The organism is Nonomuraea marmarensis, from assembly GCF_043197025.1.
GTDB lineage: Bacteria > Actinomycetota > Actinomycetes > Streptosporangiales > Streptosporangiaceae > Nonomuraea > Nonomuraea marmarensis.
Genome location: NZ_JBICRM010000006.1, coordinates 112,027 through 337,240 on the forward strand (window position 1 = coordinate 112,027; position 225,214 = coordinate 337,240).

216 protein-coding genes, 1 tRNA gene and 1 pseudogene (2 of these 218 running past the window's edge) are annotated in these 225,214 nt (G+C 69.6%); 123 read left to right on the top strand and 95 right to left on the bottom strand.

The features are described 5' to 3' along the window. From eno to ACFLIM_RS11785, 13 genes are all read left to right on the top strand, one after another. Positions 1-673, top strand: the 3' portion of a protein-coding gene (gene eno / locus ACFLIM_RS11725) for a phosphopyruvate hydratase (RefSeq protein ID WP_393164532.1). Its footprint begins 605 nt before the window's first position; 673 of the gene's 1,278 nt are visible here — the last part of the coding sequence; its start codon lies off the left edge, out of view; the stop codon is at positions 671-673. 58 nt (positions 674-731) lie between these two features. Further along, positions 732-1,151, top strand: coding sequence for an FtsB family cell division protein (locus ACFLIM_RS11730; RefSeq protein WP_393164533.1), 420 nt, complete (start codon positions 732-734; stop codon positions 1,149-1,151). Between the two features lie 79 nt (positions 1,152-1,230). Then, a complete protein-coding gene (locus ACFLIM_RS11735; RefSeq protein ID WP_393164832.1) occupies positions 1,231-1,698 on the top strand; it encodes a DUF501 domain-containing protein in 468 nt (155 codons plus the stop codon). Further along, complete coding sequence (locus ACFLIM_RS11740; protein WP_393164534.1) at positions 1,689-2,636, top strand: Ppx/GppA phosphatase family protein; 948 nt, start codon at positions 1,689-1,691, stop codon at positions 2,634-2,636. The genes ACFLIM_RS11735 and ACFLIM_RS11740 overlap by 10 nt, the downstream gene beginning before the upstream one ends. Positions 2,637-2,808: 172 nt before the next feature. Continuing rightward, positions 2,809-3,963 carry a hypothetical protein gene (locus tag ACFLIM_RS11745; RefSeq protein WP_393164535.1) on the top strand — a complete coding sequence of 385 codons (1,155 nt, stop codon included), beginning with the start codon at positions 2,809-2,811 and terminating at the stop codon, positions 3,961-3,963. 110 nt (positions 3,964-4,073) lie between these two features. Further along, positions 4,074-4,868, top strand: coding sequence for a uracil-DNA glycosylase (locus ACFLIM_RS11750; protein WP_393164536.1), 795 nt, complete (start codon positions 4,074-4,076; stop codon positions 4,866-4,868). A gap of 95 nt (positions 4,869-4,963) precedes the next feature. Further along, a complete protein-coding gene (locus ACFLIM_RS11755; RefSeq protein WP_393164537.1) occupies positions 4,964-6,280 on the top strand; it encodes an NAD(P)/FAD-dependent oxidoreductase in 1,317 nt (438 codons plus the stop codon). 83 nt (positions 6,281-6,363) lie between these two features. After that, positions 6,364-6,876, top strand: coding sequence for a glycine cleavage system protein R (locus tag ACFLIM_RS11760; protein ID WP_393164538.1), 513 nt, complete (start codon positions 6,364-6,366; stop codon positions 6,874-6,876). Then, entirely contained in the window at positions 6,873-7,397 is a 525-nt protein-coding gene (locus ACFLIM_RS11765) for a peptide deformylase (protein WP_393164539.1), read from the top strand. Before ACFLIM_RS11760 ends, ACFLIM_RS11765 begins: the two co-directional genes overlap by 4 nt. 49 nt (positions 7,398-7,446) lie before the next feature. Continuing rightward, positions 7,447-7,519 (top strand) — tRNA-Leu (locus ACFLIM_RS11770). 485 nt (positions 7,520-8,004) lie between these two features. Further along, complete coding sequence (locus ACFLIM_RS11775; protein WP_393164540.1) at positions 8,005-8,796, top strand: Bax inhibitor-1/YccA family protein; 792 nt, start codon at positions 8,005-8,007, stop codon at positions 8,794-8,796. Positions 8,797-8,964: 168 nt separating this feature from the next. Beyond that, entirely contained in the window at positions 8,965-9,198 is a 234-nt protein-coding gene (locus ACFLIM_RS11780) for a DUF4287 domain-containing protein (protein WP_393164541.1), read from the top strand. Positions 9,199-9,251: 53 nt separating this feature from the next. Beyond that, a complete protein-coding gene (locus ACFLIM_RS11785) occupies positions 9,252-9,659 on the top strand; it encodes a PPOX class F420-dependent oxidoreductase (RefSeq protein ID WP_393164542.1) in 408 nt (135 codons plus the stop codon). Between the two features lie 193 nt (positions 9,660-9,852). Here ACFLIM_RS11785 and ACFLIM_RS11790 read toward each other — a convergent pair whose 3' ends face one another. Genes ACFLIM_RS11790 through ACFLIM_RS11800 form a run of 3 tightly spaced genes read right to left on the bottom strand, consistent with a single transcriptional unit; the run spans position 9,853 to position 13,515 of the window. Continuing rightward, positions 9,853-11,070 (bottom strand): acetyl-CoA C-acetyltransferase, encoded by a 1,218-nt coding sequence (locus ACFLIM_RS11790; RefSeq protein WP_393164543.1) that lies wholly within the window; start codon positions 11,068-11,070, stop codon positions 9,853-9,855. 58 nt (positions 11,071-11,128) lie between these two features. Beyond that, entirely contained in the window at positions 11,129-12,472 is a 1,344-nt protein-coding gene (locus tag ACFLIM_RS11795; RefSeq protein WP_393164544.1) for a hypothetical protein, read from the bottom strand. Positions 12,473-12,531: 59 nt separating this feature from the next. Next, entirely contained in the window at positions 12,532-13,515 is a 984-nt protein-coding gene (locus ACFLIM_RS11800) for an SGNH/GDSL hydrolase family protein (protein ID WP_393164545.1), read from the bottom strand. 128 nt (positions 13,516-13,643) lie between these two features. Here ACFLIM_RS11800 and ACFLIM_RS11805 point away from each other — a divergent pair, with 128 nt between their 5' ends. Continuing rightward, positions 13,644-15,014, top strand: coding sequence for a cystathionine beta-synthase (locus ACFLIM_RS11805; protein ID WP_393164546.1), 1,371 nt, complete (start codon positions 13,644-13,646; stop codon positions 15,012-15,014). Here the strand turns inward: ACFLIM_RS11805 and ACFLIM_RS11810 are convergent. Next, positions 15,011-15,868, bottom strand: a complete 858-nt coding sequence (locus ACFLIM_RS11810; RefSeq protein ID WP_393164547.1) for an NAD(P)-dependent oxidoreductase — start codon at positions 15,866-15,868, stop codon at positions 15,011-15,013. The two genes, ACFLIM_RS11805 and ACFLIM_RS11810, sit on opposite strands and share 4 nt — an antisense overlap. A 62-nt stretch (positions 15,869-15,930) precedes the next feature. Here ACFLIM_RS11810 and ACFLIM_RS11815 point away from each other — a divergent pair, with 62 nt between their 5' ends. Further along, on the top strand, positions 15,931-19,107 hold the full coding sequence (locus tag ACFLIM_RS11815; protein ID WP_393164548.1) for a BTAD domain-containing putative transcriptional regulator: 3,177 nt from the start codon (positions 15,931-15,933) through the stop codon (positions 19,105-19,107). Here ACFLIM_RS11815 and ACFLIM_RS11820 read toward each other — a convergent pair. Continuing rightward, a pseudogene (locus tag ACFLIM_RS11820) lies at positions 19,030-20,052 on the bottom strand (sensor histidine kinase); the annotation flags it as partial. The gene ACFLIM_RS11815 and the pseudogene ACFLIM_RS11820 sit on opposite strands and share 78 nt — an antisense overlap. A 192-nt stretch (positions 20,053-20,244) precedes the next feature. Between ACFLIM_RS11820 and ACFLIM_RS11825 the strand changes: the two are divergent. Further along, a complete protein-coding gene (locus tag ACFLIM_RS11825; RefSeq protein WP_393164549.1) occupies positions 20,245-20,472 on the top strand; it encodes a hypothetical protein in 228 nt (75 codons plus the stop codon). Between the two features lie 124 nt (positions 20,473-20,596). Continuing rightward, positions 20,597-21,736, top strand: a complete 1,140-nt coding sequence (locus tag ACFLIM_RS11830; protein WP_393164550.1) for a cystathionine gamma-synthase — start codon at positions 20,597-20,599, stop codon at positions 21,734-21,736. 13 nt (positions 21,737-21,749) lie between these two features. On the opposite strand, the gene ACFLIM_RS11835 is transcribed toward ACFLIM_RS11830, so the two are convergent. Further along, a complete protein-coding gene (locus ACFLIM_RS11835; RefSeq protein WP_393164551.1) occupies positions 21,750-22,184 on the bottom strand; it encodes a hypothetical protein in 435 nt (144 codons plus the stop codon). A 273-nt stretch (positions 22,185-22,457) separates the two neighbouring features. Between ACFLIM_RS11835 and ACFLIM_RS11840 the strand changes: the two genes are divergently transcribed. After that, positions 22,458-22,871 carry a DUF6292 family protein gene (locus tag ACFLIM_RS11840; protein ID WP_393164552.1) on the top strand — a complete coding sequence of 138 codons (414 nt, stop codon included), beginning with the start codon at positions 22,458-22,460 and terminating at the stop codon, positions 22,869-22,871. Positions 22,872-22,911: 40 nt separating this feature from the next. Here the strand turns inward: ACFLIM_RS11840 and ACFLIM_RS11845 are convergent, their stop codons facing one another. The 4 genes from ACFLIM_RS11845 to ACFLIM_RS11860 all read right to left on the bottom strand — a co-directional run bounded on the left by ACFLIM_RS11845 (position 22,912) and on the right by ACFLIM_RS11860 (position 28,443). Continuing rightward, the gene (locus tag ACFLIM_RS11845; protein WP_393164553.1) at positions 22,912-23,943 is read right to left on the bottom strand and encodes a Glu/Leu/Phe/Val dehydrogenase family protein; all 1,032 of its coding nucleotides are present in this window, start codon (positions 23,941-23,943) and stop codon (positions 22,912-22,914) included. 463 nt (positions 23,944-24,406) lie between these two features. Beyond that, complete coding sequence (locus ACFLIM_RS11850; RefSeq protein WP_393164554.1) at positions 24,407-24,859, bottom strand: GNAT family N-acetyltransferase; 453 nt, start codon at positions 24,857-24,859, stop codon at positions 24,407-24,409. A gap of 32 nt (positions 24,860-24,891) precedes the next feature. Then, the gene (locus ACFLIM_RS11855; protein WP_393164834.1) at positions 24,892-26,859 is read right to left on the bottom strand and encodes a vWA domain-containing protein; all 1,968 of its coding nucleotides are present in this window, start codon (positions 26,857-26,859) and stop codon (positions 24,892-24,894) included. Positions 26,860-27,051: 192 nt separating this feature from the next. Further along, positions 27,052-28,443, bottom strand: a complete 1,392-nt coding sequence (locus tag ACFLIM_RS11860; protein ID WP_393164555.1) for a sigma 54-interacting transcriptional regulator — start codon at positions 28,441-28,443, stop codon at positions 27,052-27,054. Between the two features lie 171 nt (positions 28,444-28,614). On the opposite strand from ACFLIM_RS11860, the gene ACFLIM_RS11865 reads away from it, so the two are divergent. Further along, positions 28,615-29,802: an FIST signal transduction protein gene (locus tag ACFLIM_RS11865; protein WP_393164836.1), complete on the top strand. Its 1,188-nt coding sequence runs from the start codon at positions 28,615-28,617 to the stop codon at positions 29,800-29,802. 109 nt (positions 29,803-29,911) lie between these two features. Here the strand turns inward: ACFLIM_RS11865 and ACFLIM_RS11870 are convergent, their stop codons facing one another. The 5 genes from ACFLIM_RS11870 to hppD all read right to left on the bottom strand — a co-directional run bounded on the left by ACFLIM_RS11870 (position 29,912) and on the right by hppD (position 34,230). Continuing rightward, positions 29,912-30,595, bottom strand: coding sequence for a hypothetical protein (locus tag ACFLIM_RS11870; RefSeq protein WP_393164556.1), 684 nt, complete (start codon positions 30,593-30,595; stop codon positions 29,912-29,914). Further along, the gene (locus ACFLIM_RS11875) at positions 30,592-31,137 is read right to left on the bottom strand and encodes an RNA polymerase sigma factor (RefSeq protein WP_393164557.1); all 546 of its coding nucleotides are present in this window, start codon (positions 31,135-31,137) and stop codon (positions 30,592-30,594) included. Before ACFLIM_RS11875 ends, ACFLIM_RS11870 begins: the two co-directional genes overlap by 4 nt. 66 nt (positions 31,138-31,203) lie before the next feature. Further along, positions 31,204-32,595, bottom strand: a complete 1,392-nt coding sequence (locus ACFLIM_RS11880) for a M1 family metallopeptidase (RefSeq protein ID WP_393164558.1) — start codon at positions 32,593-32,595, stop codon at positions 31,204-31,206. Positions 32,596-32,642: 47 nt separating this feature from the next. Further along, complete coding sequence (locus tag ACFLIM_RS11885) at positions 32,643-33,086, bottom strand: RDD family protein (protein WP_393164559.1); 444 nt, start codon at positions 33,084-33,086, stop codon at positions 32,643-32,645. Between the two features lie 34 nt (positions 33,087-33,120). Next, positions 33,121-34,230, bottom strand: coding sequence for a 4-hydroxyphenylpyruvate dioxygenase (gene hppD / locus ACFLIM_RS11890; RefSeq protein ID WP_393164560.1), 1,110 nt, complete (start codon positions 34,228-34,230; stop codon positions 33,121-33,123). Positions 34,231-34,333: 103 nt separating this feature from the next. Between hppD and ACFLIM_RS11895 the strand changes: the two genes are divergently transcribed. After that, entirely contained in the window at positions 34,334-34,813 is a 480-nt protein-coding gene (locus ACFLIM_RS11895; protein WP_393164561.1) for an Lrp/AsnC family transcriptional regulator, read from the top strand. 214 nt (positions 34,814-35,027) lie between these two features. Beyond that, positions 35,028-37,064: a transglycosylase domain-containing protein gene (locus ACFLIM_RS11900; RefSeq protein ID WP_393164562.1), complete on the top strand. Its 2,037-nt coding sequence runs from the start codon at positions 35,028-35,030 to the stop codon at positions 37,062-37,064. A 5-nt stretch (positions 37,065-37,069) separates the two neighbouring features. On the opposite strand, the gene ACFLIM_RS11905 is transcribed toward ACFLIM_RS11900, so the two are convergent. Further along, positions 37,070-39,037 (bottom strand): thioredoxin domain-containing protein, encoded by a 1,968-nt coding sequence (locus tag ACFLIM_RS11905; RefSeq protein ID WP_393164563.1) that lies wholly within the window; start codon positions 39,035-39,037, stop codon positions 37,070-37,072. 91 nt (positions 39,038-39,128) lie between these two features. Here ACFLIM_RS11905 and ACFLIM_RS11910 point away from each other — a divergent pair, with 91 nt between their 5' ends. Next, positions 39,129-40,277: a hypothetical protein gene (locus ACFLIM_RS11910; RefSeq protein ID WP_393164838.1), complete on the top strand. Its 1,149-nt coding sequence runs from the start codon at positions 39,129-39,131 to the stop codon at positions 40,275-40,277. On the opposite strand, the gene ACFLIM_RS11915 is transcribed toward ACFLIM_RS11910, so the two are convergent. Genes ACFLIM_RS11915 through mca form a run of 3 tightly spaced genes read right to left on the bottom strand, consistent with a single transcriptional unit; the run spans position 40,274 to position 41,666 of the window. Continuing rightward, positions 40,274-40,555: a GNAT family N-acetyltransferase gene (locus ACFLIM_RS11915; protein ID WP_393164564.1), complete on the bottom strand. Its 282-nt coding sequence runs from the start codon at positions 40,553-40,555 to the stop codon at positions 40,274-40,276. The genes ACFLIM_RS11910 and ACFLIM_RS11915 overlap by 4 nt on opposite strands. Then, a complete protein-coding gene (locus tag ACFLIM_RS11920) occupies positions 40,556-40,747 on the bottom strand; it encodes a hypothetical protein (RefSeq protein WP_393164565.1) in 192 nt (63 codons plus the stop codon). 34 nt (positions 40,748-40,781) lie between these two features. Beyond that, positions 40,782-41,666, bottom strand: coding sequence for a mycothiol conjugate amidase Mca (mca, locus tag ACFLIM_RS11925; protein WP_393164566.1), 885 nt, complete (start codon positions 41,664-41,666; stop codon positions 40,782-40,784). Between the two features lie 126 nt (positions 41,667-41,792). Here mca and ACFLIM_RS11930 point away from each other — a divergent pair, with 126 nt between their 5' ends. From ACFLIM_RS11930 to ACFLIM_RS11990, 13 genes are all read left to right on the top strand, one after another. Then, positions 41,793-42,212 carry a DUF4307 domain-containing protein gene (locus tag ACFLIM_RS11930; RefSeq protein WP_393164567.1) on the top strand — a complete coding sequence of 140 codons (420 nt, stop codon included), beginning with the start codon at positions 41,793-41,795 and terminating at the stop codon, positions 42,210-42,212. A gap of 108 nt (positions 42,213-42,320) precedes the next feature. After that, positions 42,321-42,821, top strand: a complete 501-nt coding sequence (gene greA, locus ACFLIM_RS11935; protein ID WP_393164568.1) for a transcription elongation factor GreA — start codon at positions 42,321-42,323, stop codon at positions 42,819-42,821. Between the two features lie 122 nt (positions 42,822-42,943). Continuing rightward, the gene (locus ACFLIM_RS11940; protein WP_393164569.1) at positions 42,944-44,092 is read left to right on the top strand and encodes a C40 family peptidase; all 1,149 of its coding nucleotides are present in this window, start codon (positions 42,944-42,946) and stop codon (positions 44,090-44,092) included. Between the two features lie 73 nt (positions 44,093-44,165). Then, on the top strand, positions 44,166-44,690 hold the full coding sequence (locus ACFLIM_RS11945; RefSeq protein ID WP_393164570.1) for a hypothetical protein: 525 nt from the start codon (positions 44,166-44,168) through the stop codon (positions 44,688-44,690). Positions 44,691-44,939: 249 nt separating this feature from the next. Next, a complete protein-coding gene (locus tag ACFLIM_RS11950) occupies positions 44,940-46,805 on the top strand; it encodes a phosphoenolpyruvate carboxykinase (GTP) (RefSeq protein WP_393164571.1) in 1,866 nt (621 codons plus the stop codon). A gap of 69 nt (positions 46,806-46,874) precedes the next feature. Next, positions 46,875-47,885 carry a TIGR04222 domain-containing membrane protein gene (locus tag ACFLIM_RS11955; RefSeq protein ID WP_393164572.1) on the top strand — a complete coding sequence of 337 codons (1,011 nt, stop codon included), beginning with the start codon at positions 46,875-46,877 and terminating at the stop codon, positions 47,883-47,885. Between the two features lie 118 nt (positions 47,886-48,003). Further along, complete coding sequence (locus tag ACFLIM_RS11960; protein ID WP_393164573.1) at positions 48,004-48,912, top strand: TIGR04222 domain-containing membrane protein; 909 nt, start codon at positions 48,004-48,006, stop codon at positions 48,910-48,912. Between the two features lies 1 nt (position 48,913). Further along, complete coding sequence (locus ACFLIM_RS11965) at positions 48,914-49,732, top strand: DUF692 domain-containing protein (protein ID WP_393164574.1); 819 nt, start codon at positions 48,914-48,916, stop codon at positions 49,730-49,732. Continuing rightward, entirely contained in the window at positions 49,729-50,085 is a 357-nt protein-coding gene (locus ACFLIM_RS11970; RefSeq protein WP_393164575.1) for a hypothetical protein, read from the top strand. Before ACFLIM_RS11965 ends, ACFLIM_RS11970 begins: the two co-directional genes overlap by 4 nt. 30 nt (positions 50,086-50,115) lie before the next feature. Then, positions 50,116-51,000 (top strand): DUF7064 domain-containing protein, encoded by an 885-nt coding sequence (locus tag ACFLIM_RS11975; protein WP_393164576.1) that lies wholly within the window; start codon positions 50,116-50,118, stop codon positions 50,998-51,000. Between the two features lie 38 nt (positions 51,001-51,038). Continuing rightward, positions 51,039-51,599, top strand: a complete 561-nt coding sequence (locus ACFLIM_RS11980) for a hypothetical protein (RefSeq protein ID WP_393164577.1) — start codon at positions 51,039-51,041, stop codon at positions 51,597-51,599. Between the two features lie 45 nt (positions 51,600-51,644). Further along, the gene (locus ACFLIM_RS11985) at positions 51,645-52,409 is read left to right on the top strand and encodes an isoprenyl transferase (protein ID WP_393164578.1); all 765 of its coding nucleotides are present in this window, start codon (positions 51,645-51,647) and stop codon (positions 52,407-52,409) included. A 206-nt stretch (positions 52,410-52,615) separates the two neighbouring features. Further along, entirely contained in the window at positions 52,616-53,935 is a 1,320-nt protein-coding gene (locus ACFLIM_RS11990; RefSeq protein WP_393164579.1) for a PhoH family protein, read from the top strand. Positions 53,936-53,942: 7 nt separating this feature from the next. Here ACFLIM_RS11990 and ACFLIM_RS11995 read toward each other — a convergent pair whose 3' ends face one another. The 3 genes from ACFLIM_RS11995 to ACFLIM_RS12005 are packed head-to-tail and all read right to left on the bottom strand — an operon-like array spanning position 53,943 to position 56,526. Next, positions 53,943-54,446 carry a hypothetical protein gene (locus ACFLIM_RS11995; RefSeq protein WP_393164580.1) on the bottom strand — a complete coding sequence of 168 codons (504 nt, stop codon included), beginning with the start codon at positions 54,444-54,446 and terminating at the stop codon, positions 53,943-53,945. Next, positions 54,443-55,855, bottom strand: a complete 1,413-nt coding sequence (locus ACFLIM_RS12000; protein ID WP_393164581.1) for an ATP-binding protein — start codon at positions 55,853-55,855, stop codon at positions 54,443-54,445. Before ACFLIM_RS12000 ends, ACFLIM_RS11995 begins: the two co-directional genes overlap by 4 nt. Continuing rightward, positions 55,852-56,526, bottom strand: a complete 675-nt coding sequence (locus ACFLIM_RS12005) for a response regulator (protein WP_393164582.1) — start codon at positions 56,524-56,526, stop codon at positions 55,852-55,854. Before ACFLIM_RS12005 ends, ACFLIM_RS12000 begins: the two co-directional genes overlap by 4 nt. A gap of 368 nt (positions 56,527-56,894) precedes the next feature. Between ACFLIM_RS12005 and ACFLIM_RS12010 the strand changes: the two genes are divergently transcribed. Next, positions 56,895-57,512, top strand: coding sequence for an aggregation-promoting factor C-terminal-like domain-containing protein (locus ACFLIM_RS12010; RefSeq protein ID WP_449291470.1), 618 nt, complete (start codon positions 56,895-56,897; stop codon positions 57,510-57,512). An 89-nt stretch (positions 57,513-57,601) separates the two neighbouring features. Beyond that, the gene (locus ACFLIM_RS12015; RefSeq protein ID WP_393164583.1) at positions 57,602-59,599 is read left to right on the top strand and encodes a glycosyltransferase; all 1,998 of its coding nucleotides are present in this window, start codon (positions 57,602-57,604) and stop codon (positions 59,597-59,599) included. Here the strand turns inward: ACFLIM_RS12015 and ACFLIM_RS12020 are convergent. From ACFLIM_RS12020 to ACFLIM_RS12040, 5 genes are all read right to left on the bottom strand, one after another. Then, positions 59,589-60,734, bottom strand: coding sequence for a tannase/feruloyl esterase family alpha/beta hydrolase (locus ACFLIM_RS12020; RefSeq protein WP_393164584.1), 1,146 nt, complete (start codon positions 60,732-60,734; stop codon positions 59,589-59,591). The two genes, ACFLIM_RS12015 and ACFLIM_RS12020, sit on opposite strands and share 11 nt — an antisense overlap. Further along, positions 60,735-61,736, bottom strand: a complete 1,002-nt coding sequence (locus ACFLIM_RS12025) for an alpha/beta fold hydrolase (protein ID WP_393164585.1) — start codon at positions 61,734-61,736, stop codon at positions 60,735-60,737. Next, positions 61,733-63,007 (bottom strand): MFS transporter, encoded by a 1,275-nt coding sequence (locus ACFLIM_RS12030; RefSeq protein ID WP_393164586.1) that lies wholly within the window; start codon positions 63,005-63,007, stop codon positions 61,733-61,735. Before ACFLIM_RS12030 ends, ACFLIM_RS12025 begins: the two co-directional genes overlap by 4 nt. A 55-nt stretch (positions 63,008-63,062) precedes the next feature. After that, positions 63,063-64,898 carry a helix-turn-helix domain-containing protein gene (locus ACFLIM_RS12035; protein ID WP_393164587.1) on the bottom strand — a complete coding sequence of 612 codons (1,836 nt, stop codon included), beginning with the start codon at positions 64,896-64,898 and terminating at the stop codon, positions 63,063-63,065. 122 nt (positions 64,899-65,020) lie between these two features. Beyond that, positions 65,021-65,773, bottom strand: a complete 753-nt coding sequence (locus ACFLIM_RS12040; RefSeq protein ID WP_393164588.1) for a 3-hydroxybutyrate dehydrogenase — start codon at positions 65,771-65,773, stop codon at positions 65,021-65,023. 235 nt (positions 65,774-66,008) lie between these two features. On the opposite strand from ACFLIM_RS12040, the gene trpD reads away from it, so the two are divergent. Continuing rightward, positions 66,009-67,076 carry an anthranilate phosphoribosyltransferase gene (gene trpD, locus ACFLIM_RS12045; protein ID WP_393164589.1) on the top strand — a complete coding sequence of 356 codons (1,068 nt, stop codon included), beginning with the start codon at positions 66,009-66,011 and terminating at the stop codon, positions 67,074-67,076. Between the two features lie 53 nt (positions 67,077-67,129). Here the strand turns inward: trpD and ACFLIM_RS12050 are convergent, their stop codons facing one another. From ACFLIM_RS12050 to ACFLIM_RS12065, 4 genes are all read right to left on the bottom strand, one after another. Further along, the gene (locus tag ACFLIM_RS12050) at positions 67,130-68,515 is read right to left on the bottom strand and encodes a class II fumarate hydratase (protein ID WP_393164590.1); all 1,386 of its coding nucleotides are present in this window, start codon (positions 68,513-68,515) and stop codon (positions 67,130-67,132) included. Between the two features lie 96 nt (positions 68,516-68,611). Beyond that, positions 68,612-70,630 (bottom strand): serine/threonine-protein kinase, encoded by a 2,019-nt coding sequence (locus tag ACFLIM_RS12055; RefSeq protein ID WP_393164591.1) that lies wholly within the window; start codon positions 70,628-70,630, stop codon positions 68,612-68,614. A 35-nt stretch (positions 70,631-70,665) separates the two neighbouring features. Next, positions 70,666-71,775, bottom strand: coding sequence for a serine/threonine-protein kinase (locus ACFLIM_RS12060; protein ID WP_393164592.1), 1,110 nt, complete (start codon positions 71,773-71,775; stop codon positions 70,666-70,668). 70 nt (positions 71,776-71,845) lie between these two features. Further along, entirely contained in the window at positions 71,846-72,454 is a 609-nt protein-coding gene (locus ACFLIM_RS12065) for a superoxide dismutase (protein ID WP_393164593.1), read from the bottom strand. A 589-nt stretch (positions 72,455-73,043) separates the two neighbouring features. Here ACFLIM_RS12065 and ACFLIM_RS12070 point away from each other — a divergent pair. Beyond that, positions 73,044-73,232, top strand: coding sequence for a DUF5999 family protein (locus ACFLIM_RS12070; protein WP_393164594.1), 189 nt, complete (start codon positions 73,044-73,046; stop codon positions 73,230-73,232). Continuing rightward, entirely contained in the window at positions 73,229-73,735 is a 507-nt protein-coding gene (locus tag ACFLIM_RS12075) for a GNAT family N-acetyltransferase (protein ID WP_393164595.1), read from the top strand. Before ACFLIM_RS12070 ends, ACFLIM_RS12075 begins: the two co-directional genes overlap by 4 nt. Before the next feature lie 212 nt (positions 73,736-73,947). Here the strand turns inward: ACFLIM_RS12075 and ACFLIM_RS12080 are convergent, their stop codons facing one another. Both ACFLIM_RS12080 and ACFLIM_RS12085 read right to left on the bottom strand, forming a co-directional pair. Beyond that, the gene (locus tag ACFLIM_RS12080; RefSeq protein WP_393164596.1) at positions 73,948-75,600 is read right to left on the bottom strand and encodes a fumarate hydratase; all 1,653 of its coding nucleotides are present in this window, start codon (positions 75,598-75,600) and stop codon (positions 73,948-73,950) included. A 26-nt stretch (positions 75,601-75,626) separates the two neighbouring features. Further along, positions 75,627-76,496 carry a DMT family transporter gene (locus ACFLIM_RS12085; RefSeq protein WP_393164597.1) on the bottom strand — a complete coding sequence of 290 codons (870 nt, stop codon included), beginning with the start codon at positions 76,494-76,496 and terminating at the stop codon, positions 75,627-75,629. Between the two features lie 68 nt (positions 76,497-76,564). Here ACFLIM_RS12085 and pdxR point away from each other — a divergent pair, with 68 nt between their 5' ends. After that, on the top strand, positions 76,565-78,001 hold the full coding sequence (gene pdxR / locus ACFLIM_RS12090) for a MocR-like pyridoxine biosynthesis transcription factor PdxR (RefSeq protein WP_393164598.1): 1,437 nt from the start codon (positions 76,565-76,567) through the stop codon (positions 77,999-78,001). 97 nt (positions 78,002-78,098) lie between these two features. Continuing rightward, entirely contained in the window at positions 78,099-79,037 is a 939-nt protein-coding gene (locus ACFLIM_RS12095; protein ID WP_393164599.1) for a Gfo/Idh/MocA family protein, read from the top strand. 112 nt (positions 79,038-79,149) lie between these two features. Here the strand turns inward: ACFLIM_RS12095 and ACFLIM_RS12100 are convergent, their stop codons facing one another. Genes ACFLIM_RS12100 through ACFLIM_RS12115 form a run of 4 tightly spaced genes read right to left on the bottom strand, consistent with a single transcriptional unit; the run spans position 79,150 to position 82,570 of the window. Then, complete coding sequence (locus tag ACFLIM_RS12100) at positions 79,150-80,319, bottom strand: MFS transporter (protein WP_393164600.1); 1,170 nt, start codon at positions 80,317-80,319, stop codon at positions 79,150-79,152. Between the two features lie 46 nt (positions 80,320-80,365). Next, complete coding sequence (locus ACFLIM_RS12105) at positions 80,366-81,016, bottom strand: DUF998 domain-containing protein (RefSeq protein ID WP_393164601.1); 651 nt, start codon at positions 81,014-81,016, stop codon at positions 80,366-80,368. A 52-nt stretch (positions 81,017-81,068) separates the two neighbouring features. After that, positions 81,069-81,866, bottom strand: coding sequence for an SDR family NAD(P)-dependent oxidoreductase (locus tag ACFLIM_RS12110; RefSeq protein ID WP_393164602.1), 798 nt, complete (start codon positions 81,864-81,866; stop codon positions 81,069-81,071). Next, the gene (locus ACFLIM_RS12115; protein ID WP_393164603.1) at positions 81,863-82,570 is read right to left on the bottom strand and encodes an SDR family oxidoreductase; all 708 of its coding nucleotides are present in this window, start codon (positions 82,568-82,570) and stop codon (positions 81,863-81,865) included. The genes ACFLIM_RS12110 and ACFLIM_RS12115 overlap by 4 nt, the downstream gene beginning before the upstream one ends. 75 nt (positions 82,571-82,645) lie before the next feature. On the opposite strand from ACFLIM_RS12115, the gene ACFLIM_RS12120 reads away from it, so the two are divergent. Both ACFLIM_RS12120 and ACFLIM_RS12125 read left to right on the top strand, forming a co-directional pair. Beyond that, positions 82,646-83,197, top strand: coding sequence for a TetR/AcrR family transcriptional regulator (locus tag ACFLIM_RS12120; RefSeq protein WP_393164604.1), 552 nt, complete (start codon positions 82,646-82,648; stop codon positions 83,195-83,197). Positions 83,198-83,251: 54 nt separating this feature from the next. Beyond that, positions 83,252-83,902 carry a DUF1707 SHOCT-like domain-containing protein gene (locus ACFLIM_RS12125; RefSeq protein ID WP_393164605.1) on the top strand — a complete coding sequence of 217 codons (651 nt, stop codon included), beginning with the start codon at positions 83,252-83,254 and terminating at the stop codon, positions 83,900-83,902. Between the two features lie 9 nt (positions 83,903-83,911). Here ACFLIM_RS12125 and glpX read toward each other — a convergent pair whose 3' ends face one another. Next, positions 83,912-84,946, bottom strand: a complete 1,035-nt coding sequence (gene glpX, locus ACFLIM_RS12130; protein WP_393164606.1) for a class II fructose-bisphosphatase — start codon at positions 84,944-84,946, stop codon at positions 83,912-83,914. A 221-nt stretch (positions 84,947-85,167) separates the two neighbouring features. On the opposite strand from glpX, the gene ACFLIM_RS12135 reads away from it, so the two are divergent. The 3 genes from ACFLIM_RS12135 to ACFLIM_RS12145 are packed head-to-tail and all read left to right on the top strand — an operon-like array spanning position 85,168 to position 86,602. Continuing rightward, on the top strand, positions 85,168-85,776 hold the full coding sequence (locus tag ACFLIM_RS12135) for a TetR/AcrR family transcriptional regulator (protein WP_393164607.1): 609 nt from the start codon (positions 85,168-85,170) through the stop codon (positions 85,774-85,776). A gap of 11 nt (positions 85,777-85,787) precedes the next feature. Continuing rightward, positions 85,788-86,318 carry a DUF4245 domain-containing protein gene (locus ACFLIM_RS12140; protein ID WP_393164608.1) on the top strand — a complete coding sequence of 177 codons (531 nt, stop codon included), beginning with the start codon at positions 85,788-85,790 and terminating at the stop codon, positions 86,316-86,318. 47 nt (positions 86,319-86,365) lie between these two features. Further along, entirely contained in the window at positions 86,366-86,602 is a 237-nt protein-coding gene (locus ACFLIM_RS12145) for an exodeoxyribonuclease VII small subunit (RefSeq protein ID WP_393164609.1), read from the top strand. Positions 86,603-86,605: 3 nt separating this feature from the next. On the opposite strand, the gene ACFLIM_RS12150 is transcribed toward ACFLIM_RS12145, so the two are convergent. Further along, a complete protein-coding gene (locus ACFLIM_RS12150; protein ID WP_393164610.1) occupies positions 86,606-87,019 on the bottom strand; it encodes a nitroreductase family deazaflavin-dependent oxidoreductase in 414 nt (137 codons plus the stop codon). 80 nt (positions 87,020-87,099) lie between these two features. Here ACFLIM_RS12150 and ACFLIM_RS12155 point away from each other — a divergent pair, with 80 nt between their 5' ends. Then, positions 87,100-87,699 (top strand): TetR/AcrR family transcriptional regulator, encoded by a 600-nt coding sequence (locus tag ACFLIM_RS12155; protein ID WP_393164611.1) that lies wholly within the window; start codon positions 87,100-87,102, stop codon positions 87,697-87,699. 15 nt (positions 87,700-87,714) lie between these two features. On the opposite strand, the gene ACFLIM_RS12160 is transcribed toward ACFLIM_RS12155, so the two are convergent. The 3 genes from ACFLIM_RS12160 to ACFLIM_RS12170 all read right to left on the bottom strand — a co-directional run bounded on the left by ACFLIM_RS12160 (position 87,715) and on the right by ACFLIM_RS12170 (position 90,352). Continuing rightward, on the bottom strand, positions 87,715-88,071 hold the full coding sequence (locus ACFLIM_RS12160; protein ID WP_393164612.1) for a VOC family protein: 357 nt from the start codon (positions 88,069-88,071) through the stop codon (positions 87,715-87,717). 98 nt (positions 88,072-88,169) lie between these two features. Continuing rightward, complete coding sequence (gene xseA, locus ACFLIM_RS12165) at positions 88,170-89,393, bottom strand: exodeoxyribonuclease VII large subunit (RefSeq protein WP_393164613.1); 1,224 nt, start codon at positions 89,391-89,393, stop codon at positions 88,170-88,172. 92 nt (positions 89,394-89,485) lie between these two features. Then, positions 89,486-90,352 (bottom strand): hypothetical protein, encoded by an 867-nt coding sequence (locus tag ACFLIM_RS12170; protein WP_393164614.1) that lies wholly within the window; start codon positions 90,350-90,352, stop codon positions 89,486-89,488. A 101-nt stretch (positions 90,353-90,453) separates the two neighbouring features. Here ACFLIM_RS12170 and ACFLIM_RS12175 point away from each other — a divergent pair, with 101 nt between their 5' ends. Then, positions 90,454-91,419, top strand: a complete 966-nt coding sequence (locus ACFLIM_RS12175; protein ID WP_393164615.1) for a 4-hydroxy-3-methylbut-2-enyl diphosphate reductase — start codon at positions 90,454-90,456, stop codon at positions 91,417-91,419. Here ACFLIM_RS12175 and ACFLIM_RS12180 read toward each other — a convergent pair. Next, entirely contained in the window at positions 91,416-91,925 is a 510-nt protein-coding gene (locus ACFLIM_RS12180) for a DUF6542 domain-containing protein (protein ID WP_393164616.1), read from the bottom strand. The two genes, ACFLIM_RS12175 and ACFLIM_RS12180, sit on opposite strands and share 4 nt — an antisense overlap. 15 nt (positions 91,926-91,940) lie before the next feature. After that, entirely contained in the window at positions 91,941-93,206 is a 1,266-nt protein-coding gene (gene rmuC, locus ACFLIM_RS12185) for a DNA recombination protein RmuC (protein ID WP_393164842.1), read from the bottom strand. Positions 93,207-93,359: 153 nt separating this feature from the next. Here rmuC and ACFLIM_RS12190 point away from each other — a divergent pair, with 153 nt between their 5' ends. From ACFLIM_RS12190 to ACFLIM_RS12250, 13 genes are all read left to right on the top strand, one after another. Then, positions 93,360-93,695, top strand: a complete 336-nt coding sequence (locus ACFLIM_RS12190; protein WP_393164617.1) for a hypothetical protein — start codon at positions 93,360-93,362, stop codon at positions 93,693-93,695. Between the two features lie 11 nt (positions 93,696-93,706). Then, positions 93,707-94,783 carry a redox-regulated ATPase YchF gene (ychF, locus tag ACFLIM_RS12195; RefSeq protein ID WP_393164618.1) on the top strand — a complete coding sequence of 359 codons (1,077 nt, stop codon included), beginning with the start codon at positions 93,707-93,709 and terminating at the stop codon, positions 94,781-94,783. A gap of 83 nt (positions 94,784-94,866) precedes the next feature. Beyond that, entirely contained in the window at positions 94,867-95,178 is a 312-nt protein-coding gene (locus ACFLIM_RS12200; RefSeq protein ID WP_393164619.1) for a hypothetical protein, read from the top strand. A 597-nt stretch (positions 95,179-95,775) separates the two neighbouring features. Then, a complete protein-coding gene (locus tag ACFLIM_RS12205; RefSeq protein ID WP_393164620.1) occupies positions 95,776-96,531 on the top strand; it encodes a conjugal transfer protein in 756 nt (251 codons plus the stop codon). An 81-nt stretch (positions 96,532-96,612) separates the two neighbouring features. Further along, positions 96,613-96,858, top strand: a complete 246-nt coding sequence (locus ACFLIM_RS12210) for a hypothetical protein (protein WP_240779991.1) — start codon at positions 96,613-96,615, stop codon at positions 96,856-96,858. A gap of 55 nt (positions 96,859-96,913) precedes the next feature. Next, the gene (locus ACFLIM_RS12215) at positions 96,914-99,511 is read left to right on the top strand and encodes a TcpE family conjugal transfer membrane protein (RefSeq protein ID WP_393164621.1); all 2,598 of its coding nucleotides are present in this window, start codon (positions 96,914-96,916) and stop codon (positions 99,509-99,511) included. A gap of 47 nt (positions 99,512-99,558) precedes the next feature. Next, positions 99,559-102,036 carry an ATP-binding protein gene (locus ACFLIM_RS12220; protein WP_393164622.1) on the top strand — a complete coding sequence of 826 codons (2,478 nt, stop codon included), beginning with the start codon at positions 99,559-99,561 and terminating at the stop codon, positions 102,034-102,036. After that, positions 102,033-104,321, top strand: coding sequence for a type IV secretion system protein (locus ACFLIM_RS12225; protein WP_393164623.1), 2,289 nt, complete (start codon positions 102,033-102,035; stop codon positions 104,319-104,321). Before ACFLIM_RS12220 ends, ACFLIM_RS12225 begins: the two co-directional genes overlap by 4 nt. Before the next feature lie 2 nt (positions 104,322-104,323). Beyond that, positions 104,324-104,950, top strand: coding sequence for a hypothetical protein (locus tag ACFLIM_RS12230; RefSeq protein ID WP_393164624.1), 627 nt, complete (start codon positions 104,324-104,326; stop codon positions 104,948-104,950). Next, on the top strand, positions 104,947-106,041 hold the full coding sequence (locus ACFLIM_RS12235; RefSeq protein ID WP_393164625.1) for a C40 family peptidase: 1,095 nt from the start codon (positions 104,947-104,949) through the stop codon (positions 106,039-106,041). Before ACFLIM_RS12230 ends, ACFLIM_RS12235 begins: the two co-directional genes overlap by 4 nt. Before the next feature lie 13 nt (positions 106,042-106,054). Continuing rightward, complete coding sequence (locus ACFLIM_RS12240; protein ID WP_393164626.1) at positions 106,055-106,450, top strand: (deoxy)nucleoside triphosphate pyrophosphohydrolase; 396 nt, start codon at positions 106,055-106,057, stop codon at positions 106,448-106,450. Between the two features lie 61 nt (positions 106,451-106,511). Continuing rightward, positions 106,512-107,831 carry a hypothetical protein gene (locus ACFLIM_RS12245; protein WP_393164627.1) on the top strand — a complete coding sequence of 440 codons (1,320 nt, stop codon included), beginning with the start codon at positions 106,512-106,514 and terminating at the stop codon, positions 107,829-107,831. A gap of 98 nt (positions 107,832-107,929) precedes the next feature. After that, positions 107,930-109,216, top strand: a complete 1,287-nt coding sequence (locus tag ACFLIM_RS12250) for a hypothetical protein (RefSeq protein WP_393164628.1) — start codon at positions 107,930-107,932, stop codon at positions 109,214-109,216. Between the two features lie 56 nt (positions 109,217-109,272). Here the strand turns inward: ACFLIM_RS12250 and ACFLIM_RS12255 are convergent, their stop codons facing one another. The 7 genes from ACFLIM_RS12255 to ACFLIM_RS12285 all read right to left on the bottom strand — a co-directional run bounded on the left by ACFLIM_RS12255 (position 109,273) and on the right by ACFLIM_RS12285 (position 116,590). Beyond that, positions 109,273-110,025 (bottom strand): succinate dehydrogenase/fumarate reductase iron-sulfur subunit, encoded by a 753-nt coding sequence (locus ACFLIM_RS12255; protein WP_393164629.1) that lies wholly within the window; start codon positions 110,023-110,025, stop codon positions 109,273-109,275. Next, positions 110,022-111,920, bottom strand: coding sequence for a fumarate reductase/succinate dehydrogenase flavoprotein subunit (locus tag ACFLIM_RS12260; RefSeq protein ID WP_393164630.1), 1,899 nt, complete (start codon positions 111,918-111,920; stop codon positions 110,022-110,024). The genes ACFLIM_RS12255 and ACFLIM_RS12260 overlap by 4 nt, the downstream gene beginning before the upstream one ends. Positions 111,921-111,932: 12 nt before the next feature. Further along, complete coding sequence (locus ACFLIM_RS12265) at positions 111,933-112,721, bottom strand: hypothetical protein (protein WP_393164631.1); 789 nt, start codon at positions 112,719-112,721, stop codon at positions 111,933-111,935. 188 nt (positions 112,722-112,909) lie between these two features. Continuing rightward, positions 112,910-113,359, bottom strand: coding sequence for a response regulator (locus ACFLIM_RS12270; RefSeq protein ID WP_393164632.1), 450 nt, complete (start codon positions 113,357-113,359; stop codon positions 112,910-112,912). After that, positions 113,352-114,497, bottom strand: a complete 1,146-nt coding sequence (locus ACFLIM_RS12275; RefSeq protein ID WP_393164633.1) for a sensor histidine kinase — start codon at positions 114,495-114,497, stop codon at positions 113,352-113,354. Before ACFLIM_RS12275 ends, ACFLIM_RS12270 begins: the two co-directional genes overlap by 8 nt. Then, positions 114,494-115,627, bottom strand: coding sequence for a PP2C family protein-serine/threonine phosphatase (locus ACFLIM_RS12280; RefSeq protein WP_393164634.1), 1,134 nt, complete (start codon positions 115,625-115,627; stop codon positions 114,494-114,496). The genes ACFLIM_RS12275 and ACFLIM_RS12280 overlap by 4 nt, the downstream gene beginning before the upstream one ends. Before the next feature lie 33 nt (positions 115,628-115,660). Then, positions 115,661-116,590 (bottom strand): LysR family transcriptional regulator, encoded by a 930-nt coding sequence (locus ACFLIM_RS12285; RefSeq protein WP_393164635.1) that lies wholly within the window; start codon positions 116,588-116,590, stop codon positions 115,661-115,663. Positions 116,591-116,723: 133 nt separating this feature from the next. Here ACFLIM_RS12285 and ACFLIM_RS12290 point away from each other — a divergent pair, with 133 nt between their 5' ends. From ACFLIM_RS12290 to ACFLIM_RS12320, 7 genes are all read left to right on the top strand, one after another. After that, positions 116,724-117,461, top strand: a complete 738-nt coding sequence (locus ACFLIM_RS12290) for a succinate dehydrogenase cytochrome b subunit (RefSeq protein ID WP_393164636.1) — start codon at positions 116,724-116,726, stop codon at positions 117,459-117,461. Positions 117,462-117,577: 116 nt separating this feature from the next. Then, positions 117,578-119,509: a fumarate reductase/succinate dehydrogenase flavoprotein subunit gene (locus ACFLIM_RS12295; RefSeq protein WP_393164637.1), complete on the top strand. Its 1,932-nt coding sequence runs from the start codon at positions 117,578-117,580 to the stop codon at positions 119,507-119,509. 85 nt (positions 119,510-119,594) lie between these two features. Continuing rightward, the gene (locus tag ACFLIM_RS12300) at positions 119,595-120,335 is read left to right on the top strand and encodes a succinate dehydrogenase/fumarate reductase iron-sulfur subunit (protein ID WP_393164638.1); all 741 of its coding nucleotides are present in this window, start codon (positions 119,595-119,597) and stop codon (positions 120,333-120,335) included. Between the two features lie 93 nt (positions 120,336-120,428). Further along, a complete protein-coding gene (locus tag ACFLIM_RS12305; protein ID WP_393164639.1) occupies positions 120,429-120,695 on the top strand; it encodes a glutaredoxin domain-containing protein in 267 nt (88 codons plus the stop codon). A gap of 242 nt (positions 120,696-120,937) precedes the next feature. Continuing rightward, complete coding sequence (locus ACFLIM_RS12310; protein WP_393164640.1) at positions 120,938-122,407, top strand: AAA family ATPase; 1,470 nt, start codon at positions 120,938-120,940, stop codon at positions 122,405-122,407. A 128-nt stretch (positions 122,408-122,535) separates the two neighbouring features. Beyond that, positions 122,536-123,087 (top strand): RNA polymerase sigma factor, encoded by a 552-nt coding sequence (locus ACFLIM_RS12315; RefSeq protein ID WP_393164641.1) that lies wholly within the window; start codon positions 122,536-122,538, stop codon positions 123,085-123,087. Further along, positions 123,084-124,226, top strand: coding sequence for a CU044_5270 family protein (locus ACFLIM_RS12320; protein ID WP_393164642.1), 1,143 nt, complete (start codon positions 123,084-123,086; stop codon positions 124,224-124,226). Before ACFLIM_RS12315 ends, ACFLIM_RS12320 begins: the two co-directional genes overlap by 4 nt. A gap of 194 nt (positions 124,227-124,420) precedes the next feature. Here ACFLIM_RS12320 and ACFLIM_RS12325 read toward each other — a convergent pair whose 3' ends face one another. Genes ACFLIM_RS12325 through ACFLIM_RS12335 form a run of 3 tightly spaced genes read right to left on the bottom strand, consistent with a single transcriptional unit; the run spans position 124,421 to position 125,792 of the window. Beyond that, the gene (locus ACFLIM_RS12325; protein WP_393164643.1) at positions 124,421-124,831 is read right to left on the bottom strand and encodes a hypothetical protein; all 411 of its coding nucleotides are present in this window, start codon (positions 124,829-124,831) and stop codon (positions 124,421-124,423) included. A 12-nt stretch (positions 124,832-124,843) separates the two neighbouring features. Then, complete coding sequence (locus ACFLIM_RS12330; RefSeq protein ID WP_393164644.1) at positions 124,844-125,101, bottom strand: hypothetical protein; 258 nt, start codon at positions 125,099-125,101, stop codon at positions 124,844-124,846. A 58-nt stretch (positions 125,102-125,159) separates the two neighbouring features. Beyond that, positions 125,160-125,792, bottom strand: a complete 633-nt coding sequence (locus tag ACFLIM_RS12335) for a TetR/AcrR family transcriptional regulator (protein WP_393164645.1) — start codon at positions 125,790-125,792, stop codon at positions 125,160-125,162. A gap of 117 nt (positions 125,793-125,909) precedes the next feature. Here ACFLIM_RS12335 and ACFLIM_RS12340 point away from each other — a divergent pair, with 117 nt between their 5' ends. From ACFLIM_RS12340 to ACFLIM_RS12355, 4 genes are all read left to right on the top strand, one after another. Further along, entirely contained in the window at positions 125,910-127,277 is a 1,368-nt protein-coding gene (locus tag ACFLIM_RS12340; protein WP_393164646.1) for a DHA2 family efflux MFS transporter permease subunit, read from the top strand. Beyond that, on the top strand, positions 127,274-128,047 hold the full coding sequence (locus tag ACFLIM_RS12345) for an SDR family NAD(P)-dependent oxidoreductase (protein WP_393164647.1): 774 nt from the start codon (positions 127,274-127,276) through the stop codon (positions 128,045-128,047). The genes ACFLIM_RS12340 and ACFLIM_RS12345 overlap by 4 nt, the downstream gene beginning before the upstream one ends. 69 nt (positions 128,048-128,116) lie before the next feature. Continuing rightward, positions 128,117-129,304, top strand: coding sequence for an RtcB family protein (locus ACFLIM_RS12350; protein ID WP_393164648.1), 1,188 nt, complete (start codon positions 128,117-128,119; stop codon positions 129,302-129,304). Positions 129,305-129,501: 197 nt separating this feature from the next. Next, entirely contained in the window at positions 129,502-130,026 is a 525-nt protein-coding gene (locus tag ACFLIM_RS12355) for an NUDIX hydrolase (protein WP_393164649.1), read from the top strand. A gap of 193 nt (positions 130,027-130,219) precedes the next feature. Here the strand turns inward: ACFLIM_RS12355 and ACFLIM_RS12360 are convergent, their stop codons facing one another. Then, complete coding sequence (locus ACFLIM_RS12360) at positions 130,220-131,122, bottom strand: helix-turn-helix domain-containing protein (protein WP_393164650.1); 903 nt, start codon at positions 131,120-131,122, stop codon at positions 130,220-130,222. Between the two features lie 464 nt (positions 131,123-131,586). On the opposite strand from ACFLIM_RS12360, the gene ACFLIM_RS12365 reads away from it, so the two are divergent. From ACFLIM_RS12365 to ACFLIM_RS12380, 4 genes are read left to right on the top strand one after another with little or no spacing between them, the layout of a single operon-like run. Beyond that, positions 131,587-133,311 carry a discoidin domain-containing protein gene (locus tag ACFLIM_RS12365; RefSeq protein ID WP_393164651.1) on the top strand — a complete coding sequence of 575 codons (1,725 nt, stop codon included), beginning with the start codon at positions 131,587-131,589 and terminating at the stop codon, positions 133,309-133,311. Further along, positions 133,308-134,156, top strand: coding sequence for a DUF1996 domain-containing protein (locus ACFLIM_RS12370; protein WP_393164652.1), 849 nt, complete (start codon positions 133,308-133,310; stop codon positions 134,154-134,156). The genes ACFLIM_RS12365 and ACFLIM_RS12370 overlap by 4 nt, the downstream gene beginning before the upstream one ends. Before the next feature lie 51 nt (positions 134,157-134,207). Next, the gene (locus ACFLIM_RS12375; protein WP_393164653.1) at positions 134,208-134,738 is read left to right on the top strand and encodes a DUF305 domain-containing protein; all 531 of its coding nucleotides are present in this window, start codon (positions 134,208-134,210) and stop codon (positions 134,736-134,738) included. Positions 134,739-134,748: 10 nt separating this feature from the next. Next, complete coding sequence (locus ACFLIM_RS12380) at positions 134,749-135,423, top strand: phosphotransferase (protein WP_393164654.1); 675 nt, start codon at positions 134,749-134,751, stop codon at positions 135,421-135,423. 31 nt (positions 135,424-135,454) lie between these two features. On the opposite strand, the gene ACFLIM_RS12385 is transcribed toward ACFLIM_RS12380, so the two are convergent. The 6 genes from ACFLIM_RS12385 to ACFLIM_RS12410 all read right to left on the bottom strand — a co-directional run bounded on the left by ACFLIM_RS12385 (position 135,455) and on the right by ACFLIM_RS12410 (position 143,298). Then, positions 135,455-136,249: an SDR family oxidoreductase gene (locus ACFLIM_RS12385; RefSeq protein WP_393164655.1), complete on the bottom strand. Its 795-nt coding sequence runs from the start codon at positions 136,247-136,249 to the stop codon at positions 135,455-135,457. 65 nt (positions 136,250-136,314) lie between these two features. Further along, on the bottom strand, positions 136,315-136,935 hold the full coding sequence (locus ACFLIM_RS12390; RefSeq protein WP_393164656.1) for a phosphotransferase: 621 nt from the start codon (positions 136,933-136,935) through the stop codon (positions 136,315-136,317). A gap of 48 nt (positions 136,936-136,983) precedes the next feature. Further along, positions 136,984-137,664 (bottom strand): respiratory nitrate reductase subunit gamma, encoded by a 681-nt coding sequence (gene narI, locus ACFLIM_RS12395; protein WP_393164657.1) that lies wholly within the window; start codon positions 137,662-137,664, stop codon positions 136,984-136,986. Then, positions 137,661-138,215, bottom strand: coding sequence for a nitrate reductase molybdenum cofactor assembly chaperone (gene narJ / locus ACFLIM_RS12400; RefSeq protein WP_393164658.1), 555 nt, complete (start codon positions 138,213-138,215; stop codon positions 137,661-137,663). Before narJ ends, narI begins: the two co-directional genes overlap by 4 nt. Then, the gene (gene narH / locus ACFLIM_RS12405; protein ID WP_393164659.1) at positions 138,212-139,813 is read right to left on the bottom strand and encodes a nitrate reductase subunit beta; all 1,602 of its coding nucleotides are present in this window, start codon (positions 139,811-139,813) and stop codon (positions 138,212-138,214) included. The genes narJ and narH overlap by 4 nt, the downstream gene beginning before the upstream one ends. Continuing rightward, on the bottom strand, positions 139,813-143,298 hold the full coding sequence (locus tag ACFLIM_RS12410) for a nitrate reductase subunit alpha (protein ID WP_393164660.1): 3,486 nt from the start codon (positions 143,296-143,298) through the stop codon (positions 139,813-139,815). Before ACFLIM_RS12410 ends, narH begins: the two co-directional genes overlap by 1 nt. Before the next feature lie 191 nt (positions 143,299-143,489). Between ACFLIM_RS12410 and ACFLIM_RS12415 the strand changes: the two genes are divergently transcribed. Then, entirely contained in the window at positions 143,490-145,178 is a 1,689-nt protein-coding gene (locus ACFLIM_RS12415; protein WP_393164661.1) for an ABC transporter ATP-binding protein, read from the top strand. A 3-nt stretch (positions 145,179-145,181) separates the two neighbouring features. After that, on the top strand, positions 145,182-146,939 hold the full coding sequence (locus ACFLIM_RS12420; protein WP_393164662.1) for an ABC transporter ATP-binding protein: 1,758 nt from the start codon (positions 145,182-145,184) through the stop codon (positions 146,937-146,939). Positions 146,940-146,987: 48 nt separating this feature from the next. Here the strand turns inward: ACFLIM_RS12420 and ACFLIM_RS12425 are convergent, their stop codons facing one another. Continuing rightward, a complete protein-coding gene (locus ACFLIM_RS12425; protein ID WP_393164663.1) occupies positions 146,988-149,072 on the bottom strand; it encodes a S9 family peptidase in 2,085 nt (694 codons plus the stop codon). Positions 149,073-149,105: 33 nt separating this feature from the next. Here ACFLIM_RS12425 and mshB point away from each other — a divergent pair, with 33 nt between their 5' ends. The 3 genes from mshB to ACFLIM_RS12440 are packed head-to-tail and all read left to right on the top strand — an operon-like array spanning position 149,106 to position 150,951. Further along, positions 149,106-150,011, top strand: coding sequence for an N-acetyl-1-D-myo-inositol-2-amino-2-deoxy-alpha-D-glucopyranoside deacetylase (gene mshB / locus ACFLIM_RS12430; protein WP_393164664.1), 906 nt, complete (start codon positions 149,106-149,108; stop codon positions 150,009-150,011). 11 nt (positions 150,012-150,022) lie between these two features. After that, a complete protein-coding gene (locus tag ACFLIM_RS12435; protein ID WP_393164665.1) occupies positions 150,023-150,439 on the top strand; it encodes a DUF6113 family protein in 417 nt (138 codons plus the stop codon). 17 nt (positions 150,440-150,456) lie between these two features. Further along, the gene (locus ACFLIM_RS12440) at positions 150,457-150,951 is read left to right on the top strand and encodes a flavin reductase family protein (RefSeq protein ID WP_393164666.1); all 495 of its coding nucleotides are present in this window, start codon (positions 150,457-150,459) and stop codon (positions 150,949-150,951) included. Between the two features lie 115 nt (positions 150,952-151,066). Here ACFLIM_RS12440 and ACFLIM_RS12445 read toward each other — a convergent pair whose 3' ends face one another. Beyond that, complete coding sequence (locus tag ACFLIM_RS12445) at positions 151,067-152,005, bottom strand: hypothetical protein (protein WP_393164667.1); 939 nt, start codon at positions 152,003-152,005, stop codon at positions 151,067-151,069. 74 nt (positions 152,006-152,079) lie between these two features. Here ACFLIM_RS12445 and ACFLIM_RS12450 point away from each other — a divergent pair, with 74 nt between their 5' ends. Together ACFLIM_RS12450 and ACFLIM_RS12455 are read left to right on the top strand one after the other, a co-directional pair. Beyond that, positions 152,080-152,499 (top strand): hypothetical protein, encoded by a 420-nt coding sequence (locus ACFLIM_RS12450; RefSeq protein WP_393164668.1) that lies wholly within the window; start codon positions 152,080-152,082, stop codon positions 152,497-152,499. 58 nt (positions 152,500-152,557) lie between these two features. Then, a complete protein-coding gene (locus ACFLIM_RS12455; RefSeq protein WP_393164669.1) occupies positions 152,558-152,665 on the top strand; it encodes a zinc ribbon domain-containing protein in 108 nt (35 codons plus the stop codon). A 20-nt stretch (positions 152,666-152,685) separates the two neighbouring features. Here ACFLIM_RS12455 and ACFLIM_RS12460 read toward each other — a convergent pair whose 3' ends face one another. From ACFLIM_RS12460 to ACFLIM_RS12495, 8 genes are all read right to left on the bottom strand, one after another. Next, positions 152,686-155,172 carry a penicillin acylase family protein gene (locus tag ACFLIM_RS12460; protein ID WP_393164844.1) on the bottom strand — a complete coding sequence of 829 codons (2,487 nt, stop codon included), beginning with the start codon at positions 155,170-155,172 and terminating at the stop codon, positions 152,686-152,688. Between the two features lie 180 nt (positions 155,173-155,352). Next, complete coding sequence (gene cysS / locus ACFLIM_RS12465) at positions 155,353-156,720, bottom strand: cysteine--tRNA ligase (RefSeq protein ID WP_393164670.1); 1,368 nt, start codon at positions 156,718-156,720, stop codon at positions 155,353-155,355. Positions 156,721-156,740: 20 nt separating this feature from the next. After that, positions 156,741-158,585, bottom strand: a complete 1,845-nt coding sequence (locus ACFLIM_RS12470; RefSeq protein ID WP_393164671.1) for a sigma factor-like helix-turn-helix DNA-binding protein — start codon at positions 158,583-158,585, stop codon at positions 156,741-156,743. 50 nt (positions 158,586-158,635) lie between these two features. After that, positions 158,636-160,456 (bottom strand): UvrD-helicase domain-containing protein, encoded by a 1,821-nt coding sequence (locus ACFLIM_RS12475; protein WP_393164672.1) that lies wholly within the window; start codon positions 160,454-160,456, stop codon positions 158,636-158,638. A 4-nt stretch (positions 160,457-160,460) separates the two neighbouring features. Then, the gene (locus ACFLIM_RS12480) at positions 160,461-162,611 is read right to left on the bottom strand and encodes a hypothetical protein (RefSeq protein WP_393164673.1); all 2,151 of its coding nucleotides are present in this window, start codon (positions 162,609-162,611) and stop codon (positions 160,461-160,463) included. A gap of 112 nt (positions 162,612-162,723) precedes the next feature. Continuing rightward, the gene (locus ACFLIM_RS12485) at positions 162,724-163,500 is read right to left on the bottom strand and encodes a class I SAM-dependent methyltransferase (RefSeq protein WP_393164674.1); all 777 of its coding nucleotides are present in this window, start codon (positions 163,498-163,500) and stop codon (positions 162,724-162,726) included. Positions 163,501-163,601: 101 nt separating this feature from the next. Next, on the bottom strand, positions 163,602-164,669 hold the full coding sequence (locus ACFLIM_RS12490) for an ABC transporter substrate-binding protein (protein ID WP_393164675.1): 1,068 nt from the start codon (positions 164,667-164,669) through the stop codon (positions 163,602-163,604). Positions 164,670-164,686: 17 nt separating this feature from the next. Beyond that, positions 164,687-164,917 (bottom strand): hypothetical protein, encoded by a 231-nt coding sequence (locus ACFLIM_RS12495; RefSeq protein WP_393164676.1) that lies wholly within the window; start codon positions 164,915-164,917, stop codon positions 164,687-164,689. Positions 164,918-165,022: 105 nt separating this feature from the next. Here ACFLIM_RS12495 and fdxA point away from each other — a divergent pair, with 105 nt between their 5' ends. The 3 genes from fdxA to ACFLIM_RS12510 all read left to right on the top strand — a co-directional run bounded on the left by fdxA (position 165,023) and on the right by ACFLIM_RS12510 (position 167,265). Continuing rightward, positions 165,023-165,349, top strand: a complete 327-nt coding sequence (fdxA, locus tag ACFLIM_RS12500; protein ID WP_393164677.1) for a ferredoxin — start codon at positions 165,023-165,025, stop codon at positions 165,347-165,349. A gap of 87 nt (positions 165,350-165,436) precedes the next feature. Further along, positions 165,437-166,507: a succinyldiaminopimelate transaminase gene (gene dapC, locus ACFLIM_RS12505; protein WP_393164678.1), complete on the top strand. Its 1,071-nt coding sequence runs from the start codon at positions 165,437-165,439 to the stop codon at positions 166,505-166,507. A 101-nt stretch (positions 166,508-166,608) separates the two neighbouring features. After that, complete coding sequence (locus ACFLIM_RS12510; RefSeq protein WP_393164679.1) at positions 166,609-167,265, top strand: DUF4178 domain-containing protein; 657 nt, start codon at positions 166,609-166,611, stop codon at positions 167,263-167,265. A 37-nt stretch (positions 167,266-167,302) separates the two neighbouring features. Here ACFLIM_RS12510 and ACFLIM_RS12515 read toward each other — a convergent pair whose 3' ends face one another. Then, on the bottom strand, positions 167,303-168,118 hold the full coding sequence (locus ACFLIM_RS12515; protein WP_393164680.1) for a hypothetical protein: 816 nt from the start codon (positions 168,116-168,118) through the stop codon (positions 167,303-167,305). A 37-nt stretch (positions 168,119-168,155) separates the two neighbouring features. Here ACFLIM_RS12515 and ACFLIM_RS12520 point away from each other — a divergent pair, with 37 nt between their 5' ends. From ACFLIM_RS12520 to ACFLIM_RS12545, 6 genes are all read left to right on the top strand, one after another. Then, the gene (locus ACFLIM_RS12520) at positions 168,156-168,989 is read left to right on the top strand and encodes a 2,3,4,5-tetrahydropyridine-2,6-dicarboxylate N-succinyltransferase (RefSeq protein ID WP_393164681.1); all 834 of its coding nucleotides are present in this window, start codon (positions 168,156-168,158) and stop codon (positions 168,987-168,989) included. Then, positions 168,989-170,044: a succinyl-diaminopimelate desuccinylase gene (dapE, locus tag ACFLIM_RS12525; protein WP_393164682.1), complete on the top strand. Its 1,056-nt coding sequence runs from the start codon at positions 168,989-168,991 to the stop codon at positions 170,042-170,044. The genes ACFLIM_RS12520 and dapE overlap by 1 nt, the downstream gene beginning before the upstream one ends. 187 nt (positions 170,045-170,231) lie before the next feature. After that, complete coding sequence (locus ACFLIM_RS12530) at positions 170,232-171,029, top strand: LOG family protein (protein ID WP_393164683.1); 798 nt, start codon at positions 170,232-170,234, stop codon at positions 171,027-171,029. A gap of 11 nt (positions 171,030-171,040) precedes the next feature. Continuing rightward, on the top strand, positions 171,041-171,625 hold the full coding sequence (locus ACFLIM_RS12535; RefSeq protein WP_393164684.1) for an LOG family protein: 585 nt from the start codon (positions 171,041-171,043) through the stop codon (positions 171,623-171,625). 82 nt (positions 171,626-171,707) lie between these two features. Further along, positions 171,708-172,409, top strand: a complete 702-nt coding sequence (locus ACFLIM_RS12540; protein WP_393164685.1) for a hypothetical protein — start codon at positions 171,708-171,710, stop codon at positions 172,407-172,409. A 41-nt stretch (positions 172,410-172,450) separates the two neighbouring features. Further along, entirely contained in the window at positions 172,451-172,969 is a 519-nt protein-coding gene (locus ACFLIM_RS12545) for a DNA-3-methyladenine glycosylase I (protein WP_393164846.1), read from the top strand. Here ACFLIM_RS12545 and ACFLIM_RS12550 read toward each other — a convergent pair. From ACFLIM_RS12550 to ACFLIM_RS12560, 3 genes are read right to left on the bottom strand one after another with little or no spacing between them, the layout of a single operon-like run. Next, on the bottom strand, positions 172,929-175,178 hold the full coding sequence (locus ACFLIM_RS12550) for a polysaccharide lyase 8 family protein (protein ID WP_393164686.1): 2,250 nt from the start codon (positions 175,176-175,178) through the stop codon (positions 172,929-172,931). The genes ACFLIM_RS12545 and ACFLIM_RS12550 overlap by 41 nt on opposite strands. 37 nt (positions 175,179-175,215) lie before the next feature. Then, positions 175,216-175,992, bottom strand: a complete 777-nt coding sequence (locus ACFLIM_RS12555) for an enoyl-CoA hydratase-related protein (protein WP_393164687.1) — start codon at positions 175,990-175,992, stop codon at positions 175,216-175,218. Continuing rightward, positions 175,989-176,786 (bottom strand): PaaX family transcriptional regulator, encoded by a 798-nt coding sequence (locus tag ACFLIM_RS12560; protein ID WP_393164688.1) that lies wholly within the window; start codon positions 176,784-176,786, stop codon positions 175,989-175,991. The genes ACFLIM_RS12555 and ACFLIM_RS12560 overlap by 4 nt, the downstream gene beginning before the upstream one ends. A 160-nt stretch (positions 176,787-176,946) precedes the next feature. Here ACFLIM_RS12560 and ACFLIM_RS12565 point away from each other — a divergent pair, with 160 nt between their 5' ends. Then, on the top strand, positions 176,947-177,114 hold the full coding sequence (locus tag ACFLIM_RS12565; protein WP_020545024.1) for a DUF3117 domain-containing protein: 168 nt from the start codon (positions 176,947-176,949) through the stop codon (positions 177,112-177,114). A gap of 80 nt (positions 177,115-177,194) precedes the next feature. Further along, positions 177,195-178,604, top strand: coding sequence for a leucyl aminopeptidase (locus ACFLIM_RS12570; RefSeq protein ID WP_393164689.1), 1,410 nt, complete (start codon positions 177,195-177,197; stop codon positions 178,602-178,604). A 9-nt stretch (positions 178,605-178,613) separates the two neighbouring features. On the opposite strand, the gene ACFLIM_RS12575 is transcribed toward ACFLIM_RS12570, so the two are convergent. Beyond that, the gene (locus tag ACFLIM_RS12575; RefSeq protein ID WP_393164690.1) at positions 178,614-179,252 is read right to left on the bottom strand and encodes an O-methyltransferase; all 639 of its coding nucleotides are present in this window, start codon (positions 179,250-179,252) and stop codon (positions 178,614-178,616) included. 195 nt (positions 179,253-179,447) lie between these two features. Here ACFLIM_RS12575 and sigE point away from each other — a divergent pair, with 195 nt between their 5' ends. The 4 genes from sigE to ACFLIM_RS12595 all read left to right on the top strand — a co-directional run bounded on the left by sigE (position 179,448) and on the right by ACFLIM_RS12595 (position 183,181). Continuing rightward, positions 179,448-180,080 carry an RNA polymerase sigma factor SigE gene (gene sigE, locus ACFLIM_RS12580; protein WP_148440425.1) on the top strand — a complete coding sequence of 211 codons (633 nt, stop codon included), beginning with the start codon at positions 179,448-179,450 and terminating at the stop codon, positions 180,078-180,080. A gap of 1 nt (position 180,081) precedes the next feature. Further along, the gene (locus tag ACFLIM_RS12585; RefSeq protein WP_393164691.1) at positions 180,082-180,606 is read left to right on the top strand and encodes an anti-sigma factor family protein; all 525 of its coding nucleotides are present in this window, start codon (positions 180,082-180,084) and stop codon (positions 180,604-180,606) included. 167 nt (positions 180,607-180,773) lie between these two features. Further along, a complete protein-coding gene (locus ACFLIM_RS12590; RefSeq protein WP_393164692.1) occupies positions 180,774-182,513 on the top strand; it encodes a trypsin-like peptidase domain-containing protein in 1,740 nt (579 codons plus the stop codon). Between the two features lie 305 nt (positions 182,514-182,818). Next, positions 182,819-183,181, top strand: coding sequence for a sec-independent translocase (locus tag ACFLIM_RS12595; protein WP_393164693.1), 363 nt, complete (start codon positions 182,819-182,821; stop codon positions 183,179-183,181). A 137-nt stretch (positions 183,182-183,318) separates the two neighbouring features. Here ACFLIM_RS12595 and ACFLIM_RS12600 read toward each other — a convergent pair whose 3' ends face one another. Then, positions 183,319-184,455, bottom strand: coding sequence for an Mrp/NBP35 family ATP-binding protein (locus ACFLIM_RS12600; protein ID WP_393164694.1), 1,137 nt, complete (start codon positions 184,453-184,455; stop codon positions 183,319-183,321). A gap of 162 nt (positions 184,456-184,617) precedes the next feature. Here ACFLIM_RS12600 and ACFLIM_RS12605 point away from each other — a divergent pair, with 162 nt between their 5' ends. Then, entirely contained in the window at positions 184,618-185,079 is a 462-nt protein-coding gene (locus tag ACFLIM_RS12605) for a MarR family winged helix-turn-helix transcriptional regulator (protein ID WP_393164695.1), read from the top strand. Here ACFLIM_RS12605 and ACFLIM_RS12610 read toward each other — a convergent pair. After that, positions 185,063-185,530: a DUF1003 domain-containing protein gene (locus ACFLIM_RS12610; protein ID WP_393164696.1), complete on the bottom strand. Its 468-nt coding sequence runs from the start codon at positions 185,528-185,530 to the stop codon at positions 185,063-185,065. The genes ACFLIM_RS12605 and ACFLIM_RS12610 overlap by 17 nt on opposite strands. Further along, entirely contained in the window at positions 185,520-186,743 is a 1,224-nt protein-coding gene (locus ACFLIM_RS12615) for a magnesium transporter MgtE N-terminal domain-containing protein (RefSeq protein WP_393164697.1), read from the bottom strand. Before ACFLIM_RS12615 ends, ACFLIM_RS12610 begins: the two co-directional genes overlap by 11 nt. Positions 186,744-186,839: 96 nt before the next feature. Between ACFLIM_RS12615 and ACFLIM_RS12620 the strand changes: the two genes are divergently transcribed. Continuing rightward, complete coding sequence (locus tag ACFLIM_RS12620; RefSeq protein ID WP_393164698.1) at positions 186,840-187,799, top strand: EamA family transporter; 960 nt, start codon at positions 186,840-186,842, stop codon at positions 187,797-187,799. On the opposite strand, the gene ACFLIM_RS12625 is transcribed toward ACFLIM_RS12620, so the two are convergent. Beyond that, a complete protein-coding gene (locus ACFLIM_RS12625) occupies positions 187,783-188,151 on the bottom strand; it encodes a hypothetical protein (RefSeq protein ID WP_393164699.1) in 369 nt (122 codons plus the stop codon). The genes ACFLIM_RS12620 and ACFLIM_RS12625 overlap by 17 nt on opposite strands. A 43-nt stretch (positions 188,152-188,194) precedes the next feature. Here ACFLIM_RS12625 and ACFLIM_RS12630 point away from each other — a divergent pair, with 43 nt between their 5' ends. After that, entirely contained in the window at positions 188,195-189,127 is a 933-nt protein-coding gene (locus ACFLIM_RS12630) for an HpcH/HpaI aldolase/citrate lyase family protein (RefSeq protein WP_393164700.1), read from the top strand. Here the strand turns inward: ACFLIM_RS12630 and ACFLIM_RS12635 are convergent. Together ACFLIM_RS12635 and ACFLIM_RS12640 are read right to left on the bottom strand one after the other, a co-directional pair. Then, positions 189,117-189,659 carry a DUF6529 family protein gene (locus ACFLIM_RS12635; protein WP_393164701.1) on the bottom strand — a complete coding sequence of 181 codons (543 nt, stop codon included), beginning with the start codon at positions 189,657-189,659 and terminating at the stop codon, positions 189,117-189,119. The two genes, ACFLIM_RS12630 and ACFLIM_RS12635, sit on opposite strands and share 11 nt — an antisense overlap. Next, positions 189,656-190,357 (bottom strand): hypothetical protein, encoded by a 702-nt coding sequence (locus tag ACFLIM_RS12640; RefSeq protein WP_393164702.1) that lies wholly within the window; start codon positions 190,355-190,357, stop codon positions 189,656-189,658. The genes ACFLIM_RS12635 and ACFLIM_RS12640 overlap by 4 nt, the downstream gene beginning before the upstream one ends. Before the next feature lie 99 nt (positions 190,358-190,456). Here ACFLIM_RS12640 and ACFLIM_RS12645 point away from each other — a divergent pair, with 99 nt between their 5' ends. Both ACFLIM_RS12645 and ACFLIM_RS12650 read left to right on the top strand, forming a co-directional pair. Beyond that, a complete protein-coding gene (locus ACFLIM_RS12645; protein ID WP_393164703.1) occupies positions 190,457-191,449 on the top strand; it encodes a CPBP family intramembrane glutamic endopeptidase in 993 nt (330 codons plus the stop codon). 306 nt (positions 191,450-191,755) lie between these two features. Beyond that, positions 191,756-194,644, top strand: coding sequence for a WD40/YVTN/BNR-like repeat-containing protein (locus tag ACFLIM_RS12650; protein ID WP_393164704.1), 2,889 nt, complete (start codon positions 191,756-191,758; stop codon positions 194,642-194,644). Between the two features lie 30 nt (positions 194,645-194,674). Here ACFLIM_RS12650 and ACFLIM_RS12655 read toward each other — a convergent pair whose 3' ends face one another. After that, positions 194,675-195,103 (bottom strand): NUDIX hydrolase, encoded by a 429-nt coding sequence (locus ACFLIM_RS12655; protein WP_393164705.1) that lies wholly within the window; start codon positions 195,101-195,103, stop codon positions 194,675-194,677. A 74-nt stretch (positions 195,104-195,177) separates the two neighbouring features. On the opposite strand from ACFLIM_RS12655, the gene ACFLIM_RS12660 reads away from it, so the two are divergent. From ACFLIM_RS12660 to ACFLIM_RS12670, 3 genes are read left to right on the top strand one after another with little or no spacing between them, the layout of a single operon-like run. Beyond that, on the top strand, positions 195,178-195,804 hold the full coding sequence (locus ACFLIM_RS12660) for a DUF6758 family protein (protein WP_393164706.1): 627 nt from the start codon (positions 195,178-195,180) through the stop codon (positions 195,802-195,804). Between the two features lie 40 nt (positions 195,805-195,844). Further along, entirely contained in the window at positions 195,845-196,561 is a 717-nt protein-coding gene (locus tag ACFLIM_RS12665; RefSeq protein WP_393164707.1) for an MBL fold metallo-hydrolase, read from the top strand. Between the two features lie 47 nt (positions 196,562-196,608). After that, positions 196,609-197,601, top strand: a complete 993-nt coding sequence (locus tag ACFLIM_RS12670; protein WP_393164708.1) for a RecB family exonuclease — start codon at positions 196,609-196,611, stop codon at positions 197,599-197,601. 204 nt (positions 197,602-197,805) lie between these two features. Here ACFLIM_RS12670 and ACFLIM_RS12675 read toward each other — a convergent pair whose 3' ends face one another. The 3 genes from ACFLIM_RS12675 to ACFLIM_RS12685 all read right to left on the bottom strand — a co-directional run bounded on the left by ACFLIM_RS12675 (position 197,806) and on the right by ACFLIM_RS12685 (position 201,736). Further along, positions 197,806-198,717, bottom strand: coding sequence for an oxygenase MpaB family protein (locus tag ACFLIM_RS12675; protein ID WP_393164709.1), 912 nt, complete (start codon positions 198,715-198,717; stop codon positions 197,806-197,808). A 23-nt stretch (positions 198,718-198,740) separates the two neighbouring features. After that, the gene (locus ACFLIM_RS12680; RefSeq protein WP_393164711.1) at positions 198,741-199,622 is read right to left on the bottom strand and encodes an alpha/beta fold hydrolase; all 882 of its coding nucleotides are present in this window, start codon (positions 199,620-199,622) and stop codon (positions 198,741-198,743) included. Positions 199,623-199,810: 188 nt separating this feature from the next. Next, complete coding sequence (locus ACFLIM_RS12685) at positions 199,811-201,736, bottom strand: DEAD/DEAH box helicase (protein ID WP_393164713.1); 1,926 nt, start codon at positions 201,734-201,736, stop codon at positions 199,811-199,813. 351 nt (positions 201,737-202,087) lie between these two features. Between ACFLIM_RS12685 and ACFLIM_RS12690 the strand changes: the two genes are divergently transcribed. Then, positions 202,088-202,732: a ferritin-like fold-containing protein gene (locus tag ACFLIM_RS12690; protein WP_393164715.1), complete on the top strand. Its 645-nt coding sequence runs from the start codon at positions 202,088-202,090 to the stop codon at positions 202,730-202,732. A 366-nt stretch (positions 202,733-203,098) separates the two neighbouring features. On the opposite strand, the gene ACFLIM_RS12695 is transcribed toward ACFLIM_RS12690, so the two are convergent. The 5 genes from ACFLIM_RS12695 to ligD (ACFLIM_RS12715) all read right to left on the bottom strand — a co-directional run bounded on the left by ACFLIM_RS12695 (position 203,099) and on the right by ligD (ACFLIM_RS12715) (position 206,185). Further along, positions 203,099-203,332 carry a DUF3107 domain-containing protein gene (locus tag ACFLIM_RS12695; RefSeq protein WP_393164717.1) on the bottom strand — a complete coding sequence of 78 codons (234 nt, stop codon included), beginning with the start codon at positions 203,330-203,332 and terminating at the stop codon, positions 203,099-203,101. A gap of 87 nt (positions 203,333-203,419) precedes the next feature. After that, positions 203,420-204,040, bottom strand: coding sequence for a TetR/AcrR family transcriptional regulator (locus ACFLIM_RS12700; protein ID WP_393164718.1), 621 nt, complete (start codon positions 204,038-204,040; stop codon positions 203,420-203,422). Positions 204,041-204,161: 121 nt separating this feature from the next. After that, a complete protein-coding gene (locus ACFLIM_RS12705; protein WP_393164720.1) occupies positions 204,162-204,368 on the bottom strand; it encodes a hypothetical protein in 207 nt (68 codons plus the stop codon). A 43-nt stretch (positions 204,369-204,411) separates the two neighbouring features. After that, positions 204,412-205,284 (bottom strand): non-homologous end-joining DNA ligase, encoded by an 873-nt coding sequence (ligD, locus tag ACFLIM_RS12710; protein WP_393164722.1) that lies wholly within the window; start codon positions 205,282-205,284, stop codon positions 204,412-204,414. 19 nt (positions 205,285-205,303) lie between these two features. Further along, positions 205,304-206,185, bottom strand: coding sequence for a non-homologous end-joining DNA ligase (ligD, locus tag ACFLIM_RS12715; protein ID WP_393164724.1), 882 nt, complete (start codon positions 206,183-206,185; stop codon positions 205,304-205,306). An 81-nt stretch (positions 206,186-206,266) separates the two neighbouring features. Here ligD (ACFLIM_RS12715) and ku point away from each other — a divergent pair, with 81 nt between their 5' ends. The 3 genes from ku (at position 206,267) to ACFLIM_RS12730 (ending at position 209,284) form a co-directional block, all read left to right on the top strand. Continuing rightward, positions 206,267-207,133 carry a non-homologous end joining protein Ku gene (ku, locus tag ACFLIM_RS12720; protein WP_393164726.1) on the top strand — a complete coding sequence of 289 codons (867 nt, stop codon included), beginning with the start codon at positions 206,267-206,269 and terminating at the stop codon, positions 207,131-207,133. Between the two features lie 849 nt (positions 207,134-207,982). Further along, positions 207,983-208,411 (top strand): hypothetical protein, encoded by a 429-nt coding sequence (locus ACFLIM_RS12725; RefSeq protein WP_393164728.1) that lies wholly within the window; start codon positions 207,983-207,985, stop codon positions 208,409-208,411. 504 nt (positions 208,412-208,915) lie between these two features. After that, on the top strand, positions 208,916-209,284 hold the full coding sequence (locus tag ACFLIM_RS12730) for a hypothetical protein (protein WP_393164730.1): 369 nt from the start codon (positions 208,916-208,918) through the stop codon (positions 209,282-209,284). Positions 209,285-210,322: 1,038 nt separating this feature from the next. On the opposite strand, the gene ACFLIM_RS12735 is transcribed toward ACFLIM_RS12730, so the two are convergent. Both ACFLIM_RS12735 and ACFLIM_RS12740 read right to left on the bottom strand, forming a co-directional pair. After that, complete coding sequence (locus ACFLIM_RS12735; RefSeq protein ID WP_393164732.1) at positions 210,323-210,673, bottom strand: hypothetical protein; 351 nt, start codon at positions 210,671-210,673, stop codon at positions 210,323-210,325. Between the two features lie 506 nt (positions 210,674-211,179). Beyond that, the gene (locus ACFLIM_RS12740; protein ID WP_393164734.1) at positions 211,180-211,650 is read right to left on the bottom strand and encodes a hypothetical protein; all 471 of its coding nucleotides are present in this window, start codon (positions 211,648-211,650) and stop codon (positions 211,180-211,182) included. A 94-nt stretch (positions 211,651-211,744) separates the two neighbouring features. On the opposite strand from ACFLIM_RS12740, the gene ACFLIM_RS12745 reads away from it, so the two are divergent. From ACFLIM_RS12745 to ACFLIM_RS12795, 11 genes are all read left to right on the top strand, one after another. Continuing rightward, positions 211,745-211,957, top strand: coding sequence for a hypothetical protein (locus ACFLIM_RS12745; RefSeq protein WP_393164736.1), 213 nt, complete (start codon positions 211,745-211,747; stop codon positions 211,955-211,957). A 97-nt stretch (positions 211,958-212,054) separates the two neighbouring features. Next, complete coding sequence (locus tag ACFLIM_RS12750) at positions 212,055-212,195, top strand: hypothetical protein (protein WP_393164738.1); 141 nt, start codon at positions 212,055-212,057, stop codon at positions 212,193-212,195. Between the two features lie 504 nt (positions 212,196-212,699). Then, positions 212,700-213,608: an alpha/beta fold hydrolase gene (locus tag ACFLIM_RS12755; RefSeq protein WP_393164740.1), complete on the top strand. Its 909-nt coding sequence runs from the start codon at positions 212,700-212,702 to the stop codon at positions 213,606-213,608. Between the two features lie 44 nt (positions 213,609-213,652). Beyond that, on the top strand, positions 213,653-214,834 hold the full coding sequence (gene moeZ / locus ACFLIM_RS12760; protein WP_393164742.1) for an adenylyltransferase/sulfurtransferase MoeZ: 1,182 nt from the start codon (positions 213,653-213,655) through the stop codon (positions 214,832-214,834). A 47-nt stretch (positions 214,835-214,881) separates the two neighbouring features. Beyond that, entirely contained in the window at positions 214,882-215,598 is a 717-nt protein-coding gene (locus ACFLIM_RS12765) for a hypothetical protein (protein ID WP_393164744.1), read from the top strand. Continuing rightward, entirely contained in the window at positions 215,592-216,809 is a 1,218-nt protein-coding gene (locus ACFLIM_RS12770; RefSeq protein ID WP_393164746.1) for a S8 family serine peptidase, read from the top strand. The genes ACFLIM_RS12765 and ACFLIM_RS12770 overlap by 7 nt, the downstream gene beginning before the upstream one ends. A 212-nt stretch (positions 216,810-217,021) precedes the next feature. Continuing rightward, entirely contained in the window at positions 217,022-217,924 is a 903-nt protein-coding gene (locus tag ACFLIM_RS12775) for a hypothetical protein (RefSeq protein ID WP_393164748.1), read from the top strand. Further along, entirely contained in the window at positions 217,918-219,069 is a 1,152-nt protein-coding gene (locus tag ACFLIM_RS12780; protein WP_393164750.1) for a S8 family peptidase, read from the top strand. The genes ACFLIM_RS12775 and ACFLIM_RS12780 overlap by 7 nt, the downstream gene beginning before the upstream one ends. Positions 219,070-219,116: 47 nt before the next feature. Then, complete coding sequence (locus ACFLIM_RS12785) at positions 219,117-219,473, top strand: hypothetical protein (protein ID WP_393164752.1); 357 nt, start codon at positions 219,117-219,119, stop codon at positions 219,471-219,473. Next, positions 219,461-219,775, top strand: a complete 315-nt coding sequence (locus tag ACFLIM_RS12790) for an MGMT family protein (RefSeq protein WP_393164754.1) — start codon at positions 219,461-219,463, stop codon at positions 219,773-219,775. The genes ACFLIM_RS12785 and ACFLIM_RS12790 overlap by 13 nt, the downstream gene beginning before the upstream one ends. A 209-nt stretch (positions 219,776-219,984) precedes the next feature. Continuing rightward, positions 219,985-222,735, top strand: a complete 2,751-nt coding sequence (locus ACFLIM_RS12795) for a CDP-glycerol glycerophosphotransferase family protein (RefSeq protein WP_393164756.1) — start codon at positions 219,985-219,987, stop codon at positions 222,733-222,735. Positions 222,736-222,771: 36 nt separating this feature from the next. On the opposite strand, the gene ACFLIM_RS12800 is transcribed toward ACFLIM_RS12795, so the two are convergent. Both ACFLIM_RS12800 and ACFLIM_RS12805 read right to left on the bottom strand, forming a co-directional pair. Next, positions 222,772-223,374 carry an NUDIX domain-containing protein gene (locus ACFLIM_RS12800; RefSeq protein WP_393164758.1) on the bottom strand — a complete coding sequence of 201 codons (603 nt, stop codon included), beginning with the start codon at positions 223,372-223,374 and terminating at the stop codon, positions 222,772-222,774. 92 nt (positions 223,375-223,466) lie between these two features. After that, the gene (locus tag ACFLIM_RS12805; protein WP_393164760.1) at positions 223,467-224,123 is read right to left on the bottom strand and encodes a class I SAM-dependent methyltransferase; all 657 of its coding nucleotides are present in this window, start codon (positions 224,121-224,123) and stop codon (positions 223,467-223,469) included. 279 nt (positions 224,124-224,402) lie between these two features. Here ACFLIM_RS12805 and ACFLIM_RS12810 point away from each other — a divergent pair, with 279 nt between their 5' ends. Next, positions 224,403-225,214 carry the 5' portion of an ATP-dependent helicase gene (locus ACFLIM_RS12810; protein WP_393164762.1) on the top strand. 2,359 nt of this gene lie beyond the right edge of the window, so only the first 812 of its 3,171 coding nucleotides appear in the window; its start codon is at positions 224,403-224,405; the stop codon falls past the right edge of the window.

A 225,214-nucleotide genomic window follows, 5' to 3' on the forward strand; every position in this document is an offset into this window, starting at 1 on the left:
CGACGAGGGCGGGTTCGCGCCCAACCTGCCGTCCAACCGCGACGCGCTCGACCTGATCCTGGTCGCCATCGAGCGGGCCGGCTACACGCCGGGCGAGGACATCGCGCTGGCGCTCGACGTGGCCGCCTCCGAGTTCCACCAGGACGGCGTCTACACGATCGACGGCAAGGGCGTGCTGGCTGCTGAGCTGATCGCATTCTACGAGGACCTGGTCGCCAACTACCCGCTCGTCTCCATCGAGGACCCGCTCGACGAGGAGGACTGGGAGGGCTGGAAGGCCATCACCGTGGCCCTCGGCGACAAGGTGCAGCTCGTCGGCGACGACCTGTTCGTCACCAACCCCGAGCGGCTGGAGCGCGGCATCAAGGCGGGCACCGCCAACGCCCTGCTGGTCAAGGTCAACCAGATCGGCACGCTGTCGGAGACCCTCGACGCGGTCGACCTGGCCCACCGCAGCGGCTACCGGTGCATGATGAGCCACCGTTCCGGCGAGACCGAGGACACCACGATCGCGGACCTGGCGGTGGCGATCAACTGCGGCCAGATCAAGACCGGCGCCCCGGCCCGCTCGGACCGGGTGGCGAAGTACAACCAGCTGCTGCGCATCGAGGAACTCCTCGATGACGCCGCCCGCTACGCGGGTCGCGCGGCTTTCCCGCGTTTCCAGCGCTAGTTTCGAGTACGGCCCGCGAGGGAGCGTTGTGGGCCGTACTTGAGGGGGTGTGGAGCAATTGGCGAAAAGGCCCCAGCTGACCGGGCGGGCCGCCGTCCTGGCCGTCGTGGTGTGCGCGATCGCGATGAGCCTGGCCTACCCTGTGCGCGAGTACATCAGCCTGCGCCGCAGCATCTCCGAGCTGCGGGCGGAGAAGGCCACGGTCGAGGCGGAGCGGCAGGCGTTGCTGGCCCGCGACAGGCAGAGCCGCGATCCCAACTGGATCAAGAGGACGGCCAAGGAGCGGCTGCACTACTGCGGGCCGGGCGAGAAGTGCTATGTGGTGATGGAGCAACAGCAGGGCAAGGAAGAGACGGCCGCGAAACAACCGGCGGCGGTGCCGCCGTGGTACCAGACGCTCTGGGAGTCCGTGGAGGCCGCCGACAAGGGCACCGGCCGCAGGGCGGTCACCGGGAAGGAAACCGTTGGACAGTCCTGAGCGCAGGAGCTCGGACCGAGAGAGCGAGGGACGAGCCAACGAGGGCCGAAGCGGGCGCGACCATGAGCGCGACGTCGAGGTGGTGGAGAAGCAGCTCGGGCGCCCGCCCAGAGGGCTGCGCGCGGTGGCGCACCGCTGCCCGTGCGGCAACCCCGACGTGGTGGAGACCGCGCCACGGCTGCCGGACGGCTCGCCCTTCCCGACTCTCTACTACTTGACCTGTCCCAAGGCGGCCTCGGCCATCGGCACGCTCGAAGGCTCGGGCCTGATGCGGGAGATGCAGTCCAGGCTCGCCACGGAGCCCGACCTGGCGGCCGCGTACCAGGCCGCGCACGACGACTACGTCGCCAGGCGCGACGACGCGGCCGCCGAGCAGGGCATGGCGCCGCTTCCACGCGACATGCAGAGCACCGGCGGCATGCCGCGGCGGGTCAAGTGCCTGCACGCGCTCGTCGCGCACGAGCTGGCGGTGCCCGGCGCCAACCCGATCGGCAGGGAGGCGCTCGACGCGCTCCCCGAGTGGTGGAGTGACGGACCATGCGTGTAGCCGCCGTCGACTGCGGCACCAATTCCGTCCGCCTGCTCATCGCCGACGTCCACGACGACCTGCTGACCGACGTCGAACGGCGGATGGAGATCGTACGCCTGGGCCAGGGCGTCGACAGGACCGGCAGGCTGGCTCCGGACGCCCTGGAGCGCACGTTCAAGGCCATGCGCGGCTACCGCGAGCTGATCGACCGGCACGGCGCCGTCAGGACCCGGGTCGTGGCCACGAGCGCGACGAGGGACGCGGCCAACCGGGAGGAGTTCGCGGCCGGGGTGCGCGAGATCTTCGGGGTGGAGCCCGAGGTCGTGTCGGGGGCTGAGGAGGCCGAGCTCTCGTTCATCGGCGCGACCAAGGGGCTGCTGCGGCTGTCGCCGGAGACCGAGATGCCGCAGGGGCCGCTGCCCCCTTACCTGGTGGTGGACATCGGCGGCGGGTCCACCGAGTTCGTGGTCGGCTCCGAGCACGCCGAGGCGGCACTGTCGGTGGACATCGGCTGCGTACGCCTCACCGAACGGCACCTGCGTGACGCGGGTGACCCGCCTTCCGCTCCCGCCCTGGAGGCCGTGGTGGCCGACATCGAGGCCGCGCTCGACCTGGTCCAGGCCGAGGTGCCGGTCGAGCGGGCGCACACGCTCGTGGGCCTGGCGGGCTCGGTGACGACGATCGCGGGCATGGCGCTCGACCTGCCCGCCTACGATCCGGCGCGGATTCATCACTCCCGCATTTCCGCCCAGCAGGTTCACGAGGTGACGCGGCGGCTGCTTGCGATGACCCATGGTGATCGAGCCGAGGTTCCGGTGATGCATCCGGGAAGGGTCGATGTGATTGGCGCGGGCGCGCTAATTCTTGACCGGATCGTCCGTCGTTTCGCGTTTTCGCAGGTAGTTGTCAGTGAACACGACATCCTCGACGGTATTGCGTGGGCTATCGCCCGATAGCTGAAGAAATCCGGACATTTCCAGTTCATCGGCTGTGTTGAGTGTGCAATCAGTATTGTGATTAGGTAAAGGAGCATTACGGGGGCTTTGCCATATCGCTGCGCACGGAAGGTGCCGGCGTGGCGACCGTTCCCGAGCGCGTCTCTTCCCTCACGGAATGGAGCACTCTCACATGATGTCTATTGGGTTAGCACGTAAGGCGGCGGCGATCGGGGCGTCCGCCGCGGTGCTGGCCGCCTTGGCCGCGGGACTGGTCGCCAGCCCCGCGCAGGCGGCGACCTCGGCCAAGACGGCCGCCGCCACCGCCAAGGCCTCGCCCAAGGTCTCGGTCTCCACGCCCAAGGCCGCCACTCGTGACTACGAGGGATCCTGCCCGGTCAAGGTCAACTTCTCGGCCAAGATCAAGGTGCCCGTCAAGGGCAAGGCCGAGCTCGCCTACCGCTGGTTGCACGGCGACGGGTCCAAGAGCAAGGTCAAGACCGTCAAGCTCAAGGGCAAGGGCACCAAGACGGTGACCGTCAAGCAGTCCATCACCTTCAAGGAGGACGTCAAGGGCTGGGAGGCCGTACAGGTCCTCGGTCCGAAGAAGGTCACCTCCAAGAAGGGCTACTTCTCGGTCTCCTGCAGCGAGCCGCTCAAGGAGGTGCGTACGCACCTCGACCTGTCGGTGTCGGCCCGCGCCTACGCCAGCCCCAGCTCGTACGTCGGCCCCTGCACCCCCGGCGACAAGATCGGCTTTGTCGGCGTGATCGAGGCCAACCGGCCGGCGTGGGTCCGTTACCGCTGGGTGCTCAACGGTGACGTCGTCGACTACGGCAAGGTCAAGGTCCGCGACACGCGGAAGGTCGGCTTCAGCTTCTCCCCGCGTGACAGCCAGCGTGGCTGGGCGCAGCTGGAGATCCTGAGCCCCGACGGCAGCTCCTCCAACCGCGCTTACTACAAGGTCTGGTGCAAGGACACGACCCCTGAGGCTCCCGCTGTCAGGGTTTCGGCCTCCACCACGGTGTCCACCACCACCGCCTGCACGCTCAACGCCCTCGGCACCGTCTACTCGACCGGCGCCGCCCGGGTCAGCTGGACCTGGTCGGTGAACGGCAAGCCGGTGTCCAGCGGCGTGACCTACTTCGACCGGCACGGCGGCTCCAAGAGCGTCGACTCGCTCTCCAGCGCGCTGACCGGCGAGGCCGCGAAGGGCGGCACCGTCACGCTGTCGATCACGGGACCGGACAACGGTGACACCGTCACCAAGTCCTACGCCCCGTGCGCGACGGCCGCCCCGGCCACGACCCCGACCCCGACCCCGACCGTCACGCCTTCGGCTTCCTAGTCTGCCGCGTGAGCGATCCCGAGGTCGAGTGACCGAACCAGAACCGGGTGGCACCCGCGGGCGCCACCCGGTTTTCTTGTCGCGACACCAGATCGGGCACCATCGGTGTCATGAGCTTCGTACCTCCTGGCACCGGCTGGCCCGGCGACCCGGCGACCGCTGACACCCCGGTCGCCCTCGACCCCGCGGACGTGCGCCGCCTCGCCGCCACCAGCAACACCCTCGCGGAGCTCACGGCCGTCCAGTCCGTCTGCCGGGCCTGTCCCCGCCTGGTGGAATGGCGCGAGGAAGTCGCCACGGTGAAGCGGCGCGCGTTCGCGGACGAGACTTACTGGGGCCGCCCAGTCCCGGGCTGGGGCGCCGAGCGGCCGCGGATCCTGCTGGTCGGCCTGGCGCCGGCCGCGCACGGGGGCAACAGGACCGGGCGGATCTTCACCGGCGACCGCAGCGGCGACTGGCTGTTCGCCTCGCTGTACCGCAGCGGCCTGGCCACGCAGGAGACCAGCACGCACGCGGGCGACGGGCAGGAGCTCCTGGACGCGCGGGTGGTGGCGGCCGTGCGCTGCGCGCCGCCCGGGAACAAGCCGACCCCGTCGGAGAAGACCACGTGCTCCCCGTGGCTGGCGCGCGAGGTGGCGCTGGTCGTGCCATACCTGCGGGTGGTCGTGGCGCTCGGCGGCTACGCCTGGCAGGCCATGTGGCCCGCCCTCAAGGATGCGGGTTACGACCTGCCGCGCGGCCGCCCGCCGTTCGGGCACGGGGCCGAGGTCGAGGTCCGGTACGGCGACACGCCCGTGACGCTGATCGGCTGCTACCACCCCAGCCAGCAGAACACGTTCACCGGCCGCGTCACCGCCCAGATGCTGGACGACGTCTTCACCAGGGCCAGGTCACTGGCTGTGTGACGCGTTGCACCACGCCCGGATTGGCTTCATCGAGTGCACTTGCCGTAAGCTTGTGAATGCTTTCACAAGCACTCCACGAGAGGTGGGGCCTCAGGATGAACAAGCACATCTTGGTCGTCGGCGGTGGATACGTCGGCCTGTACACAGCGCTCCGGCTGCAGCGCAAGCTCCATCGCGAGCTGCGCAGTGGCGAGGCACGAGTCACGATCATCGACCCCCAGTCCTACATGACCTACCAGCCCTTCTTGCCTGAGGCGGCGGCGGGTAACCTCTCGCCCAGGCACGTGGTGGCCCCGCTGCGGCGGATCCTGTCCAAGGCGCGCATACTCAACGGCGCGGTCACCAAGATCAACCATTCGGAACGCACGGTCACCTTCCAGCCGGCCGAGGGGGAGCCGCGGCAGGTGGCGTACGACGTGATCGTGATGGCGGCGGGATCGATCTCCCGCACGCTGCCCATCCCGGGCCTGACCGACATCGGCATCGGGTTCAAGACCGTGGGCGAGGCCATCGCGCTGCGCAACCGGGTGCTGCACCTGCTCGACGTGGCCGAGTCGACCGACGACCCGGAGGTGCGGCGCAGGGCGCTCACGTTCGTGGTGGTCGGGGCGGGCTTCGCCGGGGTGGAGGCGCTGGCCGAGCTCGAGGACATGGCCAAGGACTCGACCCGCTACTACCGCAACATCAGGCCGTCGGACATCCGCTGGGTGCTCGTTGAGGCCACGAACCGGGTGCTGCCCGAGGTCGGCCCCGAAATGGGCAAGTGGACCCTGGAGCAGCTGCGCGAGCGCGGCATCGACGTCAAGCTCGACACGCGCCTGGAGTCCTGCGAGGGCGGGCACGTGGTGCTGTCGGACGGCTCGGAGTTCGACGCCGAGACGCTCGTGTGGACCGCGGGCGTCAAGCCCAGCCCCGTGGTGAACGACAGCGACCTGCCCCTCGACGAGCGCGGCCGGATCAAGGCCACCACCACGCTCGCCGTCGCGGGCACGCCAGACGCCTTCGCGGCCGGTGACGCCGCGGGGGTGCCCGACGTGACGAACCCCGGCCAGTATTGCGCCCCGAACGCCCAGCACGCCGTTCGCCAGGCCAAGGTGCTGGCCGACAACATCGTCCGTCACCTGCGCGGACAGCAACTGGCCGAATACCGTCACAAGTATGTCGGATCGGTCGCCGGCCTGGGCCTCCATCAGGGCGTCGCCAATGTCTATGGCGTCAAGCTTCGCGGATTCCCTGCGTGGTTCATGCACCGCACCTACCATCTGTCGCGGGTGCCGACGCTGAACCGCAAGGTCCGTGTCGTCGTCGATTGGACCCTGGCGCTGTTCTTCAAGCGAGAGACGATCTCGCTGGGTGAGATGGAGCACCCGCGCGAGGACTTCAGGGCCGCGGTGGCGACGACTCGCCGCTAGCCCAGGTACGGCAGAGCGCCCCGGCGACCATCGCCGGGGCGTTTTCGGCGCCCCTTGGTCGCGAGGGGAAAGGGGTACCACGGGTGGGGCTCTCAGCGGTGACCGTGCTCGGCGTGGACCGGCCCGGCGTGATCGCCGCCGTCACCGGTTCGCTCGCCGACTGCGGGGCGAACATCCAGGACTCGACCATGACGCTGCTCGGCGGCCACGTGGCGATGATGTTGCTGGTGTCGGGCGAGCTGGACTCCGCAGAGCTGCTGAAACGCCTGTGCGCGCCCGACCTCGTGGTGACCGCCTCGGCCATCGAGGCCCGCCGTCACTTCTGCGAGGAGGGGGGCGGCCTCGGCTACGTGCTGACCGTGCACGGCCCCGACCGGCCCGGCATCATCTCCGCCATCAGCGCCGTGCTGGCGGCGGACGGCGGCAACATCACCGGCATGAGCACCAGGCTCACCGGCCGCCTGTACGTGCTGATCGCCGACGTCGAGCTGCCGAAGGAGGTGGACGTGGCGGCGCTCATGCGCAGGCTGGCGACCGTCGGCGCCAGCCTGGACTCGGAGATCACCTTCCGCCCCGTCGAACCGGACCTGCTGTGAACGGGCCACGGGGGACCCCGCGCGAGGTCCTCGGCGCTCCACACCCGCTCCTGTCCGCCGCGGCCGAGCCGGTGGACCCGACCGCCCCCGAGGTCGTGACCGGCGCCGCCGACCTGCTGGCCACCCTGCGCCGTGAGCTGGCCACGACCGGCCTGGCGGCCCCCCAGATCGGCCTCAGCTGGCGGCTCATCGCCTTTGACACCCGACTCCACCCCCGAAGCCGGTCATGGGCCGGAGAGCTCGTCATCGTCAATCCACGCCTCGCGGCGGCCTCCCACTGGGACCACGCCCGCGAGGGGTGCGCGTCCATCACGGGGCTGACGGCAGATGTACGGCGTGCGACCCGTATCACCGTACATGGGCATTTGCCAGGCAGCGGCGAGCCCGTCACCATCGAGGCAGACGCCTTCGAAGCCCGTTGCATTCAGCACCAACTCGACCATCTGGACGGTCTACTCTTCTTGGACAGAGTCCCTCGAGCGCTATCACTTCACCGCAGACTTCACAGTTGTGACGCCTGATGCGAAGTTGTGCTCCTCGGAAGCATGGTCCGTTTCGTATGATTGCGGCGCCCCCGTAGCCCAAAGGCAGAGGCAAACCCCTTAAAAGGGTTGACGTGCGGGTTCGAATCCCGCCGGGGGCACTTGCCATCTTCGCCGTCTTCAGGTCTTTGACCTGGAGATTTACCGCGATCGTGCGGCGGGCCCGCTTCAATTGTTCTAAGGCTGATATCGAGTTGTTACGGAGCTGCCATCTTCCCCGATGGCGTAGGGTCTGCGGGCCACAGACCGGACCGGCTGAGCCCGCCCTGGAGGAGCCTAGTAAGCTCTGGTGGGCAGGCGGCCGAGTCGGATTCCACATTGACAAACTGCCTCGTTTCTGCGTTCCCGGAGTTTCCCTTTCTGTGAATGGTTGACTACGCATTAGATACGGCCTTTTCCGGTGGCCGGTCGGGAAACACCGCGGGGCGGCGGGGTGGCCTGGCGGGGGGCTCGGATGACCTTGGGAACTTCACGGCGCACACGTTCGTTGGGATCGCTGCCGAAGTCCCGAATGAACATCGATCTGACGCGTCAGTTGACCAAGGTGCCGCCAGGCCCCGTAGGCTCGGCGTCACAGGAGGCAGCGATGGAGAGCAAGAACCCCGTATTCAGCAGGTCGCGGCAGCAGGCCGGTGGCTGGGCCGGCCCCGCACCGTCCCCCGACCAGTTGCAGAACATGTACGACGCCCCGTCGTACACAGCCCCCGCCCGGCCCGCCTCTCGGGCGATGACGATCGACGACGTCGTAGTCCGCGGCTTCATGACCCTTGGCGTGCTGGTGGTGGCCGCCGGAGCCGCCTGGTATCTCGAGGTCCCGATCGGCGTGGCCGTCGTCTCGGCGATCATCGCCCTGGTGCTCGGCCTGGTCGCGTCGTTCAAGATGAGCACCAACCCGGCGCTCATCCTGTCCTACGCCGTGTTCGAGGGCGTGTTCCTGGGCGCGTTCAGCAGCGTGATGGAGGCGCGCACCGGCGGCATCGTGCTGCAGGCGATCCTCGGCACCGCCTTGGCATTCGGCGGCGTGCTGACGGTCTACTCGCTGCGCGTCATCCGAGTCACTCCCAAGCTGGTCAAGTTCGTCGTCGCCGCGGGCGTCGCGGCGATCGGGCTGATGCTCGTCAACCTGCTCGCGGGCCTGTTCCTCCCCGGCGGGCTCGGCCTGCGCACCGACTCCGGGATCGGCATCGCCTTCAGCGCTCTGATGATCCTGCTCGGCTGCTTCTTCCTGCTGCTCGACTTCGACTCCATCGAGCAGGGCGTCAAGCAGGGGGCGCCGGAGAAGTTCGCCTGGCAGTGCGCGTTCGGGTTGACGCTTAGCCTGGTCTGGATCTACCTCGAGGTGCTGCGCTTCGTCAGCTATTTCACCAGTAGTGACTGATCGTTAAGCACCCGTTCAACTCCGAGGGCCTCGCCGTACCGGCGGGGCCCTCTCTGTGTGCGACCGAAAATCTACGTGCCGTCACAAAATGATGCCTGGTTGGGGGCTTGCCATCTGGACGCCGGTGTTGCACTGTCAAGCAAAGGACCTTAATCCGCGGAGGTGCCCATGTCCTTGAACCACTCACCGGAGACGCAGACGAAACTCATCGCAAGGGTCCCCACGATAACGGGACGCGAACTCCCCGAGTGGTTCCAAGCCATCGACAACGGCCCGGCCTTCCTGAGGTGCGACGAGCGGGCCAACTGGCTTGCCGACGAGCACGGGCTGACCCACGGCTACGCCGCCGCGATCGTCCTCGAACACGAGCGGCACCGCCGTAACCGCATGGGCTTCATCTAAGCCCTCCATCCCCCGCGCCCGCGCCGATAGCGCGGGCGCGTCATCATGAGGGAATGGATCTCGACAAGGCACTTGATTTTCTCCGCGCCAACCACAACGCCATCCTCCTGACCAGGCATCGCGACGGGCGCCCGCAGATGTCACCGGTGACGGCCGGGGTCGAGGGTGATCAGGTGGTCATCAGCTCCAGGGAAACGGCGAGCAAGGTCCGCAACATCGCCCGCGACCCGAACGTCTCGTTGTGCGCTTTCACGGGCGCCTTCTACGGCGACTGGATCCAGGTGGACGGGGTGGCCGACATCCTCCAGTTGCCGGAGGCCATGGACCACCTGGTCACGTACTATCGCAACATCTCGGGCGAGCACCCGGACTGGGCGGACTACCGCGCCGCCATGGTCCGCGACCGCCGCGTCCTCGTCCGCATCACCCCGACCCACGCGGGCCCAGACCGCCACGGATAGCCGCCCTCTGGTGGCCGGGATCAACCATCCTGTACGGCATGCCGTGGTCGAGCCAACCGCCGCACATGGCTGAGGCGGTCCAGGGAAACGGCCGCTGACCGGATGACGGTGGCCCGCCGCTACGCGAGCCCCCGTTACCCGAGTTCCGCGGCCCACCCCTGGCCACCGTCCACGTTGTGCCGCCCAGTGGGGGTCAGTTCAGGCGCTCAAGGATCATCGCCATGCCCTGGCCGCCGCCCACGCACATCGTCTCGAGGCCGATGCTCTTGTCGTGGTGCTGGAGGCTGTTGATGAGCGTGGAGGTGATGCGCGCGCCCGTCATCCCGAACGGGTGACCCACCGCGATCGCCCCGCCGTTGACGTTGAGCCGGTCCAGGTCGATCCCCAGCTCCCGGTAGGAGGGGATCACCTGGGCCGCGAACGCCTCGTTGATCTCCACCAGGTCGATGTCGTCGATCGCCATCCCCGCCCTGGACAGCGCCTGCTTCGAGGCCTCCACCGGCCCCAGCCCCATGATCTCCGGCGAGAGCCCCGTGACCCCGGTGGACACGATCCTGGCCAACGGCGTGATGCCGAGCTCGGCCGCCTTGACGTCGCTCATCACGATCACGGCCGCCGCCCCGTCGTTCAGCGGACAGCAGTTGCCGGCGGTGACGGTCCCGTCCGGCCGGAAGACCGGGGCCAGCGAGGCGACCTTCTCGTACGTCGTCCCCGCCCTGGGCCCGTCGTCCTTGCTCACCACGGTCCCGTCGGGAAGGGTCGCCGGCGTGATGTCCTTCTGCCAGAACCCGTCCGCAAGCGCCTTCTCGGCGAGGTTCTGCGAGCGCACCCCGAACTCGTCCTGCTCCTGACGGGTGATCCCCTTGAGCTGGGCGAGATTCTCGGCGGTCTGGCCCATGGCGATGTAGATGTCGGGAATATCGCCATCCTGGCGCGGGTCGTGCCAGGTCTGCCCGCCCTCGGTGAACTTCTTGGTACGGCCCAGCGCGTCCAGGAAGACCGGGTTGTGCGTGTCGGGCAGCGAGTCCGAGCTGCCCTTGACGAACCGGGACACGGTCTCCACCCCGGCCGACACGAACACGTCCCCTTCTCCCGCCTTGATCGCGTGGAACGCCATCCGCGTGGTCTGCAGCGACGACGAGCAGTAGCGCGTCACGGTCGTGCCGGGCACGTTGTCGAGCCCGAGCATCACCGACACCACCCGCGCCATGTTGAACCCTTGCTCACCCCCGGGCAGCCCGCAGCCCAGCATGATGTCGTCGATCGTGGCCGGGTTCAGCTGGGGCACCTTGGCCAGCGCCGCCTGGATCATCTGCACGGTCAGGTCGTCGGGACGGATCTCCTTGAGCGACCCTTTGAAGGCTCGTCCGATCGGGGAACGCGCGGTTGCGACGATGACTGCCTCGGGCATGGCCCCTCCTTTGTCGGCGCTATTTATAGAACTATATTCCAGTTCTACCCGGAAGCCTCTACCCGTACATGCCTGGAGCCGTCGCGGTGTGGTCGTTGACCGCGTGCATGCCTCCCTTCTCGTCCCGCCACAACCGCCATCCGTCCTGGCTGCCGGTGAACCAGGGTGGCGGTGCCGGGTCGGCCGAGACCCGCTTGCCGGTGCCGAGGTCGTATTCGCACAGGGCGGCCGTCGAGTAGAACCCGGGCGCCTGCCCGCGCAGCGGCAGCGGCTTGGGGTCGGTGACGCAGAACGACCAGCCGCGCTGCTCCTCCACGGGCACGGACTTGCCGGAGACGATGTCGAAGGCCGTGCCCTTGGTGTTGTGCTGGAGGAAGCCCAGCTTGTCCATCCGGTCGGGCAGGGCCAGCCACCAGCCGGACCCCGGCACGTTGGCCGCGGTGATCTGGCCGACCACCCGCCCTGTCGCCGAGTCCAGCCTGGCGAAGCCGCCGTAGGCGCCCTGGCGGTCGACGGGGCGTACGACGGGGGCGTACCCGGGGTTGCCGCTCGGATAGACGCGTACGACCGAGGGCCGCATCCAGTTGACCGTCCCGTTGCCGATCTTGATGGAGAACAGGCCGAACGAGGAGACCTTCTTCGTCCGGGGGTTCGTGTAGGGGGCGACGTAGCCGACCAGGTCGTCGCCCGTCGCGCCGAACGCCCAGCCGCCCGACAGGTCGAGCCCGGGGCCGAGTGCCTGTTCGATCGGCTGTTGCCACTGGAGCTTGCCGGTCTTGACCTCGTACGACTCGATCATGGGGTTGGCGGCCAGTCTGAGCAGCAGGACCCGGTCCTGGTCGGACCATTCGACCTCGGAGATCCCCGGCAGCTTCCACAGGAGCTTGCCCGTGGCCGGCTCCAGCACCACCGTGCGGGCCTTGGACAGGGCGGTGTGCTCGGACACGCAGACGTAGGGCCCGCAGCGCTGCGGCCCGAACGTCGAATGCATCGGTCTGGCCCACTTCTGCACCCCGGAGCGGGCGTCGCGGGCGACGAGGGTGGCGTTCCAGCGGTCTTTCCTGGCCGGGTCGAGCGCGACGATCATGCCCTGGCCCGGGGACGTCTCCACGATCGCGGGGGCGGAGACGCCCATGCCGGGCAGGCGGCCCGCCATCGTGGCCGGGTACGCCCACAGCCGCCTGCCGTCGCGCAGGCCGACGGCGACGGTCTCGAGCGTGCCGTCGGGCTTCATGGAGGTGGCGGCGACCACCCCGCCCGCGACCGCCATCCGGCTGACCGCGTTGACCTGGGAGTTGTGCCAGGTGGGGAAGGTCGAGGTGGCCGCGTCGCTGCCGGAGCAGGCGGTCACGGCGAGGGTTCCGGCGAGGGCGATGGATGGTTTCCAGAGGGGCCGGAGCACGGGCAATCCACTCCAAAGAGGATGAGGAGTGACGACTCAGGCGCGGAGGGTAACCAAGATCAAGCGTCGTTGACCGACTCGCCGAGCCTCCGGCGGAACAACGTCGCCCACTTCCCGTGCAGGCCCGTCTCCTGTCCGTCGACCCGGGTCGCGGTGACCTCGGTGCCGGGCTCCTCCGCGGCCGTAGCCGCCGCAAGGTAGATCGGTTGCAGTGCTTCGCCGCGTGCGGGGCGCGGCTCAGGCCACAGCCCCAACGCAGCGCACACTGAAGGTAGCACCGCGTGAGCGGCCTGCGCGTAACCTCGGTCAGATGGATGGAAACGATCCGGTCCGAACATTTCTGTCGGATTTGTATCGAATTCCGGCCCCAGAACGTCCGCGAACGCCACCGTCCGCCCGCCCGCGTCCACCACCGCCACCGTCTGCGCCGCCGCGAGCTGGCGGCTCCAGCGGCGCGCGACCCAGCGCAGCGGTTGCGCGATCGGCCGCACCGTGCCGAGGTCGGGGCAGGTGCCCACGACCACCTCGACCCCCGCCTCCCGCAACCGCCGCACGGCCTTGGTCAGATGCCGCACGGCGACCGCGGGTGGCGTCTGCGTGATGATGTCGTTCGCGCCCACGAAGATCACCGCCACGTCGGGCTCCATGGCCAGGGCCGCGTCCACCTGCTCTCCCAGCTCCGACGACGGGGCGCCCGACTTGCCCGCGACGAGGAGGTGTACCGGGCGTTCGGAGACGGCGGCCAGGCCGTGCGCGAGCATGACGCCGGGGGTGTGGCTGGGATCGGTCATGCCGAGGCCGACGGAGGTGGAATCGCCCAACATGGCCAGCTTGAGGGGTTCGCCGGTGAAATCGCCGTAGACGCCGTCGGAAGCCGGGCCGTCGAGGCCGTGCGGACGTCCGATGGCCTTGCGCGCGAGCATGCCTTCGGCGATCAGCAGGCCGTACGCCGTGGCTCCCAGGGCGGTCAGCCCGCCCCCGCCGAGCGCCGCCGCGGTGGCGATTTTACGTGCTGCCCGCGCCATGCCAGCTGCCCAGACCACGTAAGTGCCCTCCCTGGTCGAACTCGGCGGTAGCGTTTGCTTGAAAACTAGCCGAGCGCCTGCCACCCCCACCGGGACTCGGCCACGGGCAAGCTGATCAAGCTTCGGCAAAGAAGGTGAACACCTCGGTGCGCGTTTACGATTCCCTGGTCGACCTGATGGGGAACACTCCGCTGGTCCGGCTGCACAAGGTCTCCGCGGGAGTGCCGGCCCAGGTGCTGGCCAAGGTCGAATATTTCAACCCCGGCGGCTCGGTCAAGGACCGCATCGCGGTGCGCATGATCGACGCCGCCGAGGCGTCCGGCGCGCTGCGTCCTGGGGGCGTCATCGTCGAGCCGACGTCCGGCAACACCGGCGTGGGCCTGGCCATCGTGGCGCAGCAGAGGGGCTACCGGTGCCTGTTCGTGGTGCCGGACAAGGTGGCCCAGGACAAGATCGCGGTGCTGCGCGCGTACGGGGCCGACGTCGTCGTCTGCCCGACGGCCGTCTCGCCCGAGCACCCGGACTCCTACTACTCGGTGTCCGACCGGCTGGCCCGCGAGGTGCCCAACGCCTGGAAGCCGGACCAGTACACCAACGTCAACAATCCCGACTCCCACTACCACTCGACCGGACCCGAGGTGTGGGAACAGACCGATGGCAGGGTCACCCACTTCGTCGCGGGCATCGGCACCGGGGGCACGATCAGCGGCACGGGCCGCTATCTCAAGGAGGTCTCCGACGGCCGGGTGAAGATCATCGGTGCCGACCCGGAGGGCTCGGTCTACTCCGGGGGTTCCGGGCGCCCGTACCTGGTGGAGGGGGTTGGCGAGGACATCTGGCCGGCCACGTACGACACCAAGATCTGCGACGAGGTCATCGCGGTGTCCGACAAGGACTCGTTCAACATGACCCGCAGGCTCGCCCGGGAGGAGGCGCTGCTGGTCGGCGGCTCCTGTGGGATGGCCGTCGTGGCGGCGTTGCAGGTGGCGGCCAAGGCCGGGCCGGACGGCGTGGTGGTCGTGCTGCTGCCCGACGGCGGCCGCGGCTACCTGTCGAAGATCTTCAACGACGACTGGATGGCCGACTACGGCTTCCTGACCACCTCCTCCGACGAGGGGCAGGTCAGCGACGTGCTGGCGCGCAAGAGGCCTGGGCTGCCGGAGTTCGTGCACGTGCATCCGTACGAGTCCGTCAGCACGGCGATCTCGATCATGCGCGAATACTCGGTGTCCCAGCTCCCGGTGATGAAGGAGGAGCCGCCGGTCATGGCGGCCGAGGTGGTCGGCTCCATCGTCGAGCGCGACCTCCTCGAGGCCCTCTACCACGGCCGGCTCTCCTCCGACGACCCGATCGCCGATCACATGTCGGCGCCGCTGCCCACGATCGGCAGCGGCGAGCCGGTGGCGCGGGCGGTCGAGGCGCTGGAGAAGGCCGACGCCGCCGTGGTGCTGGAAGAGGGCAAGCCCACCGGGATGATCACCCGGCAGGACCTGCTCGCCTTCCTCGCGAATCACTAGGGCTTTCTGATCGACTCGATCACGGTGCCGAGGCCCTCGTGGCCGCGCCCCTCGGCGTCGGCGCGCTCGAAGAGTCTCTTCAGCGCCTCCGGCACCGTGGTCTCCACCCCGGCCTCCGCCAGCGCCTCCACGGCGTGGCCGATGCCGACGGCCTGCATGTGCAGGGAGTTCAGCTCGCCCGGATAGACCCCGGCTGCGAACTCCTCCGCCAGGGACTTGACGAACCCCATGGGCCCGTCGCCGCCCAGCTGGGTGAACGACTCCTGCGCGAACGGCGCGAACTCCAGCGGCGACACGCCTGCCGTGCGCAACATGGCCATGGCGTGCATGTGGCTGGTGAGGCTGGACCAGAAGATCAGCAGCTGGGCCTGGTAGAACATCATCGCCAGCCCCTGGTCCGGGCCCACATAGGTGACCTTGCTCAGCGCCTCCAGCGTCCCCCTGTGCTGGTCGACCACGTCCTCGGGCCCGCTGTAGAAGGTGTAGGCCATGGGCAGGCCGATGGCGGGCGGCGGGACCATGATGCCCCCGGTGATGAGCGTGCCGCCGCGCCCCGCCACCCACTCCGCGGCCCTGCGCAACTCCCCGGGCGTGTCCGAGCTGAGGTTGACCACCACCTTTCCGTCCAGCCGGGCGTCGCCGAGACTGTCGTACATCGCCTGGTAGCTGATCTGGCTGACCACCAGGAGATCGCCGTCGGCCGCCGTGTTCGCTCTCCTGGCCCCCTTGGCCAGCAGCGGCTCTGCCTTGCTCGCCGTACGGTTCCACACCGCCACCTCATGGCCCGCCGCCAGGAACGTCTCGGCCATCTTCGACCCCATCGGGCCGAGTCCCACCACTGTCACTTGACTCATGACGCCACCCTCGGACACGCCGCTACGGAAATCCTTCGGCCCCGCTACGGGTTGGGTATGACGTGGTGCGTTTCGGGGTGCTCGGGCCGCTGGCGGTCTGGACGGAGGACGGCTCGCCCGTACCGGTGGCCGAGCCCAAGGTGCGGGCGCTCCTGGCCGACCTGCTCGCGGCCGGGGGCGGTCCCGTCTCGGCGGATCGGCTGATCGACGACCTCTGGGGCGCGCGCCCCGGCCGTAACCCGGTCGGCACCCTCCAGGCCCGCGTCTCCCAGCTCCGCCGCTCCCTCGGCGACCCCGCCCTGATCGTGCACGGGCCTGGGGGCTATCGGCTGGCGGCTCACGATTCCGACGCCGCCCGCTTCCGTACCCTGGTCGAGCGCCGCTCCGCCGACCCCCGGACGCGGGCGGGCGAGCTCGGACAGGCCCTGGCGCTGTGGCGCGGGCCCGCCTACGCCGACTTCGCCGACGCGCCCTTCGCCCGCGCCGCGGCTTCGCGCCTGGAGGAGCTGCGCCTGACGGCGCTGGAAGAGCAGGCAGAGGTACATCTGGAGCTGGGCGAACCTGTTGACCTGGGCGATCTGGTCGCTCGGCACCCGTTGCGCGAGCGGTTGGTCGCCTTGCGCATGAGGGCGCTCTACCGGAGCGGGCGCCAGAGCGAGGCGCTGGCGGCTTACGGCGGGTTGCGGGATCGGTTGCGGGAGGAGCTGGGGCTGGACCCGACGCCTGCGCTGGCCGAGCTCCACCAGGCGATCCTGCGGCAGGACCCGAGGTTGGCAGCCCCGGACCTCGTGCGCGGTCCGCTCGAGGGCCGTCCTGCGGCGCTCACCAACCTGCCCGCGCCTCTGACGGATCTGATCGGCCGGGATGCGGAGTTGGCCGAGGTCCACGAGTTGCTGGTCGGCTCCCGCCTGGTGACGTTGACGGGTCCTGGTGGCGTCGGCAAGACCGTGCTCGCCCTGGCCGCCGCCAGGGAGGAGGCGTTCCCCGACGGGGTGTGGCTGGTCGAGCTGGCGGGGGCGGTGGACGTGGCGGAGGCGGTCGCGGCCCCGCTGGGCGTCCGTGACGACGCCGCCGGGCCGCTGGCGCCCAGGCTGGCCGGTGCGCTGGCGGGCAAGCGCATGCTGCTGGTGCTCGACAACTGTGAGCACCTCGTCGGGCAGGCGGCCGAGCTGGTCGCGGCCCTGTTGCGGGCCGCTCCCGGGCTTCGCGTGCTGGCCACCAGCCAGGAGCCGCTGGGGGTGACCGGAGAGCACGTACGCGTGGTGCCGCCGCTGCCGGAGCCCGAGGCCGTACGGCTGTTCGCGGCCCGGGCGAACGTTCCCCCGAGCGAGGCCGTGGCCACCATCTGCCGGCGGCTCGACGGCATCCCGCTGGCCCTGGAGCTGGCCGCCACCCGGGTGCGGGCCCTTGGGGTGCAGGAGCTCGCGGACCGGCTGGATGACCGGTTCAGGCTGCTCAGCGCCGGTATGCGGGATGCGCCTGCCAGGCAGCGTACGCTCCGGGCGATGATCGACTGGAGCTGGGAGTTGCTGAGCGGGCCGGAGCGGGTGGTGTTGCGGCGGCTGGCCGTACACGCCGACGGGTGCACGCTGGAGGCGGCCGAGGAGGTGTGCGCGGAGCCGGGCGTGGACGTGCTCGACGCGCTGGCCAGGCTGGTGGACCGGTCGCTGGTGGTGCCGGGGCCTCGTTACCGGCTGTTGGAGTCCGTGGCGGCGTACTGTCTGGAGCGGCTGCGCGAGGTGGGCGAGTTCGAGCTGGTTCGTGAGCGGCACGCGCGCCACTACACCGCGCTGGCGGAGCGGGCGGACCTCAAGGGGCCCGGGCAGCGGGAATGGCTGGAACGGCTCGACGCGGAAAGCGCCAACCTGCGGCTCGCCCTCGCGGGACCCGAGGCTCTGCGCCTGGTCAACGCTCTCGCCTGGTACTGGGTGTTGCGCGGCAGGCTCCGCGAGGCCCGCCGAGCCCTGACCGCGCACAGCGCCGTCGACGGCGCCTTGGGGGCCAGGGCGTCGGTCTGGCTGGCGGGGATCGAGTTGCTGATCGGTATGCCCGCGCCGGAGGTGCGCCGGGCCGAGCTCGACCGGGCGGGTACGGCGCTGGCCGACTGGTTCCTGAGCCACGTGCGCTGGGCCTACGGCGACTTTCCGGCGCATGAGGCGGCGGCGGATCGGGCGCTGGCGGGGTTCGAGGAGCTGGGGGATCGGTGGGGGGTCGCGGCGGCGTTGTGCCTGCGGGCCAAGCTCGCCATCGGCCGCGGCGACCTGGCGGCGGTGGAGCGGGACGGGGAGCGGGGGCTGGCGCTGTTCCGGGAGCTGGGGGACGAATGGGGGCAGCTGGAGGCCATGGACGTGCTCGACCGGGCGGCCGAGATCCGCGGCGACTACCCCGAGGTCAGCCGGCTGCGTAAGGAGGGGTTGCGGCTGGCGGAGGAGCTGGGGTTCGAGGTCTCGTTCAAGCTGGCAGGCCTGGGGCGGATCGCGTTGCTGGCGGGGGACTATCTGTTGGCCGACGACTATCACGAGCGGGCCAGGCGGCTGGCGGTCGAGCAGTCGTACAAGTCCGCTGAGGAGAACGCCATACTCGGCCTGGCCATCAGCGCCCGGAGGCAGGGTCGGTACGAGCGGGCGGAGGCGTACCTGCTGCCCCTGCTGGACTGGCTGCGGGAGGCGCGGGGGACGCCTGGGATCGCGTTCGTCATGGCCGAGTTGGGGTTCGCCGCCGAGCAGCGCGGCGACGCGGATCTCGCGCTGGCCAGGCAGCGCGAGAGCTACGAGGCCGCGCGCGCGACCGGGGATCCCCGCGCGATCGCGTTGTCGCTCGAAGGACTGGCCGGGGCCCTGTCCCTCGCGGCGGACGCCGACCTGTCCCTCGGCGCGGGCGCTGCACTGCCCCTCGCGGCGGGCGCCGTCGTGTTCCGTGCCGACGGCGATCTCGCCGGCACGGCCGTGACGGCCGCCAGGCTGATCGGGGCGGCCGAGGCCGTCAGGCTGGCCGTTGGTGCGCCGCTGCCGCCTGCTGAGCGCAGGGACGTCGACCGGATCACCCGCAGGCTGCGTGCCGTGCTGGGAGACGAGGTGTTCGAGCGGGCCGTCGCCTCAGGGCAGCGGGAACTCGGCGACCACTTCCCAGGCGCCCTCGGGGGACGGGCCCGCGTAGAGCCGGCCGCCCAGCGCCTCCACCCGCTCGGCCATCCCGACCAGCCCGAACCCGCCACCAAGTCGGGAAACCCGCGGATCTGAGCTGGCCCCGAAATTCCGTACCCGCAACAGCACCGCCCGCTCGTGGCGCCGCAGATCGGCTTCGACCCAGGCCGTGCGGGACGCGTGCTTGCGTACGTTGGTCAGCGCCTCCTGGAGCACCCGGTGCAGGGTGGTCATGACCTCGGGCGGCAACGTTCGATCGTCGAGCCCGGGTCCGATCTCGAACGCCACCTTCGGCCCGTCAGCGGAGAACCGGTCGGTCAGCATCCGCAGGTCGGCCAGCGTGGTGCCGGGCTTGCGGGCCGCGTCGTCCTCGGTGCGCAACACCGTGACCATGCGCCGCATCGACGTCAGCGCCTCCGACCCGGCCGTGGCGATCGCGTCCAGCGCCGGCACCACCGCCTCCGGTCTGGTCTCCGCGACCGTGCGCGCGGCCTGTGCCTGGACCACGATGCCGGTGATGTAGTGGGCGACCAGGTCGTGCAGCTCCCTGGCCAGCTCCAGGCGTTCGGCCTTGCGTACCGAATGCACCGCCTCCACCCGGCGCTCCTGCTGGAAGCGCAGGTAGCCGCCGATGCCCGCGGCCATCGACCACCCCGCGAGCAGCAGGAACGAGAACGCCAGCCCCGAGTTGTGGTAGTCCCGCCCGATGGCCTCCGCCATCAGGACGATCAGGCCGACGCACGCGAGCACCGCCGCCCGGCGTACCGGCTCCGCGTGCCGCAGCACGCCGATGAGCAGGATGAGCAACGACCCGGTCTCCGCCATGCCGGGGATGCCGACGAACCCGCTGCTCCCGATCGCCGTGGAGACGCTGAACGACAGGGCCAGCATGAGGCTGAACCCCTCCAGCCGGTGCCTGCGCCGCAACACCACGGCCGCGATGCCGCTGGCGCCGCAGAAGGGCACGAGCCACTGGATGCCGCCGATGGAGGCCGCGAGCACGAGGTCGAGCATGAGCATCATGCCCAGCCAGCCGAGCATCGCGATTTCACTCAGCCGGCGGATCCAGTACACGACGCGCTTGGAATCCCGCACGGCCCGAGCCTAGGCCGGAAGTCGGACAAGTCGTATCAACCGTTCGGCCGAGAGAGCCCGCGGGAGACCAGCCCTTCAGCGGAGGCGGCGGGCGGGGTGCGTCGCCGATGCTGGGACATGTCGGAAAGGGGACAGGAAATGGTGGCCATCGGGTTCGCGCTGCTGGGTGTCGGGCTGGTCGTCGGAGTGCTGCTCGCGCTCGCCGACCCCGTGATGCTCTCCCGCGTCAACGGGGAGCCCGCGGAGGGCGGCAGCGGCCGGTTCGTCGAGGCGGGCGTGCTACGGCTCCCGCCTCGCTATGACACGGAGTCGGTACGGCTCCCGCCCAGGTCAGGCGGGGACCGTCACGAGCCCAAGGCGGCCTGACCGACCCGGCTCGCGCGGGCATGGTGCGCGAGCCTCACGGGCGCCGTTGGGGAACGGTGTCCGTAAGCGGCCCGCGATCCGGAGGGGAACGGATCGCGGGCCGACTTCCGTTAACGTTGCCTTTATGAGCAACGGTTTTGAGACCCTGGCCATCCACGCAGGTCAGGAGCCCGACCCGGTGACGGGTGCGGTCGTGCCGCCCATCTACGCGACGTCCACGTACAAGCAGGACGGCGTGGGCGGACTGCGTTCCGGATATGAGTACAGTCGCTCGGCCAACCCCACCAGGACCGCGCTCGAAGACGCGCTGGCGGCGGTGGAGGGCGGGGCGCGCGGGCTGGCGTTCGCCTCGGGGCTGGCCGCCGAGGACACCCTGCTGCGCACGGTGTGCAAGCCGCAGGACCACGTGATCATCCCGAACGACGCGTACGGGGGCACGTACCGGCTGTTCGCCAAGGTGCACAGCCGCTGGGACCTGCACTACGACCCGGTGCCGCTGCACAACCTCGACGCCGTGGCCGCGGCGATGACGCAGAAGACGAAGGTGGTCTGGGTCGAGACGCCCACCAACCCGCTGCTCGGCATCGCCGACATCGCCGCGCTGGCCCAGCTGGCCCACGACAACGGGTCGCTGCTGGTGGTGGACAACACGTTCGCGTCGCCGTACCTGCAGCAGCCCCTCGCTCTGGGTGCTGACGTCGTCGTGCATTCCACCACCAAATACGTGGGCGGGCACTCCGACGTGGTCGGCGGGGCGCTGGTGGCGGCCGATCGTGAGCTGGGCGAGGAGCTCGCCTACTACCAGAACGCGATTGGCGCGGTGGCGGGGCCGTTCGACGCCTGGCTGACGCTGCGGGGGCTCAAGACGCTCGGCGTGCGGATGGACCGACACTGCGACAACGCCGAACGCGTCGTGGACCTGCTGCTCGCCCACCCGCGGGTGACCGAGGTGCTCTATCCGGGGCTGGCCGAGCACGCCGGGCACGAGGTGGCGGCGAAGCAGATGAGGCGGTTCGGGGGCATGGTGTCGTTCCGCGTCGCGGGGGGCGAGGCGGAGGCCGTGGCGGTGTGCGACAGGGCCAAGCTGTTCACGCTGGGGGAGTCGCTGGGCGGGGTCGAGTCGCTCATCGAGCATCCGGGCAGGATGACGCACGCCTCGGTGGCCGGGTCGCCGTTGGAGGTGCCCGGCGACCTGGTGCGGCTGTCGGTCGGCATCGAGACGATCGACGACCTGCTCGCCGACCTCATCCAGGCGCTCGGCTGAGGCGTACGGCGCTTCAGGCGGTCGGGACCACCATCAGGAACAGGATCACCAGCCAGATCACCGACAGCAGGCCGCTGATCGCGGCGATCCGCCCGTTCTGGACCTTCGCGTCGTCGTCCGCGCTCTCGCTGGAGAGCACTCGGACGGCGGTGCGCAGGTCGCGGTCGATGATGACGAGCAGCACGGCGGCCACGATGAACAACGTCATCGAGGCCGTCATGTACCACTTGCCGAGCAGCCCGTTGCCGAGGACCGCGCCCAGCGCCAGCCCGAACACGAACACGCCCAGGGTGCCGAGGCTGTAGATCCTCGTCAGGCGCTGGATGAACTGCAGCGCGGGCACGTTCTTGTTGCGGATGGTACGGGGCGCGGCCATCGTCGCGGCGGTTACCGGGCCGATCGTGAAGATCGCGAAGCCGACGTGCAGCCAGAGAAGCAGGGACGACATGCCGGAGAGACTAGTCCCCAGTGATCTCGATGGGGGAGTCGACACTCTCTTTGCTCTTCTCGGAGCAGCGCATGATCAGCTCCGTGGCCACTATGGCGACGGCCATCATTACGATGAGAAGAATTGCGGCAATCATGGACACCCCTCCTTCCCCGTGCCGGACGTAAATATCGTCCGTAATGACTAGACGCCTGCGCAACGGAATAAGTTCGGCCCGGGTAGGGTGGTTGGCCGTCGCTTTTCTTACCCTCAGGGCACAAGGAGGTGCCGTTCGTGGGCATCAGGCACGTCGAGCCGTACACCGACGAGTGGCTGCAGCAGCCGATCAGCTACGTGCAGCAAGTCATCGACGTGCTGGGACCCGAAGTGACGGACTGGTGGGAAGGCCCCTGCGACCCGCGCGACGCCACACTCAAGCTGTCCGACGGGAGCGCGCTGGTGTGGGACGAGGAGAGCGGCTGGCGCCTCGGGCGCTTCGTCTCAGGCGGGCGCGGCACGCACACCGAGCTGAACGGCGTCCGCTACCTGGGCCACGGCCTGCTACCGAAGCCGGAACGAGTGCCGGCGGCCCTGAACGACGCCAGGGTGGGCGTGGGGGCCAGCTCGGCTTGGCGCCCTTGTTACCGCTCGCACCGCAACTGCCGCGACGGCTTCGACGTCGCCCTCGACTTCTACGTCACCGCCTGAACCCGGGGGATAAGGCCGTAGGCAGCGGGGGAGTCGTCGGTCATGTTTTGATGCGGTGTTGGACGGATTCGAGTGCGGCTTGGGCGGGGGTGATTCCCGCACTGGCCGCAGTGGCCAGGAGGGTGTGGACGGTGTTCTCGATCTGAAGGATGCGAGCGGCGGCCTCGTCGCGGGTGCCGCCGTGGAGTTCGACGGTGAGGGCGTGGATGACACCGCCGGCGCCGGCGACGTAGTCCGGCACCCAGAGGATGCCGCGCTGGTGCAGGAGCTCGGCGACTTCCGGAGTGGCGAGCTGGTTGTTGGCGGGGCCGGTGATGGCGGCGCAGCGTAGCCTCGGGATGATCTGCTGGGTGAGGATGCCGCCGAGCGCGGCGGGCACAAGGATGTCGACATCTTGGGTGAGGGCCTCATCGGGGTCGATCCACGCGGCGCCGAGCTGGTCGGCCAGCACCCGCTTGGCCTGGTCGATGTCGCTCACCTGAAGCTGGGCACCCTCGGCGGCAAGCATCCGGGCGAGTTTTTCGCCGACGCCGCCCAGGCCGACCACGGCGAGACGACAGCCTTGGAGCTTGGAGGCTCCGTGAAGATGACGGCGGGTGGCGCGAAGGGCGGCGAGCGTCCCGGCTGCGGTGTGCGGGGAGGAGTCGCCACTGCCGCCCTGTTCTTGCGGCCGGCAGAAGACATGGCGGGTACGGTCGCCGATTACGGCCATGTCCACGGGCGTGGTGCCGACATCCGGGCCGGTCGCGTACGCGCCGTCCAGGGACTCGATGACGTCGGCCACGTCATGCAGGAGGTTGCGCCGCTGCGCCGCGTCGAGGCGCATGCCGTTCGGCAGAGCGACGACGGTCTTGCCGCCGCCGTTGGCCAGTCCGGCGACAGCGCACTTGGCGGTCATGCCCGCCGACACGCGCAACGCGTCGGTGAGGGCCTCGTGCCAGTCGCCGTAGTGCCACACCCGGCAGCCGCCGACCGCCTGGCCGAGCACTGTGGAATGGATGGCGACGATGACCGGCAGACCGGAGCGCGGCCCGGTGTGGATCACTACGCGTTCATGGTCGAACTTCGACACGGCATACCCTTCCAGCGGACGTCAGTGCCCGAAATTATCAACCGAATGGTCGCGATGGCAGGCAAGGATCGAACGAATGTCCGGAACTGGGGTGCTAGTCCATACGTGGATGAACTTGATTCGGAGATCATCCGTCTTCTCCAGACAGATGCGCGGAAGTGAAACCGGAACTGCCTCGCATGCTCGGTGTCGCGCCCTCCACCGGCCTTGAACGCCTCAGGTCGCTAACTCGCCGCGGAGCCATCCGGGTCCGAGCAGCCGAGAACTCAATCGCAGGTCACAGCGTGAGGCCGAACGCCGCCTCATAGAACGCAATGGCCGTGCCCGCGCGATCGAGCCACAACTCCGGCTGGATTTCCGTCACGCTGGATGAGCGTAGCCCTCGCCGCCCTGGGGAACACCCGCACGCGGGAACGGGACTGCCATCCACGAATGGCTCACAGCAGCAGGAAGGCACGGCGCTTTACGTCAAGGCGAGCATGATGTGCTCGTCCTCGCCGTGCTGGATCGTCCCGGTGCGCTCGAAGCCGTGTTTCTCCAGGAGGCGGACCGAGGCCGTGTTCGCGTGGAACGGGTCGGCGTACAGCGGTCTGGTCTTCTCCTGCTGGAGGAAGAGCCCGAGCGCTCGGCTCCCGATGCCGCGGCCCCAGAACTCGCGGCCGAGCCAGTAGCCGATGAAACGCTTGTCGCCCTCCCACCAGGCCACGAGATTTCCGGCCAGCTCGCCGTCCGCGATGATCGCCTGCACGTAGACGGTGGGGTCGGCGAGGATTCGCGTGGTCCAGTGGCGCAGGAACGCCTCCCGGGGCCTGGGAGTGAACCTCGACCTCCGCACCGCCTCCGGGTCGTGCTCCTGCGCCAGGAACACCTCCAGGTCCGCCTCCACGACATCCCTCAGGCGCACATCGTTGCTCATGGTGAGCGAGTCTGGCACCTGGCACCGACAGTTCAGCGGGAGCGGCGAAGGCGGAGGAAGTCGCTGACCACGTATTCGCCCAGGCGTTCGGCGCTCGGCGAGAAGACACGGCCGCCGTTTCTGCGGGCCACCTCGTCCACGAACTCCTTCAGGCGGTCGTCCGCCGCCAGCATGAAGATGTTGATCGTGGCGCGGCGGCGGGTCATCTTGTCGACTTCGGCCAGCGTGAGCTCCAGCGTCTCGTGTGATGGTGGCCATTCGAAGGCCGATCGGCCGTTGCGCATGAGGTGGGCGGTGGGTTCGCCGTCCGTGACCACCAGGACCACCGGCTCGAAGTCGGGGTGGCGGTCCAGGTGGCGGCCGGCGATCAGGAGGGCGTGGTGCAGGTTGGTGCCCTGGACCATGTCCCAGTCGAGGCCCGCCAGCTCGTCCGGTTGCAGGACTCTGGCGTAGTTGGAGAAGCCGATGATCTGGACCGCGTCCTGGGGGAACTTGGATGCTACTAGGGCCTGGAGGGCCAGGGCCGTTTGCTTGGCGGCTGCCCAGGTGCCGCGTAGGGCCATCGAGTAGGACAGGTCCACCAGGAGGCAGACGGCGGCGGCGGTGCGGCGTTCGGTCTCGGCCACCTCGAAGTCGTCCACCGAGAGGCGTACGGCCACCTGCCCGCCCGTTCGCGCCGGGGCCACGCCGCCGCTGCGGACGCCGTTCACTAACGTGCGGACCACGTCTATCGGTTGTTCGTCGCCGAAGCGCCACGGACGTGATGAGCCCGTGAGCTCTCCCGCCGAGCCCGCGTCGTGCTGGTCGTGGTCGCCGCGCCTGCCTGCGTCCAACGAGTTGAACACGCGGCGTAGCGCCGTCTCGCCCAGGCGGCGGACCGCCTTGGGGGTGAGCTCGAGTTTGCCGCGGCGGCGCAGGAGGTAGCCCTGTTCCTCCAGCTCACGTTCGATGCGCTTGAGCGCCTCCAGGTCGTCTACGGCCGAGCGGCCGAGCGCACGGCGTACGGCGGCCTCGTCTATGTCGTCCAGCCGTGCGCCCGGGTAGTCCTGGCGCAGGGCGGTCTCCAGCTGGGTGAGGTCTGCCAGCTCCTCCAGGGCTGTAACGGCGTCGCCCATGGCCAGGGGTTCTTCGCCGGTGAGGCGCTCCGGGGCGTTCCAGGCCAGGTCGGGGCGGCGGGCGTAGAGGGACTCGCCGAGGCGGCGCATCTGGTCGGCGAGGCCGGCCTGGTCGAGGGTCTGGTTGATCAGGTTGTTGAGCTCCTCGCGCTGGCGCGGGGTCATCGAGGCCAGCATGCGCTGGGTGGCGGCGGCGCGGCGGGCCAGGATGTCGACGAGCTCGTCCAGGTTGCGGGGCTTTTCGGGGAACAAATCCCCATATTTCCCCATAAAGGCGTCGAAGTCCGCCTGAGTGTGCTCGCTGCGGGCGTCCTTGTCCAGCATGTCGTTCAAGTCCGACATCATCTGGCGGATGCGCTCCATGGCCTCCGGATCCGGGTTCGCGAGCGCGTCCCGCAGGCCCCTGAACTGGCTGTCCAGCACCTCCCGCCGCAGCAGGTCCCGCAGTTCCTCGAACGTCTGGCGCGCCGCGGAAGAGCGCCAGTCGTACGTGCTCAGCTCCTGGATCGCGCTGGCCGTGTCCTCGGGCAACCCGTCGAGCCCGGCCTCACGCAGCCTCGCGTCGTCGGACGGATCGGGGAACAGCTCGGCCCGCTCCTGCCCGATGGCCTTGTCCAGCAGCGCCCGTGCCTTCTCCAGCGTGCCGTCCAGCCGCCCGCGCTCGCGCAGGTCACGGCGGCGCCGGCGGACCTCCCTGAGCATGTCGTCGAGCCCCCGGCGGTCCTGCGCGCCGGGCAGGCCGCGCTTGAGCAGGTCGCGCAGGGCATGGACCGGCGTGGATCCCGACAGGATCGCGTCGCCCATCTCGTCGAGAGCCGCTCGCACGTCGTAGGGCGGGGCAAGGGGATCGGGGCCGTCGTGGTACTCGCCATAGCGGAAGGCCATCACGAAACCACGCTAACCCGAGAAACGCCGCCATGTGCCCCCAAGGCGACTCCCAGGCCGCTCACGCGTCCCCGAAGTGTCGTGTACGTGTACCCGAGCTTGACCCCGGCGGGCACGAGCAGGTGCATGAGACGGTCTCCCCCGAACGGCGTGATCAGCTATCACCATTGACGCGGGAGACCGCCCGCATCTTCACGTCCGGTAAACGGTTACTCCGTCAAGGTCTTCCTTGGACAGGCGCCGCATGAGGTAAAGGCCCTCCAGGGCGAACTCCAGGGCCGCCGCGGCGTGCCCTGGGGACTCCTCTCCGGCTCCCATGCCCAGCCTGGACATGACCTTCGCCAGGCCGGTGACGGGGCCGATCCGGTGCAGCAGCTCCCCGGCCGGGACCAGCTCGCCGGACTCCACCTGGTTGCCCTCGGCGAACTTGTCGGTCACCGGTGACAGGTCCATCCCGCCCAACCGGCTCCTGAACGTCTCCGCCGTCGCCCGCCGCAGCAGATGGGCGAGGATCTCGGTCTCCCTGCCCTCCTCGCTGACCTCGAACTCCACCTTGCCCCGCAGGCTGTGCACCACCGGGGCCAGGTCGACCACGCGCGTGACGGCCTGCGCCTCGCCCATGATCGCCGCCCTGCGCACCGCCGAGGCGGACGCGGTCTCGGCGGCCGCGATCGAGAAACGCGCCGACACGCCGGAACGGGCGTCCACGGCGGTCGACTCGCGGACCAGGCGGGTGAACCTGGCGATCACCTCCACCAGGTGCTCGGGGATGTCGGCCCCGATGTCCGGCATGGACTCCTGGCGGATGAGGATGAGCTCGTCCTCGACCGTGAGCGGGTAGTGGGTGCGGATCTCGGCGCCGAACCGGTCTTTCAGCGGCGTGATGATCCGGCCCCTGTTGGTGTAGTCCTCGGGGTTGGCGCTGGCGATGAGCAGGATGTCCAGCGGCAGCCGCAGGTTGTAGCCGCGCACTTGGATGTCGCGCTCCTCCAGCACGTTGAGCAGCGACACCTGGATGCGCTCCGCCAGGTCGGGCAGCTCGTTGACGGAGAACACGCCCCGGTTGGTGCGGGGGACCAGGCCGTAGTGGACCGTCTCCGGGTCGCCGAGCCGGCGCCCCTCAGCGATCTTGATCGGGTCGACGTCGCCGATCAGGTCGCCCACGGAGGTGTCGGGCGTGGCGAGCTTCTCGCCGTACCGCTCGTCGCGGTGCTTCCACGCGACCGGCAGCTCCTCACCCAGCTCCCGCGCCAGCGCCAGGCAGCGCGTGCAGACCGGCGTGTACGGATGGTCGTTGATCTCGCAACCCTCGACCACCGGGGTCCACTCGTCGAGCAGCCCGGTGACGGTGCGGATGAGCCGGGTCTTGCCCTGGCCGCGCTCCCCCAGGAGGACCAGATCGTGCCCGGCGAGTAAAGCGCGCTCCAAATGCGGCAGGACCGAGTCGTCGAAGCCCACGATGCCGGGGAAGCGGGGCTCGCCCGCCCGCAGCTTGGCCAGCAGGTTTTCCCGGACCTCGGCTTTGACGGTGCGATGAACGTGGCCGCTCTCTCGCAACTCGCGGAGAATACGTGGCTGATGCACGGGAACGAGACTACGTCCCCTGAGGGAAATGCGGCAGAGAGTTTCGCATCTGGCGGAGATTTCGGATCTTGACCATTGCGTGACGGTTCGTGCGCGTGCTTGTCCCTTTAGTGGGGAGAATCGGGCCTAGGGAACTTGGACATGTCGAGGGAGGCGAGACGCGTGGCCTTGATGACAAGCCGCTTCGCCGACGGCCTCGCCGTGGGTTCCGACCTGGTGGAGGCCGCGGAGAACGCCGTAGGCCAGGCACTGTCGAGGCTCAGCGGCCAAGCCGACTTGGTCTGCTTCTTCATCTGCGGCGACGACCCCGAGGACGTCGCGAGGGCCGGTCAGGCCGCGATGAAACTCGCGCCCGAGGCGCACGTGATCGGATGCAGCGCCACGGGAGTGATCGGTGACGGTCAGGGCGTGGAGCTGACACCCGCTGTGAGCGCGTGGGCGGCGAAATTGGACGGGGCGAGGCTGACCACGTTCGCGCTGGAGACGCTGGCGGCGGAGGACAGGTTCGTGGTGGTCGGGCTGCCCGAGCGGGGCGGGGACGACCATGTGGCGATCCTGCTGGCCGACCCGTACACCTTTCCGACCGACGCCTTCGTCGAGCGCTCGGTGGACGTGCTCGGCGACCTGCCGCTGATCGGCGGGCTGGCCAACGGACTGCAGGGCAAGGGTTCCGTACGGTTGTTCGCCGACGGCGAGATCTATTCCGAGGGCGCGATCGGCGTGCTGATCAGCGGCCCGGTCAAGATCAGCACCGTGGTCAGCCAGGGCTGCCGCCCGATCGGCCCCAGCATGGTGGTCACGGCGTCGGAGGAGAACCTGCTGCTCGAACTGGCCGGACAACCCGCGCTGGCCAGGCTGGAGGACATCGTCAGCGAGCTGGACGAGGACGACCGAGAGCTGGTCGCGTCCGGGTTGCAGATCGGCCTGGCCATGGACGAATACGCCGAACGGCACGAACGCGGCGACTTCCTCATCAGGGGAGTCATCGGCATCGACCCGGAACGCGAGGCCGTGGCCATCGGCGACATCGTGGAGATCGGCAGGACCGTGCGCTTCCAGGTGCGCGACGCGGCCACCGCCGACGAGGACCTGTACGACGTGCTCGACGCCCACCGCGAGGAGCTCGGCAAGGTGGACGGGGCGCTGCTGTTCTCCTGTAACGGGCGGGGCTCGGCCATGTTCGGCACGGCCGACCACGACCCGATCGCCCTGCGCGACACGCTCGGGCCCATCGGCGTGGCGGGCTTCTTCGCGGCCGGTGAGGTCGGTCCCGTCGCGGGCCACAATCACGTGCACGGCTTCACGGCCTCCGTCCTCGTGTTCTCCAGCACTTTCTCCAGCACTGCGGGCGGCCCATGACCTGGTCCGGCACGCCGGGAGGCCCGGCGGCCCCGTCTGCTCGGGAGGGTCGCCGGGCCTGGCGCGGATCCGGCGACTGTTCAGCAGATCGCCGGGCCGGGAAGGTCCGTCACTTGGTCTCGGAGTTCAGGCTGGGCCCCTCGTCCTCCCCTCCGGTTTTGGACTGGACGCCGGGTCCGTCGTCCTGCTTCCCGTCGGTCGTGCCCTTGCCGTCAGCCGGCGGAATGGGCATCGAGGTCGCCTCGCAGGGCGCGACCGCCCCCTTGACCACCTGCAGCGAGTTCGAGAACGGCGGCTTGTCCGCGCCGTCCTCGGCCTTGGTGAAGGCCAGGACGAGCGTCTCGCCCGCAGGGACCTGCCCCTTCTCGATCTTGAACGAGATCCCGTCGCCCTCCGTGCCGATGCTCACCGAGAACTCCCCGCTCACGGACCCCCGCGCGCCACGCGGCTCCTTGCAGGTCTGCCCGAACGGCAGGTAGTCGACGACCGCCTTGACCCCCGCGGCGGCCAGCTCGGACTCCAGCCCCTTCGGGTCGCTGAACTCGTTGATCCGCACGCTGACGGCCCCGTCGGAGCCCTTCGTCACCGCGTACGCCGGGCTGCTGGTGAGCCCGGTCAGCACCACCACCGCGCTGGCGGCCGCCGCGACCCCCGCTACCGCGGCGGACAGCCCCACGAAGCGCCGCCGAGAGCCGCGCTGAACCGGTGTCACAGTGGTCATCTTGTCCTCCGCCGTCCTCATCGTGATCTCTTCCTTGAGCGCACCGAGAAGACGGTCTTCGAAGTTGCTCATGCCTGTCCCTCCACATACGCAGCCGATGGCGAAGCGACGCCTTCAAGGGCACGTCTGGCCCGGTGCAACCGGACTCGTGCGGTGACTTTCCCGATGCCCAGGGCCGCGGCGGCCTCAGTGACGGTGAGCTGGTCGATCGCCACGAGTTCCAGCACCGCGCGTTCGCCCTCCGGCAGCCCGGCCATGGCCTCCAGAGCGCTGCGCATCCGGCGCTCGGCGTCGATCCGCTCCTCCATCCTGACGAGATCGTCGTCGTCCATCAGCCGCCGTCCCGCGACGCGGCCGGCCGCCCGCGCCTCCCGGGCCGACTTGCGATGCTGGGCCGACACGACGTTGCGCGCGACGCCGTACAGCCAGGCGATCTCGCTGCCCCGGCCGGGCACGTACGTGTGCGCCGAGCCCAGGACCGCCAGGAAGATGTCCGCCGTCAGGTCGGCCGCCAGATGAGGGTCGCTCACCCGCCGGACCACGAATCTCATGACGGCATCGACGTGGCGGCGATAGAAGGCCTCAAAGGCCGCGGGGTCCTCGTTGAGGCGCACTGGCCTCGCTCCCTTCGTCGTTCGCCCTTACACCTCGTACTTGGACCGAGCGACGAGAAGCGTTTCCTAGGCGGGCCGGCGCGGCTGGAAGAGCCAGGCGTCGAAGAGCGGGCGGAGGTCCTTGCCGGAGAGCCGCTGGGCGAGGTCGATGAACTGCTCCGTCGTGACGTGGCCGTAGCGGTGGTCGGCGGACCACGTCTTGAGCAGCTTGAAGAACGTCTCGTCGCCCACGGCCCTGCGCAGGGCGTGCAGCGTCATGCCGCCGCGGGCGTAGACCGACTGGTTGAACAGGTCATCGGGCTTGGCCCGCCCCGGCGGGTATGTCCATATCGGGTCGGTGGCCGCGCGGTTGTGGAGTTCCTTGAAGATCGCGTCGGCGGTCTTCTTGCCCTTGTGCTCCGACCACAACCACTCCGCGTACGTGGCGAACCCCTCGTTGAGCCAGAGGTCCTTCCACCGTTTGATGGTCAGGCTGTTGCCGAACCACTGGTGGGCCAGCTCGTGCGCGATGATGCTCTCGTCGGGCACGAAGCCGCCGTAGATCGGCTTGGTCTGGTTTTCCAGGGCGTAGCCGGCGGAATAGTCGTCGACCACGCCGCCGGTCGAGGAGAACGGGTAGGGGCCGAAGACCGTGGACCAGTAGTCGGTGACCTCCGCGGAGGTCTTGTAGAGCTTGTCGAGCGAGCCCTTGAACCTGGGGTCGACGGCGGCGAAGTCGCGGATGCCGCCGGGGGTCGTGCCCTGGCGCAGCTCGAACTTGCCCAGCGTGGCCGTCGCCAGGTAGGTCGCCATCGGGTGCCGCTCGCGCCACCTGTAGGTGGTCTTGCCCCCGGAGGTCGTGGGCTGCCCGGTGAGCTCGCCGTTGGCCACCGCCGTCAGCCCGGCGGGCACGGTGATGGTGAAGTCGAAGGTGGCCTTGTCGGCGGGGTGGTCGTTGCTGGGGAACCAGGTCTTGGAGCCGTTGGGCTCGGAGGCCACGAACGCGCCGTCGGAGGTGGGGATGAAGCCGTACGTGCCCAGGTTGGCACGGTCCTTGGCCGGTTTGGGCAGCCCGGAGTAGGAGACCTTGACGCTGAAGCGGGCCTTGTCGCCGATCGGCCCGTCGGGCGTCACGGTCAGCTCGTCGCCCTTGCGGGTGAACCTGGCGGGCGAGCCGTCCACGGTGACCCGGCGCACGTCGAGCCCGGTCAGGTCGAGGTTGAAGCTCGACAGGTCCTGGGTGGCGGCGGCCCGGATGGTGGCCACGCCGTCGAGCCGCTTGGTCGCAGGGGTGTAGTCGACGGCCAGGTCGTAGTGGGCGACGTTGTAGCCGCCGTTGCCGTCGGTGGGGAAGTCGGTGTCGCCGATGCCTGGCGCGCCCGCCCTGGCCTCGGCCGCCTGCGGCGGCTCGTCGGCGGCGCAGGCCAGCACGCTGACCAGCGCCGCCAGCAGTGCCACCACGCGCCTGTCTGAACGCATCCGCGTACGAGCCCCCTTCGAAACCGTGACCAAAATCTTACGCTGAGTCAGGCATTGACGACGACCGTCCTGGCGGCCTTGTCGTGCAGGGCCTGTTTACGCGGGTCGAAGAGGATCCAGCCGAGATCCACCAGGAGGCCGACCCAGCAGAGCCATTCGAGCACGCTCGCCACGGCCTGCCTTACCGCGGTCTGCCCCACCTCGATCCTGGCGCCGTTGTCCTGCACCACTCTGATGCCGAACAACTTCTTGCCCGGCGTCTGACCATTCCAGAAGGAATGCAGCAGCCAGAAGTACAGGAACCCCACGAGCCCGGTCAGGAAGGTGTGTTCCACCGGATATCGATCCCAGACGGCCCTGCCGGAGTCCCACGCGTACTGCCAGCTGGGCCAGCTGAAGGGTGCGGTGAGGACGTTGACGATGAGCCAGTCGAGGACGCCGGCGAACAGCCGCCGCCAGCGCCCTGCCAGCCCTGGTGGTGGCGGTCCCATGATGTCCTGATGACCACCACCAAGTCGGGACAAACTAAAGGTTGCCCCTGCGTTCCTGCTCCCGCTCGATCGCCTCGAACAGCGCCTTGAAGTTGCCCTTGCCGAACCCGAGCGAGCCGTGCCGCTCGATCAGCTCGAAGAAGACCGTGGGCCGGTCCTGCACCGGCTGGGTGAAGATCTGCAGCAGGTAGCCGTCCTCGTCCCGGTCAACGAGGATCTTCCGCCGCTTCAGCTCCTCGATCGGCGCCCGCACCTGCCCGATGCGCGCCCGCAGCTCGGGGTCCTCGTAGTACGAGTCGGGCGTGTCCAGGAAGCGCACCCCGGCCGCCCGCATGTGGTCGACCGTGGTGAGGATGTCGTTGGTGGCCAGCGCGATGTGCTGCACACCGGGACCGCCGTAGAACTCCAGGTATTCGTCGATCTGCGACTTCTTACGGCTCACGGCCGGCTCGTTGAGCGGGAACTTGACCTTGCGCGTCCCGTCCGCCACGACCTTGGACATGAGCGCCGAGTACTCGGTCGCGATGTCGTCGCCGATGAACTCGGCCATGTTCGTGAAGCCCATGACGTTGCGGTAGAACTCCACCCACTCGTCCATCTTGCCCAGCTCGACGTTGCCGACGCAGTGGTCGATGGCCTGGAACAACCGGCCGCCCTTCGTCGCCGGCGGGGCCACCAGCGGCTCCACGGGCACGTAGCCGGGCAGGTACGGGCCGCCGTAGTTGGACCTGTCGACCAGCGTGTGCCGCGTCTGGCCGTAGGTGGCGATGGCCGCGAGCTGCACCTTGCCGTGCTCGTCCTCCATCGTGTACGGCTCCGCCAGCCCCTCGGCCCCGTGGGCGACGGCGTGGGCGTATGCCGCCTCCACGTCGGGCACCTGGATGGCCAGGTCGATCACCCCGTCACCGTGCTCGGCGACGTGCCGCGCGATCTCCGTGCCCGGGCGGATCGAAGCCCGGAACTCGAATGTGGCGCTGCCCGAGGTCAGGACGTAGGCGGCCGTGTCGGGGCTGCCGTTCTCAGGGCCGCGGTAGGCGACCAGCATCATGCCGAATGCGGTCGAGTAGTAGTGAGCCGCCTGCTTGGCGTTGCCCACGGCGAACACCACGGCGTCCATGCCATTAACCGGAAAGACATCACTCATGCCACCAACTCTCGATTTATCTGGACGACTTGCGCAACAGTTACCTCAGAGAGTGCACAATCTGCCTAGCGTGGTCGAGGGATGTCCGGTAAGTCTGTACAGCATGACGATCGATGACCTGGACGCCAAACTCATCGCCCTGCTGACCGCCGAGCCCAGGCTGGGCGTGCTCGAATGCTCGCGACGGCTCGGCGTGGCCCGCGGCACGGTTCAGGCCCGGCTCGACCGGCTGCTCGCCAGGGGGGTAGTGACCGGGTTCGGGCCCGACGTGTCGCCCGAGGCGCTCGGCTACGACGTCACCGCGTTCGTCACCCTGGAGATCAGGCAGGTCGCCGGGCACGACCCGGTGGCGGACCGGCTGGCGCACATTCCAGAGGTGCTGGAGGTGCACACGATCACCGGCGACAGCGATCTGCTCTGCCGGGTGGTGGCGCGCACGAATGCCGATCTGCAAAGGGTTATCGACCAGATCGTTGAGGTTCAGGGGGTGCTCAGGACTAATTCGATCATCGTCCTTGACACTCCCGTTCCATACCGAGTGTTGCCTTTGGTCGCCGATGTTCCGCGACGCGGAGGGCGGTAGCCGTACTATCGCATAGGGACGAGGCACCATTATCGATCGTTTACCCTTGACATTCGCCCAGCTTGCGGGGGTTGGGCGAGGCTTGACGAGGGGGTCGAGGGTGCGGATCGGTGGTGGAAACAGGATGCGAAAGCGGCGAATACTCCGACTTCTACTGATTTCTTGTGGCGCGGGAATCCTGGTATTGGTCGGGCTTTTCGCCGTCGCGTGGGCCATGACCCCGATTCCCGACAGCACCCAGGAGCAGGCCACCGCGCAGGGTTCGGTGATCTATTACCGCGACGGCAAGACCGTGCTCGCCAGGCAGGGCATCGACCGCAAGAACGTCGAGCTGGCCAAGGTGCCGAAGCACGTGCGCGACGCGGTCATCGCGGCGGAGAACCGCTCGTTCTACGAGGACGGCGGCGTCTCGCTCAAGGGCACCGCGCGGGCCGTCTGGTCCACGGTCACCGGGGCGCAGCTCCAGGGCGGCTCGACGATCACCCAGCAACTCGTGCGCAACTACTACAGCGGCCTCAGCCAGGAACGTTCCGTCACCCGCAAGTTCAAAGAGATCCTCATCGCGATGAAGGTCGACCAGTCCAAGTCGAAGGACTGGGTGCTGGAGCAGTACCTCAACACGATCTACTTCGGCCGCGGCGCCAACGGCATCCAGTCGGCCGCCCGCGCCTACTTCGGCAAGGACGTCGACAAGCTGACCGTGGCCGAGGGCGCCTACCTCGCGGCGGTGATCCAGCAGCCCAGCAGGTTCGCCGACCCCAAGGGCTCCGACCTGGCGGCGGCGCAGGTCCGCTGGAAGTCCGTGATCGACGCCATGGGGCAGACCGGCGCGCTGACCGCCGATCAGGTGGCGGCCGAGAAGTTCCCCGAGCTCACGGCGCCGAAGAAGCCGTTCGAGCTCAAGGGCCAGTCCCGCTACATGCTCGAACAGGTGACCGCCGAGCTCAACCGGCGCGGCTACACCGACGAGGACATCAACGGCGGCGGGCTCAGGGTCGTCACCACGTTCGACAAGAAGCTCATGGACGCGGCCGCGCGGGCGGTCAAGGACGTGCTGCCGGAGTCCACGCCGAAGAAGGTACGGACCGGGCTGGCGGCCATCGATCCCGCGACGGGCGAGGTCGTCGCCTTCTACGGGGGGCGTCCTTCGCAGTCGGCCTACTACGACAGCGCGTTCTCGGCCAAGGTGATGGCCGGGTCGACGTTCAAGCCGTACACGCTGGCGGCCGCGCTGAACAACGGCTTCGACCTGTCCACCAGGGTCGACGGCAACTCGCCGCTGCGCGTCGCGTCGGCCTCCAAGCCGATCCCGAACGACAGCGGCCGCTCGTACGGGCGGATCAACCTCGTGAGCGCCACCCAGAACTCCGTCAACACCGCGTTCGTGGACCTCGGCCAGAAGGTCGGCCTGGACAAGGTCGCCGAGACCGCCGAGGCGGCCGGCATCCCCGCGGCCCAGCTCCAGCAGCACCAGAACGCCGCCTCCTTCCCGCTCGGCGTGGCCTCGGTCAGCGCCGTCCAGAACGCCTCGGGCTTCTCCTCGTTCGCCAACAAGGGCGTGCACATGGAGGCCCACGTGGTGCGGTCGGTCACCGACGGCGAGGGCGCCAGGCAGGCCGTCGAGCCGACCTCGACGCGGGTGGTCAGCGAGCAGGCCGCCGCGGACACCACGTACGCGATGCAGCAGGTCGTCAAGTACGGCACCGGCACCGCCGCCAGGCTCTACGACCGCCCGGTGGCCGGCAAGACGGGCACCACGGACGAGTCGGCCTCGGTCTGGTTCAACGGCTTCACCCCGCAACTCGCGGTGGCGGTCGACATGTTCCGCGACGACAACGCCACGGTGACGATCCCCGGGTACGGCACGCAGTTCGGCGGCCAACTGCCCGCGCAGATCTGGCGGGCGTTCATGACCGAGGCGATGGCGGGCAAGCCGGTCCAGGAGTTCCCCGAGCCTTCGGAGTACGGCTGGAACCCCGACTACTCGACGCCGGAGCGGGATCGGGGCCTGCCCCAGGACGAGCAGTCGCCCCCGACCGTCCCGGACTGGAACACGCCCGACCCGGACCTCACCGCGACCCCGTTCACGGACCCGCCCACGACGGACGCGCCGAACACCGGCCGGCCGGACGACCAGCCCACGGAGACCGCCCCGCCGCCGACGCAGCTCCCCGACCAGCAGCCCTCGACGGAGCCCGACCAGGGGCCCGGCCGAGGCGCTGACAACACGGGCCGCCCCGTCACCGGCTGAGCCGCTTATCCGGTCAGCTCGGCCCGTAGCTCCTCAACGGTGGTGACGGGCATCCGGCAGGTGAACCCCCTGCACACATAGGCGGCAGGCGCCTGGCCGACCAGTCCGCGCCCTTCGAGCAGCTCGGGGAACACCTCCCTGGACCCGCCGGAATCCCCATCTCCGAGCGCGACCACCAGGCCGGGCGCGTCGGCCAGCAGCGCCGCCCGGTGCAGCGCGGTCGTGCGCGGATCGCCGGCCGGGCCCACGACGGCCACCTCGACCGGCCCGTCCAGCGCCGCGCGGGCCACCGCCAGCCCCCAGCCCGCGAACCTGGCATGCCCCTTCGCCAGCACGGACACGGTGCCGAGCGCGGCGTAGGCGGCCTCCCGGTGGCGGGCGGAGCCGGTCAGCGCGCCGTAGGAGAGCAGCGCGCCGGCGGCGCCGTACTGCCCTGAAGGGGTGGCGTTGTCCGTGGCGTCCTGCGGCCGCTGGAACAGCCGCTCGGCGTCGTCGGCCGTGTCGTAGAAGCCGCCCGCCCCGTCGGCGAACCTGTCGAGCACGGTGTCCAGCAACGAACCCGCCAGCCGGAGCCACCTGGCCTCGCCGGTGACGCCGTACAGGGAGATGAGACCCTCCGCCAGGTTGGCGTAGTCGTCGAGCACTCCGGAGTTCGTGCCCGCCCGGCCGTCCTTCGAGGTGCGCAGCAGCCTGCCGTCCACCAGGTGCGTGCCCGCGAGCAGCTCGGCCGCCGCCGTGGCCGCGGCCACCAGGTCCGGCCGCTCGAACACCACGCCGGTCTCGGCCAGGGCCGCGATGGCCAGACCATTCCAGGAGGCCACGACCTTGTCGTCGCGCCCGGGGCGTACCCGCCGGTCCCTGGCGGCGAGCAGGCGCTCGCGGACGCGCTCGTAGCGCGCCGGGTCCTCAGGATCGCGCAGCAGTTGCAACACGGACGTGCCGTGCTCGAACGTGCCGGTCACCTCGAAGAGGCCCGCCGCCCACCGCCCGTCATCCGCGCCGAGCACCTCGTGCAGCTCCTCGGGCGTCCAGACGTAGAACTTGCCCTCCACGCCCTCGCTGTCGGCGTCGAGCGCCGAGGCGAACCCGCCCTCCGGTGTGCGCATCTCGCGCAGCAGCCAGTCAGCCGTCTCCAGCGCGACCCGCCGGGCCAGGTCGCCGCCGTCGGCCTTCCACCAGTGCGTGTAGACCCGCAGCAGCAGGGCGTTGTCGTAGAGCATCTTCTCGAAATGCGGCACGACCCATTCCGCGTCCACGCTGTAGCGCGCGAACCCGCCGCCGAGCTGGTCGTACATGCCGCCGCGGGCCATGGCCGCAAGCGTCCGCCCGCTCATCTCGCGCTCGCCGGACCGCAGCAGGAACTCCAGCGCCATGGACGGCGGGAACTTGGGCGCCCCGCCGAACCCGCCGTTCGCCGGGTCGTAGGACTCCCGCAGATTCCGTACGGCCAGCGCCAGCGTCTCCTCCCCTGGCAGAGCCCCGCTGGGCAGCGCGGTGTGCGCGTTGAGCGCCTCCACCACCTTCGCCCCCTGGGCCAACACGGAGTCCCTGTCGCCCGTCCACACGTTGTGGACCTCGGTGAGCAGGCGCTGGAAGTGGGGTCGCGGGAAATAGGTGCCGCAGTAGAACGGATGCCCCTCAGGCGTGGCGAACACCGTCATCGGCCAGCCGCCCTGGTGCGTCATGGCCTGCGTGGCGCTCATGTAGACGGCGTCCACGTCGGGCCGCTCCTCGCGGTCGACCTTCACGTTGACGAAGTGCCGGTTCATGAGCTGCGCGGTGCCGGCGTCCTCGAAGCTCTCATGGGCCATGACATGACACCAGTGACAAGCCGAATAGCCCACGCTGATCAGCAGTGGCACGTCGCGGCGCCGGGCCTCCTCGAATGCCTCCTCGCCCCACGGATGCCAATCCACCGGATTGTCCGCGTGCTGGAGCAGGTAAGGGCTCGTGGCGTCTTTCAAGCGGTTCATCAGGACCTCCCCCTTTCACCCTAAACCGCGGGCACTCCCAGGCCACGGCTGACTGGGAAGGGCGGGACGGCGTAGGTTACGGGGCGTGGATATGGACTTCGTCTGCGCCCACGCCGGACGCCCGGCCACCGCCATCACGCGCAGGGACATGGCCCGCGCGCTGCTCGCCGTGCCCTCAGGGGTGGCGCTGGTGGCGCTGCCCGACCTGCGGCGCGCGATGATGTCGGCGGGCAACCCGCTCTCCCTGGCGTTCTGGGACTCCGCCAAGGCGACGCTCAGCTCGATCGAGTCGGGCGTGGCCACGGTCGGCGACGTGCAGCGCTGGATCGAGTCCACCGGCACCGAGCCGATCCTCATGACGCCCAGCTACTTCGTCTGGCCCGAGGAGGACGAGCGCGGGCCCGTGGCGGCCGAGATGTTCGCCCGCCTGGTCGCGTACCTGGAGGAACGGGTCGAGGCCGGGGAGATCGATCCCGACGCGCTGGCGGCCGGGGACCGGGACGCGCGCGGCGCGTACGAGGATCTCCAGGAGCGCTGGCTCGGCACGCCGCTGCCCGACGGCCGGGTGCCCGGCTTCGCGGTCAGCGACGAGCAGGACGAGGAGCTGTTCGCGGCCTGGGACGAGGAGGAGGCGTTCGCGCTCTCGGAGCTGCGGCGCATCGTCGCGGGGCTGCCCAAGCAGCCCGAGCTGCCCGCCGCCGAGCTGGAGGCGGCCGCGGTACGCCTGCGCGAGCTGCTCGCCCTGCCCGGTTACCCGGCCAACGTGCTGCGGGCGTGTGCCGGGTTCGAGGAGCGGCCGATCCCCGACGACGACCGGGAGTTGTGGCTGACGGTGGTGGCGGGCGTGGCCGGGCCCGTCTCGGATCTGTCGGAGAACGGCGGCGTGCTGGAGGAGTTCGCCGATCTCGACGGGGAGCTGAGCATGGAGGACGCGGCGCTGGCCAACCTCTGCGCGATCCAGCACGCGGACTGGCTGGCAGGGGTGGCGGCGCTGGCCAGGCTGGGGCCGGGGGTGCTGGCCTCGCCCGAGCGCATGGCGCGGTTCATCGCCGAGTCGGAGGACATCGACATCGACGACCAGGACGACGACGACCTCGACGCCACCGAGGGATTGTTCTTCTCGGTGGTGAGCCTGTGGGGCTATCTCGGCATCGTGGACGAGGACGAGGTGCTCACCCCGCTGGGCTGGTGGGGGTTGCCGAAGGCGCTGGAACGCGCCTGGTCGGCCCCCGCCGACTAGGAGTCGACCAGGTCCTTGAACTCGGGGTGGCGTTCGATGTATTTCGCCACGTAGGGGCAGAGGGGCACGACGCGCAGTCCGGCGTCCGCGCTCTCCTGGAGCGCGTGGCCGATCAGCTTGCTCGCCAGCCCCTGCCCTTCGTACGCGGGCAGCACCTCGGTGTGCGTGAAGACGATCTTGGTGGGCAGCAGACGATAGTCGGCGAACCCGGCGACCTTCCCGTCAACGAGAATCTCGAACCGGCTCTCCGTCGAGTTGTCCACTACTTCGATCGGCATCTATTCCGCTTTCTTGTCGTCGTCGCCCTCGTGCGGCACCTTGACCTGCGACTCGTCCTCGCGTGGCACCTGGATCTTCGACATCTGCTTGTTCATCGACTTGATCAGGAAATACAGCGCCACCCCGATGAGGGCCACCACGACGAAGCCGAGCAGACCCGGACTCACATCACCAGCTGCTAGAACTGTCACACTTCCAGTCTGCCACCTGGGGATGGTGGTCCCGTCAGTGGCAAGCGGGGGAGACGTCTTCCGCGTGGATGCCCGCGAACAGGTCGTCCTCCGGCAGCTCCGTGTCCACCAGCGAGCGCGCCAGGTGGTAGTCCTCCGTCGGCCAGATCTCCTGCTGCAGCTCGCGCGGGCAGACGAACCACCAGCTCTCGGGGTCGATCTGGGTGGCGTGCGCCATCAGCGCCTCGTCACGGATCTGGAAGTAGTCGCCGCACGGCACCCGCGTGGTCACCGGCCACTTGGCGGGGCGGTCCTCCCAGCGGGCGATCCAGTCGGCGTAGGGGGACCCGAGGCCGCGCGAGGTCATCGCCTCGTGCAGCGCCTCGAAACGTTCCTTGGTGAAGCCCATCTGGTAGTAGAGCTTCAACGGCTGCCACGGGTCGCCGGCGTCCGGATAGCGGTCGGGATCGCCGGCCGCCTCGAAGGCCTCGACGGAGACCTTGTTGGTCATGATGTGGTCGGGGTGCGGGTAGCCGCCGTCGTCGTCGTACGTGATGATCACGTGCGGCCGGAAGTCCCGCACGGCCGCCACCAGCGGCGCCGCGGCGTCCTCCAGCTTCTGCACGCCGAAGCAGCCTTCGGGCAGCTTCTCGTCCTCGTTCTCCGGCAATCCCGAGTCGACGAAGCCCATGAAACGCTGCTGGACGCCCAGGATCTCGCGGGCGTGGTCCATCTCGGCCTTGCGGACCGCGGCGATGTTGGCCACGATCTCCGGCCGGTCCATCTTCGGGTTGAGCACCGATCCGCGCTCACCGCCCGTGAGGGTGCAGACCAGCACTTCCACGCCCTCGCGCACGTAACGCGCCATCGTGGCGGCGCCCTTGCTCGACTCGTCGTCGGGGTGGGCGTGGACTGCCATCAGCCTCAGCGGTGCACTCACGGGCGCGCTCTCCTCGTTGGATCTCCGCCCAGAGAGGATAGTTTCTGCTGGGCGGTCGCGAGGGCACTCCCCCCGCGAGCGACAATTGTCTCGGATAACGCTGAGGGAGTGCAGGGAGATTCCGCCATGGCCACCAGAGATGTCGAGAACGGACCAGTTCTCGGCACACCCGACGACTTCCCCGATCGTCCCAGACGACGTGGCCGGCTGGTCGTGCACATCGTGATCGGCGTGCTGGTGGCGATCATCGCCGGTGGCTGGGGCTACGTGATGTGGTCGATGACGGCGGGCGGCTCGGAGGCGCCGTCGCAGGTGGTGACGTTCAGCGTGGACAGCCCGGACCGGGCCGAGATCACCTTTGAGGTGTACAAGCCTGACGATAGGGTGGCCGTCTGCCGGATCAGGGCGCTGGACGTCTATCACGCGGAAGTGGGCAGCAAGGAAGTAAGAATCCCGGCTGGTGAGGGTAGTAAGCAGCTCAAGGAAAGCCTCGACACGAGCGGTCAGGCCACTTCCGTCCACATCCAGTACTGCAATCTCGTATAGTGAGACATTTGGGGAAGCGTTGGAGCGGTTAACTTGTTAGCCTTTCGCAATTCAACCATGCGCAACCTCAAGTGATCTCAGGGCCCCCTAGGCAAGCAAGGAGAACCCGTGGCCGACTCTCGCGATGAGAACGTCACATGGCTGACGCAGGAGGCGTACGACCGCCTGAGGGCGGAGTACGAATATCTCTCTGGCCCCGGGCGCGTCGACATCGCCAAGAAGATCGAGGCCGCCCGTGAGGAGGGCGACCTGAAGGAGAACGGCGGCTACCATGCCGCCAAGGACGAGCAGGGCAAGATGGAGGCCCGCATCTTCCACCTCCGGCAGATCATCGACAACGCCCAGGTGGGAGAGGCCCCCAAGGCCGAGGGCGTGGTGGGTCCCGGCATGACCGTGACCATCCGGTTCGTCGGCGACGACGACGAGGTCACCTTCCTGCTCGCCTCCCGTGAGGAGAGCGGAGCGCCGATCGACGTCTACTCGCCCAGGTCCCCGCTCGGAGCGGCGATCAACGGCAAGAAGATCGGGGAGAAGGCGACCTACTCCCTGCCCAACGGGCGCCAGAACACCGTCGAGATCCTCGAGGCAGTGCCGTACATCGGCAACTGACCCCCCTGGACCACGACCGCCGGGCCCCCGTTGGCCCGGCGGAATTTTCACATTCCTCGGGGATCCGGCAGGACCTCAGCTTTCTGGTCAGGTCTCGTAAGCGGCGCGAGACGTACAAGCTGGTGCCGTTCATCGTGGTGGCGCTGGTCGCGGTGCTGACCGCCGACGTGTTGCTGCTGGTGCAGACGGGGGAGCGGGCCCAGCCCGAGGCCGCGCACGCCCGGCCCGCGCCCGAGCAGACGCTGATGGCGCAGAACCAGCAGAACCAGCGGCAGCAGCCGGCCGGGACCGTCCAGCCGGTGGCGCCGCTGGGCAAGCTGCACAAGCCCAACCTGTTCGTGCTCACCAGCAAGCCGTTCACCAACGAGCTGTTACAGAAGGTCGCCAAGTTGCGCGGGGTGCGGGCGCTGGAGCTGGCCGACGCGGCGTCCATCGTGCTGGACGACAAGCGGGTGCAGACGCTCGCGGTCAACCCGTCCTCCTTTCGTGCGTACACGCCCAAGGTGACCGCCTCGTCCGACGCGCTGTGGCAGAACGTCGCGGCCGGTGATGTGGCGGTCTCGTTCGTGCTGGGCAACGACGGCGGGCTGGCGCTGCACAGCCGGGTGAGCGGGCCGGCCGGGCCGCTGCGGATCGGCGCGTACGCCACCACCGGGTTCGGCGCCGTGGACGCCGTCGTGTCCAAGGACATCGGCCGCACGCTGGGCCTGCCGCACGACAACGCGCTCATCGTCAGCGCCCCCGACACGAACTCCGCCACGCTCCGCACCAAGATCCTCAAAGCGCTGCCCAAGGGCACGCAGGTGGCCATGGTCAACCCGGTGCTGCCCCAGCCCCAGACCGTCAAGCAGAACTGGCCGGCCGGTTCGTTCATGACCGGCGAGCAGATCACCGCGGCGCTACAGGCCGCCGCTTCCAAGCTGGGCAGGCCGTACGTGTGGGGGGCCGAGGGGCCCGACACGTTCGACTGCTCCGGACTGGTCCAGTGGGCCTACGCCCAGGCGGGGGTGCGGATGCCCCGGGTGACGCACCAGCAGTGGGTGACCGGGCCGCAGGTGCCCTTGGCGCAGGCGCAGCCGGGCGATCTCATCTTCTGGCGCCTTGACCCGACAAATCCGGGCTACATCTCGCATGTGGCGATTTATTGGGGTGACGGGAAGATGATCCAGGCCCCGCGCACCGGAGACGTGGTCAAGATCTCCCCGGTGTACACCCGCGGCCTGGCCGGCGTCGTCCGGGTGAGCCCGGTGGCCGCGGCCCAGGTCCGCTAGGGCCTTCCTTTTTCGCGCACAGCGCACGGATTCGGCATGTGCATTTCACCCGCAAGTATGTAATGTTGATTACATGGCAACAGAAGAGGACGCGACGGCACAGGTTCACGGCTGGTTCACCGGTCGGCTGCCCGAGGGGTGGTTCACCGGGGCGCCCGAGATCGTCAGGGACCGCGAGGAGATCGCGGTGCTCGGCACGCTGCCCGACCCTCCCGAGGATGTCCCGGAGGCCGAGCGGGGCGCCCTGATCGAGGGGCTGGCCAGGCGGTTCAGGGAGGAGACGCGCGAGCGGCGGATCGAGATCGCCAGGGAGGCCGAGCGCAAGTTCCGGCAGAAGGTGTCCTGGGGCGTCGTCTGCGGCGGCGAGACTGTGATGTTCACCACACTGTCCGTGCCGGTGATGACCAGGCTGCGCCAGGCGGAACGCCAGGTCCTGGACACGCTGGTGGCCGCAGGCGTGGCCAGGAGCCGCAGCGACGCGCTCGCCTGGTGCGTACGCCTGGTCGGGAAGAACACCGACACCTGGCTGGCCGAGCTGCGCGACGCGCTCCAGCAGGTCGACCGGGTTCGCTCCGCCGGGCCCGACGTCAATTCCTGAGAGCACGCAGCGGAAACGGCTCGGGGAATGGACTAAACCACTTCGCGAATTGGTTTAGACCATTCATATTGGACTGGACCACTGCGCTGAATTCATTCTTTTAAATCCGCTCCTCCTGGGTAGGCTCCATCAATCATCAGGGTCGCTGCCTGCGGTGACGGCCACGCCAATAGGTCTATGCCAATTGGCTTCCAGGCCGCTTCGTCGTTAATGATGACTGGGCCCTGAGAGAGTGGAGGAGTCACCGTCGTGTCCGTTTCCGTGGTAGTGCCCGCGCCCACCAGCAATGGCGAATTGGCCGCGTGGGTGAACGAGATCGCAACCCTGACCCAGCCGGACCGGATCGAGTGGTGCGACGGGTCGGAGGAGGAGTGGACGCGCCTGACCAACCTCCTCGTCGACCACGGCACGCTCACGCGTCTGGCCGCGCGGCCCAACAGCTTCTACGCCAAGTCCGATCCCAGTGACGTGGCCCGGGTCGAGGACCGTACGTTCATCTGCTCCGAGCGCGAGGAGGACGCGGGGCCCACCAACAACTGGATCGCTCCGGCCGAGATGCGCCAGACGTTCGGCGAGCTGTTCAAGGGCTGCATGCGCGGCCGCACCATGTACGTCGTGCCGTTCTGCATGGGCCCGCTGGGCGGCGAGATCTCCCAGCTCGGCGTCGAGATCACCGATTCGGCGTACGTGGCCGTGTCCATGCGGATCATGACGCGAATGGGTGACAGGGCGCTCCGGCTCATTGAAAAGATCGGAGCGGCGCGAAAGGCCGGAGAGAGCGAGGGACGAGCCAACGGAGGCCGCAGCAAGCGCGACCATGAGCACGCCGATTTCGTCAAGGCGGTGCACTCCGTCGGTGCGCCGCTGCAGCCCGGCCAGGTGGACATGCCCTGGCCGTGCAACTCGACCAAGTACATCAGCCACTTCCCCGAGACCCGCGAGATCTGGTCCTACGGCTCCGGCTACGGCGGCAACGCCCTGCTCGGCAAGAAGTGCTACGCCCTGCGCATCGCCAGCGTCATGGCCCGCGACGAGGGCTGGATGGCCGAGCACATGCTGATTCTCAAGCTCACGCCGCCGAGCGGCGAGACCCGCTACATCGCCGCCGCCTTCCCCAGCGCCTGCGGCAAGACCAACCTCGCCATGCTCCAGCCGACGATCCCCGGCTGGAAGGTCGAGACGATCGGCGACGACATCGCCTGGATGCGCTTCGGCGACGACGGCCGCCTCCACGCGATCAACCCGGAGGCCGGTTTCTTCGGCGTCGCGCCGGGCACCGGCGAGGTGACCAACGCCAACGCGATCAAGACGCTCTGGGGCAACAGCATCTTCACCAACGTCGCACTCACCGACGACGGCGACGTGTGGTGGGAGGGCCTGACCGAAGAGCCGCCCGCGCACCTGACCGACTGGAAGGGCCGCTCCTGGACGCCTGACAGCGACGAGCCCGCCGCCCACCCGAACGCCCGCTTCACCACCCCCGCGTCCCAATGCCCCACCATCGCACCCGAGTGGCAGGACCCCAAGGGCGTGCCCATCTCAGCGATCTTGTTCGGCGGCCGCCGGGCGACCGCCGTACCTCTGGTGACGGAGTCGCTGAGCTGGGAGCACGGCGTCTTTCTCGGAGCCAACGTCGCCTCCGAGAAGACCGCCGCGGCCGAGGGCAAGGTCGGGGAGCTGCGCTACGACCCGTTCGCCATGTTGCCGTTCTGCGGCTACAACATGGGCGACTACTTCGGCCACTGGCTCGACATCGGCCGCCGCGCGGGCGCCGAGCTGCCCCGGATCTACTACGTCAACTGGTTCCGCAAGAACGCCGACGGCAGGTTCATCTGGCCGGGCTTCGGCGAGAACAGCCGCGTGCTCAAGTGGATCGTGGACCGGCTCAACGGCGAGGCCAGGGCCGTGCCGACCCCGATCGGCCTGCTGCCGGCCGACCTCGACACCGAGGGGCTGGACCTGCCGGAGGAGGACCTGCGCACATTGCTCACCGTCGACCGCGACGTGTGGCGCGAGGAGGCCGCGCTGATCCCGCCGCACTTCGACACGTTCGGCACGCACCTGCCCAAGGAGCTGTGGGACGAGTACCAGGCCCTGCTCGACCGCCTCGGCTGAGTAGGTAAAAGTCCCTTGTGCGGTACGGCGACGGCGTCTAACTTGCCGTACCACGAGGAAGGGGCTGTCGTGGACTACGTCCTGCTCATTGCCGCGATCGGTGTGGTGTTCCTGGTCAACGTGGCGGTGCAGCGCGTCGAAACCGAGCGCAGGCGCGTCAGCGAGGTCGCGTCCAGCGGCGTCGCGCACGCGCTGTCACCGTACGAGCTGGCCTATCTGTCCGGCGGGCCGCGGCGGGCCATCAACACGGCGCTGGTCGTCCTGGCGACGGCCGGCGCCGTCCGCGTGTCGCGCGGCTCGCAGGTCACCCCGGTGCACGGCGCGCCGCCCTCGCCGGTGCCGATCGAGCAGGCCGTGCTCGACGCGCTGGCGGCCAGGCCGGGCGGCTACCGGGCGAGCGAGCTGCGGCGGGAGCTCGAAGCGCATCCGGCGCTGGCCGAGCTCGTCGCCGGGCTCGAAGGGCGCGGGCTGATCGTGCCCGAGCGGGCGTTCGGCGAGGCGCGGCGGCGCCGGGAGTTCGTGAAGATCGCGGTGGGGGTGGCGACCGGCTACCTGGTGCTGGTGATCGTGCTGGCCGCCGTGGGGGTGGCGGGCAAGGAGCCGGTGCTCATCGGGGCGCTGTTCTTCAGCGTGATCGCCGTCGTCGCGGGGTTCGTCGCGCTCTTCGGGCAGCGCCGGAGGTTGCGCAACGTCATCACCAGGGAGGGTCGCGAGGTCCTACGGTCGGCCCGCACGTACCACCCCAGGGGCACGCGCGACCAGAGCTCGCTGGCCCTGGCGGTGGGGGTGCCCGTCGCGCTGTACGGGCTGTCGGACGCCGGCGACCAGCGCCTCTGCGACGAGTTGTCAGTCGGCGACCCGGGCTCCGACTGCGTGGGCGCGTGCGGGAGTTTCAGCGGCGGCGACGGCACGACGTTCGGCAGCGACTCCTTCGGCGGCCTCGACTTCGGCGGCGGGTCGTCGAGCTGCGGCGGGGGGTCGTCGTGCGGCGGGGGGTCGTCGTGCGGCGGGGGGTCTTCGTGCGGTGGCGGGTCTTCGTGCGGTGGTGGCGGATCGAGCTGCGGCGGTGGCAGCAGCTGAAGGGCAATTCGTGAGCTAATCGCGCGAAACTCTAATGGCTGAGAACGGAACGCTTACGCTCCACTTACGCGTCATTTCCAGTATCCAGCCTGATCGGCTGAACGAGGGGAGGCCGTACATGGACCTGTTCCTGCTGATCCTTTCGGTGGTCCTGGCGGCGGGCGTAGTCAACACCGCCTCAGCGATCAGACGCGAGCACAGCGCCATCCGCACGGCCACGGGGGGATCCCGCTCTCGTGACCTCGGCCACTACGATCTCGCCTACCTGGCGGGCGGCCCGCTGCGGGTGGCGGACGCGGCCATCGCGCTGCTGGCCGAGTCCGGAGCCTTACGGGTTTCGCGCGGGGGGCGCGTGCATCCCGTCGATTCGAGCACCACGTCGCGGGACCCGATAGAAGAGGCGGCGCTGGGCTTCGTCGTCTCCCGCTCGGGTCTCCCCGTGAGCTCGCTCAAGCGCGAGATCGCCCGCAGCCTGGCCATGGACGGGCTCAAGCACCACCTCGCGGGGCTGGGCCTGCTCCTGCCCGACGGGGTCTTCACCCTGACCAACAGGCTGGGCCTGCGGCTGCGGGTGCTCTCGGTGCTGGCGTTCGCCGGAGCGGTGCTCGAAGTGGTGCAGGCCCTGCTAGGGGGGACGAACCTCATCGCGATGCTCGCTCTGCTCGTCTTCGCGGGCACGTGGGTGAGCGCAGAGGTCGCCATCCGCAAGCACCGGCGTGCCACGCGAGCCACGCTGACCGCGTCGGGCCAGGAGGCGCTCGACGCGGCCAGGCTGGCGAACGTCCAGGGCGTCGCGGACGGTCCCCTGCCCGTCGCGCTCTACGGCCTCGGCGAGGTGCGCAATTCCGGACTGCGGTCCGAGCTCACCAGGGTCGAGGCCCGTCGCCGCAATCGGAGTTCGTACTCTGGGGGCGGTGCGGCCGGCTGCGGGACCTCGACCAGCGGGTCGAGCTGCGGGAGTGGATCGTCCGGTTGCGGCGGCGGGAGCGGTTGCGGCGGCGGTGGTTGCGGCGGAGGAGGAGGCTGACATGTCCGAACTCGGGGTGGGCATCGGCTGGCGGGCGGAGCTCGACCTGACGATCGAGCGGATGTCCGGGGTCGACTTCGTCGAGGTGGTCGCCGAGAACATCAAGCCCGCCCACCTGCCCGAGTCGTTAGGCGTGTTGCGTGCCAGGGGTCTGCCGGTGATCCCGCACGGGGTGTCGCTCGGTGTCGGGGGCGCCGAGCGGCCCTCACCGGCCAGGCTCGCCCACCTGGCCGGCTGCGCGCAGGCCCTGGACTCGCCGCTGGTCAGCGAGCACCTGGCGTTCGTCCGCGGCGGCGGCCTCGAAGCCGGGCACCTGCTGCCCGTGCCACGCACCCGCGAGTCCCTGCGGGTCATCACGGAGAACGTACGCCGGGCGCAGGACGCGTTGCCCGTCCCGCTGGCCCTGGAGAACGTCGCCGCCATCTTCGGCTGGCCCGAGGACGAGCTGACCGAGGCCCAGTTCCTGGCCGAGCTGGTCGAGCGGACGGGGATCAAGCTGCTGATCGACGTGGCCAACCTCTACACCAACCAGTTCAACCTGGGCCTGTCGGCCGTGGCGGCGCTCGACGTGCTCCCGCTGGAGCACCTCGCGTACGTGCACGTGGCCGGCGGATATGAGCACCACGGCATCTGGCACGACACGCACACCACCGCCGCGCCGCAGGCCGTGCTCGACCTCCTGACCGAGTTGTGCGCCCGCGCCACCCCGCCCGGCGTGCTGCTGGAGTGGGACGACGACTACCCGAGCGACGCGGCCCTGGCCACCGAGTTGTCCCGGATCAGGGCCGCGATGTCCCTGGCCAGGGAGGACGCCCGGTGACGGACGAAATGGCCGCAGCCCAGCGGCGGCTGGCCGAGGCGCAGGGGCGGTTGGTGGCCGCGCTGGTCGCGGGCGCGGAGCCGCCTGAGGGCTTCGACCCCGAACGGATCAGGGCGCAGGCGTCGAGCCTGGTCGCCAAGCGGCGCAGCGTCGTGGCCAGACTCCGCCCCGACGCGGCCGCGGCGGCGGGCCGCGACCTGGCCGCGGAGTTCGCCGCCTACGCGCGATCCCGCAGCGCCCCGCCGCCCGGCTACCGCACCGACGCCGACGACTTCGCCGCCTGGCTACGCGAACGCGGCCGCATGCCCGATCCGCCCCGCAAGCCCCGCTGGTGGTCCCGCCTCCTGCCCTAAGCTGCTCGTAGCAAGCGCTTGGGAGGCGGCATGCGGATCGTCAACAAGGGCGAATGGCCCCTGACCCACGAGGACGAGCAGGCGCACGAACCCGGCGGCGAGCCGCTGTGGAACGAGTCCCACTATTTCGACTTCGTAGCCCCCGACGGCGAGCTGGGCGGCTACGTCCGGATCGGCCTCTACCCCAACTGGAAACGGGCCTGGTACTGGGCCTGCCTGGTGACGAAGGACGGCCGCGGCAAAACGCTGACCGACCACGAGGTGCCGCTGCCCGGCGCGGACCTGACGCTGGCGGGCGACGGCTACCAGGCCTCCCACCACACGACGAAGCCCTTCCACTCGGTACGCCTCCGCCTGGCCTCCGCCAACCTGGCGCTGGACCTCGAATGGCGGACGGAAGGCGGCGTCTACGGCTATTCGCTGACCCCCCGCTACGAGATCCCGTGCGAGGTCACCGGTACGATCGACGGCACGCCCTTCCACGGGTACGGCGAGCGCGACCACAGCTGGGGCGTGCGCGACTGGTGGTCGATCTCCTGGTTGTGGAGCAGCGGCAGGCTGGCGGACGGCACGCATCTGCACGGCATGCAGGCCAACCTGGGCGTGGCGTTGCCCTGGCCCGCGTTCACGGTGCCGCCGGGCGGCGAGCTGGAGCACGTCGAGGGTTTCTCGGCGGCGACCGAGTTCGACGGGGACCGCCCTGCCGAGACGCTGCTGCGCTTTCCCGGGCTCGCCACGAAGGTGCGGCCGATCGCCTTCGCCCCCGTGACGCTGACGTCCCCCGAAGGCGCGGTCGCCCAGTTCCCCAGGGCGATGTGCCGGTTCGAGACCGAGGATGGGCGGAGAGGCTACGGCTGGACCGAGTGGCACCAGCCGCCGGGCTGGCGCGAGCACGGCTGGCACCCCCTGACATAGCCGCGTTTAGCCGACTTTCGACCGGAAACGGAGAAAGGGTGGGAGGACTACGTTGTGTCGACGGCTCTTATCTGACCGTCACGCCCGTCGCGTGCACGGACAGCGTCGGCATGCCGTACGAGATCACCCTTGAGCTGCACCGCGACGGCACGCCGTACGGGAGCGTGGGAGAGCGGTGCGGCTGGCTGCTGGCGCACCTGGCGCGCGGCGTCGATGAGGCCCGCCGGGGCCGGGGAGTGGCCCGGCAGTGGGCGGATCCCGACGACAGGTTCCCCGACGAGGAGCCGGACAGCGAGCTGTTCTCGTTCCGCTATCGCACGAGGTCGGGGCTGGTGGGCGGCGGGGAGTTGCGCTGCCAGCTCAGGACCATCCCCGTCTGGCAGCCCCGGTCCGGCAGCGGGCCGGGCGAGTGGCGGCTGACCAGGAGGGCCTACGTGGAGGCGTGGGGCACCACGGGCGTGGGCATGCGGGCGGTGCTGACGTCGGCGGAGTTGGCGGTGTTCGTGCGCGGGCTGGTGAACGAGGCCGAGGGGTGTCTGAAAGGTAGAGATCTGGCGAGGAATCCGGGAGAGGGAACAGGCACGGGCGAAACGCGGTGATAATTGCCTATTGGGTCATTCGACCAAAGGCACAGGAGGCACTTCGTGGGCCTGCGCGATCTGGTCTATCGGCTGTACGAGCACCGGCTGGAGACCAAGCTGTCGAAGGACAGCGTCGTCCCCCGGCATGTCGGGGTCATCATTGACGGCAACCGCCGCTGGGCGCGCGCCATGGGCATGCGTGACGTGGCCACCGGCCATCGCAAGGGCGCGGACAAGATCTCCGAGCTGCTGGGCTGGTGTCGCGAGACCGGCGTCGAGGTCGTGACGGTCTGGATGTTGTCCAATGACAACCTCAACCGGCCGCGGGAAGAGCTGGAGCCGCTCCTGGGCATCATCGAGGACGTGACGCAGGAGCTGGTGGACGAGGGCTGGCGGATCAGTCCGGTCGGCGCACTCGATCTTCTGCCGGACCGAACGGCCAATGTCCTAAAAAATGCCAAAGAAGCTTCATCACACCGTCCCGGCCTGATTGTGAACGTTGCAGTTGGGTATGGAGGAAGGCGTGAGATTGCCGATGCGGTGCGCTCACTCCTCCAGGAGCATGCGAGCAAGGGCGCGAGCATCGAGGACCTCGTCGAGGTACTCGATGTCGAGCACATCGCGGAGCATCTTTACACTCGCGGCCAACCCGATCCGGACCTCCTCATCCGGACCTCGGGCGAGCAGCGCTTGTCGGGTTTCATGCTGTGGCAGAGCGCTCATTCCGAGTTCTACTTCCACGAGGCCTACTGGCCGGACTTCCGCCGGGTGGACTTCCTTCGAGCACTGCGCGACTACGCTGCGAGACATCGACGTTACGGTTACTGACACGACAAGTGGGCATTCAGGACGTAACGTGAGAAGTGTCCGGTCACAGGCCGGACACTCCGGAGAGGGCCCGCCTTTGCACCAAGATCTGCCGAGGGGGGCCGGACACCGGCGTCGACGGCAGTTCGCGGTCGGGGACGCGGGTCCGGTCCGATTCCCACCTCGTCTGCAGGGCACCCGCACTATGGGCGCCCGGGGGAGAACGTGTGGCAGTGTCCTCGAGCAACCCTTCGAACAAGCCGGCCAAGCGCACGTACGTGCTGGACACTTCGGTCCTGCTCGCCGACCCGGCGGCCATGACCAGATTCGCCGAGCACGACGTCGTTCTTCCGATCGTGGTCATCACGGAGCTGGAGGGTAAGCGGCACCATCCCGAGCTCGGCTACTTCGCGAGACAGGCTCTGCGCTACCTCGACGACCTGCGGATCCAGTACAGCAGGCTCGACGAGCAGATGCCGACGGGGGATGGCACGATCAGGGTTGAGCTCAATCACAGCGATCCGTCCATCCTGCCCGTGGGGTTCCGCCTGGGCGACAACGACACCCGCATCCTGACCGTGGCGCGCTCGCTGGCCGCCGAGGGTTGCGACGTCGTGCTGGTGTCCAAGGACCTGCCGTTGCGGGTCAAGGCGGCCTCGATCGGCCTGGCAGCGGAGGAATACCGCGCCGAGCTGGTGCACGAGTCCGGCTGGACGGGGATGGCCGAGGTCCAGGTGACCGCCGAAGACGTCGAGACGCTCTTCGAGCAGGGCACCGCCGATTTCGAGGAGGCCAGAGACCTGCCCACGCACACCGGCCTGCGGCTGCTGTCGGCCAAGGGCTCGGCCCTGGGCAGGGTGCAACCCGACAAGTCGGTGCGGCTCGTCCGCGGCGACCGCGAGGTGTTCGGCCTGCACGGCCGCTCCGCCGAGCAGCGCATCGCGCTCGACCTGCTCATGGACCCCGAGATCGGGATCGTCTCGCTCGGCGGCCGGGCGGGGACCGGCAAGTCGGCGCTGGCGCTCTGCGCGGGCCTGGAGGCCGTCCTGGAGCGCCGCCAGCACCGCAAGGTGGTCGTCTTCCGCCCCCTGTACGCCGTGGGCGGCCAGGAGCTCGGCTACCTGCCGGGCACCGAGGGCGAGAAGATGGGCCCGTGGGCGCAGGCGGTCTACGACACGCTCGGCGCGATCACCTCGCCCGAGGTGATCGAGGAGGTGCTCGACAGGGGCATGCTGGAGGTGCTCCCGCTGACGCACATTCGCGGCCGGTCGCTGCATGACGCGTTCGTGATCGTGGACGAGGCGCAGTCGCTCGAGCGCGGGGTGCTGCTGACCGTGCTGAGCCGGATCGGCGCCAACTCCCGGGTGGTGCTCACCCACGACGTGGCCCAGCGCGACAACCTGCGGGTCGGCAGGCACGACGGTGTGGTGGCGGTGGTGGAGAAGCTGAAGGGCCACCCGCTCTTCGCGCACGTGACGCTGACCAGGTCCGAGCGCTCTCCGATCGCCGCCCTGGTGACCGAGATGCTGGAAGACATCACGATGTAGGCGCAGCTCACTTGAGCTCGCCGCAGGTGAACCGCCCCTCCGACTCGGAGGGGCGGTTCTCGTTCTCCCGGACGATCTTGACCAGCTCGAACGCCGCGTCCTGCTGGGCCGTGCAGACGATCTGGGCCTTGCCGAGCTTGGTCAGCGTGCCCTCGCCCCTGACGAAGACCGTCAGCGTCGAGGTACGCGGAAGCTGGACCTCGTCGCGCTGCACGGGGTTGACCGAGTCCTTGATCCCCATATACGTGAAGCCGCGCAACGCCGTGTCCCGGTTGCCGAGCGGCTGGGTGGAGGCGTCGAACAGCGCTCCCAGGAGGCTGCCGACCGTGTCGTTCTCGACGTCGGCCGGCTCCAGGGCCAGCCTGCCGTCCCTGATCAGGTAGATCGTCTTGGACGGCGGCGGGATCCTGATCGTGGGGGCGTTGCCCCGGTCCTGCACGTCGGTGGGCGAGATGCCGCAGGCGGTCACGGTGAGCAGCACGGCGATCGTCAAGGCGCGGATGGTCTTCATGAGTGGGGCAGCCAGACGATGAACAGGGTGCCGGGGTGCTGCGGCCGTACGGAGATCGTGCCGCCGTGCAGGTGGACGTTGGCCCTGGCGATGGCCAGCCCCAGGCCGCTGCCCTGGCTGCGGGCCCGGCCCGCGCCGGCCTTGAAGAAGCGGTCGAAGACGTGCGGCAGCGCCTCCCGCGGGATGCCCTTGCCGTGGTCGCGCACCTTCACCTCCAGGCCGTTCTCCGTGCCTCTGGCGTTGACCAGCACCGGGGGCGCGCCGTGCTTGAGCGCGTTGCCGACCAGGTTGGCCACGATGACGTCGAACCTCCTCGGGTCGAGGTTGGCGGTCAAGCCCTGGGAGGCGTTCACGCTCACCTCCTCGCTCCAGCCGCGTACCTCCAGGCAGTCCTGGATGGCGTCGGCCACGTTCACCGGCTCCACGTTGAGCGTGGCGGTGCCCGCGTCGAACCGGCTGACCTCGATGAGGTGCTCGACCAGCTCCCGTAGGCGCTCGATCTCCCTGAGCACCAGCCGTACGGCCTCCGCGGGCGCCTCAGGCAGCCGGCCGGCCTCCTCGGAGAGCATGTCGGCCACGGCGGTCATGCTGGTCAGCGGCGTGCGCAGCTCGTGCGAGACGTCCGCCACGAACCTGCGCGACATGGCCTCCAGCGAGCGCAGCTCGGACACGCTCAGCTCCAGCGCCGCCGCCGCGTCGTTGAACCTGGCGGTGAGCTCCGCCAGCTCGTCCTGCCCGTGCACGGGCAGGCGAGTGTCGAGCCTGCCCTGGCCGAGCGCCTGCGCGGCCGCGCTCAGCCGCCTGACCGGCAGCAGCACCTGCCTGGCCGACAGCAGCGCCACGACCAGGGCGATCAGCACGATGGCCGCGCCGCCCTGGGTGAGCGTGCTCCTGAGCGTGGCGAGCTGGCTCTCGTCGTCGCGCATCGGGAAGAAGACGAACGCGCGCAGCCCCGTGGCCTCGGGCACGCCGGCGGCGTCGCGGTAGACCTCGGCGCCGACGATGAGCCAGAGCTCGTTGCGGATGATCTTGCGTTGGGTGACGACGCTCTGCTTGGCCCGGCCGTACAGCTCGTTGGGCACGTCGCTCATGGTCATGGGGCCGTCGGTGGCGAGCAGGTCGCCGTACTCGATGAGCACGCCGCGGCCCGGCGCGCTCAGCGCGCGGGCGACGCGGTCGAGCTCCCTGCTGGTCGGCGCGGCCTCGCCCGGCCTGAGCCGGCCGACGGGGAAGGTGATGCTGGCGAGCTCCCTGCTCACCAGGTCGAGCGAGGTGTTCTCGGCGCGGGTGATGAGCGCGGTCTTGGCCAGCTCGAAGCCGATCGTGGCAACGAGCGTCGAGGCGGTGACGGCGACGAGGGTGAACGTGATGACGAGGCGGGCGCGCAACCCGGTGGGCAGGGGTATCACGGGGGGCTGAACCGGTAGCCGAATCCGCGTACGGTGTGGATGAACACGGGCTCGGCCGGTGTCGGCTCGATCTTGGCCCGGATCCGCTGCACGCAGGCGTCCACCAGCCGCGAGTCCGCGATGTGCGTGTGGTCCCACACGACGCGCAGCAGGTAGCGGCGGTTGAGCACCTGACCGGGATGCCGCACCAGCTCCAGCAGCAGCCGCAGCTCGGTCGGCGTCAGGTGGATCTCCTTGCCGGCCAGCGTGACCTTGAGCGCGCCCCGGTCGATCACGAGGTCGCCGAAGGTGATGCGGTCGGAGGCGGCCGACTCGGCCCGGCGCAGGATGGCGCGGATGCGCGCGTCCAGGACCCTGGGCTCGACCGGCTTGACCACGTAGTCGTCGGCGCCGGCCTCCAGCCCGACCACCACGTCCAGGTCGTCGCCGCGGGCCGTGAGCAGGATGACGGGCAGCTGGTCGAGCTTGCGGACGCGGCGGCACACCTCGATCCCGTCGATTCCGGGGAGCATGACGTCGAGGATCGCGATCTCCGGGCGGCGGGACCTGATGTGGTCGAGAGCCTCCTCGCCCGTCGCATAAGAGGTGACGGAATGCCCCTGCCGGGTCAGCGCCAGCTCGAGAGCCGTACGGACCGAGGGGTCGTCTTCTACAAGGAGGATGCCAGCCACGCGCACATTATTATTCCATGTCTTGAATGTCCGAACTAAGTCACCAAACTGTGACATGTCGCTGATGTGATCACGAAGAACGCGGACAACTCTGAAGGGGGCTTCCCTTCGGTCCGCGGGCGCTCGAAGGGGAGCCTGATTTGTGTGATGAATGTCACACCTTTCTGGAAACTCCACGCTAACCTGCTGGTTAGCCAAACTTACGCAAAGCGATTCCCGCGAATCGGTTGCGGACCACCCCCCAGGACAGGGCAAGCTCATGGATCGTGAGCCCCGGTCCGCAGTTGAGCGAGCGCCCCCCGAAGGAACATCTGCCCTCGGCGCGCCGGCCTTCGCGTTTCACGCCGAAGCGCGTCATCATCACCGTCGTGTCGCTGGTGATCGTCTTCGGCGGCGGTGGATTCGTCGCCTACCGCGCCGTCCAGAACGCCAACAGGCCGCCGGGTCCACCCGCCTTCTCGATGGAGGAGCTCGGCAAGCTGGCCGCCGGCGACCTGTCCGCGCCCGACCCCGAGACCGACGCCCGCAAGAACGCCGCCGAGCAGGCGTACCGCGCCGACCTGCTGAAGAAGGGCCGCTCGGGGGCGGGCAAGGACCCCGGCTTCGACTGGGTCATCCCCAAGCGGGCCCCCGGCGGCGACGGCTTCCCCGCCACGAACTTCCCGCCGGGCAGCGACCCGTCGCCGGGCAGCAACAAGGCCACCGCCAAGACCATGCTCGCCTCCCAGGGCTGGGGCGACGACCAGTGGGGTTGCCTGGAACGGCTCTGGCAGAAGGAGAGCGGCTGGAACGAGCGGGCGATGAACCGCTACTCCGGCGCGTACGGCATCCCGCAGTCCCTGCCGGGCAGCAAGATGGCCAGCGCGGGCGCCGACTGGCAGACCAACGCCGCCACCCAGATCAAGTGGGGCCTCGGCTACATCAAGGGCCGCTACGGAACGCCGTGCGGGGCCTGGGGACACTCACAGTCCTCGGGTTGGTACTGAGTCGGTTGGGCGGCACCAGCAGGTCAACTTTCCTTCTCTAATCGGCAAGCCGTCGCGTCCGATCGTGTATACGGGCGCACGCTGGCCGCATGGGTGTGAAGGTCAGTGTGATCGCAAATGTCCACAATCCGGGTGACACCGCCGACGCGTGCCTGCGTTCCGCCTTGGAGCAGACCATGCCGACGGACGACTACGAAGTGATCTTCGTGGACGACGGGTCCACGGACGGGATCGCGGAACGCCTGGACACCATCGCCGACGTCCGTACGAACGTCCGTACGTTGCACCTGCCGCACACGGGCTCGCCGATGCGCGGCCGCAACGTGGGCCTGGCGGCGGCCGCCGGAGACTACGTCTACTTCCTCGACCAGGGCGACCGCCTGGAGAAGGACGCGCTCGCGCGCATGCACGACCGCGCCGTGGAGACCGACGCGGACGTCCTGGTCGGCCGCCTGATCCGGGACGACGGGCCGCCCACGACCGCCTTCGGGCGCAGCACGGCCCGCGCCGACATCCTGCGCGACCGCCTGCTCACCCTGCTCGTCCCGCAGCAGCTCTACCGGCGCGCCTTCCTGGAGGAGCACGAGCTGGGCTTCGCCGTGCCCGGCGGGCGGCTGGCCGAGCAGGCGTTCGTGTTGCGGGCCTACGTGCGGGCCAAGGTCGTCGCCGTGCTCGCCGAGCACGTCTGCTGCCACCTCGGCGAGCCGCCCCCGGCCCAGGAGGAGCCGCGGGCGATGGTGAAGGAGCTGCACGCGCTGCTCGACGACATCGACACCTACGTCGGCGAGGGCCGCCAGCGCGACCGCATGTACGCCCACTGGTTCCGCTACGCCGCCCTGCGGCCGCTGGTGACCAGCAAGTTCGGGGACTCGTCCGTGGACAGGGGCCTGCACTTCCGCGTCGTGCAGAAGCTCATCTCCGAGCGTTTCCCCGAGCGGCTCGACCGCCACCTCCCCGTACAGCTGCGGGCGGTGGCCGCCTACGTCCGCATGGGACGCCTGGACCAGATCGTGCTCATGTCGAACTCCTCCAGGCGCTCGGGGCTCCGCGCCGACCTCACCGAGGTGCGCTGGGACGCCCACGTGCTGGTCCTCGGGCTGACCGTGGAGGTGCTGGCGGGCGACGGCAAACCCGACCGCTACCGTACGGACGGCGACCGGGTGCACTGGATCCCGCCGCGCTCGCTGGACACCAAGTCATTGTCGGACGGCGTCACCGACGTGACCGAGGCGGTCGAGCGGGCCCGCGTCGAGCTCTACGTACGGCACACGGAGACGGGCGTCGTGCACTTCCTGCCGCTGACCCAGCACGTCGAGCGGATCCAGGCCGGCCGCCGCCGGGTCAGGGTGCAGATCAAGGGCGAGGTCAGGCTCGACGTCACCACCGCCGCGGTCGGCCGGCCGCTCAAGCCGGGCCAGTGGGAGGTGCACGTGCGCATGTTCGGCGGCGCCAACCAGGCCAGGAGCCGGGTCGGCCGCCCCGAGGGCCCGCTCAACTGCCTGGGCGTGCTGGCCCAGCGGCCCAAGGCGCGGCTGGTGGTGCCGTGCTGGACCGACCAGGGGGAGCTGGGGCTGGCCGTGGAGCCGCGCTCGTTCACGGAGTCGATCGCGCTGGTGTCCCCGGGGGTGGTGGTCAAGCAGCTCGACGGTCAGCTGTATGTGGTGTTGCCGGTGCCGTACGTGCCGCCGAGCGGGGGGCCGCCGCTGGAGCTGGTGCTGCGCAGCACCGGGCGGCGCAGGCGCGAGGTGTCCGCGCCCGCGCTGGCCGAAGCCGGGGTGCCGGGCCGGATCGCCGGACAACTGGTGGCCAAGCTGCGGGTCAGACGGCTGATGCCGGGCGCCGACCATCTCAGCCCCGGCGGCTGGCTGGCGTCGCTGCGCTCCGCGGAGGAGGAACTCGGGTTGCGGTTCGCGCTCGACGTGCGCAGGGGCAAGGTCCAGGTACGCTCCGCCGCCGCGGTCGACCCCGAGCGGCGCTCGCCCCTGGGCCGGGACACCGTGTTCCACCGGATCGGCAGGCGGGTGCCCGGCGCGCGCCACATGGTGCGTCTGGCGCGCGCGGGCAAGCTCCGCTACCTCAGGGACTGACCCAGCCTTCGAGCTCCTCGAAGGCGTTCCTGAAGACCGGGAGCAGCGGCTTCAGCCGATCGGGGTAGGCGTCCACCAGGCTGTCCAGGTGGTTGCCGCCCTCGACGCGGTAATAGCGGAACGGCCGGTGCGGGCCGACCATCTTGGCGTAGACGTCGGAGTCACGGGAGATGGGCAGCAGGGTGTCGAGCGTCCCGTGAATCGTGATCAGCGGCTTGGTGATCTTGCCGGTCAGCGCGATCTTCGCCACGGCCGCATAAGGCTTGCGCTGGTCGTAGTCGTAGTCGGCCGCCGCGCCCTGGTAGGACGGGTCCAGCTCCTTCTGGTAGAGCTGCTGGGTCAGCTCCCAGTAGTACTGCCGGTGGAACGGCCACAGGAACTCCGAGCCCGCCGCGAACCCGGCCGCCCGCACGCCCGCCTCGTCCGGGTACGCCTTCAGCGCGGGCGGCAGGAAGTTCAGCAGGTTGTCGCCCTTGACCCGCCAGAGCGTGCCCTCCCAGTCGACGCCGCCGTCGTAGAGCCAGCCGCGGTTCTCCAGCTGCCACCTGACCAGGTAGCCGCCGTTGGAGATGCCGGCCACGAACGTGCGCTTGGGCTGCTTGCCGTACCGCTGCTTGACGACCGCCTTGGCGGCCACCGTGAGCTGGGTGACGCGGTCGTTCCACTCGGCGATGGCGTCGCCGGGGCGGCGGCCGTCCTCGTAGAAGGCGGCGCCGACGTTGCCCTTGTCAGTGGCGGCGAACGCGTAGCCCTTGGCCAGCACCCAGTCGGAGATCGTGTAGTCGTTGGCGTACTGCTCCCTGTTGCCGGGGGTGCCGCCGACGACCAGGCCGCCGTTCCAGTTCTTGGGGAGCCTGATCACGAACTGGGAGTCGTGGTTCCAGCCGTGCGTGGCGTTGGTGGTGGAGGTGTCGGGGAAGTAGCCGTCGATCTGGATACCGGGCACGCCCGTCGGGTTGACCGTGGCGGCCGAGTGTAATCCGGCCCAGTCGGCGGGGTCGGTGTGGCCGGTCTGGGTGGTGCCCGCCGTGGTCAGATCGTCGAGTGTGGCGATCAGTTGTTTTTCCGCGCCCGGCACGGTGAGCTGCTGGGGCGCCGTGAGCAGGCTCGCCACCAGGGTAAGTGCGACGATCATCTACGCCTCTCCGATGTGGTCCGCCAGCAGGCGCTGGAATTCGGCGGGGTGCTCCAGGTGCGGGCTGTGGCCGCACTCCTCCAGCACGACCTCCCGGTACGGGCCGTAGCGCTCCAGGACAGCCCTGGTCTGGGTCACCATGGGCTGGGCCGGGGTGCCGGGGGAGCCGGGCACGACGCCGAGCACGCCCAGGTGGGCCAGGTCGAACAGGGACTCGTCAGAGACGATCACGTCGTCGGCGCCCCTGATCCACAGGATGGGCGGCTTGGGGTCGATCTCGTGCAGGTCGTCCAGGCGGAGGTGGGTGGGGGCGATGGCGTTGAGCACGCCGTACTTGCCGGGGGCCACGCCGGGCCATTCGGGGGAGGTGACGGGGTCGCCCGGGTAGTTGTGGTCGCCCACGTGGGTGGTGAGCATCGAGCGTACGTAGAAGTCCTCGTCGGGGACGTCGGGGTGTTTGACGTAGGCGGATCGGAGGACGTTCCGGGGGGACGTGGGGGATTCGTCCGACATGTCGCCCGCTTTGAGCCGGGCCACGAAGTCCGGGTTGGCGGCTCCGGCGCCGGCTCCCGTGCCGTCGGGGTGGGTCAGCTTGCCGTCGGGGCCTTCCGTGCCGCTGTAGCCGTACGGGGAGATCGGGTTGACCAGGGTGACGCTCCTGACGGCGGCCGGGCGGTCGCGCAGGAGCTGCAGCACGATGCCGCCGCCCAGGCTCCAGCCGACCAGGTGGACGCCGTCCAGGTCGAGCGCCTCGACCAGCTCGATCAGGTCGTCGGACCAGTCCCGCAGGCCCCGGGTGGCGTCGACGGGCGCGGGGTCGCTCTCCCCGAAGCCGCGCAGGTCCACCGCGAGCGGGCGGTAGCGGTCCGGCAGCGCCGCCATGCTGTCGCGCCAGAACGCGCTGGAGGAGACGTTTCCGTGCACGAACAGCACGGGCTCTCCGGTGGTCCTGCCCTCGACGGTCAGGACGTGCTGGGTGAGCCTCGGCGTGGTGATCTTCATTGTGCGTGGATCCTCTCGGCCAGGTCGCGGCCCTGGGTCTCGCGGGCGGCGTAGACCGCGACCAGGGTGAGCACCGCCGCCAGACCAAGGTAGGCCGAGATGGGCACGCTGCTCGAATAGCTCTGCAACAGCGCGACCGCGATGATCGGGGCCAGCGCTCCCGCCACGATCGCCGAGAGCTGCGCGCCGATCGAGACGCCGGTGTAGCGCATCCTCGTGCCGAACAGCTCGGAGAAGAAGGCCGCCTGCGGGCCGTACATCATGCCGTGGAAGAGCAGGCCGACGGTGACGGCGAGGGTGATCGCCAGGAAGTTGCCCGTGTCCACGAGCGGGAAGAACGCGAAGATCCACACCCCGATCCCGGCGGCGCCCGCCAGGTAGATCGGGCGGCGGCCGATGCGATCCGACAAGGCGCCCCACATGGGGATCGTGACGAAGTGGATGGCCGAGGAGACCAGCACCGCATTCAGCACCGTGGAGTTGTCGATCTTGGCCTGCTTCGCGTAGGTGATGACGAAGACGGTGAGGAGGTAGAAGGAGATGTTCTCCGCCAGGCGGGCGCCGATGGCGGTGATCACGTCCTTCCAGTGATAGCGCAGCACGCCCACGATCGGCGCCCGCTCCTCGGGCTCGGCCTGCTGGAACACCGGCGACTCGGTGATCGTCAACCTGATCCAGAGCCCGATCAGCACCAGCACGCCCGACAGCAGGAACGGCACCCGCCACCCCCACGACAGGAACGCCTCGTCCGACTGCCAGGCGGCCAGGGCCGCCAGCACGCCGGTGGCCAGCAGGTTCCCGCCCGGCGCCCCGGCCTGCGGCCAGGAGGCCCAGAAGCCGCGGCGGGCGGTGTCGCCGTGCTCGGAGACGATCAGCACCGCGCCGCCCCACTCGCCGCCGAGCGCGAAGCCCTGCACGAGCCTGAGCGCGGTCAGCAGCAGCGCCGCGGAGGGGCCCAGAGTCTCGTACGTCGGCAGGCAGCCGATCAGGAACGTCGCCGCGCCCATCAGCAGCAGGCTGACGACCAGCAGCGTCTTGCGGCCGAACCGGTCGCCGAAGTGGCCGAAGATCAGGCCGCCGAGCGGGCGGGCGACGAATCCGACGGCGTAGGTGAGGAACGCCAGCAGCGTGCCGGTGAGCTGGTCGGACCCGGGGAAGAAGAGCTTGTTGAACACGAGTGCGGCTGCCGAGCCGTACAGGAAGAAGTCGTACCACTCGATGGTGGTGCCGATCAGGCTCGCGGCGACGATCTTCTTGATGGAAGTGGCCATGCCGGTCACGGTAGGGAGTGACCGGCATCACTCATATGGGGCCGGAGCCCACAGTCTATGGGGTGGATGTGTGGCCGAGCTTGTGCAGGCGGAGCGCGAGCTGGATCTCGAGCGCGCGTTCCGGCTCCAGCCAGCCGTCTCCGAGGAGCTTGCCGATCCTGTCGAGCCGTTGCGTGACGGTGTTGACGTGGATGTGCATGGTCTCGGCCGTACGGGAGGGGGAGCCGCCCGAGCCGAAGTAGGTGGCCAGCGTGTCGGCGAGCGCGGTGCCCCTGCGGGCGTCGTAGTCGATCACGGCGCCGAGCACCCTGCCGACGAAGCCGCGCACGTCGCGGCCGTCGCCGACGAGCAGGCCCACGAAGCCCAGCTCGGCCGCGCTCGCGCCGTCCCCGGCCCGCCCGAGCGCGATCAGCGCCTCCGCACACCGCCGCGCCTCCTGGTAGGCCGCGGCCACGTCGCCCGCTCTCGACGCGCCTGCCGTGGCCGGGCTGTGCAGCGACGCGCTCAGCTCGGCCGCCACGCGCTGCGCGATGCCGCCCGGGTTCTCGCCCGGCAGCAGCAACACGACCTCGTCGCCGCGTCCGGCGGCCAGCCCGTGGCGCATGGTGGCCTGCGACGAGGCCCAGAACGCCGCCCGCTCCCGCTGCCCGGAGTGCTTGACCACCACCACGACGTGCGGCGCGGACAGATCGACCCCCAGCCGGCGCGCCCGGTCGGCGAGGCCTGGGGAGCCGGGCCGCTGGATGAGGTCGTCCAGCAGCTCGCCCCTGACCCGCCCCTCCGCCTCCGCCACGCTCCTGCGGAACAGCAGCAGCAATGCGCACACCAGCGCCGCCCGCTCCAGGATGCGCTCGTCGGCGTCGTCGCTGCGCAGGATGAGCGTGCACAGCGGCTCCCCGCCGACGTCCACGGACGCGATCAGCAGATCACCCCTGCGCACGGTACGCCCCAGCGCCCTGGACGCCTGCGCCGCCTCGAACACCCCCGCGTCCACCTGGCCCACATCACCGGTGATCGGCCTGCCCAGGTCGTCGAGCACGGCCAGCGACCCGCCGAGCACGTCCGTCACCACGGCCGCCACGTCCTCGATCCCGCCGCCGCGCAACACCAGCGAGGTCATCCGGTCGTGGGCCAGCGCCGCCCGCTCGACCGCCTCGCCGTGCTCCCTGACGGTCCTGTGGGCCTGGGAGAGCTCCTCCAGCGCATTCCTGGTCTCCTGCAGCAGCCTGGCGTTGTCGATCGCGACGGCGGCGTGCGCGGCCAGGCTGGCCAGCAGCGACACCTCCTCCTGGTGGAACGGCCGCGCGCTGCGGTTGGCCGCCATCAGCACGCCGATCACCCGCTGTCCCAGCCGCAGCGGCACGCCCAGGATCGCGACCAGCCCCTCCTCCTTGACGGCCTCGTCGATGTCGTCCTTGTGCCGGAACCTGGCGTCGGCGAAGTAGTCGGCGGTCGAGTAGGGGGTGGCCGTCTGCGCGACGAGCCCGCCCAGCCCCGCCCCCATGGCCAGCCGCAACGCCCGGAACTTGGCCGAGATCGACCCGTCGGTGACCCGCATGTACGTGTCGCCGCGCTCGGGGTCGTGCAACGTCATATACGCGATGTCGGTGGCCAGCAACTGCCTGGCCCGGTGCACGATGGCCTCCAGCACGGCGTCGAGGTCGCGCAGCGCGGCCAGGTCACCGGCCGTGTCGTAGAGCGCCGACAGCTCGGCCTCGCGTCTGGCGCGCCTCTTGAGCAGGTCGCGCACCTTGAGCGCCTCGACCTTGGCCTGCTCCAGCTCCTCGATCGCAGCCGCGTCCGCGCCGGACGCCCTGGCCTGGATGATCGGCCCCTCGAACTCGACCGCCGACGCCTCCCTGGCCAGCAGCTCGAGGAAGTGCCTGCTCATGGCCTCACTCCGTTCGGCAGCTCGGTCGCCATATGCCGCCGCCTTCCCCCGCTCTGGTCGCTTCGCTCCCGCCGCTCCTCCAGGCGACGGCACTCCCTCGCAGGCTCATCGCCGCCTGACCACTAGCGGGCCGTCCAGCCGCCGTCTACGGGCAGGGACACGCCGGTGATGAAGGACCCGCTCGGCCCGCACAGGTAGGCGACCAGCTCGGCCACCTCCTCGGGCTCGATCAGCCGCTTGATCGCGGCGGGCTGGAGCATGATGTTCTCGACGACTTCGTCCGGCTCGATGCCGTGCACCTTGGCCTGGTCGGCGATCTGCGCCTCGACCAGCCCGGTCCGCACGTAGGCGGGGCATACGCAGGTCGAGGTCACCCCGTGCGGCGCCCCTTCGAGCGCGACGACCTTGGAGAACCCCTCCAGCGCGTGCTTGGCCGTCGTGTACGCCGACTTGTACGGCGAAGCGCGCAACCCATGCACGGACGAGATGTTCACGAACCTCCCCCAGCCCCTGGCGTACATGCCGGGCAGCACCTCCCGCGCGATCAGGAACGGCGCCTCCACCATGACCCTGAGCATCGTGGAGAACACTTCGGGCGGGAACTCCTCGATCGGCGCGACGTGCTGGAACCCGGCGTTGTTCACCACGATATCGATGGGTTCGTCCGGCAGCGACGCCACGAACCCCGGCTCGCTCAGATCGGCCACCACGGCCGTGCCGCCGATCTCGGCGGCCACCTTCCCGGCGGACTCGGCCCGCATGTCGACGACCAGCACCCTGGCCCCCGCCGCGGCCAGCCGCCGGGCGCAGGCCGCCCCGATGCCGCCCCCAGCCCCCGTCACCAGCGCGGTCCGCCCCGTCAGCTCCTTCGCCATAACCCGAACCCTAGGCGGTCACCTCGCTGGGACGCATGGGTGCCGACGACATAGATCGGTGTCGCCCTATGTGGATCAATGAATCTGCTATGTTTGGCCGCATGATCGCGTATTCGTTCCTGTGGCGGCCCGCCTCCTAGGCGGACCTCCCGGCGCATACGCACGGCCGCCTCGACGAGGCGGCCGTCGTTCTGGGCGTCCCCCCCGTCGAGCGCTGACGAAGGGGAAGCTCCACATGACCACCACCACCTGGCCTCACGTGCTCACCACGCTGCTTGACGGCGCGTCGCTCACCTCGCGCCAGACCGCCTGGGCCATGGAACAGATCATGTCCGGGGCGGCCACCAACGCCCAGATCGCCGCGTTCGCCGTCGCGCTGCGGGCCAAGGGCGAGAGCGTGGCGGAGGTGTCGGGGCTGGCCGACGGCATGCTCTCCAGATCGGCCGCGATCAAGGTCTCCGGCGACCCCGTGGACCTCGTCGGCACCGGCGGCGACCGCGCCAACACCGTGAACATCTCCACCATGGCCGCCGTCGTGGCCGCCGCTTCGGGCGCGAAGGTGGTCAAGCACGGGGGCAGAGCGGCCTCCTCCGCTGCGGGCGCCGCCGACGTGCTGGAAGCGCTCGGCGTCGTCATCGAGCTGCCGCCCGACGCGGTGGCCAGGGTGGCGGACGAGGTCGGCATCACGTTCTGCTTCGCGCCCGCGTTCAACCCCGGGCTGAGGCGCACCTCGGGGCCGCGCCGCGAGCTGGGCGTGCCCACGGTCTTCAACTTCCTGGGCCCGCTCACCAACCCGGCCCGGCCCTCCGCCCAAGCGGTCGGCGTCTACCATTCCGCCATGGCGCCGATCATCGCGGGTGTCCTGGCGGAGCGCGGGGGCTCCGCGCTGGTCTTCAGGGGCGACGACGGGCTCGACGAGCTGACCACCTGCGGGCCTTCCTCGGTGTGGGTCGTGCGGCACGGCACCGTGACGCCGACCGTCTTCGACCCCGCCGACCTGTCGGTCCCGCGCGCCCGCCCGGGCGACCTGCGCGGCGGCGACGCCCGGCACAACGCGGAGGTGGCGCGGGCGGTCCTGGCGGGCGAGCTCGGGCCGGTGCGGGACATCGTCCTGCTGAACGCGGCCGCCGCGGTGGTGGCCGCCGACGGCACACCACCGGCGTCCGACCTCACGCCCGCCCTGACCGGGGCCTACAAGCGGGCCGCCGACGCCGTCGACTCGGGCGCCGCCCTGTCCCTGCTCACCCGCTGGTCCCACGCCACGCGCGTGGCCGCGGCGGCCAGGAACCCGATCACCGGCTGAGCCCGTGTCCAGCGGCCAGGACCCCGGTCACCCTCGCTGATCCCACGCGTGGCTCAGGGCCTCGTCATGGAGAGCACGTCGAGCGCGGCGTCGAGCTGATCCTCCGTCAGGGTGCCGTCGGCCACGTGGCCGCGCTCGATGACGACCTCCCTGATGGTCTTGCGCTCCGCCAGGGCCTGCTTGGCGATCTTGGCTGCCTCCTCGTAGCCGACGTACCTGTTCAGCGGCGTGACGATCGACGGGGACGACTCGGCGTACTCGCGCAGGCGCTCGACGTTCGCCGTGATGCCGGCCACGCAGCGGTCGGCGAGCAGGCGCGAGACGTTCGCCAGCAGCCTGATCGACTCCAGGATGTTGCGGGCGATGACCGGGAGCTGCACGTTCAGCTCGAAGTTCCCGGACGCGCCCGCGAACGTGATCGCCGCGTCGTTGCCGATGACCTGCGCCGCGACCATGGTCGTGGCCTCGGGGATCACCGGATTGACCTTCCCGGGCATGATGGACGAGCCGGGCTGCAGGTCGGGCAGGTTGATCTCGCCGAGCCCGGCGCGCGGACCCGAGCCCATCCAGCGGAGGTCGTTTGCGATCTTGTTGAGCGCGACCGCCACCACCTTGAGCTGCCCCGACAACTCGACGATGGAGTCCTGCGCGCTCTGGGCCTCGAAGTGGTCCCTGGCCTCACGGAACTGGATGCCGGTCGCCTCGCGCAGCTTGCCGATGGCCTCCTGGGCGAAGCCCGGCGGGGTGTTGATGCCGGTGCCCACCGCCGTGCCGCCCAGAGGCAGCTCCAGTACGTGGTCGAGCGCCGTCGTGACGCGTACGACGCCGTGCTCGATCTGCGTGGCGTACCCGCCGAACTCCTGGCCGAGCGTCACCGGCGTGGCGTCCATCAGGTGGGTGCGCCCGGACTTCACCACCCCGCCGAACTCGATCGCCTTCACCCGCAACGCCTCCGCCAGATGCCTGAGCGAGGGCAGCAGGTGGTAGCTCACCTCGGTCGCCGCCGCCACGTGGATCGAGGTCGGGAAGACGTCGTTGGAGGACTGGGAGGCGTTCACGTGGTCATTCGGGTGCACGGGCCGGCCCAGGCGCTCTTCGGCCAGCGTCGCGATCACCTCGTTGGCGTTCATGTTGGACGAGGTGCCCGAGCCGGTCTGGAAGACGTCGATCGGGAAGTGGGCGTCGTGCTCGTTCTCGGCGACGTCGGCCGCGGCCTGGGCGATCGCCTCGGCCATGTCCTTGTCGATCACGTCCAGCTCGCCGTTGACCTCGGCGGCCACCGCCTTGATCAGGCCAAGGGCGGCGATGTGGGACGACTCCAGCGTCCGTCCCGAGACCGGGAAGTTCTCCACTGCCCGCTGGGTCTGGGCGCGCCACCTGGCACCGGCCGGCACGCGAACCTCGCCCATCGAGTCATGTTCGATTCTGAACTCGCTCATGACCCCAGTCTGAACCACGGCCTACGGGATCAGCCGGATGGCACGGTACGCCCTCGGCGAGCGGTCAGCTCGAGATGAGGGCGCACGATGTGGTGGTCAGCTTGAGATCAGGGCCACGATGAGGACGGCGATCACCACGGCCGCGGCGGCGGCCACCGCCATGAGCACCAGCATGCCGTTGCGGTTGCCCGCGGGGCGCTGCTCCGGCTGCCCCGCGATGGCGAACAGGTCCGTGCCCAGACTCTTCCCCTCCTGCCCCTGCTGAGCGCCCTGTTGCGGGCCTTGCTGGAGGTTCTGCTGGGGGCCCTGGGGCATCGGCTGCCGCATGGGCTGCTGGCCCATCGGGGGCGCGGGCAGCGGGTAGACCTGCTGGCCCGGCGAACCGCTCGGCGGGGTGTGGATGCGTGTGGTGGTGATGGCGCTCTCGTCGCCCGGACCCTGAGGCGGCCGGCCCTGCTCAGGACCCGTAGGGAACCCTCCCTTGGGCCGCGTGACGCTGACCGTACGCTCGGGATCGAACCCGGACTCGGGAGCCGAGCCACCCGGCGCACTGCCGTGCGGGCCGTTTCCCCCGGCCTGCGGCCCGTGCGGGCTGCCGTACGGGCCGGTCTGCGGACCAGGCGCGGTGCCTGGCCCCATCGGACCGGTGCCCTGCGCCGCGGGGTCGTTGCCCGGGGCGGCGGGGCCGCGGGCGGCGGTTCCGGGAGCCTGCGACGCCAGCCGCTGCTGACCCTGCGGCGGACGCCCTGGTGCGGCGGTCTGCGGCACGGTGGGCGGGTTCGAACCGCGCATCGGCCCCTGCGGCCCAGGCGGCCGCTGCCCTCCCGGCGCTCCAGAGGGCCGCTGCCCCGGCCCGCCGGTCCCCTGCCCACCAGGTCCGGGCCCCGGCCCGCCAGGCACCGGCCCGCCGGGTCCTCCGGGCACCGGCCCGCCATGGCCCTGCCCGCCAGGACCTTGAATCCCTGGCCCGCCAGGCCCCTGGGTTCCCGGCCCACCAGGCCCGCCAGGCCCACCTGCCGTGGGGCCACCGGGCCCGCTGGGCACCAAACCACCAGGTCCGCCCGTCACCGGGCGACCCGGCACTGGGCCACCAGGGCCGCCGGGGCCCTGCGTTCCGGGACCTGCGGGCGTCTGCCCTGGTCCGCCGGGGCCGTAGCCGCCTGGCCCTCGACTTACGGGTCCTTGGCCTCCGGGTGCCTGGCCTGCGGGTGTCTTCGGGGTGGCGAACGGGTCGGGCAAAGCGGCCTCCTGCGCCATAAGAGCCTCGGCCGTGAGCACCGGCATCTCGCTCGTGGGGGTGTCGGCGACCATGCGCAGCAGGGTCTCCGCCTTGGCAGCGCCAAGCCGCTGCCGGAAGTCCTTGTTCAGCAGCCCGTTCAGGACAGGCCGCAACTGCCCCGCCTGCGTGGGCGGGTCGGCGCTCTCGCTGAGCAGCGCCGCCAGCGTCTCCGCGATCGTGGACCGCTCGTACGCGGGCCGCCCCTCGACGGCGAAGTAGAGAGTGGCCCCGAGCGACCAGATGTCGGACTCGGGACCGGTGTACTCACCCCTGGCACGCTCCGGAGCGGTGTACCCGGGCGATCCGATCACCATGCCCGTTTTCGTGAGCCGCGAGTCGCCCTCCGCCTTGGCGATGCCGAAGTCGGTCAGCACCACGCGGCCGCTCTCGGTGATGAGCACGTTGCCCGGTTTGACGTCGCGGTGCGTGATGCCCTGGGCGTGCGCGGCGCGCAGCGCCCCCAGCAGGTCGACGCCGATCTCCGCCACCAGCCGCGGCGGCAGCGGCCCCTCCTCGTCGATCACCTGCTCCAGCGAGCGGGCCTCGATGAGCTCCATGATGATCCACGGACTGTTGTCCTGGATCAGCACGTCGTGGATGGAGGCGACGGACGGGTGGCTGATGCGCGAGGCGATGCGGCCCTCGCGTACCATGCGTTCGCGCAGCTCGGCCCGCTGTTCCTCGGTGAGTCCCGGGTCCTGGCGGATTTCCTTGACCGCCACCTCGCGCCCGAGCGCGCGGTCGCGGGCGCGCCATACGGTGCCCATCGTGCCCCTACCGAGGGGGGCGACGAGCTCGTAGCGCTCCGCGAGCAGGCGGGTCTGCTGTTCCGGCATACGAAGAAGATATCGATTCTCGCTTGGGAAGTGCTTTACCCTCGCTTGCGAAGTTCTCTTGGCCAGAACCGTCGAGGAAGGCACAACTTTATCACCGTCGCTTTGAAACGGGCATAAGCGGACGGAGTCGGTCGCGGTTCAACGCGCTTCCTGTGCACTCCCTCGCCGGGTCTACGTTCCTGCCTGGGCGGTGGCACGGTCAAGGCCGCCGCCGCGGCCTCCGCTCTGTGCAGCCCGCGGTGCGCGGGCCTGCGCGTGAAAGACGGTGGATTCGGGGCGGGCGCGGGGCGTACGGGCTTGCGCGGGGCCAGCGGCTCCTCGGCCAAGCCGCCCGCGGCCACCCTGGCCAGCATGAGCGAGGCGCGTACGGAGTCGAGCCTGGTCTGCGGGTCGATCCTGAGCAACGCGTCAAGCACGGGGGCCAGCGGCCCCGCCTTGGTCATCGGGATCGGCTCGCCGCTGGTCAGGGCCGCGAGCGCGGCGGCGGCCGTACGGCGACCGTGCAGGCCCCTGCCCTCGACGGCGGTGTAGAGGGTCGCCCCGAGCGACCACAGATCGCCGGCGGGACTGGCCTTCGAGCCGAGCACCCGCTCTGGAGCGATGTATCCCGCGGACCCCAGCACGATGCCCGCCTGGGTGATGGAAACGTCACCTTCGAGCGCGGCCAGCCCGAAGTCGGTCAGCACCGCGCGGTCCTCGGTCACCAGCACGTTGCTCGGCTTGACGTCGCGGTGCAGGATCCCCTTGGCGTGTACGGCACGCAGCGCCCCGAGGATCTGCCGGCCGATCTCGGCGGCCCGGCGCGGGTGGAGCGGTCCGTGCTCCTGGATGAGCTGCTCCAGGGACTTGGCCCGGAGCAGCTCCATCACGATCCACGGCCGGTCGTCCTCCGTGACCACGTCGAACACGGTGATGACGGACGGGTGCGTGACCATCGCGGTCGCCCGGCCCTCGCGCTCGGTACGCGCGCACAACTCGGCGCGCAGCTCCTCGTCCAGGACGGTGGGCAGCCGCACTTCCTTGACCGCCACGTCCCGGTCGAGCAGCTCGTCATGTGCCCGCCAAACGGTGCCCATGCCGCCCCGACCAACCGGCTCCACGAGCCGGTAGCGCGCGGCGAGTAGGTAACCGGAGGGCGCACGCATGCCAGGCAGCTTACCTATTTGTGTAAACCGACCAGTAGAGGCGGGGCCGATAAATTGTTGCGAACTTAAGTCAACCCGCCTGACTCGTCACGTCAGCAAACCTCCTGGCCACATCCGCCCAGTTGATGAGACCCCAGAGTTTCTCGACGTAGTCCGGGCGGACGTTGCGGTACTGAAGGTAGTACGCATGCTCCCAGGCGTCGAACACGAGCAGCGGCGTGGTGTTCATGCCCACGTTGCCGTGGTGGTCGTAGACCTGTTCGACGACGAGCCTGCGGCTCATCGGCTCCCAGGCCAGCACGCCCCAGCCGGAGCCCTGCACGGTCGACGTGGCGGTGGTGAGCTGCTTCTGGAACGCCTCGAACGTACCGAAGTGCTCGTCGATGGCGGCCCTGAGCGGTCCGTCGGGGCGGTCGCCGCCGTCGGGCGAGAGGTTCTCCCAGAAGATCGAGTGCAGCACGTGTCCTGACAGGTTGAAGGCGAACGTCTTCTCCAGCCCCACCAGGTTGGTGAACTCGCTCTTGTCACGGGCCTCGGCGAGGCGTTCGAGGGTGTCGTTGGCACCCTTGACGTAGGCCGCGTGGTGCTTGGCGTGGTGCAGCTCCAGGATCTCGCCGGTGATGGCGGGCTCGAGCGCGGCGTAGTCGTACGGCATGTCGGGAAGGGAGTAGTCCCCCATGGATGGTCCTCCTTGTCGATCTCTACAGACACTATTGCAACTTATTCGCAACTGCATCAGGCTTGCGGCCTAGGTCTTGCCTTGGCATTGTGGTGAAAGTCAGTTGGGTCCCGCGGCGCGGGCGGCTTACCGCCGCCCGCGCACGCATCTCCGCCCGGTTTCTCGGAGCGCGTTCTCGCAGCTCGCCGGGGTGTGTGTCGATCGGCACACTCGCGTCACGGATAAATGTGCATGATGCCTAGTAGGGGACCTTCAGGCGTACGGCAGGCTGACTGACAGGAACCACGGGACCATGTCAGTGAGTTGTAAGGGTGTCGTAAGGGGCCGGGGGCATGGTTAAGCCAAGAAAGAAGGCGAGCCCCCGGAGACGACGGAAAACTGTCGGTGCCGATCGTCACACTGGGGATGCACCGAGGTTCCACCACTGACGACAGGCCACTGAAGAAGGACGTGATGAAGATGCGACAGACCCAGGTTCGCCGCCGGCCGAAAAGACCGACCAGAGCCACGCTGGATCTTCGCACTCCGTCGGGGCGTTCGCTGCCCTTTTGAGAACCCGCAATCAGGAGCGCAATCTGAGAGGTGCGCGATGTGCTGTCACTACCCCCCTTGCCCAAGTGCCGACTCGCCCGACCGTGAGGCGTCGCATGTGATCGCGGCCCACCCCGACCAGGGCTGGAGCCTGCTCTGCAACGGCGTCGTGCTGTTCGATGACACCGGCCTGCTGCTGCCCGACGGCAAGGTCGTGGCGCCGCACCGGTCACCGGTCGCCGCGTGAAGCTCTCCTGGGTCACCAGGCCGGAGGAGGAGCGAGACATACCGGCGATCCGCGAGGTCAACCTCGCGGCCTTCCCCACCTCGCTCGAAGCCGACCTGGTCGACGCGCTCCGCAAGGACCCCGCCTGGTTGCCCGGCCTGTCCATCGTGGCCGAGCACGACGGGGTCGTGGCCGGGCACGTCCTGTTCACCCGCTGCCACGTCGACGGGAGCGCCGCGCTGGCCCTCGCGCCCTGCGCCGTGCTGCCCGCATACCAGCGGCAGGGCGCCGGCTCCGCCGCCATCGCCGCCGGGCTCGCCAAGGCCCGCGAGCTGGGGGAGAGCCTCGTGCTCGTGCTCGGCCACCCCGGCTACTACCCGCGCTTCGGCTTCGGCCGCGCCTCCGCCTACGGCATCAGGGTGCCCTTCGACGTGCCGGACGAGGCCATGATGGCGCTCGTGCTGGACCCGTCCCGGCCGGTGCCGAGCGGCACGATCACCTACCCGGCCCCCTTCAGCGCCTGACGGTGCCATCCGCGGCCTACGCGCCGCCGCCCGCGACCACACTGCAACCGCCAGCAGCGCGCGCTCGTTGCCAGCCGCCACCATCTACGGCAGACGCGCACACCGCCGCGTGCGGTGCCACGGCAATCGAGCCTCTGCTATCTGCGGTGCCACCACCCATTCGGACACGTTGCGCCTGCCGCCTGACGGGCGCCGCCATGTTACGGCGGGTGTCAGCGGCGGCCGATGGTCAGGACCGGGCCCGTGCGGTCGGTGAAGAAGTCGTCGCCCTTGTCGTCCACGACGATGAACGCGGGGAAGTCGGCCACCTCGATCTTCCACACCGCCTCCATCCCGAGCTCGGGATATTCGAGCACCTCCACCTTCTTGATGCAGTCCTGCGCCAGCCGGGCCGCCGGACCGCCGATGGAGCCCAGGTAGAAGCCGCCGTGCTGTGCGCAGGCCTCCGTGACCTGCTTCGACCGGTTGCCCTTGGCCAGCATCACCATCGAGCCGCCCGCCGCCTGGAACCGCTCCACGTACGAGTCCATCCGCCCGGCGGTGGTGGGACCGAACGAGCCGGAGGCGTACCCTTCGGGGGTCTTGGCCGGGCCCGCGTAGTAGACGGCGTGGTCCTTGAGGTATTGCGGCATCTCGCCGCCGTTGTCCAGCAACTCGGCGATCTTCGCGTGTGCGATGTCGCGGGCGACCACGAGGGGGCCGGTGAGGGATAGGCGGGTTTTAACGGGATATTTCGTCAATTCGGCGAGGATTTCCGGCATGGGGCGGTTGAGGTCTACCTGGAGGACGTCGTCCGAGAGGTGTTCGTCGGTCGTCTCCGGGAGGAAGCGCGCGGGGTCGGTCTCCAGCTTCTCCAGGAACACGCCCGCTGGCGTGATCTTGGCCAGCGCCTGGCGGTCGGCCGAGCAGGAGACGGCGATGGCCACCGGGCAGGAGGCCCCGTGCCTGGGCAGGCGGATGACGCGTACGTCGTGGCAGAAGTATTTCCCGCCGAACTGCGCCCCGATGCCCAGCTTCTGCGTCAGCTCGAAGACCTTGGCCTCCAGCTCCAGGTCGCGGAACCCGTGCCCGGACGCCGACCCCTCGGTGGGGATCGAGTCGAGGTAGCGGGCGCTGGCGTACTTGGCGGTCTTCAAGGCGAACTCGGCGGAAGTGCCGCCCACGACGACGGCCAGGTGGTACGGCGGGCAGGCGGCGGTGCCCAGCGAGCGGATCTTCTCCTCCAGGAAGGCCAGCATGCGCTTCTCGTTGAGCACGGCCTTGGTCTCCTGGTACAGGAACGACTTGTTGGCCGAGCCGCCACCCTTGGCCATGAAGAGCAGTTTGTACTCGTCCGGGTGGCCGTGCGGGTCCTCGGCGTACAGCTCGATCTGGGCGGGCAGGTTGTTGCCCGTGTTCTTCTCCTCCCACATGGTGAGCGGGGCCATCTGGGAGTAGCGCAGGTTGAGCTTGGTGTAGGCGTCGTAGACGCCGCGCGAGAGGTGCTCGGCGTCGAGTCCGTCGGTCAGCACGTGGCGGCCGCGCTTGCCCATGACGATCGCGGTGCCGGTGTCCTGGCACATGGGCAGCACGCCGCCGGCCGAGATGGAGGCGTTCTTCAGCAGGTCGAGCGCGACGAACCGGTCGTTGCCGCTGGACTCGGGGTCATCGACGATCTTCCTGAGCTGGGCGAGGTGCGATGTCCGCAGGAAGTGGGAGATGTCGTGGATGGCCGTCTCGGTCAGCAGCCGCAACGCCTCCGGCTCGACCTCGAGGAACGTACGCCCAGCCGCTTCGACCTTCCGCACCCCCTCCGATGTGATCAGCCGATATTCGGTCTCATCGGCTCCAAGCGGAAGCAGGTCGGTGTAGTCGAACTCGCCCATGACCATCCTTTCGGTTCTCCAAGAGATTACGCCTCGGAGACGGCCGCCTTCGCCCGGGATCGTTCGGCGGCCAGGCCCAGCGTGATGCCCGCGATCACCAGTCCCGCGCCCAGCAGGTCGTACGCGGACGGCATGGCGATCCCGAGCACCACCCCCGTGACGATCGCGCCCACCGGGATGAGCCCCGCGAACAGCCCGGCCCGGCCGGCGCCCAGCTTGGGCAGCGAGGTGTACCAGAGGAAGAACGCCCCCACCGTGATCACGATCGACAGATAGGCGAACCCGAGGACCTCGGCCGTCGTGGGCTCCCTGAACATGCCCGCCCCCTCGTCGACCAGCCCGACCGCGACCAGCAGGGGTACGGCCAGCGCCGTCGAATAGGCCGACACCCTGATCGCGCCCAGCTTGGGCAGCAGCGGGATGGCCAGCATGGAGAAGCTCACCTCGCCCACGAGCGCTCCGAGCGCCCACAGCAGGCCGGTCAGGTTGCCGCTGCCGAGTCCCGTGGCCAGCGTCGCCCCGGCCACCACGACGCCCGCCGCGATGAGCAGCCGGGGCGGGGGCTTCCCTCCGGCCAGCGCCAGAGCCAGTGGCACAGTGCCCAGAACGGTCCCGACCAGCGCGGGTCCCGAATCGCGGGTCGACTCGACCACGCAGACGTTGAAGATCACCAGGCCGAGCATCGTGAGCCCGGCGAGGCACAGGATCTCGCGCGGCGTCAGTCGTACGAACCGCAGGCCGAGCGCTCGCGTTATGACAAGCAGGATGACCGCTGCCACGAGATACCGCACTGCCTGTCCGCCGTATATGGGATAGCCGTCGATCAGGCCCGTCACCCCGGCCAGCGTTCCGACGAGGAACATGGCCGAGGCGGCGCCCACGCTTCCGTTTCTCATGCGAAGGATGCTAGGGAGACAATGGTTCGCACAAACAGTCCAATGTCCCGCCAAAAGACAGGACCAATATGGCTGACCTCCATATCCGCATAAATCGCGATGAGGGGGGAATCGCCGGGCAGATCGCCTCCGAGCTGCGCGACTCCATCAGGGGCGGCCGGCTCACTCCCGGCACCCGCCTGCCCGCCACCCGCGACCTCGCCACCGATCTCCAGGTGTCGAGGGGTGTGGTGGTGGAGGCGTACGAGCAGCTCGTCGCCGAAGGCTTCCTGGTCTCCCGGGTGGGCGTCGGCACCCAGGTCACCCCCAAGACCGCCACTCGCGCCAACCCCCCGCAGCGAACACCATTGGGGCCCAGACTGGCGCGCAGGGCGTCGAGCACCCCCGTGTGCGCCCCCTACTACGGTCATCGTCCGACCTCCCCCGACCTCAGCCACTTCCCCCGTGAACGCTGGCTCGCCGCCGTGAGGCACGTGCTGACCACCGTACCCTCCGACGCTCTTGACTACGGGGACCCTGGGGGCGTGCCTGAGCTGCGGGAAGAGCTGGCCGGGTACCTCAGGAGGGTCAGGGCGGCGGACGTGCGGCCGGAGAACCTCGTCATCGTGGGCGGTGTGGCCCAGGGGCTGAGCCTGGTTCTGCACGTGCTGAGCCAGCAGCGCCCGCTCCGGCTGGCCGTCGAGGACCCGACGAGCCATCGCCAGGTCCCCCTGCTCAGGCGGGCGGGCGCGCACCTCGTACCGGTTCCTGTGGACGAGGAGGGCCTGGACGTGCGCAAACTGAGTGGCGACGCTGTCCTGGTAACGCCCGCGCACCAGTACCCGACCGGCGTGGTGCTCTCGCCGCCACGCCGGGCCGCCCTGATGGAGTGGGCTTACGCGGGCAACCGGACGATCCTGGAGGACGACTACGACGCCGAGTTCCGCTTCGACCGCGACCCCGTCGGCTGCCTCCAGGGGCTGGCCCCCGACCGCGTGGTCCTGTCCGGCAGCGTCAGCAAGGCGCTGGCCCCGGGGCTGCGCCTCGGCTGGGTGGCGGCGCCCGCCGAGCTGGCGGAGGCGATCCGCCGGGCGCGGGGCGAGCTGGACCTGGGCTCGCCGGTCATCGAACAGCACGCGCTGGCCCATTTCCTGCGTACCGGCGGCTACGACAAGCATCTGCGCCGGATGCGCAGGGAATACCGTCGGCGCAGGGACGCCCTGGTCAGGGCGTTGGCCGAGGAGATGCCGAAGATCAGGGTCAGGGGGATCGAGGCGGGGCTGCACGTGTACCTGGAGCTGCCGGACGGCTGCGACGAGCACCGGACGGCCCGGCTGGCGCAGGTCGTGGGCCTGTCGGCGGAGCCCGTGGCTCCGATGCGGGAGTCTCAGGGGCCGCCGGCCGTGGTGGTCGGGTTCGCCCGGCTGCCGGCGCACAAGGCCGCCGAGGCCGTCCGAAGCTTGAAGGTCCGAATGACCCACGGGGGGCACGCCCCCCGTGTCCCCCCCATAAAAGGCGTGGAATAGGCGATCATTTGCGGGGAGCGGGCTCCCCGCCAAAAAGGCGTGGAATAGGCGATCATTTGCGGGGAGCGGGCTCCCCGCCCGGCTGATTGGAGACGCCATGCGTGTGGGACTGCTGGGGCTGGGCCGGATCGGGGCCTTTCATGCCGCGACCCTGGCCGCGCATCCGCTGGTGGACGAGCTGATCGTGGCCGACCCCGTACGTACGTCGCCGTACGGCAGGCCGGGAGACCCGTTCGAGTCGGACGCCGTGGTCATCGCGACCCCGACCGGCACCCACGCCGAGCTCATCATCAAAGCCTGCGAAAGGGGCATACCGGTTTTCTGTGAGAAGCCGGTCGCGGGCACGGTTCCCGACACCGTCAAGGTGCTGGAGGCGAGCGCGGGGAACCGGGTGCAGATCGGGTTCCAGCGCAGGTTCGACCCGGGATACATGGCCGCGGCGCGCGCGCTGCGCGCCGGAGAGCTGGGCGAGCTGCATCGCGTTCACATGGTCACCGCCGATCCCGCGCCGCCGCCCGCCGAGTACATCGCGACCTCCGGCGGCGTCTACCGCGACTGCCACATCCACGACTTCGACATCCTGCGCTGGGTGACGGGCCGCGAGGTGGTCTCGGTCTACGCGACGGGGGCCAACCGCGGCGCCGCCTTCTTCGCCGAGGCGGGCGACGTGGACAACAGCGCCGCGCTGCTCACGCTGGACGACGGCACGCTGGCCACCCTGCAGGGCTCCCGCTACAACGGCGGCGGGTACGACGTACGCATGGAGCTTGCGGGCACCAGGCGCACCCAGGCCGTCGGGCTGAGCCCCCGCGCTCCCCTCTTCACGACGGAGGACCTGCCGAGTCTGGAGGACCCCTGGCCGGACTTCGTCACCCGCTTCGAGACCGCCTACCGCGGCGAGATCGACGGCTTCCTGACCAGCGACAAGAGCCTCTGCTCGATCGAGGACGCCCTGGAGGCGCTGTACGTGGCCGAGGCCGCCGACCTGTCGCTGCGCGAACGCCGCCCCGTCGAGGTAGCTGAGGTGCGGCGATGAACCCGGCAGGCGCGCCCATCTCCTGATCATCGCCGCCGACCATCCGGCCAGGGGTGCGCTGGCCGTGGGCACAGCGGTCTCCAGGCTGTCCCCTTCCTGAACGCCACACCCCTCAGGCGGTGGCGGGATCGGGGGCTTGGCGGCGTGGTTCGAAGCCGCGCGCGAGGGCGATGATCGCGGCGGCCAGCACCAGCGGCGCGGCGAACGCCACCCGCATGTCCGCGGCGTCCGCGAGGCCGCCCACCAGCGCCGCGCCGACGATGAAGCCGACGTAGTTGAAGAGGTTCACCCTGGCGATGGCCACCCCGGTCCCCGCCGGGTCCAGCTTGCCCGCCGCCGAGAACGACTGCGGCGCCACCACCGACAACCCCACCCCGGTCAGCCCGAACGCGACGATGCCCAGCGGCTGGTTCGGAGCCAGGACGACGCCCAGGAACCCCAGCGTGGCGATCAGGCCGCCGATCCTGACGATGGCGGCGGGGCCGTACCGCCTGACCGCGAGGTCGCCGCCGAGCCTGACGACCAGCGTGGTCGCCTGGTACGCGGCGTAGGCCAGCGGGATCACCCTCGCTCCTGCCTCCAGCACGTCCTTCATGAACACGGTGCTGAAGTTGGACACCGAGGCGTCGCCGACGTACAGGAAGCCCATGGCCAGGCAGAGCGGGATGATCGGCCGCCACGGGAACCGGGCGGCGGCGGACACGGCGGTGCCCTCCACCTTCTCCTCTTCGACCGTGCACAGGTCCCGCCCGGCGTAGAGGGAGCCCGCGATCGCCAGGACCATCGGGGCCGCCATGACGAGCGGCAGCGGGAGGCCGGCGGCCACCGACGCCCACAGCGCCCCGGCCAGGCTGAACACGCTCCACACGCAGTGGAACCCGTTCAGCACCTGCATGCCGTACCTGCGCTCGACCGCCACGCCCTGCATGTTCATGCCGGCGTCCACCGCGCCCACCGCCACCCCGAACAGCAGCAGCACCGGCACCAGCAGCGGCACGCTCGGCGCGAGCCCGATGAGCACCACGGCGGCGGCCACCAGCGGCTGGGCGATCCGCAACAGCAGCTTGCTGCCGAGCCGGGCGGCGAACTCGCCCGCCGCCACGCTGCCGACGCCCGCGAACACGGGCACGATCAGCAGCAGGAGCGTCAGCGTGCCCTCGTCGAGCCCGTGCTTGGCCTGCAGGTTCGCGACCTGGATGAGCAGCGAGGCGAAGGACAGTCCCTGTACGCCGTAGACGACGTACGTGGCGAGGCGGGCCTGGCGATCACGCGAGGATGGCACGGCGGCCTCCTGATCGGGGGGAAATCAAACGTGAGGCTGGGTCAGGTTAGCGGCTGCTCAGGCTGCTACGCCAGGCCACATCGCCGTCCAGGCTCCTGGCGGCGGCCCACACGCCCAGCGCCAGCAGCGTGGCCACCTCCGTGCCGGCCAGGCCGCGCTCCACCAGCCCCAGCGGCATGACCCGCCACCACGGCAACCCGTTTCCGGCCGCGATGAACGCCACCGCGGCGATGCCCACCACCCACAACACGGAGCAGATCCCGAGCCCGAACGCCATCCGCGTGGCCCATGAGCGGTGCCGCCACGGCCTGGCGATGATCAGCGCGGCCAGCGGCAGGCTGAGGAAGGCGACGACGCTGCCCACCCGGTGGATGCTCCCGCTCATGCTCGGCCCGACCGACCAGTCGTGCTTCTCGAACCAGGCCGTCACGAACAGCCCTGCGCTCCAGGCCATGAGCGTGACCGTGCCGAAGACCCCGGCCAGCCTCTTGCGTGCGAGCGACACCGCGATGGCCACCGACCCCGCCGCCAGCAGCGCCACTCCGAGCCCGAAAATCCAGCCGTTCGGACCGAGGCCGTGCTCGCTGATGGTCCGGCTGAGCGGGTTCATCTCGTCGAGGCTGGTCACATCCAGGCCGACGATCACCGCCAGTCCCGCGACTGCCGCGCCGAGACCCCATCGCGCCGGTTGATGCACGCACACACCTCCCTTTGCCGGACCAACGGCCGGAGGCTCGCGAAGATTCCGGTCAGGCCAGCGCGCGCCGGATGAGATCGTTGCTCAGGTGGCGCAGCCGCTTCCTGGCCTCCAGGTCGTACGCCTGCGCGTTGGCCCTGCTCTCGCGCCGCTGGTCGAAGTAGCGCCCGGTCACCCCGTCGAGCTCGTCGACCAGCCGCAGCGTGGCCGCGGCGCCCTGGCCGACGCTGCTGATCGGCGGCACCAGCGCCTCGCGGACCATCGAGGTGTTCATGAACGTCGCCGGATGCAGCGCGTTGACCGTCACCCCCTTGCCCGCCAGCTCCTCGGCCAGGTCGAACGTGAACATGATCTGCGCGAGCTTGCTCTGGCTGTAGCCGCGCTGCCGGCTGTAGCCCGTGGTGAGCATGGGGTCGGCGAAGTCGATGGCCTGCTGGCCCACGGAGGCCACGTTGACCACGCGGGCGGGCGCCGAGGCCGCCAGCAGCGGCACGAGTCGCCGTGTCAGGTGGTATCCGGCCAGGTAGTTGACCGCGAAGCGGAGCTCGATGCCGTCGGCGCTCTCCTGGCGGCCGGAGAACGGCTTGCCGCCGCCGACCCCGGCGTTGTTGACCAGCACGTCGAGCCGGTCGAACCGGTCGAGCACCTCCGCCGCCATCCGTTCGACCTGGCGCAACTCGGCCAGGTCGGCCACGACGCCCTCCGTGTCGCCGCCTGCCCGCTCGCGCGCCGCGTGCACCCGATCGGGGTCGCGGCCGTGCACGATCACGCGGTCGCCCGCCGCCGCGAGCCTGCGGGCCAGCTCCCTGCCGAGGCCGTCGGTGGCCCCGGTGATCAGGATCGTCCTCATGCCTTCAGCCGCCCCCCTCCGTCGACGGTGTGCACCGTGCCGGTTACGAACGCGTTGCGCACGACGTACTCGATCGTGGCGGCCACGTCCTCGGGCGTGCCGACGCGCCCGACCGGCAGGCTCGTGGCGGCGCCCTCCAGGAACGCGGCGCGCGCCTCGTCGCCCAGCACCGACCACCAGTCGGTGTCGATCACGCCGGGGGAGACCGCGTTCACCCGGATGGGCGCCAGCTCGACGGCCAGGCCGGGGACCGTGGCCTCGATGGCTCCGTTCACCGCCGCCAGCGGTGCGACGCCGGAGAGGGCCGCGCCCGCCGATGCCGCCGTCACGAACGTGATCGAACCCTGTGGGTTCAGCACGCCGAGCGCCGCCTGAGCGGTCAGCAGATGCGGGATCAGCTTGTCTTCCACCACGCCGGACAGCACTTCGCGGGTGAGCTCGCTCAGCGGCCCGGCGCCGCCGCGGCGCGTCACGGTGACGATCAGATGGTCGATCGTGCCGAGCCTGTCGAACACGGCCCGCATCGCCTCCGTGTCACGTGCATCAACGGCCTCGCCCCTCGCCTGGTCGCCGAGCTGCTTCAACGCCGAACTCAGGCGCTCCTCCGAGCGTCCCGTGACGAACACCTCCGCGCCGTCGGCGACCAGCCGGGTGGCCGTCGCCAGGCCGATGCCGGACGTGCCGCCCACGATCGCTACTCGCATCACTGCGCTCCTCTCAATACGAGACATCCTGCCTCGAATATAAAACGAGGCACTGTGTCTTGTAAAGTGAGCGCCATGGTTGGCAGACCGCGCAGCGAAGTGGCCAGGAAGGCGATCCTCCGGGCCGCGCTCGACCTGTGCGCCCGCGACGGATACCACAACGTGACCATGAAGGGCATCGCCCAGGCGGCGGGCAGCGGCAGGCAGACCGTCTACCGCTGGTGGCAGACCAAGGCACAGGTCCTGATGGAGGGCCTGACCGACATCCTGGCCACGGAGTTCCCGCCGACGCCCGACAGCGGCGACCCGCGGGCGGATCTGGTGACGTTCCTGGAGCAGACGTTCGCGCTGGCCCAGGGGGTGGCGGGGCAGGTCGTCGTGGGGCTGATGGCCGACGCCCAGACCGATCCCGGGCTGGCCGCCGAGCTGCGGGCCAGGATCATCGGGCCGCGCCGCGCCGCCTTGCGGGCCGTGCTGGCGCGCGGGGCCGTACCCGCTGACGTGGACCTGGAGCTGGCCGTCGACCTCGTCTTCGGCGCGATGTGGTACCGGTTGCTCAACCGCCACGCCGAGGTGAACGAGGAGCTGGCCGAGGAGATCACCGGACTTCTGGCGCGAATCCGCTGATGCGGGTCCGTTCGGGACGAGCGAATCCTTCTCGCGCCGGTTATCGTCTGATGTGTGAACGAACGCGCGGGGTCGTGGTTGCCGAAGCTGCAGGAAGTCGGAGAGCGCCTGGCCGAGGAAATCGTGTCGGCCCGCCGTCCCCCCGCGACGAGCGGCGCGCCGCAGCCGCACGAGCTACGCGCGTCCGACGCCGACCGCGAGCGCATCGCGCAGGTGCTCCAGGATGCCCACGCCGACGGCCGGCTCACCCTCGACGAGCTGGAGGAGCGGCTCGGCGTCCTCTACGCCGCGCGCACGCTCGGTGAGCTGGCCGGGCTCACCATCGACCTGCTGCCCGCCGAGGAGCAGCCGCTCAACCTCGACGACCGCCCGGTGTCGGCCATCTTCAAGAAGGAGCAGCGCGGCGGGCGCTGGGTCGTGCCGGCCGAGCTCGAGGTGACGGCCATGTTCGGCACCACCAAGCTGGACTTCCGCGATGCGATCCTGCAGAACCGGCAGATCATTATCAACGCCACCCTCGTCTTCGGCGGGCTGGAGATCCACGTGCCCGAGGGGCTCGAGGTGATCAGGGTCGCCAAGGGCAAGACCGTGCGCCTGACCAAACAGCCGACCGAGCCGGGCGCGCCCGTGGTCGAGGTACGCACCACGAACTTCGCCGGCGAGGTCAAGGTCAAGGAGCCACCCCGCCGCAAGCGCCGCCGCTGAGCGTGCCGCTCAGCCCGCGGTGTCGAAGTTGATCGCACTGTACGCCCGCAGCTTCCAGAGCTGATGCTCGCTCTCGATCTTGCGGATCGTCCCCGACCGGCCGCGCATCACCAGCGAATCCGTCACCGCCGAGCCCGCCCGGAACCGTACGCCCTGCATGAGCTCGCCCCGCGTGATCCCGGTCGCCGCGAAGAACACGTCGTCGGACCTGACCAGGTCGTTCGTGGTGAGCACCTGGCTGAGGTCATGCCCGGCGTCCACCGCCTTGCCGCGCTCGGCGTCGTCGCGCGGCCACAACTTGCCCTGGATCACGCCGCCCAGGCACTTGAGCGCGCACGCGGCCACGATGCCCTCGGGCGTCCCGCCGATGCCCAGCATCAGGTCGATCCCGGTGCCCGCGCGGGCCGCCATGATCGCGCCGGCCACGTCGCCGTCGGTGATGAACTTGATCCGCGCGCCCGTCTCCCTGATCTCCTTGACCAGCCGCTCGTGCCTGGGCCGGTCGAGCACGACCACCGTCACGTCGGACGGCGAGCAGTGCTTGGCCCTGGCGACCGCGTTGACGTTGACAGACACGGGGGCCTCGATGTCCACCACGTCGGCCGCCTCCGGGCCCGTGGCCAGCTTCTCCATGTAGAACACGGCCGACGGGTCGTACATCGAGCCGCGCTCGCTCACCGCGATCACCGACACCGCGTCGGGCATGCCCAGCGCGGTCAGCCTGGTGCCGTCGATGGGGTCCACGGCCACGTCGCAGTCGGGGCCGCTGCCGTCGCCGACGCGCTCGCCGTTGTACAACATCGGGGCGTGGTCCTTCTCGCCCTCGCCGATGACCACCACGCCGTTCATGGAGACCGTGTTGATCAGCTGGCGCATGGCGTTCACCGCCGCGCCGTCGGCGCCGTTCTTGTCACCTCGGCCAACCCACCGGGCCGCCGCCATCGCGGCCGCCTCCGTGACGCGGACGAGCTCCATCGCCAGGTTTCGATCCGGGGCGCGCTCGCCCGTGGCGAGCGCCGCCGGGACCGATGTCTGATCGGACATGATGAGTGGCCTCCTCGTAGGACGTCTACGTCGATGGTAGATGCCTCTCTTTTCCCGGTTTGATGGGGATAATCCGGTACGCACTGGTGGGGGGTGACATCGGTAAGCTTCGACATGGTTGCCCTGCATAAACGGAGAACGGATTTGCGCCATACCGTGTGCGTGTCAAGGATCTTGCCTCCACCATGGAGCATGGCGCCCCGCCGTGGAGGAGATCCCTGATGAGCGATGTCGAAAACGTGGTCGCCCAGCCGCGCACGTCCGAGCGCGGCGCGGCCACGCGTAGCTCGCTGCTCGCCGCCGCCAGGGAGGTCTTCGTCTCCAAGGGTTTCGCCGAGGCGGGCGTGACCGACGTGGTGGCGAAGGCCGACGCCAGCGTGGGCAGCCTCTACCACCACTTCTCCGGCAAGGCGGACCTCTACCTCACGTTGTTCGAGGAGTTCCAGGCCGCACAGTGGCAGCGGACCAAGCAGGCCGCCCGCGCGGCCCGGGCCGCCGGCGAGGACGACCCGATGCGCGTGTTCATCAGCGCCGCTCGCGCCTATCTCGACGGATGCCTGGAGGATCGCGAGCTGGCCGCGCTGTTCCTGCGCGGCGACGGCCCGCCCGGCTTCGACGTGGTCATGCGCGACCGGCTGCGCAAGTGGGCGCAGCGCAACGCGGCGCTGTTCGAGGACGAGCCGGCGCTCGTCGTGGTGATCACCGGGGCGCTGGCCGCGGCCGTGTCCGAGGTGGTGCTCTCGGGCGATCGCGGCCTGGCCGAGGACGTGCTGGCCATCATCGGCCAGATCCGCCCGGCCACTTCCGCGACCGCCTCCGCCAGCGGGTAACCTCGCCAACTGTGCGACGGTTCACCCAAGGTTTCTACGGCTACGCGGTAGCCCTGTTCGTCTGCCTCGCCGGGGCCGGGCTCTTCCTGCTGGTCACGCCGCAGAGCCGGGAGGAGCACATCCCGCGGCTCGACTACTCGATCACCGTCGCCAACTTCGGCCACGCGGTCCCGTACGGTGTGTGGGCCCCGCCGAAGGACCCGCCGGGCTGGATACCCAACAGCAACAAGATCGCAGTGGGCGAGAACGGCGCACAGGTCCTCTACCTCGGCTTCGCCACGGCCAAGCGGGAGCACGCGATGTTCGTGCAGAGCAACGAGCAGCCGGCGGCCGGGTTCGTCGGCCGCATGGCCAACACCGACAAGGCCGCCGGCACGCAGCAGGTCGGCGGGGTGACGTGGGAGCAGCGCTTCCGCTCGGACAAGAACCAGCGCTCGCTGGTCCGGGTGCTGCCCGAGGTGACGCTGGTGATCATCGGTACGGCCGACTGGCCCGAGCTGGCCGAGCTGGCGGGACGGCTCCAGCAGCGGCCCAAGGGCTGACCGCGCCTGGTCGGCGGATGTCGGTCACCACGTCTAGGGTGGTGACCGTGGCAGACGACAAGGCACCCTCATACGAGCAGGCCCGCGAGGAGCTGACCGAGGTGGTCCGCCGCCTGGAGACGGGCGGGCTCACCCTGGAGCAGTCGATCGAGCTCTGGGAGCGCGGCGAGAAGCTGGCGGCCGTCTGCGAGGAGTGGCTCCAGGGGGCTAGGGTCAAGCTGGCCGCCGCCATGGCCCGCAGGTCCGAGCCCACCTCGGGCCACGCCGACGACGCCCCCTTCTGACCGTCAGGCGGTGGTGCGGTGAAGTGCCACCACGGGGATGCGGCGGCTGGTCCTGGCCTCGTATTCGGCGAACCCCGGCGCCTTCGCCACCATCCTGGCATAGAGCTGGTCACGCTCCTCGCCCTCGACGAGTAGGGCCTTGACCTCGAACTTCTCCGTCCCGATCTCCGCCGTCGCCTCAGCCGTGGCGCGCAGGTTGTGATACCAGGCCGGGTGGTGGTCCGCGCCGCCGTTGGAGGCGATGACGACATAGCGGTCGTCGTCCTCCAGATACATCACCGGCGAGGTGGTCGGCTTGCCGCTCTTGGCTCCCGTGGTGGTGAGCAGCACCAGCGCCGCGCCCTCGAACATGCCGCCCACCCGGCCCTCGTTGGCCCGGAACTCGTCGATGATCTGCTGGTTGAACTCGTTGGGCATCCTGACTCCTTGAATCGGAGGAATCTCCGATTCGGAGCCTAATCGGAGGAACCTCCGCTTACAAGCGGTATGCTCCATCCGTGCGCGGACATCGATCGTTGCCCGTCGTCGGGCAACCCCAGCAGGAGCGGGCCGACGCCGCACGCAACCGGCAGAAGATCGTCGAGGTCGCCGCCAGGATGATCGCCGAGCGCGGCGCCGACGACCTCTCGCTCGACGAGGTGGCCCGCGTGGCCGGCGTCGGCGTGGGCACCGTCTACCGGCGCTTCGGCGACCGGACGGGGCTGATCTACGCGCTGATCGACGAGCGGGAACGACGGTTCCAGGCGGCCTTCCTCTCCGGACCGCCGCCGCTCGGCCCAGGAGCTCCGGCCTTCGAGAGGATCACGGCGTTCCTGTACGCGCTGGTGGACCGCATCGTGGACCAGCAGGGGCTGTTCATGTTGCTGGAGAAGGGGGCGAAGACCGGCAAGTACGGCGGGCCGTACAAGGTGCACCACATCCACCTCGCGAGCCTGCTCGCCGAGGCCTGCCCGCGCGCCGACGCCGCGTTCCTGGCCGACGCCCTGCTCGCGCCGGTCAACGCCTGCCTGATCGCCTACCAGCGGGAGGAACGCGGCCTGACCATCGACGACATCAAGTCCGGCCTGGCGAGGCTGGCCGCGGCCGTCACGCGCTAGGCCCTGCGGGCCGGCTCAGGTCATCAAGCAGAGCAGGTTGCCTTCCGAGTCCTTGAACGCGGCCATCCGGATCTCCCTCCCCGGCGTGCCGAACGTGCCGTCGTCCGTGAAGATCAGATGCGGCTCCTCGACGATCGCCACCTCGTGCGCCCGCAGGCGCGCGACGTCCGTTTCGAGGTCGTCGGAGGCGAGGTACAGGACGGCGGGCGGCGCGCCCTTCTCGATCAGCAGCCGTACGCCGTCGAGGTCGAAGAAGGCGAGCCCCGGAGGCCGGTAGGTGGCGATGTGCCGCAGGCCGAGCACGTCGCGGTAGAAAGCGGTGGCCCTGTCGAGGTCGTCGGCGTGCTGGGCGACCTGCGTGAGTCCTCTCATGTGCCGAACGTAGACCCCGAACCGCCGGTGCGCCCCCAGTTTCGCCGCGCGCTCTCCGCATGCACGGTCGGGGCGTCTCGGCCTCGCGCGGAGGGCGGTCAGGAGGTTTCGGTTTCGCCGGGGTCCTCGGCGCGGACGGTGAGGCGGTCGTCGGTGAGGCGGATCGTCAGCAGGGCGCCGGGGGAGACGTCCTTGGCCAGGCGTACCACTTCGCCTGACGGGTGCTGGACGATGGCGTAGCCGCGCTCCAGGGTCGCCGCGGGGGACAGGGCGACGAGCCTGGCCCGCAGGTGGGTGAGGTCGTCGGTGGCCCGGTCGAGCGAGCCGGTCAGCGAGCGCCTGGCCCGGTCGCGCAGCGCCTCGACCTGCTCGGCCCTGCGCTCCAACTCCCGTACGGGATCGGCCAGCGAGGGCCGTGACCGCACCGACGTCAGCCAGGACAGCTCGCGGTCGAGCCAGCCGCTCAGCACCCTGCGCCCCCGGTCGCGAAGCTGGCGCACCAGCGTCAGCTGCTCGCCGACGTCGGGCACGACCTTCTTGGCCGCGTCGGTGGGCGTGGAGGCGCGGATGTCCGCCACCAGGTCGAGCAGCGGGCTGTCCTGCTCGTGGCCGATCGCGCTCACCACGGGGGTGCGGCAGGCGACGACCGAACGTACGAGCGTCTCGTCGGAGAACGGCAGGAGGTCCTCCAGCGAGCCGCCGCCACGGGCGATGACGATCACGTCGACCTCGGCGTCGGCGTCGAGCTTGCGCAGCGCCTCGGTCACCTCGCCCACCGCGTAGGGCCCCTGGACGGCCACCTCCTCGACCTTGAACCGCACGGCGGGCCAGCGCCGGCGCGAGTTTTCCAGCACGTCGCGCTCGGCTGCGGAGTCCCGGCCGCAGATGAGCCCGATCGTGCTCGGCAGGAACGGCAGCCGCCGCTTCCTGTCGGCGTTGAACAGCCCCTCGGCGGCCAGCAACTGCCTGAGCCGCTCCAGCCTGGCCAGCAACTCGCCCACTCCGACCGGACGGATCTCCAGCGCGGTGAAGGCGAACGAGCCTCTGTTGACCCAGAAGTCGGGCTTGACGTGCACCACGACCCTGGCGCCGTCGGCCGGCCGCGGCACGGTCGCCTCGTAGACGCCGCGCGGGGCGGTGACCCTGGCGGACACGTTGGCCACCGGGTCACGCAGGGTCAGGAACACCGTGCCGCCACGCGCGCTCAGGTCGGTGATCTGCCCCTCGACCCAGACCGTGCCGAGCCTGCCGATCCAGCCGCCCACCATCTGCAGGACCGTGCGGATCGGCAGGGGAGACTCGGGTGTGGTCTGCGAGGCCATGGAGGCAGACTACGGGGGAGCTCCGCTTCCCCGAAGGATAGGACGCTTTCTTCCTCGCCTTTGGGGGGTTCGCGGGGGCTCTCCCCCGCGGGTTATTCGGCGGCCTGCAACTTGGCGAGGCGGTTTTCGAACATCCGGATGACCTCGGGCCGTGCCGTCGTCGCCCGCTCGAAGGTGAGGAAGTCGCCGATCTGCTCGGCGGTCTTGCCCCGCATCCTGGCGCGCAGGGAGGCGACGGTCAGCTCGGAGTAGCCGGGCAGCGGCTCGGCCAGGTCCACGGCGACGGCCGCGGCCGCCGGCTCAGCCGCCGCGGCGGGCTCCTCCGCGACGGCGGCCTTGGGAGCGGCGGGTGCGGCCTTCTCGGTCACAGCGGCCTTTTTCTCGGCGGCGGGCGCGCCGGCAGCGGGCGCCTCAGGAGCGGCGACCGGCTTGGCCTCCTCCGCCACGGCGGCCTTCGGCTCGACGGCGGGGGCCGTGGCCGATGCGGTGGCAGCCTCGGTCTCGGGGGCGGCCTTGGGGGCTGTCTCGGTCTTCGGGGCGGCCTCGGGCTCTGTGATGGTGGCCGTGTCGGTCTTGCCCGCCGGCGCGAAGATGACCGGGTCGGGCTTGGTCTTGGCGGAGCCGTTGGGCTCGGCGGTGCCGGGGCGCGGGGCGAAGATGACCGGCTCCTTGCGAGCGGGCTTGTCGTCCGTACCCTTCTCGTCGGCCTTCGAGTCGGACGGCGCCGCGGCGACCTGGTCGGCGGCGGAGGGACGGGAGTCGTACTCCTCCTCGCGCTCCTCCTTCTTGCCGAGGCCCCTGATCGAGTTTTTCACCCGATCCACGAGCAGCAGCGCCTGCCCTGCGGCGCTGAGCGTCGTCTGGACGACGAGCAGCGGAAGGTCCTTGGCCTTCTCCTTCAGCTCATCCTTGCTGGTGATGGTCTTGGTGATGTTGCGTATCACGTCGCTGAGGGACATGAACGTCTCCCTGGGAGGTCAGTATTGGACGGTCAGTCTGGCAAACCGCGGGCAACCATGCACGCGCGGGCCTGATGGCCGCTCCACGTAGCATAGAAAGTATGGAGCCCCAGACCCCCACTTCCCGCCGAGTCCTCGTAGCCAAGCCACGCGGATACTGCGCCGGAGTCGATCGAGCCGTGGTAGCGGTCGAGAAGGCTCTGGAGCAGTATGGTGCCCCGATCTACGTACGCAAGCAGATCGTCCACAACACCCACGTCGTCAAGACGCTGGAGGCCAGGGGCGCCGTCTTCGTCGAGGAGACCGAAGAGGTGCCCGAGGGGGAGATCGTGGTCTTCTCCGCCCACGGCGTCTCGCCCGCCGTGCACGACGAGGCGAAGCGGCGCCGGTTGCGCACGATCGACGCTACCTGCCCGCTGGTCACCAAGGTGCACAACGAGGTGAAGAGGTTCGCCGGGCAGGACTATGACATCCTCCTGATCGGGCACGAGGGCCACGAGGAGGTCGAGGGCACCTCGGGTGAGGCCCCCGAGCACATCCAGCTCGTGGACGGGCTCGGCGCGGTCGACGACGTACGGGTGAAGGACCCGAGCAAGCTGGTGTGGTTGTCGCAGACCACGCTGTCGGTCGACGAGACCGTCGAGACGGTCGCCCGGCTCAAGGAGCGCTTCCCCACGCTGATCGACCCGCCGAGCGACGACATCTGCTACGCCACCCAGAACCGGCAGGTCGCGGTCAAGGAGATCGCCGCGGAGTCGCAGCTCGTCATCGTGGTCGGCTCGGAAAACTCCTCCAACTCCAAGCGGCTGGTCGAGGTGGCCAAGGACTACGGCGCGGACGCCTCGTACCTGGTCGACAATGCCGAGTACATCGCGGACGAGTGGCTCGAAGGGGTCACCACGGTCGGCGTGACCAGCGGCGCGTCCGTCCCGGAGGAGCTGGTCGAGCAGGTGCTCGCGCGGCTGGCCGGGCACGGGTTCCACGACGTGACGGAGGTCGAGCCGGTGCAGGAGAGCATGCGCTTCGCCCTGCCCCACGAGCTGCGCAAGGACCTCCGGGCGTCCTAGTCCTCGCCCCGCGGAGTGCCGTACACCTTGGGCTCGTAATAGCCCTCGGGCTCGGGCACGAACGGCTGGCGCGGGCGCGGCACCTCCGCGCCCGCCTTCAGCTCTTCCCGCAGCTCCCGTACGTTGTCCCGCAGCCCGCGCCGCCACGCGACGCCCAGCACCACGGCCGAGCCCGCGAACAACCACGGCGCGCCCCGCGTCAGCGACGTGTAGAGCCCCAGCGCCAGCGACTGCACGATCGACACCGAGCCGAACGCCCGCCCGAGCTCCACGAACAGCGTGGCGCAGAAGAACACCAGCGGCGGTGTCACCACCAGCGACAACAGCTCGCGCCGGTTGACCAGGAGCACGCCCAGCAGGCTCGCCAGCACGAACGCGACCCCGACGATGTACTGGACGTCGAGCAGGGCCGTCAGGACATATCCGGCCAAGGTGGCGACCAGGGCGAGTGCGATGGCACCGCGAGCGGTCAGCCTGACCGCCGGACGCCTGCCTCGTTCACCCACTGACCCACCCCCCGTTTATTGCGACCCGTTGGCCAACTTACCGTTCGAATGGGAAAACAGAGGCGAGGTTTCCAGCAGTTCGGGGGAGGCCAGGGGTCTGGGCAGCCCGTCGAGCATCTCCGGGGATTCCAGCTCGCCGTCCACGACGCCCAGATCGTGCAGCTTGCGCGCGGTGACCAGGACGCGGCTTTCGAGCGAACCGACCGACTTGTTGTACGCCTCCACGGCCCGCGTCAAAGCCCTGCCCAGCGAGTCGACGTTCCTGCCGAGGGACGACAGCCGTTCGTACAGTTCCTTGCCCAGCTCGAACACCGCCCGCGCGTTCTCGCTCAGCGCGGCCTGCTGCCAGGCGTAGTGCGCGGTGCGCAACATCGTGATCAGCGTCGTCGGCGTGGCGATGTGCACCCGGCGCGTCATGGCGTATTCCAGCAAACTGGGATCGCGTTCGAGCGCCGGGGCCAGGAACGCCTCCCCGGGGATGAACAGCACCACGAACTCCGGCGACGGATTGAACCCCTGCCAGTACGCCTTGGCCGCCAGCCGGTCGACGTGCTCGCGTACGTGCCTGGCGTGGGCGTCGAGCCTGACCGTCGCCAGGGACTCGTCCGACGCCTCCGCGGCCTCCAGATAGGCCGCCAGCGACACCTTGGAGTCGACCACGATGTTCTTGCCCCCGGCCAGCCTGACCACCATGTCGGGGCGCATGGCGCCTTCCATGACCTGTTCGTCGAAGTCGCAGAAACGCTGCATTCCGGCGATCTCGGCGACCCTGCGGAGCTGGAGCTCGCCCCACCGCCCGCGCGCCTCGGGCCGTTGCAGGGCTCTGACCAGGGCGGTGGTCTGGGAACGCAGTTGCTCGTTGCTCTGCCGGACGAACTCCATCTGCTTGGCCAGCTCCGCCCGCGCCGCCCGCTGGCCCGACTCGGTGTCGCGCAGCTGTGACTCCACCCGGGCCAGGGCGTCCTTCAGCGGCTCCACCAGGTGCTCGACGGCCTGCCTGCGCTGGTCGAGATCGCCCGTGGCCGCCGCGCGGCTGGCCGCGAACCTGGTCTCGGCCAGCTCCAGGAAGCGGACGTTGTTGACGTCGAGCGCGCGCGTGGACAGTGCCTGGAACCGCTCGGTCAGCTGCTCCTCGACGTAGACGAGCTTCTCGGCGGCCGACTTGGCCCGCGCGTCGGCCTCGGCCACCCGCACCGCCGCCCGCGTCCTGGCCACCAGGAACCCGATGACCAGCCCGACGGCGAGGCCTATGAGAAGCGAGACGACGTCCACTCCATCGATGATTGCAGGACATCGGGCGCGCATCTTCCCGACACGCTCGGGCGTTCCGGTTGTCCGCCGCATCGTCCGTCACGCAGAGTAGTGAGATGAACGCGATTCCGCGGCTGGCCGCCGTGGCGGCGCTGGCCGGAACGATCACCGCGTGCTCGGGAGGTGACCCGCCGCGCCAGCAGAGCCGCCGCGATCACACCGGACGCGCGGACCTGCCCGCCCGGCACTCTGGACACCCTGCGCGACAACACCTCGCGCGTGATCTGCCTGGGCCCCGGCGGCCAGGTGCTCGACCGTGGATCGTGCGTGACCAGGCCGGACACCGACGTGATAGCCAGATCCGCCGTCACCAGGACATCCTGCGACGCACCCCTGGCCTGGGCCCGCGTGTTGTCCTTCGAGACCTCAGCCGCCCGCTGCCCGGCGAACTCGGAGCGATACCTGCAGGCTGACCGCGCCTTCCGTCCCGTGACCTGTCTGGACGTGCTGAGCAAGTAAACTCAACGTCCGTGAGTCTTTCCATAGGCATCGTCGGGTTGCCCAACGTCGGCAAGTCCACGCTCTTCAACGCGCTGACAAAGTCCGGCAACGCACTCGCCGCGAACTACCCGTTCGCCACCATCGAGCCCAACGTGGGCATCGTTGGCGTGCCCGACGACCGCCTGCCCAAGCTGGCCGAGATCTTCGGCTCGGCCCGCATCCTGCCCGCCAAGGTCGAGTTCGTCGACATCGCGGGCCTGGTCAAGGGGGCGTCGGAGGGGCAGGGCAGGGGCAACCAGTTCCTCGCCAACATCCGCGACACCGACGCGATCTGCCAGGTCATCCGCGTCTTCAACGACCCGGACGTCACGCACGTGGACGGCGAGATCTCCCCCAAGCGCGACATCGAGACCATCAACACCGAGTTGATCATGGCCGACCTGCAGACGGTCGAGAAGGCCATCCCGCGCCTGCAGAAGGAGGCGCGCAACAACAAGGACAAGAAGGTCGCGCTGGAGGCCGCGGAGGGCGCCCTGAGGGTCCTGGAGACCGGCAAGACCATCTTCGAGAGCGGCCTCGACCGCGACGAGCTGCGCGAGCTGCACCTGCTGACGGCCAAGCCGTTCCTGTACGTGTTCAACCTCGACTCCGACGAGCTGGCCGACACGGCGCTCAGGGAGCAGTTGTCGGCGCTGGTCGCCCCCGCCGAGGCCGTCTTCATGGACGCCAAGATCGAGTCGGAGCTGGTCGAGCTCGACGAGGAGGAGGCGCTGGAGCTGCTCCAGTCGGTCGGCCAGGAGGAGTCGGGGCTGCGCCAGCTGGCCAGGGTCGGTTTCGACACGCTCGGCCTGCAGACCTACCTGACGGCCGGGCCGAAGGAGACCAGGGCCTGGACGATCATCAAGGGCGCCACCGCGCCCGAGGCGGCCGGCGTGATCCACACCGACTTCCAGCGCGGCTTCATCAAGGCCGAGGTCGTCTCCTTCGACGAGCTGGTCGAGGTGGGCTCCATCGCCGGCGCCCGCTCGGCGGGCAAGGCCCGCATCGAGGGCAAGGACTACGTCATGCGCGACGGCGACGTGGTGGAGTTCCGCTTCAACGTCTGATCCCGGGACAACTGAGGCGTCAACCACTTTGGGCCCCCGCGCGTCGAATCGTCACGGCGTTCACGCTGACTCGGGAGGCCCTCATGATCCGCGAGCTCCGTCGCATCATCCGGAGAAGACCACGCCCTGCGCCCACGCTCGCCGGCATAAGCCTCGAGGAGGAGCTGGCCCTGATCAGGGTCGAGCTCATGTACGGCCTGCGCGTCAACCGCGAGGCGTACCTGCGCAGGAAGGTCGACGAGCGCAACGAGATGGCGACCCGCATGCGTGCACGCGATGCGGCCGGCATGCTGGCGGACCTGCGCGGTTCCCTGGAGCGGGCGGTGCGGCCGACCGTCGTGGACCTGCACAGCAGGCGGCAGGCGCACTCCACACAGGACCCGGAGCCCGCCTGACGACCCCCTCCGCTCGCGACCCATACCGAATGCGCAGGTCGCGAGAGTCCAAGAGTCCATGCCTGATTTGGACAGGAATCCGTGGCTGCCGCGCTATGCGATTTTAGGCGTCTGGCCTGGTCAAAAGCCGATTCCATCGGGAAGTGACAGGAATCGGCACTACGGCGTGTCACGCGTGCCCGGTTTGCCGTCAGGGCTGTCATGCCTGCAGCATGGGCGTGGCTTTCCTGGAAGAATGGCGGAGACCGGATAAGGTGACTACTTCACCGCGGATGATGGGGATCGGCAACGGACGACACCGCGCCAGCCGGGGGGATCGGCGCGAGCGGAGGCGTGATGGCTCGTAGGTCTACCGTCCAGCACGATCCTCGGATCGCTGGCGAGCCCGAGCTTTCCGTGCGCCCTGACACAGCCGACTTCGGCACGCCGCCGCCTCGCAGGCCGCGCCGCGGCGGCTGGTCGGGCGGCGGCGGACGGTGGCTGGTGTGGACCGGCCGCATCATTCTCTGGGCGCTTATTGCGGTTATCGTGGTGAATGGGGTTCGTGCCCCATTTGAGCGGCTTACCCAACAAGGTGCCGCGACGACTAATGGCACCGTGCAGGCGCACGACGGATTCCCCGCCGACCGGGGCATGGCTTTCGCCGCCCAGTTCGCCGGGGTCTATCTGAATTTCAACCCGGAAGACGCGGCGAGCAGGTCACGCAAGCTGGCGGCGTTCCTGGCCGAGGGCATGGACCCGCAAATGGGCTGGGACGGCTTCGGCCAGCTGGCGGCGGTCGCCATCCAGCCGTACGACATCGAGACGTCCGACGCCAAGAACGCCGTGGTCAGCGTGGCCTTCCAGTCGGGCCCGCGCCGGCTGATGTTGTCCGTCCCGATCTACTACTCGGGCGACGCGGGCGGCGGCAGGTTCGCCGTCGTCGGCCGCCCCGCGATCCTGCCCGCCCCGGCTCCGGCCGACGTGCCCCAGGTGGCGCCGCCGGAGATCGACGAGGCGGCCGCGACCGAGCTCAAACCGCAACTGGAGGGCTTCTTCAAGGACTACGCCTCCGGCGACGCCGCCGGGCTCCAGCGCTACGTCGCCGCCGGCAAGAGCCTGCCGAGCTTCGGCGGCACCTTCACCTTCGCAGAGCTCAAGCAAGTCGTGGTGCCTGTGGGGGGTGCCACCCGAGAGATCCAGGCGGTCGTGGTGTGGGTCGTGCCGAACGGCGACGTCCCGCCCACCCCCAACGCCACCGACCCAGCGGCGGTGGGCGGGCGGCTGGAGCAGGCCTATCGTCTGACCGTCGAGAAGCAGGGCGACAAGTGGTTCGTCGCCGACATCCGCGGCGCCGGTCGGGTCGTTGGATAGAAGCACGGCCGCGCTGCTGATCGGTACCCCCCGGGAGGACAAGAAGTGACCTTGAAGACCGTAGTGCTCACCTTGATCGAGATGTCGCCGACGCCGACGCCGACCGGCATCGACACCGGAGGGCTCGCGAACTTCCTGCGCGCGTTCTTCGCCCCGTTGTTCCTCGTCGTCGTCTCCGTGGTCGCGCTCTTCTTCCTCTTCACCCGCGAGATCACGCGATTCGTGCAATTCCTGATACTGGCTGTGGCCATCGGGGTGATCTTCTACGTTCCCAACATCATCGAGGTGACGGCGAAGGCGATCGCGGGCGCACTGGGCATCAAGTAAAGGGTTGGGACCGCTCCGCGGCGGTCATGTACGAGCGGGTGGAGAGGAGGACCGCGTGGACCTGCCCACGTATACGAACATCTGGCGGATAGAGAAGCGGCTCTACAAGCTGTACGACCTACGGCTGCCGATGCCGCTGCCCATCGTCTGGATCGGCGTGTTCGTAGGGGTGTTCGTGCCGTGGTCGCTCCTGCTGGTCCTGGTCGGCGTGCCGGTGGCGATGCCGTGGCACGTGCTGTTCCTGGTGCCGCCCGGGATCGTGACGTGGTTGTCCACCCGTCCCGTCATCGAGGGCAAACGACTTACCGAGCTGCTGGAGTCCCACCTTCGCTACCTCGGCCAGCCGAAGGCCTGGTACCGCCTCGCGCCCCTGTCCGAGCCCGAGACGATCACGTTCTCCGGCCGCGTCTGGCGCACCACTCCGGCGCGGGCCAAGTCGAAGGCGCCGCGCAAGGCGCGCCAGCCGCAGCGCAAGCGCGAGGGCCAGCGGATCACCGGTCCCCGCCAGGTCCGCCCGGCGGTCGCCGCCGCGGCGGCCGCGGCCGCGCAGGCCCCCGTCGCCGACCCGGCGACCACCCGCACCGGCTGGGGCACCCGCCGCGGCACGGCGCCCGCCCTCACATCCCGGGTACGCCAGGCGGCCCCGTCCCCGGCACCGGAGACCACTTCTGGGCCGGTACGGCGCGAGGAAGGGCTCTCAGGCGGCCCTGGACGCCGTCAGGGGGCGCCGCTGACCGATGACGCCGCCACGATCGCATCGGTCGAGCGCGAGTCGGGCAGGAAGCCTACGGGGATCGGCGACCGACGCCGCTCCGATCGAGACGCCGCCGCCCGGGAAACCGCGAGCCGGGAGATCGCCGCCGGTCAGATCACGGACTCGGAGGCCGCCGCCGGACGGCGAGTTGCCCACGGGCCGAGCGCCGCTCAGGAGACCGCGGCCCAGGAAAGCGCGGGGAGTGGATCGGCCGGTGAGGCGGAGGTCGCGCGTGGGGCGGTCGTGCCGATCAGGACGGGGGAGAGCCGCAAGCCCGTGGCGGGCAAGCCGATCGACACCGAGGCGCTGCGGCGGCTGAGGAGGCTCGCGGCGAGCGCCGACGCGCCGGCCGAGCCAGCGGGCCGGTCCGATCGTTCCGACGATGATCGGCGCGGCGGGGAGCGGCGCGAGGACGAGGTCGCGCGAGACCAGCACAGGAAGGGGCAGCCGCCCCGGCTGGGCCCGGCGCTGGTGCTATCGGGCACGCAGCGGGTCTGGCCGCCGCTCAACCCGGACGCCAAGCCCCTGCCCCGCCCTGCCAGGAGCGACCGGACGGAGGACCGCGACGAGGCCTCCCCCAGCGCTACCGCAGGTCCAGGCGCCACCGGCCCGCAGGGACCGACCCGGCCGGGCGACGTGCCATCGGGCGCGGCCTCGCAGGCGCCGGACGAGCTCCCGGGCAAGCAGGCGGCGGCGCACGACGTTCCGGCGGGCAAGCAGGCAGCGGGCCACGACGACTCGGAGCACACCGTCCCGCAGCGGCCGGGCGACGTAGGCGATCGTGTCGCGCCTGGACCGGGTGCGGGCGACGACCGCGTCGCGTCGGGGCCGGGTGCGAGTGACGCCCGGCACGCCCTGACCCTCGGCGACCGGATGACGCCGAGGCCCGGCGTGGACGACGAGTTCGTGGCGCCCGTGCCCGTTCCCAGGCCGGGTGAAGGCCGGGTGCGCAGGGTCGAGTCCGTGGTGGGACGCGACTCCGGCGGGTGGCGGCGGATCGCGCAGGTGGTCGTCGGCGGTGGCGGGGTGCGGACCGACGGGTCCGAGATCGACGAGGCCAGGGCCCGCGGCGTGTTCAGCGGAAGCAGGAGGGTCGTCGTCCTCGGCTGCACCGGCGGCGCGGGTCAGAGCACCACGGCGCTGATGCTCGGCCACACCTTCGCCAATTACCGCGACGACAGGGTCGTGGCCGTCGACGCCAACACCGGCGGCAGCACCCTGACCAGCAAGATCCAGCCGGAGACCCCCGAGACCCTCACCTCGCTGCTGTCCGGGCTCGACCGGGTCAGCGGCTATCTCACCATGCGCGGCTACACCACCCGGACTGCCTCGGGGCTGGAGGTGATCAGCGCGGACACCGACGCGGGCGCCGAGCAGCGGCTGGCGGACCGGTCGCTCTTCTCCGACCACCGGCTGGGCGCGTCGATGCGGCTGCTCGACCGCCACTACAAGCTGGCCGTCATCGACCCGGCCGCGGCGCTGGCGGCCAGGATCCTGCCGTACGCGGACCAGCTCGTGCTGGTGGTCCCGGCGAGCGAGGAGGCGTCCGAGGCGGTGGCGATGACGTACGAGTGGCTCGACGGGCACGGCTGCGCGGAGCTGCGCAGGCGTGCGGTCATGGTGGTCAACGGCGTGAGCAGGCGTTCGATGGCCGACGTCGAGCAGGCGGAGTCGGTGGCCAGCGGCAGGTGCCGGGCCATCGTCAGGGTCCCCTGGGAGGACGATCTCGCGCCCGACGGCGCCGAGGTCGTCGACCCGGGGCTGTTGCGCGCGGCCGGGCGGCGGGCCTACCTCGCCCTCGCCGGTGTCGTGGTCGCGGGCTTTGCGGCACAGACCGTACGACCGAGCGAAGAGGAGTTGGCGAGTGACCCCCCGGGCACGAGAATCGGTGAGCGATAAGTGAACAAGCGAGCAGGTCTGGCCCGTTCATGCGCCGAGGGGGCGGCATGAGCAGGGCGTCCCGAGCGCACCAGCGCCTCGCGGTCCGCTATTTCGACGACCGCATCCTGCTCACAGACACCTGCGCATGGGCGTACTTCCGCCTCCCGACGGTCAGCTACGAGTTCGTCACGCCTGAGGAGCGCGAGGCGCTGGCCACCAACATCACGATCGCGCTGGCCGCGATCAGGATGCCCGACGCCGAGGTCCACCTGCGGGTGGCGCACCGCACCTACCCGGCCGCGGAGTGGGCCATGGCGCTCAACGCCACCTCCGACGAGGGGCCTGGCTGGCGCGACTATCTGGAGGAGATGTACCGGCACGTCTGGGCGAAGGACTTCTGGTCCAAGGAGGTCTACCTCGGCGTCCGGCTCGGACCGCGCGGCAAGCAGCTCGGCAGCGGCGTGCTCTCCCAGCTCCTCGGCTTCTACCAGAAGACCGAGAGGGCGCTCGGCATGGAGGACGACCACGTACCCGACAGCGAGATCGGGCGGTGGACCGAGCAGGCGGAACGCCTCGGCCGAGCGCTCGCGTCAAGCGCTCTCTACGCCAGGCACGCCACCTCCGTCGAGGTGGCGTGGTTGTTCCAGCACGCGGCCGCGGGCGCGCTCGGCGACCCGCCGCCGTCGGCCAGCCCGAAGCGGCGCTGGGGCAGGGGCGAGATCGAGTCACTGGTCGAGGGCGAGATCCACAACGGGAGGTCGCTGCTGCGGATCGTGCAGCCGCAGGGGGACTCGTACGTGGCCTACCTGTCGTTCGCGCGCTTCCCCGACCTCATGCCGTTCCCGGACGGTGAGCCGTGGATGCACTTCGCCGACCAGCTCGCCTTCCCGGTGGAGATCTCGTCGAGGATGCGGCTGATCCCGCCGGTCAAGGCGTCCAAGGACGTGGCGCGCAAGCTGGCGCACGCCCGTGACATGGACCACCACATCCGCGAGGCCGGCGCGGAGGCGCCGCTGGCGCTGGCCGAGCAGATCGACGCGGCCCGCATGCTGGAGCACGGCATCACCAAGGAGCGGCTGCCCTTCGTGTACGGCTGGCACCGCCTGATCGTGTCGGCCCCGAACGAGGACATCTGCGTGCAGCGGGTCGAGGCGGTCGTCGAGCACTTCCGCGACATGGGCATCGACGTGGTCAACTCGACGGGCGACCAGTTCTCGCTGTTCTGCGAGGCGCTGCCGGGCGAGAAGGTACGCCTCAACGCCTACGCCCAGCGCCAGCCCCTGCGTACGATCGCGGGCGGCATGGCCACCGCCACCGTCGATCTCGGCGACCGGCTGGACGACGGCAACGAGGGCTGGCTGGGCCCGTACATCGGCGAGACCGTCGGCAGGGCCCGCAGCATCGTGCACTTCGACCCGCTGGTGGCGGCCACCCGCAACCGGCCGACCGCCATCGCGATCACCGGCGAGCCAGGCGGCGGCAAGACCACGCTGGCGCTGCTGATGATCTACCAGATGGCGCTGAGGGGCGTGACGGTCGCGGTGATCGACCCGAAGGGCGACGCGGAGTCGCTCGTGCAACTGCTGGACAAGCGGGGCCGCAAGGCCAGGATCATCCCGCTCGGCTCGGCCGCTCCGGGGCTGCTCGACCCGTTCTCGTTCGGCGACGACATCGCGGCCAAGAAGACCATGGCCACCGAGACGCTGCGGCTGCTGCTGCCCCGCATGTCGGAGGAGCGCGAGTCGGCGATGATCCAGGCGGTGGCCGCGGTGTCCAACGCCCCCGACCCCTCGCTCGGCAAGGTCGTCGACTTCCTGGAGCAGGCCGACGACCCCGCCTCGAAGAACCTGGGCGCCGTGTTGCGCTCCATGTCGGAGATGCACCTGGCGACGCTCTGCTTCGACCCCTCTGGCGGCGACCAGATCGACACCGAGGGGTGGACGACCGTGTTCACGCTGGGCGGGCTGACGCTCCCCGACGTGGCCACGACCAGGGACGACTACTCCTACGAGCAGCGGCTGTCGGTGGCGCTGCTCTACCTGGTGTCCCAGTTCGCGCGCAGGCTGATGAACGGCCTCGACCGGCGCGCCCCCAAGGCGATCTTCCTGGACGAGGCATGGGCGATCACCTCCACGCCCGAGGGCGCCAAGCTGGTGCCCGAGGTCAGCCGGATGGGCCGCTCCCGCAACACCGCTCTCGTGCTGGTCTCGCAGAACGCGGGAGACCTGCTGAACGAGCAGGTGACCAACTGCCTCTCGTCCGTCTTCGCGTTCAGGTCCACCGAACGGGTGGAAGTGGACCACGTCATGTCCCTGCTCGGGGTGGAGTCGTCGGAAGAGCACAAGGCCGCGCTGCGCTCACTCGGCAACGGCGAATGCGTATTCCGCGATCTGGATGGCAGGGCGGGGCGCATCGGAGTAGACCTGATCTCCGAGGAACTGCTCCGCTGGCTGGACACGAACCCAACACACGACAAACCCGACGGCGCCGGGCATGATGATCTTCAAGGGGGCGTGGGCAGAGCGCAGGAGGTACGGTCATGAAGATCCGGCTATCCCGACGACTCGCGCTGGCTCTCGCGTTCGTCACCGGCATCCTCGTGGTGCCGATCGTCGTGGGCGGGGTGTCGGCGCCGGTCGCCGCGGCCCCGTGTGACCTGTCGGGCCCGCTCGCACCCGAGATGGTCGGCGGAGGCACCGACGGCCTGATCCAGCCGCCGCCCCCCGAGGGCGGGGCGCCGGCGGCGACCACCAACTACGCCCAGTTCGGGATGAGCGGCCAGTTCTGGCACACCCACGAACTGGGCTGCTCCGACTACGTCGCCGTGCTCGGCAACATGTGGGCCAACGGCGTCTTCACCGCGGCCAAGGCCGTCGACCGGCTGACGATCACCACGTACCAGGCCGCGGCGACAGAAGGACCGCTCCAGTCGATCAAGGACGTGGTCGACGACATCATCACGAACCTGTCCAACGCCATGTACTGGCCGTACCTGCGCCCGATCGTGATCCTCGGCGCGATCTGGCTGGCCTGGTACGGGCTGATCCGCAAGCGGGCCACCACGACCGCCGAGGGCGTGATCTGGATGGTCCTGGCGGTCACCGTGGCGGTGTGGTTCTTCAGCAGGCCCGGCGACTTCACCGGCCTGGGCAAGGTCGTGACCGACAAGACCGGCGAGGTCGTCAACTCCGCCTTCTCCGGCCTGCCCGGCGCGGGCGGGGCCTCCTGCCTGCCGCCGCCCGGTGAGGCCAGCCCGCAGGTCAAGGCGGGCGGCTACGCCCAGACCGGCACGCCGGGCGTCGACCAGAACGCCGACGCGCTGTGGTCCACGCTGGTCTGCAAGCCGTGGCTGGTGGGCCTGTTCGGCACCGCCGACCCGCAGCAGCCGATCGTGCGCGACTGGGGTCGCAAGGTGCTGGAGATCCAGTCGATCCCGCCGGTGACCGCCGGCCAGCCGGCTCCCGACGTGGGGGCCCGCCAGTCCGAATACGCCTCGCTGGCCGACAAGCTCAGGAACGACCCCCGCTACACCGTCTTCTCCGGCAGGGACTGGTCCAACAGACTCGGCGTGGCCGTCGGCGCGTTCATCGCGGCCCTGGTGGCGGGCACGCTCATCTTCCTGGTGGCGGTCTCGCTGCTGGTGCTGAAGGTCGGCTTCCTGCTGTTGCTGATCCTCGGCCCGGTGTTCCTGCTGATCGGCGTACATCCGGGCAGCGGCCGGATCGTGGCCATGCGCTGGGTGGAGATGCTCATCGGCACGCTGCTCAGGCAGGCCGTGCTGACGCTCGTGCTGAGCGTCCTCGTGTACGGGTACGCCCTGATCATCTCCACGGCCATGCCATGGGGGCTGCAGGTGCTGTTCATGGCCCTGCTGACGATCGCGGTGTTCTTCTACCGGCGGCCGTTCCAGCACCTGTTCGCCTCGATGAGCGGCCACACGGTCGCCACCCGCATGCTCGGCGAGGCCGCGAGCTCGTCGGTGCTCGAACGGTCGGCGGGCGTGTTGCCGCCGGTCGCCCAGGCCAGGATCGGCCGCTGGGGCCTGCGCAAGGCCGAGCCGCTCATCAGGGCGGCGGGCGTGGCCAACCCGGCGGGAGCGGCGGCGGTGGCGGCCACCGGTCAGGCCCGGGTCCGCGGCGAGGAAGGCGAAGGCGCTCCCTCGGGCGCCAGGATCCCGGCCACGGCGGCGCCGCTCGACACCGACCAGCAGGGCGGCAGGGCGGCCGGCCGGCCGCCGCTGGAGCCGCGCAGGGGCACGGCGCCGCCGCTCAACCTGAGCGGCACGCCCACCCGCACGCGCGGCGCCGGGGGCGGCCCTCGGATGGCCAGCGCGTCCGGCTCGGGTAGTGCGGGTGGCTCCGGCGGTTCGGGTGGCTCTGGCTCGGCAGGCGGCTGGTTCGGCGGACGGTCCGGCGGTGGCTGGGCCTCGCGTGGCGGCTCGTCGGCAGGCTCGCGCGGCGGCTCTGGCGGGTCGCGAGGGTCGAGGTTCGGTGGTACCGGCGGCTCGCGGTCGGGCGGCTCGCGTTCGCGCGGCGGGTCCGGCGGCGGGCTGTTCGGCGGCGGCTCAGGCGGTGGGTCGGGTGGCGGCTCCGGTGGCGGGCTGTTCGGCGGGGGGTCCCGATCAGGCGGGGCCCGGTCGAACGGCGCTCCCAGGTCCGGCGGCGGCACCTCGCCCGGTCCCCGGATCTTCGGCTCCGACGAGCCGTCGTCCCGCACCTCCGAGGCGCCACCGCTCTGGCTGCGCAGCAGCCGCAACGGCGGCGGCTCCGGAGGTGACAACCCCTCCGTGCCGTTCTGGCTCAAGCCGAACAACCCCGACAAGGACTGAACATGGCGCAGCCAGGTGACAGGCGCGGGGTGGCCTTCGCCGCCATCGTGGTGGTCATCGCCGCCGTCGGCATCTACCTGACGATGTGGCCGGACTCCGGAGAGGAGCCCGCGCCCCCGCCGCAGGAGACCCGGGTCGCCAGCGCGCCCGCCGCGTCCAGCAGGCCGCTGGCGACCGCGAGCGCGGCGCCGTTCGACGTCTACTCCTACCTGCCGATGAAGAAGGAGCAGCTCGCCGCGGCGGCGGACCTGGCCGAACGGTTCACCGCCGTGTACGGCACGTTCAGGTACGACGAGGATCCCGCGGCCTACGCGGCCCGGGTGAAGGCGTACACGACGGCCGAGCTCGGCAACATCCTGACCAGGACCATCACCTCGGCGGGCACCGTCGACCAGAACCGCAACGACCAGATCGTCTCCACGGCCACGGCCAAGCTGAAGGAGATCAGGCAGATCGAGAAGACCTCCATCGTCTTCGTGGTCACCGCGACCAGGCAGGTCACCGCCAAGAGCGGCGACAAGCTGCTCACGGAGGAGCTCGCGGTCACGGTGAGCCAGCTCGGGGCCGACTGGCGGATCTTCGAGGTGCTGCCGGCGACCGAGGGCCAGGACGGGGACACGACGGGGTGAGACTCTCACGAGCGCGCCTCGCCCTGCTGATCGGCTTGGCAGGGGCGCTACTGCTGGTGGCGGTCATCGTGTCGCCGATGTTGCTGATCTCGATACCGTCCTTCATCACCGACGGAAGCACCTCCGTCGACTGCGCGGACACCACTCAGGTGGAGGAGGTCTCGGAATCGGGCACCTCCGACATCCCCGCCGAATACCTGGACCTGTACCAGGAATACGGCAAGAAGATCGGCGTCCAGTGGAACATCCTGGCCGCCGTCGGCAAGCGCGAGACCGACCACGGCCGGTCCAGCCTGCCCGGCGTCAAGAGCGGCACCAACTCCGCGGGCGCGGCGGGGCCGATGCAGTTCCTCATCTCCACCTGGGGCGGCAAGGCCCGGATCCCGATGTCGTCGCAGTTCAACGGGTACGCCTCGGACGGCGACGGCGACGGCGTGGCCGACGTCTACAACCCGGCCGACGCCATCCTCGGCGCCGCCAAGATGCTCAAGCGCAACGGCGCCCCCGAGAACGTCCGGGATGCGCTGTTCGTCTACAACCGGGCCTGGTGGTACGTCGATCAGGTCGAGGAGATCGCCAGGAAATACGCCAAGTCCGGTGACGTCAAGGTGCCGCCGCAGGCCTCGGAGGAGTGCGACGACCCCCTGGTGGAGGCCGCGCCCAGCGACGTCGTGGCCAAGATCCTCCAGTATGCGCTGGCGCAGCGCGGCAAGCCGTACCTGTGGGGTGGGACGGGGCCCGACTCGTTCGACTGCTCGGGGGTCATCTATGCCGCATACCGTTCGGCCGGGCTGTTGATTCCCCGTACGACGTTCGGGCAGTGGCCGTTCGGGGCGAAGATTTTAGACGGCGAGGAGCAGCCGGGGGACCTGGTGTTCTTCAACGCCGGCCCGGGCACCTCCGCCGCCAGCCCTGGGCACGTCGGGCTGGTCGTGGCGAAGGGCAAGATGCTGGAGGCGCGGTGCCGGTTGTGCGGTCCGATCAAGGTCACGAGCTACCAGGCCCGCGGCAACCGCGTGGGCTTCACCCGTCCCATGCAGAACCCCGACGTGCTCGACCAGCTCAAGAAGCTGCAGAATTCGTCCCTATGAGGATTCTCAACATATGAGCGCGATCGTGGTCGTGGCCGCGGTGATCGTCGCCCCTGGCGGCCGGGTGCTCGCCGCCCAGCGCGCCGAGCCCGCCTCCCTGGCCGGCGGCTGGGAGTTCCCCGGCGGGAAGGTCGATCCCGGCGAGAGCGAGGTGGCGGCGCTGGTCCGGGAGTGCCGCGAGGAGCTCGGGGTGCAGGTCGCGGTCGGGGCGCGGGTCGGCGGTGACTGGCCCCTGTCCGAGGGGTACGTCCTGCGCGTCTGGCTGTGCTCCTTGGCCTCGGGCACTCCGGAGGCCAAGGAGCATCTGTCGCTGCGGTGGCTGGGGCCCGGCGAGTACTACGACGTCGAGTGGCTCGCGGGCGATCTGCCCATCATGAAGACCGTGGAGAATCTGCTCCAGCGGGATTAGGACATCTCTCTCTGTGACATACTGGTTACTACGTGTGATATGTCGCAGTGGGGGAGTGGACGTGATGCGTCGTGGCTGGATCATCGCCGGGGCCCTGATCCTGGCGGCGGTCCCCTCCGTGCCCGTGGCGGCGGCCGGGGTGTCGCTGGTGCTGGAGCGGGTCAACGGGTCGGACGGCGCGGGTAAGTGGGTCAGGACCGGGGACACGCAGCGGTTCCGGGTGCGGTTGAACGGGATGGCCAAGGGGGCGAAGGTGGCGGTGGCCGCCAGCCCGGTGGAGGCGCTGTCGGAGGTGGCGTGCGCGCCGTCGCGGGCCACTCGCCCGGCGGCGACCCCCGCTCCGGCGAGCGCGGCCGCAGCGGCTCCTTCAGCGACCGCCGCGACCGCCGCGACCGGGGCGACGGGTGCCGCGCCTGCGACTGGGATGGGCGCTGCCGTCACAGCCGGGGCGGCGAAAACGGCTCCGTTGAGCGCGATCGGCTCGGCTGGGAGCGGGTCCGTCGCGAGCGGGGCGGCAGCGGGCGGGGCGAGGGTCGGCGGTGCCACGGCTGCGGCTGGGGCGCTGGCCGTGCATGCGCTGGCCGTTGTGGGCACCCCCGCGTTCACCAGCACCGTCATGCCGGGAACGCGGGTGTGCACGCTGGGGAACGTCTCCGGGGAGCAAGCCGTGGACGTGACGCTGACCGCGCCGGCGGGGGCGAAGAAGGTGGTGCTCGCGGCGGCCGCCAGGATGCGGAGCGCCTCAGGCGACGGGCTGACGACCATGAGCAAGACCGCCGTCAGCCGGGTCAGGGGCGCGGTTACAGGTGAGGCGGCGACGTTCACCGGCCAGGCGGTCCGCGTGCAGCCCAAGCACGGCAACAGCGCAGGGGCACAGGCCGCGAAGGTCAGCCAGTCGGCTGGCGCCGGGTCCGCTGGAACCGGGTCCACCGGGATCGGGTCTGCTGGGGCCGAGTCCGCCGGGACCGGGTTGGCGGGGCAGGAGTCGGCTGGGGTGGCGGACAGCGGTGGCCTGACGTTGCCTCGGGCCGCGCCGCAGCAAACCCTTCCCGCCGTGTCCCCGCAGGCCCTCACCGGTGCACCTGAGGCCGTGGGCACGCCCGGCGTACCCGAGGCCGGGACCATGGCCGGCGCGCCCGCGGCAGGGAGTGCGCCCAGCGTGCCGGCGCCGCTCGATGCGGAGGCGGCGCGGGGGATCGCGCCGTTGCCGTGGGAGGTGGCCGCGTCCGCGAAGCGGATGGTCCGGCCGGCCGGAGGGGCGAGCCCGTTGGAAGGGCCCAAGGGGTTGCCGGTGGTCGCCGGGGGGATCGGAGTGCTCCTGGGGGCCCTGTGGTGGATTGGCACGGTACAACGGGGCCGTAAAGGTAGAAAGGTGTTGTAATACCGTCTTTACTGTTACTTTTACCCGGCTAGTATTCCCTTGACCATGGATCTGGGACTACGCGGAGGGCACCGGTGGCACGCAGGCGAGCGACAGCCGTGTCTGCAATCGTCCTGGCGCTTGGCCTGGCCGGCGCCGGAGCGACACCGTTCATCGTGCAGAGCGCGAGCGCGTCCGCGGTGGCGTACGACCCGCCGGTCGAGCCCTGCGACGTCGGGGACGTGTGCGACACCACGCCACAGACCACTGTGACGGAGACCGTGACGGGCACGCCCACGGACGTGCCCGAGACGACGATCACCAAGACCGTCACCGCCTCTCCGACGAAGAAGACCAAGTCCCCGACGCCGACGAAGACCACCACACCCCCGTCGAGCACTCCGCAGAACACCACCTCGCAGAACCTCCAGCCGCTGCCCTCGCAGAGCGCCGAGGTGCCCTCCAGCACCCCGACCACCGAGTCGTCCGTCCAGATGCCGACCGTCGCGCCCACCGAGACGGTCGCCACCGCGCTGCCGAGCGAGACGCAGTCCGCCTCGTCGGAGGCGATCCTGGAGTTGCGTCAGGCGGCGCCGGAGTTCGACCAGCGGACGCTGACGCAGAAGCTCAGCATCCCCGCGCTGGTGCTGGTCCTGCTCGCCCTCTTCGCCGTCCTGATCTTCGAGGGACGGCTGCGCCGGATGGCCCACGCGGCGGCCGTGCGCAAGGCGGGGCCCCAAATGGGCCGCCCCGACGCGCCGCTCCCGGGTGCGGGTTACCCCGCGGGTCCCGGTTATGCCACGGCGGGCTTCCCGGCCCCCGGGTATCCGGGCGGCACGGCGTACGCGCCGATCATCAGCTTCGTCCCCGTGCAGACCTATCCGAGCGGCCAGGTCCAGTACGGCGCCGTCTACCAGGAACCGGGTTACCCGTACCCGCACCAGGGGTCCGCACCTGAGCCCCCGTCGGAGCCCGTGGTGCTGCACCCGGACGAGTTCGACTCCTACAGTCACGAGCCGCCGCCCAAGGAGCCCGAGTACCGCGACCCGTTCGAGCCGGTGATCCCGCCGACGGACATTCCGCCGGGCGGCGCGAGCCCCTTCGAGAGCGCTGGCCAGGAGCATCCGTTCGGCCCGGCCTCGTCGGCGGAGTCGGGCGACTCGGAGCCCTGGCAGCCCACGGGCCCGTCGCTGTTCGATCCGGCCGCGAAGGATCTCCTCAACGGCGGTCCACGGGATGAAGGCGGTCCAGGGGATTACGAGCCGCCTCCCTACGTGCCGGCCGACGAGGACGCGACCACCGTCCAGCCGCTGCCGCCTCAGATGTATCAGCAGGAGGAGAGCGGTTCCGAGCCCACCAAGGAGATGCCGGACTCCAAGCGCAAGCGCTGGGGCCGCAAGAAGTAACACGAAAGGGGGCTGGGATCCACCGGATCCCAGCCCCCTTCTTCGCGTTCAGAGACCTACTTGGCACGCTTGAAGATCTTGTTGCCCAGCCACACCAGCGGGTCGTACTTCCGGTCCACCACGCGCTCCTTCATCGGGATCAGCGCGTTGTCGGTGATCTTGATGTGCTCCGGGCAGACCTCGGTGCAGCACTTGGTGATGTTGCAGTAGCCGAGGCCGTGCTCCTCCTGGGCCGCCTCCTGGCGGTCCGCCACGTCGTACGGATGCATGTCCAGCTCCGCGATCCGCATGAGGAAGCGGGGACCGGAGAAGTTGGTCTTGTTCTCCTCGTGGTCGCGGATCACGTGGCAGATGTTGTTGCACATGAAGCATTCGATGCACTTGCGGAACTCCTGGGAGCGCTCGACATCGACCTGCTTCATCCGGAATTCGCCGGGCCGGACGTTGGCCGGCGGCGTGAACGACGGGATCTCCCGGGCCTTCTGGTAGTTATAGGAGACGTCGGTGACCAGGTCCTTGATGACGGGGAACGTCCGCATCGGCGTGACCGTGATGGTCTCGTCCTCCTCGAAGGTGGACATCCGGGTCATGCAGCCCAGCCGCGGCTTGCCGTTGATCTCCATGCTGCACGAGCCGCACTTGCCGGCCTTGCAGTTCCAGCGCACCGCCAGGTCGGGCGCCTGGGTGGCCTGGAGCCGGTGGATGATGTCGAGGACGACCTCGCCCTCGTTGACCTCGACGGTGAAGTCCTCGAGCTTGCCCTCGCCGCCCTCACCGCGCCAGACCTTGAACTTCGCCTTGTAGCTCATTTCGAAATCCCGTCGAACTCGGTCATCTCTTCGTCGGTGAGGTACTTGTTCAGCTCGTCCCGGTCGAAAAGGGTGATCAGGTCGCCGCGCATGGACGGCTGGACCTTCTCCTCGACCTGGACGGCGGAGCCGTCCTCGGTGGAGCAGGCGAGCAGCTTGCGGCGCCAGTCCGGATTCATCCCCGGGAAGTCGTCGCGGGTGTGCCCGCCGCGGCTCTCCTCGCGCAGTAGTGCGGCGCGGGCCACGCACTCCGACACCAGCACCATGTTGCGCAGGTCGATCGCGAGGTGCCAGCCGGGGTTGTAGATGCGGGATCCGGCCGCCCCGATCAGCTGTACGCGCTCCCTGAGCTTCTCCACGACCCCCAGGGCCTCGGAGACCTCCCCGGCTTTGCGGATGATGCCGACCAGGTCGTTCATGGTCCGCTGGAGCTCGTGGTGGACCTCGTACGGGTTCTCGCCCGTGCGTCCCAGCGGCGCCAGTGCCTCCTCGCGTGCCTCGTCCACGAGCTCCTGCGCCACCTTGGGCCTGGCGGCCAGCCCGTCCACGTACGCCGCCGCGCCCGCGCCCGCCCGGCGCCCGAACACCAGCAGGTCGGACAGCGAGTTGCCGCCCAGCCGGTTGGAGCCGTGCATGCCGCCGGAGACCTCGCCGGCCGCGAACAGCCCCGGCACGGCCGCGGCCCCGCTGTCGGCGTCCACCTCGACGCCGCCCATGATGTAGTGGCAGGTCGGGCCCACCTGCATGGGCTCGGCGGTGATGTCGACGTCGGCCAGCTCCTTGAACTGGTGGTGCATCGACGGCAGCCGCTTCTTGATCTCCTCGGCGGGCAGCCGGGTCGAGACGTCCAGGAAGACGCCGCCCTGGGGCGAGCCGCGACCGGCCTTCACCTCGGCGTTGATCGCGCGGGCCACCTCGTCACGCGGCAGCAGCTCCGGCGGGCGGCGGTTGTTGGCCTGGTCGGTGTACCAGCGGTCGCCCTCCTCCTCCGTGGTGGCGTACTTGTCCTTGAACACCTCGGGGATGTAGTCGAACATGAAGCGCTTGCCCTCGGAGTTGCGCAACACGCCGCCGTCACCGCGTACGGACTCGGTGACGAGGATGCCGCGCACGGACGGCGGCCAGACCATCCCGGTGGGGTGGAACTGGATGAACTCCATGTTGATCAGTTTCGCGCCGGCGAGCAGGGCCAGGGCGTGGCCGTCGCCGGTGTACTCCCAGGAGTTGGAGGTGACGACGTACGACTTGCCGATGCCGCCGGTGGCCAGGACCACGGCCGGGGCATCGAAAAGCACGAAATTTCCGGACTCGCGCCAGTAGCCGAACGCGCCCGAGATCTTGTCGCCGTCTTTGAGCAGGCGCGTGATCGTACACTCGGCGAAGACCTTGATGTAGGCCTCGTAGTCGCCGTGCGTCTCGTAGTCCTCCTGCTGGAGCGCGACGACGCGCTGCTGCAGCGTACGGATCATCTCCAGCCCGGTACGGTCGCCCACGTGTGCGAGCCGCGGGTACTCGTGCCCGCCGAAGTTCCGCTGGCTGATCTTGCCGTCCTTGGTGCGGTCGAACAGCGCGCCCCAGGCCTCGAGCTCCCAGACGCGGTCGGGCGCCTCCTTGGCGTGCAGCTCGGCCATCCGCCAGTTGTTGAGGAACTTGCCGCCCCGCATGGTGTCACGGAAGTGCACCATCCAGTTGTCGTCGGGGTTGACGTTGCCCATCGCGGCGGCCGCGCCGCCCTCGGCCATGACGGTGTGCGCCTTGCCGAACAGCGACTTGCACACGATCGCCGTCTTCTTGCCCTGCTGGCGGGCCTCGATCGCGGCCCGCAGGCCGGCGCCGCCCGCGCCGATGACGACGACGTCGTACTCGTGACGCTCTGTGTTAAGCGAGTTTTCCACTGAAGCTGGTCCTTACGCGTACGGGAAGGCGATGAGGCCCTTGGCCACCAGGCGGACGTACAGGTCGGCGCCCATGACGGAGAACATCGAGGCCCACGCGAGGGGTTGGTGCTTGGCGTTGAGCTTGGAGACGAAGGTCCAGGCCCGATACCGCAGCGGGTGACGGGAGAAGTGGTTGAGCCTGCCCGCCGTGATGTGCCTGCAGGAGTGGCACGACAGCGTGTAGGCGTTGATCAGGACGGCGTTCGCGATCAGGATCCAGGTGCCCAGACCGAGCGGCTTGTGGATGAGCGCCAGGACCGCGTCGTAGGCCAGGATGAGGCCGATGACGATGGCCGCGTAGAAGAAGTACCGGTGGATGTTCTGGATGATCAGCGGGAAGCGGCGCTCGCCGGTGTACTTGCCGTGCGGCTCCTGTACGGCGCAGGCCGGCGGCGACAGCCAGAACGAGCGATAGTAGGACTTGCGGTAGTAATAGCAGGTCAGCCGGAACCCACCGGGCAGGCCGAGGATCAGCAGCCCCGGCGACAGGGTGTACCAGTCGCCGATGGGCGCCCAGCCGAACAACCGCGCCCCCGGGGGGCAGAGCGCCTCCACCAGGCAGGGTGATGCGAACGGCGCAACGTAGGGATCGACGAAAAAGCTGTTGTCGATGATCGCCCACACGCCGTAGACAAGGAACGAGCTGAGCCCGAGGAATGTCAGTAGCGGGACCAGCCACCATCTGTCCGTGCGCAGGGTGCGCACCTTGACTTGCGCACGCTGCCTTCTGACCGGAGCGTCGGGCGTCGTCTGGGTCATCAGGGACCTCTCCACCTCCCGCGGACCCTTCGCGCAGGGGGTCCGTGGTTTCGTTTTGCTGGGCGCGCGGGCGGTATCCGCTCAGGCGCGCATTGGTGGGGGATACGTTACGACGACCGCATCGATATTTGTGAGCGGGATCACTCACAATTTCGATGACCGGCTGTGATTCCTGTCACGTACGCCCGTCAGGTGCGTTGCCCCTGCGCCGGCAACTTAACCACCGTTACGAAAAAATCATCAATCTGCCGGACAACCCGGATAAATTGCTCAAAGTCTACCGGCTTGGACACGTACGCGTTCGCGTGCAGCCGGTAGCTGTGCAGGATGTCCTCCTCCGCCTCGGATGTCGTCAGGATCACCACCGGGATCGTCCGCAACGCGGCGTCGGCCTTGACCTCGGCCAGCACCTCCAGACCGCTCATCCTGGGCAGGTTGAGGTCGAGCAGGATGAGGTCCGGGCGTGGCGCCTCGGCGAAGTCGTTCTCCCTGCGCAGGTACGCCATCGCCTGCTCGCCGTCGTTGACCACGTTGAGCCGGTTGCGCACCTTGTTGAAGTCGAACGCCTCCTTGGTGAGCAGGATGTCCCCCTGGTCGTCCTCCACCAGGAGCACCTCGATCGGGCGCCAGTCATTCATCGTCGTCTCCAGCCGCGGGCAGCGTCCAGCGGAACGTAGCACCATGGCCCTCCGTACCGCCGTCGAGCCACAGCTGTCCGCCGTGATACTCGACGATCTTGCGGCACAGTGCCAGGCCGATGCCAGTCCCTGGATACACGTCACGGGCATGGAGACGCTGGAATATCAGGAAGATGCGGTCGGCGTACTTCGGCTCGACCCCGATGCCGTTGTCCGAGCAGCTGAACTCCCACATGGCGCCGTTCCGCGTCGCCCCGATGTGGATGCGCGGCGGCTCCTCGGAGCGGAACTTGACGGCGTTCTCGATCAGGTTCTGGAACAGCTGGGTGAGCTGCAGCCGGTTGCCCGTGACCTTCGGCAGGTCGTCCCTCGTGACCGTGGCCTCGGTGTCCTCGATCGTGGCCGACAGGTTCTCCAGTGCCGTGTCCAGCGCCGCGCCGGTCTCGATCGGGGTCTTCTCACCGGTGATCCGGCCGACCCTGGAGAAGTCGAGCAGGTCGTTGATCAGCAGCTGCATGCGCTTGGCGCCGTCGACCGCGTAGTGGATGTACTGCCTGGCCCGCTCGTCGAGCTCGGAGCCGTAGCGCTGCTCCAGCATCTGGGTGAAGCTGGCGACCTTGCGCAGCGGCTCCTGGAGGTCGTGGCTGGCGACGTAGGCGAACTGCTCCAGCTCGCTGTTCGACCTGCGCAGCTCCTCGGCCCGGTCGCTGGTCTCGCGCCAGGCCGACACGATGCGGTCGCGCATGGAGTCGAGGTGGCTCGACAACTCGGCCAGCTCCGCCGGGCGGTCGACGTGCAGGCCGTGGTCGAAGTCCCCGGCGGCGACCGCGCGTACCTGCTCGGTGAGCTGGTCGATCGGCTTCAGCACGGCGTAGCGGACCATGAACGCCAGCCCCGCGCCGAACGCGAGCATCACCGCGCACAACACGATCAGGGCCATGTTGAGCCGGTCGAGCTGCGCGGCCACGGCGGGCGGCTCCGTCAGCTCGCGGGCGCGCGCGCTCATCATCATCGCGACCACGATCCCGGCCAGGAACACGACCCCGGCCACCGAGCCCATGACCAGGAACCAGCGGGCGACGGGCAGCCGGCCGAGCCCGGTCGGCTCCTTGGGGGGAGGCAGCGGGTGGATGCTCATGCTCTCCTCCTCCGCACCAGGACCACGGCGAGGTCGTCGCTCAGCGTGCCCACGTGGGTGATGAGCCGGTCCAGGTCTATGCCGCCGTGCTCGCGTACGAGGTCGAGCAGGCCGTCCACGCCGAGCAACTCGTCGCGCTCGCCCACGGTCGCCTCGATCAGGCCGTCGGTGTAGAGCATCATCGACCACTCCTCGCCCAGCGGCACGTCGATCACCGCCCACTCCGCGTCGGCGAAGATCCCGAGCGGCGGGCCAGACGGGGTGTCGTGCACCACCTCGACGACGCCCTCGCGCACCAGCACGGGCGGCGGGTGGCCGACCACGCGCATCATGGCGTGGCTCAGGTCGGCGGTGATCGTGGCCATGCAGAGCGTGGTGAAGATCTCCGGGGCCTTGCGCTCGGCCCGCAGCAGCGCGTCGAGCGTACGCAGCAGCGTGTCGCCCGTCTGCCCGGCCAGCACCAGCGTGCGCCAGGCGATGCGCAGCGCCACGCCGAGCGCGGCCTCGTCGGGGCCGTGCCCGCACACGTCGCCGACCACGACGTGCACCGCGCCGTCCGGCGTCTGGACGGTGTCGAAGAAGTCGCCGGCCAGCGTCCCGCCGCTGCCCGGCAGGTAGCGGGTCACGTGCTCGATCGCATCGGTACGCAGCAGGGCGTCGGGCAGCAGAGCGCTTTCCAGCCTGGCGTTCTCCTTGGCCGTCAGCTCAGCCTGGACGAGCCGGAGCTGGGCCAGGTCGGCCCGCTTGCGCTCCATCGCGTACCTGATGGCCCTGGCCAGCAGCCGCGCGTCGGTGTCCCCCTTGATCAGGTAGTCCTGAGCACCGGCCTGTACGGCGGCGACGCCCATGTGCGCGTCCCTGAGCCCGGTGAGCACCAGCACGGCGGCGTGCGGCGCCAGCGCCAGCACCTCTTCCAGAGCCTCCAGCCGGTCGGCGTCGGGCAGCGAGAGATCCACCAGCACACACTGGATCTTCGGGTTCAGCTTGGCCTTGGCCTCCTGCAGGCTCTTGGCCCAGAAGATCCTCGGCGGCGCCTCGGCCTCCTTGAGCAGCTCTTCGACGAGGAAAGCGTCGCCGTCGTCGTCCTCGATGAGGAGCAGCGTCAGCGTTTCTGAGAGATTTGCCGTCACAAACGCCTCTTCGGGGAGTCGGATCGTTCTTGCTCATTCTGCGATGAGCTCTACCCCTTGTGGAAGCGTGCCCTCGTGTCCGGCTTCTACGACAAATGACAGCAGGCTTTCCCTGAACGCCTGCGCGGCCCGGGTCGGCTCGACGTCCTTGCGGTGGGCCAGCGCGATCGTACGGCTGAGCCCCGGCGGCGCCAGCGGTGTGCCAGACAATCCCGGCCGCCCGTCGAGCACCATCGACGGCACCACGGCCACCCCCAGCCCCGCCTCCACGAACCGCAACACCGCGTCCATCTCGCCGCCCTGCACCGCGAGCCTGGGCTCGAACCCCGCCTGCCGGCACGCCGCCAGCGTCGCCTCCCGCAGGTCGTAGCCGGGCCGGAACATCACCATCTGCCGGCCGCGCAACTCCCCGATCTCCATGTACCGGCTTCTCGGCGGCTCATGGGAGGGGGAGACGACCACGAGGTTCTCCTTGAGGATCTCCTCGGTCACCAGCGAGGGGTCGTCGCTCTGCAGCGGCATGATGATCAACGACAGGTCGAGGTGCCCCCGGGCCAGCGCCCTGACCAGATCACGCGAGCCGCCCTCCTCGACCAGCAGCTCGATGCCCGGGTACGCGCGATGGAAGCGGGCCAGCGCGTCGGCCAGCAGCCCCGCGCACAACGACGGGGTTGCCCCCAGTCGCACCCGGCCCCTTCTGAGCCCCGCCAGCTCGGCCACCTCCTGCCTGGCGGTGTCGGCGTCGGCGAGCATCCTGCGGGCGAGCGGCAGCAGCGCCTCACCGGCCGGGGTCAGGGCCACGTTGCCGCGCGCCCGGGAGAACAGCGGGGCGCCCAGGTCGCTCTCCAGGGCCTTGATCTGCTTGCTGAGCGACGGCTGGGCCACCCTCATGCGCTCGGCCGCCTGAGTGAAATGCCGGGCCTCCGCCACCGCGACGAAGTACGCGAGCTGCTGCAACTGCATGTGATATTCCTCGCACCGGCGGGCGCTCTCGCCTCATGGCGACCGTCAAACCACGGATTATAGCCGCTGGCTATCGAAACCAGGCTCTCCATGACTTGGACGGATCATCCCTGGATATCTAGCTTTTGAAGACGTGACTGCCACGATAGAACGCGGTGCCGCCACCGCGCCTGTTACTCCCCCCGCTCCTAGGCGAACCGGCGGATTCCTTGGCTCGTCTAACGGCAAGAAGGTCGTGATGGCCGTCACGGGCGCCGTGATGGTGCTCTTCCTCGTCGGCCACATGCTCGGCAACCTCAAGATCTTCTTCGGCCGGGACTCCTTCAACGAGTACGCCCACGCGCTGCGCACGCTGCTGGAGCCGATCGCTCCCTACCGCACACTGCTGACGATCGTGGAGGTCGTGCTCGTCGCCTCGGTCGTCCTGCACATGTGGGCCGCGATCTCGCTGGCGCGCCGCGCCGGTAAGGCGCGGCCGGTCAAATACGTCGCCAAGAAGTCGCAGGGCGGCGGCTACACGACGCACATCATGCGGTTCGGCGGTGTCACGATCCTGCTCTTCGTGATCTGGCACCTGCTCGACCTGACGTTCGGCGTCGTGAACCCCAAGGGCTTCGACTCCGCCCCCGCCGACCGGATGATCGCCGGGTTCGACGCGTCCCGGTGGTGGGTCACGCTGATCTACCTGGTGGCCGTCGTCATGGTCGGCCTGCACCTGCGGCACGGCATCTGGAGCGCGTTCCAGACGCTCGGCTGGGCCAACCGCGCGCGCAACCGCGGTCTTCGCCTGGTGTCGGGGCTGCTGTCCGCGGTGCTGGTCGTCGGCTTCCTGGCGCCGCCTCTCGCGATCACGTTCGGAGTTGTGAAGTGAGCGAACCCGACGCAGTGAGCGGAATGGACGCGCGACGCCCGCGAGCGGAGCGAGCAAGTCCGCAGAGTACGTCGCGAAGCGGGTCCGCGGAGCGAATGAGGAGCGGTGAGCGACCAATGAGCGCGAAATATGCGGAAGGTCCTGAGATTCAGGACACCAAGGCTCCTTCCGGGCCCATCGCGGAACGGTGGGAGCAGCGGAAGTTCAGCGCCAAGCTGGTCAACCCGGCCAACAAGCGCAAGCTGAACGTGATCGTGGTCGGCACCGGCCTGGCCGGCGGTTCGGCCGCCGCGACGCTGGGCGAGCTGGGCTACAACGTCAAGTCGTTCTGCTACCAGGACACGCCGCGGCGGGCGCACTCGATCGCCGCGCAGGGCGGGATCAACGCGGCGAAGAACTATCGCGGCGATGGTGACTCCATTTATCGGCTTTTCTACGACACGGTGAAGGGCGGCGACTTCCGCGCCCGCGAGTCGAACGTCTACCGCCTCGCCCAGGTCTCGGTGAACATCATCGACCAGGCCGTGGCACAGGGCGTCCCGTTCGCCCGCGAATACGGCGGCCTGCTGGACACCCGGTCGTTCGGCGGCGCCCAGGTCTCGCGTACGTTCTACGCCCGCGGCCAGACGGGCCAGCAACTGCTGCTGGGGGCGTACCAGGCGCTGGAGCGGCAGATCGCGGCCGGGACCGTGACCATGCACACCCGGCACGAGATGCTCGACCTGATCGTCGCCGACGGGCGGGCGCGCGGCGTCATCGTGCGCGACATGGTGACCGGCGAGATCGAGCGCCACCTGGCCGATGCCGTGGTGCTGGCCACGGGCGGCTACGGGAACGTGTTCTTCCTGTCCACGAACGCCAAGGGCTGCAACACGACGGCGATCTGGCGGGCGCACGAGCGCGGCGCGTACTTCGCCAACCCCTGCTACACACAGATCCACCCGACGTGCATCCCGGTGTCGGGCGAGTACCAGTCGAAGCTGACGCTGATGTCGGAGTCGCTGCGCAACGACGGCCGGGTGTGGGTGCCGCTGCACAAGAACGACACGCGCGCTCCCGGCGACATTCCGGAAGAGGAACGCGACTACTATCTGGAGCGGATTTATCCGGCCTTCGGGAACCTCGTCCCTCGGGACATCGCCTCCCGCGCCGCCAAGAACGTCTGCGACGAGGGCCGCGGCGTCGGTCCCGGCGGGCTCGGCGTGTACCTGGACTTCAGGGACGCCATCGGGCGTTTGGGGCGCGACGCCGTGGAGAAGAAGTACGGCAACCTGTTCGAGATGTACGAGCGCATCACCGGCGAGAACCCGTACGACGTGCCGATGCGCATCTACCCGGCCGTCCACTACACGATGGGCGGCCTGTGGGTGGACTACGACCTGCAGTCGACGATCCCCGGCCTGTTCGTCATCGGCGAGGCCAACTTCTCCGACCACGGCGCCAACCGCCTCGGCGCGTCGGCGCTGATGCAGGGCCTGGCCGACGGATATTTCGTCCTTCCGACCACTCTCGGCGACTATCTCGCGAACGGTCCCTACGGGGACGTGGACGATGAGGCCGTGGCCGAGGCCGAGATCCGCGTCCGTTCGAAGATCGACCGGCTCCTGTCCGTGAACGGCACCCGTACCCCCGACTCCTTCCACCGCGAGCTGGGCAAGCTCATGTGGGACTACTGCGGCATGGAGCGCACGGAGGAGTCGCTGCGCAAGGCGCTGGAGCGCATTCCCGAGCTGCGCCAGGAGTTCTGGCAGAACGTCAAGGTGTCGGGCACCGCCGAGGAGCTGAACCAGGTCCTGGAGAAGGCCGGGCGGGTGGCGGACTTCTTCGACCTGGCCGAGCTCATGTGCCTGGACGCCCTGGTCCGTACGGAGTCCTGCGGCGGCCACTTCCGCGCCGAGTCCCAGGACGCCGACGGCGAGGCGCTGCGCGACGACGAGCACTTCGCGCACGTCTCGGCCTGGGAGCACTCGCCGTCCGGCGAGCCGGTGCTGCACAGGGAAGCGCTCGAGTACGAGTACGTCAAGATGACCCAGCGGAGCTACAAGTGAGCGAGCGAAGCGAGCGAACCATCAGACGCAGCAATCTGTTCATGCCCGGGTTCGGGCGACTGAGCGAAGCGAAGGAGCCCCGGGCATGAATCTGACCCTTCGCGTCTGGCGGCAGAGCGGCCCTTCCGATTCCGGACGGATGGTGAAATATCAGGTAGAGGATGTTTCCCCGGACATGTCCTTCCTGGAGATGCTGGACGTCCTTAACGAACGCCTCATCCTGGAGGGCGACGACCCGATCGCCTTCGACCACGACTGCCGCGAGGGCATCTGCGGCATGTGCGGCATGGTCATCAACGGCGTGGCGCACGGGGAGCAACGCGCGACGACGACGTGTCAGCTGCACATGCGCCACTTCGAGGACGGCGCCACGATCACCATCGAACCGTGGCGCGCGGCCCCGTTCCCGGTGGTCAAGGACCTGGTGGTGGACAGGAGCGCGTTCGACCGCATCATCCAGGCGGGCGGCTTCGTCTCGGTCCCCGCAGGCTCGGCCCCGGACGCCCACAGCATCCCGGTACGCAAGGAGGACACGGACGCGGCCTTCGACGCGGCGACGTGCATCGGCTGCGGCGCCTGCGTAGCGGCCTGCCCGAACGGCTCGGCCTCCCTCTTCACCGCGGCCAAGATCACCCACCTGAGCCTGCTCCCACAGGGCCAGCCGGAGCGCTTGTCGAGGGCAAAGGCCATGGTGGACCAGATGGACGCGGAGGGCTTCGGCGGCTGCACGAACACGGGAGAGTGCACGGCGGTATGCCCCAAGGGCATTCCCCTGGACACGATCGCCCAGATGAACAGCGACTACCTGAAAGCCAACGCCAGGTAGGCAGGTCGACCGCCTGACACCCACCCCGCGCAAAAGGGCTTCGCCAGGGGCGCTTCGCGGGGTGGGCTCAGACCGACGCGAACGGAGGACGCCATGGCGGAGGATCGCGACGGGGTGGTCGTCTACTGGCGGCCTATGTGCACGTACTGTATGAAGCTGTTCGTCAAGCTCCTCTTCACCCGGCTGCGCTACACCAAGGTGAACATCTGGAAGGACCCCGAGGCGGCCGCCTTCGTTCGCTCGGTCGCGGACGGAAACGAGACCGTGCCCACCGTGACCGTGGCAGGCAGGCCCATGGTGAACCCGTCGAGGCGCCAGCTGCTGGACGCGGTCGCTATGTACGCCCCGCACCTGCTGTGAGCAGGCGTTCAGCTGTGGGGTCAGCACCAGGCCGGTGATGCCGCCCTACCGGCCGTGTCTGGTCGGAACGCGCGGTGCCCGTGCCGGTCCAGCCGATTAGGACCTGGTCCGGCGAGCCGACGGTGTCGTCTGAGGAGTAGAGCGAGTTGCACGAAGTCGTCTGAGAGGTCTGCGGGGACTCAGCTGTCCAAACAATGATAGTTCTGGTTATCATAGTTCTGCCTATCATTGTAAGGAGAACCATGCTCAGCAAGCCGCAGCGGCTGTTCGGCCGTGATGTGGAGTGGGGAGAGCTGGCTGACTTCGTCTCCGCTTCAACCACGGGTGCCACTTTGGGACTCGTGTACGGTCGCCGCCGCCAAGGCAAGACCCTCATGCTCGAACTGCTGGCCGAGGAGACGGGCGGCCTGCTTTTCGCCGCCACTCAGCAGACCGAGGCGCAGAATCTGGCCGATCTGGGCGCCGCCTACGCCGCCTACCGCGGGCTGCGTCAGGCGGTCTCGTTCGGCAGCTGGCGAGAAGGGCTTGACGAGCTGCTGCGCCTCGGCGAAGAACGCGCCACACCGGTGATCATCGATGAATTCCCCTACCTGGTCTCCGCCACGCCGGCCCTCCCGTCCTACCTTCAGCAGGCGCTCAGCCCGATGGGGCATGCGAAGGAGCGCACTCGTACGCGCATGATCCTTTGCGGTAGCGCTCTCACCACGATGGCCCAATTGCTCGGCGGAGGTGCTCCGCTACGGGGGCGAGCGGTGCTCGAACTGATCGTGCGTCCCTTCGGATTTCGCGATGCGAGTGTTTTCTGGGGTTTGACCAAGGACCCGGAGTTGGCTTTCCGGGTGCACGCGCTCGTTGGCGGCACACCCGCGTACCTGGAAATGTGCGGCGGGTCGGGGCCCGCGAATCTCGATGGATTCGATCGGTGGGTTCAGCGGCGATTGCTGAATCCCGCGTCGGCGATGTTCCGGGAGGGTGGACTGTTGCTACGTGAGGAGCCGTCGATTTCCGATCCCACGTCATACGCCGCCACCTTGACCGCCATCAGCGCCGGTAACCACCGGCGTTCTGAGATCGCGGCAGCCCTTGGCCGTCCGACCAGCGCGATGGCTCACCTCCTCTCTGGTCTGCGGAGCATCGGCCTCGTCGAACAGGTCGATGACGCGCTCAGGGAGAAGCGGAGCGTGTTCAAGATCGCCGAGCCGATCGTCCGGCTGCATCAACTGGTCACGCAGCGCCGAGAGCCCGAGCTGGTCAGTGGCCAGGCCGCCCGGGTCTGGCGGGCCAACGCCGACACGGTCGCCGCCAAGATCTACGGTCCTCATTTCGAGGATCTCGCCCGGGAGTGGTGTTTCCTGCATGCTTCCAGCGACACGCTCACCGGAACGGCGAGCGCCGTACGCCCCAGCGATATCTCATGTCCCGCGCACCGTCAGGGGCATGAACTCGACATCGTCGTAACGGAAACGAACTCTTTCGCCGCCGACCGGATCATCGCGATCGGGGAGGCCAAAGGCACCATTGCTCCCGTGGATGTTCCTCAACTGCAAAGGTTGGAGCATCTGCGCGCTCTGCTTCCCGACGCCCGGATCGACAGGCAGCCCAAGTTGCTGCTGTTCGCCCGATCGGGGTTCACCGATGATCTGGTGGAGGTGGCGCGAGGCCGGGCTGATGTGGAGCTTGTCGACCTGGAGCGCCTGTATTCGGGGGAATGACCCGACGCGAACCACAGGCCGGTGGTCGTACCCGGGTCCAAAGAAATTTCGGGTGGGGTGTAACAAGGGGAGGGTTCGGCCCACTTCCTGGTGTCAGAAGAACGCATCCCGAACGAAGGGGCTGGGCGGTGACGGAAGATTCGCACCGGTTCACCCGCATGTACGACGAATGTCGGCAACGCGTGTGGGCCTACGTGGTCAGCCGCGCGGGGCGGCAGGTGGCCGACGAGGTGGTGAGCGAGACGTTCGCGATCGCCTGGCGGCGGCTGGACGATGTGCCCGAGCCGGCGCTCCCGTGGTTGCTCGGCGTCGCCCGCAACGTCCTGCGCGACAACGTACGTGCGGAGGTGCGCAGGGAGTCGGTCGCCGCGGAGTTGCGGGCCTGGACCGAGGGGGACGTGGCCGATCAGGTCACCGAGCGGATGGGCGTGCTGCGGGCGCTGGCCGCCCTGCCGGAGGACGATCGGGAGATCCTGATCCTGGTCGCCTGGCACGGGCTGTCTCCGAAGGAGGCCGGTCAGGTCGTCGGTTGCTCGTCCGCGGCCTTTCGCGTACGGCTGCATCGGGCGCGTAAGCGGCTCAAGCAGGCTATGGACGTCGGGGAATCGGCGCTGAGCCCTGCCGAATCGCCCGAACCGTCCCTGCCCCACGTCCGGAATCTCAGCGAGGAGTGGTCATGAACCCCATCGACGAACTCCGGGCCGCCCGGCCCGCGCATCTCGATGATCGGCCGGTGGACGAGCGCACCAGGTCGGCCGAGATCTCCTACGCCATGTCAGGGCCGCGGCAGGCGCGGTCCAGGCGGAAGGTCGTACGGCCCGTGTGGGGGCTCAGTTTGGTCGGGGCCGCCGCGGCCGTGACCGCCGTCGCCGTGGTCCTGTCCGGGAACGGGGCCGCGCCCGCGCCGCGGGCGCCCGACGACGGCGGGCCGATCGCCGCGAGCGCCGCGCCCAGGGTCCAGTTGTCGGCGCGGGACGTGTTGCTGGCCGCCGCCGAGAAGGCCGACCGGCAGCCCGGCGGCAGCGGCGCGTACTGGCACACCGTGTCGGTGACCCGGTCGCTGCTCACCGCGAAGCAGGGCGGCTACCTGGTCATGGACCAGTCGCGGAGCGAGGGGTGGACGCCCAGCGCCATCGGCGGCGACCAGTGGGGGAGCAACCAGTCGCTCGGCGCGCGGCCCGCCACGGAGGCGGACCGGAAGGCGTGGGAGCAGGCGGGTTCCCCGCCCGAGATCGAGGTCGTGGTGCCGGGCAAGGGCAAGGGTGCACTGGCCTTGCCGACCTCTGAGGGCCGGGCGAAGACCAGTCACACTCCGCTGGTGGACGGGGACAAGGTGTTCTGGCTGGGCCGTAACGTCACCATGAAGGACCTGCGGGGATTGCCGAGCGAGCCGGGCAAGCTCAAGAAGTGGCTGGTGGCCTCGTACGCCGGGCATGACACCGAGTCCTCCAGCGAGCCGATGTCGCAGGACGCGTGGTTGTTCCGGGTCAGTGTGGGATTGATCACCGACATGCCCGTCACGCCTGAGGTGCGCGGCGCCGCGTTCCGCATGCTGGCCGACCTCGACAGCGTCGAGCTCGTCGAGAACGTGACCGACGCGGAGGGCCGCCAGGGTACGGCGGTGTCCGTCGAGGAGCACACCAAGGGCGCGGGCGTCTTGGAGAACCGGCTGGTCTTCGACGAGTCGACCGGCCGGGCCCTCGCCAACGAGAGCGTCGTGGTGAAGCCCGGCGGTTTCCAGGCCGGCTTCGAGCCTGGCACGGTGTGGCACTCCATCGCCCTGATCGAGGCCGGGTGGACTGACTCCAAGCCGTCCTGACCTGGTACGACGGCCCGCGGGGGCATGCCCCCGCGACCCCCCACAATCAGGGAAGAGACGCCTTCCCGCGGGGGCAAGCCCCCGCGACCCCCCACAATCAGGGAAGAGACGCCTTCCCGCGGGGGCAAGCCCCCGCGACCCCCCACACACACACAAACAAGGAATAGACGTCTTTCTTTGCGGGTGAGCGAAGCTCACCCGCCGGACTGGCGGGCCTCGTCGTTGGTGTTGGTGCGGATCTGCTGGATGCGCTGCTTGGTCAGGCCGAGCAGTTCGCCGATGTCCCCGTCCGACAGGCCGAGCTCGTGCATGTGCTTGACGCGCTTCTTGAGCGTGCGTGTGTAGTCCTCGGCGATCGCGGCGGCCTGGCGCTGGAGGGCGGCGAAGTCGTCGAGGTCCTGCTCCGACAGGCCGGGCAGTGCGTAGTGGTAGACGGGCGCCGGTGGTTCGGCCCGGTCGGCGAACAGGAACGGGATCCCCTCCGCCACATCCCCGTGCAGCTCCTTCAGCGAACGTGCGGACATGCCGCCGGCCACGCCGTCCACCTCGGCCAGCCACAGGCTGCCGGCCATGGTGACGTGAACGTCGACGCGGTCTGCGGTCATCGGTCCTCCAACCTAGCCAGGGTGTGCGTCCTCCAGCCACTCGTCGCCGAACAGGTGTGCGAGCCCATGTTCGAGGGAATCCACCAGGTGCGGTGTCTCTCCTGGGTAGAGCGGGACGATCGCGCGGGCCGCGACGCGGCCCTCGGCGTCCCACAGCAGGAGGAAGCGCTGCCGCCTGGTCGTCTCCGCCCAGTCGCAGCGCAGGCCGTGGGAGTGGGAGAGCCTGATGATCCGATCGCGGATGGCCGCGTAGTCGTCTCGTTCCACCACACGCGGCAGACTATATCCCTTGCCCATCATCGACAAGGGGTCTTGTCGCCACTATTCGCTATGGCGTGTCGGGCCGGTCCGGGCCCCACGCCCGCATAAATGTCTGTACGGCGGCGCACGCCACAGTGCGTAGCTCGGCGTCCTCGATCGTCTGGGTGCCCATCCGCGTACGAGCCTCAAGGGGAGCGACGAGCAGAGACGTGAACTGTTCGGCCGCCAGGCCGGGGTCGCTCGCGCGCAGGCGGCCCGCCAGGGTGAGCCGGGCCAGCCGGTCGGCGAGGGCCTCGTTGAGTCGGTGCGGGCCGCGTTCTTTGACGATGTCTAGAGCATCGGGAAACGTGGTGATCTCCGTGTAGAGCAGGCGGCGCAACGCGCAGGCGCGCTCGTCGGTGTGCAGGCGGATCAGGGTGTACGCGACGTCGTCCAGCGTGGCGCGCAGGTCGTCGCCGGGATTGGCCAGCGGTTCGAGCGCGGCAAGCCGCTCGTTGAGCACGGTCTGCGCGGTGGCCTCCAGCGCATTCCTGAACAGGGTGGCCTTGTCGGTCATGTGGTTGTACACCGTCGGCTTCGCCACGCCCGCCTCGTCGGCGATGTCCTGCACGCAGGACTGGGCGTAGCCCTGCCGGGCGAACACCGTGAACGCGCCCTCCAGGATGGCCTGCCGCTTGTCGATCCGTCCCCGTGAGGTCATCCTCTTATTTTACTAGCTGGTTCAACTTAATGGATAGGCGGGTTGCGTAAGGACTGATGAGGTAACTACGTTGAACCAATGAGTTCAAATGACCGTCTTGATTCACGGTTGCTCGGGATGATCGGCGTGATCCTGCTCGGCGGGCTGCTGGGCATCCTCAACAGCACGATGGCCGCCGTCGCCACCGGCACCCTGGCCACGGCCTTCGACACCTCGCTGAGCACGATCGGCTGGACGTCCACCGGCTTCCTGCTGGCCGTCACGGCCACCATTCCGTTCACGACCTGGGCCGTCGACCGGTACGGCGGCAAGCGGTTGTGGCTGGTCGGCCTGGTGCTGTTCCTGGCGGGATCGCTCGCCGCCGGACTGGCCTGGAACGTCGGGAGCCTGATCGCCTTCCGCGTGCTCCAGGGGTTCGGGGCGGGATTGCTCGATCCCCTCGTGCTGATCCTGCTGGCCCGGGCCGCCGGTCCGCACCGGGCCGGACGGGTGATGGGGCTGATGGGGGTGGTGCTCTCCCTCGGCCCGGTGCTCGGGCCGATCGCGGGTGGCGCGGTGCTGGACAGCCTGTCGTGGCGTTGGATGTTCCTGCTCAGCGTGCCGGTCGGCGCCGTCGCCTTTCTCCTCGCTCTGCGCATGATCCCGGCAGACTCCCCGGCCGGCAGCCCTCAAGGGCGGCTCGACGTACTGGGGCTGGCACTGCTCGGTCCCGGGTTCGCGGCGGTTGTCCTGGCCCTGTCGCAGGCGGCCGAGCAGGGAGCATTCTCCGCCTGGCAGGCCCTGCTCCCGCTGGGCGCCGGCGTCGTACTGATGATCGGGTACGGCCTTCGCGCGGGACGGGTTCGCGCACCGCTGATCGACCTGCGGCTGTTCGTCAACCGGGGCTTCACCGCCAGCGTCACGATCATGGGGCTCGGCGGGATGGCCGTCTACGCTTCCCTGTTCGTCCTGCCCCTGTACTACCAGCAGGCCCACGGCCATGGCGTCCTCGCCGCCGGGCTGCTGATGGCGCCGGTCGGGCTCGGTGGCGCCATCGCGATGCCGCTGGCCGGACGGCTGTCGGACCGGATCGGCGCGCGCGGGCTGGCGGTCGGCGGCGCGGTCGTGGCCGGCCTGAGCGCGTTGTCCTTCACGCAGATCGGGGCCGGTACTTCCGAGGTCTGGCCGGTGGTGGCGGCGCTCACGGTCGGGCTGGGCATGGGGTGCTTCAGCGCGCCGACGATGGGCTCGCTGTATCGCACGCTGCCGCCGTCGATTGTGGCGCAGGGCAGCTCGGTGCTCTACATGCTCAACCAGCTCGGCGCGGCGCTCGGAGTCGCCGTCGTCACGCTCATCCTCCAGACCTCGGGCGATGTGATCACCGGCATGCACGGCGTCTACTGGTTCGCCGTGGCCATGATCGTGATCGTCCTGGCCGCCATCCCGCTCCTGCCCGGTAAGCCGCAGGCGCAGGCCGTACCAGAAGAACTCGCGAGGACCTCATGAAGAAGACGCTAGTGATCACCGGTGGCACCGACGGGATGGGGAAGGCGCTCGCGCGCACCTACCTCGATCGGGGCGACACCGTCGTCGTCGTGGGCCGGGATGGGGCCAAGGCGTTGCCCGGGGCCACGTTCATCCGGGCTGATCTGAGTCTGATCAGCGAGAACAGGAGGGTGATCAAGGAGGTCAACGCGGGGTTCCCCGTGGTGGACGTGCTGGTGTTGTGCGCGCGGTTCTTCCGTACGAACCGGTTCGTCACGGGAGAGGGGGTGGAAGGGACGTTCGCGCTGGATTATCTGAGCCGGTTCCTGCTCAGCTACGGGCTCCACGAGCCGGGGGTGATCGTCAACGTGTCGGGGCCCGGGCAGCCGACGGGGCTCGTCCAGTGGGACGATCTCATGCTGGAGCGCGGGTATGACGGTATGACCGCCCAGTTCCAGGCGGGGAAGGCGAACGATCTGCTGGGAGTGGGGTTCGCGGCGCGGCGCGGTGACCGGAGCAAGTACGTGCTGATGCATCCAGGCGGCGTGTCGACGAGCGTCGCCGGGGAGTACGACGCGGCGACCGCCGCGCACGTGGAGGCGCTCAAGCGGCACGGGCTGCCGGTCGAGGAGGGCATCAAGCCGATCGTCGCCCGCATCGACGAACCGCCTGCCGAGCCGCTCAGCGCGTTCATGCGGGAACGGCGGATCAGCGTGGACACGCCGGCCTTCGACGCGGGTGCGGCGGACCGGTTGCACGAGCTCACCATGGAGGTGATCGGCACTAATTAGGTTGCGGCCAGTAGGGGAACTCTGGCGTCATAGATCAAGTTCGGAAGTTCGGGAAGGGGGCGATAAGAGATGACGTACAACGAGGTGACCGGGACCAGGCGTCCGCTCAGGATGTGGGCGGAGCCGGAGTCGGTCGATCCGCAGGCGATGCAGCAGCTGCGCAACGTGGCGAACCTGGAGTGGGTCCATGGTGTCGCCGTCATGCCCGACGTGCACCACGGCAAGGGCGCGACGGTAGGGTCGGTCATCGCGATGAAGGACGCCGTGTCGCCGGCCGCGGTCGGTGTGGACATCGGGTGCGGGATGACGGCTGTGAAGACCACTTACAAGGTTTCGCAGCTTCCCGACAACCCGGCCTACCTGCGGGGAAAGCTGGAGCAGGCCGTTCCGGTGGGGTTCGGGCACCACAAGCGGCCGGTCGATCCGGGCAAGGTCCACGGGATGAAGACGGCCGGGTGGGCGGAGTTCTGGAAGGGCTTCGACGACCTGACGCCCGCCGTGCACGCTCGGCGTGAGCGGGCCGAGGTGCAGCTGGGCACCCTCGGCGGCGGCAACCACTTCCTCGAGGTCTGCGCCGACGACGAGGGCGTGGTGTGGATCGTGCTGCACTCGGGGTCGCGCAACATCGGTAAGGAGCTTGCGGAACATCACATCGGTGTGGCTCGCAGGTTGTCGCACAACCAGGGGCTGGTGGATCGGGATCTGGCGGTGTTCCTGGGGAAGACGCCAGAGATGGACGACTACCGGCGCGACCTGTTCTGGGCGCAGGACTACGCGCGGCGCAACCGTTCGCTCATGATGGGGCTGGTCTGCGACGTCCTGCGGCGGCACCTGCCGAACATCGCATTCGAGCAGCCCATCTCCTGCCACCACAACTACGTGGCGGAGGAGCGGTACGACGGGGTCGACGTGCTGGTCACCAGGAAGGGTGCCATCCGGGCCGGTAGCGGTGACCTGGGGATCATCCCTGGCTCGATGGCCACCGGCACGTACATCGTCAAGGGGTTGGGCAACAGTCTGGCGTTCAACTCGGCCTCGCACGGGGCCGGGCGGAAGATGAGCAGGACCAGGGCCAAGAAGACGTTCACCGTCAAGGATCTGGAGGCGCAGACGCTGGGCGTCGAGTGCCGTAAGGACTCCGGGGTGATCGACGAGATTCCAGGGGCGTACAAGGACCTGGAGTCGGTGATGGCCGCCCAGACGGATCTGGTGCAGGTGGTCGCGCACCTGCGGCAGCTCATCTGTATCAAGGGCTGAGGTCCTTTCACGCCGACTCCCGTACGACCAGGTCGGCGGGGAGGACGGCCGGGGTGGTGTCGAGATCGGCTTCGATGTCGTCGAAGCCGATCTCTGCGGGGTCATCCGGCACTCTTTTGGTTCCTGTGGACGCAAAGATGATCCAAGCCAGGATGTAGCGTGGTGCCGATTCAGGCATCCACCCTGGGAGCAGCCGCATGCGCTGGCAGGTCCACTCGGAAGAACCGCTCTACTCCGACCGCTGGCTTGACGTCCGTGTCGCCGATGTGGAGCTGCCGGACGGAAGGCATCTCGATCATCGGCTCATTCGTACTGCGCTCGGAGCCGGTGCGATCGTCACCGACGAGGAGAACCGTGTCCTGCTTATCTGGCGGCATCGTTTCATCACCGACACCTGGGGCTGGGAGATCCCGATCGGCAAGGTGGAAGAGGGGGAGGAGCCGATCGTCGCCGCGGCTCGAGAGGTCGAGGAAGAGACAGGCTGGCGACCTGGTCCCTTGCGTCCGCTGCTCTACACCCAGCCGACCAACGGCATCTCCGACTCCGAGCACCACATCTTCCGTGCCGACAGCGCCCAGTACATCGGCCCGCCCACCGAGGGATGGGAGGCGGAGCGCATCGAGTGGGTATCGCTCACGGACATCCGCCGTCTGATTGACAAGCGCGATCTCGTCAGTGGGACGAGCATGAACGCCCTGCTCTACGCCCTCACGGAGGTGTAGCCGTCCACGGCCGTGGTGCCGCCGGCCCCCACCGCTTCGCGGCCCTTCGGGTGTCTCGCCGGAGTCGTATGGGCCCGCTCAGGGCCGGACATGCGCGGCGCGCTCATGGGTCGACGGGGGTGTGCCGCCGGTTTTCAAGGGTCCACGGTGTTGCTCGATGTTTCTCGAGGACCCTCGCAACATCCCCTTTTGATCAGCTCTGTCCGGCCCACTGCCGCCGCGCTGATGCGAAGAGTCCGCGTGCTTCGTCGCCGTAGACGGCCGACTCCGACAGCGCCTGGAATGCCTTCTCATACAGCGCGACGTCGCCGGGAGCCTTGATGCGGACCTGCCCGGGAACCGTGTCCATGCGCACCTGTTCGGCGTCGTAGATCCAGAAGTTCTCTGGTGGCCAGATGCCGGTGTCGGGTCGCCAGATGACCACGCCGAGACTGACGTTGGCACGCCGGGTCAGTTCGGTGAGCTTGTCCATCTGCGCCGCCATGTCGGCCGGCGCGCAGTACGGCGTGTGCAGGGCTTGCTCGCCGATCAGGAGCGCGAAGCGGCGTGCGCCGGTCGTGATGACCTCCTGTTGCTTCAGGCGCGCCGTAACGGCTGTGTCTACGTCGTCGGGGATTCCCCGGAAGCCGACGATCTTCGACAGGTGCCCGCGCGCGTACGCAGCCGTCTGGACGAGTCCGGGGATCGCGCTGTGCTGGAAGATCCGGAAGTGGCTGGTCCGCTCGTACAGCGGGAGGAATGATCGTTGCACCTGGCCGATGCCGGTCTCTTCGAGCCGCCGCCACTGGGTGTAGAAGGCGTTCACGTTCCGGACGCTGGCGATGAGATCTGTCGTCTGAGAGTCGGCTCCGCAGATTCGGCACCACTCTCGGACGTCGGTCTCGGTCGGAAGTTGCTTGTTGTTCTCCAGTTTCGAGACCTTGCTGAAATGCCATCCGGCCTGTTTTGCTAGGTCGCGACCGGTTATCCCGGCCGAACTCCGGATCTCGCGCAGACGGGCCGCGAGGATTCCTCGCGCTTCGTCTAGGCGTTGCTGAGGGCTGGACATGCGCGTGACCTCCATGTTTGCCGTGTGGTCAAGGTCTCTGACCACCATAGCCGCGATGTTGCGTCTTGTTCCTTGCCTTTGGGAGATGCATTCGTGCCCCTCTGAGACGGCCCTGGCGCGCCATGCTGACGGGCCCCAGGGGAATGCCCTCGGATTCGCCTTCGGATCCGCCTGAGCCTCCGTCCCTGGCACCTCTGGATCCGTAACAAGCCCCCCGTGAGAGAGCGCTCCCTCACGGGAGCCTGGTCCGTGGACGATGGTGGTCAAGACGGCGTCGATTCCTTTGTTTCTTGGGGGTCGGGTGAGTGGCAGGCCGCTTTCGGCCCTTTGTTCATGTCGTCGCTGTTCAAGGGTCAGGTCGACTCGCCAAAGACGATAGAGAGAGCGCTCTCTAGGCGTCGTAAAGGTTTCATGCGAGTTAACCGGGACCTTGACAGCAGTAAGAGACGCGAGCAGTCTCCATCTCAGGGAGCGCTCCCCCAACCCCTCGCCCCTCACCTGACGGAGACGTCGTGAGTCCACCCCCCAACCCAGGCATACGACGCCTGGGGACACTCCTCGCGCTCATGATCAACCTGTCGCTCATGGTCGTGTTGCCCGCGACCGCCGCCGCCGACCCCCTGCTGTCGCAGGGCAAACCCGCGACCGCCTCCTCCGCCGAGAACGTCGCCACCCCCGCCTCCGCCGCCGTGGACGGGAACACGGGCACCCGCTGGTCCAGCGCCTTCTCCGATCCGCAGTGGATCCAGGTGGACCTCGGCGCCACCGCCGCCATCAGTCAGGTGCAGCTGAGCTGGGAGGCCGCGTACGCGACCGCCTTCGAGGTGCAGGTGTCGGCCGACGGCACGTCCTGGACCAGCGTGCACTCCACGACCACCGGCACCGGCGGCGACCAGACGCTGAACGTGTCGGGCAGCGGCCGGTACGTCCGGGTCTACGGCACCCAGCGCGCCACCCAGTACGGCTACAGCCTCTGGGAGTTCAAGGTCTACGGCACCGGTGGCAGCACCGGAGGTGGTGACAGGCTGCTGTCGTACAACAAGCCCGGCGTCGCCTCCACCTCGCAGCACGACGGCAACTGCTGGGAGTGCACCGCGGCCAGGGCGTTCGACCTCGACCCCGCCAGCAGATGGGCCACCAGCTCCACCACCGGCTGGGTGGACCCGGGCTGGATCTACGTGGATCTGGGCGCGACCGCCCAGGTCAGCAAGGTCGTCCTGCAGTGGGATCCGGCCTACGCCAGGTCGTACCAGATCCAGGTGTCGCCCGACGCGAATATCTGGACGACGATCTACAGCACGACCACCAGCAACGGGTTCAAGCAGACGTTGAACGTCAGCGGCTCGGGGCGGTATGTCCGGATGTACGGCACGCAGCGGGCCACCCCCTACGGCTACAGCCTGTGGGAGTTCCAGGTGTACGGCACCGGGGGCAACCCCACCGATCCGCCCGCACCGCCGAAGGATCCCGCCAACCCGCCGGCGCTGGTGTGGAGCGACGAGTTCAACGGCGCGGCCGGGGGCAAGCCCGATGCCGCCAAGTGGCGGGCCGACCCGGGCACCGGGCCGAACAACGAGCTGGAGTACTACACCAACCACGACAACGCCTCCATGGACGGCCAGGGCCACCTGGTCATGGAGGCACGCAAGCAGGCCACGCCCGGTTCGACCTGCCCGACCGACCCGCTGACCGGCAGCGGCACCTGCCAGTACACCTCGGCCAGGATGAACACCGGCACCAAGTTCCACTTCACGTACGGCCGGGTCGAGGCAAGGATCAAGGTGCCCAAGGGCAACGGGTTCTGGCCGGCGTTCTGGATGATGGGGGCCGACTTCCTGACCGGGCGGCCGTGGCCGTACAACGGCGAGGTCGACATCATGGAGGTCCTCGGCAAGGACGTGAAGACGTCCTACTCGACCGTGCACGCGCCCGCGTACAACGGCGGCGGTGGCATCGGCGGGCCGTACACGCTGCCGAACGGCGCCGACTACTCCGACGACTTCCACGTCTGGGCCGCGAACTGGGACAGCAAGGGCATCGTCTACACGCTCGACGGCCGGACGGTGTTCACGCTGAGCAAGGAGCAGGTGGAGCAGACGCGCGGTCCCTGGATCTTCGACCACCCGTTCTACCTCATCCTCAACCTCGCGATCGGCGGCGACTGGCCGGGGCCGCCGAACGCGGCCACGCCGTTCCCGTCCCGCATGCTTGTCGACTACGTGAGGGTCTACCAATGACGACCAAGACGAACGCACTGCTCGCCCTCTTATCCGTGCTGATCGGCCTGTTCGCCGTAGCTCCGCGTCCGGCGCAGGCCGAGCCCGTACGGGTGGCGGAGTTCCTCGCCGACTGCCCGTTCAGCCACCGGCTGCCCGACGACCCGATCGTCTTCCCCGGGCTGCCCGGCGCCTCGCACATGCACAGCTTCTTCGGCAGCCGGGTCACGAACGCCCACACCCAGCTGGCCGACCTGCAGAACGGCGCCACGAACTGCAACCCGGCCGTCGACAAGTCGTCGTACTGGGTGCCGACCCTCTACCGGGACGGCGCCCCGGTGGAGCCGGCCATCGTCACGTTCTACTACCTCGGCGAGGGCGTGCGTGACGACATTATCGCCAGGATCCAGTCGTTGCCGCTGGGGTTGCGGATCGTGGCGGGCAACGCCAAGGCGACCGGGCCCGACAACACGACGATCTCCCGGTGGTCGTGCCTGCATGCCGGGCAGGTGGGCGCCTCGAAGGACTTCGTCAACTGCCCGTCGGGGACGATGCTGGAGTCGTACCTGGACTTCCCGCAGTGCTGGAACGGGCGGGACCTGGATTCCGCCGACCACAAGAGCCACATGGCCTATCCGGTGGCCGGTGCGTGTCCCAGCACGCATCCCGTTCCGGTGCCGAAGTTGCGGCAGGTGATCCGGTATCCGGTGAGCGGTGACCCGTCGCACTTCCGGTTGTCGTCGGGAGGCGGGTTCACGATGCACGGCGACTTCTTCAACGCCTGGCCGGTGGCGGAGATGGAGCGCCGGGTGCGTGACTGCATCCGGCCGATCATCAAGTGCGGCGCCGACGGCCGTCCGTCGTAAACGAGTTGCCCGGGCGGCTCGGCCGCCCGGGCCCGATCAGGTGGGACGCCGGTGGTACGGGTCTTCGTGTTTCTGCTGTTGTCCGTTCTGGTCCTGGGGTGTTCGGCTCCCGCCCCCGAGGAGCCGGCTGAGCGTTTCAGCACCACCGACGTGGCCTGGCTGCAGCTGGCCGAGGCCCTGCACACTCGCGCGTTACCGTTGCTGGAGCTCGTTCCCGAGCGTTCGGGCAGCCGGTCGCTCGCCGACCTGGCCGTCCGGCTCGGCAAGAAGCACGAGAACGAACGTGGCCGGCTGCGTTCCCTCCTTGCCCAGGCCCGGGTCGGCGGCGAGAACCCGCATGCCCAGCACGACATGCCGGGCATGCCCACCGCCGAGGACCTGCGAGCGCTGAACGCGCTGCGGGACGACGCCTTCGACCGGCGGTTCGTCGCGTTGTTCCGGGCGTACCTGGATCAGTTGGTGCTGGTGGCCGAGGGAGAGCAGAGCTCGGGCGCCGCGCCCGAGGCGCGCGGGCTGGCGGCCGCGATGGCGCGTGATCACACGGCCGATCTGGCCGAGCTGGGCCGGGTCGACGGTCGGTAGGTTGGGCGGCATGGAGATCGGAGAGCTGCTGGGGTCGGGGCGGAGTGCGGATGTGTACGCGATCGACGGGGAACGGGTGTTGCGGCGCTACCGGACCGCCACCGATGTCGGGCGGGAGGCCGCGGTCATGGTCTACGTGCGCGAGCGCGGGTTTCCCGTCCCCGACGTCTATCCCGGCGACGAGTCGGACACCGATCTGGTGATGGGGCGGTTGTCCGGGCCGACCATGTTGGAAGCCGTGATCGAGGGCTCGATCACGCCTGAGGAGACCGGGGACACGCTCGCCGGGTTACTGCTCCGGTTGCACGAGATCCCGGCCCTGGCCTCCGCCGATCTCGGAGATCGGGTGCTGCATCTGGATCTGCATCCGGACAACGTGATGCTGACGGTCCGGGGGCCGGTGGTGATCGACTGGGCCAACACCGAGGAAGGGCCGCCAGGGCTGGACTGCGCCATGTCGGCGGTGATCCTCGCGCAGGTCGCGGTCGATCCGGAGAGCGAGCTCGCCGCGCTGGCGCGATCGGTGCTCGTCGCGCTGCTGGCGGGACTCGGTGCGGCCATGGACTTCGGGGGTGGGCTCGACCAGGTCAAGGCCAGGCGGGGTGTGGATCAGGGCGTGAGCGAACGGGAGAAGGGGTTCCTCGATGCGGCGGTGGCGCTGGTACGGGACCTGCGGGCTCGGTAACGGGCTTCCGCCCCACCGGGAACGTGCGTCTTTACATCCGCCAGACCCTCTTGGATGCCGCTTCCGCGACGTAGGTCTCGAAGTCCTTGGCGGGCCGGCCCGTCACCTGGGGCACGGTCTCCGAAACCGGCTGGTCGCCGAGGTCGCGCAGGGCGGCGAACGTCTTGGCCTCGCTGATCGCCGCGCCGGAGAACCCCTGGGCCGCGATGTAGTCCTCGTCCCCGCCCAGGTAGCGGATCTCGCGGCCGATCGCCGCGCTGATGAGCTCCACCGCCTCCCCGAACGTCAGCGAGCGTGGCCCCGTGACCTCGTAGGAACGCCCCGCGTGACCGTCTTCGGTGAGGGCCGCGGCGGCCACGGCGGCGATGTCGCCGGCGTCCACGAACCCCTGGCGGACGTCACCGAGCGGCACGATCACCTCTTCCGCCATGATCGCGGGGCGGAAGAAGCCCTCGTCGAAGTTCTGGTCGAACCAGCTCGGGCGGAGGATCGTCCACTCGGCGCCGGAGTCGCGGACCGTGCGCTCGGCCGACATCAGGCGTTCGTCGCCCATGGTCTCGATGGCCGTGCTCGACAGCAACACGATGCGTTCGACGCCCCGCTCCACCGCCAGCGACACGAATGACGGGTCGACCGGGGTGCCGTCGGGGGCCATGAGATAGACGGCCGACACGCCGGACACGGCCGCCTCCCACGTGTCAGGGCGGGACCAGTCGAACCTGGTCTCGCCACTCCTGGAGGCCGCGCGCACGGGATGACCGGTGGCGCGCAACAGGTCTGCCACGCGCCGGCCGGTGGAGCCCGTCGCGCCGAGAACTAGGATCACTTGCCGGGTCATGCCCCGAGTCAAGCAAAGGGCACCGACAGAACTCGTCAAAGGCGGCCGTTGGGCTACTCCGTCCAGGCGGTCGTGGCGTCGAGGCGTTCGCGCCAGAGCTTCTCGCCGCCCCCGCCCGGCTCCCAGCGGGCGCAGAAGTCGAGCAGGCCGCGGCAGCGTTCCACCATGGCCGCCTGGCGTTCGGGCCACTCGGGGACGGGGTCGCCGTACGCGGAGAAGAAGTGCGGGAGCAGCGGGACGTGCTCGGGGTGGTGGCTGCGGACGATCCACTCGCACCACGCCAGGTCCTCGACCGGGTGGCCGGGGTGCGCCCACTCCCAGTCCAGGATCGCGGTCGCCTCGAACGTGGCCGGGTCGAACAGCAGGTTCTGCGGGCCGTAGTCGCCGTGCACGATGCCGAGCCGGTGGATGCGGGCCAGGATGCGGCCGCACTCGGTGAGCACCTCCACGGCGCGGCCCTCGTCCAGGAGGTCCTGGCCGTGGGCGCCGGAGACGAAGCGGGTGGTCAGGCTGGTCGAGGTGACCTGGTGGACGCGGGGAACCGGGAGGCGGCCGCGCAGGCGGCGCAGGTATCTGCTCTCCGTGCTCAGCCTGAACGCCGCCTCGGGACCCTGGTAACACTTGACCACCAGGGCGCCGTCGCCGACCGTGCTGTTGGTGTACCCGTGCTTCACAAGGGTCGATTCTGGCCTACCCACACCCCTGCCGGGCACCTCGGCGCGCTATCGGGGGCGGGACCGATACACGATGTAAGGACGGAACAAATAGCCCAACGGGGCGGTAAGCGCGTGCACCAGGCGGCTGAACGGGAAGAGGACGATGAGCGCCATCCCGATGAGGGTGTGCGCCTTGTAAAGAACGCTCGCGCGGCCCATCGCCTCGGCGTCCGGTTGGAAGGTGAAGACGCCGCGGAACCAGGGTCCGACCGTGATCCGGTAGCTGACCTCGCTGGGCACGAAACCCGCGACCGTCGTCACCACGCCCGCGACGATGGCCGCGGCCAGCACCGCGTACATCGTCTTGTCGTTGGCCGTGCTCGCCAGGAACACCGGGCCGCTGGTGCGGCGGCGGTAGATGAGCAGGGCCAGCGCCACGAGGATGACCAGGCCCGCGAGCCCGCCCCAGATGAGGGCGTTGACGTGGTAGGCGTCGTTGGACAGGCCGATGGCGTCGGTCCAGCTCACGGGGATCAGCAGGCCGGTCACGTGGCCGACGATCACGAAGAGCAGGCCGTAGTGGAACAGGGGGCTGGCGATGCGCAGCAGCGGGCCCTCGTAGAGCTGGGAGGAGCGGGTGGTCCAGCCGAACCGGTCGTACTTGTGGCGCCAGATGAGGCCGCCGATGAAGATCACGATCGTGACGTATGGCGAGATCACCCAGAGCAGGCTTTCGGCCGAAGTCACAGGTATCCGCCCACGGTCTCGGCGGGTGGCCCGTCCCCGGCCAGCCGCATGGCCGCCGCCCGTTCCGCGGGGGTGATCGGCGGGAGTCCCGCGCACACCGTGCCGATCACGTGTGCGTACGGCGAGTCGCGGTCCTTCAGGGCCGCCAGCAGTAGCTCCAAGCCGGTTCTGTGCTCTCTGAGCAGGGCCGCGCCCGAGGGGTCGAGGGCGGCGAACTCCAGCATCACCGGGAGGAAGTCGGGGAGCTCGTCGTCCATCAGGTCCCAGCCCGCCGTGCGGTAGCGCTGTTTCAGTGCGGCCAGCGACTGGCCGCGACGGCGGGTGTCGCCGTCGGTGTAGTAGGTCAGGTAGAGGCAGCAGCGGCGCTGGAGGTCGAACGTCTCGACGTAGTGGGCGGCCAGCTCGCCGGGGCCGAGGTCCGCCGCTCGTACGAGGAAGTCGCCGAAGTGCGGCTGGGCGGCCTCTTTGATGAGCGGGAGGCGGCGCCAGAAGCGTTCGTCGGGGTAGGCGAGCAGATGGGCGGCGGCCTGCCAGATGACAGCCTTTTTCATGATTTTCCCCTTTTTGGCGGGAACAGCCCGGCTGGGGTGCCCCGGCCGTCCCAGTTGAGGAGGTTCACCCGGTCGCGGGTGACCTCGTCGCTGGTCTGGCGGTGTTTCAGGCCGTGGAAGCTCTCGATCGAGACCGGGGTCGGCCTGCCACACGCCTCGCCGAACGGGCCCTGCATGCCCGGCCCGGCGTCGTAGTCCAGGCTGCAGCCGGCCTCCTCCACGACGCCGGGGACGTTGCCGTAGGCGGTCGGGATCACGTAGCGGTCTTCGTACTTGGCCAGGGCCAGCAGCCGGTACATCGCGTGTATGTCGTCCTCGGAAAGGCCCGCGTCGGCCAGGACCGGCTGCTCGCCCAGGTTGACCGAGCGCATGTACGACCGCATCGCGGCCAGGCGGCGCAGCGCGGCGGTCACGTGCACCGGGTCGCCGGCGGTGAACAGCTCCGCCAGGTAGCCGATCGGGATCCGCAACGACTCGATGGCGGCGAACAGGTTGCCCGCGTCCTCGCCGTCGTGGCCGGTGCCGGTCAGGGCGTCCACGACGGGGGAGAGCGGCGGGACGTACCAGACCATGGGGAGAGTGCGGTATTCCGGGTGCAGGGGGAGCGCTATCCGGTATTTCGTGATCAGGTCGTATACGGGGGATCTGCGGGCGGCCGCCACCCATTCGGCCGGGAGTCCGGCGGTGGCGACCGCGGGGTCGTCGGGGTCGACGAAGATGTCCAGCTGGGACTCGTACAGGTCGCGCTCGTTCCGCGCCGAGGCGGCCTCTGTCACGCGGTCGGCGTCGTACAGCATGACGCCGAGGTAGCGCAGCCGCCCGACGCAGGTCTCCGAGCAGACCGTGGGCAGGCCCACTTCGACCCGGGGAAAGCAGAAGTTGCACTTCTCGGCCTTGCCGGTCTTGTGGTTGAAATACACCTTCTTGTACGGGCAGCCCGTCACGCACATGCGCCAGCCGCGGCACCTGTCCTGGTCCACCAGCACGATGCCGTCCTCGGCCCGCTTGTACATGGCGCCGGACGGGCAGGAGGCGACGCACGACGGGTTGAGGCAGTGCTCGCAGATGCGCGGCAGGTAGAACATGAACGCCTGCTCGAACTCCAGCTTGACCTGCTCCTCCATCTTGGACAGCACCGGGTCGGGCGAGGGGTCGCCGCCGAGGTTGTCGTCCCAGTTCGCGCTCCAGCGGATCTTCGTCGGCTCGTTGCTGATCAGCGAGCGCGGGGGCGCGACCGGGATGTCGCCGGAGAGAGGGGCGCTGGTGAGGTTCTCGTAGTCGTAGGTCCAGGGCTCGTAGTAGTCCTGGATGGAGGGCATGCGGGGGCTGGCGAAGATGCTGAGGAGTTTGCGCAACCTTCCGCCCGCTCGCGGTTTGAGCCGGCCTGCGGGGGTCAGCGTCCAGCCGCCCTGCCAGCGGTCCTGGTCCTCGTAGCGTCTGGGGTAGCCCTGGCCTGGCCGGGTCTCGACGTTGTTGAACCAGACGTACTCGACGCCTGGGCGGTTGGTCCAGGTCTGCTTGCAGGTGACCGAGCAGGTGTGGCAGCCGATGCACTTGTCGAGGTTCATCACCATGGCGACCTGGGCCATGATCTTCATCAGAACTCCACCTCCTGGGATCTGCGGCGGATGGTGGTGACCTCGTCTCGCTGGTTGCCGGTGGGGCCGAAATAGTTGAAGCCGTACGAGAGCTGGGCGTGGCCGCCGATCAGGTGGGTGGGCTTGATCAGGATCTTCGTGAGGGCGTTGTGGATGCCGCCTCTCTTGCCGGTCGCCTCCGACTTCGGCACGTCGATCAGGCGGTCCTCGGCGTGGTGCATGTAGACGGTGCCCCGCGGCATGCGGTGGGAGACGACGGCCCTGGCCACGACCACGCCGTTGCGGTTGACCGCCTCGATCCAGTCGTTGTCCGACACTCCGATCCTGGCGGCGTCCTGGGTGGACATCCAGATCGTCGGGCCGCCTCTCGACAGGCTCAGCATGAGGAGGTTGTCCTGGAATTCGGAGTGCAGGGACCACTTGCTGTGCGGGGTCAGGTAGCACAGGGTGTCGCTTTCGCCGTACACGAGCGGGGGGCGGTAGATGGGGAGTGCTTCGCCGTACTCGTGCATCCAGTCGTGGTCGAGGAAGAAGTGCATGCGTCCGGTGAGGGTGTGCCAGGGTTTGCCGTGTTCGACGTTGATGGTGAAGGGGGAGTAGCGGCGGTTGTGCGCCTCCTTGCCGGACCATTCGGGGCTGGTGGCGATATGGGTGGGTCCGGCCTGGGTGTCCGAGAAGAGGATGCGGTGGCCCTCGTTGGCCAGGCCGTCGAAGCTCGTGCCGGTGCGCTGGGCGAGTTGCCGGAAGCCCTGGGCCGCCAGCCTGCCGTTGCTCACACCGGAGAGGGCGAGGATGGTCTCGCACGCCTTGGCGTCGGTGTCCAGTTCGGGCCTGCCCTTGGCGACGCCGCGCGGCACCAGGCCGCAACGCTCGCCCAGCCAGGTCACCTCCGCGTCGGGCATGAACGTCACGCCCTTGATCTGGAGGCCGAGTTTCTCCGTCAGCGGGCCCAGCGCCGCCAGTTTCTCCGCTGTCGCGCCGTAGTCGCGTTCTACCAGCTCGAGGATGGGTTGCCGGTGCTGGTCGGGGATCTCGTTCGGGGTGTCGTGCTGGTACGGGACCGCCACCACGTCCCTGCGTATACCCAGGTGGTGTTCGGCGAGGGCGCTGAAGGCGCAGGCGATGGCGTGAAAGGCGGAAAAATCGGTCTTTGTCTCCCAGGGTGGGTTGATCGCCGGGTTGAACGCGTGCACGAACGGGTGCATGTCCGTGGATGACAGGTCGTACTTCTCGTACCAGGTGGCTGCGGGGAGGACGATGTCGGAGAAGATCGTGGAGGACGTCATCCTGAAGTCGAGCGTCAGGAGGAGGTCCAGTTTGCCTTTCGGGGCCTGCTCGTCGGGGTGTTCCAGGTTGGAGTCGGCGCCCAGGAGGTGGTGCAGGAAGTATTCGTTGCCCTTGGCCGAGGAGCCGAACAGGTTCGAGCGCCAGAGGGTCAGGATGCGGGGCCAGTTGCGGGGGTTGTCGGGGTCTTCGGCCGCGTGGCGGAGCCTGCCTGAATTGAGCTCTTCGCGGGTGTAGGCGATGGGGTCGTCGGCGTCGCCCAGGTCCAGGGGGTTTCTGTCGAAGGCGGGCGACATCGGCAGCCAGCCGTTTCGCACCGACTCCGTTACCAGGTCGGCCGTGTGCTTGCCGGCGAAGAGGCCTTGGGCGAGCGGTGACGTCAGCTCCGAGGCGTCGAAACGGTCGTAGCGCCACTGGTCGGTGTGGAGGTACCAGAAGGCCGTGCCCGGGGCCTGTCTTGGTGGTCGTGACCAGTCCGATGCGCCTGCGAGGAGTGCCCAGCCGGTGTGCGGGCGGCATTTCTCCTGGCCCACGTAATGTGCCCAGCCGCCGCCGTTGCGGCCCTGGCAGCCGGTGAGCAGCAGGAGGGACAGGAACGCCCGGTAGATCGTGTCGCCGTGGAACCAGTGCGTGGTGCCCGCGCCCAGGATGATCATGCAGCGGCCACGGGTCGCCTCCGCTGTCTTCGCGAACTCTCTGGCGATCTTCATAGCGCGGTGGGCGGGCACCCCGGTGATCGGTTCCTGCCAGGCCGGTGTGTACGGCTGCGCCGAGTCGTCGTAGCCGGTGGGCCACGTCCCGGGTAGTTGTGCGCGTGGCACCCCGTACTGGGCCAAGAGCAGGTCGAACACCGTGGTGACCAGGTGGTCGCCCACTCGTACGACCGGTACGCCGCGGCGGATCGAATCGCCGTTGTCGAAGCGGGGCAGCCGGATTTCTACGGATTTTTCGCCATACAGGGTGAGTTTGGGGTTGGTGTCCTGGTTCAGGTTCCAGCGGCCCTTGCCGGAGTCGGTCCAGCGGAAGCCGACCGAGCCGTTCGGCACCACGGGCTCGCCGGTCTCCGCCGAGAGGAAGACCGTTTTCCAGGCGGCGGCCTCCTCCTGGGAGCCCAGATCCTGCGCCGTCAGGAAACCGCCGGGCACGTACGCGTCCTCATGCTCCTTGAGGCGGACCAGGAAGGGCAGGTCGGTGAAGCGTTTGACGTAGTCGGTGAAACAGGGCGTCTCGCGGTCCACGAAGAACTCCTTGAGCAGCACGTGCCCCATGACCATGGCCAGCGCGCCGTCCGTGCCGGGGCGCACGCTCAGGAACTCGTCGGCGAACTTGGCGGCGTCGTTGTAGTCCGGGCTGATCACCACGACCTTCTGGCCCCGGTAGCGGGCCTCGGCCATCCAGTGGGCGTCGGGGGTGCGGGTGACGGGGACGTTGGAGCCCCAGATCATCAGGTACGCGGCGTCCCACCAGTCCGCCGACTCCGGCACGTCCGTCTGGTCGCCGAACACCTGGGGGGAGGCCACGGGCAAGTCGGCGTACCAGTCGTAGAAGGAGAGCATGGTGCCGCCGATCAGCGACACGAACCTGGACCCGATGGCGTGGGAGACCATCGACATGGCGGGGGTGGGGGAGAATCCGGCGATCCGGTCGGGGCCGTACGTCTTGATGGTGTGGACGTGGGCGGCGGCGATCATCTCGGTGGCCAGGTCCCAGGTGATCCGGACGAGCCCGCCATGGCCTCGGGCCCGCTGGTATTTTTCCCTTTTTTCCGGATTTGTCGTGATTTCGGCCCAGGCGGCAACGGGGTCGTCGAGCCGTCGCTTCGCCTCGGCGTACATCTCGACCAGGACGCCCCGCGCGTACGGATGGCGGATCCGCGTCGGCGAGTAGGTGTACCAGGAGAAGGCGGCGCCGCGCGGGCAGCCGCGCGGCTCGTACTCCGGGCGGTCGGGACCCACGCTCGGGTAGTCGGTCCCCTGCGTCTCCCACGTGATGATGCCGTCCTTGACGAACACCTTCCACGAGCACGAACCCGTGCAGTTCACGCCATGCGTGGACCGGACCACCTTGTCGTGACTCCACCGGTCGCGGTAGAAGGTGTCGCCTTCCGTGCCGCCCGTCAGGTAGACGGTACGCAGGTCGCCGCTCGTGACCGACCTGCGCAGGAACCGGCCGGTCTTCAGGAGGAGGTCCTCGGGGCTCATGCCCCCCACTCCATCACAGATGGTGACCCTCTGTTACACAGGGTGTATGTCTGAGCTTCGTAAAGGTCAGGTGCGGAACGTGATCCTGGTCACGGCGGCCTGCTGTCGTGCAGATAACGGCTTTTCGGACGCTCTACCTGGGCGAAAACCGTTTGCCGGGCACAGGGGCCACAGGCCAACCTTGTCTGGCTATGCGCTCCCTTCCTGAGGCCGATCCCGGCATGCCCGACATCCGCAGCCCGTTCCGCTACCTGTGGTGGAACGCGCGGCGGCAGGCGCGATCCCTGCTCGCGGGCATCGGCTTCGCGACCCTGTGGTGGCTGGTGCAGGCGTTGATGCCGGCGGTGCTGGGGAAGGGCATCGAGGCCGTCACCGCCAAGGACTCCGGGGCCCTGCTGATGTGGGCGTCGATCCTGCTCGGACTGGGGCTGCTGCAGGCGTTCACCGGGATCATGCGGCACCGGATGGCCGTCTACAACTGGCTGGCCGCCGCCTACCGCACCGTGCAGGTGACCACCCGGCAGGCCACCAGGCTGGGCGCCACGCTGCCGAAGCGGCTCTCGACCGGCGAGGTCGTCAGCGTCGGCAACTCCGACATCGCCCATATCGGCAGCTCCATGGACATCCTGCTGCGCGGCACCGGCGCGGTCGTGGCGATCGTCACCGTCACCGTGATCCTCATCTCGACCTCGCTGCCGCTGGGGCTGCTGGTGTTGTTCGGGGTGCCGCTCATGGCCGTCGCCGTCGGGCCGCTGCTGCGGCCGCTGCACCGGCGGCAGGGCAGGCAGCGCGAGCTCACCGGTGAGCTGTCCACCAGGGCCGCCGACATCGTGGCGGGGTTGCGGGTGCTGCGCGGCATCGGCGGCGAGCAGGTGTTCGCCGAGCGCTACCGCCAGGAGTCGCAGCGCGTGCGGCACGCCGGTGTGCGGGTGGCCGGGGTGGAGTCGGTGCTCGAAGGCGCGCAGATCCTGCTGCCCGGCCTGCTCATCGCCATCGTCACGGGGGTCGGGGCCTCGTTCGCCGTCGCCGGTGAGATCCCGACCGGGCAGTTGGTCGCGTTCTATCTCTATGCGGTGTTCCTGATCGGGCCCATGCGCACGCTCACCGAGGCCGCCGACAAGCTCACCAAGGGGCACGTGGCGGCCGGGCGCGTGATCCGGATCCTGGCCATCGATCCCGAGGTCACCGGCGGCACCGCGAGCAGCGAAGGCGGCGTGTTGCGCGACTCGTACAGCGGCGTCACCGTCCAGCCGGGCTCCCTCACCGCCATGGCCGCGAACGCCCCCGAGCATGCCATCGCCATCGCCGACCGGCTCGGCCGATACGCCGGCGGCGACGTCACCTTCGGCGCCTCGGAGCTGGCGACGTTGCCCATCGACGAGGTCCGCTCCCGGATCCTGGTCGCCGGCAACGACGCGCGGCTGTTCACGGGGAAGCTGCGCGACGAGCTGGACGTACGCGGTGACGCCTCCGACGAGCAGGTGTGCCAGGCCCTGCACGCGGCCTGCGCCGAGGACATCGTGGAGGCCCTGCCCGACGGGCTCGACGCGCGGGTGACCGAGTCCGGGCGGGAGTTCTCCGGCGGGCAGCAGCAGCGGTTGCGCCTGGTCAGGGCGCTGCTGGCCGATCCCGAGGTGCTCATCCTGGTCGAGCCCACCAGCGCCGTCGACGCCCACAGCGAGGCCCGCATCGCCGAGCGGCTGGCCAAGGCCCGCGCTGGCAAGACCACGCTGATCTGCACGACCAGCCCGCTGGTGCTCGACCGTACCGACCACGTGATCTACGTCGAGGACGGGCGAGTGCTGGCCGAGGGAGCACACCGGCACTTGCTGGACAACTCGCCCGAATACTCGGCGACCGTGACTCGTGGGGAGGACTGACTCATGGCCCGCGAAATCCTGCCTGTCGCCGATCGGAAACAGGTGCGTGCCTACGCCAGGCGGCTGACGCTGAAATATCCGCGCCGGCTCGCCTTCGCCCTGCTCCTGCACGGGCTGGCCGCCGTCGCCGGGCTCGTCGTGCCGTGGCAGCTCGGCGAGCTGGTGCAGGACCTCCAGTACGGCCTCGAGGTCAACGTCATCGTCGTGGCCGCCGCCATCGGCGGCTTCCTGCTGCTGCAGGGCGTCCTCATGCGGTACGCGGTGCTGGCCTCCGCCAGGCTCGGCGAGAAGGTGCTGGCCGAGCTGCGCGAGGAGTTCGTGGACCGGGTGCTCGGGCTGCCGCTGTCCACCGTCGAGCGGGCCGGGGCCGGTGACCTGATCACCCGGACCTCCCGTGACGTGGACTCGCTGTCGCGCACCGTGCGGCACGCGGTGCCGGAGACGCTGATCGCGCTGGTCACCTTCGTGATCACCATTGGCGCGTTGTTGCTGGTCAGCCCGTTGCTGATGCTGCCGATGCTGATCGCCGGCCCGGTGATCTACGTCTCCACCCGGTGGTATCTGAGGCGGGCGCGGGACGGATATCTCCGGGAGAACGCCGCCTACGCCGACATGACCGAAGGACTGGCCGAGACCGTCGAAGGCGCCCGGGCCGTGGAGGCGCTCGGGCTCCAGGAGCGACGCTGGTCGCGGGCCGATGCCGACATCGGCCGGTCCTATGCCGCCGAGCGGTACACCCTCGGGCTCCGAACCATCTGGTATCCCGCGGTGGAGCTGGGCTATGTCATCCCGGTGGTGGCCTCGCTGCTGGTCGGCGGGCTGTTCTACACCAACGAGTGGGTGACGCTGGCCCAGGTGGCCAGTGCCACGCTCTATGCGCAGCAGTTGATCGATCCGCTGGACCGGTTCCTGATGTGGATCGACGAGCTGCAGGTGGGCGGGGCCGCGATGGCTCGGCTGCTCGGGGTGGCCAACGTGCCCGACGATCGGGCGGCCTCCGCTTCGCAGCCCACGGGCGAGCTGCTGGAGGCTTCCGACGTCCGGTACGCGTACCGGGAGGGACGCGACGTGCTGCACGGCGTGTCGCTGACCGTGCAACCCGGGGAACGGCTGGCCATGGTGGGGCCTTCCGGGGCCGGGAAGTCGACGCTGGGGCGGCTGTTGGCCGGGATCCACGGGCCGCGCACCGGATCCGTGTCCGTCGGCGGGGTGCCGCTGGTGGAGCTGCCGCTGGACGACCTGCGGGGGCATGTCGCGCTGGTCACCCAGGAGCACCACGTGTTCAAGGGAACCCTGCGGGACAACCTGCTGATCGCCCGGCCCGACGCCGACGACGCGGCCGTGCTGACGGCGCTGGAGGCAGTGGACGCGCTGGACTGGGTGCTGGGGTTGCCGTCGGGGCTGGAGACCGAGGTGGGCTCCGGTGAGCTGGCCGTGTCGCCCGCTCAGGCGCAGCAGCTCGCCCTGGCGCGGCTGGTGCTCGCCGATCCGCACACCCTGGTGCTGGACGAGGCCACCTCGCTCATCGACCCACGGGCGGCCAGGCATCTGGAGCGGTCGCTGGCCGCCGTGCTCGAAGGGCGGACGGTGATCGCGATCGCGCATCGGCTCTATACGGCGCACGATGCTGATCGGGTGGCTGTCGTGGAGGATGGTCGGGTCAGCGAGTTGGGGTCGCATGATGAGCTGGTGGCGGAGGGAGGCTCGTACGCGGCCCTCTGGGCAAGCTGGCACGGCACCCCGACCACCACCCGCTCCTGAGCCGTCTCCAGGTCTCCAAAGGCGTCGTCGTGATCGGACCGGCCGGGGTCACGGTTGCTCGACGCGCTGCACCCCCAGCGATCTCTTCAGGAAGTCCACCTGGAGTAGGAGCAGGTTCTCGGCCACGACCTCCTGCGGCGTCATGTGCGTGACGCCGGAGAGCGGGAGCACGCTGTGCTGGCGCCCGGCCGCGAGCAGGGCCGACGACAGGCGGAGCGTGTGCGCGGCCACGACGTTGTCATCGGCCAGGCCGTGGATCAGCAGCAGCGGGCGCTCCAGCTTGGCGGCGTCCGCGAAGAGCGAGGAGTTCTCGTACACGTCGGGCTGCTCGTCTGGATGGCCCAGGTATCGCTCGGTGTAGCACGTGTCGTACAGCCGCCAGTCCGTCACCGGCGCGCCCGCCACCGCCGCGTGGAAGACGTCGGGACGGCGCAACACCGCGAGTGCGGCCAGGAATCCGCCGAAGGACCAACCCCGGATGGCCACTCTCGTCAGGTCGAGATCGTCGGGATATTGCTCCGCCACGCCCTGCAGGGCGTCGATCTGGTCTTCGAGCGCCGGGGACGCCAGGTCGTTGAGCACGGCCCGCTCGAAGTCGACGCCCCTGCCGGGGGTGCCGCGGCCGTCGGCCACGATGACGGCGAAGCCCTGCTCGGCGAACCACTGGCTCTCCAGGAACGCGCCGCGCCGGTTGAGCACCCGCTGCGCGTGCGGGCCGCCGTACGGATCCATGAGGACCGGCAGCCGCCCCGAGCCCTGCTCGTGCCAGGACGGGAGCACCACGGCGGTAGCGAGCTCGCGGCGGCCTGAACGGCCGAGCGAGACCCGCAGGTCGAGGCCGGGGCGCTCGGCGAATGACGGGATCGGCACCGCCATGCCGTCCCGCCGCACGACCGTGGTCGACACGCCTTCGGCGTCGAGGCTCTGCTCGGTCAGTACGCCGACCCCGCCCGACATCCGCCCCGAGAACACCCCGGACCGGGTCGAGACGGGCAGCAGCGAATGCCCGTCCCACGTCCACAGGTGGACCTCGGTCGGATCACCGCTCGCGCTGAACAGCACGCTGTCGTGATCGACGTCGAGCACGGCCCGCACCTGCAGCGTGGGCGGCGTGACCGCGCGGTCGCCGACGAAGAGACGGTGACCGCCGTCGGAATTGGCCACCCAGACCAGCGAACCGTCGTCGAGGTGCGCGGGGACGCCGGTGACGATGTCGACCCAGGCCGGATCCGTGTCCTCGCGGACGAGCGTGGACGCGCCGGTCGCCGGATCGACCGTGGACAGCCGCATCGTCTTCTGGTCGCGCGTCAGCGTCACGATCGACAGCGCGTGGGAGTCCCAGGCCGCCGTCGTGAGGTATTCCTCGTCGTACGGCACCGCGACCCGCGACCCGTCGAGCCCCAGCACGTACAGCTCGGTGACCGCGTTGGGCGTCCCGGCGGCCGGGTAGCGCTGGGCCGTCGCGGGACGGTCCGGGTTGGCCGGGTCGGCGATGTGCCAGGTGCGCACCGGGGCCTCGTCGGCGCGTTCGACCAGCAGCGCGTCGCTCGACGGCGCCCACCAGTGGCCGCGCATCCGGTCCATCTCCTCGGCGGCGATGAACTCGGCCAGCCCGTACGTCACCGTCTCCGACTCCGGCACGGCCAGCGCGCGGTCCTGGCCCGTGACCAGGTCGTGCACGCGCAGAGCGCCGCCGGTGACGTAGGCGACATGTCGCCCGTCGGGGGAGATGCGGGGATCGATGACCGCGCCCGGCGTGTCGAGGCGCTGAGTCTGACCGCTCGGCAGGTCCACGACGTGCAGGCCGCCTGACAGGGCGAAGCAGGCCCTGGTCATGCTGGAATCGGTGGCGTAGGCGACCACTCCGCCCGCCGCCTCGCGGCTGCGCTCGCGCCTGGCCCGCTCCTCGGGCGGCAGGTCCTCCTCGTCGGCACTGAGCGCACGCGGGTCGACGACCAGGCGTTCGACGTGCGTCTCCGTGTCGAGCTCCCACAGGCAGGTCACCGGATCGGTGCCCGACTTCGTCCGGAGGAAGATCACCCGGCCGCCGTCCGGGGAGATCGTGAAGCTCCTGGGCACCCCGAGGGTGAACCGGCGGGTCCTGGCAGACAGACGGGGGAAGCTCTCGCTCATGGATTCAATCCTGCCATTGCTACCCTCGTGGCCATGACGGATCGACGGCTCCTGCTCGTGCACGCCCATCCGGACGACGAGTCGATCGGCACCGGCGCGACCATGGCGAAATACGTCGCCGAGGGGGCCCACGTCACGCTGGTGACCTGCACGCTCGGGGAGGAAGGGGAGATCATCCCCGGGGACCTCGCCCACCTGGCCGCCGACCAGGACGACGCGCTCGGGCCGTACCGGATCGGGGAGTTGGACGCGGCCTGCCAGGCGCTCGGCGTCGAGGACCACCGCTTCCTGGGCGCGCCGGGGCGCTGGCGGGACTCGGGGATGATGGGCGTCGCGTCCAACGACCACCCGGACGCGTTCTGGCGCGCCGACCTCGACGAGGCGGCGGGCGAACTGGTCAAGGTCATCCGCCGGGTACGCCCCCAGGTCCTCGTCACGTACGACGGCAACGGGTTCTACGGCCACCCCGACCACATCCAGGCGCACCGCGTTTCGCGCAGAGCGTTCGAGCTGGCCGCGAAACCGGACTTCGGCGAGGGTGAGCCGTGGCAGATCGCGAAGTTCTACCACACAGCCGTCGCCAGGTCCGTTCTGCGCCGCGCGGCGGAGGCGCTGCGCGTGGCCGACGTCGACTTCATCACCGAGGACGTCGACGACATGCCGTTCGGCAGCCAGGACGAGGACATCACCACCGAGATCGACGCCCGCCCGTGGATCGGGAACAAGCTGGAGGCCATGCGCGCGCACGCCACCCAGATCAGCGTGGCCGACCCGTGGTTCGCCCTGTCCAACAACATCGGGCAGGAGGTGATGGGGGTCGAGCACTACACCCTGGCCATCGGGGTGCCGGGGCCGCCGGTCCCCGGGCCGCCCATCGAGGCCGGGGGTCTCGGCGGACCGCATACCCGCGAGAACGATCTCTTCGCGGGGATCCACTAATCTCGTTCGACATGGAACATCGCAGCCAGGCCGAGTCGGCACTGGGCGGGGCGGCGTACGGCATGCTGTTCGTGCTGGGGGTCGTCATGGGGGTCGTGGGCGGGTTCACGCATCCGGTGTGGCAGATCGGCCCGCTGCCGCTCGCGGCGGGGGTCTGGGTGCTGGCGTTGTTCGGGGTGTGCCTGGGGGCGGGCAAGCTGATGCGGGCGCGGCTCGGGGTCTTCGTGACGGCGGTCGGGTGGCTGCTGGTGACGATGCCGTTCACGCTGCAACTGGGGTCGGGGGATCTGGTGATCGCGCAGGGCGCTCCCGGATACATCTACCTGTACGGAGGGTTGGTGGGACTTGTGGCGGCCTACCTGCTTTCGCCCTCGTCGGGTGGGGGGTCGTGGCTCTTGAAGGGGTACCCTCCGAAAAATCCGACGTAGCGGCATAAAGTAACTTCGTGCATTCCATAGAGCGGCATGAAGACCCGGGAACGTACCGCAAGGTCGTCGGCCGCTTCGCCACCGGAGTCGCGATCGTCACGACCAGGCTCGGCGAGGTCGATCACGCGATGACGGTGAACTCCTTCACCTCCGTGTCGCTCGATCCGCTGCTCGTGTTGTTCTGCGCGGAGAAGGTGGCCCGGTTTCACGACGCGGTGATGGAGGCCGGGGTGTGGGGGGTGTCCGTGTTGCCCGCCTCCATGGAGGACGCCTCGCGGTTCTTCGCCCATCGGGGGCGGCCCTTGAACGGGCAGGTTCAGCGGTGGCCGCATCATCGGGGGGAGTCGGGGGTGGCGTTGTTCGACGGGGCGATCGCCACCGTGGAGTGCGCTACCACGGCCGTACACGATGGTGGGGATCATTCGATCGTGGTGGGCGAGGTGACCGGGTTGGGCACGCCGTCGGACGGGGCGCCGCTGCTCTACCACGAGGGCCGGTACAGGACCCTTTAGCTTCTTCCGGCACGGGTGAACGGCCTATGGGCCTTGGCGCGCCGGCGGCAAGATCTGCCCGGGCATGAGTCGGGCCAGGCGCCAGGCCTGGCCCGCTCATTGGTCGCATCCCGTGTCACTGGGCGGGAGTGCTGGCCGTTTCCGTCGGTGTGGTCGTCGCCGTGTCCGTCGGGACGCTGGTGTCGGTCGGGACGCTGGTGTCGGTCGGGACGCTGGTGTCAGTCGGCGTCGCCGTGTCTGTCGGAGGCTCCGGGGGAACCTCTGACGGCGGCGGGCAAGTGGGGATCTCCGTGGGGCTCACCGTTGGGGACACGGTGTCGGTCGGGGTCCCAGTCGGAGTTTCGGTCGGAGGCTCCGTGGGAGTTTCCGTCGGGTTCTCAGTCGGTGTCTCTGTGGGGGTCTCAGTCGGTGTTTCGGTTACCGGTGGGCTCGTGGTGGCCGGCGGGGATTCCGTTCCCGTCGCCGTCGGTGTGGCGGTGTCCGTGGGGACGTCCGTCGGGGGGAGGGTCTCCGTCGGCTCGACACTCGGCTGACACGTGAACGTCTCCGTTACGGTCGGGCCGGGCTCCGTGACTGTGACGGTGACCTGCTCAGTCACTGTCACCGTGGGGAGCGGCGTCACGCCGATGGACGCTTTGCCCCTTTTCTTGTACGTGCCCCGGCCGATCCTCGTCGTGGACTCTGCCGCGCCCGTGGTGACCGGAATGTCGACGCTGGCCGTCTTGCAGGTTCTGCCCCTGCACACTCGCTGCTTGACCAGGAAGAGGGCCGCTTCGGAATTCGTGATGGATACGTCTAGGTAGGAGATGCCTCGCCGCTTGACTACCTTCGTGGTGGCGGTGTACTCCCCGTCTGTGGGGGTCGCTGTGGGCGTCGCCGTTGGACTCGGACTCGTGGTCGGGTCGGTGGTTAAAGCCACCTGCGCGCCTAGTGCGCCTCGAGAGGTGTCAGTGGATCGTAGGGGACCGGTCGCTGACGTCTGGGTGATCGCGACTCCGCCGGCTCCTGCCAGTGCAACGGTGCCGAGCAGCGCGCCCAGGATGGAGAATCTCATAATCCTGCTCTTGTGGAGGTTTCAGGACGGGGATCATTATTCCGACTTGTCAAGATTGGTCAAGACTGAGACGCATGGACAGGCGCTTCCGGTTCCGGCGCGCGGCGAACTACCTCAATCTCGCGACGCCGCTCGGTCTGCTGATCTCGATCATCGGTGGCGCGGCCAGGCAGCCCGGTCCCAACGGGCTCATCCTGGCCTTCGGCTACCGCTACCGCTTCCCCATCGCGGGGGCGTTCACCGTCGGAAACGTCGTCCTGACCAGGTGGGATGCGCTGGACGACCGGCTCGTCCGGCACGAAGGGCGGCACGCCACGCAGTGGGCCTGGTGCGTCGGGCTGCCCATGTTGCCGCTCTACCTGCTGGCCATGCTCGTATCGGTCATCGTCTGCGGCCACCAGGCGTCGTACAACGTGTTCGAACGCCTGGCCGACTTGGAGGACGGGGGTTACCCCCGAACCCCGCTGCGGTGGAGACGCTCCGCGGGCGGGTGACCGTGCCTGGGATTCGTGTCGGTCAGCGACCCCGGAACTTGGTCGGTCATGTGCTGGAGTGGGGCACTGCGCGAAGGAGAACCGCCTCACCCAAGCCGAGTTCCGATGCACGGCCTGCGGGCATGCCGCGCATGCCGACGTGAATGCGGCGATCAACATCTGGTAGGTGGGCGGGCGTCACAACGCTCAGGGCGTCAGCCTGAGCGTGTGCGCGGCCGCCTTCTTGATCGACTCGGGCTTGGCGTACATCGGCAGCAGGCCGCCCCTCGTCCAGGCCTCCGTCTGGTCCCAGTAGTTCTCGTGGAAGGCGTGGCCGGAGGCGCCCGTCAGGTTGATCCATTGGGACTTGTCCAGGTCCGACAGATCGACGATCATGCGCATCGAAGGCACGGCGGTGATCGCGTAGTCCCGCTGAACGTTCCAGCCCGTGGCGTTCACGGCGTCCTTGTTGCCCGGAACGGCGAACGGCCCGCGGTTGAACAGGGCCTCGACGGGCGCTATGCCGGACGTGCCCAGCGAGCCGTTGACCAGCTCCAGCTGGTGCAGGTCCCCCCACCGCCACGACTTGACGTCCGGCCCCAGGCGTTCCGAAACCTCCTGGTACGCCGACGCCATCGCCTGCCGGAGGATGTCGTCCCGGGTCTCCTTGCGGTTCTTCGTGGTCACGTCATCCCAGAAGGGGTCGTCCGGAAGGTCGAGCAGGCGCCTGATCACGTCATACCAGCGGTCCCCTCCGCTGGGCCTGGCCCCCTCCGGCAGGTCGTCGTTGAACGTCAGCACGAGCACCTGACGCCAGACCGCGTTGAAGTACGCGGCGGCCGCCGAATCCAGCCCCTGCGTACGGTCCCACGTCTTGAGCAACTGCCTGGCCTCGCCGCCCGGCCCCGCCAGGTCCACCCGCATCAGGGCCGGGACCAGCGTCTCCGCGAAACCGTTGGAGGTGTCCTGCTGGATGCCGGACATGGTCGCCGCGTCGATCTTGCCCTTCCCGATCGCCTCCTTGATGCGGTCACGAATGCGCTCGGAACGGTAGCCGTACGCCCAGTCCTTGGTCAGCAGGGGCTGATAGCGCCTGGGGTCGATGACGGCGTTGTTCGCCGTGACGATGAACCCCTCGGCCGGGTCCTCCACGGAAGGCAGCTGGTCGTACGGGATGGGCGCGGTCTTCCAGTCGTACTCGCCGGTCCAGCCAGGGACCGGCCAGGTGCCGTCGCCGTTCTCGCGGACGGGGATGCGCCCGGGCGCCTGGTAGCCGATCTTGCCGGAGGTGTCGGCATAAATCAGGTTCTGGGAGGGCACGTCGAACAGCGCCGCCGCGGCCTTGAACTGCTCCCAGTCGCCCGCCTCGTTCAGCGCGAAGATGGCGTCGGCGGTCCGGCCCGGCGTCAGCGCCGTCCACTGCAACGCCACCGCGTTCGCCTCGCCGCTGGGCTGGGCGCCGTCCATCACCTCGTTGATCAGCGGCCCGTGCCGGGTGCTCTTGACGGTGATCGTGACGGGCGCGCCGCCCGCCACCTTGATCTGCTCCTGCCTGGTCTCCAGCTTGACCTGCTCGCCCCTGTACAGGTACGTGTCCCCCTCCACCTGCTCCAGGAACAGGTCGGCCACGTCGGGACCCAGGTTCGTGAAGCCCCACGAGATCTTGTCCGTGTGCCCGATGACCACGCCGGGCACGCCGGAGAACGTGAACCCCGTGACGTCGTACGGACACTCCTCCGTGATCTTCCGGCAGTGCAGCCCCGCCTGGTACCAGACGGACGGCAGTTGCGGGGACAGGTGCGGGTCGTTGGCCAGCAGGGGTTTGCCGCTCGCGGTGTGCTCGCCGGAGACCACCCACGAGTTCGATCCGATGCCGTCGCGGTCCTCGGTGCCCAGCGTCTCCGGCACGTCGTCCAGCGTCTTGGCCGCCTGGGTGAGCGCCGCGGTGGCCCGCTGCCTGGGCACCGCCAGCTGGTCGAAGCGGCCGTGGTCGATCGCGCCCTCGGTGACGATCGGGGAGTGCCTGTCGTACGGGTAGCCGGGGTAGAGCTGCTCGACCCGCTCCCTGGGCAGCTTGGTCAGCGCGAGCGCCCGGTCGATCTCGTCCTCCATGTTGGAGCGCAGGTCCCACGCCATGGCCTTCAACCAGGCCAGGGAGTCGACCGCGGTCCACTTCTCCGGGTGGTAGTCGCCGTTCTGGAGCTTCAGGATGGAGTATTCGAGGCTGCGGTCAGAGGCGTTCGGGTTCGCGCTGAGCCACGCGTTCACGCCCTTCGCGTACGCGTTCAGGAAGTCCTGGGTCTTCTGGGCCAGTTCGGGCAGCTCCTGTTCGGCGACCCGGCGCCAGCCCATGGTGCGCAGGGCCTTGTCGTTGTCCAGCGTGGACTTGCCGAAGAGCTCCGAGAGGCGGCCGGCGGTGGTGTGGCGGCGGAAGTCCATCTCGTAGAAACGGTCCTGGGCGTGCACGAAGCCCTGGGCCATGAACAGGTCCGCGGCGCTGTCGGCATAGATGTGCGGAATTCCCGATTTATCACGATAAATCTCTACGCTCCCGGTCAAACCGGGTAACCGCAGCGATCCATCCAGCTGCGGGAACGACTTCCGCACCGTGTACACGAGGACCCCTGCCAGCACGAGCGCCAGCACGAGAAGCACGGTCAACACCCGAGCGAACCACCGCAACGGCCACGGCATCCACGCATAGGGCCTCACCGACACCTCCATCTTGCCGAACTGGCACTAAGTCTGACAGCCCGGGATCACTCCTCCGGCCGCCTTCACCGCCTCCCCAGGCAACCGGAGCCCCCGCCGCACGGGGCTGGGGTCCCCTTGGGTGGATGGCGGGGACGTGGGTCCTCTTGCGGAGGAAATGACTCAGGACCAGGTCTGCCCCTCCGGGGTGTCCGACACGCGGACCCCGAGCTCGGCCAGCTCGTCCCGGAGCCGGTCCGCCGCGCTCCAGTCCTGCGCCTCCCGCGCCCGAGCCCGCGCCTCCAGCAGCTCACCGGCCCCGGCGGGCAGCACGGGCGTCTTCCCGATCTCCGTCGACAGATCCAGCCCCAGCACCTGGTCCACGTGCAGGAACGCCTCGAACTTGGCCCCCGGCGGCACCGACTCGTCGCGTTCGAGCTCGCGCAGGATCCGCAGGGCCGACGGCGTGTCCAGGTCGTCGTCGAAGGCCGCCTCCACCCGTTTCACATAGTCACCGGCCATGGGCGCGCTGATGGACTCCGACCACTCGGCCACCCGCGCCCGCCACCTGCGCAGCGTGCGGTCGGCCGCCCGCAACGTGTCCCACGTCAGGTTCAGCTGCTGCCGGTAGCGGTGCTCCAGGAACGCCAGGCGCACCGCGAGCGGATCCAGCCCTTCCGAGACCACATCGGACAGCAGCACCACGTTGCCGGTGGACTTGGCCATCTTGCGGCCGTCGAACAGCAGGTGCTCCCCATGCACCCAGTGCCGCACCACCTCGTGCCCGACGGCCGAGTCGGACTGGGCCCGCTCGTCCTCGTGATGGGGGAACCGCAGGTCGATCCCGCCGGTGTGGATCTCGAAGCGCGAGCCCAGGAACCGCAGCGACATGGCCGAGCACTCCACGTGCCAACCGGGGAAACCGCGCCCCCACGGCGTCTCCCAGCTCAGCTCGCCCTCGGCCGGCTTCCACAGGGCCCAGTCGGCGTGGAAGCGCTTGCGGGGGTCGACGGCTTCGATGCGGTGGGCGGGTTTGAGCGCGTCCAGCCGATTTCCGGAAATCTCGCCATAAGAGGGAAATGTCCGTACGTCGAAGTACACCGACCCGTCCGGCACCGCATACGCGTGCCCCTGCTCGATCAGCTTGGCGATCAGCTCGACCATCAGGTCGATGGTCTCCGACGCCCGCGGCGTGTGCTCCGGCGGGCGGAGGTTGAGCGCGGCGGTGTCACGCACGAAGGCGTCCTCGTAGAAGCGCGCGAGCTCCCACACCGAGCGGCCCTCCAGGCGCGCCTGCAGCAGCATCTTGTCATCGGAGCCGGAGTCGGACTCGTCGACCAGGTGGCCGACGTCGGTGATGTTCTGGCAGACCAGCACGCGCACCCGCCGCAGCTCCAGCACCCGTCTGATCAGGTCGGACAGGACGTAGGTGCGTAGATTGCCCACGTGCGCATAGCGATAGACCGTCGGCCCGCACGTGTACATCCGCAGCGCCCGCCCGGCGGCGATCTCCTCGACCTGCCGGGCGCGCGTGTCGTAGATCCGCAACATCTCCCGAGCTTAGCCCGGCGTCATCCGCCCAGGAAACCGAGTATGTCCCGGTCGCCGCGATCGCGCAGCCTGCCCAGGATCTCCTCGCGGGTGGCCAGGTCGGACAGTCCGATCCTGGCCCCGATCAGCCGCAACCCCTCGATCTCGGAGTTGACGGGAGCGGTGATCCCGATGAGGTAGAGCGCCCGGTTCACCGGGGGGATCCCGACGGCGGCGGCGGGCAGGTAGCGGGTCAGCAGCTCGCCCCCGTCCGACACGGTCAGGAACACGTGGTCGCCCTCGCTCGCCTTGAAGTCGGCCAGCACGTTGCGGATCGATCCCATGGTGGGCTGGTTGTGCCAGCTGATCACCACGTCGCCGGACGGCGTCGAGGCGGTGAGCTGCCCGCCCGGCGCCATCCCCAGGTAGGCCGCGAACCCCGTGGGCAGCGGCGACCCGGACCCGCGCAGGTGCTCGGCGTTCACGTCCACCCGGTGCCACCAGCGCCCGTCGCGGGAGCGGAAGCTGCGCCGGGTCAGCGACACGTCCTTACGCGGCTGGTACGGCTCCGCCTCCCCGCCAGGAGAGGTGCCCGCCACCCGGATCCAGCCCCGCTGCGTACGCTCGAACCCGGGACCGCCCGAGTACGCCCGTACCGAGCTCTCGCTCACGTCGTAGCGATTGGTCAGGTTCGTCACGATCGTGCTCACGGACGCCTCGCCGCCCGCCCGCTCGATCTCCCTGGCGATCATCTCCCTGATCCCCAGGTACTCGTCGCCGCCCCACCGGGTCAGGCCGTACTTGTTCCGGTCGATGCGGCGGAAACGCTCGTCGGCGGTGAGCTGGTTGCGGATGCCGACCAGGCTGTAGTCCTCACCGATGCGCTCCTGGATCTCCTCGGGCGACAGCGGCGCGCCCGCCACCGCCAGCACCGCCTCCGCCTTCTCGTTGATGCTGCGCGGCCACGGCACCACGTGCTGGCCGAGCACGCGTAGCTGCGGCACGGCCAGGATCCACCGCTCGGCCACGTCCTCGCGCACGCCGAGCTGGGCGACCATGGCCACGGCCTCGCCGAGCGGGCGCGGCCCGTCGGTGAACAGTTGGCGCGTCTTCTCCCTCAGCTCGTCGGCTCCGCCCGACACCAGCCACCCGTCGGCCTGCTCGTAGCCGGTCAGCAGCGTGCGCACGAACCGCCACACCGGGATCCCCAGCGAACGCAGCTCGGCCCCGTGCCACGGCACCGCGGCCTGCAGGTCGTCGGCCGGCACGGCCGAGCCCAACCGGCCGCGCAACCAGGTCACGTGCGCGACCAGCGCGGCCGCTTCGGGACCGCCCAGCCAGGACTCCACATGGTCACGCAGGTCGCGCTCGATCTGCCTGATCCGCTCCCGCGTCACCGAGAAACGCTGCGCCAGCTCGTCCAGCGTGGCCCGCTGGGTCGCGTACAGCCGGTCGCGGGCGATGGCCCGCTGCCGGTCGTCCAGCGCCGCGAACAGGTCGTCGATCAGCTCGGGCAGCGGCTTGTCCGGCCTGGACGGCGCCGGCACGGACTCGGGCGCGGGCTCGAGCAGCCGCTCGAACACGCCGGTGAACAGCTTCTGCACCACGTCCCTGCCCAGCATCTCCGGCGTGCGCTCGGCCTCGGCGGGGTCGGAGAAGCGCAGCAGCGGCAGGATGTCGCCGAGCAGCAGATGACCCCAGCACGCCACCGCCAGGTCGGCGAGGTGGCCGGAGACGGTCTGCGTTCCGACGGTGGCGCACGCGCGGTCGAGGGGAATCGCCTGCCACCAGGCCTCGGGCAGCTGTGGCTCCTCCACGATCGGCGCGATCTGACCAGGGGAGGTCCAGCGCAGTGGTGGCGCGACGTCGCTCAGGCTGAGGTTCATTGAGGTCCAACCGGCAAAGGGACGATATATCCGCAGTTCAGACTATGTGATCAGAGGGGCAAAAAGGGGCTGCCTCTTCCGGAATGGGAGATATAGAGGATCGCGCGTGCGCGAGTGCAGGCGACGAACAGTATGCTCCGCTCGCGTTGCAGGGCACGAGCCCGCGCGTTCGGCTCGTCCGGCGGCGGCTCGGGCACCACGCCCTCAGCCACACCGATGAGGGCCACCCGCTCGAACTCGAAGCCCTTGAGATGCTGGAAGGTCGATGCCCACACGTCCAGCCCGGCCAGCGCCTGCCTGGCGTCGCGGACGAGCCGGGGATTGCGGGCGCCGACGGCGATCTCGCCCGGGGGCACGCCGTCGGCCAGCCACGACTCGATCGTGGTCCGCAGCCCGGCCAGCTCCGACTCGAGGCTGTCATACTCCCTGATTATCGGGCGTTCGCCGTTGTGCGTCGCGCGGAATCCGTACATGCCTGTCGTGCCCCTGACCAGGCCGCTGGCGGGGCCGCCGCCGCGCAGCCGGACCACGAAGGACAGCAGCTCCTGGGGCAGGCGGTAGGAGAGTCTGAGCGTGTGCTGGGCGGCGGGGATGCCGACCGCGCCGAGCGCCACTCGCGTGTCGGTGACGCGCTGGTGCGGGTCGCCGACCACGAACAGGTCGTCGTGCGCGCGCGGCGCCGCCGCGCGCAGCAACCGCCACTGCGCCGGGCTGACGTCCTGCGCCTCATCCACAATGATGTGACGGTACGGCTTGCGCCCCGGCTCCACGTCGTCGAGTAGATCTCCTGTCGCGATGGACAGCAACCTGATCGCCTCATCCGTCAGCTCGCCCAGCGAGCGCGCCCTGGGGCCGACCAGCGCGGGGCGGCGGCCCTCCGAGGCGGTCACGATCCGCATGGCCAGGCGTTCGGCGTTGTCCACCTCGACCCGCTTGCGGACGACCTCGTCCTCGATCAGCACGTCCAGCCGCCGGGTCAGCTCCTCGGCCAGCCCCTGCGAGAACGTCACGAGCAACACCGGACCGCTGCCGTGCGCGGCCAGGTGGGCGGCCCGGTGCAGGGCGACGACGGTCTTGCCGGTGCCCGCCCCGCCCACGACCAGCACGGGGTGCTCGTAGCGGGCGGCCCTGGCAAGGCGGTGTTGCGGCGGATGCGGGAACGTGCACCAGCCCGGCGCCGCCAGCACCCGGTCGAGCGCCAGCTTGTCGGGCACGAACACCGCACGGTCGGGGCTGCGCCGCAGCGCCATGTGCAGGTCCTCGGTGTCGATCGGGCCGGTCTCCTCGTCGGACGCGCGCCAGGCGTCCAGCTCCCGCCACGCCTCCGAGAGCGAGCCGCCGCGGGCCAGCACGGCCAGGGGGACGTGCTGGGTGGGCGGCAGCAGCGGTTCGAGCGCGGCGACGTCGGCCTCGGTCGTGATCAGCCGGAACAGCGGCAGCGCGTGCACGTCCAGGCCCAGCCCCAGCAGATCGCCGTCGCAGATCGGGTCGAACAGCCCCGGTGACCGGACCGATCTGCGTAACGCGGGCTCCACCCGTTCCAGGCTCTCGGCGTCCCATTCCTCGACGACGCCTATGACGGGATTGACGCCGTACCTGTGGCGTTGGGCGTACGACCAGGCGTCGGGGTCGGGCAGGACCGTACGCAGCCAATAGACGTCCCGGTGCCGCACCACCACCCCGCGGTGCCCCTCGGCCAGCCGCAGCGTCGCGACCCGCGGATCCCGGCCGCCCCTGACCTTCTCGGGGTGCGGGGCGCCGGACACGTTCAGCAGGAACCTGCGCAGCGCGACCACGGCGTCCCTGCGCACCGGCTGGGCCAGTGCGCTGAGCTCCCTGGGAAACTCAGGGCCGATCGCGAGCCGCGGCACCGGCTCAGTCCAGGAGGGCAAGCAGGTCGCGGTCCCCGCGTTCGCGGAGCCTGGTGAGCAGCTCGGGCAGGCTGACAGGTCCGGTCATGCCGATCCTCGTGGCGATCACCCTGGCCGCCTGGTCCCGGGTGCCGCCCGGAGCCGTGTACCCGACCAGGCGGAGCGCCTTGGTGATCTGCTCGGCGCCCTGCGCGGCGACCGGCAGGTGCCTGGCCCGCAACACGCCCTCGTCCGACAGCGTTAAGAACAGGTGCCCGCCCTCGCGCGCTCCCACGTCGACGAGGAGGCGTTCGATGGACTCGAGCACCGGCCTGCCGTGCCAGACCATGGTCAGCTCGCCCGCGGCGCTCCTGACCGTCCTGCTGTCGCCCGGCGACAGCCCCAGGTACGACGCGAACCCCGTCGGCAACGCGCACTCGCCCCCGGCCAGTTGCTCGGCGGTCACGTCGACGCGCAACCACCACCGGCCGTCGGGCTGCCTGAAGCAGCGCCTGGTCTGGGAGACGTCCTTCAACGGCTGGTACGGCTTGTCCTGCTGCTCGCCGGAACCCCCGTTGGACTCCCCGACCGGCGGCGTGACCGGCGTGAACGCCTGGAACTGGGGTGGGCCGGGAGGCGGCGACTGGGCGGGGCCGAACGCCGACTGCGGCTGGGGCGGCGGCGGGAGGGTCGCCAGCACGAACTGCCAGGCGGGCACCTCCAGCGCGCGGATCTCCACGTTGTGCCAGTCGGCGGCGCCGATGAGCTGGTCCTTGGGCGCCGCCGGGCCCAGCGTCCTGCGCAGCTCGTCCAGATGGGCCCGGTACGGGGCCGCCTCCTCGCTGGCCAGCCAGTGATCGAGGCGGGCGCGGAGCTTGTGCTCGGTGGCGGAGATCTCGGCCGGGGGGACGGCGAAGAGCTTGGCGAGCTGATCCACGGCGGACGGCTGGTCGGTGAAGACCCGGTTCTGCGCCACGGCCCAGCTCTTGTCGTCGAGCCCGGCGAACGCGGCCTCGATGAGCTCGGGCAACTCCTGCTGCCCCGCCTGGTCGAGCTCCGGCGCTTCGCCCGCCGACACGGCTTCGGCCGCGACGGGCTCCGGGGTCTCGGCGGGTGCCTGCTCGGGTGTGGCGGCTTCGCCAGGCTCCGGTTCGGCCTGCTGGACCACGTCCTCTGCCGCCGCTGCCACCTCCAGCGCTGCCGCCTCTTCGGATGCGGGCTCAGGAGCGGGCTCGTCGGCGGTGTCGAACCCGCGCTCGGACACGAGCTCAGGCATGAGCTCGGGCTCGGGCTCGGGCTCAGGTACGGGGGCCTGCTCGGACACCGGCCCGGCGTCGGCGTCCAGCACCGGCTCGACGGCCTCGGGCGCGCCCTCATCGGTCGGAGCTGCCTCGGGCTGGCCCTCGTCGGTTGGGACGGCCTCGGGCTCGCCCGCGCCGGTCGGGTCGGCCTCGGAAGCCTGCTCCGCCGGCGCCTCCGCGTGCGACGCCACGGCCTCGCCGGGCGCGGCCACGGCGGGCTCCTCTGCGGCAGGCTCGGCGATGGCCTCGCCCGCGAGCGGTTCCGGCTCGGCGGCGACCGGCTCGGCCGCGACCGGCTCGGACGCGTCGGCGAGTGGTGCGGCGGCGGCGAACTGCGCCACAGGCTCGGGCGCGTGCTCCTCGGCGACCGGCTCCGGCGTGGCCTCGGCCACCGGCTCGATCTCGGCCGAGGCGGCGGGTGCGGTCGCGGACGCCTTGGCGGGGGCCGCGACGTGCGGGGGTGCCGGGTGCGGGTGTGCGAGACGTACCAAAACTGCTGAGAACAGCGTGTTCAGCACCGGACGCGCCTGGATGAAGGGCTGGTCAGCCAGCTCCCTGCTGGTCAGCGCCATCAGCCCGGCCCACGACCCCGCCCGGTCGAGCGCGATCGCGACGGCGGGCTCGTCCGCCTCCTCCGGGTCCAGCACGTACAGCGCCGGCAGGACGTCGCCCACCGCCGCCGCGGGCCAGTGCTCCAGGGCGATCTCCGTGAGCAGCTCGCCCAGCGACTCCGGGCCGATGGCGGCGAGGACGCGCGGCATGGGCAGGCTGCGCCACCACGCATCCGGCAGATCCGGCTGCCCGGTGAGTAGCGTGATCGTCGACGCGTCGCTCCACCTCAACGGTGGTACGAGGTCGCTCAGGCAGAAGTTCATCCCGTTCCGTTCACCAGCCCCTCACGCCGCCGCAGCGGTGCAGCCATAATCTCGCCGCCCACGGAACAGACCATAGTCCGGCAAATCAGCCCTACGCATCCCGCACGACGCATCAACGCCGAACAGCGGCAAAGCGTAGACGCACGTAGTCGGCCATCCAGCCAGTCTCCCTGCGAAGTGCGGGCGCGGCCAGTTCGTTGACGCGACGGAGCAGGGGTTCCACGATGTCCGGCGGGAGCCCTTCGAGCACCGAGGCGGCGAACATGCGCACCCAGTCGGCGGCCCCGCCGGGGCACTCGTCGAGCGGGGTCGGCCGGTCGAAGTATTCGAGCAGCCGGACCACGAACCCCTCCTGCTCGAGGCGGCGGGCGTACTCGGCAGGCGTGGGAAAGTACCACGGCAGCTCGGGTTCGCGCAGGCCGTACTCGCGCCAGGCCGTCAGCATGGCGGCGGTCAGTTCGGCGCAGTTGCCCGACCCGCCCATCTCCGCGACGAACCGCCCCCCGGGCGTGAGCGCCTCGCGGACGTTGGCGATCACGGCGGCGGGATCGCGGCTCATCCAGTGCAGCGCCGCGTTGGAGAACACCGCGTCGTACGGGTCCACGACGCTGAAGTCGTGCCCGTCGCCGACGATGAAGTTGATCCCCGGATACTGCGCCAGCGCCTTCTCGATCATCGCGGACGAGCCGTCGATGCCGAGCACGTCCGCGCCCCTGAAGGCGAGCTGCGAGGTGAGCACCCCGGTGCCGCACCCGAGGTCGAGCACGCGCTCGCCGGGGCGCGGATCCAGCAGGTCGACCAGCGGCGCGCCCTGCGTCGAGACGTAGCCGAAGCTGCTGTCGTAGGCGCGACTGTTCCACCGCTCCAAACTCGGTGTGTCATATCGCAAGACGATCAGCTCTCATTCGTCAGACATCGGGCCCCCGTGGCCGTGCTGTCCGTTCACTTTAGAGCCTGAACGTCCCTACGACATATCAAGTCACATCGGACTCATCCCACACTCTTCGCCCATTCCTTCTTGAGGTACGCCTTCGCCGCGTCTGCCTGCGGAATCGTCATGAGGACGGGCGGACCGGGCGCCTTGGGAAGTTTGGCCGCCTGCTCGGCGTCGAGCGTGCGCTTCATGAGCATGGCCTCGCCGCGCGCCGGGCGGGCGTACCCCTTCTGGAGCAGGTTCTGGCCCTCATCGGAGAAGAGGAACTCCTGCCAGAGGCGGGCGGCGGCCGGGTGCGGCGCCGCCTTGTTGATCGCCTGCACGTGGTAGTCGCCGAGCGGCGCGTCCCGCGGGATCGTCACCTTCCACGCGTCGGACTGGTTCGCGCTGCGGGTCGCGTTCAGGTGGTCCCAGGCGATGATCACGTTGGCCTTGGCCGGTTCCGCGAGCTGCCCGGCCTGCTTGAGCTTGGCGAACAGCTCGACTCCCTGCTGGGGTTGCGGCACCCCGGCCCGCATGGAGGCGGCCATGACGCCGTCGAACGCCGACGCCGAGCGCAGCGGGTCGCCGTCGAGCGCCACCCGGTAGCCGGGTTTGAGCAGGTCGGCGAAGGTGGCGGGCGGTTTGACCGCGCGCGGGTCGTACCCGATGGACATGTAGCCGCCGTAGGCGGCGTACCAGGCGCCGGACGAGTCCTTGACGTGGTCGGGCAGGTCCTGCCAGCTCTGCACCTTGTACGGGGCGAACCTGTCGGCGGCGGACACGGCCACGTCCATGGTCAGGTCGAACACGTCGGGCTTGAGCTGGGCGGCGGCGTCCAGTTCGCGCTTGCTGCCGGCACGCGGCTCGAGCTCGTTGACCTTGATGTCGTACTTGTCGGCGAAGGTGTCGATGACCTCGCCGTAGTTGACCCAGTCGCGGGGCAGCGCGATCACGTTGAGCTGCCCCTCGTGCTTGGCGGCCTCGGCGAGCCGCTCCATGGTGGCGAAGCCCGCCTTCATGGAGCCGGCCCGGACGTTGATCGGCGGCAGCTTCTTGGACTCCGGCAAGGAGTCGGTGGACGACGCGCCGCATCCGGCGCTGGCGAGGATGGCTGCTGCGGCGGCGCAGGTACGTACGGTCACAGAACGAATACTTACTGTTACATCCGTTCAGGTCGAGGAGGCGCGACCGGAACAACTTTGGCCGCTACCAGTGTTTCCTCGAAAATCTCCACCAGCGTGCCATCTTTTTTACGAACCTTGAGCACGCCACCCTCCCACGCCTCCAGGATTCCGACGGTGTCGCGAAACCCGCCCTGGACGCGCCTCCGAGTGGTGATCCGTGTGCCTATGTCCTGAGTTGTGATCCTGATGACAAGGCGTGCGGCCACGAGTTTGCCACCCTCCGTTTCGGCCAGCTGGCAAGCACGGCAATACTAGGGCCTAGCAAACCGCGGTCAGAGTCATGCCATGGTGCGGAGAAGAAGGAGCTCGAGGTGACCTACGTCATCGCGCAGCCTTGCGTGGACGTCCTGGACAAGGCGTGCATCGAGGAGTGCCCCGTCGATTGCATCTACGAGGGCGAGCGCATGCTTTACATCCACCCCGACGAGTGCGTGGACTGCGGCGCGTGTGAGCCTGTATGCCCCGTCGAGGCGATTTTCTATGAGGACGACCTTCCCGAGCAGTGGAAGGAGTACTACAAGGCGAACGTGGACTTCTTTGAGGACCTCGGCTCGCCTGGTGGCGCCTCGAAGGTCGGAAAGATAGAAAAGGACCACCCGGTGGTGGCCGTCCTGCCACCGCAGGGTGAGGACCACTAGCGCGCGCCGTTCACGGGGGGCATCCAGGCCGGATGCGCCCCCTATCGGCGTGCGCTGTAGTACGGCAACGCACAACCCTGGAGAACCGTGAACAACCTGCCCGACTTCCCCTGGGACCGACTGGAGCCGTACAAAGAGCGTGCGCTTGCACATCCCGGCGGCATCGTCGACCTCTCGGTCGGCACGCCCGTCGACCCGGTGCCGCAGATCGTCCAGGACGCTCTGGTGGGGGCGGCCAACAGCCCCGGCTACCCGTTCACCCACGGCACCAAGGCGCTGCGCGAGGCCGCGGCGGGGTGGCTGCGGCGCAGGCACGGCGTCACCGTCGATCAAAAGGACGTGCTCCCGGTGATCGGCTCCAAGGAGTTCGTCGCCTGGCTGCCGACCTACCTCGGCGCCGGGCGGGTGGTCTTCCCCGAACTCGCCTACCCCACCTACGACGTGGGGGCGCGGCTGGCCGGGGCGGTGGCCACGGCCGCGGACAGCACGTTCGCACTCGGCCCCGAGCACGTGGACCTGCTCTGGATCAACTCTCCCGGCAACCCCACGGGCCGGGTGCTGCCCGCCAAACACCTGCGCAAGGTCGTGTCCTGGGCCCGCGAACGCGGCACGGTCGTGGCCTCCGACGAGTGCTACATCGAGCTGGGCTGGGAAGAGGAACCGGTCTCGATCCTGCACCCCGACGTCTGCGGCGGCTCCCACGAGGGGCTGCTCGCGGTTCACTCGCTCTCCAAGCGCTCCAACCTGGCCGGCTACCGCGCCGGGTTCGTGACGGGCGATCCCGTCCTGGTCAAGCGGCTGCTGGAGATGCGCAAGCACGCGGGCATGCTCATGCCCTGGCCGGTCCAGGCGGCCATGACTGCCGCGCTCGGCGACGACGCGCACGCCGACCGGCAGCACGAGCGCTACGCCGCGCGCCGCGCCCTGCTCCGTCCCGCGCTGGAGCGGGCGGGGTGGAGCATCGACCATTCGACGGCCGGTCTGTACTTCTGGGCGTCGAACGGGCAGAGCGCCTGGGATCAGGTGGCCAAGCTCTCCGAAATCGGCATTTTGGTCGCGCCGGGCGAGTTCTATGGATCGGCAGGTGGACGGCACATCCGCATCGCGGTTACCGCGACTGATGAGCGGATCAGTGCGGCGGTGCGCCGCCTCCAGTAGGATCGCGCGTCAGAGCCAGCCGCACAGGCTCCCGGGCTAATTGATAGACAAATTGATAAGGGCTTTTGCCGAGGCAGACCGCGAGTGGAGCGAGCTGATCGATGAGCATGACCTCCATGGTCGTTCTCGGGCTGAGCATCGCCACCGTCCTGCTGCTGCTGGGGGCCTTCCTGGCCACTCTGCGGCAAGACAGGAAGGGCCGCCCGAGCGCGCCGCCGGCTGAGGTCGCTCCCATCGAGACCCCGCTGCCGGCACCGGTGAGCGCGGCGGAGCATGCCGGCACCGACTACACCGACCCTCGCACGATCCGGGTCGGGGACCGGATCGAGGTGCACGGGTCGCCCGCGCGCGTGCTCGGCGCCATGCACATCTCCTGGCAGGGCCAGCAGTGGACCGAATACCTCTTACGTGACGCCGCCCGCCGCCTCCAGTGGCTCTCCGTCGAGGTGCTCGCGGGCGATCCGCCCCACCTCGAGGTGCAGCTCTGGACCGACGTGCCCACCCAGGGCATGGTCCCGGCCAAGAGCATGCTGATCATGGAGGGCGTGGAGTTCTTCCCGATCGAGCGGGGCACGGCCGCGTTCCGGAGCGAGGGCGACACCGGCAACCCGGACCGGGGGCTGCTCGACTTCGCCGACTACCGCGCCGCCGACGGACGGCTGCTGTCGTTCGAGCGCATCCAGGGCCGCTCGTGGACGGCCAGCTACGCCCAGCCGCTGCCACCCGGCTCGATCACCATCGTCCGCCGCGCCTCATAGCCCGCACCGCTCGGTGCCACACCGTGCACGCGGCGGTTCAGGAGAGTTCGACCTGGGTGGAGCCTGATTTGCCGCCCGCCTGCCAGCCTTCGATCTCGAGGTCGTTCGACCAGGTGGCGCCGGCGTAGCCGACGTGGCTCAGCGCGTACTTCTCGGCGTGGGCCACCGACCAGGCGGCCACCAGCCACCCGCGTTTCTTCGTGGTGATGGCCGTGCTGCCGAGCGCCCTGGCGAGTTGCTTGCGGGCCTCGGCGGTCCGCGGCTGCGGCGTGGGGGTCTTGCCCGGCGGATACCAGCAGTGGACGGCCTGGGGGACACGCCCGGTGAACGCGGCGGCCAGGATCTTGGCGTCCGCCTCGTGCTGGGCGTAGGCGTAGCCGCCCGCCGAGCGCTGCACGGCCTGTGCCGCGTCCGCCAGCGGGATCTTGCGGTAGTTCTTCACCTTGGCCAGGGCAGCGAAGAACTTGGTGGTGGCGTAGACGGGGTCCATGAGCTGCTTTTTCGGGCCCCACCCCTGCGACTGGCGCTGCTGGAACACGCCGACCGAGTCGCGGTCGCCGTAGTCGAGGTTGAAGAGCTTCGACTCCTGCAGCGCCGTCGCGTACGCGATCACCACCGCCCGCTCGGGCAGCTTGCGCCGCGCCGCGACGGCCGCGATGGTGGCCGAGATCTGCGCCTGCTCGGGAACGAGATCGCGGACGCCGTCAGGGGTGTGAACGGTGCAATGCGCCTCGGGCACGGCCAGCGGCGTCGCTTTCTTCAGCAAGTAGTAGAGACCCACGGAAATGCCCACCGCGAGCACGATGACGATGATCGCGATGGTGATGACTCCACGAGAGAAGCGCAGGCGCACCCTGAAAAACCTACCCGGCCGGATAAGCTCCGTGGCCATGAGTCACGTGAGCACCTCGTCACCGATATCGCCGGTGGTGGACGAGCTGTGGGAGCGCCGCGCGGAGTTGTCGCCGGCCGACGTAGATGCGCGCCACCAGGTGGTCGGCGCGGTGGACCTGCTCGACAGGGGCGTGGCGAGGGCCGCGCGACTGGTGGGCGGCGAGGTGGTCGTGGACGAGCGGGCCAAGCGGGCCATCCTGCTCAGCTTCAAGGTGCTCGGCATGGCGCGCTCGCAGGTCGGGGACTTCCAGCACCACGACAGGCACCCGTTGAAGAGCTCGTTCGACGGGGTGCGGGTGGTGCCGGGCGCGATCGCCCGCTGGGGCTCCTACCTGGCGCCGGGCGTGGTGCTGATGCCGTCGTTCACGAACATCGGCGCGTACGTGGACTCCGGCACGATGGTCGACACCTGGGCCACGGTCGGATCCTGCGCCCAGATCGGCAAAAATGTTCATTTGTCCGGCGGTGCGGGCATCGGCGGCGTGCTGGAGCCGCCCAACGCCGTCCCGGTCGTCGTGGAGGACGACGCGCTGATCGGCAGCAGGTCGATGATCGTCGAGGGCGCCCGGGTCGGCCAGGGCGCGGTGGTCGGCGCTGGAACGATCCTGTCGGCGTCGATCCCGGTGATCGACGTGCAGACGGGCGAGGAACTGGCCCGCGGCCGGATCCCCGACTGGTGCGTGGCCGTCAGCGGCACCCGCCAGAAGGAGTTCCCCGGCGGCACGTTCGGCCTGCCGTGCGTGCTGGTGCTCAAACGCCTGGAGCCGGGGCAGCGGCACGACAAGGCGGCGCTCAACGAGGTGCTGCGCGAACACGGAGTGAACACCTGATGCTTGACCTGACGCAGGACGTACGCGCGCTGACCGCCGCGATCGTGGACATCGAGTCGGTGAGCGGGGAGGAGCGGGCGCTGGCCGACGCGGTCGAGCGGGCGCTGTCCGCACTGCCCCACCTGAAGGTCGAACGGTCGGGCGAGACGATCGTCGCCCGCACCGAACTGGGCACGTCCGAGCGCGTGCTGATCGCCGGGCACCTCGACACCGTCCCCGTCGCGGCCAACCTGCCCAGCCGGGTGGAGGGCGACCTCCTGTACGGGTGCGGCACGTCCGACATGAAGGCCGGCGTGGCGATCGCGCTCAGGCTGGCGGCGACCGTGCCCGCGCCCAACAAGGACATCACCTACGTCTTCTACGACTGCGAGGAGGTCGAGGCCGAGCGCAACGGCCTGACCAGGGTGGCCAGGGACCATCCCGACTGGCTCGCGGCCGATTTCGCGGTGCTGATGGAGCCGACCGACGGCGTGATCGAGGGCGGCTGCCAGGGCACGCTGCGCGCCGACATCACCGTGCCGGGCAAGCGCGCGCACAGCGCCAGGTCGTGGTTCGGGGTCAACGCCATCCACGGGATCGAGCCGGTGCTGGCCCGGCTGAACGCCTACGAGGCGCGGCTGCCGGTGGTCGACGGGCTCGAATACCACGAAGGACTGAACGCGGTCACCGTGCGGGGCGGGGTGGCGGGCAACGTCATCCCCGATCTGTGCGTGGTGACCGTCAACTACCGGTTCGCCCCCGACCTGTCGATCGAACAGGCGAAGCAGCACGTACGAGAGGTGTTCGACGGTTTCGAGGTGACCTTCGGGGACACCGCGCCCGCGGCCAGGCCGGGGCTGACGCATCCCGTGGCGGCGGCCTTCACCGCGGCCGTCGGCGGCACGCCGCGCGCCAAGCTGGGGTGGACGGACGTCGCCCGCTTCTCCACGCTGGGGGTGCCCGCCGTGAACTACGGGCCCGGGGATCCGAACCTGGCGCACCAACAAGGCGAGTACGTGTCGCTGACGAAGATCGTCGAGAGCGAGCGGGCCATGCTCGACTGGCTCACAATATGAAAGTGGCCTTCCTCGCCGGCCATTTGGCGGGGAAGACCACTTTCAGTCCCGAGCAGCACCCTCGACGTTTAGACGCAGGGTGGTCGAAATTCGGTTCCCTGCTTCTTCCAAGATTTTTCAGAAGCCCGCTTCCCCCGGTCTACCAGGGGTTTCGCGGTCGTCTGCGAGGAGGACTAGCGTGACCCGCATGGAAAAGCCACGTCCCGAACGCCGTCAGGGGCAAGCCGTCGTCCGCGGCAGCCTCGTCCCCCGCTCCACCCACGACGAGCGCCTGCTCGCCCGCCAGGGACCCGCCGACTGGGTGCACATGGACCCGTGGCGGGTGCTGCGGATCCAGGCCGAGTTCGTGGAGGGGTTCGGGCAACTCGCCGCGTTGCCGCCGGCGGTCACGGTCTTCGGCTCGGCCCGCACCGCGGAGGGCTCGCCCGAGTACAAGACGGGCCGGACGCTCGGCCGCGCGCTGGCCGAGTCGGGCTACGCCGTGATCACGGGCGGCGGGCCGGGCGTCATGGAGGCCGCCAACCGGGGCGCGAGCGAGGTGGACGGCGCGGTGTCGGTCGGGCTCGGCATCGAGCTGCCGTTCGAGCAGCACATGAACGACTACATCGACCTCGGCATCGAGTTCCGCTACTTCTTCGTGCGCAAGACGATGTTCGTCAAATACTCGTGCGGCTTCATCGCGCTGCCCGGCGGCTTCGGCACGCTCGACGAGCTGTTCGAGGCGCTCACGCTGGTGCAGACCCACAAGGTCACCTCCTTCCCCGTGGTGCTGATGGGCTCGGAGTTCTGGGGCGGGCTGCTCGACTGGATCAAGGGCACCCTGCTCAGCTCGGGCAAGATCGCGGCCCACGACCTCGACCTGATCACCGTCACCGACGACGTGGACGAGGCCGTGCGCATCATCGTGGACGCCGACCTGGCCCGCTCCCAGCGGCGCGAGGAGGAGCTGGAGGTCGCCGAGGCCCAATTCGCCGAGCCCCAATAGGCTTCCCCGTTGTGAACATCTGCGTCTTCTGCGCCTCGAGCCTGAACATCGACAAGAAATACCTCGATCTGGCCGGACATGTGGGCACCGAGCTGGGCAAGCGGGGCCACACCCTGGTGAGCGGCGGCGCCACCGTCTCCTGCATGGGCGCCGTCACCTCGGCCGTGCGCGCGGCCGGCGGGCGCACGATCGGCGTGATCCCGCAGGTCCTGGTGGACATCGAGGTGGCGGACGAGGAGTCGGACGAGCTGATCGTCACCGACGGCATGCGCGAGCGCAAGGGCCTCATGGACGCCCGCTCGGACGCGTTCCTCGTGCTGCCCGGCGGCATCGGCACGCTGGAGGAGCTGTTCGAGATCTGGACCGCGCGGGTGCTCGGCATCCACGACCGCCCCCTGGTGATCCTCGACCCCTGGGGCCTGTACGACCCGCTCAGGAAGCTCGTCTCCAACATGTACGACGAGGGCTTCACCCGGCCCGACGTCTTCGACGCGATCTCCTGGACCGCCACCGTGGAAGACGCGTTCGCCCATCTGGAGGCCCGCGCCCAGCCGGTCAGGCCCAGCGTCGCCGAGCTCGGTGAGGCCACCGGCTGACCGGCGCGCTCACCGCCCGGAGAAAGACGGGCTGCGGCAAGTGTGGGACCTCGTGCCCCGATGATATGAGTACGATGCCAATGTGCTGGTCATACTCGCCATCGCCGCCATCGCCATCTTGGCGTGCGTGGTCCTGGTCTCCCTCGGTAGGGGCGGTGAGCTGACCGAGTTCCCGCCGGACGTGCCGCCTCTCGACCTGCCCGAGCCGGGGCAGCTGACAGCGGTCGACTTCATGGCGCTCCAACTGCCGGTCAATCTGGTCGGCTACCACACGGGCAGCGTCGACGAGACCCTGCGCAGGGCTGCCGGCGCCATCAGCGCGCGGGACACCCGGATCGCGGTGCTGGAGCAGCGGGTCTCCGAGCTGCTGTCGAGCCGGCTGCACGCGCGCCAGGAGGTCTACGCCGCGCCGGGGGCCGGGCTGCGTACCGACCACGAGCCCGAGGCCCCGGCCGCTCCCCGGGAGCTGCCCGAGTCGGGCGATCCCGTGACGTCGAGCGGGGCGACGTTGTCCTGGGACGGGAGTGCGGAGTGGCGGGTGCCGCCGCGTGACGGCGCGACCGCCGCCGCGCAGCCGGACCCGAGCGAGCCCGAGGACGAGAAACCAGGCGAGCCGGAAGACGAGCTTAAGGACGGCGTCGAGGACAAGTCCGAGGACGGGCCTGAGGGCGGCGAGGCCCGTGACGGACAGGCCCGAGCCGCAGACGTGACCGGCGCCCGGACCCGTGACGAGGAGGAGCGCGTGCGGGCCACGCTGGGCAACGACGGGGACGAGCGCTCGTGACCGAGCGGTCCCCTGAGCCGATCCGCTGCGCGTGGGCGGGCATGGCCGACCCGATGTACCTCGCCTATCACGACGAGGAGTGGGGCCGCCCGCTCAAGGGCGACGACGAGGTCTTCGAGCGGGTGGCGCTGGAGGCGTTCCAGTCGGGCCTGTCGTGGCTGACGATCCTGCGCAAGCGGGAGAACTTCCGGGCCGCCTTCGACCGCTTCTCGATCCCCAAGGTGGCCGCGTACACCGAGCGGGACGTGGAGCGCCTGCTCGGCGACGCGGGCATCGTACGCAACCGGGCCAAGATCGAGGCGGCGGTCAACAACGCCAGGGCCGCGCTCGACCTGCCTGAGGGCCTGTCGGAGCTGGTGTGGCGCTACGCCGAGCCGGACGCGCCCGCGCCCAGGACGATGGCGGACGTGCCCGCCACCACCCCGGGCTCGAAGGCGCTGGCCAAGGAGCTGAAGAAGCACGGCTTCAGGTTCGTCGGCCCGACCACGGCCTACGCGTTGATGCAGGCCATCGGCCTGGTCAACGATCATGTCGAGGGCTGCGTGGCGCGTACACGCTGAGCTCGACGGCGTGGGTGCGCCCGAGCGATCCGCCGAGCTTGACGGTGACGGAGGGGTTCTTCCCCGGTCGCAGCGCGATGGTGTCGTCGCCCCGGGCGATGGCCCGCGCGGGGCGGTCGAGCGTCAGCGTCACGGCGTCCACCGTCCTGCTCGGGTCTGCCACGGCCAGCAGGATCCGCCCGCTGGCCCGCCGCATGAGCACCACGCACGGCGCGTCGGCGGCCAGCCCCGCGACCTCGCCGGGCGCCCAGAACGTGGCCGCGACCAGCCCGCGCGCCTGCACCGCCTGCAACCGCCGGGTGTTGGCCAGCACCCGGACGGGACGCGACCCGCGGAACGCCCGCGTCTGACTGCGCGAGGCGTTCGGCAGCAGGACGTAGGCGTAGGAGGCGTCCAGAGGGCTCACGCCGTGGTCGAACCAGAAGGTCACGTAGCGCCGCGTGACGGGGTCGTAGGCGCCGCTGGTGTCGTCGCCCGCGTTGATGTCGCGCCACCGGCCGGTACGCGTCTCCACGAGGCTGTGCGCCCCCTCGAACACGTAGCCGCCCACCCCTGCCAGATGCGCCCAGCCGTCTCCGAAGTACGGGTCCTCGTCCGTGGCCCGGTTTTCCACCACGGTCTCGACGGTGCGGCCGTCGAAGCTCGTGATGCCGCTGCCGAGCGCCACCACGACGTTGTCCAGGCAGTACCACGACTTGCGCGCCGCCAGGCTCACGCCGTCGACGATCAGCTCCATGGCGGCGGCACCGTACCGGCCTTCGAGCACCGCGCCGCCCGCCTGCGCGTTGGCCGGGCAGTAGGCGCGGAAGGAGAGGTCCTCGCGCGCGCGGGTGTCGACCGTGACCCCGGGCAGCCGGTACGGGTCCACCGTCGGCCAGAAGTCCGCGCCGAACTGGCCCAGGTCGCCGGTGTAGAGGTAGGTCATGCCGTCACCGGTGTACCAGCCGTGCAGGTTCTCGGCGTTGATCGCCTCGTAGGAGGCGATCCGCCGCGAGGACAGGCTGATCGCGAACGACCAGCCGGGCCGCCGGTGCACGACGCGGTCCATCGAGGGGAACACGAAGTGCCCGACGGGCTCGGGCGCGGCCTCGACCGTCTTGTCGTCCAGCACGGCGACCGCCCGCCGGGTCTCCGGCACGTCCGCGTGCTCCAGGTAGGGACGGGCCCCGCCGCGCTCGATCCACCCCTTGGCCAGCTCCCTGAACCGGCTCCGGTACGGCTCCTCCGCGCCCTGCGCGAGCAGCAGCACCGCGCCGATCGCGCCATGACCGGCCACGCTGTCGGAGAACGTCTGCCGGGTGGCCGCCCGCCCCCTGACCGTGTCCATCAGCAGGCCGTCGTGCAGGAACGGCGCGAAGGAGCGTTCCACGGCGTCCAGCACCACCTGCCGTCCCGGGTCGGTCACCTCCCAGGGCGACCCGCGCAGCAGCGCGACCGTCTGGGCGACCGCGGTGAGCAGGGACAGGCCGTAGGAGCCCGTGTAGGCGACGTCGCCGTGCTGGATGAACGACCCGTCGCGGTAGAACCCGTCGCCGGAGCCGACGTAGCCGAACACGCTGTGCCGGCCGCCGTCGCGCACGTCCGACAGGCCGTCGCGGGCCTGCGCCAGCTTGCCGGCGCTGCGCCCGGCCACGCCGCGGAAGGCGACGATGGACGCTTTGTCGGCCCGGTTCGCGCCGCTCTCGCGGGCCGCGGGATGGCCCGCCCGGCAGTCGGCGTCCGGGCAGAACCGGTCGATCGCCCCCAGGTACGCCCCGAGCCTGCCGGCGTCGAGCCGGTCGCCGAGCAGCACGCAGGTGCGGGCCAGTTCGGCCGGCGTGCCGATCTCCCAGAACCACCAGTTGCCCGTCTCGGGCAGCCGCTCGTTGTAGTGGCCCTCGTGGAGCAGGTCGAGCGCGTCCACGACCGTCGCCGCGACGGCGTCGTCGCCGTGCAGCGCGGTGCCCGGCGTGGCCCAGGCGGTGGCGATCAGGCGCAGCCGGCCGTAGCTGCCGGTGACGTTGCCGGGACGGCCTTCGAGCGGGAGGTCGGGCCACATCTCGGCGGGGGTCAGCTGGGCCAGCCAGCCGGCGGCCGTCTCGCTCAGCGTGGCCAGCGGCCTGGCGTAGACCGGGTCGGAGACGTCGATCTCGCCGCCGGTGAGCAGGTCCACGGCGGTCGTGCGGAGCGCTTCGAAGTCGTGCGGGCCGGGCGCGTCGGAGTGGTCCATGGCGCTAGGAATATCGCATGGGAGCGTGGTGGAGTCGTTACTCACCGTTGAAAGTCGGATGTTCTTTGGCGAGGAAGGCCTGCGTGGCGTTCTGATGATCCCTGGTGGCGACGCATTCGTCCTGAAGGTCGGCTTCCATGGCCAGCGAGTCGGGCAGCGAGTGCGTCGCGGCGTAGGCCAGCGCCCGCTTGGTGGCGGCGTAGGCCAGGGTGGGGCCGTGCGCGAGGCGTACCGACAGCTCCTGGGCGGTCTTCAGCACGTCGCCGGGCGGGACCACGCGCGTGACCAGCCCCAGCTCCAGCGCGCGGGCCGCGTCGAGCGGCTCGCCGAGCAACATCAGCTCGGCGGCGCGGCCCCGGCCGACCAGGCGCTGCAGCGTCCATGACGCGCCCGAGTCGGGGGCCAGGCCGATGCCGGCGAACGCCAGCGCGAACTTGGCCTTCTCCGAGGCGATCCGCAGGTCGCAGGCGAACGCCAGCGACGCGCCCGCGCCCGCGGCGACGCCGTTGACGGCGGCCACCACCGGCTTGCCCATGGTGGTGATCAGCTCCACGATCGGGTTGTAGTGCGCGCGGACGGTCCCGGCCAGGCCGCGGCCCGCCGCCAGGTTGTCCGCGTGCTCGCGCAGGTCCTGGCCCGCGCAGAAGGCCCGTCCCGAGCCCGTGAGCAGGACGGCTCTCACCCCCGGGTCGCCGGCGGCGCGGCGCAGCGCGTCGAGCAGGGCCTGCTTGGTCTCGGCGGTGAGCGAGTTCATCGCGTCGGGGCGGTCGAGCGTGATGGTGGCGACGGCGTCGGCCACGTCATAGCGGATCAAATCAACTCCCTGTCGACGAACGCCGCGGCTGCGGGCAGCAGCCGGGCGGCCTCCTGCTCGAAGTAGGCCCTGGCCTTCTCGCCGGGCCAGCCTGCGGGCAGCAGCTCGGGCGGCAGCCCCGGGTCGCGGAACAGGAAGTTTCGCCAGCCGTGCACGAGCCTGCTCCTGGTGGCGAACACCTGGTCCGCCGGTGCTCCCTCGGGCAGCGTGCTGATCAGCGTGACAGCCTCGGCGTGCCAGTGCTCGTACGCCTCGCCGATGGCGGCCAGATCCCATGCCCGGGAGACCAGCTCGCGCGGGTCTCCCTCTAACGCCGCGTCGAACCTGTCGGCCCGCACGCCCTCGCCTTCGAGCAGGTTGTCCAGCTCGATCGAGGAACGTGGACCGATCCACGTCGTCTCGGACAGCGACGCGTAGCCGAGGAATGTCAGGTCGGCCCGGAGCCGTTCCCTGCGCGGCCGCTCCCTGACCGGCTCGAAGACGATCAGGTGCCAGCGGCCGTGCCAGGTCAGTGTTCCGGCTCGGTAAATTCTCAGTGCGGCCTCATCCAGCCGCCTGACACACTTCGGCGTGACCCCGTAGCCGGCTCCATGGGGAAGCCTGATCGGCCGCAGCCACCCCTGCCTGACCATGCGCGAAACCGCCGTACGCACGGCGGGAGCGGCAATTTCCAGGGGTTTCATGAGCCTCACGAGCGCGGCGACGGACGCCTGCCCACCGCGTGAACGCAGGTGGTCTCCATAGAGATCGAACAGAGCGGCGCGAGCGTGCACGAGGTCCAGTTTGGACGTCATCGCCTGCCGCGACAACGCATTCTGGGAGGAGATCGTTACCCATGAGGGCTCTCGATGCGGGAGAATAGGACATCACAGAAGACGTGAATGCGCCGACCACCCCCCATGGGAGGTCGGAAATCGCGGGCCGCGGGAGCCCAAGGCAGGAAGGGATGCACGCATGGCGGCGATGAAGCCGCGGACCGGCGATGGTCCGCTCGAGGTCACCAAGGAAGGGCGCGGCATTGTCATGCGGGTCCCCCTGGAGGGTGGCGGCCGGCTCGTCGTGGAGATTTCCGCCGACGAGGCGAAGGCGCTCGGCGAGGCGTTGAAGAACGTCGTCGGCTGAGAATTCCCGAGAGACAACTTGATCCACGACCCTGGCGTAGTCCGGCGCCAGGGTCGCTGACGTTTGAGGAGAGATGTGTCGTGCCCATAGAGACCACTGCGTCGGTGGTCGCCGAGGTTCCCGACGACGCCGAGTTCTTTGCCGTACCCTACGCCTCCGACTTCAATCCCGCGCACGCGGTCGAGTTGCACCTGCCGGTGCCCGACCTGCTGGCCCACTACGAGGCCAAGGGGGAGGCGGGCGAGATCGTCGAGGTTCCGGTGGCACGGGCCGGCGGCGTGGGCCGCGTGCTGCTCTACGGCGTGGGCGACGGCTCGCCCCGTGCCCTGCGAAAGGCGGCCGCGGCGCTCACCCGCAGGGCCAAGGGCAGGGACACGCTGACCGTGGTGACGCCCGGCGGCGACCAGGCGGCGTTCGCCGAGGCGGCACTGCTGGCGGCCTACTCGTTCAAGATCGGCGACGCGGGGAAGAAGGCCGTGCGGGCGCTCGTGTTCGTCGGCGCCGACGAGGAGCAGGTGCGGCGCGCGCAGACCGTGGCACAGGCGGTGGCGCTGGCCCGCGATCTGGCCAACACGCCTTCTTCCGTCAAGAACCCGGCCTGGCTCGCCGAGCGGGCCGCCGAGCACGGCGTGCCCGTGCGGGTGTGGGACGAGGAGCGGCTCCGGGCCGACGGGTTCGGCGGCATCCTGGCCGTCGGGCAGGGCTCGGCCAGCCCGCCCAGGCTCATCCAGCTCTCCTACACCCCCGCCGAGCCCGCGGAGCGGCACGTGGTGCTGGTGGGCAAGGGCATCACGTTCGACTCGGGCGGGTTGTCGCTCAAGCCGACCGAGAACATGAAGACGCAGAAGACCGACATGGCCGGCGGGGCCGTGGTGATCGCCGTGCTCGGCGCGCTGGCCGCGCTGGGCGCGCCGGTGCGGGTCACCGGGCTGATCGCGGCCGCAGAGAACATGCCGTCGGGCACGGCCCAGCGTCCCAGCGACGTCATCAAGCACTACGGCGGGCGCACGGTCGAGGTGCTCAACACCGACGCCGAGGGGCGGCTCGTGCTGGCCGACGCGTTGGCCTATGCCGACGCCGCGCTCGACCCGGACGCGGTCGTCGACATCGCCACGCTCACGGGGGCGATCACCGTGGCGCTCGGCCGCAACGTCGGCGCCGTCTACTCCTCCGACGACGTGCTGGCCAAGCAGCTCGTGGCCGCGGGGGAGGCCGCTGACGACCGGTTGTGGCGGATGCCGCTGATCGAGGACTACGCGGCGGCGCTGGAGTCGTCGATCGCCGACCTGTCCAACGTCGAGGCCGGGTCCACCTATGGGGCGGGGTCGATCACGGCGGCGCTGTTCCTGCGGGAGTTCGCGGGGCGGCGGCCGTGGGCGCACCTGGACGTCGCCGGGGTGGGGCGCAGCACGGTGGACGAGGGCACCCTCAGCAAGGGCGCCACCGGGTTCGGCGTGCGCGTGCTCCTGGAGTGGCTCACCCGGGCGTAGCCGTACCCCTCATTGGGCGATCTTGATGGCGGCCAGCAGGCCGTCGCCGAGGGGCATGAGCACCGAGCGGAGGCGGTCGTCCGACTGCACCAGCTTGCCCACCTCGCGCAGCGCGACCGTGTCGGAGTCGCGCTGCGCGGGGTCGGCCACCCGGTTGTGCCACAACATGTTGTCGAAGGCCACGATGCCGCCCACGCGGAGCAGCCGGATCGCCTCGGCCAGGTAGTCGGCGTATTCCTGCTTCGCGCCGTCGGCGAACACCATGTCGTAGCCGCCGTCGGACAACCGCGGCAGCACGTCGAGCGCCCGGCCCGAGATGAGCCGGACCCGCCCGCCGGAGAAGCCCGCCTCCGCGAACGCCTGCCTTGCCAGCCGCTGGTGCTCGGGCTCGACGTCGACGCTCGTCAGCGTGCCGTCCGTACGCATGCCGCGCAGCAGCCACAGACCCGAGACGCCGCACCCCGTGCCGACCTCGACCACGGACTTGGCGTTGACGGCGGTGGCGAGCAAGCAGAGCGCCGCGCCGCCGCCGGGAAGGATGGGCGTGGCCCCCATCTCCAGCCCGCGCTGACGCGCCGCGTGCAGGATCTCATCCTCGTGATGGAACTGCTCCGCATAGGCCAGAGTGGCCTCCACCGGACTGGTCATCGGCCTCCTCCCCCACTTTCATGCTGATTAGTCGTAATGACCGCAGAACGTCGTACACGTGATTGGCACCGATCGCAGCCTAGGGGAGACACGCCGGGACGGGAACTCAGGAGGGCCCTAAGGCGTTGCAGGTTTAAACGGGCTTTGCCGGTCCGGAGGGCAGGCAGTGCGCACGAAGGGACGAAACCAGGCACTATGGCGGTAGCGGTGGTCCCAGAGAGAGGAGTTCTGGTGGACGAAAGCGACCACCAGACGGATACTCCCGTGTCGTCTGACTGGACGCCTCCCACGTGGGAGGAAGTGGTGCGGACTCACTCCGCACGCGTGTATCGGCTGGCATACCGGCTGACCGGCAATGTCCACGATGCCGAAGACCTCACGCAGGAGGTCTTCGTCCGGGTTTTCAGGTCGCTGTCGAGCTACACCCCCGGCACGTTCGAGGGGTGGCTGCACCGGATCACGACGAACCTGTTCCTCGACATGGCGCGGCGCAAGCAGCGCATCCGCTTCGAGGGGCTGGCCGACGACGCCGCCGAGCGGTTGCGCGGCCGCGAGCCGTCACCGGCGCAGGCGTTCGACGACGCCCACTTGGAGCCCGACATCCAGGCCGCCCTCGACGCGCTCGCCCCCGAGTTCAGGGCCGCGATCGTGCTGTGTGACATCGAGGGCCTGTCTTACGAGGAGATCGCGGCCACGCTCGGCGTCAAGCTGGGTACGGTCCGAAGCCGTATTCACCGTGGCCGGGCGCAGTTGCGGGAGGCGCTCGATCATCGAGCCCCCCGTAATTCTCAACTCCCCCCGACCGTGATCCGTGGGGAGGAAGTCTGACATGGCTCATCTTGGAGAACGCGTTTCGGCGCTCGTCGACGGGGAGCTCAACCACACCGAGCGCGAACGCGCGCTGGCTCATCTGACCTTCTGCGCTGACTGCCGGCGAGAAGTCGAGTCGATGCGGGCGCTGAAGTCGCGCCTGCGCTCGCTCGAGAGCCCCGCGATGCCCGCCGACCTGACGATGTCCCTGCTCCGGATGGCGGAGCCGGGCGGGCCGCTGCCGCCGAGGGAGCGCCCTTTTCCCTCCCGCACGTTCGGGGGAGTGCCCATCCCTGGGCCGCACAGCATCGCTCCGCTGGACAACCGCCCGCGCAGGGACGCCACCGGTGGGGTCTCGGGCCCTGGACGCGGTGGTAGGAGGCGCACGACGTACGTCGCGGTAGGGGTGGTCTCCGCGGCCGTCGCGCTCGGCACCTTCTTCGCCGCCACCGGCGTGGGACAGAACAGCCTGGCGCCGCCGGTGGAGCTGTTCCAGCAGGCTCGGAACACCCCGACGAACGCACCCTCCACAGCCACGCCTTGATGCCCGGATATGCCTGGGATGATGGGGTTGGCGTAGTTCATGGCTCGCGGGGCATACGATCTGGGTTCGGGATTTGCCACAAGCGATTCCTGACAAATGCTTTATGACCCTCGTATGCCGCAAGAGCGAGGATTGCGGTGGCCGAGCCAAGGAGTGGTGAGACTTACATGACCGACGAGACGCGCCCCACCGAAGGACGCACGCCGTCGGACTACCCCGAGCCACAGGGGCGGCCGGACTTCCTGCCCGCGGACGACTCGCCCGAGCAGCCGGGCCGGCGGCCTGAGCCGCCCGCCTCGTTCGGCACGTCTTGGGGCGACCCGTCGGGCCGCCCCGAGGTCTACGGCACACCGCCGTACGAGAGCCGCTCGTACGACAGCTCGCCCCAGAGCGGCCCTTCCTACGGCGCCCCCGGGAATCTTTCCCAGACCGGTCCCGTGTACGGCGCCCCCGAGACCGGTTCTGTTCATGGCGGCCCCTCGTTCGGTCCCCCGAACAACTCTTACGAGAGCCCGTCGTTCGGCCCGACTTACGAGAGTCCGTCGTACGGTTCTCCGGACAACGGGACCCGGTCCTATGACAGCCCTCCGTTCGGCGCTCCCGATGGGGGCACGCGTTCCTACGAGAGCCCTTCGTTCGGCGGCCCGCCGTCCTATGGCGGCCCTCCCAGTGGTCCGCCTGGTGGCGCCCCGCCGCCTCCGCGGCAGGCGCTCGGCATGGGCTCGGGCTGGGCGCCGCCGCCTCCCGGCGCACAGGGCGCGGGCGCGGCGCCGCGGCGGGGGCCGGGCACCGGCGTCCTGGTCACGATCGCCCTGACCATCGCCGTGGTGGCCTCGCTGCTGGGCAGCTTCGGCACCTACCTGCTCACCAAGCCGAGCAGCGCCAACGACCCCTCATACAGCCTCGGCCCGGTGCCGACGGGCGCGACCAACCGGGCGCCCGACTCGGTCGCGGGCGTGGCCTCGCGGGTGCTGCCCAGCGTGGTCTCGATCGAGACCGGCAACGGCGCCAACACCGAAGGCGCGACGGGATCCGGCTTCCTGATCAAGAACGGCTACGTGGTGACCAACAACCACGTCGTCGCCCTGGCCGCCAAGGGCGGGGAGATCCGGATCATGTTCAACAACCGGAAGACCACGTCGGGCCGCATCGTCGGCCGCGACCCGGGCTCCGACCTGGCCGTGATCAAGCCGGAGGAGACGTTCGGCACCCCGGAGATCACCCTCGGCAACTCCGACCAGGTCGTGGTCGGCGACCCCGTCATCGCCATCGGCTCCCCGCTGGGCCTGACGGGCACGGTGACGACCGGCATCGTCAGCTCGCTCAACCGCCCGGTCATCGCGGGTGACGAGACCGGCGCCAGCAGCGAGGAGCCCGCCTACATCAGCGCCATCCAGACCGACGCCGCCATCAACCCCGGCAACTCGGGCGGCCCGCTGGTGAACGGCAGGGGCGAGGTCGTCGGGGTCAACTCGGCCATCGCCACGCTGAGCCGCGAGATCAACAGCCAGAGCGGCAGCATCGGCCTGGGCTTCGCGATCCCGGTCAACCAGACGCGCCGGGTGGCCGAGGAGCTCATCACCACCGGTAGGGCCAAGCGGCCCAAGATCGGCATCGTGCTGGACAAGGACTACAAGGGCCAGGGCGTGCGCATCGCCTCGGAGCCCGTCGGGGGCCAGCAGCCGGTGGACGCCAACGGGCCCGCCGACAAGGCCGGGCTGAAGGCGGGTGACGTGATCCTGGAGATGGACGGGCTGGCGCTGCAGGACGGGAACGAGCTGATCGCCCTGATCCGCAGCAAGACGCCGGGCTCCAAGGTCACCATCAAGTACCAACGCGCCGGCCAAGAACGCACCGCCACCCTCACCGTGGTCGCCGTTGACGGACCTACGCCGACGCCGTCCTGAATTTTGGCTGCGGTCGCCGTAGGGGGCTGATGTCTCCTGCGGCGGTCGGCGTGGTTCGTCGGTGCAGGTCCTTTTTGGGCTTGTGGTGAGGTGTGGGCCGCCTTACACAGCACCGCACCGGCTGGCGCGGCAGCGGGCACCGGAGACGGGCGGGTGGCTGGCCGGGTCCGCGTCTCCGTGAGGCGGTGCGACCGGGCTGTTGGTGGTTATGACCCGGGGGGACGACCGACCTACCCTCGGGAGCATTTAGTCTGTGGATAGCCGGGGTTGTCCTCGGAGGGGTTGGACTGCGGTAGGAGCTCACGGTGTTCGGACTCGGGTGGTTGGAGATCGGGGCGCTGATCGTCATCGCGCTGCTCGTCTTCGGTCCCGACAAGCTGCCTCAGGCCGCCTCACAGGCCGGCCAGACGCTACGCAACCTGCGCCGGATGGCGAACAACGCGCGCGACGACCTGCGGGCCGGTCTGGGTCCGGAGTTCTCCAACTTCGACCCGGCCGACCTCAACCCGAGGAACTTCGTGCGCAAGCACCTCCTCGAAGATCTCGAGGACGACTGGAACGACAAGCCGCGGGAGCTGGAGCCGGTCGCCGCGGCTCCGTACGCGTCTGAGCCGGTGGACGAGCTCGGCTACGGTGAAGTGCCCCCCTACGACTCAGAAGCGACCTGACGGGCAGTACAACGCCCTTTAGGCGATATTCCGCCGGTCGCCTCTGTCGACAAATCGCCTCTCAGGTGGCAATCCGCCTGGCGGAAACCAATGCGGGCCCGCTCATGCACAAGAGACGAGAGAGCGGGCCCGGGCGGTTAGCTGCGGGGGGAGAGGTTGAGGTGGAGGCCCTTCAGGCTGGATGAGCGCTTGCTCAGGCCGCCCGCGATCTTGCGGAGCTCGGTGGCCGCGGGCGAGTCCGGCTCCGTCAGGACCAATGGCTTGCCCTCGTCGCCGCCCTCGCGCAGCCGCAGGTCGATGGGCACCTGGCCGAGGAGCGGGACGCGGGTGCCCAGCGTGCGGGTAAGCGCGTCCGCGACCGTCTGGCCACCGCCCTCGCCGAACACCGCGATGCGCTCGTCGCAGTGCGGGCAGGGCAGCCAGGCCATGTTCTCGATGACCCCGGCGATCTGCTGGTGCGTCTGGGCCGCGATCGAGCCCGCCCGCTCGGCCACCTCGGCGGCGGCCATCTGCGGCGTCGTCACGACCAGGATCTCCGCCGACGGCAGTCGCTGCGCCACCGAGATCGCGATGTCGCCCGTGCCGGGCGGCAGGTCGAGGAGGAGTACGTCGAGGTCGCCCCAGTAGACGTCGGCCAGGAACTGGTGCAGCGCCCGGTCGAGCATCGGCCCGCGCCAGACCACCGCCGTGTTGCCCGGCGGCTTGAACATCCCGACCGAGATGACCTTGATGTCGTGGGCCACCGGCGGCATGATCATGTCCTCGACCTTGGTGGGCCGCTCGGCGGCGCCCAGCATGCGAGGAATGCTGTGACCGTAGATGTCGGCGTCGACGATGCCGACCTTGAGGCCGCTCGAAGCCATGGTCGCGGCCAGGTTGACCGTCACGGACGATTTGCCGACCCCGCCCTTGCCGCTGGCCACCGCGAACACGCGGGTCAGCGAGCCCGGCTGGTTGAACGGGATCTCCTTCTCGGGCCCGCGGTCGCCCCTCAGCTTGGTCTGGAGGGTCTTGCGTTGCTCGGTGCTCATGACGTCGAGCTCGATCTGGACGCCGGTCACGCCGTCGACCTTGGACACGGCGTTCTTGACATCGCGGGTGATGGTGTCCTTCATCGGACATCCGGCCACAGTGAGGAAGACGCCTACGCGCACTGCCCCGCCGGGAGCGATCTCGATGCTCTTGACCATGTCGAGGTCCGTGATCGGGCGACGAATCTCGGGGTCGATGACGGTGGACAGGGCGGCCGTCACCAGTTCCTGGGTTGGTGCCATCGAAGTCTCGGCACGAAGGGAGTGCCGTCCCTCCTTTGTCGGTATATGTGTGACAGGCGCTGGACGCCAGCGAGGATGCCCCTCCATCGTATGAACAGGAGGCCCCGCTGGGTTAATCCGTGCTGTTAGATGTCTGTGCAACAAACGTCTTAAGGTTACTCCGTGACTCTTCTGCGCGCCGAGGGCCTCACCGTCGAGGAACTGACGGTCTGGCAGATGTTGCAGCGCGCCCAGGTGCGCGTCACCCGCCATCTGGAGGCGGAGCTGCTCGTCGCCCACGACCTGCCGCTGGCCTCGTATGAGGTGCTCATGCAGCTGGCCGAGGCGCCGCGGCGGCGGTTGCGCATGAACGATCTCGCCGGTCGCGTCCTGCTCTCCCGCAGCGGCCTGACCAGGCTCATCGACCGGTTGCAGCGGGACGGGCTGGTGTCGCGGGAGGCGTGCGAGGATGACGCGCGCGGGTTGTTCGCCGTGCTGACGGATCGCGGGGCCGAGCGCCTGACCGAGGCGACGCCGACCTACCTGCGCGGCATCAGGACCCAGTTCCTCGACCTGCTGGACGCGGAGGAGATCGGCCAGGTGCGGGCGATGCTCGCCAAACTTGACATCACCGGCGCTCCTTGAGCTCCTCCAGGAGTCGTCCGAGCTCCGCACGCAGGTAGTCGCGGGTGGCCATCTCGTTCAATGCCAGTCGGAGGCCGGCGATCTCGCGGGTCAGATATTCGATCTCGGCCTGGTTGCGGTCGGCGGCCTCGCGGTCCTGCTCGTACTGGACGCGGTCGCGGTCGCTCTGCCTGTTCTGGGCCAGCAGGATCAGCGGCGCGGCATAGCTGGCCTGCAGGGACAACGTCAGCGTGAGGAAGATGAACGGGTACGGGTCGAACTTGAGGTGCGGCGGCACCGTCGCGTTCCAGATCACCCAGATCGCCACGAACACGGTCATGTAGACGATGAACCGGGCCGTCCCGAGGAAGCGGGCGATCTGCTCCGAGAGGCGGCCGAACGCCTCCGGGTCGTAGTGCGGCCGCAGCGAGCGGCGCAGGGCCCGTGGCTGGTCCAGCCGTTCAGTCGTCACGGTCGTCCCCCTCGCGGTCGGCTCCCTCGCGCCAGTCCTCGGGCAGCATGTGGTCGAGCACGTCGTCGACCGTCACCGCGCCGACGAGCCTGCCCAGCTCGTCCACGACCGGGGCGGCGAGCAGGTTGTAGTTCGCCAGGAAGTAGGTGATCTCGCGCAGCGTGAACTCCGGCCTGATCGGGTCGATCGAGGGGTCGATCACGGCGCCGAGCAGCGTGGACGGCGGCTCGCGCAGCAGCCGCTGGAAGTGCGTGACGCCCAGGTACGTGCCCGTCGGCGTCTCCGTCGGCGGCCGGGTCACGTAGACCTGGGCCGCGACGGCGGGCGTCAGGTCCTGCTGCCTGATGTGCGCGAGCGCCTCGGCCACCGTGGCGCTGGGCGGCAGGATCACCGGCTCGCTGGTCATCACGCCGCCCGCGCTGTCCTCCGGGTACGTCAGCAGCCGCCGCACCGGCGCCGCCTCCCCGGGCTCCATCAGCGCCAGCAGTTCGGCCGCCTGCTCGTCCGGCAGGTCGTGCAGCAGGTCGGCGGCGTCGTCGGGCCCCATCTCCTCCAGCACGTCGGCCGCGCGCTCGGGCTCCAGGGTGCCGAGGATGCCGATCTGGTCGTCGGGTGGCAGCTCTTCCAGCACGTCGGCCAGCCGGACGTCGTTCAGGGCCCGGGCGATCTCGATGCGGCGTTTGCTGGGCAGCTCGTGCAGCGCACTAGCCATGTCGGCGGCCCGCAACGACTCGAACGCGGCGATCAGCCCGGCCGCCTCCTGGTCCTTCTGCAGCGTGTCGAACCCGGACACCTCGCTCCAGTCCACCGTCCGCGGCTCGCGCCGCCGGCCCCGGTAGAGGGCGACCGTGGTGATCTCCCAGTTGGACGGCCTGGTCTCCTCCATGGCGACGTCGTAGACGGTCATCGGCTGGTCCTCGAAGCGTACGGAGAGGTCGAGCATCTCGCCGATCACCAGCGTCTCGGTGGCGCGCTGCTCGAACCTGCGCAGGTTCAGGCGGCCGGTGAAGACCACGGATCCGGCCTCGATGCCGCGTACCCGGGTGATCGGCAGGAACACCCGGCGGCGCGGCTGCACCTCCACCACCAGGCCGTGCACGGTGGGCCTGCGGGTGAGGCGCAGGCCGGCCACGACGTCCCGCACGCGGCCGATCTGGTCGCCCGCGGGGTCGAAGACCGGGGTCCCGGCCAGCCGGCCCACGAAGATCTTCACGTGGTCAGGCTAACAGTGCTATCCCATTGCGCCCGGGACGCCGATGATGTCAGTATCAAACCCACTCAACGGTGATTACTACGCAGGTGGTGTGCGATGAGGTATGCGGGGCTCGCGCTCGCGTTCGTGTCCTCGTGGTGTTTCGCGTTCTCGGGGCCCATGGCCAAATACCTCATCACGGCCGGGCTGGCGCCGATCGAGGCCGTCTGGACGCGGATGGCGGGCGCCGGGCTGCTGCTGGTGGTCGTGTTAGCCGTGGTCAAGCCGCGGGCGCTGCGGATCCCGCGGTCCAGGCTGCCGTTCTTCGGCCTGTATGCGGTCATGGCGGTGGCCGGGGTGCAGTCGCTCTACTTCATCGCGATCACCCGGCTGCCGGTGGGGATCGCGTTGCTGCTGGAGTTCATGGCGCCGGTGATGGTGGTGGCCTGGGTCCGGTTCGTACGGAAGGTACGGCTGGCGCGGGCCGCGTACATCGGGGCGGTCGTCGCGGTCGTGGGCCTGGGGATCGTCGTCGAGGCCTGGCAGGGGGTGCGGCTGGACGCGCTCGGCCTGCTGCTCGGGCTGCTGGCCGGGGCGTGTTGTGCCGGATATTTCCTGATGAACGATAGCTTCGGCGACGACGTGGACCCGCTCGGCCTGATCGCCTGGGGGCTGGCGGGGGCGGCCGTGGTGCTGATCCCGTTCGCCCGGCCGTGGGACATTCCCTGGGCGGCCTTCACGGTCTCCGCCACGCCCGCGGAGGGCGGCCAGACGTTGCCGGTGCTGGCCGCGTACCTGTGGATGGTGCTGATCGCGACCGTGACCGCGTACATCCTGGGGGTGAACGCCGTGCGGCGGCTGTCGGCCGCCGTGGGTGCCACCGTGGCGTCGCTGGAGGTCATCGGGGGTGCGGTCGTGGCCTGGGCGCTGGTCGGGGAGACACTCGGCGGGTTCCAGATCGTGGGCGGGCTGATCGTGTTGTCCGGCGCGCTGCTGGCCCAGACCGCCACCGCGTCCGCCCAGCCGTCACCGGCGGTGGATCTCGAGGAGCCCGTGGCGGTCAGCGGTCGGGGGTGAGGCGCAGGACGGTGGAGTCGCGGGACCAGCGCTCGGTGAGGTGTTCGCTGTCGGGGGCGTTGAGCCGCTCCTTGGCCAGCACGGCCACGGCGTCGGCCGCCGCGGCCTGGTCCACCACCGAGACCGCCGCCTCGAACTCCACCAGCCGCGCCCCGTTGTCCTTGCTGCGCAGCGTGACGTGCACCCGGTCGAGGGCGTCGAGGCCGGGCAACTGCTGCTCCGCGCCCCCCGTCACCAGGTAGATCGCGCCGTCGTGCCAGGCGTGCCAGGCCAGGCGGGGGCGGTCGAGGGTGAGCCAGAGGATGCCGGACTTCTTGGCGCCCTCCTGGATGGCCGCGATGTTGTCGCTCACAGCTCCGACTGTAGTCCGCGGCGGCAACCAGTAGCGTGTGCGCATGCGCTCACGTCGTTCGGTGCTCGCCGTGCCAGGCAGCAACCCGCGTTTCCTGGACAAGGCCCAGACACTGCCCGTCGACGAGGTCTTCCTCGATCTGGAGGACTCCGTCGCACCGCCGGCCAAGGAGCAGGCGCGCAAGAACGTCGTGACCGCACTGCGTGAAGGCGACTGGTCGGGCAAGACGCGGGTGGTCAGGGTCAACGATCTCACGACGCAGTGGACGTACCGGGACGTGATCGAGATCGTCGAAGGGGCCGGGGAGTTCCTCGACTGCCTGATGTTGCCCAAGGTGCAGGACCCCACCGAGGTCGTCTGGCTCGACACCCTGCTCACCCAGATCGAGAAGACCATGGGGTACGAAGTGGGCCGCATCGGCATCGAGGCGCAGATCGAGAACGCCCGCGGCCTGGTGAACGTCGACGCCATCGCGGGGTCGTCCGCGCGGCTGGAGACGCTGGTGTTCGGCCCCGCGGACTTCATGGCGTCGATCAACATGCGCACGCTCGTCGTCGGCGAGCAGCCGCCCGGCTACGAAGAGGGCGACGCCTACCACTACATCCTCATGCGGCTGCTCATGGCGGCCAGGATGCACGACCTGCAGGTGATCGACGGCCCCTACCTGCAGATCAAGGACGTCGAGGGCTACCGGCGGGTCGCGCGCAGGGCGGCGGCGCTGGGGTTCGACGGCAAGTGGGTGCTGCATCCGTCGCAGGTCGAGGCGGCCAACGAGGTGTTCTCGCCGGCCCAGGAGGACTATGACCACGCCGAGCTCATCCTCCAGGCGTATGACTACTACACCTCGGTGGAGCAGCGCGGCGCGGCCATGCTGGGCGACGAGATGATCGACGAGGCCTCGCGCAAGATGGCGCTCGTCGTCGCCGCCAAGGGGCGAGCCGCGGGGCTCGTCCGTACGAAGAGCTTCACACCTTGAAGCCGATGGCGGTGAAGAACCAGAACGACGAGGTCAGCCAGAGCCCGATGAGCGCGGTGAACGCCAGCCCGCCGAGCACCGGCAGCGTCCAGCCGGGTGTGTCGCGCTTGGGCAGCGCCAGCAGCTTCGCGGTGAACACGCCGTAGAAGAAGCAGCCGAGCAACGAGTGTGCGAGCACCCTGGGCACGTCGTACTGCAGGCCCAGGGCGTAGAGGCAGTGGAAGGCGACCGGGATCGTGAGCAGGAACGCCAGCCGCCCCGACCAGCGGTGCACGGCGGGCGGGATGGTGATCCCGAGCTTGCCCCACATCGACAGCGCCGAGACCACCTGGACGAACGCCAGCACGAACGCCCCGGTCGTCAGCCACACCTTCATCGGCAGCGCGGCGGAGAACCCGGCCACGCCCACGGCGAACCCGGTGGGCGTGTGCGCCCGCCCGTAGACGCCGAGCGCGAGCGCCGCCAGGCCGCCGGCCAGCAGCGGCACCAGCAACGGGGTCAGGCCGCGGGATGGCTGGTGAACGGTGGTCATTGCATCTCCTGGATGAAGCCGTCGACGTCTTTCGGGTAGATCGTGGTCTGGTCGAGAGTCACGGGGGAGGTGGGCTGGTCGCTGTCGAGCTGCGGGATGTCGAGCTGCTGCTCGCCCGCGAAGGCGGCACCGACCTGCGTGAAGCCGCCCCGCGGGTTCTTCAGCACGATCCAGCCGGCCCGCAGCTTGGCGCCTCTGACCATCGCGGTGGCCCGGTACAGGCCCGACGGCTTGACCACCGTGGGCGCGACGAAGCTCCACTTCCTGCCGCCGAGCGCCACCGAGCCCTTGGCCCGGCCGCCGCCCAGCGCGGCCGTGACCTTGGCCTCGCCGAAGCCCTTCAGCACCAGCCGGCCCGCCGACTCGTTGCCCTTGAACCAGGCCTCGGCCCTCCCGTCGCAGAAGTAGCCGACGGCCTTGCCGTTTCTGATCGAGATCGCGATGAGGCCGCCGTTGCCCTTGACGTGGCCGCCGTAATCAGCCTTGGTGATCTGTTGCGGCGCCGTCTGCTCAGGTGAGGCCGTCTGCTCAGGTGAGGGGGACGGGGCCGTGGTGGTCTCCGCTACGGGGGGTGCTTCCGCAGCGGTGTTGGCGGCTGTCTCATTGGCCGCCGGTGCCGCCGTGATGCTGGCGACACCCAGCCCCACGGCGAGCACTGCTCCCGCCGCGAGGGTGATGACAGGTCCCAGCCTTGACATGAACTGCTCCCAGGGTCGAAATGCCTACGCCCCCGAGCATCCGCCCAAAAGGGCGGGCCGTCTGTGAACTAATGCGCATCAAGCGGCCAGAATGTAGGGATGCAGGAAAACCCAGGGCCCCAGTTCCCGTACGGCACGCCGCCGCCGGGCTATCCGTACCACCAGCCGGCGCCGCCGTCCTGGTTCCTGCCGACGCCGCACGGCGCCCGCTACGACCAGCTGGCCAGGACGTCCGCCGCCCAGCCGTGGCGGGCGATCGTCGGCACGCTCGCCGTCGCGGTCGGGTTCTTCGCGATCGGCGTGGTGGTCGTCTACGCGGGCCTGGTGCTGGCGGCGATCCTCGGCATCTCCGCGCCGCTCGACCCGGCCGGCGAACTCTTCGGCGACCCGGTGTTCGGGCTGGTCGTGGTGCTGTTGTCGATCGCGCCCGTGTTGGCCCTGGTGTTCGGCACGGCGGCGCTCGTCCAGCGTCGCAGGCCCGGCACGCTCTCGTCCGTGGCCGGGCGGTTGCGCTGGCCGTGGCTGCTGCGCTGCGCCGGGCTCGCGATCGTCGCGCTGGTGCTCGGGCAGGCCGCGCAGGTGCTCGCCGTGTCGGTGTCGGGCGAGGACGCGGGCGACATGTTCGGCTGGGCCGGGTGGGCGGGCTTCCTCCCCGCGCTCATCGCGATCGTGCTGCTGGTGCCGTTCCAGGCAGCCGCCGAGGAGTACGTCTTCCGCGGGTGGCTCGTGCAGGCGTTCGGGGTGCACCTGCGGAACCCGGTTTGGGCCATCCTCATCGGGTCCGGGCTGTTCGCGTCGTTGCACGGGTACTCGTGGGCGGGACTGGTCGACGTGTTCGCCTTCGGGGCCGTCATGGCCTGGCTGGTGGTGCGTACCGGGGGGCTGGAGGCGGCGATCGCGCTGCACGTCATGAACAACATGCTGGCCTTCGGGCTGAGCGCCGCCGCCGGGCAGCTCGAGGACGCCCTGAACCAGGGGAAGGTGCCGGTGCCCTGGCAGGCGTTGACGGGGACTGTGGTGCAACTCGGGGTGTACGCGATTGGTGTTTTGTATCTAGCCAAAAAGCGGTCTATAAGCACTATTTCGGGATAAATCAGGCGGGAGGTACCGGGAATCTCGCTAGAGAGGTCTCGCTATTCCGGCTGAGTCATGCTGGTCTGGATCCTGTGGAACGGACCAGCGTCCGAGTTCCACCTGTACGACTAGTGCGACCAGTAGGAGGTACGGCGCGTGGCCTCCGGCCCCAGCGAACCGCCACAGCGACCGCCGGGTGACGACGACCCGCGTCCTGAGGGCGCGTCGGAACCACATTCCGCTGAAGAGCCCAGGATCAGCCATTCCCCGCCCGGTCCCACCGATGACCGGGCCAGGGGCTTACCGCTGACCTCGCCCTGGGGCATGCCGCCGTTCTCCGCTCCGATCCCGGAGGACGAGCCGCCGGAGCTGCCCAAGGGGCGCCGGCCGTACAGCTCGCCGACGGCGGAACCCGAGGCCGAGCCGCGCCGCCGGCCCCGCCGCATCGTCAACCATCCCGACAAGCTGGTCGCCGGCTCACCCCGCCCCGAGCCCGAGTCCCGGCCCGAGCCCGAGGCGGCTCGGCTGGAGGCGGAGACGGCGTCCTCGCAGGAACCGGCACCCGAGGAGCGGCCCGCCCCACCCCAGCGGGATGCCCGCACGGCCCCCTACCACCTCGCGTTCCCCGCCGAGGCCCGCATCGGCGCCGACCGGCCGCGAGAGGAAGCGCCCGAGCAGCAAGACGAGCCCGAGCCGCGCGACGAGCTCGAGCGGTGGGGCGACGCGCCCGAGCGGCGGGAGGAGTCCTTCGAGGAGCAGCAGGAGGAGCCCCCACAGCAGCAGGACGAAGAGCCTTCCGGGGAGGACGTGCCCGCGGTGCGGCGGGTCGGCAGGCCGCCGGCCGGGCGGCCCACGAGGCCGGATCTGCTGGTCGCCACGGGCCAGCCGCGCCCGCAGGGGTCCAGCGGCAGGCACCACAGAGGCCCGGCCCCAGCCGCCGTACGCAGGTCCAGCCCCGTGCGCCGCGGCAACAGGGCGGTCCCGGTCGCCGTCACGCTGGCCGTGGCGCTCCTGGTGACCGCCGGCGTGATCGTCTGGCAGTGGAGCGGCGACGAGGCGCCCGGCCTGCGCCTGGAGGCGGGCACCGGACGTTCCGGAGACGAGCTGTTCACCGTTCCCGCCGCGGGCGACGGCACCAACCAGAAGCTCAACGACATGACCTCGGTGGGCCGCGCGGTGGTGGCGGTCGGCAGCGACACGACGAGCCCGACCCCGCGCCCGCTCTTCCTGTTCTCGCCGGACGGAGGCAAGAACTGGCAGCTCGGCCAGGTGAGCGGCGCCTCCACGCCCACGGTCCAGCGGGTGGTCGGCGGCGCGGGCCGCTGGCTGGCCAGCGGCGATGACGTCCTGTCCGGCGAGCGCGGCCTGTGGACCAGCACCGACGGGTTCAGCTGGACGGCCGTGGCGGAGTCGGGGCTGGCCGCGTTCAGGGCGGGTGACCAGATTCACGACATCGCCAGGACGGCCTCCGGATTCGTCGCCGTGGGACGTACGACGGGAGACGACGGCGGGTCGGGCCCGGCGGCCTGGCGCTCCGGCGACGGCAGGACCTGGGAGCGGGTCGAGACCAGGGGGCTGGAAGTACGGGAGATCATGGCGGTGGTCGCCAAGGGTGACACCGTGGTGGCCATCGGGCAACCCGCGGAAGGCGAGGGTTCGCGGGTGCTGCGCTCGGCTGACGGCGGGCGTAACTGGCAGGCGACCGGCTTCCAGCTCCCCGAGGCCATGCCGCGCACCGGGACGGTGGCGGTGCTGCCCAAGCGGTTCGTCCTGGTGCCGACGCGGCAGCGTACGGTCGCGGGCGACGTACGCGTCTACTGCTCGCCGACCGGCGCGCAGTGGGCGCAGTGCGGCACCATCGGCGGCCTGAGCGGCGAGAGCCCCGGCGTGGAGTCGCTCATCTCCTACCCGTCGGGCGTCGCGGCGATCACGCAGGCGGGCCTCGGCAAGTACGCGGTGCTGACCACCACGGACGGGCGCGGCTGGGCCAAGCGGGCCGACCTGGGCAACCTGCAGGGCGCGACGCTGCGCGGGTTCACGATCTCCGACGGCGGCACCCTGTTCGCCGGCGGCGACCAGGCGGCCTCCGACGTCGACAACCAGCTCGTGCTCATGACCGCGCCACGGCGCGGCGCCGCCTCACGCGTCCAGCTCGCCCAGGTCGAGGGCCTGACGCGGGTGGCGCGCGAGACCACCGCGCTGGCCGGCTTCGGCGGCAGGTACGTCGCCGTCGGCTCGGCCTCGGGCGACGCGGGCCTGTGGACGATCAGGAACTGGCAGAGCTGGAAGTCCATGAGCCTCGGCGGCCCGGGCAGGCAGACGCTGGAGGACGTGACGCACGGCAGCCGCGGCTGGCTGGCCGTCGGAGGCACCGAGACGAACGTGGGCGTCACCGACCCCCTCCTCGTCACCTCCGACGACGGCGAGAGCTGGAAGAAGGTGAACGTCACCGGCGACCTCGCCCGCGACGCCGACCACACCGCCCTGGAGACCCGCGTGGTCACGGCCGGCAAGCCGGGCTACGTCCTGGCGGGCGAGTCCAGGGATCAGTCGGGCTCGGCGAGCGCCGCCATGTGGTTCACGCCTGACCTGCGCAAGTTCACCAGGTCGGCGAAGCTGCCGCAGGGCGGCTCAGGGGTGCGGATCTACGACGCGATCGCCAGCGGCGACGGGTACGTGGCGGTGGGCGGCTCGGGCCCGGCCGACCAGGAGAGCAGCGTGGTCTGGCACTCGGACGACGGCGTGAACTGGAGCTCCCGCAAGCGCGTGGCCCCACCGGACGCCACCTCGGCCGGGCTGCGCCGGGTCACGACTTACCAGGACAAGCTGGTGGCCATCGGCACCGCCCTGGCAGGAGGCGCCCGGCGCGCCTTCGCGGCCGTCTCGGACGACGACGGCACCACGTGGCAGACGGCCTGGTTGCCCGCGGACCAGGCGGCGGCGGTGTACGACCTGGCCGCGGCGGAGGAGGGGCTGGTGGCCGTCGGCTGGCACGGCGTACCCGGTGAGGGCGACAGCGCGGCCTGGACCTCGCAGGACGGGTTGTCGTGGAACCGGATGGCCCTGACGAAGGACCGGCTGGCGGGCCAGGGGATGCAGTCGTTGACGGCGGTGGCCGTGTCGGGCTCGGAGGTCGTGGCGCTCGGCCGCTCCACGACGTACAACGCCGACCACCTGATCCTGTGGACCTCCAGCCTCACCTCGAACAGATAGGAGCCGGCACGTGGGGCGAGCGGCGCCGCATCAACTGAGGCCGGGCGGGCGGCGCCGCGAAACCCCACTGGGCAACACTCCCCAGTCCGTCAGGGACTCCAGCAGCCCTTCGGAGAGCGGGAGGCGTACCAGCTCGTCCATGCCGCACCACCGCACGTCGGCGGCGTCGTCCCCGGCCTCGGGCACTCCTGCGGTGACGCGGGCCAGGTAGTCGCGGATCACGTACGTGACCCCGCCGGGACCCGGGCGGTCCACCGTGCCGGCCAGGCGGCCCACCTCCACGTGCAGCCCGGTCTCCTCCAGGACCTCGCGCCGCACCCCGGCGGCGTCCGTCTCGCCGGGCTCCAGCCGGCCGCCGGGAATGGACCACAGGCCCATGCCGGGCGGGTGGCCCCGTTTGATCAGCAGGAGCCGGTTAGAGGCGTCGAAAATGATCGCGCCGACACAATTTACGCGCACATGACCAAGATTACGACGAGATAACGGGAAGTGGCCTTGACGCAACGCCGCCGGAGGAAGCACCGTGGGTAGCTGTGAGAGCGGCTCCAACCTGCCCACGGTGTTTTGGCCCGCTTCACGGGCCGAGTGTGTGGTCGAGTGCGTTTCGATGTGACACGCACGGTGATGTCCTGCCCTATCTGCCTCCGCACCCGCCGACCAGCATGGCGCTGGAGGCGATGCGCAAGAGCTCCGTGGTGCCCGTGTGGCTGCCATGGCCGTTGCCGCCGGGCTGGCTGGTGACCGGTTTCGGCGAGGTGGGTGACCAGCGCACCGGGGCCCGTGCCAGCCTGGTCGCGCTGACCGGGCCGTCGCTGGTGGAGGGGCCCGCCGATCTGATCATCATCGCGGAGGAGCCGGGCATCGGGATCGGCGCGGCGTTCGCGGGGCTGGATGGGCCTGATCCCGGCGAGGGGTTCGACTCCGGGCCGCCGAACGCCAAGATCGAGGTGCTCGGGCATCCCACCGCGCTGTGGTGCGTGGACGGCGTCGACGACCGGGCCGTCTACGCCGGTGAGGCGCTCGGCAACTGGCTGTGGGCCATCGCCTGGCCGGCCGACGCGGGCTGCATGATCGCGCTCGCCGAGCTGTCGCTGCGCGACGCCCGGGATCACGAGCTGGACGTGCCGTTCGGCGCGTTCTCGCCCAGGCTCGAGGATTAGCGATTCGCGGTCTCATACAGAAGGACTAGAGTTCGGAAGCGTGACAGCGCGTATCGAACGAGTGGTGACCGAGGGCGTCGTCGACATCGACGGCACCGAATACAAGGTCGAGAACAACACCTGGATCGTTGGCGACGACGACGAAGTGATCGTCATCGACGCGTCGCGTGACGCCGACAAGATCCTGGAGCAGGTGGGCGAGCGGGAGGTGCTTGCCGTCATCTGTACGGCGGGCCTGCCCGACCACGTCGGCGCCGCCATCGAGGTGGCCAGCAGGGACGAGGCCGTGGTGGCCCTGCATCCCAAGGACAAGCCGCTGTGGCGGGAGACCTGGTCGGAGACCTGGCCCGACATCGACATGGAGGACGACGGCATCTTCGAGGTGGCCGACGTGCAACTCGATGTCATGGAGACGCCCGGCATCACGCCCGGCGGCGTGTCGCTCTACTGCGAGGCGCTCGGAGCCGTGTTCACCGGCAAGACCCTGCAGGCCGACGGCCCGGGCAAGCTCGCCGGCGAATATCCCGGCCTGGCCGACCAGCTGACCGCGATCGGCGGGCGGCTGTTCACGCTGCCCGGTGACACGCGGGTGCTGGCCGTCCACGGCGACGAGGTCACGATCGGCGACCTGGAGCCGCACTTCGACGACTGGGTGTCCGGCTCGCTGACCCGCGTCGACACCGACGGCGAGGACGACGGCCCACTGAGCGACGGCACCAGGATCTCCGGGATCAAGCTCAGCCCGGGCGACGACTAGGTGCAGGTGAGGGAGTGCCGTCGCCTGGAGGAGCGGCGGGAGCCCAAATGAGCGCAGTGCAGGGGCAGCTTCCGCTGGAAGGGATGCCGCGGCGGCTCTATTCGTGTACGCCGTCGCGGTTGAACGCCTGGCTCGACTGCCGCCGCCGCTACCGGTTCACCTATCTGGACCGGCCGCAGCCGTCCAAAGGGCCGGCCTGGGCGCACAACAGCGTCGGCGCGAGCGTGCACAACGCGCTGGCGGGCTGGTGGCGGGAGCCGTACGAGCGGCGCACCCCGCTGACGGCGTCCATCCTGGTCACGAACGGGTGGATCACCGAGGGGTTCAGGGACGACGAGCAGTCGGGGCGGTGGCTGGGCCGCGCCCGCGACCTCGTGTCCGGATATGTCGCGACATTAGATCCGGCTGATGATCCGGTCGGCGTCGAGCGCACCGTGGCCACCCGTACCAAGGTCATCGCCCTGTCGGGTCGTATCGACCGGCTCGACCGGCGCGGGGACGAGCTGGTCGTGGTCGACTACAAGACCGGTCGCCGGCCGCTCACCCAGGACGACGCCCGCTCGTCGCTCGCCCTGGCCGCGTACGCCATCGCCGCCTCCACGATGATGCGCACGCCGTGCCGCACGGTCGAGCTGCACCACCTGCCCACCGGCGAGATCGTCGAGTGGCGGCACACCGACGAGTCCCTGGGCCGCCACCTGCGGCGGGCGGAGGAGATCGCGACCGAGGCGGCGACGGGGGACGAGCGTTACCGGGAGCTCGTCGGCGCGCCGCCCGCCGACCGGGGCCGCGCTTCCGGCGCCGCGCCGCGCTCGTCCGGGTCGGCGAGCGGCCCGTCCAGACCAGGTCGAGCTTCCGGCTCACCGGGCGTTTCCGGCGACCGGCCGTCGGCCGGGCCCGCGGTGGTGCCGGCCGAGATCGACGAGCTGTTCGCGCCCAACCCCGGCCCCATCTGCTCCTGGTGCGACTTCCGCCGCCACTGCGCCGAGGGCCAGGCGGCCGGCCCCGAGCGCCGCCCCTGGGACGGCCTCGCGGAATAAGCCCTTTGGTGGGAGTTGCGTAGTTTTCCCGGGATCGCCGCCGTGACCTGGCTGGCGGCCGGCTTCCAATCATCCAGGTACGTGGGCGCCGCGGCCGCGTCATCCCTGCTCGGCGTGCTGTTCGACGGGTCAGGCCTGGGAGCAGCGGGTGGATCATGGCGGGCGTGTCGGCGGTCGTGCTGGTGGCCGGCGTGCTCCTGCCGATCAGGCGGCCAGCGCCGGCGGCCAGCGGCGGGGATCGGTCAGGCCCTTGAGCCCTTTGCTCACGTCGTAGCCCGCCGCGGCCAGGCGCTCCCTGGAGGCCCGCAACATGTCCCTCGTGGCCGGCATGAACGCGTGGTCGTGCACCGGCTCGGGCAGCGAGTTCAGGCCCAGCCTGAACGCCTTCAGCGCCGCCGTGACCGTCGCCCTGGGCACCTCGGGCAGCGCGCCGTACATCCGCCTGGCCCAGACGGGCAGCGTGTAGTAGCAGAGCGCGCCGAACGGGAAGTAGGCGGGCTTGCCCGGCGACAGCAGCCGCAACTCCTGCGGCAGCCGCGGCCACATCAGGAACCGCACCGTCGCGGCCGCCTCCTCGGTCACGCGCAGGCCGGGCCGCATGTGCTTGAAGTAGGCGTCCATCTCCGCGCACGAGCCGGGCACGTCGTCGAGGTGCAGGCCGACGTACGTGGCGCTCTTGCGCTGCTCGTAGAGGTAGCGGTCGGCCTGGCGCTCGGTGAGTCCGAGCCCGCCGCGCCTGGCCACCTCCAGGTACGACGAGATCTCCGCGCAGTGCACCCACAACAGCAGCTCGGGATCGTCGACGCGGTGCGTCCTGCCGGTCTCGGGATCGTGGATGCGCAACGCCTTGTGGATGCCCCGCACCCGCCGGCCGATCTCGTCGGCCTCCTGGGGGCTGCCGAACGTCACCCGCCCCACGAAGTCCGCCGTCCTGCGCAGCCGCCCGAACGGGTCCTCCTGGAAGTTGGAGTTCTGCCAGACGCCGAGCATGGCCAGCGGGTGCAGCGCCTGCAACATCAGGCCGCGTACGCCGCCCACCCACATCGAGCGGTCGAGGTGCACCTGCCAGGTCGCGCTCTGCGGCGGCTGGACGACGATCTCTTCGATGCTCGCCATAGTAAACAGATGATTACACGGGATTAGACCGCGTGTCCAAGTAGTGCTTTCTCGGCCGCGTTCCAGAACCTGACCAGCGCCGCGGCGGTCGTCTCCGGCGCCTCGACGGCGGGGGAGTGCGCCGCGCCGGGCACGACCACGCAGTCGGCGCCCAGCCGGGCCGCCATCTCCGACTGCACCTCGGGCGGCCAGCCGTCGTCGTGCTCGCCGTACAGCACCAGTGTGGGCACCTCGATCTGGCGCAGCTCGTCGGTACGGTCGTGCATGGTCAGCACCTGCTTGGCCATGCACGCCAGGCCGGTCGGGGAGTTGGTGAGCAGGCGCCTGCGCAGGAAGGCCAGGATCTCGTCGGACACGTCGCCGGCCAGCGCCTCCGGCTCGAACTTGTGATGCCACACGTGCTCAAGACCCAGCGTGGGCACCTCTTCCATGATCTTCCTGCCGTTGATCGCCCGCCTGCCCTCGATGGCCGCCGGCCCGGAGCTCATCAGCGTGAACGACGCGAACTTCGTCCGCCCGTCGATCGCCGCCTCCCTGGCCACGAGGCCGCCGAACGAGTGGCCCACCAGGTGCATGGCGTCGCCGCCGCCGATGACCTGGGCGAGCAGATCGACGTCCGCGCCGAGCGCGGAGCAGGTGTAGGCGTCGGGGTCGTTGGGGCCCGGCGTCTCGTACTGGCCGCGCAGGTCGATGGCCACCACCCGGCGCCCCGACTGGGCCAGGGTCATCAGCACCGCGATGAAGTCTTCCTTGCTGCCTGTCAGGCCGGGGACGAGGAGTGCGGGCCAGCGCTCAACCACACCACTGACCGGAAGCGCCTCCAGGACCGCGAACGTGCCCTGTGGCGTTTCGATCTTTCGTGGTGCAACGCCAGGAGGCAGATCGAGGAATCGCGGCGTACTCACGTGGGGCAACAATACCCAGAGGTCAGCGCCTCGACACCGGCATGGCCATTACGCTGGTGCGAGTTCTGAGGAGTTGTGAGCAATGAGTGACCTCGAGATCCGGCCGGGTCATGCGCCTGACTCGGCCACCTGGCTGACCTGCCAATAAGGCGCGCACCCTGCTCGGATGCGCGCCTCATTGCCGTGCCTCAGCCCGCGCGGCGGCGGTTGCCGCCCCCACCGCGGGGCTGGCGGCGCTGCTGCTTGCGCTCGGTGGCGGCGGACGGCGCGATGTCGTCGTCATCCGTGGCCAGGTCGGGCGACTGGAAGATCACCGAGAACGGACTCGCGGGGATGATCCGCTCCGGCTCCTTGCGCACCGGTGGCGGCGGCGTCGCGAGGAAACTCGGCTCAGGCTCCGCCACGGGCACAGCCGCGACGGCCGGGCGCTCCGGCTCCGCGACAGGCGCGGACTTCACGGCAGCCCTGGACTCCGCGACAGGCGCGGACTCCACGACGGGCGCGGGCTCCACGACGGTCACGGACTCGGCGACGGCAGCGGGCTTGGCGGCGACCCGGCGCGAGCGCGTGGTCTTCACCGGCCCGTCGGCCTCCGCGACCGCGCCCGGAGCATCCGTGGCGGCCTTGCGGGAGCGGGTGCTCTTGACCGGTGCCTCAGGGGCGTCGGAGAGCGCCTGCTCGATGGCCGAGGAAGCGGCGCCCCTGCGAGTGCGGGTGCGCCTGTCTCCTTCCGTGGCCTGGATCTCGTCCGTTGAGAAGATCGCGGGAGTCTCCTCCACCTTGGTGTCCACGAGCTCGACCTCCGGCGTCTCGACGGGTGCGGTCTCCGCCAGTTCTCTGCCGCCACGGGTGCGGCGGCGCTGGCGCGGCGTACGGGCAGGGCGCTCTTGGCGCTCGTCTCGGCGTCCTTCGCGCTCGTCACGGCGTCGGCCGCCACGCCCGCGGATCCTGCCGGTCTCTCCGAGGTCCTCGATGCGCTCCGCCGACAGCCCCGCCCGCGAGCGGTTGGCTTGGGGCAGGACGCCCTTGGTGCCCTCGGGGATGTTCAGCTCGGTGTAGACGTGCGGCGAGGTGGAGTAGGTCTCCTCCGGCTCGGCGAAGTCGAGCCCGAGCATCTGGTTGATCATCTTCCAGCGGGTCAGCTCCTCCCACTCCACGAACGTGACCGCGATGCCCGTGCGCCCGGCCCGGCCGGTGCGGCCGATGCGGTGCACGTAGGTCTTGTCGTCGGTGGGGCAGTCGTAGTTGACCACGTGGGTGACGTCGTCGATGTCGATGCCGCGGGCCGCCACATCGGTGGCCACCAGCACGTCGATCTTGCCGTTGCGGAACGCGCGCAGCGCCTGCTCGCGCTGGCCCTGGCCGAGGTCGCCGTGCACGGCCGCGACCGCGAAGCCGCGGGTCTCGAGCTGCTCGGCGACCATGTCGCAGGCCCGCTTGGTCTCGCAGAAGACCATGGTGAGCCCGCGGCCGTCGGCCTGCAGCATCCGCCCGACGATCTCGATCTTGTCCATGCGGTGCACGCGCCAGACGAGCTGGCGCGTCAGTGGCGGGATCTCGCCCTCGCCGCTCTCGTGCTCGGCGCGTACGTGCGTCGGGCGGTTGAGGTATTTGCGGGACAACGCGACGATCTCGCCCGGCATGGTGGCCGAGAACAACATCGTCTGCCGCTCCGCGGGGATCAGCTTGAAGATTCGTTCGATGTCGGGCAGGAAGCCCAGGTCGAGCATCCGGTCGGCCTCGTCGAGCACGAGGGTGGTGACCTGGCTCAGGTCGAGGTGCTTCTGCTTGACCAGGTCGAGCAGGCGGCCGGGGGTGCCGACGATGACGTCGACCCCGGCCTTGAGCGCCTCGATCTGCGGCTCGTACGCCCGGCCGCCGTAGACGGTCAGAACTCGGGATCCGAGCTTGCCCGCGGCGGTCACGAGGTCCTCGCTGACCTGTACGGCCAGCTCGCGGGTCGGTACGACGACCAGCCCGCGGGGCTTCTTGCGGTTTTTGCGCGGCTTGCCGATGCTCTGCAGCATGGCGATGCCGAACGCGTAGGTCTTGCCCGTGCCCGTGCGTGCCTGACCGATGAGGTCCTGGCCGCTCAGGGCGAGCGGGAGGGCCATTTCCTGGATGGGAAACGGTGTGACGATACCCTCGGTCTCGAGGGCATCGGCGATCTCTGGTGTGACTCCGAGGTCTCGGAAAGTCGTCAGCGTGGCCTGCCTCAGTCTCAAATGAAGGCGGGCCTGCCGGGACCGACGGGCCGAAAACAGCCCCCGTACGTGGGTCCTCGCGGTAGAGCCAGCCCTCTCGCGTCATCAGCGACCGCGCACCCGGGGATTCGGGGGGTAATCGGGGGAATACCCCGAATTAACACAGTGCGGTCGCACTTTCACAGAGCAGTGTACTCGATACCACAACGCTGGCCGAGCTTGCGTATGTTCCCGAAGATTCCGCGAAGTACGCTGCCTTTCATGAAGGAGTCTCCAGGAGTCGTCGATCTGCTCGGTGTGCTGGCCTACGCGGAGCTCAGCGCCTATGCGCGGATGACCGAGGATGCCACGACACTGGCGCCCTCGCTGGCCGACCGGGCGGCGCTGAGCGAGCTGGCCGTGACCGAGTACGCCCACTTCCGCCTGCTGCGCGACCGGCTGACCGAGTTCGGGGCCGATCCTGACGAGGCGATGTCGCCGTTCGTCGCGGCGCTCGACGCCTGGCACGCCCAGACCAGGCCGGCCGACTGGCTGCAGGCGCTGGTCAAGACGTACGTCGGGGACGGCATCGCGCTCGACTTCTACCGCGAGGCGGCCAGGCACCTCGATCCATCGATCGCCGACCTGGTGGACGAGGTGCTGGTGGACGAGGGGCGTTCGCAGTTCGCGGTCGAGCACGTGAGGGCGGGGATCGCGGCCGATCCGGTGGCCGGCGGGCGGCTGGCGCTGTGGGCGCGGCGGCTAGTCGGCGAGGCGCTCAGCCAGGGCCAGCAGGTGGCCTCGGCCCGGCCGGAGTTGGCGCTCCTGCTGGTGGAGTCCGCGGGTGAGGGCGCCACCGACATTTCCCGACTTTTCGCGAGATTGACGGAGGCGCACGGCAAGCGCATGGCCGCCATGGGCATCTGACGCGGGCTGAAAGAGGTGGGTCTGCTCATCGAGCGGCGCGAGGGCACGAAACGGCTGTACCGTGCCAACATGAGGGCCTCGCGCCGCTACGGCAGTTCCTTGACAAGATGTGGGCCGAATCGCTGGACTTCGCGCGCCGTGCTGCGAAGGCAGAGCGTGGGCTGTCCGACCACCGAGCTGAAGCGGGATGACGTCCCCCGGCACCGACGACCTCCGGGCTGCCAGATCGGAAAGCCGCAGTCCCGAGACTGATCCCGCGATGGTAGGCAGCGACCGCGCACGTTCGTAAGCTCGACCCGGCCCGCTGCGCGTGGACGTGCTCGCGTAGGGGTACGGCGCACGAGCCCGTACCCCCGCTTCGAGCCCTTAGAGCGTGCCGCCGAAGCCGACCGGCCTGGACTCGTCCTCGCCGATCTCGACGAACCCGAGCGAGGCCAGCGGCACCACGACCCGCCTGCCCTTCACGTCGGTGATGGCGAACACCCCGCCACGATCGGCCGACAACGCGTTTCTGATCTCCTCTTCGACCTGCTCAGCGGAGAGGTCGGTCTCAACAACGAGTTCGCGGTGTACGGAGCGTACGCCGATCTTGATTTCCATCGTGGCTCCTTAGTCGACGGGCTGGCCCACTCCCATCGTGGCCGCTCTTACCCGTGAAAGGGCGATTGATCGCGCCGAGCGAACGGGTTATGCCGTACGCGGAAAACCGCTGATGCCGCGCCAGGCGAGTCGTGCCATGAGTTGCTCGGCCGCGTCCTTCGGGATCGAGCCGTGTGCGGTGACCCAGTAGCGGGCGCTAACCTCCGCCATGCCGACCAGGCCGACGCCGAGCAGGTGCGCCTCGTCGCTGGTGCACCCGGTGTCCTCCTGGATGACCGCGCTGACCATCTCCGCGCACTCGCGCAGTGAGCGCTCCACCAGCTGCCGCACCGGCGCGACGTTACGCAGGTCGGACTCGAAGACCAGCCGGAAGGCCTCGCCCTGCGTGGAGACGAAGTCGAAGAACGCGCTGAACGTGGCCTGCACGCGCAGTTTGTTCTCGTGGGTGGAGTCGAGCGCCTCCCGGCAGCGGTTGACCATGTCGTCGACGTGCAGGTCGAGCAGCGCCAGGTAGAGCTCGAGCTTGCCGGGGAAGTGCTGGTAGAGCACCGGCTTGCTGACCCCGGCCCGGTCGGCGATCTCGTCCATGGCGGCCGCGTGATAGCCGTTTTCCACGAACACTTCCTGCGCGGCGGTCAGCAGCTGCCGGCGGCGGGCGAGTCGGGGCAGCCGGGTGCCCCGGGGCTTGGCATCCGGGGTTGCGGTCACGCGGGTCTCCATAGGTCTCTCAGCGGGCTGTCCGGACATCCTACGTGCGGGTAGGCGACCCCCTCAGCGACACTCATCACGATTGAGCCGCCTCCGCACAGGTCATCGCCATCGAAGCGCCTCAGCGATAGTCCTCGTCGTCCATCTCCACCACGCGGTCCTGCTCGGCCGCGTCTCCGGGGTCGACGTCGAGCGGCAGCTCGCGGCGCGGCTCGCCAGAGTTCAGGAGCATCTCGCGATGCTGCTCGGCGGCGTCGGCCTCGGGAGTCTCGATCGACAGCTCCTCCTCTTCCTCGTCGTAGGAGTTGTCGTCTCCGCGTATGTCCATCTCCGACATCTTCGGTCCCCCTCTTGGTGTGGACGCAACCAGCCTACGCCCGGCCGAAAAGGTCGCCGTGTTTCTCCACTCTGGCGAGTACGTCCGGCGCCTCGAACACCAGGTCCTCAGGGTGTTCGCAACCTTCGACCTCCTTCCACAGCAGCGGCGTCGAGACCGTGGGCCGCTCTCTGGCCCGCAGCGAGTACGGCGCCACGGTGGTCTTGGCCGGGTTGTTCTGGCTCCAGTCGATGAACACCTTGCCCGGCCTGGCCTTCCTCGTCATCACGCTGACGACCTGTCCGGGGTGCTCCTTCTCCAGGCGCTGGGCCAGCCTCTTGGCGTACGCGGAGGGCTCCTCGCGGCAGTCCCAGTCCGCGTACAGCTGCATGCCCTTGTTCCCGCTGGTCTTCGGCCTGGCCGTGAGCCCCTCCTCCCGCAGCACCTCGCGCAGCATGAGCGCCACCTGGCAACACTCCACGATCGTCGCGGGCTGCCCGGGGTCGAGGTCGAACACGAGCGTGTCGGGCGGCAGCGCCGCGCCGTCACCGTCGACGCGCCACTGGGGGACGTGCAGTTCGAGCGCGGCGAGGTTGGCGTAGTAGACGAGCGTGGGCAGGTCGTCGATGACGGCGAAGTCGATGCTCTGGCGGTCCTTGGTGCTGCCGGGGACGGGCAGGTTGACGCGCCTGACCCAGCCGGGGGTGTGCTCCGGGGCGTTCTTCTCGAAGAAGAACTGGGCGTCGACGCCGTTCGGGTAGCGCTTGACGGTCAGGGGCCTGCCTCGGAGGTGCGGCAGCAGTACGGGCGCGATGCGGCTGTAGTAGTCGATGACCTCGGCCTTGGTGAAGCCGTAGTCCGGATAGAGCACCTTGTCCAGGTTGCTCAGCGTCAGCTCGCGCCCTTCGACCTTGACCGGCACCTTCATGGCGTCACCTCCTCGACCTTCACAGTCTCACCTCCGAGGGGAGCTTGTCGGGTCGCAGCCCGCGCCAGACGGGGTGCCGCAGCCGCTGCTCGTCGGTCCACATCGTGTAGGCCACCTCTCCGACCAGATCTGGCCTGACCCATCGATTCCGCCACGGAACCTCGTTGCGGAACGGGCTGCGCGCGATCTCCAGCGGTCGCAGCCGCTGGAAGAGGCCGTCGAGCACGGCGTCGGTGAAGCCGGTGCCGACATGTCCGACGTACGTCAGCCCCTCGTCCGTGAACACCCCCATGACCAGCGACCCGATCCCGCCCGCCCGGCGGCCCTTGCCCGGTTTCCAGCCGCCGATCACGACCTCCCTGGTGCTCAGGTTCTTCACCTTGATCCACCAGGGTGAACGCGTGCCGGCCCGGTAGGGGGAGTCGAGCCGCTTGGCGACCACGCCTTCGAGGCCCTGCTCGTACGTGGCGGTGAGCAGGTCGGAGTCGCCGGGGAAGTAGGGGGGCGCGCCGACGTCGAGCTCGTCGAGCAGCGCCCGGCGATCGCGGTAGGGGAGGTCGAACAGCGGGGTGCCGTCGAGATAGAGCAGGTCGAACGGCATGTACGTGATCGGGTACAGCCGCGTCATCACCGGCTCGGGATCGGTGAGGTGCATGCGGTGCTGCAACCGCTCGAAACTGGGCCTGCCGTGCGGATCGAGGGCCACGACCTCGCCATCGATGATCGCGTTCTTAATCCCGAAACCGGAAATTTCTGGATAACGACGTGTGTACTCCGCCCCATGCCGCCCCGTCACCCGCAGCCCGCCGTCAAGATGGACGATGGCGCGGATGCCGTCCCACTTGACCTCGAGACCGTACTGATCGCGTTCGGAGGGTAGTTCCCCAGGTACGGCGAGCATTGGTTCGATTGGGTATGGCATTGGTTGCCCCATGACGGGTATGTGCCCACTGGTGAGCCGTTTGAGAGCTGAGGAGTGACCATGCGCAGCATCTGGAAGGGTGCGATCTCCTTTGGGCTGGTCACGATCCCGGTCAAGCTCTACTCGGCAACCGAGCAGAAGGACGTGACGTTCCACCAGGTGCATCGCGAGGACGGCGGACGCATCCGCTACAAGCGTGTGTGCACGCAGGACGGGGAAGAGGTCCCGTACTCGGAGATCGCCAAGGGGTATGAGCTGGCGACCGGGGAGATGGTGGTGCTCACCGATGAGGACTTCGAGGACCTGCCGCTGAGCACGTCACGCAGGATCGACGTCCTCCAGTTCGCTCCGGCCGAACAGATCGACCCTATTTACTTCGCCAAGTCGTACTATCTCGAGCCGGATGCCCAGGGGGCGAAGCCGTACGTGCTGCTGCGCAACGCGCTGGAGAGTTCGGGCCAGGTGGCGGTGGTCAAGGTGGCGCTGCGGCAGCGGGAGTCCCTGGCCACGCTGAGGGTACGCAACGGCGTCTTCGTCCTGGAGACGATGCTCTGGCCGGACGAGATCCGCACGCCGGACTTCGGCTTCCTGGAGGAGGACATCGACGTACGGGCCCAGGAGCTCTCGATGGCCGAATCCCTGATCTCCACGATGGAGTCGGACTTCGACCCGAGCGAGTACCACGACACCTACCGTGAGGCCCTGCAGCAGGTGATCGAGGCGAAGGTGGCGGGCAAGGAGGTCATCGCGCCGCGCGAGGAGGAGGAAGCGGGTCCGGCGGTGGACCTCATGGCCGCGCTGCGAGCCAGCGTCGACGCGGCGAAACGCGAACGGGAAGGCCAGCCCGCCAAGGCGAAGAAGGCCGCGGACAAGTCCAAGGAAGAAGAAAAGGCGCCGCCAAAACGCAAAACTCGCAAATCCGCCTAGTTCGGGCACCCAAGGCATGGTTCTCCCCGAGGGGGCGCTATGCAGATCAGCTCCGGAGAGCCCCCTTGCCCTGCTGGACCCCCAGAACCTCCGGTCGTGATGTACACCAAGAGGTGCGCGAAGGCGCCCCCAGGCACCTCCGGCGCGAACGTAGCGGACGGAGTTCGTCTCAACGTACTGGCCGTCCTGCGCGTCCCCATCCCTGACAAGAGGCGAATCCTCAGGCAGCTGTCCCTGTAGCGGTTCGACCAGCTCGCCGACGTCTTCCCCGACCACTTGGTCGGCGACACGGACGTCCCCGCCGACTGGGTCGGCCGCGCCGTATGGTGCCGGCGCCTGGAGATGCTGCCGGCCGCAGCACTCGCTCGACAAGCAGTTCGTCCGCGACTGATCGTCCAGCTTGGACCGGGACCGCACCCGCGGGGTCCGCCGATCCTCTGCCCGCGGGTCGGCTCGTCCGCTGGCCGCGGACGCGGCCGCGGACTGGGCTGAGGCGTCCGCTCCCGCGAGGCCCGCAGCTTCGCCTGCGGCTGGGCTGAGACCACTGCTCCCGTAGGGCCCCGCGGCTCATTCTGGCGCTCTACCAGCCGGGCCACCAGCCGCCACTGACTGCCTGGCGATCAACAAAGTGGACATATCCGGATAATCCATATCATTTCATTGGATAAATGTTTAATGCAAGCAATAAGATCGTTAATGCATAGCAAAATAGGGTGATTGTTGTTTGTCTGCCAGCTGCCTCGGAAATGACATTCAACGGATGACTCCTCAGTAGCCGTCCAAGACTTGTTTCAGGGTAATCCGGAAACATCGAGAACGGGGCAATCGATCCTTTAGGGGGAAAACGCAATGCCCGAGCTCAAGAGTGTTATCGCAGGCCTCGCCATCAGCACGGCACTGACCGGCGGCGTGGTCGGCCTGGGCGCGACGACGACCGCGGCCAGCGCTGCCACCCAGGTCAGCACCGGCACGCCCGTCCTCACCGGGGGCGGCTGCCATGGCTTTCGCTGGTGCGGCGGCCGCCGTCACAACAACAGAACGCACGTTCGGCTGAACATCCATAACCGCAACTTCAACCAGAACGACCACTTCAACAACGAGAGGCGCCACGACAGGCGCTGGGACAGGGACGACGAGAGGTTCGAATTCAAGCCCGAAGAGAGGCGGCTCGAGGTCATTAAGCCGCAGAAGGAGGAGGAGAAGGAGCAGGAGAAGGAGAAGGAGAAGTACGTCGGAGGACTGACCGACCCGGCCGTTGATGCGGCCGAAACGCCGTGAGGCTGATGACATGACCGTGCGCTGATGGCGTAGGGATGGGTGCCCGTATTCGAGCGGGCGGTCGTTGTTCACAGTGAGTGAATTCGACTGGTGAATGTTGGGTTCTCGGGAGTGGTCCGCGTTTTGTGCACGGTTCGGCTCTGAGGTTCATTTCTCCGCGTCTCCACGGTGGTTCCAGGTGAGGGCTCCGCTGGCATTGGCCAGGGAGCCCTCGCTGTTCCGTGCGTGGGGTGCGGTGTTTTTGTGTGCGGGGTGCTTTTTTGTTATCTGTCGTGTGCCGTCGAGTCCGCGGGGGCTGGGCGGCTGACGGCTGTGTGCGGTAAATGCTATGAGGATGGCTGCTATCGGGCAAAATCGGACAATTCCGGTTTGTGGGTTATTCGTCGGGATATATGCAGGATACGGATGATTCGCTAACGGTCATCCGAGGCGTTGCCCGGTAATCCTGGTGATTGTCGGGGAGCGTCGAGAACGGGGCGATCGATCCTTTAGGGGGAAAACGCAATGCCCGAGCTCAAGAGTGTTATCGCAGGCCTCGCCATCAGCACGGCACTGACCGGCGGCGTGGTCGGCCTGGGCGCGGCGACGACCGCGGCCAGCGCTGCCACCCAGGTCAGCACCGGCACATCCGTCCTCACCGGGCACGGCTGCGGTTCGCGCCGCTGCTGGGGCGGGCGCGGGCGCCACCACAAGCGGCTCCATGTCCGGGTCAATGTCTTCAACAACAACATCAATCGCAACGACAATGTCAACCGTCACGACGAGCGTCGCTTCGACCGGTTCAATCGCTTCAACCGGTTCGACCACGACCGCCACGACCGCCGCGACCACGACAACTTCGATTTCGATGAGGGTGATGGAGACTGGGAGTAGAGCTCACGCCACGGCCTGAGCGCGTGGCGCATTTCCGAGCGCCACTCAGGAGTCCGCCAACGCAATGAACTCCGAGTACACGAATGAGTGCCCGTATTCGCCTGGATCGACATACTCCACGCGGAGGACGTCCATCCAGCGAATACGGGCACTCACACTTTTCTGCGCCGACCGTGGCAGCACGCAAGCGTGCTCGCCACATACGAATTTTCCTGGCAGCACGGCCATCAATCGCCAACCTCGATCGACCTTCCAGGATCTTGAGAGCCGGGCCTATGTTTCTCTGGCGGCCCGGCGGCCTGGGCCTTTCATCTGGTCGGGACGGTTGCGAGCGGTGGTTATGGCGGTGCCGCGGCGGTGCCGAGGGCACGGATGGCAGTCCAGGCTCGGATCAGGTCGGCGGCGAGCATGACGGCCAGGCACCAGGCTCGGTTGGCCGCCATGGCGTGGCAGGTCGGTGGCGGTGGCCTGAAATCGTTGTCCGCGTTTCTCGGCCGGCCCTCGGCCAGAAGCCCACGCTGTAGCGCCAGTCAATGCCAGGGCGGCGGTCGGCCTCGGCTTTGATCCAGGCCGGGAGATCCTCGGTCGCCTCGGCGCCGTCGCAGCGGAAGGTCATCTTCCGGCGGTGGCCTGATCTTCGCCCGTCTCCACACCAAGGTCCACGACCGGGTGCCCATCATGAAGATCGTGAGTCTTGCCGACGGGCTGGAGGAATCGCACTTTCGAGATCGGGTGTTCCTGTCTGGTCGGGCCGGCCACGATCCGGGGCCGCCGTGCTGATCGCTCCCCGGAGGCGGCAGGCGCTCGTGTGCGAGCGATGCTCCGCCGCTTCGGTCTCGGCTGGAGTCATGCCATGGCCGGGTGTGGCTTGTGCAGCAAGGTGTGAGTGCCCGTATTCGCCGGATGGACGTCCTCCGCGAGGAGTATGTCGGTCCAGGCGAATACGGGCACTCACTGGTGTATCCGGAGTTCATCGCGTTGGCGGACTCCTGAGTGGCGCTCGGAAATGCACCACGCGCTCAGGCCGTGGCGTGAGCTCTACTCCGAGTCTTCATCATCGAAATCGAAGTCGTCGTGGTCGTGGTCGTGGCGGTCGTGGTCGAACCGGTTGAAGTGGTTGAAGCGGTCGAAGCGACGCTCGTGGCGGCGGTTGATGTTGTCGTTGCGGTTGACGTTGTTGTTGAAGACGTTGACCCGGACACGGTTGTGGTGCCGCCCGCCGCCCCCGCAGCGGCGCCAGCCGCAGCCGTGCCCGGTGAGGACGGATGTGCCGGTGCTGACCTGGGCGGCAGCGCTGGCCGCGGTCGTCGCCGCGCCCAGGCCGACCACGCCGCCGGTCAGTGCCGTGCTGATGGCGAGGCCTGCGATAACACTCTTGAGCTCGGGCATTGCGTTTCCCCCTAAAGGATCGATCGCCCCGTTCTCGACGCTCCCCGACAACCACCAGGATTACCGGGCAACGCCTCGGATGACCGTTAGCGAATCATCCGTATCCTGCATATATCCCGACGAATAACCCACAAACCAGAATTGTCCGATTTTGCCCGATAGCAGCCATCCTCATAGCATTTACCGCACACAACCGCCAGCCGCCCAGCCCCCGCGGACTCGACGGCACACGACAGACGGCAAACCGCACCCGACAAACAGCACCTCGCAAACAACAAACAGCACCCGACGCACGGAACAGCGAGGGCTCCCTGGCCAATGCCAGCGGAGCCCTCACCTGGAACCACCGTGGAGACGCGGAGAAATGAACCTCAGAGCCGAACCGTGCACAAAACGCGGACCACTCCCGAGAACCCGACATTCACCGGTCGAATTCACTCACAGTGAACAACGACCATCCAACCGAATACGGACACTCATCCCTACGCCATCAGCGCACGATCATGTCATTGGTCATGATGCGGCTTCACGACGCGCTTGTCGTCGCGCCGCTCGTGGTCCTTGAACTTGAACTTGTCGTGCTCGCGCCTGTCGTCGCGCCTGAAGTCGCGCCTGTCATCGAAGGTGTCGTTGAAGTTGTCGTTCGTGACGTTGACGCAGAAGTCCTTGTTGTTGCCGCGGCCCCATCCACCGCCCCGGTGGCAACGGTGGCCGCCGAAGCCGCCTCCACCGAAGCCACCGAAGCCGAATCCGTCGCGGCGGTTGCGGCGGCCGGAGTCACCGAAGTCGACAACGTCGCCGAAGCCATCGTCGCCGAAGCTGTCGTCGCCGAAGCCGTCGTCGTTGAGGATGGTCTTGCCGGTGTAGACCGGGCTGGCGGCCTCGGCGGCGGTCGTCGTGGCGCCCAGGCCGACCACGCCGCCGGTCAGTGCCGTGCTGATGGCGAGGCCTGCGATAACACTCTTGAGCTCGGGCATTGCGTTTTTCCCCCTAAAGGATCGGTTGCCCCGTTCTCGATGTTTCCGGATTACCCCGAAACAAAGTCTTGGACGGCTACTGAGGAGCTATCCGTTGAATGTCATTTCCGGGGCAGACGGCGGGCAAACGGGAATCACCCTATTTTGCTATACATTAGCCGTCCTATTGCTCGCATTAAACATCTATCCAATGAAATGGCATGATATGTCCGATTGTGCCGAGATTGATGGAGTGGCCGCAGGTGGCTTTGATCGTCTCGTCGGCAGGGCTTCTTCCTCGGCCATGCCGGATAAGCGCGAGCCTTGATGTCCTCGCCTGCGGTGTCACTCCAAGACGCGAAGGTCGGCGAACATATGTATCGCCGCGACGCCGGTTGCCTCGTTCGCCGCCGGCGGTGGTGCTCGTGCTCGCCATCATTGTGACGGCCGGTATGTTGACGCTCATCGATCTCGTCGGCGAGCTGCGTTATTGGGTGCGGCGGCGCCATCATTGCCTCGGAGGCGGCATTGTGCTTCCCTCCGGAGATGTCTTCCGCATTGCCTGAGCCCCGGAAGCGCCCGAGTTTCTGGCTTATCCCATCGCTAACGGTGAGTTTCTGCGTGGTCACGCTGGGTACCGCTGGTTGTCATGCTTACCGACCTTGACTCCCATAAACGGCAAACCGCAGCTTTTGCCGCACTCTTAGGCCGTCATGAGATCCATTAGGCATTTATGCATCGAAATAGACCGATATGCCCGAATTGGTAGTGAGGGTCCGGACCGCCGACGGTTGCTACGTCCATGACGCGGCCACGACGCTCGAATGCGACGCGGCCATGACACCCGAGCCTTCGTGGTCGCCATGCTCCGCGGCACCGGGCTGGGTGCTGGATGGCGATCCGCGGTGGTCGGCCGGGGCTTCGTGGTGGGGCGCTTGCCGATGATCCGTCGCCGGGACATATGCGCCCTGATGTCCCGAAAAATCAGAGTAAGAACCGGTCTGTACGGAATACGGACCCCACCCAGGCGCGATGGTTATCGTTGAAAGGAACGACAAGGAGGAAGCAGCATGGCGGTGGAGCCGACCCCGCACTGGCCGGGACGCATGATCGGCTCGGTGCACGTCCGATCGACCCAGCCAGGCCCCAAGCGACACCAGGAGCAGGCGGTCTTCGTACACGGCCTGGCCGGCTCGGCGACCAACTGGACCGACCTCATGGACGAGCTCAAGGACACGGTCACCGGTCACGCCCTCGACCTCCCGGGCGCGGGTTTCTCGCCCGCCCCGGCCGACGGCGACTACACCGTCGAGGGCCACGCCAGGGCCGTGACAGAGCTGATGGAGCACACGGGCCCGGCGCACCTGTTCGGCAACTCCCTCGGCGGCGCGATCGCCGTCCGGGTCGCCGCCACCCGCCCGGACCTGGTCCGTTCGCTCACCCTCATCTCCCCGGCCCTCCCCGACCTGCGCCCCAGGTTCGGCCCCGTGCGCGTGGCCGCCGCCGCGCTGCCCATGCTGGGCGAATGGGTGGCGAGCAGGCTCCGCCTGCTCCCGGCCGAGCAGCGCATCAACGCCTCCTTCGCGATGGTCTGGGCCAACTCGAACGCCGTCCACCCGGTACGCATGCGCGACGCCATAGAGGAACTCCGCAGGAGAGACCGCCTCCCCCACGCCGGCGAGGCGATGATCGGCTCGGCCCGGGGCATCGTCGCCGAATACTTCCGCCTCGGCGAGGGCAACCTCTGGCGCCAGGCGGCCAAGGTCCAGGCGCCGACCCTGATCGTGCACGGCAGGCACGACCGGCTCGTCCGCCCGGCCATGGCCGCGAAGGCAGGACGTACGTTCCGGCAGGTCAGACTCGTGTTGCTGCCGACGGCGGGACACGTGGCGATGATGGAGATGCCGCAGGTCGTGGCGACGGAAGCACGCCGTCTGATCAGTGAGACTCGGTTGGGGAATGCCCCACTCGCCAACTAGGTTTCAACGTGGAGATAAGACCCCCTGGAACGGGAGCGTAGAAAGTGTCGTTGCCACCGCTGGTCGAGCCGGCCGCAGAGCTGACCGTCGACGAAGTGCGCCGCTACTCGCGCCACCTGATCATTCCCGACGTGGGCATGGCGGGGCAGAAGCGGCTGAAGAACGCCAAGGTGCTGTGTGTGGGCGCCGGGGGCCTGGGCTCGCCCGCGCTGATGTACCTCGCGGCGGCGGGCGTCGGCACCCTCGGCATCATCGACTTCGACGTGGTCGATGAGTCCAACCTGCAGCGCCAGATCATCCACGGCCAGTCCGACGTGGGCAGGCTCAAGGCCGAGAGCGCCGCGGCGTCAGTCCGCGAGATCAACCCGCTGGTCGAGGTCGTGATCCACAACACGGCCCTGACCACGGAAAACGTCATGGAGATCTTCTCCGGCTACGACCTCATCGTCGACGGCACCGACAATTTCGCCACGCGTTACATGGTGAACGACGCCGCGGTGCTGCTCGGCAAGCCGTACGTCTGGGGCTCGATCTACCGCTTCGACGGCCAGGCGAGCGTGTTCTGGGCCGAGCACGGGCCCTGCTACCGCTGCCTCTACCCGGAGCCCCCGCCTCCCGGCATGGTGCCGTCGTGCGCTGAGGGCGGCGTGCTCGGCGTGCTGTGCGCGTCGATCGGCTCCATCCAGGTCAACGAGGCCATCAAGCTGCTGACGGGCATCGGCGACCCGCTGGTCGGGCGGCTGATGATCTATGACGCCCTGGAGATGAAATACCGCGACGTCAAGGTCCGCAAGGACCCCGAGTGCGTGTTGTGCGGCAAGAACCCGACGGTCACCAAGCTGCTCGAGGACTACGAGGCGTTCTGCGGCGCGATCTCCGACGAGGCCGCGCAGGCCGCCAGCGGCTCCACGATCACCGCGCAGGAGCTCAAGGCCATGCAGGACAACGGCGACAAGATCTTCCTCGTCGACGTCCGCGAGCCCAACGAGTACGAGATCGTCTCCATCCCCGGCGCCACGCTGATCCCGAAGGGTGAGTTCCTCAACGGCTCGGCCCTGGAGAAGCTGCCGCAGGACAAGCGCATCGTGCTCCACTGCAAGTCGGGTGCGCGTTCGGCCGAGGCCCTGGCGGTCGTCAAGAGCGCCGGCTTCTCCGACGCCGTGCACGTCGGCGGCGGCGTGCTGAGCTGGGTCAAGACCGTGGACCCGAGCTTGCCCAGCTACTAAGGGTTTTCTGGGGATGTTCCCAGGACGCCCCCATTAAGGTCGATGGCGTGAACTCCGCCCGTCCTTGGCCGACGCTCGTGGTGGCCTCCGCGCTGACCCTGGTCTGCGCGGTGGCCGCCGGGGTGGCGGGCAGCGCGGCGGGCACGGAGCTCACCCGCGGCCCGAGCACCGCGGAGTTGCACGCGGCGGCCAAGCGCGAGGTCGCCGAGCGGTGGCGCACCTGGCCCTCGGGACGTATCTTCCCCGCCACACTGCCGTACTCCGCCGAGCAGGGCGGCCAGGAACGTGCCAGCCGGATCGGCATCTCACCGCGGACCGCCTGCGACTCCGTGGACGCCAAGGCGGCCAAGGCCCTGCGCAAGGCGGGTTGCAAGGGCGTGTTGCGGGCCACGTACATCGACGCGCTGCGCGGTGTGCTCGTCACGATCGGCGTCGTGGCGCTCGCCGATGAGTCGGATGCCGTACGCGCCAAGTCCGCCTTCTCCGACAGCGGCAAACCCGTGCCTGGGCTGCGTCCGCTGGCCTTCAGCGGCACGGTGTCCGACCGGTTCACCGCTTCCGTGCGCCAGTCCGGATCGGTCCGGCAGGCGGGGCCGTACCTGGTGCTGACCACGGCCGGTCAGGTGGACGGCCGGCCCGCGGACGCGGCGGGCGAGCCGCGGCCGGCCATCTTCGCCTTCGCCACCGAGATGTCCGAGCGGGTGCTGAGCGATCTGAGCACGCCCAGGATGCCCGACTGCACGGCCGGGGAGTGGCAGTGCTGAGGCGGGGTGGGGCGATCGCGCTGTTCACGGGGCTGATGTTCGCGACGCTCACTACGCCGCCCGCGCTGGCCGACGACGTACGCGGCGGGCAGCAGCCGGTGATCAGGACGCTGGAGCTGACCCGGGCGTGGCAGACCAGCAAGGGCACGGGCGTGACGGTGGCCGTGCTCGACTCCGGCGTCGATCCCCGCCATCGCGACCTGGCCGGGTCGGTGCGGGTGGGCCGGGATTTCACCGAGGGCGCGAACCCGCCGGGGGTCGCCCCGAACCGGCTGCACGGCACGTACATGGCCTCGTTGATCGCCGGGCACGGCCACGGCAGCGGGGGAAAACTGGGGATCATCGGCGTCGCGCCCGAAGCGGACGTACTGTCAGTGAGGGTCATCCTCGAGGACGAGGAGCCGGGTTTCAGGGAGTTCAACTCGGCGGAGCGCTTCGAGAACGTGGTGGCCCGAGGCATTCGCTACGCGGTGGACGAGGGGGCGGACGTGATCAACATGTCGATCTCCAAGGAGCTGGCGACCAGGGAGGAGCGGGCGGCCATCCGCTACGCCATCTCCAAGGGCGTCGTGCTGGTGGCCGCCGCGGGCAACGACGGCGACCGGAAGATCGACGGTGACTTCGCGCCCTACTCCTATCCGGCGGCGTTCCCCGGAGTGGTCTCGGTGGGGGCGACGGACCGGCGGCTGCGGCGGGCCACGTTCTCCAACTGGAACTCCTCCGTGCTGGTGGCCGCGCCCGGCGTCGACATCATGGGGGCGGGTCCCGGCGACGAATACTGGGTCGGCAGGGGCACCTCGCAGGCGACCGCGCTGGTGTCCGGAGTGGCCGCCCTCATTAAGGCAAAATTTCCGGACATGTCGCCGCCGCTCGTCGCGCGAGCCCTGGCCGAAAGCGCCACCGACCGGCCCCCGGGCGGCTACGACACCGGCACCGGCTTCGGCATCGTGAACGCCGCCAAGGCCCTGGCCGAGGCCGGCAAGCTGGCCGGGCACACCGAGACCGCCACGGGCGCCCAGGCCCAGGACCCCACCGCGCCGCTGGCCGGCGGGCGCGCCGGTCCCGTCAAGGTCATCGTCAGGGACGAGAAGCTCGTCACGGTCTACGCCGCCATCGCCGCAGCCGCGGCCGTCGGCGCGCTCGCGTCCCTGGCCGTCATATTCATCCTGGTCAGACGCGTACGTCGGGCACACAGCTCGCAAGACGCATGATCTCCCCATCAAGGGGGACGAAATAGACACAATGCGAGTGCGGCATCCGGCGACCGAGCCCGCCTCACGGAGTGAGGCCATTGACACGCGAGGGAGCGCCGTCGCCTGGAGGAGCGGCGGGAGCGGAGCGACCAGAGCGGAGGAAGGCGGCGGCATCCGGGCGACCGAGCCCGCCTCACGGAGTGAGGCCATGAACATGGAACGAGGCGGTGGTGAGGGCACGTAGGTCGACCTCAGGGCTCCCGCGCGCCGGCGGAGAAGCCACGCCGGGACGGAGAAACCCGCTCGGCGCCACCACCGGCCGCCGGTCACGCGTGCGCGCCTGGCCCGCGGCCGACTCCCGCAGGCGCACGGCCGCCAAGGAACGCGCCGAGTCGGACACCCTCCAGCAGGGCGTGCGCTACCGCCGCATATTCGTGGCGCTGCTCGGCGTCATCGTGGCCGTGTCGGCCATCGTCGTGCTGCTCGGCACGGTCGGCCTGCTCGCCGAGAACCGCTCCCGGCCGCTGACCCCCGCCGAGCAGAACCAGTACAAGCAGGAGGAGATCGCCCGGCGCTGGCAGGCGTGGCCGGCGACGGGAGTCTTCCCCGAAGAGGTGAAATACCTCGGGCTCGACCGGGCACAGCAGTACGCGCGGCGCGTCGGCATCGCACCCGAGACCGAATGCGGCAAGGGCGTGGACGCCTCCGTGGCCGGGGTGCTGGAGAGCCATGGTTGCGTGACCATGTTGCGGGCCACGTACATCGACCAGACGGCGTCGTTCGTCATCACGGTCGGCGTCGCCGTGCTGAAGGACGAGGAGTCCAGGGTCTCGGCGACCGAGGAGCTCACCCAGGACGACCGCGTGGGCGTGCTGCCCGTGGCCTTCCCCGGCACGGTGACCGAACGTTTCGGCGTCGACCAGCGACAGCGCACCGGCTGGGTGGGCGCGGGGCCGTACATCGTCTTCTCGACGGCGGGTTACGCCGACGGGCGGACCAGGGCCGCGATCCCGCCCGAGGAGATCCTGCACAGCGAGTTGTGGCCGGCCGCCAAGTCGATCGGCAACCAGATCGCCTACTTCCTGGCGGACCCCCCCAAGGTGCCGCCCTGCACCCAGGGGAACGTGTGCTGACCGCTGTACGCACGCTCGCGGCCGCGCTGCTCGTGTTCGCGGGCCCCGCCGCCGATCCGGTACGCGACCAGCAACAATGGGTCCTCGACGCGCTCAACGTCGAGCAGGCGTGGACCCTCACCAAGGGCGCGGGCGTCACCGTCGCCGTCGTGGACAGCGCGGTGGATCGCGAGGTCAAGGAGCTGCAGGGCCGGGTGAGCGCGGGCCCCGACATGACCTCGGGCGTGGCGAACCAGGAGGTGCCGCCCGGCCGGCACGGCACCGCCATGGCCGGCCTCATCGCCGGCTCCGGGGAGGGCGACGGGCTGATCGGCATCGCCCCGCAGGCCCGCATCCTGTCGTTGCCCCTGGTCGTCGACGACGAGCCGGTGAACGGCGTACCGCCGCTCGAAGACCAGCAGTCCGCCGCGGAGACCCCGCTCGCGCGTGCCCTGCGGTACGCGGCCAACCACGGAGCCCAGGTCGTCAGCATGTCGATCGGCTCCTACGGCCCGCTCAGGTCGGAGCGCGAGGCCGTCTCCTACGCGCTCGGCAAGGGCGTCGTGCTGGTCGCCGCCGTGGGCAACGACGGCCAGACCAACTACGCCAAGGAGAACGGCACCTCCTACTGGAGCTTCCCGGCCGGCTACTCGGGGGTCATCGGCGTGGCGGCCACCGACAAGCAGGGCAAGCGGGCCGTGTTCAGCAGCGACAACCTGTCCGTACTGGTCTCCGCGCCCGGCGTGGGCGTGCCCGTGGTCAAGCGCAAGAGCGGCTACGAGTTGTCGGAGGGCACCAGCTCGGCCGCCGCGCTCGTGTCGGGCGTGGTCGCGCTCATCAAGTCGCGCTATCCCAGCCTGCCGCCGGAGCAGGTGGCCCAGGCGCTGGCCGCGAGCGCCAGGGGCCGGCCCGCCGCCGGATACGACGACCAGACCGGGTACGGGGTGGTCGACGCCGCCGCCGCACTGAACGCCGCCGAACGGCTCACCAGCGTGCAACGCAGCGTCGTACCCGGGAAAGAGCACTTCGGCCAGGGTGAGGACTCGCCCGTGCCGACGCGTCCCGGGCCCGATCCGTTGCGGTTGTGGTTGTACGGGGGCGGCGTGCTGCTGGCGCTCGTCACCTTCTGCGGCGCGATCATCGTGCTCAATCAGCGCAAGGAGTAGACGGCCCAATCAGCGCAATGGGTAAAGATCCGCTATGGTCCCGCGTCATGGGATACGAGCTGCGGGTGGTGCGCGAGTCGCCACTCGCCTTCGCGGAGCTCGCGAGGGCCATCGCGCCGGCCGGTTTCGAGCTGCGCGGATCTGACATCGTGGCCGGTCACCGGGGCGGCGCGCATGCGGTTGCCCGCTGGCAGGGCCAGCTGGCCGGCGAGCCGGGCTCCGACTGGCAGGTGGCGCAGCTTCTGCGGCTGTCGGCCGCGCTCGGTGCCCGGCTCGTGGGCGAGGACGGCGAGGTCTACTCCCTGCGCGACGGCGTCATCGAGGTCGTGTCGGGCGGCAGCGTGGTGGAGATCGGCAAGTTCGACGAGATCATCGACGCGGGCCCGGCGGCATGGAGCCCGTGAACCCCTTCGTCGAACGGGTGCTCGACCTCGTCGAACGCATCCCGCCCGGCAAGGTCATGGCCTACGGCGACATCGCCGAGTACTTGGGAGAGGGCGGCCCCCGCCAGGTCGGCAAGGTGATGTCCACGTGGGGCGGCGGTGTGCCGTGGTGGCGCGTCGTGCACTCCGACGGCACCGGAGCGGCCCCTGACCACGTACAACGCTGCCTGGCGCACTGGCGCGAAGAGGGCACCCCGTTGCGCGGCGAGCGGGTGGACATGCGCCGGGCGCGCTGGGACGGACGTTCAGGGGATTTTCAGTAAGGCAGCTGACCTGCGCTTTCGTCGAACGGGCGAATCCGTTACATGTGATTCCCATTACCATGGGCAGAACACTTGATGGCGGCCCGAAAGGCGGTGCCTCCCCTATGGCCACCGGCGTCACAGCCCAAAGCCAGGGCGGCGATTCGCTCGGCGAGCGCCTGAAGGCTGTCCAGGATCTCTGCGATCGTGGCGAGCCTCTCGAAGCGGTCATGCGAGCGGTCGGCCCCGGGGGCCGCGACGCGGCGTTCGACACCGAGGTGCTCAGCGGACCCCTGGGGGCGCGCATCGACGTGGTGGTCAAGCGCGGCGTCGCGCGGCGGCGCGAGCTGCTCGATCTCCTGCGCCCCTATCTGGCGGCGGTCGACGCGGGCGTCAAACGTGACCTGCCCGTCGCGCGCCGGGTCATCTGCCACCTGATCGAGCACCGCCCCGACGAGGAGCTGGTCGAGGGCGAGACGCTCACCAAGGTCGTGACCGCGGCGGCCGAGCCGTCCAAGCGCATCCGCAAGGGCCTGCGCTGGTACGCCGACCTGCCCTTCCGCGACGAGCTGCCACCCGACCTCTACCGCCTGCGGCGCGCCGACCTGGTGCCGGTGACCCACATCGACGACATCGTCTGGGTCAACGGCAAGCTGCGCGTCACCGGTTTCGCCTACCTGGCCGGGTTGTCGGTCCGCAGCCGCAGGTTCAACTGGGCGACCGTCGTGCTGCGCGGGCCGCGCTGGTTGCCGCCCATCCGGATGCGTACGCGCCGCGTCCTGGCGCCGGAGGCCACCCACGGGGCGCGCGAGCCGGGCTGCAACTACGACTGGTCGGGTTTTTCCGCCGAGCTGAGCCCGTGGCCGCTGCGCTGGCGCGGCGCCGTACGCGGCGTGGTGTCCGCCGTGCGCCGCCGGATGCGCCACCGGCCCTCGGTGCCCGACACGACGACGTGGCGGGCGGAGATCGTGTTCTGGAGCCGCGGCGCGCGGGCGACGGGCCTGCTGCGCGGCTCCTCCGTCGGCCGGCCCGAGCGTCCTGCCGGGCGCAAGCTCAAGCCGGGCTGGTGGGCCAGGCCGGTCTGGACGTCAGACCGGGCGTTGCAGGTCGTCCTCCAGCCCAACAGGGCCGAGCTGGCGGGTGTGTCCGTCGAGGGCGAACGCCTGGAGCTCAAGATCTTCCTGCCGGGGCGCTCGGTGACCAAGGGCCACGCCAGGCTGGGCGGCCACCGCATCGCCGCCGACTTCACACCCGCCGGCGACGGCACGCAGGTGGTGCTGGGGCTGGTGGTGCCCACGCTGCTGCAGGAGAAGGACGGGCGGCGGCTCTGGGTGGAGCCCAAGGGCGACCCGGCGGCGTCCGTCATGCTCGCCGACCTGGTGGAGACGCGCACGCCGGTGGGCGACCGCGAGATCACCGTGCTCGGCGACCGCCGCGACCGCGTCGTCGTCTCGGCTCACCGCATCCGCCCGGTGATCACCTCGGCGGTCTGGGAGGGCCCCGCGCTCCTCCTGCGCGGCCACTATCCGGACGCGCCGGGGCCGCGCAATCTGACGCTGCGCCACCGTTCGGGGCTGTCCTACCTGCTGCCGATGGAGCGCTCCGGCGAGGACTTCTCCGTACGCGTCCAGCCCGCCGCCATGGACCGCTTCGGCGAGCCCGTGCCCCTGGCGTCCGGCACCTGGAACATGTCGCTCCGCCACCCGTCCAATGGCGAGATCGTGCCGCTGCGCATGGACCACGCGGCACTCGCCGGTCTGGACGAGGATCCGCGCACGTTCGACGAACGTACCTACCGCATGATCTCCACCCGCTTCGACGTGCCGGTGATCACGGTCGAGGAGGCCAGACCGGCGGACGAGCGCGGGGTGGCGGGCACCCATGTCCTCCGCCGCGTCTTCTACCCCGCCCAGCGCACGGAGCCCCTGACCGACGCCACCGTCTACGTGGTCAACGACGGCCGCCTCTACGCCGACAGCGTGCGCGCCATCTACGAGGAGCGGCTGCGGCGCGGGGACGACCGCGAGCACATCTGGATCGTCAAGGACGGCGCCTTCGTGCCGCCCGGCAACGCGACCGTCGTCCGCGCCGGCAGCCGCGAACACCACGCCGCGCTGGCCAGGTCCCGCCACATCGTGACCAACTCGTTCCTGCCCGCCTGGTTCCGCGCGCGTGAGGACCAGATGGTGGTCCAGGCGTGGCACGGCACCCCGGCCAAGCGCATCGGCAACGACCAGCCCCACATGGCCCGCGACCCGAAGCCGCCGATCTGGCACCGCCAGGCGGCAGAGGTGCGCGGCTGGGACCTGCTGTTGTCGCAGTCGCCGTGGGCCACGCCGGTGCTGCGGCGCGCGTTCGGCTACAAGGGCGAGATCCTGGAGAGCGGCCTGCCCCGCAACGACGTGCTCAACTCGCCCGATCGTGACGGCCCGGCGGCGGCGATCCGCGAACGCCTCGGCCTGGTAGAGGGCAAGCGCGTCATCCTGTACGCGCCGACGTGGCGTGACTACGACCGCAAGAACGCGATGGTCAAACTGGACCTGGCCAAGACCAGGGAGGCGCTGGGCGCCGACCACGAGATCCTGGTACGCGCCCACCCGATGCAGGCCATGCCCGCCGTCCCCGACATCGCCCACGACGTCACCACTTATCCCGACATCGCCGACCTGCTGCTGGTGACCGACGTCCTGGTGACGGACTACTCCTCGGTCATGTTCGACTTCGCCGCCACGGGTCGGCCTATCGTGATCTATGGCTATGACCTGCCGAAATACTCTTCGAAGCGGGGGCTCTACGTGGACCTGGCGGAGCAGGCGCCCGGCCCGGTGTTGTCGACGTCGGCGCAGGTGATCGACGCGCTGATGTCGATCGACGAGGTGGCGGCGGCACACGCGGACCGCTACGACGCCTTCCGCGCCACCTTCGCACCCCGGGACGACGGCAAAGCCACGGCCCGGGTGGTGGACCACCTCTTCTCCTGACCCCGAAAGCCGGCTCGGCGGAACGGGTGCGGGGGGTCAGAAGAGGTCGGGCAAGTCGGGTAGGAGGAAGCGCTTGTTCGGGTCGTACCCGGTGTCAAAAGGGAGCGCCCCAGGGAGGTTCTCGCTGAGGAGGTAGAGCAGGGAGGACATGCTCGTCCCGCAGACGATCTCGCCGTTGTCGATGAGCCGGCGGATGCTCGACAGGTGCACCCATTCCACCCGCTCCGCCTCCCAAGGATCCGACGGCGGCCCGATGTGGGTGGCCGACTCGCCCCGGTAGATGTGGTGCAGGCTGTCGGAGATGCCGTTCGTCGGCTGGATGGCGAGCAGCGGACGCAGCGGCCCGGGCCGCCAGCCGGTCTCCTCCTCGACCTCCCGCGCGGCCGCCGCCCCCGGCATTTCCCCCTCTTCGACCTGCCCGAGCGGGATCTCCCAGCCCCAGCTGTCGGTGATGAAGCGATGCCGCCAGATCAGCAGCACCCGGTTCTGGTCATCGGTGACGACGGCCCCCGCCCCCGGCGCCGTGCGTACGAGCCGGTGATCGAGATGGCGCCCATCGGGCAGCTCCACATCCGCCACCCGGACGTCCAGCCACTGGTCGGCGTAAAGAGTCCGCTCGGAGTGGACCTGCCACCGCATACCATCAACCCCCCGCACGAAGGCCTAGTGTCGACCCGACGTTACCTGGCTAACACGTTCCGTATGCGTGGAATCCCGCGATTCAGCCAAGGTCACTTCCGGAGTTCGACGTCCAACGCCAGCGGCGACAACTGGATGTCGTACGTGTGGAAGGCGGTGTGTGAAATGAGCGCCTCGAACTCGCTCTTCAGGTACGCCCGCCGCGGCAGCACCGACCGCAGCACGTACCGGGTGAACACCTTGGACAACCCACTGACCCCCATCCGTGCCACGTCCTCGTCGACGGCCTCCTTGGACACGTCCTTGCGCAGGTCGCTGATGAGCGCGCAACCGCCGGGCCGCAGGACCCGGTGCATCTCCTGGAGCGCCCCGACGGGGTCTGAGAAGTTCTTGAACGCGGCAGTGCAGACGATGAAGTCGAAGCTCTCGTCGTCGAACGGCATCGCCGAGGCGTTCCCGAGCCGGAAGTCGACCTCGACCCCGGCCTCGGCGGCCTTGTCCCGGGCGATCCGGACGAAGGTCTCGCTGATGTCGAGCCCCGTGACCGTGTAGTCGCCGGTCCTGGCGAGGGCGATGGACAGGTAGCCGGGCCCAGGGGCCACTTCTAAGATCTTGCCGCCTTGCCTCGCGAGCCGTCGCACGTCATCGACCTTCTCCTCGAACCTCGCCACGTCCTTGCCGGTGTTGGTCGCGTACCAGCGGGCGATCGCGCCCTCCATGCCCACACCCTTGTACCCCTTGCCGGTCATGACCTGGTCTCCCCTCCGCTCGTGGACCTTGATTGACACGATATATCGCGTCAATCGGATGTCAAGATATATCGCAAAGTGGACAACGCTGGTGGCGAACATCGGGCCCGGCGTGTCGCGAAGAATCCTGATATCTGCGCGGATACCGTAGGCGGATCGCGTGGGGAGACCGGGCAAGTCGGCACGATCTACCCCTGTGGTCTGGTGGAATCTAGTGTTGTGAGTGGTCAGACCTGGCGGTTGGTGCGTCGTGGCAACGACGGCCCAGTTGAGCCCCCTGTGCTCGATGAGCACCAGCGTGCCGTGGTCGAACACCAGAGCGGACCCCTCCTCGTTCTCGCAGGTCCAGGCACCGGCAAGACCACCACGATCGTGGAGAGCGTCGTCGACAGGATCGAGCGCCGCGGCTTCGACCCCGAGCGCGTCCTCATCCTCACCTTCAGCCGCAAGGCCGCCGGAGAGCTGCGCGAGCGCGTCACCGGCCGCCTGCGCCGCACCACCCGCACGCCTCTTTCCCTGACCTTCCACTCCTACGCGTACACGCTCCTGCGCCGCGAGTCCGTGCTCGCGGGCAAGGCCCCGCCGCGCCTGCTCACCGGCCCGGAGCAGCTACTGGAGATCCGGCGGCTGCTGCACGGCGAGCTGGAGAACGGCGCGCCCGGGTGGCCGCTGTCGCTGCGCGAGCCGCTCAAGACGCGCGGGTTCGCCGAAGAGCTGCGCGACTTCCTGTCCAGGGCCAACGAACGCGGGCTGGACGGCGATCGGCTGGTCGCGCTCGGCAGGCAGCACGGGAGGAGCGACTGGGTGGCGGCCGGCCGGTTCGCGGAGCGCTACCAGGACAGGTTCGACCTCGACCCTGAGGAGACCTACGACTACGCCGAGCTGATCGGCGCCGCCTCCGCGCTGCTGGCCAGGCCGGACGTGCGCGAGCGCGAGCGGGCCGCGCACGACGTGGTGTTCGTGGACGAATACCAGGACACCGACCCGGCGCAGGAGCTCCTGCTCGCCCAGCTCGCGGGCGACGGGCGTGACCTGGTCGCGGTGGGCGACCCCGATCAGTCGATCTACGGCTTCAGGGGCGCGGACGTCCA

What these genes read in the sequence shown, in the direction of transcription:
- ACFLIM_RS11740 (WP_393164534.1), top strand. Translation starts at nt 1,689, where the DNA reads ATGCGTGTAGCCGCCGTCGACTGCGGCACCAATTCCGTCCGCCTGCTC.
- ACFLIM_RS11745 (WP_393164535.1), top strand. Translation starts at nt 2,809, where the DNA reads ATGATGTCTATTGGGTTAGCACGTAAGGCGGCGGCGATCGGGGCGTCC.
- ACFLIM_RS11750 (WP_393164536.1), top strand. Translation starts at nt 4,074, where the DNA reads ATGAGCTTCGTACCTCCTGGCACCGGCTGGCCCGGCGACCCGGCGACC.
- ACFLIM_RS11755 (WP_393164537.1), top strand. Translation starts at nt 4,964, where the DNA reads ATGAACAAGCACATCTTGGTCGTCGGCGGTGGATACGTCGGCCTGTAC.
- ACFLIM_RS11775 (WP_393164540.1), top strand. Translation starts at nt 8,005, where the DNA reads ATGGAGAGCAAGAACCCCGTATTCAGCAGGTCGCGGCAGCAGGCCGGT.
- ACFLIM_RS11780 (WP_393164541.1), top strand. Translation starts at nt 8,965, where the DNA reads ATGTCCTTGAACCACTCACCGGAGACGCAGACGAAACTCATCGCAAGG.
- ACFLIM_RS11785 (WP_393164542.1), top strand. Translation starts at nt 9,252, where the DNA reads ATGGATCTCGACAAGGCACTTGATTTTCTCCGCGCCAACCACAACGCC.
- ACFLIM_RS11790 (WP_393164543.1), bottom strand. Translation starts at nt 11,070, where the DNA reads ATGCCCGAGGCAGTCATCGTCGCAACCGCGCGTTCCCCGATCGGACGA.
- ACFLIM_RS11810 (WP_393164547.1), bottom strand. Translation starts at nt 15,868, where the DNA reads ATGAGTCAAGTGACAGTGGTGGGACTCGGCCCGATGGGGTCGAAGATG.
- ACFLIM_RS11825 (WP_393164549.1), top strand. Translation starts at nt 20,245, where the DNA reads ATGGTGGCCATCGGGTTCGCGCTGCTGGGTGTCGGGCTGGTCGTCGGA.
- ACFLIM_RS11830 (WP_393164550.1), top strand. Translation starts at nt 20,597, where the DNA reads ATGAGCAACGGTTTTGAGACCCTGGCCATCCACGCAGGTCAGGAGCCC.
- ACFLIM_RS11835 (WP_393164551.1), bottom strand. Translation starts at nt 22,184, where the DNA reads ATGTCGTCCCTGCTTCTCTGGCTGCACGTCGGCTTCGCGATCTTCACG.
- ACFLIM_RS11850 (WP_393164554.1), bottom strand. Translation starts at nt 24,859, where the DNA reads ATGAGCAACGATGTGCGCCTGAGGGATGTCGTGGAGGCGGACCTGGAG.
- ACFLIM_RS11855 (WP_393164834.1), bottom strand. Translation starts at nt 26,859, where the DNA reads ATGGCCTTCCGCTATGGCGAGTACCACGACGGCCCCGATCCCCTTGCC.
- ACFLIM_RS11865 (WP_393164836.1), top strand. Translation starts at nt 28,615, where the DNA reads ATGACAAGCCGCTTCGCCGACGGCCTCGCCGTGGGTTCCGACCTGGTG.
- ACFLIM_RS11870 (WP_393164556.1), bottom strand. Translation starts at nt 30,595, where the DNA reads ATGAGCAACTTCGAAGACCGTCTTCTCGGTGCGCTCAAGGAAGAGATC.
- ACFLIM_RS11880 (WP_393164558.1), bottom strand. Translation starts at nt 32,595, where the DNA reads ATGCGTTCAGACAGGCGCGTGGTGGCACTGCTGGCGGCGCTGGTCAGC.
- ACFLIM_RS11885 (WP_393164559.1), bottom strand. Translation starts at nt 33,086, where the DNA reads ATGGGACCGCCACCACCAGGGCTGGCAGGGCGCTGGCGGCGGCTGTTC.
- hppD (WP_393164560.1), bottom strand. Translation starts at nt 34,230, where the DNA reads ATGAGTGATGTCTTTCCGGTTAATGGCATGGACGCCGTGGTGTTCGCC.
- ACFLIM_RS11895 (WP_393164561.1), top strand. Translation starts at nt 34,334, where the DNA reads ATGACGATCGATGACCTGGACGCCAAACTCATCGCCCTGCTGACCGCC.
- ACFLIM_RS11900 (WP_393164562.1), top strand. Translation starts at nt 35,028, where the DNA reads ATGACCCCGATTCCCGACAGCACCCAGGAGCAGGCCACCGCGCAGGGT.
- ACFLIM_RS11905 (WP_393164563.1), bottom strand. Translation starts at nt 39,037, where the DNA reads ATGAACCGCTTGAAAGACGCCACGAGCCCTTACCTGCTCCAGCACGCG.
- ACFLIM_RS11910 (WP_393164838.1), top strand. Translation starts at nt 39,129, where the DNA reads ATGGACTTCGTCTGCGCCCACGCCGGACGCCCGGCCACCGCCATCACG.
- ACFLIM_RS11915 (WP_393164564.1), bottom strand. Translation starts at nt 40,555, where the DNA reads ATGCCGATCGAAGTAGTGGACAACTCGACGGAGAGCCGGTTCGAGATT.
- ACFLIM_RS11930 (WP_393164567.1), top strand. Translation starts at nt 41,793, where the DNA reads ATGGCCACCAGAGATGTCGAGAACGGACCAGTTCTCGGCACACCCGAC.
- ACFLIM_RS11945 (WP_393164570.1), top strand. Translation starts at nt 44,166, where the DNA reads ATGGCAACAGAAGAGGACGCGACGGCACAGGTTCACGGCTGGTTCACC.
- ACFLIM_RS11960 (WP_393164573.1), top strand. Translation starts at nt 48,004, where the DNA reads ATGGACCTGTTCCTGCTGATCCTTTCGGTGGTCCTGGCGGCGGGCGTA.
- ACFLIM_RS11965 (WP_393164574.1), top strand. Translation starts at nt 48,914, where the DNA reads ATGTCCGAACTCGGGGTGGGCATCGGCTGGCGGGCGGAGCTCGACCTG.
- ACFLIM_RS11975 (WP_393164576.1), top strand. Translation starts at nt 50,116, where the DNA reads ATGCGGATCGTCAACAAGGGCGAATGGCCCCTGACCCACGAGGACGAG.
- ACFLIM_RS11995 (WP_393164580.1), bottom strand. Translation starts at nt 54,446, where the DNA reads ATGAAGACCATCCGCGCCTTGACGATCGCCGTGCTGCTCACCGTGACC.
- ACFLIM_RS12015 (WP_393164583.1), top strand. Translation starts at nt 57,602, where the DNA reads ATGGGTGTGAAGGTCAGTGTGATCGCAAATGTCCACAATCCGGGTGAC.
- ACFLIM_RS12020 (WP_393164584.1), bottom strand. Translation starts at nt 60,734, where the DNA reads ATGATCGTCGCACTTACCCTGGTGGCGAGCCTGCTCACGGCGCCCCAG.
- ACFLIM_RS12025 (WP_393164585.1), bottom strand. Translation starts at nt 61,736, where the DNA reads ATGAAGATCACCACGCCGAGGCTCACCCAGCACGTCCTGACCGTCGAG.
- ACFLIM_RS12030 (WP_393164586.1), bottom strand. Translation starts at nt 63,007, where the DNA reads ATGGCCACTTCCATCAAGAAGATCGTCGCCGCGAGCCTGATCGGCACC.
- ACFLIM_RS12035 (WP_393164587.1), bottom strand. Translation starts at nt 64,898, where the DNA reads ATGAGCAGGCACTTCCTCGAGCTGCTGGCCAGGGAGGCGTCGGCGGTC.
- ACFLIM_RS12040 (WP_393164588.1), bottom strand. Translation starts at nt 65,773, where the DNA reads ATGGCGAAGGAGCTGACGGGGCGGACCGCGCTGGTGACGGGGGCTGGG.
- trpD (WP_393164589.1), top strand. Translation starts at nt 66,009, where the DNA reads ATGACCACCACCACCTGGCCTCACGTGCTCACCACGCTGCTTGACGGC.
- ACFLIM_RS12050 (WP_393164590.1), bottom strand. Translation starts at nt 68,515, where the DNA reads ATGAGCGAGTTCAGAATCGAACATGACTCGATGGGCGAGGTTCGCGTG.
- ACFLIM_RS12055 (WP_393164591.1), bottom strand. Translation starts at nt 70,630, where the DNA reads ATGCCGGAACAGCAGACCCGCCTGCTCGCGGAGCGCTACGAGCTCGTC.
- ACFLIM_RS12060 (WP_393164592.1), bottom strand. Translation starts at nt 71,775, where the DNA reads ATGCGTGCGCCCTCCGGTTACCTACTCGCCGCGCGCTACCGGCTCGTG.
- ACFLIM_RS12065 (WP_393164593.1), bottom strand. Translation starts at nt 72,454, where the DNA reads ATGGGGGACTACTCCCTTCCCGACATGCCGTACGACTACGCCGCGCTC.
- ACFLIM_RS12070 (WP_393164594.1), top strand. Translation starts at nt 73,044, where the DNA reads ATGTGCTGTCACTACCCCCCTTGCCCAAGTGCCGACTCGCCCGACCGT.
- ACFLIM_RS12080 (WP_393164596.1), bottom strand. Translation starts at nt 75,600, where the DNA reads ATGGGCGAGTTCGACTACACCGACCTGCTTCCGCTTGGAGCCGATGAG.
- ACFLIM_RS12085 (WP_393164597.1), bottom strand. Translation starts at nt 76,496, where the DNA reads ATGAGAAACGGAAGCGTGGGCGCCGCCTCGGCCATGTTCCTCGTCGGA.
- pdxR (WP_393164598.1), top strand. Translation starts at nt 76,565, where the DNA reads ATGGCTGACCTCCATATCCGCATAAATCGCGATGAGGGGGGAATCGCC.
- ACFLIM_RS12095 (WP_393164599.1), top strand. Translation starts at nt 78,099, where the DNA reads ATGCGTGTGGGACTGCTGGGGCTGGGCCGGATCGGGGCCTTTCATGCC.
- ACFLIM_RS12110 (WP_393164602.1), bottom strand. Translation starts at nt 81,866, where the DNA reads ATGAGGACGATCCTGATCACCGGGGCCACCGACGGCCTCGGCAGGGAG.
- ACFLIM_RS12115 (WP_393164603.1), bottom strand. Translation starts at nt 82,570, where the DNA reads ATGCGAGTAGCGATCGTGGGCGGCACGTCCGGCATCGGCCTGGCGACG.
- ACFLIM_RS12120 (WP_393164604.1), top strand. Translation starts at nt 82,646, where the DNA reads ATGGTTGGCAGACCGCGCAGCGAAGTGGCCAGGAAGGCGATCCTCCGG.
- glpX (WP_393164606.1), bottom strand. Translation starts at nt 84,946, where the DNA reads ATGTCCGATCAGACATCGGTCCCGGCGGCGCTCGCCACGGGCGAGCGC.
- ACFLIM_RS12135 (WP_393164607.1), top strand. Translation starts at nt 85,168, where the DNA reads ATGAGCGATGTCGAAAACGTGGTCGCCCAGCCGCGCACGTCCGAGCGC.
- ACFLIM_RS12150 (WP_393164610.1), bottom strand. Translation starts at nt 87,019, where the DNA reads ATGCCCAACGAGTTCAACCAGCAGATCATCGACGAGTTCCGGGCCAAC.
- ACFLIM_RS12160 (WP_393164612.1), bottom strand. Translation starts at nt 88,071, where the DNA reads ATGAGAGGACTCACGCAGGTCGCCCAGCACGCCGACGACCTCGACAGG.
- xseA (WP_393164613.1), bottom strand. Translation starts at nt 89,393, where the DNA reads ATGGCCTCGCAGACCACACCCGAGTCTCCCCTGCCGATCCGCACGGTC.
- ACFLIM_RS12170 (WP_393164614.1), bottom strand. Translation starts at nt 90,352, where the DNA reads ATGTCCCTCAGCGACGTGATACGCAACATCACCAAGACCATCACCAGC.
- ACFLIM_RS12175 (WP_393164615.1), top strand. Translation starts at nt 90,454, where the DNA reads ATGGAGCCCCAGACCCCCACTTCCCGCCGAGTCCTCGTAGCCAAGCCA.
- ACFLIM_RS12200 (WP_393164619.1), top strand. Translation starts at nt 94,867, where the DNA reads ATGATCCGCGAGCTCCGTCGCATCATCCGGAGAAGACCACGCCCTGCG.
- ACFLIM_RS12210 (WP_240779991.1), top strand. Translation starts at nt 96,613, where the DNA reads ATGTCGCCGACGCCGACGCCGACCGGCATCGACACCGGAGGGCTCGCG.
- ACFLIM_RS12220 (WP_393164622.1), top strand. Translation starts at nt 99,559, where the DNA reads ATGAGCAGGGCGTCCCGAGCGCACCAGCGCCTCGCGGTCCGCTATTTC.
- ACFLIM_RS12225 (WP_393164623.1), top strand. Translation starts at nt 102,033, where the DNA reads ATGAAGATCCGGCTATCCCGACGACTCGCGCTGGCTCTCGCGTTCGTC.
- ACFLIM_RS12230 (WP_393164624.1), top strand. Translation starts at nt 104,324, where the DNA reads ATGGCGCAGCCAGGTGACAGGCGCGGGGTGGCCTTCGCCGCCATCGTG.
- ACFLIM_RS12240 (WP_393164626.1), top strand. Translation starts at nt 106,055, where the DNA reads ATGAGCGCGATCGTGGTCGTGGCCGCGGTGATCGTCGCCCCTGGCGGC.
- ACFLIM_RS12255 (WP_393164629.1), bottom strand. Translation starts at nt 110,025, where the DNA reads ATGAGCTACAAGGCGAAGTTCAAGGTCTGGCGCGGTGAGGGCGGCGAG.
- ACFLIM_RS12265 (WP_393164631.1), bottom strand. Translation starts at nt 112,721, where the DNA reads ATGACCCAGACGACGCCCGACGCTCCGGTCAGAAGGCAGCGTGCGCAA.
- ACFLIM_RS12270 (WP_393164632.1), bottom strand. Translation starts at nt 113,359, where the DNA reads ATGAATGACTGGCGCCCGATCGAGGTGCTCCTGGTGGAGGACGACCAG.
- ACFLIM_RS12275 (WP_393164633.1), bottom strand. Translation starts at nt 114,497, where the DNA reads ATGAGCATCCACCCGCTGCCTCCCCCCAAGGAGCCGACCGGGCTCGGC.
- ACFLIM_RS12285 (WP_393164635.1), bottom strand. Translation starts at nt 116,590, where the DNA reads ATGCAGTTGCAGCAGCTCGCGTACTTCGTCGCGGTGGCGGAGGCCCGG.
- ACFLIM_RS12295 (WP_393164637.1), top strand. Translation starts at nt 117,578, where the DNA reads ATGAGCGCGAAATATGCGGAAGGTCCTGAGATTCAGGACACCAAGGCT.
- ACFLIM_RS12300 (WP_393164638.1), top strand. Translation starts at nt 119,595, where the DNA reads ATGAATCTGACCCTTCGCGTCTGGCGGCAGAGCGGCCCTTCCGATTCC.
- ACFLIM_RS12305 (WP_393164639.1), top strand. Translation starts at nt 120,429, where the DNA reads ATGGCGGAGGATCGCGACGGGGTGGTCGTCTACTGGCGGCCTATGTGC.
- ACFLIM_RS12310 (WP_393164640.1), top strand. Translation starts at nt 120,938, where the DNA reads ATGCTCAGCAAGCCGCAGCGGCTGTTCGGCCGTGATGTGGAGTGGGGA.
- ACFLIM_RS12320 (WP_393164642.1), top strand. Translation starts at nt 123,084, where the DNA reads ATGAACCCCATCGACGAACTCCGGGCCGCCCGGCCCGCGCATCTCGAT.
- ACFLIM_RS12325 (WP_393164643.1), bottom strand. Translation starts at nt 124,831, where the DNA reads ATGACCGCAGACCGCGTCGACGTTCACGTCACCATGGCCGGCAGCCTG.
- ACFLIM_RS12335 (WP_393164645.1), bottom strand. Translation starts at nt 125,792, where the DNA reads ATGACCTCACGGGGACGGATCGACAAGCGGCAGGCCATCCTGGAGGGC.
- ACFLIM_RS12340 (WP_393164646.1), top strand. Translation starts at nt 125,910, where the DNA reads ATGATCGGCGTGATCCTGCTCGGCGGGCTGCTGGGCATCCTCAACAGC.
- ACFLIM_RS12345 (WP_393164647.1), top strand. Translation starts at nt 127,274, where the DNA reads ATGAAGAAGACGCTAGTGATCACCGGTGGCACCGACGGGATGGGGAAG.
- ACFLIM_RS12350 (WP_393164648.1), top strand. Translation starts at nt 128,117, where the DNA reads ATGACGTACAACGAGGTGACCGGGACCAGGCGTCCGCTCAGGATGTGG.
- ACFLIM_RS12355 (WP_393164649.1), top strand. Translation starts at nt 129,502, where the DNA reads ATGCGCTGGCAGGTCCACTCGGAAGAACCGCTCTACTCCGACCGCTGG.
- ACFLIM_RS12360 (WP_393164650.1), bottom strand. Translation starts at nt 131,122, where the DNA reads ATGGTGGTCAGAGACCTTGACCACACGGCAAACATGGAGGTCACGCGC.
- ACFLIM_RS12370 (WP_393164652.1), top strand. Translation starts at nt 133,308, where the DNA reads ATGACGACCAAGACGAACGCACTGCTCGCCCTCTTATCCGTGCTGATC.
- ACFLIM_RS12380 (WP_393164654.1), top strand. Translation starts at nt 134,749, where the DNA reads ATGGAGATCGGAGAGCTGCTGGGGTCGGGGCGGAGTGCGGATGTGTAC.
- narJ (WP_393164658.1), bottom strand. Translation starts at nt 138,215, where the DNA reads ATGAAAAAGGCTGTCATCTGGCAGGCCGCCGCCCATCTGCTCGCCTAC.
- narH (WP_393164659.1), bottom strand. Translation starts at nt 139,813, where the DNA reads ATGAAGATCATGGCCCAGGTCGCCATGGTGATGAACCTCGACAAGTGC.
- ACFLIM_RS12410 (WP_393164660.1), bottom strand. Translation starts at nt 143,298, where the DNA reads ATGAGCCCCGAGGACCTCCTCCTGAAGACCGGCCGGTTCCTGCGCAGG.
- ACFLIM_RS12415 (WP_393164661.1), top strand. Translation starts at nt 143,490, where the DNA reads ATGCGCTCCCTTCCTGAGGCCGATCCCGGCATGCCCGACATCCGCAGC.
- ACFLIM_RS12420 (WP_393164662.1), top strand. Translation starts at nt 145,182, where the DNA reads ATGGCCCGCGAAATCCTGCCTGTCGCCGATCGGAAACAGGTGCGTGCC.
- ACFLIM_RS12425 (WP_393164663.1), bottom strand. Translation starts at nt 149,072, where the DNA reads ATGAGCGAGAGCTTCCCCCGTCTGTCTGCCAGGACCCGCCGGTTCACC.
- mshB (WP_393164664.1), top strand. Translation starts at nt 149,106, where the DNA reads ATGACGGATCGACGGCTCCTGCTCGTGCACGCCCATCCGGACGACGAG.
- ACFLIM_RS12435 (WP_393164665.1), top strand. Translation starts at nt 150,023, where the DNA reads ATGGAACATCGCAGCCAGGCCGAGTCGGCACTGGGCGGGGCGGCGTAC.
- ACFLIM_RS12445 (WP_393164667.1), bottom strand. Translation starts at nt 152,005, where the DNA reads ATGAGATTCTCCATCCTGGGCGCGCTGCTCGGCACCGTTGCACTGGCA.
- ACFLIM_RS12450 (WP_393164668.1), top strand. Translation starts at nt 152,080, where the DNA reads ATGGACAGGCGCTTCCGGTTCCGGCGCGCGGCGAACTACCTCAATCTC.
- ACFLIM_RS12460 (WP_393164844.1), bottom strand. Translation starts at nt 155,172, where the DNA reads ATGCCGTGGCCGTTGCGGTGGTTCGCTCGGGTGTTGACCGTGCTTCTC.
- cysS (WP_393164670.1), bottom strand. Translation starts at nt 156,720, where the DNA reads ATGTTGCGGATCTACGACACGCGCGCCCGGCAGGTCGAGGAGATCGCC.
- ACFLIM_RS12470 (WP_393164671.1), bottom strand. Translation starts at nt 158,585, where the DNA reads ATGAACCTCAGCCTGAGCGACGTCGCGCCACCACTGCGCTGGACCTCC.
- ACFLIM_RS12480 (WP_393164673.1), bottom strand. Translation starts at nt 162,611, where the DNA reads ATGAACTTCTGCCTGAGCGACCTCGTACCACCGTTGAGGTGGAGCGAC.
- ACFLIM_RS12510 (WP_393164679.1), top strand. Translation starts at nt 166,609, where the DNA reads ATGAGCATGACCTCCATGGTCGTTCTCGGGCTGAGCATCGCCACCGTC.
- ACFLIM_RS12520 (WP_393164681.1), top strand. Translation starts at nt 168,156, where the DNA reads ATGAGTCACGTGAGCACCTCGTCACCGATATCGCCGGTGGTGGACGAG.
- dapE (WP_393164682.1), top strand. Translation starts at nt 168,989, where the DNA reads ATGCTTGACCTGACGCAGGACGTACGCGCGCTGACCGCCGCGATCGTG.
- ACFLIM_RS12530 (WP_393164683.1), top strand. Translation starts at nt 170,232, where the DNA reads ATGGAAAAGCCACGTCCCGAACGCCGTCAGGGGCAAGCCGTCGTCCGC.
- ACFLIM_RS12545 (WP_393164846.1), top strand. Translation starts at nt 172,451, where the DNA reads ATGGCCGACCCGATGTACCTCGCCTATCACGACGAGGAGTGGGGCCGC.
- ACFLIM_RS12550 (WP_393164686.1), bottom strand. Translation starts at nt 175,178, where the DNA reads ATGGACCACTCCGACGCGCCCGGCCCGCACGACTTCGAAGCGCTCCGC.
- ACFLIM_RS12560 (WP_393164688.1), bottom strand. Translation starts at nt 176,786, where the DNA reads ATGACGTCCAAACTGGACCTCGTGCACGCTCGCGCCGCTCTGTTCGAT.
- ACFLIM_RS12565 (WP_020545024.1), top strand. Translation starts at nt 176,947, where the DNA reads ATGGCGGCGATGAAGCCGCGGACCGGCGATGGTCCGCTCGAGGTCACC.
- ACFLIM_RS12575 (WP_393164690.1), bottom strand. Translation starts at nt 179,252, where the DNA reads ATGACCAGTCCGGTGGAGGCCACTCTGGCCTATGCGGAGCAGTTCCAT.
- sigE (WP_148440425.1), top strand. Translation starts at nt 179,448, where the DNA reads ATGGCGGTAGCGGTGGTCCCAGAGAGAGGAGTTCTGGTGGACGAAAGC.
- ACFLIM_RS12585 (WP_393164691.1), top strand. Translation starts at nt 180,082, where the DNA reads ATGGCTCATCTTGGAGAACGCGTTTCGGCGCTCGTCGACGGGGAGCTC.
- ACFLIM_RS12590 (WP_393164692.1), top strand. Translation starts at nt 180,774, where the DNA reads ATGACCGACGAGACGCGCCCCACCGAAGGACGCACGCCGTCGGACTAC.
- ACFLIM_RS12600 (WP_393164694.1), bottom strand. Translation starts at nt 184,455, where the DNA reads ATGGCACCAACCCAGGAACTGGTGACGGCCGCCCTGTCCACCGTCATC.
- ACFLIM_RS12620 (WP_393164698.1), top strand. Translation starts at nt 186,840, where the DNA reads ATGAGGTATGCGGGGCTCGCGCTCGCGTTCGTGTCCTCGTGGTGTTTC.
- ACFLIM_RS12630 (WP_393164700.1), top strand. Translation starts at nt 188,195, where the DNA reads ATGCGCTCACGTCGTTCGGTGCTCGCCGTGCCAGGCAGCAACCCGCGT.
- ACFLIM_RS12635 (WP_393164701.1), bottom strand. Translation starts at nt 189,659, where the DNA reads ATGACCACCGTTCACCAGCCATCCCGCGGCCTGACCCCGTTGCTGGTG.
- ACFLIM_RS12640 (WP_393164702.1), bottom strand. Translation starts at nt 190,357, where the DNA reads ATGTCAAGGCTGGGACCTGTCATCACCCTCGCGGCGGGAGCAGTGCTC.
- ACFLIM_RS12645 (WP_393164703.1), top strand. Translation starts at nt 190,457, where the DNA reads ATGCAGGAAAACCCAGGGCCCCAGTTCCCGTACGGCACGCCGCCGCCG.
- ACFLIM_RS12650 (WP_393164704.1), top strand. Translation starts at nt 191,756, where the DNA reads ATGCCGCCGTTCTCCGCTCCGATCCCGGAGGACGAGCCGCCGGAGCTG.
- ACFLIM_RS12670 (WP_393164708.1), top strand. Translation starts at nt 196,609, where the DNA reads ATGAGCGCAGTGCAGGGGCAGCTTCCGCTGGAAGGGATGCCGCGGCGG.
- ACFLIM_RS12675 (WP_393164709.1), bottom strand. Translation starts at nt 198,717, where the DNA reads ATGGCGAGCATCGAAGAGATCGTCGTCCAGCCGCCGCAGAGCGCGACC.
- ACFLIM_RS12685 (WP_393164713.1), bottom strand. Translation starts at nt 201,736, where the DNA reads ATGGCCCTCCCGCTCGCCCTGAGCGGCCAGGACCTCATCGGTCAGGCA.
- ACFLIM_RS12690 (WP_393164715.1), top strand. Translation starts at nt 202,088, where the DNA reads ATGAAGGAGTCTCCAGGAGTCGTCGATCTGCTCGGTGTGCTGGCCTAC.
- ACFLIM_RS12695 (WP_393164717.1), bottom strand. Translation starts at nt 203,332, where the DNA reads ATGGAAATCAAGATCGGCGTACGCTCCGTACACCGCGAACTCGTTGTT.
- ACFLIM_RS12705 (WP_393164720.1), bottom strand. Translation starts at nt 204,368, where the DNA reads ATGGACATACGCGGAGACGACAACTCCTACGACGAGGAAGAGGAGGAG.
- ligD (WP_393164722.1), bottom strand. Translation starts at nt 205,284, where the DNA reads ATGAAGGTGCCGGTCAAGGTCGAAGGGCGCGAGCTGACGCTGAGCAAC.
- ligD (WP_393164724.1), bottom strand. Translation starts at nt 206,185, where the DNA reads ATGCTCGCCGTACCTGGGGAACTACCCTCCGAACGCGATCAGTACGGT.
- ku (WP_393164726.1), top strand. Translation starts at nt 206,267, where the DNA reads ATGCGCAGCATCTGGAAGGGTGCGATCTCCTTTGGGCTGGTCACGATC.
- ACFLIM_RS12725 (WP_393164728.1), top strand. Translation starts at nt 207,983, where the DNA reads ATGCCCGAGCTCAAGAGTGTTATCGCAGGCCTCGCCATCAGCACGGCA.
- ACFLIM_RS12730 (WP_393164730.1), top strand. Translation starts at nt 208,916, where the DNA reads ATGCCCGAGCTCAAGAGTGTTATCGCAGGCCTCGCCATCAGCACGGCA.
- ACFLIM_RS12735 (WP_393164732.1), bottom strand. Translation starts at nt 210,673, where the DNA reads ATGCCCGAGCTCAAGAGTGTTATCGCAGGCCTCGCCATCAGCACGGCA.
- ACFLIM_RS12740 (WP_393164734.1), bottom strand. Translation starts at nt 211,650, where the DNA reads ATGCCCGAGCTCAAGAGTGTTATCGCAGGCCTCGCCATCAGCACGGCA.
- ACFLIM_RS12755 (WP_393164740.1), top strand. Translation starts at nt 212,700, where the DNA reads ATGGCGGTGGAGCCGACCCCGCACTGGCCGGGACGCATGATCGGCTCG.
- ACFLIM_RS12785 (WP_393164752.1), top strand. Translation starts at nt 219,117, where the DNA reads ATGGGATACGAGCTGCGGGTGGTGCGCGAGTCGCCACTCGCCTTCGCG.
- ACFLIM_RS12790 (WP_393164754.1), top strand. Translation starts at nt 219,461, where the DNA reads ATGGAGCCCGTGAACCCCTTCGTCGAACGGGTGCTCGACCTCGTCGAA.
- ACFLIM_RS12795 (WP_393164756.1), top strand. Translation starts at nt 219,985, where the DNA reads ATGCGAGCGGTCGGCCCCGGGGGCCGCGACGCGGCGTTCGACACCGAG.
- ACFLIM_RS12800 (WP_393164758.1), bottom strand. Translation starts at nt 223,374, where the DNA reads ATGCGGTGGCAGGTCCACTCCGAGCGGACTCTTTACGCCGACCAGTGG.
- ACFLIM_RS12805 (WP_393164760.1), bottom strand. Translation starts at nt 224,123, where the DNA reads ATGACCGGCAAGGGGTACAAGGGTGTGGGCATGGAGGGCGCGATCGCC.